This is a genomic window from Pseudomonas vranovensis (assembly GCF_040438935.1).
Lineage (GTDB): Bacteria > Pseudomonadota > Gammaproteobacteria > Pseudomonadales > Pseudomonadaceae > Aquipseudomonas > Aquipseudomonas vranovensis.
Genome location: NZ_CP159259.1, coordinates 5,001 through 232,265, shown reverse-complemented (window position 1 = coordinate 232,265; position 227,265 = coordinate 5,001). Strand labels below are relative to the sequence as shown.

At 61.5% G+C, this 227,265-nt stretch carries 209 protein-coding genes, 5 tRNA genes, 2 rRNA genes, 1 other RNA gene and 5 pseudogenes (2 of these 222 running past the window's edge); 103 read left to right on the top strand and 119 right to left on the bottom strand.

The features are described 5' to 3' along the window. Together ABVN19_RS01125 and ABVN19_RS01120 are read left to right on the top strand one after the other, a co-directional pair. A protein-coding gene (locus ABVN19_RS01125) for an ATP-binding protein (RefSeq protein WP_028943304.1) crosses the window boundary here: on the top strand, positions 1-849 show its final stretch. Its footprint begins 1,188 nt before the window's first position; the window shows 849 of its 2,037 coding nt (coding positions 1,189-2,037); its start codon lies off the left edge, out of view; its stop codon occupies positions 847-849. Positions 850-851: 2 nt separating this feature from the next. Further along, entirely contained in the window at positions 852-1,412 is a 561-nt protein-coding gene (locus ABVN19_RS01120; RefSeq protein ID WP_028943303.1) for a cob(I)yrinic acid a,c-diamide adenosyltransferase, read from the top strand. A 98-nt stretch (positions 1,413-1,510) separates the two neighbouring features. On the opposite strand, the gene ABVN19_RS01115 is transcribed toward ABVN19_RS01120, so the two are convergent. The 4 genes from ABVN19_RS01115 to secA all read right to left on the bottom strand — a co-directional run bounded on the left by ABVN19_RS01115 (position 1,511) and on the right by secA (position 7,231). Next, positions 1,511-2,455 (bottom strand): Nudix family hydrolase, encoded by a 945-nt coding sequence (locus ABVN19_RS01115; RefSeq protein WP_105641922.1) that lies wholly within the window; start codon positions 2,453-2,455, stop codon positions 1,511-1,513. Continuing rightward, entirely contained in the window at positions 2,452-3,084 is a 633-nt protein-coding gene (locus tag ABVN19_RS01110) for a glutathione S-transferase family protein (RefSeq protein WP_028943301.1), read from the bottom strand. The genes ABVN19_RS01115 and ABVN19_RS01110 overlap by 4 nt, the downstream gene beginning before the upstream one ends. A 67-nt stretch (positions 3,085-3,151) precedes the next feature. Then, positions 3,152-4,369, bottom strand: a complete 1,218-nt coding sequence (gene argJ / locus ABVN19_RS01105) for a bifunctional glutamate N-acetyltransferase/amino-acid acetyltransferase ArgJ (RefSeq protein ID WP_105641921.1) — start codon at positions 4,367-4,369, stop codon at positions 3,152-3,154. Between the two features lie 126 nt (positions 4,370-4,495). Next, entirely contained in the window at positions 4,496-7,231 is a 2,736-nt protein-coding gene (gene secA / locus ABVN19_RS01100; RefSeq protein ID WP_028943299.1) for a preprotein translocase subunit SecA, read from the bottom strand. Positions 7,232-7,514: 283 nt separating this feature from the next. On the opposite strand from secA, the gene ABVN19_RS01095 reads away from it, so the two are divergent. After that, the gene (locus ABVN19_RS01095) at positions 7,515-7,982 is read left to right on the top strand and encodes a DciA family protein (protein WP_028943298.1); all 468 of its coding nucleotides are present in this window, start codon (positions 7,515-7,517) and stop codon (positions 7,980-7,982) included. 66 nt (positions 7,983-8,048) lie between these two features. Here the strand turns inward: ABVN19_RS01095 and lpxC are convergent, their stop codons facing one another. From lpxC to rsmI, 18 genes are all read right to left on the bottom strand, one after another. After that, positions 8,049-8,960: a UDP-3-O-acyl-N-acetylglucosamine deacetylase gene (gene lpxC / locus ABVN19_RS01090; RefSeq protein ID WP_028943297.1), complete on the bottom strand. Its 912-nt coding sequence runs from the start codon at positions 8,958-8,960 to the stop codon at positions 8,049-8,051. 112 nt (positions 8,961-9,072) lie between these two features. Further along, positions 9,073-10,263, bottom strand: a complete 1,191-nt coding sequence (gene ftsZ, locus ABVN19_RS01085; RefSeq protein ID WP_028943296.1) for a cell division protein FtsZ — start codon at positions 10,261-10,263, stop codon at positions 9,073-9,075. Positions 10,264-10,320: 57 nt separating this feature from the next. After that, positions 10,321-11,574: a cell division protein FtsA gene (gene ftsA / locus ABVN19_RS01080; RefSeq protein ID WP_028943295.1), complete on the bottom strand. Its 1,254-nt coding sequence runs from the start codon at positions 11,572-11,574 to the stop codon at positions 10,321-10,323. 14 nt (positions 11,575-11,588) lie between these two features. Then, on the bottom strand, positions 11,589-12,458 hold the full coding sequence (locus ABVN19_RS01075; protein ID WP_028943294.1) for a cell division protein FtsQ/DivIB: 870 nt from the start codon (positions 12,456-12,458) through the stop codon (positions 11,589-11,591). Between the two features lie 4 nt (positions 12,459-12,462). Then, entirely contained in the window at positions 12,463-13,422 is a 960-nt protein-coding gene (locus ABVN19_RS01070) for a D-alanine--D-alanine ligase (protein ID WP_028943293.1), read from the bottom strand. Next, the gene (gene murC, locus ABVN19_RS01065; protein ID WP_105641920.1) at positions 13,419-14,873 is read right to left on the bottom strand and encodes a UDP-N-acetylmuramate--L-alanine ligase; all 1,455 of its coding nucleotides are present in this window, start codon (positions 14,871-14,873) and stop codon (positions 13,419-13,421) included. The genes ABVN19_RS01070 and murC overlap by 4 nt, the downstream gene beginning before the upstream one ends. After that, the gene (gene murG, locus ABVN19_RS01060; RefSeq protein WP_028943291.1) at positions 14,866-15,945 is read right to left on the bottom strand and encodes an undecaprenyldiphospho-muramoylpentapeptide beta-N-acetylglucosaminyltransferase; all 1,080 of its coding nucleotides are present in this window, start codon (positions 15,943-15,945) and stop codon (positions 14,866-14,868) included. Before murG ends, murC begins: the two co-directional genes overlap by 8 nt. Continuing rightward, positions 15,935-17,146: a putative lipid II flippase FtsW gene (ftsW, locus tag ABVN19_RS01055; RefSeq protein WP_177431059.1), complete on the bottom strand. Its 1,212-nt coding sequence runs from the start codon at positions 17,144-17,146 to the stop codon at positions 15,935-15,937. The genes murG and ftsW overlap by 11 nt, the downstream gene beginning before the upstream one ends. Continuing rightward, entirely contained in the window at positions 17,146-18,492 is a 1,347-nt protein-coding gene (murD, locus tag ABVN19_RS01050) for a UDP-N-acetylmuramoyl-L-alanine--D-glutamate ligase (RefSeq protein WP_105641919.1), read from the bottom strand. The genes ftsW and murD overlap by 1 nt, the downstream gene beginning before the upstream one ends. 6 nt (positions 18,493-18,498) lie before the next feature. After that, positions 18,499-19,581: a phospho-N-acetylmuramoyl-pentapeptide-transferase gene (mraY, locus tag ABVN19_RS01045; RefSeq protein WP_028943288.1), complete on the bottom strand. Its 1,083-nt coding sequence runs from the start codon at positions 19,579-19,581 to the stop codon at positions 18,499-18,501. Then, positions 19,581-20,951 (bottom strand): UDP-N-acetylmuramoyl-tripeptide--D-alanyl-D-alanine ligase, encoded by a 1,371-nt coding sequence (murF, locus tag ABVN19_RS01040; RefSeq protein WP_028943287.1) that lies wholly within the window; start codon positions 20,949-20,951, stop codon positions 19,581-19,583. Before murF ends, mraY begins: the two co-directional genes overlap by 1 nt. Beyond that, entirely contained in the window at positions 20,944-22,407 is a 1,464-nt protein-coding gene (locus ABVN19_RS01035) for a UDP-N-acetylmuramoyl-L-alanyl-D-glutamate--2,6-diaminopimelate ligase (RefSeq protein ID WP_028943286.1), read from the bottom strand. Before ABVN19_RS01035 ends, murF begins: the two co-directional genes overlap by 8 nt. Continuing rightward, positions 22,407-24,140, bottom strand: a complete 1,734-nt coding sequence (locus ABVN19_RS01030; protein ID WP_167332103.1) for a penicillin-binding transpeptidase domain-containing protein — start codon at positions 24,138-24,140, stop codon at positions 22,407-22,409. Before ABVN19_RS01030 ends, ABVN19_RS01035 begins: the two co-directional genes overlap by 1 nt. Continuing rightward, positions 24,140-24,433, bottom strand: coding sequence for a cell division protein FtsL (ftsL, locus tag ABVN19_RS01025; protein ID WP_028943284.1), 294 nt, complete (start codon positions 24,431-24,433; stop codon positions 24,140-24,142). The genes ABVN19_RS01030 and ftsL overlap by 1 nt, the downstream gene beginning before the upstream one ends. Beyond that, the gene (rsmH, locus tag ABVN19_RS01020; RefSeq protein WP_105641951.1) at positions 24,430-25,371 is read right to left on the bottom strand and encodes a 16S rRNA (cytosine(1402)-N(4))-methyltransferase RsmH; all 942 of its coding nucleotides are present in this window, start codon (positions 25,369-25,371) and stop codon (positions 24,430-24,432) included. Before rsmH ends, ftsL begins: the two co-directional genes overlap by 4 nt. Before the next feature lie 2 nt (positions 25,372-25,373). After that, a complete protein-coding gene (mraZ, locus tag ABVN19_RS01015) occupies positions 25,374-25,829 on the bottom strand; it encodes a division/cell wall cluster transcriptional repressor MraZ (RefSeq protein ID WP_010220775.1) in 456 nt (151 codons plus the stop codon). 309 nt (positions 25,830-26,138) lie between these two features. Next, positions 26,139-26,498, bottom strand: an RNA gene (rnpB, locus tag ABVN19_RS01010) — RNase P RNA component class A. Between the two features lie 67 nt (positions 26,499-26,565). Then, a complete protein-coding gene (rsmI, locus tag ABVN19_RS01005; protein WP_028943282.1) occupies positions 26,566-27,441 on the bottom strand; it encodes a 16S rRNA (cytidine(1402)-2'-O)-methyltransferase in 876 nt (291 codons plus the stop codon). Between the two features lie 186 nt (positions 27,442-27,627). Between rsmI and ABVN19_RS01000 the strand changes: the two genes are divergently transcribed. The 5 genes from ABVN19_RS01000 to ABVN19_RS00980 all read left to right on the top strand — a co-directional run bounded on the left by ABVN19_RS01000 (position 27,628) and on the right by ABVN19_RS00980 (position 31,416). Further along, positions 27,628-29,454 carry a penicillin-binding protein activator gene (locus ABVN19_RS01000; RefSeq protein WP_105641918.1) on the top strand — a complete coding sequence of 609 codons (1,827 nt, stop codon included), beginning with the start codon at positions 27,628-27,630 and terminating at the stop codon, positions 29,452-29,454. Next, positions 29,454-29,825: a YraN family protein gene (locus ABVN19_RS00995; protein ID WP_028943280.1), complete on the top strand. Its 372-nt coding sequence runs from the start codon at positions 29,454-29,456 to the stop codon at positions 29,823-29,825. Before ABVN19_RS01000 ends, ABVN19_RS00995 begins: the two co-directional genes overlap by 1 nt. 129 nt (positions 29,826-29,954) lie before the next feature. Next, on the top strand, positions 29,955-30,548 hold the full coding sequence (locus ABVN19_RS00990; RefSeq protein ID WP_028943279.1) for a phosphoheptose isomerase: 594 nt from the start codon (positions 29,955-29,957) through the stop codon (positions 30,546-30,548). Then, positions 30,545-31,123 (top strand): BON domain-containing protein, encoded by a 579-nt coding sequence (locus ABVN19_RS00985; RefSeq protein WP_028943278.1) that lies wholly within the window; start codon positions 30,545-30,547, stop codon positions 31,121-31,123. Before ABVN19_RS00990 ends, ABVN19_RS00985 begins: the two co-directional genes overlap by 4 nt. A gap of 74 nt (positions 31,124-31,197) precedes the next feature. After that, entirely contained in the window at positions 31,198-31,416 is a 219-nt protein-coding gene (locus ABVN19_RS00980) for a YgdI/YgdR family lipoprotein (RefSeq protein ID WP_105641917.1), read from the top strand. A gap of 49 nt (positions 31,417-31,465) precedes the next feature. Here the strand turns inward: ABVN19_RS00980 and ABVN19_RS00975 are convergent, their stop codons facing one another. From ABVN19_RS00975 to rplM, 7 genes are all read right to left on the bottom strand, one after another. Continuing rightward, entirely contained in the window at positions 31,466-31,894 is a 429-nt protein-coding gene (locus tag ABVN19_RS00975) for a ClpXP protease specificity-enhancing factor (protein ID WP_028943276.1), read from the bottom strand. A gap of 17 nt (positions 31,895-31,911) precedes the next feature. Further along, positions 31,912-32,529: a glutathione S-transferase N-terminal domain-containing protein gene (locus ABVN19_RS00970; protein WP_028943275.1), complete on the bottom strand. Its 618-nt coding sequence runs from the start codon at positions 32,527-32,529 to the stop codon at positions 31,912-31,914. Positions 32,530-32,646: 117 nt separating this feature from the next. After that, on the bottom strand, positions 32,647-33,426 hold the full coding sequence (locus tag ABVN19_RS00965) for a cytochrome c1 (RefSeq protein WP_028943274.1): 780 nt from the start codon (positions 33,424-33,426) through the stop codon (positions 32,647-32,649). Beyond that, positions 33,426-34,637, bottom strand: a complete 1,212-nt coding sequence (locus tag ABVN19_RS00960; RefSeq protein ID WP_028943273.1) for a cytochrome bc complex cytochrome b subunit — start codon at positions 34,635-34,637, stop codon at positions 33,426-33,428. Before ABVN19_RS00960 ends, ABVN19_RS00965 begins: the two co-directional genes overlap by 1 nt. Next, entirely contained in the window at positions 34,637-35,230 is a 594-nt protein-coding gene (gene petA, locus ABVN19_RS00955; RefSeq protein WP_028943272.1) for a ubiquinol-cytochrome c reductase iron-sulfur subunit, read from the bottom strand. Before petA ends, ABVN19_RS00960 begins: the two co-directional genes overlap by 1 nt. Before the next feature lie 264 nt (positions 35,231-35,494). Further along, positions 35,495-35,887 carry a 30S ribosomal protein S9 gene (gene rpsI / locus ABVN19_RS00950; RefSeq protein ID WP_028943271.1) on the bottom strand — a complete coding sequence of 131 codons (393 nt, stop codon included), beginning with the start codon at positions 35,885-35,887 and terminating at the stop codon, positions 35,495-35,497. Positions 35,888-35,901: 14 nt separating this feature from the next. Beyond that, complete coding sequence (rplM, locus tag ABVN19_RS00945) at positions 35,902-36,330, bottom strand: 50S ribosomal protein L13 (protein WP_028943270.1); 429 nt, start codon at positions 36,328-36,330, stop codon at positions 35,902-35,904. Between the two features lie 251 nt (positions 36,331-36,581). Here rplM and ABVN19_RS00940 point away from each other — a divergent pair, with 251 nt between their 5' ends. Then, positions 36,582-37,622, top strand: a complete 1,041-nt coding sequence (locus ABVN19_RS00940) for an NADP(H)-dependent aldo-keto reductase (protein ID WP_028943269.1) — start codon at positions 36,582-36,584, stop codon at positions 37,620-37,622. 190 nt (positions 37,623-37,812) lie between these two features. After that, a complete protein-coding gene (locus ABVN19_RS00935; protein WP_177431058.1) occupies positions 37,813-38,733 on the top strand; it encodes a GlxA family transcriptional regulator in 921 nt (306 codons plus the stop codon). Positions 38,734-38,843: 110 nt separating this feature from the next. Here ABVN19_RS00935 and zapE read toward each other — a convergent pair whose 3' ends face one another. The 3 genes from zapE to ABVN19_RS00920 all read right to left on the bottom strand — a co-directional run bounded on the left by zapE (position 38,844) and on the right by ABVN19_RS00920 (position 42,030). After that, positions 38,844-39,938 carry a cell division protein ZapE gene (gene zapE, locus ABVN19_RS00930; protein WP_105641916.1) on the bottom strand — a complete coding sequence of 365 codons (1,095 nt, stop codon included), beginning with the start codon at positions 39,936-39,938 and terminating at the stop codon, positions 38,844-38,846. Positions 39,939-40,020: 82 nt separating this feature from the next. Continuing rightward, on the bottom strand, positions 40,021-41,370 hold the full coding sequence (locus ABVN19_RS00925; RefSeq protein ID WP_105641915.1) for a tryptophan--tRNA ligase: 1,350 nt from the start codon (positions 41,368-41,370) through the stop codon (positions 40,021-40,023). A 24-nt stretch (positions 41,371-41,394) separates the two neighbouring features. Next, positions 41,395-42,030 (bottom strand): alpha/beta fold hydrolase, encoded by a 636-nt coding sequence (locus ABVN19_RS00920; protein WP_028943265.1) that lies wholly within the window; start codon positions 42,028-42,030, stop codon positions 41,395-41,397. A 138-nt stretch (positions 42,031-42,168) separates the two neighbouring features. Here ABVN19_RS00920 and ABVN19_RS00915 point away from each other — a divergent pair, with 138 nt between their 5' ends. Beyond that, entirely contained in the window at positions 42,169-42,606 is a 438-nt protein-coding gene (locus ABVN19_RS00915; protein ID WP_028943264.1) for a DUF1043 family protein, read from the top strand. A 73-nt stretch (positions 42,607-42,679) separates the two neighbouring features. Here the strand turns inward: ABVN19_RS00915 and mdeB are convergent, their stop codons facing one another. After that, positions 42,680-45,391, bottom strand: coding sequence for an alpha-ketoglutarate dehydrogenase (gene mdeB / locus ABVN19_RS00910; protein WP_105641914.1), 2,712 nt, complete (start codon positions 45,389-45,391; stop codon positions 42,680-42,682). 25 nt (positions 45,392-45,416) lie between these two features. Further along, positions 45,417-46,613 carry a methionine gamma-lyase gene (locus ABVN19_RS00905; protein WP_105641913.1) on the bottom strand — a complete coding sequence of 399 codons (1,197 nt, stop codon included), beginning with the start codon at positions 46,611-46,613 and terminating at the stop codon, positions 45,417-45,419. A gap of 127 nt (positions 46,614-46,740) precedes the next feature. Here ABVN19_RS00905 and ABVN19_RS00900 point away from each other — a divergent pair, with 127 nt between their 5' ends. Beyond that, positions 46,741-47,220 (top strand): Lrp/AsnC family transcriptional regulator, encoded by a 480-nt coding sequence (locus ABVN19_RS00900; protein ID WP_028943261.1) that lies wholly within the window; start codon positions 46,741-46,743, stop codon positions 47,218-47,220. Between the two features lie 373 nt (positions 47,221-47,593). On the opposite strand, the gene ABVN19_RS00895 is transcribed toward ABVN19_RS00900, so the two are convergent. The 5 genes and pseudogenes from ABVN19_RS00895 to ABVN19_RS00875 all read right to left on the bottom strand — a co-directional run bounded on the left by ABVN19_RS00895 (position 47,594) and on the right by ABVN19_RS00875 (position 52,469). After that, positions 47,594-48,010, bottom strand: a complete 417-nt coding sequence (locus tag ABVN19_RS00895; protein WP_245219046.1) for a hypothetical protein — start codon at positions 48,008-48,010, stop codon at positions 47,594-47,596. Positions 48,011-48,285: 275 nt separating this feature from the next. Next, positions 48,286-50,187 carry a sulfate adenylyltransferase subunit CysN gene (cysN, locus tag ABVN19_RS00890; RefSeq protein WP_028943260.1) on the bottom strand — a complete coding sequence of 634 codons (1,902 nt, stop codon included), beginning with the start codon at positions 50,185-50,187 and terminating at the stop codon, positions 48,286-48,288. 53 nt (positions 50,188-50,240) lie between these two features. After that, a pseudogene (locus ABVN19_RS00885) lies at positions 50,241-50,556 on the bottom strand (four helix bundle protein). Between the two features lie 100 nt (positions 50,557-50,656). Continuing rightward, complete coding sequence (gene cysD / locus ABVN19_RS00880; protein WP_028943259.1) at positions 50,657-51,574, bottom strand: sulfate adenylyltransferase subunit CysD; 918 nt, start codon at positions 51,572-51,574, stop codon at positions 50,657-50,659. Positions 51,575-51,710: 136 nt separating this feature from the next. Beyond that, entirely contained in the window at positions 51,711-52,469 is a 759-nt protein-coding gene (locus tag ABVN19_RS00875) for a Nif3-like dinuclear metal center hexameric protein (RefSeq protein WP_105641912.1), read from the bottom strand. Between the two features lie 237 nt (positions 52,470-52,706). Here ABVN19_RS00875 and algW point away from each other — a divergent pair, with 237 nt between their 5' ends. Next, positions 52,707-53,864: a Do family serine endopeptidase AlgW gene (algW, locus tag ABVN19_RS00870; protein WP_028943257.1), complete on the top strand. Its 1,158-nt coding sequence runs from the start codon at positions 52,707-52,709 to the stop codon at positions 53,862-53,864. 105 nt (positions 53,865-53,969) lie between these two features. Here algW and ABVN19_RS00865 read toward each other — a convergent pair whose 3' ends face one another. The 4 genes from ABVN19_RS00865 to ABVN19_RS00850 form a co-directional block, all read right to left on the bottom strand. After that, complete coding sequence (locus ABVN19_RS00865; protein ID WP_028943256.1) at positions 53,970-54,734, bottom strand: amino acid ABC transporter ATP-binding protein; 765 nt, start codon at positions 54,732-54,734, stop codon at positions 53,970-53,972. 10 nt (positions 54,735-54,744) lie between these two features. Then, positions 54,745-55,842: an amino acid ABC transporter permease gene (locus ABVN19_RS00860; RefSeq protein WP_028943255.1), complete on the bottom strand. Its 1,098-nt coding sequence runs from the start codon at positions 55,840-55,842 to the stop codon at positions 54,745-54,747. Positions 55,843-55,852: 10 nt separating this feature from the next. After that, positions 55,853-57,031 carry an amino acid ABC transporter permease gene (locus tag ABVN19_RS00855; protein ID WP_028943254.1) on the bottom strand — a complete coding sequence of 393 codons (1,179 nt, stop codon included), beginning with the start codon at positions 57,029-57,031 and terminating at the stop codon, positions 55,853-55,855. Positions 57,032-57,097: 66 nt separating this feature from the next. Continuing rightward, positions 57,098-58,126, bottom strand: coding sequence for an amino acid ABC transporter substrate-binding protein (locus ABVN19_RS00850; RefSeq protein WP_028943253.1), 1,029 nt, complete (start codon positions 58,124-58,126; stop codon positions 57,098-57,100). A 335-nt stretch (positions 58,127-58,461) separates the two neighbouring features. On the opposite strand from ABVN19_RS00850, the gene ABVN19_RS00845 reads away from it, so the two are divergent. The 5 genes from ABVN19_RS00845 to ABVN19_RS00825 all read left to right on the top strand — a co-directional run bounded on the left by ABVN19_RS00845 (position 58,462) and on the right by ABVN19_RS00825 (position 63,592). Continuing rightward, positions 58,462-59,118 (top strand): alpha/beta fold hydrolase, encoded by a 657-nt coding sequence (locus ABVN19_RS00845; RefSeq protein ID WP_028943252.1) that lies wholly within the window; start codon positions 58,462-58,464, stop codon positions 59,116-59,118. Between the two features lie 95 nt (positions 59,119-59,213). Next, positions 59,214-60,647, top strand: coding sequence for an ATP-dependent RNA helicase RhlB (gene rhlB, locus ABVN19_RS00840; protein ID WP_105641911.1), 1,434 nt, complete (start codon positions 59,214-59,216; stop codon positions 60,645-60,647). 152 nt (positions 60,648-60,799) lie between these two features. Then, complete coding sequence (locus ABVN19_RS00835) at positions 60,800-61,750, top strand: ornithine cyclodeaminase family protein (RefSeq protein WP_028943250.1); 951 nt, start codon at positions 60,800-60,802, stop codon at positions 61,748-61,750. Positions 61,751-61,760: 10 nt separating this feature from the next. Next, positions 61,761-62,891, top strand: coding sequence for an FAD-binding oxidoreductase (locus tag ABVN19_RS00830; protein WP_028943249.1), 1,131 nt, complete (start codon positions 61,761-61,763; stop codon positions 62,889-62,891). Between the two features lie 74 nt (positions 62,892-62,965). After that, positions 62,966-63,592 (top strand): transcriptional regulator, encoded by a 627-nt coding sequence (locus tag ABVN19_RS00825; RefSeq protein WP_028943248.1) that lies wholly within the window; start codon positions 62,966-62,968, stop codon positions 63,590-63,592. 26 nt (positions 63,593-63,618) lie between these two features. Here ABVN19_RS00825 and ABVN19_RS00820 read toward each other — a convergent pair whose 3' ends face one another. The 6 genes from ABVN19_RS00820 to ABVN19_RS00795 form a co-directional block, all read right to left on the bottom strand. Then, positions 63,619-64,395, bottom strand: a complete 777-nt coding sequence (locus ABVN19_RS00820) for an ABC transporter substrate-binding protein (protein WP_028943247.1) — start codon at positions 64,393-64,395, stop codon at positions 63,619-63,621. A gap of 188 nt (positions 64,396-64,583) precedes the next feature. After that, entirely contained in the window at positions 64,584-65,030 is a 447-nt protein-coding gene (moaE, locus tag ABVN19_RS00815; RefSeq protein WP_028943246.1) for a molybdopterin synthase catalytic subunit MoaE, read from the bottom strand. A gap of 1 nt (position 65,031) precedes the next feature. After that, on the bottom strand, positions 65,032-65,277 hold the full coding sequence (moaD, locus tag ABVN19_RS00810; RefSeq protein WP_028943245.1) for a molybdopterin converting factor subunit 1: 246 nt from the start codon (positions 65,275-65,277) through the stop codon (positions 65,032-65,034). Then, a complete protein-coding gene (gene moaC, locus ABVN19_RS00805; protein WP_028943244.1) occupies positions 65,274-65,750 on the bottom strand; it encodes a cyclic pyranopterin monophosphate synthase MoaC in 477 nt (158 codons plus the stop codon). The genes moaD and moaC overlap by 4 nt, the downstream gene beginning before the upstream one ends. Before the next feature lie 97 nt (positions 65,751-65,847). Beyond that, complete coding sequence (locus tag ABVN19_RS00800; RefSeq protein WP_028943243.1) at positions 65,848-67,242, bottom strand: PhoH family protein; 1,395 nt, start codon at positions 67,240-67,242, stop codon at positions 65,848-65,850. Between the two features lie 342 nt (positions 67,243-67,584). Continuing rightward, positions 67,585-68,703 (bottom strand): polysaccharide deacetylase family protein, encoded by a 1,119-nt coding sequence (locus ABVN19_RS00795; protein WP_105641910.1) that lies wholly within the window; start codon positions 68,701-68,703, stop codon positions 67,585-67,587. A 133-nt stretch (positions 68,704-68,836) separates the two neighbouring features. Here ABVN19_RS00795 and yaaA point away from each other — a divergent pair, with 133 nt between their 5' ends. Next, positions 68,837-69,616: a peroxide stress protein YaaA gene (gene yaaA, locus ABVN19_RS00790; RefSeq protein ID WP_028943241.1), complete on the top strand. Its 780-nt coding sequence runs from the start codon at positions 68,837-68,839 to the stop codon at positions 69,614-69,616. A gap of 2 nt (positions 69,617-69,618) precedes the next feature. Here the strand turns inward: yaaA and ABVN19_RS00785 are convergent, their stop codons facing one another. After that, positions 69,619-71,793: a TonB-dependent siderophore receptor gene (locus ABVN19_RS00785; protein WP_105641909.1), complete on the bottom strand. Its 2,175-nt coding sequence runs from the start codon at positions 71,791-71,793 to the stop codon at positions 69,619-69,621. Positions 71,794-72,167: 374 nt separating this feature from the next. On the opposite strand from ABVN19_RS00785, the gene ABVN19_RS00780 reads away from it, so the two are divergent. The 17 genes from ABVN19_RS00780 (at position 72,168) to ABVN19_RS00700 (ending at position 93,588) form a co-directional block, all read left to right on the top strand. After that, positions 72,168-72,860 (top strand): response regulator transcription factor, encoded by a 693-nt coding sequence (locus ABVN19_RS00780; protein WP_105641908.1) that lies wholly within the window; start codon positions 72,168-72,170, stop codon positions 72,858-72,860. Beyond that, positions 72,860-74,206, top strand: a complete 1,347-nt coding sequence (locus ABVN19_RS00775) for a sensor histidine kinase (RefSeq protein WP_105641907.1) — start codon at positions 72,860-72,862, stop codon at positions 74,204-74,206. Before ABVN19_RS00780 ends, ABVN19_RS00775 begins: the two co-directional genes overlap by 1 nt. Before the next feature lie 81 nt (positions 74,207-74,287). After that, a complete protein-coding gene (locus ABVN19_RS00770) occupies positions 74,288-75,178 on the top strand; it encodes an alpha/beta hydrolase (RefSeq protein ID WP_036989674.1) in 891 nt (296 codons plus the stop codon). A gap of 754 nt (positions 75,179-75,932) precedes the next feature. Beyond that, entirely contained in the window at positions 75,933-77,249 is a 1,317-nt protein-coding gene (locus tag ABVN19_RS00765) for a UDP-glucose/GDP-mannose dehydrogenase family protein (RefSeq protein WP_028943236.1), read from the top strand. A gap of 58 nt (positions 77,250-77,307) precedes the next feature. After that, positions 77,308-78,798, top strand: coding sequence for a mannuronan synthase (gene alg8, locus ABVN19_RS00760; protein ID WP_177431056.1), 1,491 nt, complete (start codon positions 77,308-77,310; stop codon positions 78,796-78,798). Positions 78,799-78,835: 37 nt separating this feature from the next. Further along, positions 78,836-80,002 carry an alginate biosynthesis protein Alg44 gene (locus tag ABVN19_RS00755; RefSeq protein ID WP_105641906.1) on the top strand — a complete coding sequence of 389 codons (1,167 nt, stop codon included), beginning with the start codon at positions 78,836-78,838 and terminating at the stop codon, positions 80,000-80,002. A gap of 148 nt (positions 80,003-80,150) precedes the next feature. Continuing rightward, the gene (gene algK, locus ABVN19_RS00750; RefSeq protein WP_105641905.1) at positions 80,151-81,533 is read left to right on the top strand and encodes an alginate biosynthesis TPR repeat lipoprotein AlgK; all 1,383 of its coding nucleotides are present in this window, start codon (positions 80,151-80,153) and stop codon (positions 81,531-81,533) included. After that, positions 81,530-83,011, top strand: coding sequence for an alginate export family protein (locus ABVN19_RS00745; RefSeq protein WP_028943232.1), 1,482 nt, complete (start codon positions 81,530-81,532; stop codon positions 83,009-83,011). The genes algK and ABVN19_RS00745 overlap by 4 nt, the downstream gene beginning before the upstream one ends. 18 nt (positions 83,012-83,029) lie before the next feature. Beyond that, positions 83,030-84,595: a mannuronan 5-epimerase AlgG gene (gene algG, locus ABVN19_RS00740; protein ID WP_028943231.1), complete on the top strand. Its 1,566-nt coding sequence runs from the start codon at positions 83,030-83,032 to the stop codon at positions 84,593-84,595. Between the two features lie 11 nt (positions 84,596-84,606). Then, complete coding sequence (locus tag ABVN19_RS00735; RefSeq protein WP_353632781.1) at positions 84,607-86,040, top strand: alginate O-acetyltransferase; 1,434 nt, start codon at positions 84,607-84,609, stop codon at positions 86,038-86,040. 7 nt (positions 86,041-86,047) lie between these two features. Then, the gene (locus tag ABVN19_RS00730; protein ID WP_256585837.1) at positions 86,048-87,235 is read left to right on the top strand and encodes a mannuronate-specific alginate lyase; all 1,188 of its coding nucleotides are present in this window, start codon (positions 86,048-86,050) and stop codon (positions 87,233-87,235) included. A gap of 133 nt (positions 87,236-87,368) precedes the next feature. Further along, positions 87,369-88,826: an MBOAT family protein gene (locus ABVN19_RS00725; protein WP_028943228.1), complete on the top strand. Its 1,458-nt coding sequence runs from the start codon at positions 87,369-87,371 to the stop codon at positions 88,824-88,826. Between the two features lie 11 nt (positions 88,827-88,837). Next, positions 88,838-89,995: an alginate O-acetyltransferase gene (locus ABVN19_RS00720; RefSeq protein ID WP_028943227.1), complete on the top strand. Its 1,158-nt coding sequence runs from the start codon at positions 88,838-88,840 to the stop codon at positions 89,993-89,995. Positions 89,996-90,008: 13 nt separating this feature from the next. After that, complete coding sequence (locus ABVN19_RS00715; protein ID WP_105641904.1) at positions 90,009-90,665, top strand: alginate O-acetyltransferase AlgF; 657 nt, start codon at positions 90,009-90,011, stop codon at positions 90,663-90,665. Positions 90,666-90,698: 33 nt separating this feature from the next. After that, positions 90,699-92,150 carry a mannose-1-phosphate guanylyltransferase/mannose-6-phosphate isomerase gene (locus tag ABVN19_RS00710; protein WP_028943225.1) on the top strand — a complete coding sequence of 484 codons (1,452 nt, stop codon included), beginning with the start codon at positions 90,699-90,701 and terminating at the stop codon, positions 92,148-92,150. Positions 92,151-92,237: 87 nt separating this feature from the next. Beyond that, positions 92,238-92,702, top strand: a complete 465-nt coding sequence (locus ABVN19_RS00705) for a hypothetical protein (RefSeq protein ID WP_028943224.1) — start codon at positions 92,238-92,240, stop codon at positions 92,700-92,702. A gap of 61 nt (positions 92,703-92,763) precedes the next feature. Next, complete coding sequence (locus tag ABVN19_RS00700) at positions 92,764-93,588, top strand: SDR family oxidoreductase (RefSeq protein ID WP_028943223.1); 825 nt, start codon at positions 92,764-92,766, stop codon at positions 93,586-93,588. On the opposite strand, the gene ABVN19_RS00695 is transcribed toward ABVN19_RS00700, so the two are convergent. The 4 genes from ABVN19_RS00695 to ABVN19_RS00680 all read right to left on the bottom strand — a co-directional run bounded on the left by ABVN19_RS00695 (position 93,572) and on the right by ABVN19_RS00680 (position 98,673). After that, positions 93,572-95,032, bottom strand: a complete 1,461-nt coding sequence (locus tag ABVN19_RS00695; protein ID WP_105641903.1) for an efflux transporter outer membrane subunit — start codon at positions 95,030-95,032, stop codon at positions 93,572-93,574. The two genes, ABVN19_RS00700 and ABVN19_RS00695, sit on opposite strands and share 17 nt — an antisense overlap. Further along, positions 95,029-96,084 (bottom strand): HlyD family secretion protein, encoded by a 1,056-nt coding sequence (locus ABVN19_RS00690; protein ID WP_028943221.1) that lies wholly within the window; start codon positions 96,082-96,084, stop codon positions 95,029-95,031. Before ABVN19_RS00690 ends, ABVN19_RS00695 begins: the two co-directional genes overlap by 4 nt. 32 nt (positions 96,085-96,116) lie before the next feature. Then, the gene (locus ABVN19_RS00685) at positions 96,117-97,658 is read right to left on the bottom strand and encodes an MFS transporter (protein WP_028943220.1); all 1,542 of its coding nucleotides are present in this window, start codon (positions 97,656-97,658) and stop codon (positions 96,117-96,119) included. A gap of 109 nt (positions 97,659-97,767) precedes the next feature. Further along, positions 97,768-98,673 (bottom strand): LysR family transcriptional regulator, encoded by a 906-nt coding sequence (locus ABVN19_RS00680; RefSeq protein WP_028943219.1) that lies wholly within the window; start codon positions 98,671-98,673, stop codon positions 97,768-97,770. Positions 98,674-98,838: 165 nt separating this feature from the next. On the opposite strand from ABVN19_RS00680, the gene ABVN19_RS00675 reads away from it, so the two are divergent. Next, on the top strand, positions 98,839-99,279 hold the full coding sequence (locus ABVN19_RS00675) for a universal stress protein (RefSeq protein WP_105641902.1): 441 nt from the start codon (positions 98,839-98,841) through the stop codon (positions 99,277-99,279). Positions 99,280-99,353: 74 nt separating this feature from the next. Here ABVN19_RS00675 and ABVN19_RS00670 read toward each other — a convergent pair whose 3' ends face one another. The 4 genes from ABVN19_RS00670 to ABVN19_RS00655 are packed head-to-tail and all read right to left on the bottom strand — an operon-like array spanning position 99,354 to position 104,124. Beyond that, complete coding sequence (locus tag ABVN19_RS00670; protein ID WP_105641901.1) at positions 99,354-100,214, bottom strand: HlyD family secretion protein; 861 nt, start codon at positions 100,212-100,214, stop codon at positions 99,354-99,356. A 10-nt stretch (positions 100,215-100,224) separates the two neighbouring features. Continuing rightward, positions 100,225-100,425, bottom strand: coding sequence for a DUF1656 domain-containing protein (locus tag ABVN19_RS00665; protein WP_028943216.1), 201 nt, complete (start codon positions 100,423-100,425; stop codon positions 100,225-100,227). Further along, positions 100,415-102,601 carry an FUSC family protein gene (locus ABVN19_RS00660; protein WP_028943215.1) on the bottom strand — a complete coding sequence of 729 codons (2,187 nt, stop codon included), beginning with the start codon at positions 102,599-102,601 and terminating at the stop codon, positions 100,415-100,417. The genes ABVN19_RS00665 and ABVN19_RS00660 overlap by 11 nt, the downstream gene beginning before the upstream one ends. Then, positions 102,598-104,124 (bottom strand): efflux transporter outer membrane subunit, encoded by a 1,527-nt coding sequence (locus ABVN19_RS00655; RefSeq protein ID WP_028943214.1) that lies wholly within the window; start codon positions 104,122-104,124, stop codon positions 102,598-102,600. Before ABVN19_RS00655 ends, ABVN19_RS00660 begins: the two co-directional genes overlap by 4 nt. A gap of 186 nt (positions 104,125-104,310) precedes the next feature. Between ABVN19_RS00655 and ABVN19_RS00650 the strand changes: the two genes are divergently transcribed. Both ABVN19_RS00650 and ABVN19_RS00645 read left to right on the top strand, forming a co-directional pair. After that, positions 104,311-105,258, top strand: a complete 948-nt coding sequence (locus ABVN19_RS00650) for a LysR family transcriptional regulator (protein WP_028943213.1) — start codon at positions 104,311-104,313, stop codon at positions 105,256-105,258. 73 nt (positions 105,259-105,331) lie between these two features. Next, positions 105,332-106,303 carry a D-glycerate dehydrogenase gene (locus ABVN19_RS00645; RefSeq protein WP_028943212.1) on the top strand — a complete coding sequence of 324 codons (972 nt, stop codon included), beginning with the start codon at positions 105,332-105,334 and terminating at the stop codon, positions 106,301-106,303. 192 nt (positions 106,304-106,495) lie between these two features. On the opposite strand, the gene ABVN19_RS00640 is transcribed toward ABVN19_RS00645, so the two are convergent. Continuing rightward, positions 106,496-107,419, bottom strand: a complete 924-nt coding sequence (locus ABVN19_RS00640) for a DMT family transporter (RefSeq protein ID WP_028943211.1) — start codon at positions 107,417-107,419, stop codon at positions 106,496-106,498. Positions 107,420-107,555: 136 nt separating this feature from the next. On the opposite strand from ABVN19_RS00640, the gene ABVN19_RS00635 reads away from it, so the two are divergent. Next, positions 107,556-108,431, top strand: coding sequence for an AraC family transcriptional regulator (locus ABVN19_RS00635; RefSeq protein WP_105641900.1), 876 nt, complete (start codon positions 107,556-107,558; stop codon positions 108,429-108,431). Here ABVN19_RS00635 and ABVN19_RS00630 read toward each other — a convergent pair. The 4 genes from ABVN19_RS00630 to ABVN19_RS00615 all read right to left on the bottom strand — a co-directional run bounded on the left by ABVN19_RS00630 (position 108,421) and on the right by ABVN19_RS00615 (position 112,678). Next, positions 108,421-108,750, bottom strand: a complete 330-nt coding sequence (locus ABVN19_RS00630) for a DUF3325 domain-containing protein (RefSeq protein WP_105641899.1) — start codon at positions 108,748-108,750, stop codon at positions 108,421-108,423. The genes ABVN19_RS00635 and ABVN19_RS00630 overlap by 11 nt on opposite strands. Then, on the bottom strand, positions 108,750-110,333 hold the full coding sequence (locus tag ABVN19_RS00625; protein WP_105641898.1) for a PepSY-associated TM helix domain-containing protein: 1,584 nt from the start codon (positions 110,331-110,333) through the stop codon (positions 108,750-108,752). Before ABVN19_RS00625 ends, ABVN19_RS00630 begins: the two co-directional genes overlap by 1 nt. Then, positions 110,333-110,635, bottom strand: a complete 303-nt coding sequence (locus tag ABVN19_RS00620; protein ID WP_105641897.1) for a DUF3649 domain-containing protein — start codon at positions 110,633-110,635, stop codon at positions 110,333-110,335. Before ABVN19_RS00620 ends, ABVN19_RS00625 begins: the two co-directional genes overlap by 1 nt. Before the next feature lie 75 nt (positions 110,636-110,710). Continuing rightward, positions 110,711-112,678 (bottom strand): ligand-gated channel protein, encoded by a 1,968-nt coding sequence (locus ABVN19_RS00615; protein WP_028943206.1) that lies wholly within the window; start codon positions 112,676-112,678, stop codon positions 110,711-110,713. A gap of 216 nt (positions 112,679-112,894) precedes the next feature. Between ABVN19_RS00615 and ABVN19_RS00610 the strand changes: the two genes are divergently transcribed. The 4 genes from ABVN19_RS00610 (at position 112,895) to ABVN19_RS00595 (ending at position 117,329) form a co-directional block, all read left to right on the top strand. Beyond that, positions 112,895-113,392 (top strand): sigma-70 family RNA polymerase sigma factor, encoded by a 498-nt coding sequence (locus ABVN19_RS00610; RefSeq protein WP_028943205.1) that lies wholly within the window; start codon positions 112,895-112,897, stop codon positions 113,390-113,392. Continuing rightward, positions 113,389-114,318, top strand: a complete 930-nt coding sequence (locus tag ABVN19_RS00605) for a DUF4880 domain-containing protein (RefSeq protein WP_028943204.1) — start codon at positions 113,389-113,391, stop codon at positions 114,316-114,318. Before ABVN19_RS00610 ends, ABVN19_RS00605 begins: the two co-directional genes overlap by 4 nt. 87 nt (positions 114,319-114,405) lie before the next feature. Further along, positions 114,406-116,745, top strand: coding sequence for a TonB-dependent Fe(3+) dicitrate receptor FecA (fecA, locus tag ABVN19_RS00600; protein ID WP_105641896.1), 2,340 nt, complete (start codon positions 114,406-114,408; stop codon positions 116,743-116,745). Positions 116,746-116,921: 176 nt separating this feature from the next. Further along, a complete protein-coding gene (locus ABVN19_RS00595) occupies positions 116,922-117,329 on the top strand; it encodes an HPF/RaiA family ribosome-associated protein (RefSeq protein ID WP_028943202.1) in 408 nt (135 codons plus the stop codon). 379 nt (positions 117,330-117,708) lie between these two features. On the opposite strand, the gene ABVN19_RS00590 is transcribed toward ABVN19_RS00595, so the two are convergent. Genes ABVN19_RS00590 through ABVN19_RS00580 form a run of 3 tightly spaced genes read right to left on the bottom strand, consistent with a single transcriptional unit; the run spans position 117,709 to position 118,785 of the window. Further along, the gene (locus ABVN19_RS00590; RefSeq protein ID WP_353632780.1) at positions 117,709-118,335 is read right to left on the bottom strand and encodes a hypothetical protein; all 627 of its coding nucleotides are present in this window, start codon (positions 118,333-118,335) and stop codon (positions 117,709-117,711) included. Continuing rightward, positions 118,235-118,624 (bottom strand): hypothetical protein, encoded by a 390-nt coding sequence (locus ABVN19_RS00585; RefSeq protein WP_353632779.1) that lies wholly within the window; start codon positions 118,622-118,624, stop codon positions 118,235-118,237. The genes ABVN19_RS00590 and ABVN19_RS00585 overlap by 101 nt, the downstream gene beginning before the upstream one ends. After that, complete coding sequence (locus ABVN19_RS00580; RefSeq protein ID WP_264652523.1) at positions 118,549-118,785, bottom strand: hypothetical protein; 237 nt, start codon at positions 118,783-118,785, stop codon at positions 118,549-118,551. Before ABVN19_RS00580 ends, ABVN19_RS00585 begins: the two co-directional genes overlap by 76 nt. A gap of 185 nt (positions 118,786-118,970) precedes the next feature. On the opposite strand from ABVN19_RS00580, the gene ABVN19_RS00575 reads away from it, so the two are divergent. Then, positions 118,971-119,264: a DUF3509 domain-containing protein gene (locus ABVN19_RS00575; RefSeq protein ID WP_051270583.1), complete on the top strand. Its 294-nt coding sequence runs from the start codon at positions 118,971-118,973 to the stop codon at positions 119,262-119,264. Here ABVN19_RS00575 and ABVN19_RS00570 read toward each other — a convergent pair. Then, entirely contained in the window at positions 119,233-119,703 is a 471-nt protein-coding gene (locus ABVN19_RS00570; protein WP_028944683.1) for a phosphate-starvation-inducible PsiE family protein, read from the bottom strand. The two genes, ABVN19_RS00575 and ABVN19_RS00570, sit on opposite strands and share 32 nt — an antisense overlap. A 171-nt stretch (positions 119,704-119,874) precedes the next feature. Beyond that, entirely contained in the window at positions 119,875-121,056 is a 1,182-nt protein-coding gene (gene hmpA / locus ABVN19_RS00565) for an NO-inducible flavohemoprotein (protein ID WP_028944682.1), read from the bottom strand. A 154-nt stretch (positions 121,057-121,210) separates the two neighbouring features. Here hmpA and norR point away from each other — a divergent pair, with 154 nt between their 5' ends. The 4 genes from norR to ABVN19_RS00545 all read left to right on the top strand — a co-directional run bounded on the left by norR (position 121,211) and on the right by ABVN19_RS00545 (position 124,881). Next, positions 121,211-122,764: a nitric oxide reductase transcriptional regulator NorR gene (norR, locus tag ABVN19_RS00560; RefSeq protein WP_028944681.1), complete on the top strand. Its 1,554-nt coding sequence runs from the start codon at positions 121,211-121,213 to the stop codon at positions 122,762-122,764. A gap of 80 nt (positions 122,765-122,844) precedes the next feature. Beyond that, the gene (locus tag ABVN19_RS00555; RefSeq protein ID WP_028944680.1) at positions 122,845-123,744 is read left to right on the top strand and encodes a chemotaxis protein; all 900 of its coding nucleotides are present in this window, start codon (positions 122,845-122,847) and stop codon (positions 123,742-123,744) included. Between the two features lie 79 nt (positions 123,745-123,823). Further along, positions 123,824-124,135, top strand: a complete 312-nt coding sequence (locus tag ABVN19_RS00550) for a hypothetical protein (RefSeq protein ID WP_028944679.1) — start codon at positions 123,824-123,826, stop codon at positions 124,133-124,135. Beyond that, positions 124,114-124,881: a YkgJ family cysteine cluster protein gene (locus ABVN19_RS00545; RefSeq protein WP_051270581.1), complete on the top strand. Its 768-nt coding sequence runs from the start codon at positions 124,114-124,116 to the stop codon at positions 124,879-124,881. The genes ABVN19_RS00550 and ABVN19_RS00545 overlap by 22 nt, the downstream gene beginning before the upstream one ends. Before the next feature lie 5 nt (positions 124,882-124,886). Here ABVN19_RS00545 and ABVN19_RS00540 read toward each other — a convergent pair whose 3' ends face one another. Beyond that, positions 124,887-126,470: a PAS domain-containing methyl-accepting chemotaxis protein gene (locus ABVN19_RS00540; RefSeq protein ID WP_028944677.1), complete on the bottom strand. Its 1,584-nt coding sequence runs from the start codon at positions 126,468-126,470 to the stop codon at positions 124,887-124,889. Positions 126,471-126,669: 199 nt separating this feature from the next. Between ABVN19_RS00540 and ABVN19_RS00535 the strand changes: the two genes are divergently transcribed. The 7 genes from ABVN19_RS00535 to ABVN19_RS00505 all read left to right on the top strand — a co-directional run bounded on the left by ABVN19_RS00535 (position 126,670) and on the right by ABVN19_RS00505 (position 136,848). Then, positions 126,670-127,836 carry an efflux RND transporter periplasmic adaptor subunit gene (locus ABVN19_RS00535; protein ID WP_028944676.1) on the top strand — a complete coding sequence of 389 codons (1,167 nt, stop codon included), beginning with the start codon at positions 126,670-126,672 and terminating at the stop codon, positions 127,834-127,836. Next, positions 127,833-130,934, top strand: a complete 3,102-nt coding sequence (locus ABVN19_RS00530) for a multidrug efflux RND transporter permease subunit (protein ID WP_028944675.1) — start codon at positions 127,833-127,835, stop codon at positions 130,932-130,934. Before ABVN19_RS00535 ends, ABVN19_RS00530 begins: the two co-directional genes overlap by 4 nt. 9 nt (positions 130,935-130,943) lie before the next feature. Then, a complete protein-coding gene (locus ABVN19_RS00525; RefSeq protein ID WP_028944674.1) occupies positions 130,944-131,618 on the top strand; it encodes a heavy metal response regulator transcription factor in 675 nt (224 codons plus the stop codon). Beyond that, a complete protein-coding gene (locus ABVN19_RS00520) occupies positions 131,593-132,972 on the top strand; it encodes a heavy metal sensor histidine kinase (protein ID WP_028944673.1) in 1,380 nt (459 codons plus the stop codon). The genes ABVN19_RS00525 and ABVN19_RS00520 overlap by 26 nt, the downstream gene beginning before the upstream one ends. Positions 132,973-133,436: 464 nt before the next feature. Continuing rightward, positions 133,437-133,661, top strand: coding sequence for a hypothetical protein (locus ABVN19_RS00515; protein ID WP_028944672.1), 225 nt, complete (start codon positions 133,437-133,439; stop codon positions 133,659-133,661). 205 nt (positions 133,662-133,866) lie between these two features. After that, on the top strand, positions 133,867-135,201 hold the full coding sequence (locus tag ABVN19_RS00510; RefSeq protein ID WP_105642621.1) for an OprD family porin: 1,335 nt from the start codon (positions 133,867-133,869) through the stop codon (positions 135,199-135,201). A gap of 153 nt (positions 135,202-135,354) precedes the next feature. After that, the gene (locus ABVN19_RS00505) at positions 135,355-136,848 is read left to right on the top strand and encodes a sensor domain-containing diguanylate cyclase (RefSeq protein ID WP_028944670.1); all 1,494 of its coding nucleotides are present in this window, start codon (positions 135,355-135,357) and stop codon (positions 136,846-136,848) included. Here ABVN19_RS00505 and ABVN19_RS00500 read toward each other — a convergent pair. Further along, positions 136,845-137,321 (bottom strand): PA2169 family four-helix-bundle protein, encoded by a 477-nt coding sequence (locus tag ABVN19_RS00500; RefSeq protein ID WP_028944669.1) that lies wholly within the window; start codon positions 137,319-137,321, stop codon positions 136,845-136,847. The two genes, ABVN19_RS00505 and ABVN19_RS00500, sit on opposite strands and share 4 nt — an antisense overlap. 202 nt (positions 137,322-137,523) lie before the next feature. On the opposite strand from ABVN19_RS00500, the gene ABVN19_RS00495 reads away from it, so the two are divergent. Further along, a complete protein-coding gene (locus ABVN19_RS00495; RefSeq protein ID WP_028944668.1) occupies positions 137,524-137,745 on the top strand; it encodes a DUF3820 family protein in 222 nt (73 codons plus the stop codon). A 151-nt stretch (positions 137,746-137,896) separates the two neighbouring features. Here the strand turns inward: ABVN19_RS00495 and ABVN19_RS00490 are convergent, their stop codons facing one another. The 3 genes from ABVN19_RS00490 to ptsP are packed head-to-tail and all read right to left on the bottom strand — an operon-like array spanning position 137,897 to position 143,442. Beyond that, on the bottom strand, positions 137,897-139,633 hold the full coding sequence (locus ABVN19_RS00490; RefSeq protein ID WP_105642622.1) for a PTS fructose-like transporter subunit IIB: 1,737 nt from the start codon (positions 139,631-139,633) through the stop codon (positions 137,897-137,899). Next, the gene (gene pfkB, locus ABVN19_RS00485) at positions 139,630-140,580 is read right to left on the bottom strand and encodes a 1-phosphofructokinase (protein ID WP_028944666.1); all 951 of its coding nucleotides are present in this window, start codon (positions 140,578-140,580) and stop codon (positions 139,630-139,632) included. Before pfkB ends, ABVN19_RS00490 begins: the two co-directional genes overlap by 4 nt. Beyond that, a complete protein-coding gene (gene ptsP, locus ABVN19_RS00480) occupies positions 140,581-143,442 on the bottom strand; it encodes a phosphoenolpyruvate--protein phosphotransferase (RefSeq protein WP_105642623.1) in 2,862 nt (953 codons plus the stop codon). Positions 143,443-143,726: 284 nt separating this feature from the next. Between ptsP and cra the strand changes: the two genes are divergently transcribed. From cra to ABVN19_RS00465, 3 genes are all read left to right on the top strand, one after another. Beyond that, complete coding sequence (gene cra, locus ABVN19_RS00475; protein WP_028944664.1) at positions 143,727-144,722, top strand: catabolite repressor/activator; 996 nt, start codon at positions 143,727-143,729, stop codon at positions 144,720-144,722. Between the two features lie 2 nt (positions 144,723-144,724). Next, on the top strand, positions 144,725-145,501 hold the full coding sequence (locus ABVN19_RS00470) for a TatD family hydrolase (RefSeq protein WP_028944663.1): 777 nt from the start codon (positions 144,725-144,727) through the stop codon (positions 145,499-145,501). Positions 145,502-145,756: 255 nt separating this feature from the next. Continuing rightward, a complete protein-coding gene (locus ABVN19_RS00465; RefSeq protein WP_028944662.1) occupies positions 145,757-146,665 on the top strand; it encodes a LysR substrate-binding domain-containing protein in 909 nt (302 codons plus the stop codon). Between the two features lie 66 nt (positions 146,666-146,731). Here ABVN19_RS00465 and ABVN19_RS00460 read toward each other — a convergent pair whose 3' ends face one another. Next, a complete protein-coding gene (locus ABVN19_RS00460) occupies positions 146,732-148,435 on the bottom strand; it encodes a BCCT family transporter (protein ID WP_028944661.1) in 1,704 nt (567 codons plus the stop codon). A gap of 397 nt (positions 148,436-148,832) precedes the next feature. On the opposite strand from ABVN19_RS00460, the gene ABVN19_RS00455 reads away from it, so the two are divergent. From ABVN19_RS00455 to ABVN19_RS00425, 7 genes and pseudogenes are all read left to right on the top strand, one after another. Continuing rightward, positions 148,833-150,023 carry an aromatic ring-hydroxylating dioxygenase subunit alpha gene (locus ABVN19_RS00455; protein ID WP_028944660.1) on the top strand — a complete coding sequence of 397 codons (1,191 nt, stop codon included), beginning with the start codon at positions 148,833-148,835 and terminating at the stop codon, positions 150,021-150,023. Positions 150,024-150,033: 10 nt separating this feature from the next. Beyond that, positions 150,034-151,479: an aldehyde dehydrogenase family protein gene (locus ABVN19_RS00450; RefSeq protein WP_105642624.1), complete on the top strand. Its 1,446-nt coding sequence runs from the start codon at positions 150,034-150,036 to the stop codon at positions 151,477-151,479. Positions 151,480-151,491: 12 nt separating this feature from the next. Then, positions 151,492-151,653 (top strand): annotated as a pseudogene (locus ABVN19_RS00445) (rubredoxin); the annotation flags it as partial. Then, a complete protein-coding gene (locus tag ABVN19_RS00440) occupies positions 151,642-152,877 on the top strand; it encodes an FAD-dependent oxidoreductase (protein ID WP_245219091.1) in 1,236 nt (411 codons plus the stop codon). The pseudogene ABVN19_RS00445 and the gene ABVN19_RS00440, both read left to right, overlap by 12 nt. A 9-nt stretch (positions 152,878-152,886) precedes the next feature. Continuing rightward, positions 152,887-154,215: an FAD-binding oxidoreductase gene (locus ABVN19_RS00435; protein WP_028944657.1), complete on the top strand. Its 1,329-nt coding sequence runs from the start codon at positions 152,887-152,889 to the stop codon at positions 154,213-154,215. Continuing rightward, positions 154,212-154,583 carry an ethanolamine utilization protein EutQ gene (locus ABVN19_RS00430; RefSeq protein WP_105642625.1) on the top strand — a complete coding sequence of 124 codons (372 nt, stop codon included), beginning with the start codon at positions 154,212-154,214 and terminating at the stop codon, positions 154,581-154,583. The genes ABVN19_RS00435 and ABVN19_RS00430 overlap by 4 nt, the downstream gene beginning before the upstream one ends. Positions 154,584-154,614: 31 nt before the next feature. Further along, entirely contained in the window at positions 154,615-155,775 is a 1,161-nt protein-coding gene (locus ABVN19_RS00425) for an MFS transporter (protein ID WP_105642626.1), read from the top strand. Positions 155,776-155,800: 25 nt separating this feature from the next. Here the strand turns inward: ABVN19_RS00425 and ABVN19_RS00420 are convergent, their stop codons facing one another. After that, positions 155,801-155,944: a hypothetical protein gene (locus ABVN19_RS00420; protein ID WP_167332124.1), complete on the bottom strand. Its 144-nt coding sequence runs from the start codon at positions 155,942-155,944 to the stop codon at positions 155,801-155,803. A 192-nt stretch (positions 155,945-156,136) separates the two neighbouring features. On the opposite strand from ABVN19_RS00420, the pseudogene ABVN19_RS00415 reads away from it, so the two are divergent. The 4 genes and pseudogenes from ABVN19_RS00415 to ABVN19_RS00400 all read left to right on the top strand — a co-directional run bounded on the left by ABVN19_RS00415 (position 156,137) and on the right by ABVN19_RS00400 (position 160,752). Beyond that, positions 156,137-157,544 (top strand): annotated as a pseudogene (locus ABVN19_RS00415) (FAD-binding oxidoreductase). 11 nt (positions 157,545-157,555) lie between these two features. Continuing rightward, the gene (locus ABVN19_RS00410; protein WP_028944653.1) at positions 157,556-157,903 is read left to right on the top strand and encodes a cupin domain-containing protein; all 348 of its coding nucleotides are present in this window, start codon (positions 157,556-157,558) and stop codon (positions 157,901-157,903) included. Positions 157,904-157,951: 48 nt separating this feature from the next. Next, on the top strand, positions 157,952-159,184 hold the full coding sequence (locus ABVN19_RS00405) for an amino acid permease (protein WP_028944652.1): 1,233 nt from the start codon (positions 157,952-157,954) through the stop codon (positions 159,182-159,184). A gap of 62 nt (positions 159,185-159,246) precedes the next feature. Next, complete coding sequence (locus ABVN19_RS00400; protein ID WP_028944651.1) at positions 159,247-160,752, top strand: PucR family transcriptional regulator; 1,506 nt, start codon at positions 159,247-159,249, stop codon at positions 160,750-160,752. Positions 160,753-160,766: 14 nt separating this feature from the next. Here the strand turns inward: ABVN19_RS00400 and ABVN19_RS00395 are convergent, their stop codons facing one another. Then, the gene (locus tag ABVN19_RS00395) at positions 160,767-161,681 is read right to left on the bottom strand and encodes a LysR family transcriptional regulator (RefSeq protein ID WP_028944650.1); all 915 of its coding nucleotides are present in this window, start codon (positions 161,679-161,681) and stop codon (positions 160,767-160,769) included. A 197-nt stretch (positions 161,682-161,878) separates the two neighbouring features. Here ABVN19_RS00395 and ABVN19_RS00390 point away from each other — a divergent pair, with 197 nt between their 5' ends. The 3 genes from ABVN19_RS00390 to ABVN19_RS00380 are packed head-to-tail and all read left to right on the top strand — an operon-like array spanning position 161,879 to position 164,108. After that, the gene (locus ABVN19_RS00390) at positions 161,879-163,210 is read left to right on the top strand and encodes a nucleobase:cation symporter-2 family protein (protein ID WP_028944649.1); all 1,332 of its coding nucleotides are present in this window, start codon (positions 161,879-161,881) and stop codon (positions 163,208-163,210) included. 32 nt (positions 163,211-163,242) lie between these two features. Next, on the top strand, positions 163,243-163,752 hold the full coding sequence (locus tag ABVN19_RS00385) for a nucleoside deaminase (protein WP_028944648.1): 510 nt from the start codon (positions 163,243-163,245) through the stop codon (positions 163,750-163,752). After that, a complete protein-coding gene (locus ABVN19_RS00380) occupies positions 163,749-164,108 on the top strand; it encodes a hydroxyisourate hydrolase (RefSeq protein WP_028944647.1) in 360 nt (119 codons plus the stop codon). Before ABVN19_RS00385 ends, ABVN19_RS00380 begins: the two co-directional genes overlap by 4 nt. 110 nt (positions 164,109-164,218) lie before the next feature. On the opposite strand, the gene ABVN19_RS00375 is transcribed toward ABVN19_RS00380, so the two are convergent. Then, complete coding sequence (locus tag ABVN19_RS00375) at positions 164,219-165,274, bottom strand: hypothetical protein (RefSeq protein WP_146117352.1); 1,056 nt, start codon at positions 165,272-165,274, stop codon at positions 164,219-164,221. A 223-nt stretch (positions 165,275-165,497) separates the two neighbouring features. Between ABVN19_RS00375 and ABVN19_RS00370 the strand changes: the two are divergent. After that, positions 165,498-165,644, top strand: a pseudogene (locus ABVN19_RS00370) (MFS transporter); the annotation flags it as partial. Positions 165,645-165,659: 15 nt separating this feature from the next. Here the strand turns inward: ABVN19_RS00370 and ABVN19_RS00365 are convergent. Both ABVN19_RS00365 and ABVN19_RS00360 read right to left on the bottom strand, forming a co-directional pair. Continuing rightward, entirely contained in the window at positions 165,660-166,301 is a 642-nt protein-coding gene (locus tag ABVN19_RS00365) for a DUF1109 domain-containing protein (protein WP_028944645.1), read from the bottom strand. Beyond that, positions 166,288-166,875: a sigma-70 family RNA polymerase sigma factor gene (locus tag ABVN19_RS00360; protein WP_105642628.1), complete on the bottom strand. Its 588-nt coding sequence runs from the start codon at positions 166,873-166,875 to the stop codon at positions 166,288-166,290. The genes ABVN19_RS00365 and ABVN19_RS00360 overlap by 14 nt, the downstream gene beginning before the upstream one ends. Positions 166,876-167,099: 224 nt before the next feature. Here ABVN19_RS00360 and ABVN19_RS00355 point away from each other — a divergent pair, with 224 nt between their 5' ends. From ABVN19_RS00355 to ABVN19_RS00340, 4 genes are read left to right on the top strand one after another with little or no spacing between them, the layout of a single operon-like run. Further along, positions 167,100-167,378, top strand: a complete 279-nt coding sequence (locus ABVN19_RS00355; protein WP_105642629.1) for a DUF2282 domain-containing protein — start codon at positions 167,100-167,102, stop codon at positions 167,376-167,378. 16 nt (positions 167,379-167,394) lie between these two features. Beyond that, the gene (locus ABVN19_RS00350) at positions 167,395-168,228 is read left to right on the top strand and encodes a DUF692 domain-containing protein (protein ID WP_105642630.1); all 834 of its coding nucleotides are present in this window, start codon (positions 167,395-167,397) and stop codon (positions 168,226-168,228) included. After that, positions 168,225-168,983: a DNA-binding domain-containing protein gene (locus tag ABVN19_RS00345; protein ID WP_028944641.1), complete on the top strand. Its 759-nt coding sequence runs from the start codon at positions 168,225-168,227 to the stop codon at positions 168,981-168,983. Before ABVN19_RS00350 ends, ABVN19_RS00345 begins: the two co-directional genes overlap by 4 nt. A gap of 11 nt (positions 168,984-168,994) precedes the next feature. Continuing rightward, positions 168,995-169,462, top strand: a complete 468-nt coding sequence (locus ABVN19_RS00340; RefSeq protein ID WP_105642631.1) for a DoxX family protein — start codon at positions 168,995-168,997, stop codon at positions 169,460-169,462. A 164-nt stretch (positions 169,463-169,626) separates the two neighbouring features. On the opposite strand, the gene ABVN19_RS00335 is transcribed toward ABVN19_RS00340, so the two are convergent. Beyond that, the gene (locus ABVN19_RS00335; RefSeq protein ID WP_105642632.1) at positions 169,627-170,874 is read right to left on the bottom strand and encodes an NADH:flavin oxidoreductase/NADH oxidase family protein; all 1,248 of its coding nucleotides are present in this window, start codon (positions 170,872-170,874) and stop codon (positions 169,627-169,629) included. A 104-nt stretch (positions 170,875-170,978) separates the two neighbouring features. Here ABVN19_RS00335 and ABVN19_RS00330 point away from each other — a divergent pair, with 104 nt between their 5' ends. Beyond that, complete coding sequence (locus tag ABVN19_RS00330) at positions 170,979-171,386, top strand: MerR family transcriptional regulator (RefSeq protein WP_105642633.1); 408 nt, start codon at positions 170,979-170,981, stop codon at positions 171,384-171,386. 124 nt (positions 171,387-171,510) lie between these two features. Here the strand turns inward: ABVN19_RS00330 and ABVN19_RS00325 are convergent, their stop codons facing one another. Then, entirely contained in the window at positions 171,511-172,113 is a 603-nt protein-coding gene (locus ABVN19_RS00325) for a hypothetical protein (RefSeq protein ID WP_028944637.1), read from the bottom strand. A gap of 751 nt (positions 172,114-172,864) precedes the next feature. Between ABVN19_RS00325 and ABVN19_RS00320 the strand changes: the two genes are divergently transcribed. Both ABVN19_RS00320 and ABVN19_RS00315 read left to right on the top strand, forming a co-directional pair. Further along, positions 172,865-173,092 carry a hypothetical protein gene (locus ABVN19_RS00320; protein WP_028944636.1) on the top strand — a complete coding sequence of 76 codons (228 nt, stop codon included), beginning with the start codon at positions 172,865-172,867 and terminating at the stop codon, positions 173,090-173,092. A gap of 58 nt (positions 173,093-173,150) precedes the next feature. Continuing rightward, positions 173,151-173,435: a DUF3077 domain-containing protein gene (locus ABVN19_RS00315; protein ID WP_028944635.1), complete on the top strand. Its 285-nt coding sequence runs from the start codon at positions 173,151-173,153 to the stop codon at positions 173,433-173,435. Between the two features lie 1,229 nt (positions 173,436-174,664). On the opposite strand, the gene herA is transcribed toward ABVN19_RS00315, so the two are convergent. Continuing rightward, positions 174,665-176,515: an anti-phage-associated helicase HerA gene (gene herA, locus ABVN19_RS00310; protein WP_105642634.1), complete on the bottom strand. Its 1,851-nt coding sequence runs from the start codon at positions 176,513-176,515 to the stop codon at positions 174,665-174,667. Further along, positions 176,512-177,849, bottom strand: a complete 1,338-nt coding sequence (locus ABVN19_RS00305; protein WP_256585933.1) for an SIR2 family anti-phage-associated protein — start codon at positions 177,847-177,849, stop codon at positions 176,512-176,514. The genes herA and ABVN19_RS00305 overlap by 4 nt, the downstream gene beginning before the upstream one ends. A gap of 486 nt (positions 177,850-178,335) precedes the next feature. Between ABVN19_RS00305 and ABVN19_RS00300 the strand changes: the two genes are divergently transcribed. Both ABVN19_RS00300 and ABVN19_RS00295 read left to right on the top strand, forming a co-directional pair. Then, the gene (locus ABVN19_RS00300; protein ID WP_146117353.1) at positions 178,336-179,571 is read left to right on the top strand and encodes a hypothetical protein; all 1,236 of its coding nucleotides are present in this window, start codon (positions 178,336-178,338) and stop codon (positions 179,569-179,571) included. Continuing rightward, entirely contained in the window at positions 179,558-180,202 is a 645-nt protein-coding gene (locus tag ABVN19_RS00295) for a hypothetical protein (RefSeq protein WP_105642636.1), read from the top strand. Before ABVN19_RS00300 ends, ABVN19_RS00295 begins: the two co-directional genes overlap by 14 nt. 479 nt (positions 180,203-180,681) lie before the next feature. Here the strand turns inward: ABVN19_RS00295 and ABVN19_RS00290 are convergent, their stop codons facing one another. From ABVN19_RS00290 to ABVN19_RS00240, 11 genes are all read right to left on the bottom strand, one after another. Further along, positions 180,682-181,557, bottom strand: a complete 876-nt coding sequence (locus ABVN19_RS00290) for a chromosome segregation protein SMC (RefSeq protein ID WP_105642637.1) — start codon at positions 181,555-181,557, stop codon at positions 180,682-180,684. An 87-nt stretch (positions 181,558-181,644) separates the two neighbouring features. Beyond that, a complete protein-coding gene (locus ABVN19_RS00285) occupies positions 181,645-184,545 on the bottom strand; it encodes a DUF927 domain-containing protein (RefSeq protein ID WP_105642638.1) in 2,901 nt (966 codons plus the stop codon). Further along, positions 184,542-184,826, bottom strand: coding sequence for a DUF3077 domain-containing protein (locus ABVN19_RS00280; RefSeq protein WP_105642639.1), 285 nt, complete (start codon positions 184,824-184,826; stop codon positions 184,542-184,544). Before ABVN19_RS00280 ends, ABVN19_RS00285 begins: the two co-directional genes overlap by 4 nt. Then, entirely contained in the window at positions 184,823-185,107 is a 285-nt protein-coding gene (locus ABVN19_RS00275; protein ID WP_105642640.1) for a hypothetical protein, read from the bottom strand. Before ABVN19_RS00275 ends, ABVN19_RS00280 begins: the two co-directional genes overlap by 4 nt. Next, complete coding sequence (locus tag ABVN19_RS00270) at positions 185,104-185,262, bottom strand: hypothetical protein (RefSeq protein ID WP_177431082.1); 159 nt, start codon at positions 185,260-185,262, stop codon at positions 185,104-185,106. The genes ABVN19_RS00275 and ABVN19_RS00270 overlap by 4 nt, the downstream gene beginning before the upstream one ends. A 371-nt stretch (positions 185,263-185,633) precedes the next feature. Then, positions 185,634-185,969 (bottom strand): hypothetical protein, encoded by a 336-nt coding sequence (locus ABVN19_RS00265; RefSeq protein ID WP_105642641.1) that lies wholly within the window; start codon positions 185,967-185,969, stop codon positions 185,634-185,636. Further along, entirely contained in the window at positions 185,966-186,274 is a 309-nt protein-coding gene (locus ABVN19_RS00260; RefSeq protein ID WP_105642642.1) for an AlpA family phage regulatory protein, read from the bottom strand. The genes ABVN19_RS00265 and ABVN19_RS00260 overlap by 4 nt, the downstream gene beginning before the upstream one ends. 192 nt (positions 186,275-186,466) lie before the next feature. Next, positions 186,467-186,676 (bottom strand): pyocin activator PrtN family protein, encoded by a 210-nt coding sequence (locus tag ABVN19_RS00255; protein ID WP_353632815.1) that lies wholly within the window; start codon positions 186,674-186,676, stop codon positions 186,467-186,469. Between the two features lie 381 nt (positions 186,677-187,057). Then, a complete protein-coding gene (locus ABVN19_RS00250) occupies positions 187,058-188,347 on the bottom strand; it encodes an integrase arm-type DNA-binding domain-containing protein (RefSeq protein WP_105642644.1) in 1,290 nt (429 codons plus the stop codon). 161 nt (positions 188,348-188,508) lie between these two features. Then, positions 188,509-188,584: transfer RNA gene (locus ABVN19_RS00245), tRNA-Thr, on the bottom strand. Between the two features lie 62 nt (positions 188,585-188,646). Further along, positions 188,647-189,075 carry a pilin gene (locus tag ABVN19_RS00240; RefSeq protein WP_028944622.1) on the bottom strand — a complete coding sequence of 143 codons (429 nt, stop codon included), beginning with the start codon at positions 189,073-189,075 and terminating at the stop codon, positions 188,647-188,649. A gap of 220 nt (positions 189,076-189,295) precedes the next feature. Here ABVN19_RS00240 and ABVN19_RS00235 point away from each other — a divergent pair, with 220 nt between their 5' ends. From ABVN19_RS00235 to yacG, 4 genes are read left to right on the top strand one after another with little or no spacing between them, the layout of a single operon-like run. Then, positions 189,296-190,504, top strand: a complete 1,209-nt coding sequence (locus ABVN19_RS00235) for a type II secretion system F family protein (RefSeq protein ID WP_105642645.1) — start codon at positions 189,296-189,298, stop codon at positions 190,502-190,504. A gap of 2 nt (positions 190,505-190,506) precedes the next feature. Continuing rightward, a complete protein-coding gene (locus ABVN19_RS00230; protein WP_028944620.1) occupies positions 190,507-191,376 on the top strand; it encodes an A24 family peptidase in 870 nt (289 codons plus the stop codon). After that, on the top strand, positions 191,376-191,999 hold the full coding sequence (gene coaE, locus ABVN19_RS00225; protein ID WP_028944619.1) for a dephospho-CoA kinase: 624 nt from the start codon (positions 191,376-191,378) through the stop codon (positions 191,997-191,999). Before ABVN19_RS00230 ends, coaE begins: the two co-directional genes overlap by 1 nt. After that, the gene (yacG, locus tag ABVN19_RS00220; protein WP_105642646.1) at positions 191,996-192,202 is read left to right on the top strand and encodes a DNA gyrase inhibitor YacG; all 207 of its coding nucleotides are present in this window, start codon (positions 191,996-191,998) and stop codon (positions 192,200-192,202) included. Before coaE ends, yacG begins: the two co-directional genes overlap by 4 nt. Positions 192,203-192,205: 3 nt before the next feature. Here the strand turns inward: yacG and ABVN19_RS00215 are convergent, their stop codons facing one another. After that, positions 192,206-192,895, bottom strand: a complete 690-nt coding sequence (locus ABVN19_RS00215) for an energy-coupling factor ABC transporter permease (protein ID WP_105642647.1) — start codon at positions 192,893-192,895, stop codon at positions 192,206-192,208. A 137-nt stretch (positions 192,896-193,032) separates the two neighbouring features. Here ABVN19_RS00215 and ABVN19_RS00210 point away from each other — a divergent pair, with 137 nt between their 5' ends. The 3 genes from ABVN19_RS00210 (at position 193,033) to ABVN19_RS00200 (ending at position 195,385) form a co-directional block, all read left to right on the top strand. Further along, on the top strand, positions 193,033-193,662 hold the full coding sequence (locus tag ABVN19_RS00210) for a DUF1780 domain-containing protein (RefSeq protein WP_105642661.1): 630 nt from the start codon (positions 193,033-193,035) through the stop codon (positions 193,660-193,662). Positions 193,663-193,831: 169 nt separating this feature from the next. Beyond that, positions 193,832-194,005, top strand: coding sequence for a DUF3094 family protein (locus ABVN19_RS00205; protein ID WP_036989987.1), 174 nt, complete (start codon positions 193,832-193,834; stop codon positions 194,003-194,005). A gap of 84 nt (positions 194,006-194,089) precedes the next feature. Continuing rightward, the gene (locus tag ABVN19_RS00200; RefSeq protein WP_028944615.1) at positions 194,090-195,385 is read left to right on the top strand and encodes an NAD(P)/FAD-dependent oxidoreductase; all 1,296 of its coding nucleotides are present in this window, start codon (positions 194,090-194,092) and stop codon (positions 195,383-195,385) included. Between the two features lie 169 nt (positions 195,386-195,554). Here ABVN19_RS00200 and ABVN19_RS00195 read toward each other — a convergent pair whose 3' ends face one another. The 8 genes from ABVN19_RS00195 to rluD all read right to left on the bottom strand — a co-directional run bounded on the left by ABVN19_RS00195 (position 195,555) and on the right by rluD (position 201,336). Then, a complete protein-coding gene (locus ABVN19_RS00195) occupies positions 195,555-196,085 on the bottom strand; it encodes a dihydrofolate reductase family protein (RefSeq protein WP_105642648.1) in 531 nt (176 codons plus the stop codon). A 103-nt stretch (positions 196,086-196,188) separates the two neighbouring features. Beyond that, a tRNA-Pro gene (locus ABVN19_RS00190) sits at positions 196,189-196,265 on the bottom strand. Between the two features lie 99 nt (positions 196,266-196,364). Then, positions 196,365-196,440, bottom strand: a tRNA-Lys gene (locus ABVN19_RS00185). A gap of 5 nt (positions 196,441-196,445) precedes the next feature. Further along, positions 196,446-196,522: transfer RNA gene (locus ABVN19_RS00180), tRNA-Pro, on the bottom strand. Between the two features lie 10 nt (positions 196,523-196,532). After that, positions 196,533-196,608 (bottom strand) — tRNA-Asn (locus ABVN19_RS00175). Between the two features lie 296 nt (positions 196,609-196,904). Continuing rightward, positions 196,905-199,469: an ATP-dependent chaperone ClpB gene (gene clpB / locus ABVN19_RS00170; protein WP_028944613.1), complete on the bottom strand. Its 2,565-nt coding sequence runs from the start codon at positions 199,467-199,469 to the stop codon at positions 196,905-196,907. Positions 199,470-199,636: 167 nt separating this feature from the next. Further along, on the bottom strand, positions 199,637-200,377 hold the full coding sequence (gene pgeF / locus ABVN19_RS00165) for a peptidoglycan editing factor PgeF (RefSeq protein ID WP_028944612.1): 741 nt from the start codon (positions 200,375-200,377) through the stop codon (positions 199,637-199,639). Further along, positions 200,374-201,336, bottom strand: coding sequence for a 23S rRNA pseudouridine(1911/1915/1917) synthase RluD (gene rluD, locus ABVN19_RS00160; protein WP_028944611.1), 963 nt, complete (start codon positions 201,334-201,336; stop codon positions 200,374-200,376). Before rluD ends, pgeF begins: the two co-directional genes overlap by 4 nt. 150 nt (positions 201,337-201,486) lie before the next feature. Here rluD and ABVN19_RS00155 point away from each other — a divergent pair, with 150 nt between their 5' ends. The 10 genes and pseudogenes from ABVN19_RS00155 (at position 201,487) to ABVN19_RS00110 (ending at position 211,178) form a co-directional block, all read left to right on the top strand. Continuing rightward, the gene (locus ABVN19_RS00155) at positions 201,487-202,503 is read left to right on the top strand and encodes an outer membrane protein assembly factor BamD (RefSeq protein ID WP_028944610.1); all 1,017 of its coding nucleotides are present in this window, start codon (positions 201,487-201,489) and stop codon (positions 202,501-202,503) included. Between the two features lie 93 nt (positions 202,504-202,596). Then, positions 202,597-202,827 (top strand): PP0621 family protein, encoded by a 231-nt coding sequence (locus tag ABVN19_RS00150; protein ID WP_028944609.1) that lies wholly within the window; start codon positions 202,597-202,599, stop codon positions 202,825-202,827. A 203-nt stretch (positions 202,828-203,030) separates the two neighbouring features. Continuing rightward, positions 203,031-203,801, top strand: a complete 771-nt coding sequence (locus ABVN19_RS00145) for an FCD domain-containing protein (RefSeq protein ID WP_028944608.1) — start codon at positions 203,031-203,033, stop codon at positions 203,799-203,801. 91 nt (positions 203,802-203,892) lie between these two features. Beyond that, positions 203,893-205,095 carry an ABC transporter substrate-binding protein gene (locus tag ABVN19_RS00140; protein WP_105642649.1) on the top strand — a complete coding sequence of 401 codons (1,203 nt, stop codon included), beginning with the start codon at positions 203,893-203,895 and terminating at the stop codon, positions 205,093-205,095. Between the two features lie 64 nt (positions 205,096-205,159). Beyond that, positions 205,160-206,020, top strand: a complete 861-nt coding sequence (locus tag ABVN19_RS00135; RefSeq protein WP_028944606.1) for a branched-chain amino acid ABC transporter permease — start codon at positions 205,160-205,162, stop codon at positions 206,018-206,020. Between the two features lie 2 nt (positions 206,021-206,022). Continuing rightward, entirely contained in the window at positions 206,023-207,033 is a 1,011-nt protein-coding gene (locus tag ABVN19_RS00130; RefSeq protein WP_105642650.1) for a branched-chain amino acid ABC transporter permease, read from the top strand. Beyond that, positions 207,030-207,782 (top strand): ABC transporter ATP-binding protein, encoded by a 753-nt coding sequence (locus ABVN19_RS00125; protein ID WP_028944604.1) that lies wholly within the window; start codon positions 207,030-207,032, stop codon positions 207,780-207,782. The genes ABVN19_RS00130 and ABVN19_RS00125 overlap by 4 nt, the downstream gene beginning before the upstream one ends. Next, the gene (locus ABVN19_RS00120) at positions 207,782-208,477 is read left to right on the top strand and encodes an ABC transporter ATP-binding protein (protein WP_105642651.1); all 696 of its coding nucleotides are present in this window, start codon (positions 207,782-207,784) and stop codon (positions 208,475-208,477) included. The genes ABVN19_RS00125 and ABVN19_RS00120 overlap by 1 nt, the downstream gene beginning before the upstream one ends. Before the next feature lie 13 nt (positions 208,478-208,490). Continuing rightward, positions 208,491-209,771 carry a Zn-dependent hydrolase gene (locus ABVN19_RS00115; RefSeq protein ID WP_105642652.1) on the top strand — a complete coding sequence of 427 codons (1,281 nt, stop codon included), beginning with the start codon at positions 208,491-208,493 and terminating at the stop codon, positions 209,769-209,771. Beyond that, positions 209,768-211,178: pseudogene (locus ABVN19_RS00110) on the top strand (amidase). Before ABVN19_RS00115 ends, ABVN19_RS00110 begins: the two are co-directional and overlap by 4 nt. A 100-nt stretch (positions 211,179-211,278) precedes the next feature. On the opposite strand, the gene thiO reads toward ABVN19_RS00110, so the two are convergent. Genes thiO through ABVN19_RS00085 form a run of 5 tightly spaced genes read right to left on the bottom strand, consistent with a single transcriptional unit; the run spans position 211,279 to position 214,222 of the window. Continuing rightward, positions 211,279-212,376, bottom strand: a complete 1,098-nt coding sequence (thiO, locus tag ABVN19_RS00105; protein ID WP_105642654.1) for a glycine oxidase ThiO — start codon at positions 212,374-212,376, stop codon at positions 211,279-211,281. 37 nt (positions 212,377-212,413) lie between these two features. Further along, the gene (locus ABVN19_RS00100; protein WP_028944599.1) at positions 212,414-212,818 is read right to left on the bottom strand and encodes a type IV pilin protein; all 405 of its coding nucleotides are present in this window, start codon (positions 212,816-212,818) and stop codon (positions 212,414-212,416) included. An 11-nt stretch (positions 212,819-212,829) separates the two neighbouring features. Beyond that, positions 212,830-213,339 (bottom strand): hypothetical protein, encoded by a 510-nt coding sequence (locus tag ABVN19_RS00095; protein ID WP_105642655.1) that lies wholly within the window; start codon positions 213,337-213,339, stop codon positions 212,830-212,832. Next, positions 213,336-214,007 (bottom strand): hypothetical protein, encoded by a 672-nt coding sequence (locus ABVN19_RS00090; RefSeq protein WP_105642656.1) that lies wholly within the window; start codon positions 214,005-214,007, stop codon positions 213,336-213,338. The genes ABVN19_RS00095 and ABVN19_RS00090 overlap by 4 nt, the downstream gene beginning before the upstream one ends. After that, positions 214,004-214,222, bottom strand: a complete 219-nt coding sequence (locus tag ABVN19_RS00085) for a prepilin-type N-terminal cleavage/methylation domain-containing protein (RefSeq protein ID WP_256585934.1) — start codon at positions 214,220-214,222, stop codon at positions 214,004-214,006. Before ABVN19_RS00085 ends, ABVN19_RS00090 begins: the two co-directional genes overlap by 4 nt. 135 nt (positions 214,223-214,357) lie before the next feature. On the opposite strand from ABVN19_RS00085, the gene ABVN19_RS00080 reads away from it, so the two are divergent. Beyond that, on the top strand, positions 214,358-214,837 hold the full coding sequence (locus tag ABVN19_RS00080; protein WP_028944596.1) for a GspH/FimT family protein: 480 nt from the start codon (positions 214,358-214,360) through the stop codon (positions 214,835-214,837). Here ABVN19_RS00080 and ispH read toward each other — a convergent pair. The 6 genes from ispH to murJ form a co-directional block, all read right to left on the bottom strand. Further along, positions 214,826-215,773, bottom strand: coding sequence for a 4-hydroxy-3-methylbut-2-enyl diphosphate reductase (gene ispH / locus ABVN19_RS00075; protein ID WP_028944595.1), 948 nt, complete (start codon positions 215,771-215,773; stop codon positions 214,826-214,828). The two genes, ABVN19_RS00080 and ispH, sit on opposite strands and share 12 nt — an antisense overlap. 14 nt (positions 215,774-215,787) lie before the next feature. After that, complete coding sequence (fkpB, locus tag ABVN19_RS00070) at positions 215,788-216,225, bottom strand: FKBP-type peptidyl-prolyl cis-trans isomerase (protein ID WP_028944594.1); 438 nt, start codon at positions 216,223-216,225, stop codon at positions 215,788-215,790. Then, on the bottom strand, positions 216,218-216,733 hold the full coding sequence (gene lspA, locus ABVN19_RS00065; protein ID WP_028944593.1) for a signal peptidase II: 516 nt from the start codon (positions 216,731-216,733) through the stop codon (positions 216,218-216,220). Before lspA ends, fkpB begins: the two co-directional genes overlap by 8 nt. After that, complete coding sequence (ileS, locus tag ABVN19_RS00060; RefSeq protein WP_105642657.1) at positions 216,726-219,557, bottom strand: isoleucine--tRNA ligase; 2,832 nt, start codon at positions 219,555-219,557, stop codon at positions 216,726-216,728. Before ileS ends, lspA begins: the two co-directional genes overlap by 8 nt. Next, a complete protein-coding gene (ribF, locus tag ABVN19_RS00055; protein ID WP_028944591.1) occupies positions 219,554-220,504 on the bottom strand; it encodes a bifunctional riboflavin kinase/FAD synthetase in 951 nt (316 codons plus the stop codon). Before ribF ends, ileS begins: the two co-directional genes overlap by 4 nt. A 118-nt stretch (positions 220,505-220,622) precedes the next feature. After that, positions 220,623-222,161, bottom strand: a complete 1,539-nt coding sequence (murJ, locus tag ABVN19_RS00050) for a murein biosynthesis integral membrane protein MurJ (protein WP_105642659.1) — start codon at positions 222,159-222,161, stop codon at positions 220,623-220,625. Positions 222,162-222,412: 251 nt separating this feature from the next. Here murJ and rpsT point away from each other — a divergent pair, with 251 nt between their 5' ends. Then, positions 222,413-222,691: a 30S ribosomal protein S20 gene (gene rpsT, locus ABVN19_RS00045; protein WP_028944589.1), complete on the top strand. Its 279-nt coding sequence runs from the start codon at positions 222,413-222,415 to the stop codon at positions 222,689-222,691. A gap of 196 nt (positions 222,692-222,887) precedes the next feature. On the opposite strand, the gene ABVN19_RS00040 is transcribed toward rpsT, so the two are convergent. From ABVN19_RS00040 to ABVN19_RS00020, 5 genes are all read right to left on the bottom strand, one after another. Continuing rightward, the gene (locus ABVN19_RS00040) at positions 222,888-225,188 is read right to left on the bottom strand and encodes an MlaD family protein (RefSeq protein WP_105642660.1); all 2,301 of its coding nucleotides are present in this window, start codon (positions 225,186-225,188) and stop codon (positions 222,888-222,890) included. Beyond that, positions 225,181-225,804, bottom strand: a complete 624-nt coding sequence (locus ABVN19_RS00035; RefSeq protein ID WP_028944587.1) for a paraquat-inducible protein A — start codon at positions 225,802-225,804, stop codon at positions 225,181-225,183. The genes ABVN19_RS00040 and ABVN19_RS00035 overlap by 8 nt, the downstream gene beginning before the upstream one ends. Next, positions 225,791-226,450, bottom strand: a complete 660-nt coding sequence (locus tag ABVN19_RS00030) for a paraquat-inducible protein A (protein WP_028944586.1) — start codon at positions 226,448-226,450, stop codon at positions 225,791-225,793. The genes ABVN19_RS00035 and ABVN19_RS00030 overlap by 14 nt, the downstream gene beginning before the upstream one ends. Before the next feature lie 150 nt (positions 226,451-226,600). Then, a 5S ribosomal RNA gene (gene rrf, locus ABVN19_RS00025) occupies positions 226,601-226,716 on the bottom strand. Between the two features lie 136 nt (positions 226,717-226,852). After that, positions 226,853-227,265, bottom strand: a 23S ribosomal RNA gene (locus ABVN19_RS00020); it runs 2,478 nt beyond the window's last position.

Sequence of the window (227,265 nt, the reverse complement as noted above, 5' to 3'; positions counted from 1 at the left end):
CGCCTGTCCCTGGAAGAAATGATGGTGCAGTCGGAGAAGATGCTCTCGGTCGGCGGCCTGGCTGCCGGCATGGCGCATGAAATCAACAACCCGCTGGGGGCTATCCTGCACAACGTGCAGAACATCCGCCGGCGCTTGTCGCCAGAGTTGCCGAAAAACCTGGAGCAAGCCGACGAGATCGGCATCGACCTGCCCACCGTCAACCGCTATCTGGACAGCCGCGAAGTTCCGCAATTACTCGACGGTATCCAGCAGGCCGGCGCACGCGCGGCCAAGATCGTTACCCACATGCTCAGTTTCAGCCGGCGCAGCAACCGCCAACTGGCGCCTTGCGACCTGCCGGCCTTGATCGACCAGGCCGTGGAGATTGCCGGCAATGATTTCGACCTGACCATCGGCTTCGACTTCAAGGGCCAGGCCATCATCCGCCAGTTCGACCCCAACCTGGGGCCCGTCCCCTGCACCGCCAACGAGTTGGAACAGGTGCTGCTCAACCTGCTCAAAAACGCAGCCCAGGCTATTCACCTGCGCGAGGACGACAGCGAACCGGGGCGTATCACCCTGCGCACTCGCCTCAACCCGCCGTGGGCGGAGATCCAGGTGGAGGACAACGGTATCGGCATGCCTGAAGCGGTACGCAAGCGCACGTTCGAGCCATTCTTTACCACCAAGGAAATCGGCCAGGGCACAGGCCTCGGTCTGTCGGTCTCGTATTTCATCATTACCAACAACCACAAGGGCCAGATGGAAGTGCAGTCGGCACCGGGCCAAGGCACCTGCTTCACCTTGCGCTTGCCGTTGGCCAACAGCCCGTCCCCAGCGGCCGAGCCTCACAAGACGGAGTCATGAACATGGGTTTTCGATTGTCGAAGATCTACACCCGCACCGGCGACAAAGGCGAAACCGGCCTGGGCGATGGCCGGCGGGTGCCCAAGGATCATCCAAGGATCGAAGCCATTGGCGAGGTCGACAGCCTCAACAGCCAGCTCGGCCTGCTACTGGCAGGGCTGAATGGACAGGGTCTGGAGGAAGTCATCGAGGTATTGGCACCTTGCCAGCACCGCTTGTTCGACCTGGGTGGCGAGTTGGCGATGCCCAGCTATCAGGCGCTGAATGCGGCCGAAGTGGAGCGCCTGGAGGCGGCCATCGACCGCTGGAATGAAGAACTGGGACCACTGGAAAACTTTATTCTGCCCAGTGGATCGGCGTTGATTGCCCAAGCGCATGTTTGCCGCAGCCTGGCGCGCAGTGCCGAGCGGCGTTGCCAGCAGTTGAACAGCGTCGAGCCGCTGGCCGGGGTAGGGTTGGCCTATATCAATCGGTTGTCGGATCTGCTGTTTGTGGCGGCGCGGTTGATTGGGCGCCGGCAAGGGGTAGCCGAGGTGCTTTGGGCTGCTGCGCCCAAGCCTTGAGGACCCGTTCGCTGGCAAGCCAGTTCCCACAGGATCGGTCTGCATCCTACCCGGGGGAACCTGCTTTCCAGCGATGAGGCGGTGAAGCAGCCGGTTGATCAGGTTTCAGGCCAGAACGCCCGAATCCCCGCAACACCCTGGGCACCATGCTGCCAGGCCTTTTCCCGCTCGGCAGCACCCACGCCACCCAGCAAATACACCGGCTTGCTGAAACCCGCGATCATCTGCTGCGCCTGCTGCCAACCCAGCGGTTGGGCATCAGGATGGGACTGGGTCGCTTGCACCGGTGACAAGGTGACGAAGTCCACACCCATCTGTTCGGCCAGTGCCAGCTCTTCGGCGTTATGGCAGGACGCTGCCAGCCAGCGTTCCTTCGGAAACGGCCGGCCCTTGCTCGCGTACTTGCGCAGCTGCTCGGAGGTCAGGTGCCAGCCGGCAGCCGGGAAATCGCCCAACCACTCCAACGGCCCCTTGAGCATCAGTTGCGCCTTGCCGGCACACAGGCCCACTGCATCCACTGCGACGTCGCGGTATTTAGGGTCGTACATGTTCGGAGCACGCAATTGCACCAGTTTGATCCCGCCGGCAATGGCCTTCTGGATGCCACGCAACATCTGCGGGACCTCCAGGCCATCCGGGGTAATCAGGTACTCACCAGGCAGTCGTGCTGCCGCGACGATCGGCTGATTGGCCTCGGGGAAGTCGTAATGAGGCAGCTCACGAGCGGTCACCCAGGCCAGCGGCTGCCCTTCGGCGCCGTGTGGCTCGCCGGTAAAGCCGCTGACTTCCCAGACATCCAGCAACACCTGCTTGTCCGGGTAGTCGTGCTTGATCTTGATCAGCGGCCGGGCGGCGGTCACGACGATACCCAGCTCTTCATTCAGCTCCCGGGCCAAGGCGACGTCGACTGCCTCACCCTCTTCAACCTTGCCCCCGGGGAACTCCCACAGGCCACCTTGATGCTGGGAGTCGGCGCGTCGGGCAATCAGGATACGACCGTCGACACCCCGAATGACCGCAGCTGCTACATGTACACGTTTCACCCTTCGCGCTCCGCCAGGCCAGCTTTCTGCCAGGCCTGGAAGGCTGGCCAGTTGTAGAGGGTCTCGATATAAGCGGCAGCTTCCGCTGGCACCTCTACCCGGTATGTGCGCAGGCGCACGGCGACCGGGGCGAAGAAGGCGTCGGCCAGGCTTGGCGCGCCGAACAGGAATGGGCCGGCTTGCTTGGAAGCCAGGCGGCATTCGGACCACAGGGCGACGATACGGTCGATGTCGACCTGTACATCCAGCGGCATGTTCTCCAGCGCTTCATCGCGCGACAGGTCGAACGGCATATTGCCGCGCAGGGCGAAAAAGCCGCTGTGCATCTGCGCACAGGCAGAGCGTGCCTGCGCTCGGGCGCCAACATCGGTCGGCCATAGATTGGCCTCGGGGTGGCGCTCTGCAAGGTACTCGGCGATGGCCAGGGAGTCGGCAATGATGCCGTGCTCGCACTTGAGCAGTGGCACTTTGGCAGTGGGCGAATACTTGAGCAGACGCTCGCGGGTATCGGGCTGATTGAGTTTGATCAGGGTTTCTTCGTAGGTGGCACCGGCCAGTTCCAGGGCCAGGGCGCCGCGCAGCGACCAGGAGGAGTACAGCTTGTCGCCTATGATCAGGTTGTAGCTCATGGTTCGGCTCCTTTTCGCGGGGCAAGCCCGCTCCTACAGGTAGGAGCGGGCTTGCCCCGCGTTGATGTCAGGTACGGTACTCAGCGTTGATTTTCACGTACTCGTGGGACAGGTCGGTGGTCCAGATGGTTTCGCTGCATTGGCCACGGCCAAGCTCGATGCGGATGGTGATCTCCTCTTCAGCCATCACTGCCGAGCCCAGGGCTTCGGTGTAGGTGGCACTGCGTCCGCCCTTGCTGGCGATGCAGACATCACCCAGGTACACGTCGATCAGGCTGACATCCAGGTCCGGCACACCGGCACGACCGACTGCAGCCAGGATCCGGCCCCAGTTGGGATCGGAGGCAAACAGCGCGGTCTTGATCAGCGGCGAGTGCGCCACGGCGTAGCCGACATCCAGGCATTCCTGGTGGTTGCCACCGCCATTGACTTCGACAGTCACGAACTTGGTCGCCCCCTCGCCGTCACGGACGATGGCCTGGGCCACTTCCATGCACACCTCGAACACCGCCTTCTTCAGTGCCTCGAATAGCGGGCCACGGGCTTCGGTGACTTCGGCGACAGCGGCCTTGCCGGTGGCGATCAGCATGCAGCAGTCGTTGGTCGAGGTATCGCCATCGATAGTGATGCGATTGAACGACTTGTTGGCGCCGTCGAGCATCAGGTCCTTGAGCACGTGAGGAGCGACCTTGGCGTCGGTGGCAATGTAGCCGAGCATGGTTGCCATGTTCGGACGGATCATCCCTGCGCCTTTGCTGATGCCGGTAACGGTGATGGTCACGCCGTCATGCTGGAACTGACGGCTGGCGCCCTTGGGCAGGGTGTCGGTGGTCATGATGCCGGTGGCAGCTTCGGCCCAGTGATTTTCCGACAGGTTGTCGAGGGCGGCTTGCAGGGCGCCTTCGATCTTCTCGACCGGCAATGGCTCACCGATAACGCCTGTGGAGAACGGCAACACCGCACTGGCATCGACGCCGGTCAGCTCGGCCAGCTTGGCGCAGGTGCGCTCGGCGGCGGCCAGCCCCGGTGCCCCGGTGCCGGCGTTGGCATTGCCGGTGTTGGTCAACAGGTAGCGCACAGTACCCTGCACACGCTGCTTGGCCAGGATCACCGGGGCGGCGCAGAAGGCGTTGAGGGTGAATACCCCGGCAACGCTGGAGCCTTCGGCACAGCGCATGACCACCACGTCCTTGCGCCCCGGGCGCTTGATACCCGCAGAGGCGATGCCGAGTTCAAAACCTGGAACCGGGTGCAACGTTGGCAAAGGACCAAGACCAACAGCCATGTAAGCGCTCCTAGAAAAAATACACCGGGCCGATGATGCCGGTGCTTGAGATGGAACAACGCCGCGACGGTTCAAGACCGGTCGCGGCGCGGTGTTCATGAATCAGCGTACTGCCGGGCAGATGACTTAGTTGATCTGGCCGTGGCAGTGCTTGAACTTCTTGCCCGAACCACACCAGCACAGCTCGTTGCGGCCCAGCTTCTGTTCGTTGCGCACAGGGGCAGCGGCGACGGCGACTTCAGCGCCCTCCTCCTGTTCCTGGGCCTGCTCCAGACCGGGTGCTGCAGCGTGCTGGAACTGCATGCGCGATGCCAGCTCCTCGGCTTCGCGGCGCAGGCGGGCTTCTTCTTCGACCGGATCTTCGCGGCGCACCTGAACGTGCGAGAGCACGCGGATGGTGTCGCGCTTGATCGAGTCGAGCAGCTCCTGGAACAGGTTGAACGACTCGCGCTTGTACTCCTGCTTCGGGTTCTTCTGGGCGTAGCCACGCAGGTGAATGCCGTGGCGGAGGTGGTCCATGGTCGACAGATGGTCTTTCCACAGGTCGTCCAGTACGCGCAGCAGGATCTGCTTCTCGAAGGTACGCAGGGCTTCGGCGCTGGCCTGTTCTTCCTTCTCGTTGTAGGCCGCCAGCAACTCTTCCATCAACTTCGCGCGAAGGGTTTCTTCGTACAGGTGATCGTCTTCGTCGAGCCACTGCTGAATCGGCAGCTTGACGCCAAAATCACTGGCCAGGGCCGCTTCCAGGCCAGCCACGTCCCACTGCTCGGGCAGCGATTGCGGTGGGATGTGTTGGGAAACGGTGACGTCGAGCACTTCCTGGCGGAAGTCGGCGATGGTGTCGCCAATGTTATCGGCTGCCAGCAGGCTGTTACGCATGTGGTAGATGACTTTACGTTGCTCGTTGGCCACGTCGTCGAATTCGAGCAGTTGCTTACGAATGTCGAAGTTGCGACCTTCGACCTTGCGCTGGGCCTTCTCGATGGCGTTGGTGACCATGCGATGCTCGATGGCCTCGCCGGACTGCATGCCCAGGGCCTTCATGAAGTTCTTCACCCGGTCAGAGGCGAAGATGCGCATCAGGCTGTCTTCCAGCGACAGGTAGAAACGGCTGGAGCCCGGGTCGCCCTGACGGCCGGAACGACCGCGCAGCTGGTTGTCGATACGACGCGACTCGTGGCGCTCGGAGGCGATCACGTGCAAGCCACCGGACTCGATCACCTGCTGGTGACGCTTCTGCCAGTCGGCCTTGACCTGGGCGATCTGCTCGGGGGTCGGGTTCTCCATGGCGGCGACTTCGACTTCCCAGTTGCCGCCCAGGAGGATGTCGGTACCACGACCCGCCATGTTGGTCGCAATGGTCAGCGCGCCCGGACGACCGGCCTGGGCGATGATCTCGGCTTCTTTTTCGTGGTACTTGGCGTTTAGTACCTTGTGATCGATGCCTTCCTTCTGCAGCAGGTTGGACATGTGCTCGGACGTTTCGATGGTGGCGGTACCCACCAGCACCGGACGGCCCAGGGCCATGCTTTCCTTGATGTCGGCGATGATCGCGGCGTACTTCTCGTCGGCGGTCAGGTAGACCAGGTCGTTGAAGTCCTTTCGTGCCAGCGGCTTGTTCGGCGGGATGACCATAACGTTGAGGTTATAGATCTGGGCGAACTCGAAGGCTTCGGTGTCAGCGGTACCGGTCATGCCGGACAGCTTGTTGTACAGACGGAAGTAGTTCTGGAAGGTGGTCGAGGCCAGGGTCTGGCTCTCGGCCTGGATATTCAGGTTTTCCTTCGCTTCGATGGCCTGGTGCAGGCCTTCGGACAAACGGCGACCGGGCATGGTACGACCGGTGTGCTCGTCGATCAGCAGGACCTGGCCGTCCTGGACGATGTACTCGACGTTGCGGTGGAACAGCTTGTGCGCGCGCAAGCCGGCGTAAACGTGGGTCAGCAGGCCCAGGTTGTGCGCCGAGTAGAGGCTCTCGCCTTCGGCCAGCAGGCCGACCTGGGCAAGCATTTCTTCGATGAACTGGTGACCGGCTTCGTTGAGCTCGACCTGGCGGCTCTTCTCGTCGATCTTGTAGTGGCCCTCTTGGGTCACCTCGCCTTCCACTTCCTCGATGTGCTGCTTGAGGCGCGGGATCAGCTTGTTGATCTCGATGTACAGCTTGGAGCTGTCTTCGGCCTGGCCGGAGATGATCAGCGGAGTCCGCGCTTCGTCGATCAGGATGGAGTCGACTTCGTCGATCACGGCGAAATTCAGCTCACGCTGGAACTTCTCTTCCATGCTGAACGCCATGTTGTCGCGCAGGTAGTCGAAACCGAATTCGTTGTTGGTGCCGTAGGTGATGTCGGCTGCATAGGCAGCGCGCTTTTCTTCTGGCGGCTGGAACGGCGTGACGACGCCGACGCTCAGACCGAGGAATTCATACAGCGGACGCATCCAGTTGGCGTCACGGCGGGCCAGGTAGTCGTTGACCGTAACCACGTGCACACCCTTGCCCGACAAGGCATTTAGGTATACGCCCAGGGTTGCGACCAAGGTCTTGCCTTCACCGGTGCGCATTTCTGCGATCATGCCTTCGTGCAAGGTCATGCCGCCGATCAATTGCACATCGAAGTGACGCATGCCCATGACGCGCTTGCCCGCTTCACGGGCAACCGCAAAGGCTTCAGGCAACAGCTGGTCGAGGGTTTCGCCTTTGGCCAGGCGCTCTTTGAACGCAGCGGTCTTGGCCCGCAGCTGCTCGTCGGAGAGAGCCACCATCTGCTCTTCGAAGGCATTGACGATCTGTACCGTCTTGAGCATGCGTTTGACTTCACGCTCGTTCTTGCTTCCAAAAAGTTTTTTTAACAAAGGCGCAAACATATTGGCTGGATCTTCCACACGTAGGGATGGAGGGCGGCCCCGTGAGTCGCCCGTGCAGCCCTTATGGCCGCATGCGAACGAGCATTCTACCCGGAAACGATGGTGAGGAAAGTGGCGGATTTCCACGATGCTGGCGCAGCGCTTTGACGGGGCTTTTTTACAATAAGGGCTTTTTTCACAACTTCAACCCATTGGCTACATGAAGTTTTCACCGGGCACCCAGGCAAGGCGCTTGCCGGGGGATCTGATAAGATGCCTGTTCTGTAACTTCAGGTGTACCCCCATGGCTTTTCGCCCCTTGCCGGCACGCGCCCCAGCAGTTCTGCTGCGCGAAGCACGGCCGCTCAAAGCCCTGTTCAGCCAGGCCCAGCGCCTGGCGCAACTGCAAAAGCTGCTCGACAGCCAATTGCAACCGGCTGCCCGCGAACACTGCCATATCGCCTCCTGGCGCGAAGGCACGCTGCTGCTGATTGTCACCGACGGCCACTGGGCCACCCGCCTGCGCTACCAGCAAAAACGCCTGCAACGCCAGTTGCAGACGCTTGATGCGTTCGCAAGCCTGACCCGCATCCTGTTCAAGGTCCAACCGCCGACCACCCAGAGCCGCGCTGTGGGGCACACCGCCGACCTGTCCACCCGTGCCGCCGAAAGCATCCAGGCCACCGCTGAAGGCATCAGTGATCCGAAACTGCGGGCGGCGCTGGAGCGCCTGGCCAGTCATGCGCGCGACAAGAACACTGCCGACGACTGACGGTAGGCGCGGGCATAAAAAAGGCCACCCGAAGGTGGCCTTAATCACTAGAGAGAGTGCTCGAACTTACACTGCCGCGACCGGACGCATGTAAGAGATCGGTGCCGTACTGGCATCTTCGAATGTCACCACTTCCCAGGCGTCAGTTTCCTCGATCAGCTTGCGCAGCAGCTGGTTGTTCAGCGCGTGCCCGGACTTGTAGCCCTTGAACTCGCCGATCAGGCTGTTGCCCAGCAGGTAAAGATCGCCGATGGCGTCGAGGATCTTGTGCTTGACGAATTCGTCTTCGTAACGAAGGCCGTCTTCATTGAGCACGCCGTCCTTGTCGACCACAATGGCGTTTTCCACGCTGCCGCCGAGCGCGAGGTTGTGCTTGCGCAGGTACTCGATATCGCTCATGAACCCGAAGGTCCGGGCGCGGCTGACTTCCTTCACGAACGAGGTGCTGGAAAAGTCCACGCTGGCACTTTGGGTCCGGTTACGGAACACCGGGTGATCGAAATCGATCTCGAAACTCACCTTGAATCCGTCGAACGGCAGGAAAGTAGCGCGCTTGTCGCCGTCTTCCACTGTCACTTCGCGCAGGATGCGGATGAATTTCTTGGCTGCGTCCTGTTCTTCCAGGCCGGCAGATTGAATCAGGAATACAAAGGGCCCAGCGCTACCGTCCATGATCGGCACTTCGGACGCGGAGAGCTCGACGTAGGCGTTATCGATGCCCAGGCCAGCCATGGCCGAGAGCAAGTGCTCCACCGTGTCTACCTTGGTATCGCCATTGACCAGAGTCGTCGACATGGTCGTCTCGCCGACATTCGCCGCGCGGGCAGGAATTTCCACCACGGGGTCGAGGTCGGCACGGCGAAATACGATGCCGGTATCCACAGGTGCGGGTTTGAGGGTCAGGTAAACCTTTTCCCCGGAGTGCAGGCCGACACCTGTGGCACGGATAATATTTTTCAGGGTGCGTTGTTTAATCATGGCATTGGCCGCTTCAGCGCAAATTGCGAACTGGTATCAACAAAGGCTGGGGATAATACCAGACCCGGCCTTTGCTGAACACCAATCACCCTTATACTCCTGATAAATTTCATCAATCGGCCTGACGACGCAGGAACGCTGGAATATCCAGGTAATCCAGATCGTCTTGCGGATTGAGCTTGGCAGCGGCGGCTGCACCGGCGTGGGCCTGGTTGCGCATTACAGTCGGGCGCTCCAGGTCACGGTAGTTCACCGACGGTTGCTCCTGGCGTACAGGCGCAGGGGCTGCGGTCTGCATCGCGACAGTCTGCATGGTGTTGTCGATGACCTTGACCGGCTTCTCGATCTTCGCGCCCAGGCCCGTGGCAACCACGGTCACGTGCAGCTCGTCACGCATGTCCGGATCGATAACAGTACCGACCTTGACCATGGCGTGATCGGAAGCGAAGGCTTCGATGATGCTACCGACGTCCGAGTACTCACCCAGCGACAGGTCAGGACCTGCGGTGATGTTGACCAGGATGCCGCGAGCGCCCTGCAGGTTGACGTCTTCGAGCAGCGGGTTGCGGATGGCTGCCTCGGTCGCTTCACGCGCACGGTTCGGACCGCTGGCGCAGCCAGTGCCCATCATGGCCATGCCCATTTCGCTCATCACGGTACGAACGTCGGCGAAGTCGACGTTGATCATGCCCGGACGCTTGATGATGTCGGAGATACCGCGAACGGCACCGGCCAGTACGTCGTCAGCCTTGGCGAAAGCGGACAGCAGGCTTGCGTCCTTGCCCAGGATGGTCAGCAGCTTCTCGTTCGGAATGGTGATCAGCGAGTCAACGCTCTCTGCCAGCGCGCGGATGCCCTCATCGGCGATCTGCATGCGCTTGCGGCCCTCGAACGGGAACGGACGGGTCACCACCGCAACGGTGAGGATGCCCAGTTCCTTCGCCACTTCGGCGATGATCGGTGCAGCACCGGTACCGGTACCGCCACCCATGCCGGTGGTGATGAACACCATGTTGGTGCCCTGCAGCACTTCGGCGATGCGCTCGCGGTCTTCCAGGGCGGCCTGACGACCGACTTCCGGATTGGCGCCAGCACCCAGGCCCTTGGTCACGCCGGTGCCGAGTTGCAGGATGGTGCGCGCGCCGATGTTTTTCAGCGCCTGAGCATCGGTGTTGGCGCAGATGAACTCGACGCCTTCGATGTTGCTCTTGACCATGTGATTGACGGCGTTGCCACCGCCGCCACCGACGCCGATCACTTTGATGACCGGACTTTGCGGGACGTTGTCTACGAGCTCGAACATTTTCCCTCTCCTTACAGTTCTCTAGTTTTTGCGCCTACTACTACTGCTTTGAAACTTTTAAAAGTTGCCTTTGACCCAGCGAGTGAAACGCTCGAACGCTGGTGCCTTGGGTTCATCGCCATAGTTGTTGCTGCTGTTGCCGGTCAGGCTCACGCCGTCGGACTGCTTTTGCAGGCCGTAGGTCAGAAGGCCCACACCGGTGGAATAAATCGGGTTGCGCACGACGTCGCTCAGGCCCCGAACGCTATGCGGTACGCCCAGGCGTACCGGCATGTGGAAAATCTCTTCGGCCAGTTCTACTGCACCTTCCATCTTCGAGGTACCGCCGGTCAGGACGATGCCGGCTGGCACCAGGTCCTCGTAGCCACTACGGCGCAGTTCGGCCTGGATCAGGGTGAACAACTCGTCGTAACGCGGCTCGACCACCTCGGCCAGGGCCTGGCGCGACAGCTCGCGCGGTGGACGATCGCCGACACTCGGCACCTTGATGGTTTCGCCAGCACCGGCCAGCTTGGCCAGGGCGCAGGCGTAGCGAATCTTGATCTCTTCGGCGTACTGGGTCGGGGTGCGCAGGGCCATGGCAATGTCGTTGGTCACCTGATCACCGGCAATCGGGATCACGGCGGTGTGGCGAATGGCGCCTTCGGTGAAGATGGCAATGTCGGTGGTACCGCCGCCAATATCCACCAGGCACACGCCCAGCTCTTTCTCGTCATCGGTCAGCACCGAGTAGGCCGAGGCCAGTTGCTCGAGGATGATGTCGTCGATTTCCAGGCCGCAGCGGCGTACGCACTTCTCGATGTTCTGCGCGGCATTGACGGCACAGGTCACCACGTGGACCTTGGCTTCCAGACGCACGCCCGACATCCCCAGTGGCTCGCGCACGCCTTCCTGGTTGTCAATCACGTAGTCCTGCGGCAGGGTGTGCAGCACCCGCTGGTCGGCCGGAATGGCCACGGCCTGGGCGGCGTCCAGCACACGCTCGAGGTCGGCAGCGCTGACTTCACGGTCGCGAATGGCGACGATGCCGTGGGAGTTCAAGCTACGGATGTGATTGCCGGCGACACCCACGAAGGCGGAGTGGATCCGGCAGCCTGCCATCAGCTGGGCTTCTTCCACCGCGCGCTGGATCGACTGCACGGTCGACTCGATATTGACCACCACGCCCTTCTTCAGCCCGCGTGACGGGTGGGTGCCGATACCGACGATTTCCAGGGTGCCGTCGGCGGCTACTTCGCCTACCAGCGCCACTACCTTGGAGGTGCCGATATCCAGCCCGACGATCATTTTGCCGCTATGCGCATTTGCCATGGTCCTGCCTCTCTCTAATTCTTCGCAACGGCGGGTTGGGCCGTCGTCGGTGCAATCGTTTCCCGCCAGCCAACGGCCAGGCCGTTGGCGTAGCGCAGATCGATGCGGGCGATGTTCGTGATCTGTTCTTTGAGTGTCTTGTCGTAAATGGCAATGAAACGGCGCATCTTTTCCACCAGATGATCGCGTCCCAACAGCAGTTCGACACCAGGCCCCGTGCTGCCGGCACCCGTGGTCAGGAACCAGCTGCCGCGCTCACGCACCTCCAGCCGGGCAATCGAAAAGCCCATTGGCCGCAACATCTGGCTCAGTACCTGATACTGCTGCATCACTTGTTGCTGCGCCCGCTGCGGGCCGAACAGCTGCGGCAGGTGCTCATAGTTGGCCAGCTCGCGCGGGGTGAACGCCTGGCCCTGGTTGTTCAACAAGGCCTCCTCACCCCAGCGCGCCACCGGCAACTGTTCTTCCAGGCGAATCACCACTTCGTCTGGCCACACCCGTCGCACTTCGGCATGGGCGATCCAGGGCATCTGCTCCAGTTCTGCGCGCATGCTGGCCAGGTCGACGGTGAAGAAGCTGGCCGCCACAAACGGGGCGATTCGCTGCTGCACCGCTTGTTGGCTGATATAGGTCAGATCCCCCTGCACGGCGATCTTGGTGATCGGCCGGTCGGCATAGGGCATCAGGCGTTGCGCACCTTCGTAGGCTGCAAAACCTGCGACCACCAGCAGCACGGGCCACAGCAGACGCTTGAAGACGCTGAAGTTGGCCTTAGGCAGGCGCGCCGACAGTGGCTCCTTGGCCACCATCCGGCTGGCACCGCGCGGCACCGGCTTGCTACGGCCGGTGGCGGGTTGCTGATGACGTAACATCGCGCCTTGCATGGGCTTAACCTCGCGCCTCGACGCTTGCCGCCAGGATTGCCAGCACCAATTGCTGGAAGTCGAGGCCGGCCGCGCGTGCCGCCATGGGGACCAGGCTGTGATCAGTCATGCCTGGTGCGGTGTTGACTTCGAGCAGCCAGAAACGCCCCTGCTCGTCCTGCATCACGTCCAACCGGCCCCAGCCAGCAATACCAACGGCGTCGCAGGCACGGGCGGTGAGGTCGATCAGTTCCTGCTCTTTTTCAGCGCTCAAGCCGCATGGAATCCGGTACTGGGTATCGGATGCCAGGTACTTGGCGTCATAGTCGTAGAACGTATGGGGGGTGCCCAGCGCGATGGGAGGCAATACCTGCCCACGCAAGGTCGCGATAGTGAACTCCGGACCGTGAATCCATTGTTCGACCAATACTTGCGAATCGTAGGTGGCGGCGTCTTTCCAGGCGGCGATCAATTCGTCGACGCTGGTCACTTTCGCCATACCGATACTGGAACCTTCATGGGCCGGTTTGACGATCAAAGGGAAGCCCAGTTCCGTGCCCGCGGAAATACAGTCGGATTCGCTGCCCAGCACGGCGTGACGCGGGGTCGGAATGCCCAGGCTCTGCCACACCTGCTTGGTGCGCAGTTTGTCCATGGCAAGTGCCGAGGCGAGGATGCCGCTACCGGTGTAAGGGATGCCCAGACACTCGAGCAGCCCCTGCATGCTGCCGTCTTCACCGCCACGGCCGTGGAGGATGATGAAGGCGCGGTCGATCTTCTCGTCGAGCAGGCGCTGCAGCAGGTCGTCACCGACATCGATGGCAACAACATCGACACCGGCACTGGTCAATGCTTCGATGACCGCAGCGCCGGACTTCAGCGAAACCTCACGCTCGGCGCTCTTGCCGCCGTAGAGCACGGCTACGCGACCGAAGTCTTTCACGGGAATGGTCGAATGCAGCTTGTCGTATTGGTTCACAGTCATTTCGACTTCCCCTGACTGGTCACTGCACCAGCGAACAACGGACTTTTGATAAGTTGCGGGGCCAGGCCACCGATATCACCGGCGCCCTGGCACAGCAGGATGTCGCCTGCGCGCAGCAATGGCTTGACCAGCGGCGCCAGCTCGATGCCGCGCTCGATGTAGATCGGGTCGAGCTGACCGCGCTGACGGATGCTGTGGCACAGCTGACGGCTGTCGGCACCGGGGATCGGCTCTTCGCCGGCCGGGTAGACCTCCATCAGCAGCAACACGTTGGCATCGGCCAGGACCTGGACGAAATCGTCATACAGATCGCGTGTACGGCTGTAGCGGTGCGGCTGGTAGACCATCACCAGGCGACGCTCTGGCCAGCCACCGCGCACAGCCTTGATCACCGCGGCCACTTCGGTCGGATGGTGGCCGTAATCGTCGACCAGCATCACGCTGCCACCGTCCACCGGCAGTTCGCCGTAGACCTGGAAGCGCCGCCCTACCCCCTGGAACCCCGAGAGGCCCTGGACGATGGCTTCATCGCTGATGCCCTCGTCGGTCGCGATGGCGATGGTCGCCAACGCGTTGAGCACGTTGTGATTGCCCGGCATGTTGACCGACACATCCAGCGGCTCGCGGTCGCGACGCAACACGGTGAAGTGGGTCTGCATGCCCGACTGACGAACATTGATCGCACGCACGTCGGCTTCTTCGCTGAAGCCATAAGTAACGGCAGGACGCTTGACCAGGGGCAGGATCTCGCGCACCACCGGGTCGTCCAGGCACATCACGGCCAGGCCGTAGAACGGCAGGTTGTGCAGGAACTCGACAAAAGTCTTCTTCAGCTTGTTGAAGTCGCCTTCATAGGTGGCCATGTGGTCGGCGTCGATATTGGTGACGACTGCGACCATCGGCTGCAGGTGCAGGAAGCTGGCATCGCTTTCATCTGCTTCGGCGATCAGGTAGCGGCTGGTGCCAAGCTGGGCATTGGTGCCTGCTGCATTCAGCCGGCCACCGATCACGAAAGTCGGGTCCAGGCCACCGGCAGCGAACACCGAGGCCAACAGGCTGGTGGTGGTGGTCTTGCCATGGGTACCGGCCACGGCGATACCGTGGCGGTAGCGCATCAGCTCGGCGAGCATTTCGGCGCGCGGCACCACGGGGATACGACGCTCCAGTGCGGTGGCAACTTCCGGGTTGGCGGTATTGATAGCGCTGGAGACCACCAGTACATCGGCGCTGGCGGCGTTCTCGGCACGGTGGCCGATGAAGATCTGCGCACCGAAGGATTCCAGGCGCTCGATGACCGCCGAGGTCTTGAGGTCGGAGCCCGACACCTGGTAACCCAGGTTCAGCAGCACTTCGGCGATCCCGCACATGCCCACACCGCCGATACCAACGAAGTGGATGCGGCGGATACGGCGCATTTCCGGTTGTGGCATGGCTTTCTGACTTTCAACCATGGGCCACCTCCAGACAGATATCGACCACGGTGCGGGTGGCCGCAGGTTTTGCCAGGCGCCGGGCAGTGGCGGCCATGGTGGTGAGTTTTTCCGGTTGCATCAGCACCTCGTTCAGGCGTTCAGCGAGTTCCGCTGCGCCGGTTGTCGCTTGTGGCATCAGGAAGGCAGCGCCTTCACGGGCCAGATAATGGGCGTTGTGGGTCTGGTGATCGTCGATGGCATGGGGCAAGGGCACCAGCATCGATGGCAAGCCGGCCGCAGCCAGCTCACTGACGGTCAGCGCGCCGGCGCGGCAGACCACCAGATCGGCCCAGCCATAGGCTTGGGCCATGTCCTTGATAAACGGCTCTACCTGAGCCTCGACTCCAGCCTCGCGGTAGCGCTCGGCGGTAATCTGGTCGTGCTGCTTGCCGGCCTGGTGGAACACCTGGGGACGAATGTCCACAGGCACTTGGGCCAGGGCTTGGGGCAGCAATTTGTTCAAAGGTTCCGCGCCCAGGCTTCCGCCCAGTACCAGCAGGCGTGGCTGGCGCGTGCCCAGTGGTTCACGCGGGGTATCCATGAACAGTTCACTGCGCACCGGGTTGCCGGTGGTACGCAGTTTGTCCGATGCACTGAAAGTGCCGGGGAAAGCTTCGCAGACTCGGCCGGCCAAAGGCACCAGCAGCCGATTGGCGGTACCGGCGCGGGCGTTCTGCTCGTGTACCACTACAGGCACACCGCACAGCCTTGCGGCAACGCCGCCAGGCCCTGTCACATAACCACCAAAACCGACCACACAGACCGGCTTGAGTTGGCGAATGATGCGACGGGCCTGCAGTACGGCCTTGACCAGGGTGAACGGCGCCTTGAGCAGCGACAGCTTGCCCTTGCCCCGCAGGCCAGTGACGTTGATCAGGTGCAGGGGCAGACCAGCCTGGGGCACCAACTCGTTTTCGATGCCGCGGGGGGTGCCCAGCCAGTGCACGCTGTAGCCGCGCGCCTGGAATTCACGGGCGCAGGCCAGGGCCGGGAACACGTGCCCCCCGGTACCGCCCGCCATGATCAGTACGTTCTTGCCGTCAGCGGCCATGATTGGTCTCCTCGGCAAAATCGCTTTCATCAAACTCATGCTCTTCGCTGCCCAGGTGGGTTCGACTCTCCCACTCGATCCGCAGCAGCAAACCTACACAGGCACAGCAGATCACCAGCGAACTGCCCCCGTAGCTCAGGAATGGCAGGGTCAGACCCTTGGTCGGCAGCAGACCGACGTTTACGCCGATGTTGATCAGGAACTGGCCGATCCACAGGAAGGCCAGGCCGAAGGCCATGTAGGCAGCAAAGTACTGCTTGGCTTTCTCGGCCCACAGGCCGATGTACAAGGCGCGCACGGTGACGAACACGAACAGCGCCACGGTGACCAGCGAACCGATCACGCCCAGCTCCTCGGCCAGTACCGAGAACACGAAGTCGGTATGCGCTTCAGGCAGGTAGAACTGCTTCTGCACACTGTTGCCCAGACCGACGCCAAGCCATTCGCCACGACCGAAGGCAATCAGCGCCTGGGTCAATTGATAGCCGGAACCGAACTGATCCGACCAGGGATCGGTAAAGGTAATCAGGCGCGCCATCCGATAGGGCTGGGCCTGGACCAGGACGAACACCGCCCCCACTGCCAGCACCACCATCAGGCTGAAGCGGAACAACCCGACCCCTCCCAGAAACAGCATGGCCGCCGCCGCGCCCATCATCACGACCGTGGCACCGAAGTCCGGCTCCATCAGCAGCAGGCCAGCCATTGGCAGCAAGACGATGAACGGCTTGAAAAAGCCCATCCAGCTCTCGCGCACTTCCTGCTGGCGACGCACCAGGTAGCCAGCGAGGTAGATCACCACGAACACCTTGGCGATCTCCGAGGGCTGCACGTTGAAGAAGCTGAAGCCGATCCAGCGCATCGAACCGTTCACTTCGCGACCGATGCCCGGCACCAGCACCAGTACCAGCAGGCCAAACGCGCCGACCAGCATGGTGAAGCCCATTTTCTGCCAGGTCGCGATCGGCACCATCATGGTGACGATGCAGGCGAAGACACCGATGGCCACGTACACCAGGTGACGGAACATGTGATACAGCGGGTTACCCGACTGCGCCGCAGCCACTTCCGAGGAGGCCGAAGTAATCATCACCAGGCCAAGGCCCAGCAGTGCCAGGCAACCGGCGAGCATGGCGAAATCGAGGTCGATGCCACGGCCGCTGATCAGCGGCGACGGATAGGGCTTGATGATGCCGAAGATCATGCCAGCCCTCCTACGGCCTGGGCGAACAGGCGCCCACGCTCTTCAAAGTTCTTGAACATGTCGAGGCTGGCACAGGCTGGCGACAACAGCACCGCGTCGCCCGGCTGGGCCTGTTCGGCACACTGCTGAACGGCTTCGTCCAGGGTCGCGACACGGATCAGCGGCACGCTGTCGCCCAGTGCCTCGGCCAGACGCTCGGCGTCGCGCCCCAGTAACACCACGGCACGGCAATGTGCCGCCACCGGGGCACGCAGGGCGCTGAAATCGGCGCCTTTGCCATCGCCACCGGCGATCAGCACCAGTTTGCCGTCGATATCGGCACCCAGGCCTTCGATCGCGGCCAGGGCTGCACCGACGTTGGTGGCCTTGGAATCGTCGTACCAGTTCACGCCGTTGCGCTCGCGAACCCATTGGCAACGATGGGCAAGGCCGGCGAAGGTGCGCAGGCTGGAGAGCATGGCATCCATCGGCAGGCCGACCGCGTGCCCAAGTGCCAGTGCCGCCAGGGCGTTGGACTGGTTGTGTGCACCGCGGATTTTCAATTCGCGTACCGGCATCAGGTTCTGGAACTCGAACGCCAGGTACTTTTCACCCTGTTCTTCACGCAGGCCGAAGGCCTTGAAGTCGGGCGCATTCAGACCGAAGGTCCAGACCGGTTGGCCTTCGGCCAGCAGCGGACGGCTGAGGGCGTCCTGACGGTTGACCACCACTTGGCGAGCCCCCCGGAAGATTCGGTGCTTGGCCAGGTGATAGGCCGGCAGACCGCTGTAGCGGTCCATATGGTCTTCGCTGACATTGAGCACGGTAGCCACTTCAGCATTGAGCTGGTCGGTGGTTTCCAGCTGGAAGCTGGACAGCTCCATCACGTACAACTCGACGTCGTCACTGAGCAGGTCCAGTGCCGGGGTGCCGAGGTTGCCGCCGACAGCCACACGTTTGCCTGCCGCAGCGGCCATCTCGCCTACCAGGGTGGTAACGGTACTTTTCGCATTCGAGCCACTGATGGCAATGATCGGTGCCTTGGCGTTGCGCGCGAACAGTTCGATATCACCAGACAGCTTCACGCCACGGGCAGCCGTCTGTTGCAGCGCCGGGGTGGCCAGGGCCAGGCCGGGGCTCACATACAGTTCGTCGGCACGGCAGAGAAATTCGACATCCAGCTCGCCACAGCGCACTTCCACCTGCGGGTAATCACGGCGCAGGGTTTCCAGTTCCGGAGGGGCCTCACGGGTGTCGGCGACCGCAAAGGCAATGCCCCGGTTCGCCAGGAAGCGAACCAGGGACATGCCGCTCTTGCCGAGGCCGACAACGATGCGGAAGTGGTCAGAAGCGATCAATGACACGCGTTTCTACCTCAGTTTCAGGGTGGCAAGGCCGATCAGCACCAGAATCACGGTGATAATCCAGAAGCGGACGATCACCCGAGGCTCGGGCCAACCCTTGAGTTCAAAGTGGTGGTGGATCGGGGCCATGCGGAACACTCGACGGCCGGTCAACTTGAAAGAGGCCACCTGGATCACCACCGACAGGGTCTCCATCACGAACACACCGCCCATGATGAACAGGACGATTTCCTGGCGAACGATGACGGCAATGGTGCCCAGTGCAGCACCCAGTGCCAGGGCACCGACGTCGCCCATGAACACCTGGGCCGGGTAGGTGTTGAACCACAGGAAGCCCAGGCCGGCACCGATCAGCGCGCCGCAGAACACAATCAGCTCGCCTGCGCCCGGTACGTAGGGAATCAGCAAGTATTCGGCAAATTTCACGTTGCCCGACAGGTAGCAGAAAATGCCCAGAGCGCCGCCCACCATCACCGTCGGCATGATCGCCAGGCCGTCGAGGCCGTCAGTCAGGTTGACCGCATTGCTCGAACCGACAATCACGAAATAGGTCAGCACCACGAAACCGGCACCCAGCGGGATGGTGAGATCCTTGAGCATCGGTACGATCAGGGTGGTTTCCACGCTGCTTGGCGCAGTCATGTACAGGAAAACCGCAGCGCCGAGGCCGAACACCGACTGCCAGAAATACTTCCAGCGGCTCGGCAGGCCACGCGAGTTCTTCTCGATCACCTTGCGGTAGTCATCGACCCAGCCGATCGCACCGAACAGCAAGGTGACGACCAGTACCACCCACACATAGCGGTTGGTCAGGTCGGCCCACAGCAAGGTGCTGATACCGATGGCCGAGAGAATCAGGGCGCCACCCATGGTCGGGGTGCCGGATTTGGACAGGTGCGATTGCGGGCCGTCATTGCGAACCGCTTGACCGATCTGGCGAATCTGCAGGGTACGAATCATCCAGGGGCCCAACCAAAGGGCCAGCGACAACGCGGTCAGTACGCCCAGGATCCCGCGCAGGGACAGGTACTGAAAGACCGCGAAGCCTTTGTAGAACTGTTGCAGATACTCAGCCAGCAGCAGCAGCATTAATGTTTCTCCCCGCTGGAACCGCACAAAGCCGCCACGACGTTCTCCATCGCAGCGCTGCGCGAACCCTTGATCAAAATAGTGGTGTTAGTGGCCTGCTCGGCGGCGCAAACGGCGTCGATCAGGTCAGCTTGATTAGCGAAATGTCGGGCATTGGCACCGAACGCTGCGACCGCGTGAGCCATGTTCGGCCCCACGGCATACAAGGCCGAAACCTTGTCTTTGGCGTAGTTGCCTACCTGCCGATGCCCTTCCTCGGCCCACTGGCCCAATTCGCCAATATCCCCGAGCACCAGAACGGTGCGGCCGGAAAAGCCGGCGAGTATATCAACGGCAGCGCACATAGAGGTGGGGTTTGCGTTGTAGGTGTCATCGATAACCCGCACACCGTTGGCAGCCATCTGCACCACGGTGCGGCCCTTGACCGGTTGCACGGCATTCAGCCCCTCGGCGGTTTCCTCCAGCGATACACCGAACGCGTGTGCGGCAGCGGCGGCGGCCAAGGCATTGCTGACGTTATGAGTACCGAGCAAATTGAGCTGGACCCGCGCTGTGCCCACGGGGCTACGCAGATCGAACGCCGGGCAGCCTCGCTCATCACGGGTGACAGTGCCGGCGTGGAAATCTGCGGCGCCATTGGTCAATGCGAACGTCACCACACGGTGGTTGCCGGCGCGTTTTTTCCAGGTATCGAAAGCCTTGTCATCAAGGTTCAACACCGCGACACCGTCCTGGCCCAGACTTTCGAGGATCTCGCCCTTGGCTTCGACAATTTTCTCTGGCCCGCCGAACTCGCCGACATGAGCCGTGCCTGCATTGTTGATCAACGCTACCTGAGGCTTGGTCAGCCCGACGGTATAGGCAATTTCGCCAATACGCGAAGCACCCAGTTCGATGACCGCGGCAGTATGCTCCGGGGCGAGTTCAAGCAGGGTCAGCGGCGCACCGAGGTCATTGTTCAAGTTGCCACGAGTGGCCAGGACCGAACCACGGGTGCGCAGAATGCTGGCCAGCATTTCCTTGACGGTGGTCTTGCCGCTGGAGCCGGTGATAGCAGCCACTGGCTTGTCGAAAGCGGCACGGTTCAAGGCACCCAACCGGCCCAAGGCCAAGCGGGTATCGGCGACCAGCAACTGAGGCAGGTCGCTGCCCGGCACTTCACGCTCGACCAAGGCTGCGACAGCACCTTTGGCCTGTACGTCGTTCAGGTAGTCATGACCGTCGAAACGAGGCCCGGCCAGGGCTACAAAGAGTTGCCCGGCAACGACTGCGCGGCTGTCGATGCTTACCCCGGTAAAGGTTGCATCGCCACCCACCAGGCGGCCCTGCAAGGGCGCGGTCAACTGGCTGAGGGTCAATGGCTTAAGCATGGGGCGTCTCCCACAGCGCGAGTGCTTTCTCGGCCTCAACCAGATCGGAGAAGTCGTGACGCTCACCGTTGATTTCCTGGTAATCCTCATGCCCCTTGCCCGCCAGGACGATCACATCGTCGACAGCGGCGCTGGCAATCAGCTGGGCAATGGCTGCGCCGCGACCGGCAACGAACTCGACAGCATCGGCCTTGGCAAAACCAGGACGAATGTCGGCAAAGATCCGCTGGGGGTCCTCGGTACGAGGGTTGTCGTCAGTGACCAGCACGCGGTCAGCCAGGCGCTCGGCCACTTCGGCCATTAATGGGCGCTTGCCGCGATCGCGGTCGCCGCCACAGCCGAACAGGCACAGCAATTGCCCCTTGGCGTGCGGACGCAGCGCCTGGAGGACCTGCTCCAGCGCATCCGGGGTATGGGCATAGTCGACTACCACCAGCGGCTTGCCGCCGCCACCCAGGCGCTGCATACGCCCGATAGGTCCTTCCAGGGTTGGCGTGACCTTGAGTATTTCGTCCAGCGCGTAGTCGAGCGCCAGCAAGGTGCCGACTGCCGCCAGCATGTTGCTCAGGTTGAAGCGACCCAGCAGCCGGCTGCGCAAGGTGCGTTCACCCTGGGCAGTCACGATCACGGCGCGAACACCGTCATCGTCAAAATGCGCTTCGCGGCAGTAGAGCGAAGCAGCACTGTCAATTAGGCTGTAGCTGATCAAGCGCGATTCGGCATCCGCATCGGCAAGGCGACGACCGAAGTCGTCATCCAGGTTGACCACACGGCAACGCAGGTTTGGCCAGGCGAACAGCCGCGCCTTGGCGTCTTCGTAAGCCTGCATGCTGCCGTGGTAATCCAGGTGATCGCGTGACAGGTTGGTCATCACTGCGATATCAAACTCCAGCGCTGCAACCCGGCCTTGATCCAGGGCATGAGAGGAGACTTCCATGGCAACTGCCTTGGCGCCACCTTTCTTGAGGTCGTTGAGTGTGGCCTGGACGGCAATCGGGTCCGGCGTGGTCAGGCGGCCACTTTGCAGCTCGCCATAGAAGCCGGTGCCGAGCGTGCCAATCAGGCCGCAGTGCTGACCGAGCTTGTCCAGGGCCTGGGCCACCAGTTGGGTGACGCTGGTCTTGCCATTGGTACCGGTGACGCCAATCAGATTCAGCTGACGGCTAGGCTCGCCGTAAAACCGCCCGGCGATATCCGACAGCTGGGCAATCAGGCCCTTGACCGGGATCAGCGGCGCTTCAGTGATCGGCAACACGGTGGCGCCTTCGGCTTCATAGGCGACAGCAGCCGCTCCACGCTTGAGCGCGTCGGCAATATGTTCGCGGCCATCGACGCGCGCACCCGGTACCGCCAGGAACAGGTCGCCCGGACGGATGTTGCGGCTGTCCAGCGTCAGCTCGCGGATCAACGGATCCCGGCTGGCCTGGGCGAAAAGCTTGCTCAGAGGCATTGTCATTAACCGCGCCCTCCCTTGGCGGGCGCAGCATTGACCTGCTGCGGTGGTGTCGCCGGCGGCAGGTTGTCCGGCGGAATGTTCATCAGGCGCAACGTGCCAGACATGACTTTACTGAAGACCGGGGCAGAGACCAGGCCGCCGAAATAGCCGCCTTTGCTCGGCTCGTCAATGACCACCACCACCGCATAGCGCGGGTCGCTCATCGGGCCGAAGCCTGCGAACAGCGAACGATAAGAGTTCTCGGTGTAGCCCTTGGAGCCGATAGTGGCCTTGCGCGCTGTACCACTCTTGCCACCTACGTGATAGAACGGCACCTGCGCACGGAACACCCCGCGCGGCGCTTCGATGACTTGCTGGACCATGCCTTGGATGGTCTTGGCCACTTCCACCGGCACCACTTGCGTGGACTCCGGCGTCTTGTCGACCTTGAGAATACTCAGCGGCACCATCTTGCCGTCGTTGGCCAGCGCGGCGTAGGCATGCACCAGTTGCAGCGCGGTCACCGACAGGCCGTAGCCGTAGGACAGGGTCGCGGTTTCAGCCTTGCGCCACTCGCGGTGGTTGGGCAGGTTACCCACCCGCTCACCCGGGAAACCCAGGCCGGTGTACTGTCCCAGCCCCAGCTGGGACATTACGCGGTAGATGGACTCGCCACCGATATCGAAGGCAATTTTGCTCATGCCGACGTTACTGGAGTTGATCAGGATGCCGGTCAGGTCGAGGACCGGACCTTCGCTTCTGGAAACGTCGCGAATGGTATAGCGCCCCAACTGCAAGGTGCCCGGATAGACCTCTACCTTGTCGGTCGGCTTCCAGCGTCCGCTTTGCAGGGCGGCACTCATCGACAGCGGCTTGACCGTGGAGCCTGGCTCGAACACGTCAATGATTGCCCGGTTGCGCATGGCGGCCGGGAACATGCTGCGACGGTTGTTCGGGTTGTAGGTCGGCTGGTTGACCATGGCCAGGACTTCGCCGGTCTTCACGTCCAGGATCACCAGGCTGCCCGCCTTGGCTTCCTGCTCGGCGATTGCATTGCGCAGCTCGCGGGTCGCCAGGTATTGCAGGCGAAGGTCGATGGACAACGCCAAGGTCTTTCCGGCCTTGGCGTTTTTGGTTACCTGGATGTCTTTGATCAGCCGGCCACGCCGGTCCTTGATGACCTGTCGCTTGCCCGGCACGCCGGCAAGCCACTCATCGTAGGCCAGTTCGACCCCTTCCCGACCATGATCGTCAAGGTCGGTAAAGCCGACCATGTGCGCAGCCACATCGCCGGCCGGGTAGAAACGACGAAACTCCTCGATGCCGTAGACGCCGGGAATTTTCAAATCGAGGATCACCTGACCCTGCTCTGGGGTCAGGCCCCGGACCAGATAGATGAATTCCTTGCCGGCCTGCTGTTCCAGGCGCTGGGAGAGCTGTTGCGGGTTCTGCTTGAGCGCTGCGGCCAGTGCCGGCCAGCGATCCTTGTAGGCCTGCATTTCCTTGGGGTTGGCCCACAGGGTGGTGACCGGCGTACTCACCGCCAGCGGTTCGCCGTTACGGTCGGTGATCAGGCCCCGGTGCGCAGGAATCGGGATATGACGCAGGCTGCGAGCGTCGCCCTGGCCCTTGAGGAAGTCACGATCGACCACCTGCAGGTCGATGATGCGCCAGGCGATCGCACCGACCATCAAGGCCAGCAGGCCGATGACCACGCGAAACCGCCAGGGGTAGAGTGCGCCTTCAAGTTTCATCATGGCGCCACCATCCGTACTTCATCGGCCGCCGGAATGCGCATTTTCAGCTGTTCGCTGGCCAGGTTTTCGATACGGCTGTGGGCTGTCCAGGTGCTCTGCTCAAGAATCAGCCGGCCCCACTCGGCTTGCGCCTTGTCGCGCTCGCTGAGTTCGCCGTAGAGGGTGTTGAGCAACTGACGGTTCCAATGCGCGCTGTAGGACACCGCCACCGAAGAAACGAGCACGGCGATGAACAGCAGAAGCATCAGGAAGCTTCCGCCTGGCAAAGGCTTGGCGAACAAGCGACTCACCGCAATTTCTCGGCAACGCGCATGACGGCACTGCGCGAACGTGGATTGGCCTTGAGCTCGGCCTCGGAGGCGAACTGCGCCTTGCCGTGAACCTTGATCTTCGGCTCGAAATGCTTGTGCTGCACGGGCAAGTTACGCGGCAGGTTATCGGCCTCACCCTTGACCAGCTTGCGCATGAACAGTTTGACGATGCGGTCTTCCAGCGAGTGGAAGCTGATCACGACCAGGCGGCCGCCGACTTCAAGTGCCTCGAGCGCTGCTTCAAGACCGGCTTCCAGATCACCCAGTTCATTGTTGACGTGAATGCGCAGGCCCTGGAACGCACGGGTGGCCGGGTTCTTGCCCTTCTCCCAGGCTGGGTTGGCCACCTTGAGCACTTCGGCAAGGTCTGCGGTGCGGGTGAAAGGCTCGGTCTCACGGCGCAGCACCACGGCACGGGCCATGCGCTTGGCAAAACGCTCCTCACCGTACTCCTTGAATACCCGGGCGATTTCTTCTTCCGGCGCATTGGCGATGAATTCGGCAGCGCTGACACCGCGCGAAGGATCCATGCGCATGTCCAGCGGGCCGTCATTGAGGAAGCTGAAGCCGCGCTCAGGGTCATCAAGCTGTGGCGAGGAAACGCCCAGGTCAAGCAGGATGCCGCTGACCTTGCCGGCAATACCGCGCTCGGCCACTTCGGCACCCAGCTCGGCAAAACTGCGCTGCACAATGACAAAGCGGCCGTCTTCGGCCGCCAGCGCTTGCCCGGTGGCAATCGCTTGAGGATCTTTGTCAAAACCCAGGAGCCGTCCTTGCGGACCGAGCTTGCTGAGGATCAAGCGGCTGTGGCCGCCGCGACCGAAGGTGCCATCCAGATAGCAGCCATCGGCGCGTACGGCGAGAGCCTCGACGGCTTCGTCAAGCAGTACGGTGATGTGGTTAAAGCCGCTATCTATAGTCACAGGATCAAATCACGCAATTCGTCAGGCATGGCGCCCGGTTGTTGGATAGCTGCAAGGTCGGCTGCCGAAACCGCGTTCCAGGCATCCTCGTCCCACAGCTGAAATTTGTTCAGTTGCCCCACCAGCATCGCCTTCTTGTCGAGCTTGGCGTATTCGCGCAAACGCGGAGGCACCAGGAAACGCCCACTGCCATCAAGCTCCAGATCCACCGCATTGCCGATCAGCAAACGCTGCAGGCGACGGTTCTCTTCACGCAATGACGGCAAGGCGCGCAACTTGGCTTCAATCAGTTCCCACTCATCGAGCGGGTACACACACAAGCAGGGATCTACCGCATCAATCGTCACGATCAACTGCCCGGAACTACGCGAATCGAGCTCGTCACGGTACCGGCTCGGCATTGCGAGACGGCCCTTTGCGTCGAGGTTGATAGCGTTGGCTCCGCGGAACACGGCTTCGATTCCCCATTTGTTAGCATTTTTGTGCCAGAAAACCCACTTTATGCCACTTCCTGCCACTTGCGCACACTATAGGAATCCGCCTACCACACCGTCAAGGCACGCTTATAAGGAAATCCCTTACAGATCGGAGATTTAGCGCGGTAGGGGAAGATGAAAGATGAAATCAGAGAAATCTGAGACGCAAAAAATCAAACTCACTCAGACGGATAGAGTCCGAAGTTAAAGTAACTTATTAAGAGTAAGATTTTTTCGGTATTACGAAGACGCATCTGCTATCGATTCAAGCAGGAGGGGAAAAAGGTGGAGAGTCGATCTGTAAGCCGGGTTCTGTCGAGGACAGTCATTCCTCTACGACGGCCATCACTGGACGCCTTTAGCAACCTACCCGGTTCCAACGCGGGCCGCGCCATATGGAACCCTATTTGGTCTTGCTCCGAGTGGGGTTTACCTAGCCACGAACTGTTACCAGTCGCGCGGTGCGCTCTTACCGCACCTTTTCACCCTTACCGGCACCGAAGTGCTTAGGCGGTTGTTTTCTGTGGCACTTTCCGTAGGCTCGCGCCCCCCAGGCATTACCTGGCACTCTGCCCTATGGAGCCCGGACTTTCCTCCCCCCTCTTTTGCGAAACAAAAGAAGGCAGCGACTGTCCAATCGACTCTCCGCCGCAAAGGTTAACGGTAGAGGCCGCCAAGAACAAGCGATAAAACAATTAATATCACAGTGCCACTAGCGGCTTTTCTGTTTTTCCAGCGCAACCTGGTACAAGACATTCTTGCGCACACCGGTAATTTCCGCAGCCAGTGCCGCCGCGCGCTTGAGTGGCATCTCTGCCAAGAGCAAATCAAGCACTCGCATCGCCTCGCTGCTGACTGCCTGCTCATCTTCCGGCGCACTCCAACCAGACACCAACACCACGCACTCGCCACGCTGCTGGTTACTGTCGGCCTCGACGAACGCACGCAACTCACCCAGCGGTAATCCTTTGAGTGTCTCGAAGGTCTTGGTCAGCTCGCGCGCCAGCAAGGCCGGGCGCTCGGCACCGAAGACTTCTTCCATGTCCTGCAAGCATTCCAGAATTCGGTGCGGTGCCTCATAGAAGATCAGTGTGCGCGGCTCTTCCTTCACCTGACTCAAGCGCGCCTTGCGCCCTACTGCCTTGGCCGGCAGAAACCCCTCAAAAATGAAGCGATCGGATGGCAGGCCCGCCGCCGACAACGCCGCAATCAATGCACACGCCCCCGGCACCGGCACAACCTGGATTCCCGCCGCTCGCGCCTGACGCACCAGGTGGTAGCCCGGGTCAGAGATCAGCGGCGTACCCGCATCGGAGATCAACGCAACGTTGTCACCCGCCAGCAAGCGGGTCAGAAAGCGACTGCCTTCATCGCGCTCGTTGTGCTCATGGCAGGCTGCCAGTGGTGTATTGATACCAAAATGCTGCAACAGGCGAATGGAGTGACGCGTGTCCTCGGCGGCAATCAGCGCGACGTCACCGAGCACCTTCAGCGCTCGAGCGCTCATGTCATCCAGGTTGCCAATAGGCGTGGCCACCACGTAAAGCGTGCCAGCAGTGGAATGGGTAGCCCCTGGAACTTCAGTCACAACACACACCTGTCATCTAGATCAAACCGCCATTGTAGCCCGACTGCCGGTAACAATGCGTCACCGACAATGTCGCTGCAGTGCGCTGCACGACCTATATTGAAGGATTCACGCCAGCAAGATCGCGCCCCGGCCAGTGCTTGGGTACAATTGCCAGTTAATTTGATCGAGTAACAGGACCCTTACATGATCGCTTGCCTGCGGCTGTTCACAGCCCTTTGCCTCGCCGCCCTGCTGGCAGCCTGCGCCAGTTCGCCTTCGTCGAGCCTTGGCGAACTGCCACGCACCCCGGACGCCAGCATCGAGCAACTGCTTGAACAGGCCGCCACCAGCAAGACACCGGAACAAGCCGCCTTGCTGCGCCTGAGCGCCGCCGACCTGGCTTACCGACAAAAAGACAACGTTCAAGCTGCACGTATTCTTGAGCAGGTTCCCGTCGATCAACTCAAACCCGCCCAGCAGATTTTTGCCAGCACCCTGAGCGCCGAACTGGCCATGAGCCGCAACCAGCCCAAGGCAGCGCTCACGGCCCTGAGCCACCCGAGCATGGCACGCCTGGGCGAACTGCCAGAAGACCAGCAAGTACGCACCCGCAGCGTCCAAGCCAGCGTCCTGGAAGCCAACGGCCAACCCCTCGAAGCCGCCAAGGTGCGCGTGGAGCTCGCTCCCCTGCTCAGCGGCAACGCGGCCAGCAGCAACCAGGATGCGATCTGGAACCTGGTCGCCGCACTGCCCAGCGAACAACTGCAAAGCGTCAGCACCGGCACCGACACCGACACCCTGGCGGGCTGGGCCAGCCTGGCCCTGGCCGTGAAAAGCGCCGGCACCCTGGAGCAACAGCAGGCTGCGATCGACACCTGGCGCAGCCAGCACCCCGATCATCCGGCGGCACTGCAACTGCCGCTGCCACTGGTCAAGCTCAAGGAGCTGGCCAGCCAGCCGCTGAACAAAATTGCCCTGCTGCTGCCCCAGGAAGGCCAACTGGCCGGTGTTGCCCGCGCCCTGCGTGACGGCTTCATGGCTGCACACTTCCAGGCCCAGCAGGCCGGACAGAAGCCGCCAACCATTGAAGTATTCGACAGCTCGCGCCTGACCTCCCTGGATGATTTCTACCGCCAGGCCCAGGCCGCTGGCGTGCAACTGGTGGTCGGCCCCCTGGAAAAGCCGTTGGTGAAGAAGCTCGCTGCCTACCCGCAACTGCCAATCACCACCCTGGCCCTGAACTATAGCGACGCCGGCCAGAGCAGCCCGCCCCAGCTGTTCCAGTTCGGCCTGGCCGCTGAAGACGAAGCCCGCGAAGTATCGCGTCGCGCGCACGCCGACGGCATGGTCCGCGCAGTAGCCCTGGTACCGCGTGGCGAATGGGGCGACCGCGTCCTCAAAGCGTTCCGCCAGGACTGGGAAGCCAAGGGTGGCACCCTGCTCGCAGCCGAGCACATCGATCAGCCTGTGGCCCTGGCCCAGCAGATCGCCGACCTGTTCCAACTGCGCCAGAGCGAAGGCCGCGCCAAGAGCCTGCAGAATACTGTCGGCGGCGCAGTCTCGGCCCAGCCGTCGCGCCGTCAGGACATCGATTTCATCTTCCTGGCCGCCACCCCGCAGCAAGGCCAGCAAATCAAACCGACCCTGAACTTCCAGTACGCGGGCGACGTCCCGGTGTATGCCACCTCGCACTTGTACAGCGCCACTGGCGACGTCAACCAGTACAACGACATGAACGGCATTCGCTTCTGCGAAACCCCATGGCTGCTCGACACCAACAACACCCTGCGCCAGCAGGTCGTCAGCCAGTGGCCACAGGCCGCCGGCAGCCTTGGCCGCCTGTATGCCATGGGTATCGACGCCTACAGCCTGGCGCCACGCCTGGGCCAGCTCAAGGCGCTGCCGGACAACCGCATCGAAGGCTTCTCCGGCAGCCTGAGCATGAACCCGAACCAGCGTATCGAGCGTCAGTTGCCATGGGCCGAATTCTCTGGCGGCCAGATCAAGCGCCTGCCCGATACCCCACGCTGATGCCCGACAGTTCACCCCGACACGCAGGCCAGGCCGCCGAACGGCATGCCCTTGAATACCTTCAAGGGCAAGGCCTGCGCCTGCTGGCGCAGAACTGGCGATGCAAACGCGGCGAGCTTGATCTGGTCATGCTCGACAGCGATACAGTAGTATTCGTCGAGGTCCGCTATCGATTGCATGCGGACTTTGGCGGAGCGCTCGGCAGTATCGACGGGCGCAAGCAGGACAAGCTGGTGCTAGCCGCCGAGACTTTTCTGCAAACAGAAACACGCTGGGCCAACCATCCCTGCCGTTTCGATGTAATCGCCGTGCAAGGCAGAGGCCACTCGGGCCAGGCACTTCAATGGCTGAAAAATGCCATCGAAAGCTGAGCCCGCCCCTGCACCTTTACCCCTATAACATTTTTGCTCTTTGCTTCGCGGGCTGCACAGTCATGTGCCGGGACCCTTTCTGTAGACTCCCGACACGCCCGACCAGCCGCCCTACTTAAGGTCTCACTGATGGACATGCAATCTCGAATTCGCCAGCTTTTCCAGGCCAGCATCCACACCAAGCAACAGGCGATGGAAGTCCTTGCACCGCACATCGAGCAGGCCAGTCAGGTCATGGTCAATGCCCTGCTCAACGAAGGCAAAATGCTCGCTTGCGGCAATGGCGGATCGGCCGGCGACGCCCAACACTTCTCCTCCGAGCTGCTCAACCGCTTCGAGCGCGAGCGCCCAAGCCTGCCCGCCATCGCCCTGACCACCGACAGCTCGACCATCACCTCGATCGCCAACGACTACAGCTACAACGAAATCTTCTCCAAGCAGATCCGCGCCCTGGGCCAACCAGGGGATGTGTTGCTGGCTATTTCGACCAGCGGTAACTCGGCAAACATTATTCAGGCGATCCAGGCCGCACATGATCGCGAAATGATTGTCGTAGCTCTGACCGGGCGCGACGGTGGCGGCATGGCCTCCCTCCTGCTGCCCGAAGACGTCGAGATCCGCGTACCGGCCAACGTCACCGCACGTATCCAGGAAGTCCACCTGCTGGCGATCCACTGCCTCTGCGACCTGATCGACAGCCAATTGTTCGGGAGTGAAGAATGACCCCTAACCGCCTCGGCCTGATGGCCCTGACCCTGTGCCTGAGCCTGACCGGCTGCAGTTCGGTCCTCACCGCCACCCGCGACACCCCGATCGAGGACGATCGCGGCACCCGCACCTTCGGCAGCAAGATCGATGACTCGCTGATCGAAACCAAGGTTGCCGTCAACGTCGCCAAGGCCAGCCCTGACCTGGACAAGAATTCGCATATCGTGGTCAGCAGCTACAACGGCATTGTCCTGCTTGCCGGGCAAACCCCGCGCGCCGACCTCAAGAGCCTGGCAGAACAGGCTGCAGGCCAGGTCCAGCGGGTGAAGAAGGTTCACAACGAGTTGCAGGTACTGCCCCCCTCCTCGATCCTGGCGCGCAATAACGACGCCTGGCTGACCACCAAGATCAAGACCCAGATGCTGACCGACAACAGCATCCCCGGCTCACGGATCAAGGTCATCACCGAAAACGGCATCGTCTACATGCTCGGCCTGCTGACCCAGCAGGAAGCCACTCGTGCCACCAACCTGGTGCAGGGCGTGTCGGGCGTGCAGAAAATCGTCAAGCTGTTCGAGTACATCGACTGATCTGTCAACTCATCGAGGGGCAAGCCGACTCCCCCGGGGGCCGGCCTGTCCCGCGATCCAACTAGGAAGTACCCATGAAAAACGGCCTGCTGTCGACCTTACTGATCGGCGCCCTCGCCACCCTGGCCGGCTGCTCCACCCCCAGCCTGATCACCCTCAACGATGGCCGCGAATTCCAGGCAGTCGATGCCCCTCGCTTCGAGCGCAGCTCCGGCTTCTACGAGTTCGAGCAACTGGACGGCAAAGTGACCCGTGTAAACAAGAACCAGGTACGCACCATCAGCGACCTGTAATCCAACCGACGCACACAAAAAAGGCGATCCATATGGATCGCCTTTTTTATTACTTCACAACCTTCAGGCTTGGGCGCCCGGACGGCCGAGGCGGCTGGCCACCCGGCGGGCCGTCGTCGTCCGGCTCGATGGTTTCGTCGTCTTCGTACTCATCATCCTCAAGCACCGGCGGCTCCAGCTCGAAGACCATGCCCTGGCCGTTTTCCCGGGCGTAGATGCCAAGAATCGCACCGGCAGGCACGAACAGGGTATGGGCTACCCCGCCAAAGCGCCCCTCGAAGCTCACAGCGTCGTTATCCATGTGCAGATGACGTACGGCATTGGGTGAGATGTTCAGGACGATCTGGCCGTCGCTGGCGAAGTTCTGGGGTACCTGTACCGCCGGGTACTCGGCATTGACCAGCATATGTGGGGTGCAGTCGTTGTCCACGATCCACTCATAGAGTGCACGTACCAAATAGGGGCGACTGGAGTTCATCGACAGCTCCTTAAAACCTAGCGCATTTCACGTTCAGCAGCGGACAGGCTCGTCTGGAAAGCCTCACGGGCAAACTGTCGCTCCATGTAATCGAGCAACGGCTTGGCCGGCCGCGGCAGTTCAATACCCAACACCGGCAAACGCCAGAGTATGGGCAGTAGACAACAATCGACCAGACTTTGCTCCTCACTGAGGAAACAAGGCTTGTCGGCAAACAATGGCGACACGCCGGTCAGGCTCTCGCGCAGTTCCTTGCGGGCCTGCACACGGGCGGCTTCCTTGCTGCGCGGATCGAGAATCAAGTCAACCAGTGCGCACCAGTCGCGCTGGATGCGGTGGATCAACAGCCGACTGTTGGCGCGCGCCACCGGATAGACCGGCAGCAACGGCGGATGCGGGTAACGCTCGTCAAGGTATTCCATCACGACCGTCGACTCGTACAGCGCCAGGTCGCGATCGACCAGGGTCGGTACGCCGCCATAGGGGTTTACTTCGACCAGCTTGGGGGGCAGTCGACCGGGATCAACATTGATGATCTCGACGCTGACACCCTTCTCGGCGAGAACGATGCGCACCCGATGAGAATAGTGGTCAGCGGGGTCGGAGTAGCAGGCTAACCGATTGGTCACGCCCATAGTGGTCCTCCTCGCAGATGAAATTATAGAAGCTACAAATGCAAACGCGCCCTGCAGGCACCTCTGTTGTCCAGAGGCGCCCCAGGGCGCGTTCAACTACCAGAAACTACTGCGTGATCAGTGCACGTCCTTCCAGTATTCGCGCTTGAGCAGATAAGCGAATACGAAGAAGAAGGCCAGGTACAACAACACGTAGGTACCGATGCGCTGGCTTTCCAGTTTGACCGGGTTGGCCGAGTAGGCCAGGAAGGTCACCAGGTTCTTGACCTTCTCGTCGAACTGCTCTTCGGTCAGGGTACCAGATTTCGGCTCCACGGTTAGCTGGTCGCACGCTTCATGGGTCAACGGCGAGCCGGTCAGCGGGTCATATTGCTTCTTGCCGTCGACTACGGTCTGCACCTGCTTGCAGCCAATCACCTGGTTACCCTGCAGGCCAACCAGTACGTTCGGCATGCCCACGTTCGGGAAGACCTTGTTGTTCACGCCGTACGGGCGCGACTTGTCTTCGTAGAAGCTGCGCAGGTAAGTGTACAGCCAGTCGGTGCCACGAACCCGGGCAACGAGGGTCAGGTCCGGCGGCGCGGCGCCGAACCAGGTCTTGGCATCGTCAGGCTGCATGCCGATCTTCATGTGGTCGCCAATCTTGGCACCCGTGAACACCAGCTTTTCGAGCATCAGCTCGTGAGGAATGCCCAGGTCGTCGGCAACACGCTCGTAACGCTGGAACTTGGCGCTATGGCAACCCATGCAATAGTTTGCAAAGGTGCGCGCACCGTCCTGCATGGCGGCCTTGTCGGTCAGATCGATATCAACCTTGTCCAGAACCAGGCCGTGTTCGGCCGCGAAGGTCAACGAGGGCATCACTGCCAGAATCAATACTGCAAGTAGCTTTTTCATCAGCCAGTCACCCTTTCCGGAACCGGTTTGGTCTTCTCAAGCCTGGTGTAGAACGGCATCAGAATGAAGTAGGCGAAATACAGGAAGGTGCAAACCTGCGACAGCAACGTACGGCCCGGGGTTGGCGCCAGTACACCCAGCACACCGAGGATCACGAACGAGATGCAGAACACCAGCAGCCAGGCCTTGCTCATCCAGCCCTTGTAGCGCATGGATTTGACCGGGCTACGGTCGAGCCAGGGCAGCACGAACAGCACGGCAATCGCTGCACCCATGGCAATGACACCCAGGAGCTTGTCCGGGACCGCCCGCAGAATCGCGTAGAACGGGGTGAAGTACCAGACCGGGGCAATGTGCTCAGGGGTCTTGAAGGCGTTGGCCTGCTCGAAGTTCGGCTTCTCCAGGAAGTAACCGCCCATTTCCGGGAAGAAGAACACCACGGCGCAGAACACGAAGAGGAACACCACGACACCGACGATATCCTTCACGGTGTAGTAAGGGTGGAAAGCGATGCCATCGAGCGGCACGCCGTTCTCGTCCTTGTGCTTCTTGATGTCGACGCCATCGGGGTTGTTCGAGCCCACTTCGTGCAGTGCCAGGATGTGCAGCACCACCAGACCGAGGATAACGATCGGCAAGGCCACGACATGCAGGGCGAAGAAGCGGTTCAGGGTAATGCCGGAGATCAGGTAGTCACCACGGATCCACTGGGTCAGGTCATCGCCGATCACTGGGATGGCACCGAACAGCGAGATGATCACCTGGGCACCCCAGTAGGACATCTGGCCCCACGGCAGCAGGTAGCCCATGAAGGCCTCGGCCATCAGCGCCAGGTAGATCAGCATGCCGAACACCCAGACCAGCTCGCGCGGCTTCTGGTACGAGCCGTACAGCAGGCCGCGGAACATGTGCAGGTAGACGACGATGAAGAACGCCGAAGCACCGGTGGAGTGCAGGTAGCGCAGGATCCAGCCGTATTCGACGTCACGCATGATGTACTCGACCGAGGCGAATGCCTCTTCGGCCGACGGGGTGAAGCTCATGGTCAGCCAGACACCGGTAACGATCTGGTTGACCAGCACCAGCAGTGCCAGGGAGCCGAAAAAGTAGAAGAAGTTGAAGTTCTTCGGTGCGTAATACTTGCTGAGATGGTCTTCCCACATCTTGGTCGCGGGGAAGCGGGCGTCAACCCAATCCATGAACTTACTCATCACGCGTTCTCCTGATCGACGCCGACGACAATGATGTCGTCCGACTCATAAGAGTGCGGCGGCACTGGCAGATTGAGCGGCGCCGGCTGGGATTTGTAGACGCGGCCTGCCAGGTCGTAGTGGGAACCGTGACATGGGCAGAAATAACCGCCGACCCACTTGGGGCCCAAGTCCACAGGAGCGACTTCAGGACGGAAGGTTGGCGAACAGCCCAGGTGAGTACACAAACCGACCAGCACCAGGATCTCCGGCTTGATCGCACGGTTTTCCGGGTTGACGTAGGTGGGCTGAACCGAGGCCTTGGACTCAGGGTCGGAGAGGTCACCGGTGATCTTCTTGAGGTTGCCAAGGATCTCTTCGGTGCGACGGACGATGAAGACCGGCTGGCCACGCCATTCAGCAATCATCTGCTGACCTGGCTCTACCTTGGCGATATTGACCTTCACCGGTGCACCTGCGGCTTTCGCCTTGGCACTGGGGAACCATGACCCCACGAACGGGACCGCAGCCCCCACCGCTCCTGCAGCACCCACCACGGATGTGGCTGCTACGAGGAAGCGACGCCGGCCTGCATTGACGCCGTCATTGCTCATTCAGTCCTCTCCCATCAGCTTTATGGCCTGTTACAACAGGCATCTACTAAGTAATTTCTGAACTGCTTAAAATTTGCCGCATGGTAATGAAAAGACCCTTCTCTGACAAGGTGATTAGCCTGTGCCCAAGGCGCAATCCCTTGTAGCTCTTGACTTGCGTCTATGCGGCAAGTTGTCACAGTAAAGAACAGCATAGTTATTCAAGACATAAAAAAAGCCCGGTTCCACAAGGAACCGGGCTTTTTTTTGAACGCCGAAGCGAAATTAACGCTTGGAGTACTGAGGACGCTTACGTGCTTTACGCAGACCCACTTTCTTACGCTCGACTTCACGAGCGTCACGGGTAACGAAGCCAGCTTTGCGCAGAGCGCCACGCAGGGTTTCGTCGTAGTCCATCAGTGCACGGGTGATACCGTGACGGATTGCACCGGCCTGGCCGCTGACACCACCACCGATAACGGTGACGTAGATGTCGAACTTTTCGGTGGTTTCGGTCAGTTCCAGCGGCTGGCGTACTACCATGCGCGCGGTTTCACGACCGAAGAACACGTCCAGAGAACGGTTGTTGATGGAGATGTTACCGGTACCTGGACGCAGGAAAACGCGAGCGGTTGCGGTCTTGCGACGGCCAGTGCCGTAATTTTGAGTCGCCGACATAATGAACTATTCCGTTAAATCTTCAGTTCTTGGGGCTGCTGAGCAGTATGAGGGTGAGTAGCGCCCGCATAAACCTTCAGCTTACGGTACATGTCGCGACCCAGTGGGTTTTTAGGCAGCATGCCTTTAACCGCGGTCTCGATCACGCGCTCTGGGGCCTTGGCGATCAACTTTTCGAAGTTGATTTCCTTGATACCGCCCGGGAAGCCGGAGTGGGAGTAGTACATTTTGTCCGTAGTCTTGGCACCAGTGACACGGATCTGCTCGGCGTTGATGACGACGATGTAGTCGCCGGTGTCAACGTGAGGAGTGTATTCTGGCTTGTGCTTGCCACGCAGACGGCTAGCGATTTCGGTAGCCAGACGACCCAGGGTCTGACCAGCGGCATCAACTACGAACCAGTCGCGCTTTACTGTTTCCGGTTTAGCAGTAAAAGTTTTCATTCTTTATAGCCTCAGGGGCCGCCCAGCGAAAATTAAGACGGCGGATCTTACTGGATAGTGCGCACCTTGACAAGTCAAGGACACAGCCGCACACGGACGCTATCGGGGGCTCGGGTCAGCGCGTCCAATATTCGGCAGGGTTCTTCTATGAAGCGGGGCATCACTCCCACAGCACGGAGAGGGGCTGAATTATCCAGATTGCGAAAAAAAATTCAACCTGCTTTTATGCTTCTTTTGCCAGGGAGATGCCGATGGACTACCGCCAACTGGGCCGTACCGACCTCAATGTCAGCGCCCTGTGCCTGGGCACCATGACCTGGGGCGAGCAAAATGACCAGGCCGAGGCCTTCGCGCAGATCGAGCGCGCCAAGGCCGCCGGAATCAATTTCATCGATACCGCCGAGATGTACCCGGTTCCGCCACGCCCTGAAACCTACGCCGCCACCGAACGCATCATCGGCAACGGGTTCAAGGCCCGCGGCGACCGCGCCGACTGGATCCTGGCCAGCAAGGTGGCCGGCCCCGGCAACGGCATCAGCCACATTCGCGACGGCCAGCTCAAGCACAACCGCCAGCACATCGTCGCCGCCCTGGACGACAGCCTCAAGCGCCTGCAGACCGACTGGATCGACCTGTACCAACTGCACTGGCCCGAGCGCAGCACCAACTTCTTCGGCAAGCTGGGCTACCAGCACTTGCCCCAGGATCACTTCACCCCGCTGGAAGAAACCCTGGAAGTGCTCGACGAGCAGGTCAAGGCTGGCAAAATCCGCTATATCGGCCTGTCCAATGAAACCCCGTGGGGCACCATGAAGTTCCTGCAACTGGCCGAGAGCCGCGGCTGGAGCCGGGCGGTGTCGATCCAGAATCCCTACAACCTGCTCAATCGCAGCTTTGAAGTGGGCCTGGCGGAAATCGCCATTCGCGAACAATGCGGCTTGCTCGCCTACTCGCCCCTGGCCTTTGGCATGCTCTCGGGCAAGTACGAAAACGGTGCACGCCCCGCGAAGGGTCGGCTGACACTGTTCAGCCGCTTCTCGCGCTACTCCAACCCGCAGACCGTGGCCGCCTGCAGTCGCTACGTGAAGCTGGCCCGCGACCACGGCCTGGACCCGGCACAGATGGCCCTGGCGTTCGTCACCCGCCAGCCTTTCGTTACCAGCAACATCATCGGCGCCACCAGCCTTGCGCAACTCGACAGCAACCTGGCGAGCTTCGACCTGAAACTCTCCGACGAACTGCTGGCAGGCATTGAAGCCATCCACCAGGACCAGCCCAACCCCGCCCCTTGAGATGCATTGGCGGTTCTCGCGCATTGCGCGGGAACCGAGGGTAGACACAACGGCCAAAAAATAAGACGATCCAGCCGGTGATTGACCACTCTACCCTATAAGAATAAAGAAAATGATGTTTACCCAACCCTCCGCGTCCTTGCGGCGCGTCAGTATCCTGGCCATCGACAACGTCTTTGCTTCTACCCTGATGCAGGCCAAGGACTTTTTCCACCTCGCCAGCCTGCGCTACAGCAAGCAGCTGGGCCTGGGGCTGCGGCCGATATTCGAGACCCGCCTGGTCAGCCCTGACGGCGAGCCGGTGCGCAGTTTCAGTGATGTCCAACTACCCGTGGATGGTGGCCTTGAAGAGGCCGACGTGATCATTCTGCCGGCCTTCTGGGACGACTTTGACGCCCTCTGCCAGCGTTATCCCCAGGTACTGCCCTGGCTGCAGCAACAGCACGCCCGTGGCGCAGTGCTCTGCGGCGAAGCCAGCGGCGTGTTCTGGCTGGCCGAGGCGGGCCTGCTCGATGGCAAGGAAGCGACCACCTACTGGCGTTTCTTCAACCAGTTCGCCGAGCGCTTTCCCAAGGTCAGCCTGAACCAGGACAAGCACCTGACCGATGCCGACAACCTCTACTGCGCAGGCGGCACCACTTCGGCCTGCGACCTGTACATCTACCTGATCGAGCGTTTCTGCGGGGCCAATGTAGCCCAGGCCGTCGCCCGCGACACCCTCTACGAAGTGCAGCGCAACTACACCCCGGGACGCATGGGCTTTGGTGGGCAGAAACTGCACCAGGACCTGATCATCCTGCAGATCCAACAGTGGCTTGAAGAACACTTTGCCGACAAGTTCCGCTTCGAGGACGTGGCCCGCAACCACGGCATGAGCATCCGCAACTTCATGCGCCGCTTCCAGAGCGCCACCGGTGACAAGCCCCTGCACTACCTGCAGCGGCTGCGGATCGAAACGGCCAAGGGCTTGTTGTCGGGCACACGCAAGAGCATCAAGACCATCAGCTACGAGGTCGGCTACGACGACGCGAGCTTCTTTGCACGACTGTTCAGGCAGCACACCGAGTTGTCGCCAAACCAGTATCGCCAACAGTTCATGCAGGAGGCCTGAGGGCCTCCATAGCTGTAAGCTTTAAGCTAAAAGCGGCAAGCAGGAGCAAGGGCGGTGCGATCCGCTCTTGCTCCTGCTTGCCGCTTTTAGCTTGTGGCTTGCCGCTGCCCTTAAGGCTTGTGCGCCCGCGAAAGGAATTCGTGGGACTGCATTTCCAGCAACCGGCTGAGGGTCCGCTGGAACTCGAAGGTCAGGCGACCGCCGGTATACAGATCCTTGAGCTCAACTTCGGCCGAAATGATCAGCTTGACGTTGCGGTCATAGAATTCGTCGACCATGTTGATGAAGCGACGAGCGATGTCATCGGTGGCAACGCTCATCTGCTCGACGTCACTGAGCAGCACGGCATGGAAGATCTTGCCCAGCTCGATGTAGTCGTTCTGGCTGCGCGGGCCATCGCACAGCTCGCGAAATTCGAACCAGGCCACGTCGTCACAGGTACGCAGGGCACGAATCTCACGGTTCTCGATCACCAGCACGTCGTTCTCGACGGCCTGGGTACACTCCGGCGTCAGTGCCTTGAAGCTTTTGCGCAGGCTTTCGTGAGCCGCTTCGTCCAACGGGAAGTGGAACAGTTCGGCTTGTTCCAGGTGACGCAGGCGATAGTCGACGCCGCTGTCGACGTTGACGATATCGGTGTTCTGCTTGATCAGGGCGATGGCAGGCAGGAAACGCGCACGTTGCAGGCCGTCCTTGTACAAGCCGTCCGGCACGATGTTGGAAGTGGCCACCAGGGTGACGCCGTTCTTGAAAAGCTCTTCCATCAGGGTGCCGAGGATCATCGCGTCGGTGATGTCGGAAACGAAGAACTCATCGAAGCAGATCACCCGCGCCTCTTCGGAGAAACGCTTGGCAATGATGGTCAGCGGGTTCTTCTCGCCCTTGAGGGTTTTCATTTCCTCATGTACACGCTTCATGAAGCGGTGGAAGTGCGTACGCACTTTCTGCTTGAACGGCAGCGCCTCGAAGAAGGTATCGACCAGGTAGGTCTTGCCACGCCCTACCCCACCCCAGAAATACAAGCCCTTGACCGGTGCCTGCTCCTTCCTGCCAAACAACTTGCCGAACACACCCGACTTGTTGTTCTGCGCCGCGATCAGATCATCGTACAGGCGCTGCAAATGACGCACCGCTGTTTCCTGCGCCGCATCATGGAAGAATTCGGGACGTTTCAGATCTGCTTGATATCGTTCTAGGGGCGTCATAATTCGTTAGCAAGGCAACAAAAGCGGGCCGTCACTGTAGCGACGGCCCCGGATAATGGCAATCAGACTTGCGTCAGATCGTTCAGTCCTGCTGCGGCTGCAACGCAGTGCGCAGGCTCTCGATGGCGGCGTCGCGCGTCGCTTCGTCGGCAAGCTGCGGGCCGTCGGCAACGCATTGCCCTTCCAGCCACAGGCTGAAGCCCAGGCCTTCATTGCGCACATCCAGTTCGCCACCCTGCTGCAGTTGCTTGGTCACGGCACCGGCGGTCTTGCCATCGGCGAAGTTGCGCGACAGCAGCAGTTGCTCGCCGTCAGCGGCCAGCAGGCGGAAGCGGAAGCTGCCATCGTCTTCACGGAAGCTGACAAAGCGCGCAGCCTTGGTCGCCTTCTTCTTGACCTGGGCAGTGCCCTGCTCGATGTTGCGGAACGAGCGCAGGCCTACCGCTTCGCGCAGCTCGGCCAGGAACGGTGTGGCGACCTTGCGGGCTTTCTGCGCACCAGCCAGCAGGATGTCTTCCAGGTCACCCGGGCGACTGATCAGCTGGTGATAGCGCTCGCGCGGCTCGCTCAACTGGCCGTCGAGCAATTGGAACAGGCGTTGCTTGGCCTCGCCCCAGCCCAGGCCCTGCAGCAATTCGCTGCGGAACTCGTCGGCTTGTGCGGGGGTGGCGAAGGCCTGGAACAAGGTGAACAGGTGCGAGTTGTCCGGGTCCTTGGCTTCGCCCGGCGCGCGCGAATCGGTGACGATACGCGAGATAGCGTCTTTCATGTCCTTGGCACTGGTGAACAAAGGGATGGTGTTGTCGTAGCTCTTGGACATCTTGCGACCGTCCAGGCCCGGCAGCGTGGCCACGCTCTCTTCGATCAGCGCTTCAGGCATGGCGAAGAACTCCTTGCCCTGGCCAAACAGGTGATTGAAGCGCTGGCCGATATCACGGGCCATTTCCACGTGCTGGATCTGGTCGCGGCCGACCGGAACCTTGTTGGCGTTGAACATCAGGATGTCGGCGGCCATCAGTACCGGGTAGCTGTACAACCCCATGCTGATACCGGCATCCGGGTCTTCACCGTTCTCCAGGTTCTTGTCCACCGAAGCCTTGTAGGCGTGCGCACGATTGAGCAGACCCTTGGCAGCCACGCAGGTCAGCAACCAGGTCAGCTCCGGGATTTCGGGGATATCGGACTGACGATAAAAAGTCACGCGCTCCGGATCCAGGCCACCAGCCAGCCAGGTCGCGGCGATTTCCAGACGCGAACGCTGGATACGCTGCGGGTCATCGCATTTGATCAGGGCGTGGTAGTCGGCCAGAAAGTAGAACGAGTCGACACCTGGCTCACGGCTGGCGAGGATCGCCGGGCGGATGGCACCGGCGTAGTTGCCCAGGTGAGGCGTGCCCGTGGTGGTGATACCGGTAAGGATGCGCGTAGTCATGGGTAATCGCTTATCAGGCTTGTATCAATTTGAAAGGCGCGGCAGCACCAGATCCTTGAGGTCGGTGAGCTTGCCGTGGAAAAAGTGTCCGCATTCTGCCACTTTCAGCAGCTCATGGGGGCGTGGGAGTGTGTCCGACCAGTCGTAGACGATCTGCGGATCGATCACTTCGTCGGTATCGGGCTGAATCACACTCAGGGCGCAGTTGTGTGGAATCGCATCCTGATCCTTCAAGCGCATCACCGCCGGGGCGACCATGAACAGTTGCTTGAGCGAAACGCCTTCGGCTTCAAGGCGACCACCCAGGCTTGCCGCGACGAAGCCGCCGAAGGAAAAGCCCATCAAGGTCAATGGCAGTTGTGGATGCTTTTCCAGCAACCAGGCCGCTGCGGCCTCGGCATCGTCCACCTCGCCGCTGCCCATGTCGTGGCTGCCGGCACTGGCGCCCACGCCACGATAGTTGAAACGCAGGGTAATGTAGCCGGCATCGCGAGCGGTGCGCTGCAGCATCGACACCACCTTGTTGGTCATGGTCCCACCCTGCACCGGGTTGGGGTGGCACAGCAGCACGATGCCGCGGGCATCGGTGACGTCAAGGTACAAGGCTTCCAATTGGCCGACCGGGCCATCGATGAATACGGGGGTTTCGCGGATAAGCAAGGATAAACTCCGTGACCTCGGAAAGGGTCGACTCGTCTAGCTGAATGATTCTGTCTGAGATATTTGCGATCGTTCGCGGTATACAGCGCAGGTCCGAGCCGTTAACGTAAAGCAAAGCCGTTTATAGAGGAAGGACTCGTGGAACTCTCGCTCTTAGTTTGGTTGTTGCCGACCCTGGCCCTCGTCGTGGGCGTCGTCGTTGGTTTCCTGGTCGCCCGCCTGCTGCCCAATGCAGCGCCGAGCAGCACCCAGCGTCAGCTGGATGATATCCAGGAACGTTTCGACAGCTACCAGAATGAGGTGGTTACCCACTTCAACAGTACGGCTGCACTGGTCAAGAAACTGACCCAGAGTTACCAGGAAGTCCAGGATCACCTGGCCGATGGCGCCAACCGCCTGGCCCTGGACGAACTGACCCGCCAGCGCCTGCTGGCCGCCCTGCACTCGGAAGCCGCCCAGGCCCCGCGTGATCGCCTGACACCACCGAAGGATACCGAAGTACCCCGCGACTACGCACCCAAAGCGCCCAATGCACCGGGCATGCTGGATGAACAGTACGGGCTCAAGCGCAACTGATACAGCCGGTATGTGCGAACGTAAAATGCCCCGCTTCGAAAGAGGCGGGGCATTTTTCATGGGAGCAGCAGCATCAGCAGCACCAGGGCGCCTCTCCTTGCCAACAGCCGTACCGTTCCAGTGCTTCATCCAGCAGGTGCTGGGTGATCCCTCCCTGGCGCACCAGACTGTGCAGGCTGGCCAGCACGATACTGAAGCGATCGACCTCAAAGAACCGCCGCAACTGCTGGCGGGTATCGCTGCGGCCAAAGCCGTCGGTGCCTAGCGTCACGTACGGCGCCTGCACGTACTCGGCAATCAGTTGCGGCCAGGCGCGCACGTAGTCGGTCGCGGCAATGACCGGCACACTTCCGGCCAGGCAACGATGTACATGGCTGAACTCGCCTGTCCCTTGGCCCAGGCGGCTGGAGCGATCGACCTCCCGCGCCTCTCGGGCCAGTTCGCTGAAACTGGTGACACTGAACACATCGCTTTCAATCTGCCAGTCGCTGGCCAGCAACTCACTGGCGGCGATGACCTCGCGCAGGATCGCTCCTGACCCCAACAGGCGCACCCGCCCCCGTGCATCGGCGACCCGCTGTTCGACATATCGGTACATGCCGCGCAACACCTCTTCATGCAACCGCTCGGGCAGGGACGGCTGTGGATAGTTTTCGTTCATCACCGCCACGTAATGGAACTCGTCGCGCTGCTCGGTGAGCATGCGCCTGGCTGCATGTTCGAGAATCACCGCCAGCTCACCGGCGAAGCACGACTCCCAGGCGCGGCAGTTAGGTACCATCGAGGCCATGACCAGGCTTGAGCCGTCCTGATGTTGAAGCCCTTCGCCACCCAGCGTGGTCCGCCCAGCGGTGGCGCCGAGCAACAGGCCGCGGGCACGCTGGTCCGCAGCGGCCCAGATCAGGTCGCCGACGCGCTGGAAGCCGAACATCGAGTAATAGATGTACACCGGCAGCATCGGCTCGCCATGCACGGCATAAGAGGTGGCCGCCGCCACCCAGGACGACAACGCGCCAGCCTCGGTGATGCCCTCCTCCAGCAACTGACCGTCTCGTGCTTCCTTGTACGACAACAGCGAGCCGGCATCCTCGGGCTCATAGCGTTGCCCCAGCGGGGAATAGATCCCGATCTGCCGGAACAGGCTGGCCATGCCAAAGGTACGCGCCTCGTCGGCAACAATCGGCACTACACGCGCCCCCAGCGTCGGCGCCTTGAGCCAGGCGCCCAGCATGCGCACTGCTGCCATGGTGGTGGACATTTCCTTGCCTTCGGCCTGCAGGGCGAAGGCGCCCATGGTGTGGAGGTCGGGCACCGGAACGGGTTTGACTTCACTGCGCCGCCTTGGCAGAGGGCCGCCAAGGGCCGCACGGCGTTCACGCAAGTAGCGTAACTCCGGACTGTCTTCGGCGGGACGATAGAACTGCAGTTGCTCGACCTGGCTGTCACTCAGCGGCAGGTGAAAGCGGTCGCGAAAAGCCAGCAGGGCCTGGACGTCCAGCTTCTTGGCCTGGTGTGCGGTCATCTTCGACTCGCCCGCCGCGCTCATGCCGTAGCCTTTCTTGGTCTTGGCCAGAATCACCGTCGGCCGGCCCTTGCAGGCCTTGGCCGCCGCGTAGGCTGCGTACAACTTGCGCAGGTCATGACCACCGCGTTTGAGCCCATTGATCTTGGCCGAGCTCATATGCTCCACCAGCTTTTGCAGGGCCGGGTGCTGATTGAAGAAGTGCTCGAGGTTGTAGGCGCCGTCCTTGGCCCCCAGGTTCTGGAACTGGCCATCGGGCGTTGCCGCCAGCTGGCGCAGCAGCACATGTTCAGTATCGCGGGCAAACAAGGCATCCCATTCCGAGCCCCACAGCACCTTGATCACATTCCAGCCGGCGCCGCTGAACAGGGACTCAAGCTCCTGGATGATCTGGCCATTGCCACGCACCGGGCCATCCAGGCGCTGCAGGTTGCAGTTGACCACGAAAGTGAGGTTGTCCAGTTGCTCACGCGCCGCCAGGGTCAGGCCGGCGATGGATTCGGGCTCGTCCATTTCACCATCGCCGAACACGCCCCATACATGGCGCTGCGAGGTGTCGACCAGGTTGCGGTGTTGCAGGTAGCGCATGAAACGCGCCTGGTAGATGGCATTGATTGGTCCGATGCCCATGGAACCGGTCGGGAACTGCCAGAAGTCCGGCATCAGCCAGGGGTGGGGATAGGAGCACAGGCCGTTGCCCGCCACTTCCTGGCGATAGCGGGCCAGTTGCTCTTCGCTCAGACGCCCTTCAAGGAAGGCGCGAGCATAAATACCCGGCGCCGAATGCGGCTGGAAGAACACCAGGTCGGCACTGCGGCGCTCACCGCCATCATCACCCCGGAAAAAATGCTGGAAGCCAACCTCGAAAATTTCCGCCGCCGAGGCGTAGCTGGCGATGTGTCCGCCCAGGTCGCCATAAGCGTGATTGGCCCGCATCACCATGGCCAACGCATTCCAGCGCAGCAGGCTGGTGATGCGTTCCTCAAGCTCCAGATCCCCTGGATAAGCATCCTGCAGCTCCACGGGGACGCTGTTGCGGTAGGCCGAATACGCCTGAACACCACGGGCCACACCCAGCTCCCGGGCATGGGCTTCGAGCTGCTCCAACAAGAATCGGGCCCGCTGCGGGCCGCAGTGATGCAGGGTCGATTCCAACGCCTCCAGCCACTCGGCAGTCTCGCCCGGATCGCTATCGACCTCGGCTTCATCGCCAGGTCGAAGCGGCACACCTTCATCCGGCACCAGGTTCATCATTGCCACCATTGCATTGACCCCTTCCGTGGTGGGTTCAGGCACAGGCCATCAGGGCCTGTTCGATGTCTGCCAGTAGGTCGTCGATATCCTCAAGACCGACCGACAGGCGCACCAGCCCTTCGGAAATTCCGTACTGGGCACGCTCCTGCGGCGTGTAGCTGGAATGGGTCATGCTCGCCGGGTGTTGCGCCAGGGACTCGGCATCCCCCAGGCTGACCGCCCGGCTGAACAGCTGCAGGGCATTCATGAAGCGTCGCCCGGCAGTGATCCCGCCCTTGAGCTCGAACGCGATCATGCCACCTGGCAAGCGCATCTGCCGGCGGGCCAGTTGGTACTGGGGGAAGGTCGGCAAGCCGGGGTAGTTGATCATTTCCACAGCAGGGTGTTGCTGGAGGAACTCGGCGATTACCTGGGCGTTGCTGCAGTGTCGCTCCATGCGCAAGGTCAGGGTCTTCATGCCACGCATGAGCAAGGAGGCATCGTGGGGTGACATCACCGCGCCGGTCATGTCCTTCAGACCCTCAAGACGAATCCGATCCACCAGCACTTTGCTGCCCACCACCAGGCCGGCCGTGATGTCGCCATGACCGCTGAGGTACTTGGTTGCCGAATGCACTACCAGGTCAGCGCCCAATTCCAGCGGGCGTTGCAGGTATGGGGTGCAGTAGGTGTTGTCGACCACCACCTTGATGTCGTGCTTGTGCGCAAGCTTGGCCACTGCAGCGATATCAGCCATCTGCATGTTGGGGTTGGCCGGGGTCTCGAAGTAGATCACCTTGGTATCAGCGCTGATCGCAGCAGCGACGGCAGCAACGTCAGTCATGTCCACATGCCGGACCTTGACCCCGAACTCGCCGATACCGTGGTGCAGGAAGGCGAAGGTACAGCCATACAAAGTGCGCCCTACTAGCACCTCGTCGCCGGGTCGCAGCAGGGTCCACAAGGTCGCGGTGATCGCGCCCATGCCGGAAGCGAGTGCCAGGCCGGCCTCGCCGCCTTCGAGCGAAGCCATGCGTGTTTCCAGCAAGGCCAGGGTAGGGTTGGAGATACGACTGTAGAAGTGTCCGCCCTCTTCCCCTGCAAAACAGGCAGCACCGTATTCAACGGTAGGAAAGGCGAAGGTGGCAGTCTGGTAGACCGGAGGCACCAGCGCCCCCTGGTTGGCCAGCGGATCGTAGCCGTGGTGGATGGCACGGGTAGCAAAACCTGAATCCTTGGTGGAGCCGCTCATGACAACAGCCTCTTGTGATTTGTTATAAGCTTATGCCACTGATGTGCTGATTTTTTTCCAAATATAACTACCCTCGAATAGGGTTGTTGATAAAAAAACAATAAATCCAGCCTACCGAGGGCAAGTTATGCCTAACGCCATCGACCGTACCGACCGTGCCCTGCTCGCCGCCCTGCAGGACAACGCCCGCCTGACCGTCTCCGAACTGGCCGACAGCGTCGCCTTGACCACCTCGCCATGCTGGCGGCGGGTGAAGTTGCTGGAAGAAAACGGCTACATCACCGGCTACCAGGCCATCCTCTCGCCCAAGGCCCTGGGCTTTGGCGTCACGGCGTTCGTCAGCATCATGATGGACTCGCACACCAAGGAAATGGCCCGCGCGTTTGAACAGCGGCTAATGGAAATTCCCGAGATCGTGGCTTGCCACAATATTTCCGGGCGCTATGACTTCTTGCTGGAAATATTGGCGCGAGACCTGGAATCGTTTGGCGAGTTCGCCCGAGAGGTATTGCAAAGTTTGCCGGGAGTGAAGGAGATTTATTCGAGTTTTTCGTTCAAGGCAGTGAAGGAGAAGCGGGTTATTCCTGTGTCGGAGAAGCATATTTGACATGCTGTTTCAGTTACAATATTTAGCAATGTGCGCCCAAAAGACCTACGTCCGGAGCACCATAAGCCTACATAGGATCAGGAAGCGTTGATGTATACCTAGCACCCGCACCGAGGGATCATTTCAACCCCCTCGACACGAGCCTAGGTAAATCATGAAAATGATAGCGGGACTTCTGATATTATCGCTAGCGGCCTGTTCCAACGGTAGGTTTATCTTTAAAGAGGTCGCTTATGAAAAACAGTTCAAATGCGACATGGACCCGCTAATGCAACAATGTGAAAGGCGCATTACTCGTTAACCCCACTGCCAATCAAAAACCGGGAAATTAAAAATCAATTTATAGGGTTTAGGCTTTGGGTAGCGCCCAGGCTCAAAGCCCTCTCGAGCCCATCGGGGCCTCACCTGAACGCTGATCATAAATCACCAGATTTCCATCGTCGGTCAATACTAAATAATTGTTATACCAAAAAGACTTATCAGTCGTATGTGTACTCTCCGCTATCCATAGCCTTCCTCTGGATGGGTCATACAAAAACCCGGAGTTACTCACCACAAAATTTAACGACTGGCGCATTTTCTTCCTGCGAATCGTCGAGCTAAATGGCTGATTAGTATCAGCCACCCAAACCTGCGCACCGTCCTGCTCAATGACCAGGTCCCCTTCTGGTTTTAGCCTCAAATAATATCGACCATTTTCAGACATCAGGAACTGACCTGGCAAAAGCATATGGTTTGCGGGCAAAAGCATAGAACCAGAATTTTGAAAGACAACATATTCAACCGACATTTCACACCTCCAATTCCAAATCGGAGATATCAATGTACTGCCAGTCAAAATCACAAAACCATAAATATGCACCACAACGTAGATTTTATAAAAACATACCCCGTCAATCCTATTGCAAATTGCGGGCAACACCCAGCAGCTTTCTACACAGTTAAATTAGTTACATCGCGGGGCAAGCCCGCTCCTACAGTGTAGGAGCGGGCTTGCCCCGCGCTACTTTTGTGCAGGCAACAAAAAACCCCACCGAGGTGGGGTTTCTTGTTCACGCCAAACGCTTAGATGGCGCCACGCTTTCGCAGCAACTCCAGCACCTGCTTGACGCCCTCTTCCAGGCTGACGTTCTGGGTGTCGACCACCAGGTCTGCATCCAACGGCACGTCATACGGGAAGCTTTCGCCCGGGATGTTGTCACCGCCGGCGGCGTACAGGCCCTGCGGGTCACGCTCGCGGCAGGCCATTGGCGATGCCTGCACGTACACAGTGAGCAATCGCTCCTTGCCGATCAGTGCCTTGGCCTGTTCGCGGCCTTCGGCATCCGGGGCAACGAAGGCCGCCAGGGTCAGCAGGCCGGCTTCGTTGAACTGACGCGCCACGTGCGCGGCACGACGCCAGTTCTCGGTACGCCCGGCGCGGTCCTGTGGCAGGCCCTTGTTCAGGTCGTGGCGCAGGTTCTGACCATCGAGCACATAGACCGCACGGCCCATGTCGAACAGCTTGCGCTCCACGGCATACGCCAGGGTGCTCTTGCCTGCGCCCGAGAGGCCGCTGAACAGCACGGTGGCTGGCTGCTGGCCGAAGCGCAAGGCACGTTCTTCGGTGGCCACATGGGCCAGTTTGCCGTGCTGGCCGATAGTGCCGTGTGGCACGACCGGTGGCGCGATGATCATGCCAGCGCCGACGGTGCCGTTGGTCAGGCGGTCAATGACGATAAAGGCACCGGTGGTGCGGTTGCTGTCATAGCCGTCCAGGGCAATCGGTGCGTCCAGGCTGACCTTGACCTTACCGATCTCGTTCAGCTGCAAGGCACTGGCAGCGCCCTCTTCCAGGGTGTTCACATCGACCTTGTGGGTGATGCTGGCAATCGAGCCTGGCACATAGCTGGTGGCGCGCTTGATGTCGTATTTTTTGCCCGGCAGCATCGGCTCTTCAGCCATCCATACCAGCATGGCTTCGAATTGGTCCGTCACCTGTGGAACGTTATCGGCATGCACCAGGAGGTCGCCACGAGAGATGTCGATCTCGTCTTCCATGGTCAGGGTCACGGCCTGGCCCGGGCCCGCGTTCTCCAGCTCGCCTTCGTAGGTGACGATGGACTTGACCCGGCTGCTCTTGCCCGACGGCAATACGACGATCTCGTCGCCCTTGTGCACCACGCCGCTGGCCAGGGTACCGGCGAAACCGCGGAAGTTCAGGTTCGGACGGTTGACGTACTGCACCGGGAAACGCAGGTCGGTGAAGTTGCGATCGGCTGCCACTTCGACGGTTTCGAGGATTTCCATCAACGCCGGGCCGGTATACCACGGCGAACGCTCGCTGCGGTTGACCACGTTGTCGCCCTTGAGCGCCGACATCGGCACGAAGTGCAAGCTGCTCGGGGTCATGTTGATCGCTTCGGCAAACTTCAGGTAGTCGGCCTTGATGCTCTCGAACACGCCCTCGTCGAAGCCCTTGAGGTCCATCTTGTTCACGGCGACGACGATGTGCTTGATGCCCAGCAACGAGGCAATGTAGCTGTGACGGCGGGTCTGGGTCTGCACGCCATAGCGGGCATCGACCAGGATGATCGCCAGGTCGCAGGTGGACGCACCGGTGGCCATGTTGCGGGTGTACTGCTCATGGCCCGGGGTGTCGGCAATGATGAACTTGCGCTTGGCGGTGGAGAAATAGCGGTAGGCCACATCGATGGTGATGCCCTGCTCACGCTCGGCCTGCAGGCCGTCGACCAGCAACGCCAAGTCGATATCGTCACCGGTGGTGCCGACTTTCTTCGAATCGCGGGTGATGGCTTCAAGATGGTCTTCGTAGATCATCTTGGAGTCGTGCAGCAAACGCCCGATCAGGGTGCTCTTGCCGTCGTCGACGTTACCGCAGGTCAAAAAGCGCAGCAGTTCTTTACGCTCGTGCTGGGCCAGGTAGGCGAGGATGTCCTCGCTGATCAATTCAGATTGGTGGCTCATTACATTCAAGCTCCAAGCTGTAAGCTTCAAGCGGCAAGCTTGTCGGCGTACAACTAGTCAGAAATTTTGTTGATCAACCCGCTCAGCATTCTGGAAAGCTCACGAGTCTCTGTAATCCACTCATTCGATAACGGTTGAGGCAGATAACCTATTTCTCCTCCAATGATGATCTGCGTACGCAATTCACCGCAGGAGGCCTTGGCAATGCACAGGTAGCGCACTTTCTCTCTGGTCGTGCCGCGCTCCATGCCTTCGGCGATATTCGAGGGAATCGAGAACGCTGCTCGCGTGATCTGGTCGTTGTCTCCGAGATCCCGTCCCTGCCAGGTTTTTGCTTCTCTGCCAAACAACCCGCTTCTCAAAGTCCATGATGGGCACTCCTTCGCGCCCACAATGGGCGGCAGCCGCCAAAACCTAGAAGCTACGCATCACGCCTCTAACTTGCAGCTTGCCGCTTGTAACTCGAAGCTTAAAAGTACCCTTGCCGTTTTTTGTCTTCCATCGAGCCTGCGCCATCGTGGTCGATGACACGGCCCTGCCGCTCGGACGTACGGGTCAGGAGCATTTCCTGGATGATGTCGGTGAGGCTTTCGGCCTCGGACTCCACCGCCCCCGTCAATGGGTAGCAGCCAAGGGTACGGAAGCGCACCTTCTTTTTGACGATGCGGGCTTTTTCTTCATCCGAGAGGTGCTCAAGGATGCGCTCGTCGTCGATCATGATCAGGGTGCCGTTCTTCTCGATCACTTCGCGCTCGGCAGCGAAGTACAGCGGCACGATCGGGATGCCTTCGAGGTAGATGTACTGCCAGATGTCCAGCTCGGTCCAGTTCGACAGGGGGAAGACGCGAATCGATTCGCCCTTGTTGACCTTGCCGTTGTAGACGTTCCACAACTCCGGGCGCTGGTTTTTCGGGTCCCAGCGGTGCTTGCTGTCGCGGAACGAGTAGACGCGTTCCTTGGCCCGGGACTTTTCTTCGTCGCGGCGGGCACCACCGAAGGCGGCATCGAAACCATACTTGTCGAGCGCCTGTTTCAGGCCCTCGGTCTTCATGATGTCGGTGTGCTTGGCACTGCCGTGAGTGAACGGGTTGATGCCCTGGGCGACGCCGTCCGGGTTCACGTGAGTGATCAGCTCCAGGCCCATTTCCTCGACCATCTTGTCGCGGAAGCTGTACATCTCCTGGAATTTCCACTGGGTGTCGACGTGCATCACCGGGAACGGCAACTTGCCCGGGAAGAAGGCCTTACGCGCCAGATGCAGCATCACGGCCGAATCCTTGCCGATCGAGTACAGCATCACCGGGTTATCGAACTCGGCGGCCACCTCACGAATGATGTGGATGCTCTCCGCCTCCAACTGTTTCAAATGCGTCAGTTTGTCGACCATGGCTACTCACGGAAATACGATCTTATGGACGGCCAGCGGGCCGTGTTCGAGCGGGCCACTTTATCACAGCACTCGATTCTATTTAGACGCCCAACTAGAACGAAACAGTATAAGAATATGCCCTGCCGTTTTAGCTTCAGATCGGGTTCGGACAGTCGATGAACAGGTGCTCCAGGGCGAAGCGCCGGGCCAGGTAATCGCCCAGGGCCTGCACGCCATAACGCTCGGTGGCATGGTGGCCGGCGGCGATGAAACTGATGCCGTTTTCCCGCGCGCTATGAAAGGTCTGCTCGGAGGCTTCACCACTGAGGTACAGATCGACCCCGGCGGCAATCGCCTGGTCGATATAGCCCTGGCCGCCGCCGGTACACCAGCCGACTCGGCGAATGGTCCGCTCACCCTCGATCACCAGGGGTTCGCGACCCATGACTTCCTGCACCTTGCGGGCAAAGTCCCGTGCCGACATGGGCTCGGCCAATGAGCCGACCAGGCCGACGACCCGAAGGTTGTCCGGGTCCAGCGGACCTTCGACGGTGATATCCAGTTGCCGGGCCAGTTGCACGTTGTTGCCGACCTCCGGGTGCAGGTCCAGCGGCAGGTGATAGGCCAGCAGGCTCAGGTCGTTCTTGAGCAGGGTTTTCAATCGGCGCTGTTTCATGCCGGTAATGCAGGGGTTCTCGCCTTTCCAGAAGTAACCGTGGTGTACCAGCACCAGGTCGGCATTGGCTTCGACCGCCGCATCCAGCAGTGCCTGGCTCGCGGTAACGCCACTGACGATGCGAGTGACTTGCGGCCGCCCTTCGACCTGCAGGCCATTGGGGCAGTAATCCTGGATTTTTGCGCTGCCAAGGTAGCGTTCGGCTTCCTCGACCAGGGTGCTCAGGGCAACAGCCATGAAAAGACTCCTCAATTCAGCAGTTCAGTGCGGCGCAAGGCCCCGTATAATGACCGCCATTATGGGCCGTCGCCGGGTTTGGGGAAACCGACGGCGGCTGCCAGGGGGCCTGCACGCGGTACTGATGGCTCACGTTGCGATTAAACAGTTCCTGCACGGCTTCGGCCGCAGTATGATCGCGCGCGCTCGCTCCCACGCAGTTCTAGCGGCCCTCTGCCCACTCCCAGGATTCGTTCAATGTTCAAGGCTTTGCGTTACTTTGGCTGGCCGCTGCTGGTCGGCGTGTTGATCGCCCTGCTGATCATCCAGCGCTTTCCGCAATGGGTCGGCCTGCCCAGCCAGGACGTCAACCTGCAACAAGCGCCGCAGACCACGCGCATCATGCAGGGTCCCGTGTCGTATGCCGACGCGGTGAGCATTGCCGCACCGGCAGTCGCCAATCTGTACACCACCAAAGTTGTGAACAAGACTGCCCACCCGCTGTTCGAAGACCCGCAGTTCCGCCGGTTCTTCGGCGACAACCTGCCCAAGCAACGGCGCTGGGAGTCGAGCCTGGGCTCGGCGGTGATCATGAGCCCGGAAGGCTACCTGCTGACCAACAACCACGTGACCTCCGGCGCAGACCAGATCGTGGTAGCCCTCAAGGATGGCCGAGAAACCCTGGCACGGGTGATCGGCAGCGATCCGGAAACCGACCTTGCCGTACTCAAGATCGACCTGAAAAACCTGCCGTCGATCACCATCGGCCGCTCCGACAATATTCATATCGGTGACGTGGCCCTGGCCATCGGCAACCCGTTTGGCGTTGGCCAGACCGTGACCATGGGCATCATCAGCGCAACCGGCCGCAACCAACTGGGCCTGAACAACTACGAAGATTTCATCCAGACCGACGCGGCCATCAACCCGGGCAACTCCGGTGGTGCGCTGGTCGATGCCAGCGGCAACCTGACCGGTATCAACACGGCGATCTTTTCCAAGTCCGGTGGTTCCCAGGGCATTGGCTTCGCCATCCCGACCAAGCTGGCGCTGGAGGTGATGAAGTCGATCATCGAGCATGGCCAGGTCATTCGTGGCTGGTTGGGTATCGAAGTGCAGGCGCTGGGTCAGGAACTGGCCGAATCGTTCGGCATGAAGGATCGACCCGGTATCGTGGTGTCGGGAATTTTCCGCGACGGGCCGGCGCAGAAGGCCGGGCTGCAACTGGGCGACGTGATCCTGAGCATCAATGGCGAACTGGCAGGCGATGCGCGCCGTTCCATGAACCAGGTGGCTCGGATCAAGCCGAACGATAAAGTGGCGATCCTGGTCATGCGCAATGGCAAGGAGCTCAAACTGACTGCCGAAATCGGCTTGCGCCCACCGCCTGCGCCGGCGGTCAAAGAAGAAAACTGATGGCCTGAAACAGTAAGAGCGGGCTTGCCCCGCGATGACGCCAGGCCAGACGATAGAGACATATCGCCCAGCCTGGCGTCATCGCGGGGCAAGCCCGCTCCAACATCAATGCAGGATCTGGCTCAGGAACAGCTGGGTGCGCTCATTCTGCGGCCGGTCGAAGAAGTCATCCGGCGCCGCCTGCTCTACGATCTCCCCTTTATCCATGAAGATCACCCGGTTCGCCACGGTCCGGGCAAAGCCCATTTCGTGGGTTACGCACAGCATGGTCATGCCGTCTTCGGCGAGGCTGACCATGGTGTCGAGCACCTCCTTGACCATCTCAGGGTCGAGTGCCGAGGTCGGCTCGTCGAACAGCATGATCTTGGGTTTCATGCACAGCGCCCGGGCAATCGCCACACGCTGCTGTTGACCACCCGACAACTGCCCCGGGTACTTGTTCGCCTGCTCCGGAATCCGCACACGCTCCAGGTAGTGCATGGCGATTTCCTCGGCCTTGCGCTTGGGCAGCTTGCGCACCCACATCGGCGCCAGGGTGCAGTTCTGCAGAATGGTCAGGTGCGGGAACAGGTTGAAGTGCTGGAACACCATGCCGACTTCACGACGGATCGCTTCGATCTGCTTGAGGTCGTTGGTCAGTTCCACACCATCGACCACGATACGGCCCTGCTGGTGCTCTTCCAGGCGGTTGAGGCAACGGATGGTCGTCGACTTGCCCGACCCCGACGGCCCGCACAGCACGATGCGCTCACCCTGACGCACATTGAGGTTGATGTCCTTGAGCACGTGGAACTGGCCGTACCACTTGTTCACGCCCTGCATCTGAATAATGCCTTCAGGGCTCACAGGCTGTTTGATCGCTTCACTCATGGGAACACTCCTAACGCTTGTGGCCTGTGTCCAGCTTGCGCTCCAGATGCATGGAGTAGCGGGACATACCGAAACAGAAAATCCAGAAAACCAGGGCGGCGAACACGTAGCCCTCGGTCGCCATGCCCAGCCAGGTCGGGTCGGCAGCGGCTTGCTTGACACTGTTGAGCAGGTCGAACAGGCCGATGATGATCACCAGGCTGGTGTCCTTGAACAAGGCAATGAAGGTGTTGACGATGCCGGGAATCACCAGCTTCAGGGCTTGCGGCAGGATCACCAGGCCCATGGAGCGCCAGTAGCCCAGCCCCATGGCTGCAGCCGCTTCGTATTGCCCCTTGGGAATGGCCTGCAGGCCACCGCGCACCACCTCGGCGATATACGCCGACTGGAACAGGATCACCCCGATCATGGCCCGCAGCAGCTTGTCGAAGCTCATGCCCTCAGGCAGGAACAGCGGCAGCATCACCGACGACATGAACAACACCGTGATCAACGGCACGCCACGCCAGAACTCGATGAAGGTCACGCACACCACCTTCACCGCCGGCATGTTCGAGCGTCGCCCCAGGGCCAGCAGAATGCCCAGCGGCAAGGCGCCGACGATACCTACGGTGGCAATCACCAGTGTCAGCATCAGGCCACCCCAGCGACTGGTCGGTACCGTTTCAAGGCCCAGGTAGCCTCCGTGCAGGAGGGTGTAGGCAATGATCGGGTACAACACCAGGAAGCTCAGGCCATAGATCGCCTTGCGCGGGAAGCGCGAGATGAACAGCGGCGCTGCGCCGATCACCGCCAGCCACACGGTCAGGTCGACCCGCCAGCGCAGTTCACTGGGGTAGTAGCCGTACATGAACTGACCGAAGCGCTGCTGGATGAACACCCAACAGGCACCTTCCTTGGTGCAGTCGGCACGGGTGGTGCCCACCCAGTTGGCATCGAAGATCGACCACTGCAGCAGCGGCGGCACAATCAGCCAGACCAGGTACAGGGCAAACAGCGTAAGCAAGGTATTGAGCCAGCTGGAGAACAGGTTGGCGCGCATCCAGGCCAGCACGCCCACGGTTTTCACCGGTGGCGGCATATCGGGTTTGAAAACATGGGTACTCATGCGCTTGTCCTCACCGCTCGATCAGCGCAATGCGCTTGTTGTACCAGTTCATCAGCAGGGAAATGCTGATACTGATGGCCAGGTAGACGCTCATGGTGATGGCGATTACCTCGATGGCCTGGCCGGTCTGGTTGAGCACGGTCCCGGCGAACAGCGACACCATTTCCGGGTAGCCGATACCGGCCGCCAGCGAAGAGTTCTTCGCCAGGTTCAGGTACTGGCTGGTCAGCGGAGGAATGATCACCCGCAGCGCCTGGGGAATGATCACCTTGCGCAGCGTCGGGCCCTCGCGCAGCCCCAGGGAACGGGCCGCTTCCGTCTGGCCATAGCTGACCGAGCGAATGCCCGAACGCACGATTTCGGCGATGAACGCGGCGGTGTAGATGGTCAGCGCCAGGGTAAGGGCCAGCAGCTCCGGGATCAGCACCCAGCCGCCTACAAAGTTGAAACCCTTGAGCTGCGGCATTTCCCAGTGCAGGGGGCTGCCGAACAGCAGCACACAAAGCGCCGGAATGCCCAGGAACAGGAACAGCCCGACCCAGAACTTGTGGAACGGCTCGCCGGTGGCCTCGAAGCGCCGGTTGGCCAGGCGCACCATCACGACAATGGCGAGCACAGCCAGCACCAGGCTGACGACGAATGGCCAGAATCCTTCGGCCATGGAAGCACCGGGCATGTTCACGCCCCGGTTGCTGATAAAGAAGGCGTCGTTGATATTGATACTGCCCCGCGGTCCCGGCAGGGTCAGGAACACCGCGAAGTACCAGAACAGGATCTGCAGCAGCGGTGGGATGTTACGGAAAGTCTCGACATACACCGTGGCCAGCTTGTTGATCATCCAGTTCGGTGACAACCGGGCCACACCGATAATGAACCCCAGCAGGGTCGCCAGGATGATGCCTATAAAGGTCACCAGCAGCGTATTGAGCAAACCGATGACGAATACCCGGGCATAACTGTCCTGCTCGGTGTAGGGGATCAGGTGTTGCGCGATGCCGAAGCCGGCGCTGCGCTCAAGGAAGTCGAAGCCCGAGGTGATGCCTCGGTGTTGCAGGTTGGTCTGGGTGTTATGGAACAGGTACCAGCCAACGCCGACGACGAAGACGATGGTGAGTATCTGAAACAGCCACGCACGCACACGTGGATCGCTCAGGGACAGCCCCCTGGGTGCGCCGATTTGATTTTGCATGTAATGCCCCGGAGAAAAGGGAGATGAACAACCTGCGGCGGCCCAGTGCCGCCGCAGGGTGCAGCATCAGCGCACCGGTGGCGCGTACTGGATGCCGCCGTTGTTCCACAGGGCGTTCAGGCCGCGGTCGATCTGCAGCGGTGTTTCCTTGCCCAGGTTCTTCTCGAAGACTTCACCGTAGTTGCCGACTTGCTTGACGATCTGTACTACCCAGTCCTTCGGCAGTTTCAGGTCTTTGCCGTATTCGCCGTCGGCACCGAGCATGCGCGCGACGTCAGGGTTCTTGGTGGACTTGGCTTCGGCCTCGACGTTCTTGGAGGTGACACCCATTTCTTCGGCATTGAGCATGGCGAACAGGGTCCACTTGACGATGCTGAACCATTCTTCGTCGCCTTTGCGAACCACCGGGCCCAGCGGCTCCTTGGAAATGGTTTCCGGCAGCACCACGTAATCGGCCGGGGCAGCCAGCTTGGAGCGCTGTGCGTAGAGCTGCGACTTGTCGGAAGTCAGTACGTCGCAACGGCCGGACTCCAGCGACTTGGCGCTTTCATCGGAAGTGTCGAAGGTGATCGGGGTGTACTTCAGGCCGTTGGCGCGGAAGTAGTCGGAAACGTTGAGCTCGGTGGTAGTACCCGCCTGGATGCAGATGGTTGCACCGTCCAGTTCCTTGGCACTGGAAACACCCAGCTTCTTGTTGACCAGGAAACCGATGCCGTCGTAATAGGTAACACCGGCGAAGACCAGGCCCATGCCCGCGTCACGGGAGCTGGTCCAGGTGGTGTTGCGCGACAGCACATCGACCTCGCCGGACTGCAGCGCGGTGAAACGCTCCTTGGCATTGAGTTGGCTGAACTTGACCTTCTTGGCATCGCCGAAGACCGCTGCAGCCACCGCACGGCACACGTCTGCGTCGATACCGACGATATTGCCCTTGGCATCCGGAACCGAGAAGCCCGGCAAACCATCACTGACGCCACATTGCACAAATCCCTTCTTCTGTACTGCATCCAGGGTTGCACCCGCCTGTGCAAGACCGCTGATACCCAGTGCGGTAGCAGCGGTAACCACTGCCAGTGTGGATTTAAGCATCTTCATCAAAACCTCCAAATTGCTCTTGTTGTGTTGAGCCGGGATTGCACCGCACCCTTATGAGGCGCATCCGACCCGTGTTGGCTTGTTTTTGGGTCAATTGGCGCAATGCGCTGTTCTGTGACAGCCTTGGTAATCGCTAACGGGTGTTACCGTCCAAAACGTGTAACCTCGCATCAGGAACTTCATAGCAAAGCGCGTACCACACTGAGCGGCTAAAGCGTTTCAGTTCACGTCAATAGGAAAACTTGCAGCGTTGCGACAGGTTTTTTCCGGATTCACTCGACGCGCCTTCATTTCATGCACGCAAACAAGAGCGCGCGCACACTTTCGGAGCAGTCATGACCAACCCGCTGATTCTCGAACCCCAAAAAACCGCAGATGCCTGTGTGATCTGGTTGCACGGCCTGGGGGCCGATCGTTACGACTTCCTGCCGGTTGCCGAAGCCTTGCAGGACGTTTTGCTCAGTACCCGCTTCGTCATGCCCCAGGCCCCCACCCGGCCGGTGACCATCAATGGCGGCTACGAGATGCCCAGCTGGTATGACATCAAGGCCATGACCCCGGCGCGCGCCATCGACCAGGATCAACTGGAGGCTTCAGCCGACCAGGTCATCGCCCTGGTCAAGGCCGAACAGGCAAAAGGCATCGACCTGGCACGTATCGTCCTGGCCGGCTTCTCCCAGGGCGGCGCGGTGGTCCTGCACACTGCTTATATAAAGTGGCAAGAAGCCCTGGGGGGAGTGATTGCCCTGTCGACCTACGCACCGACCTTCGTCCAGGAGCGTGAACTGAGCGCCTGCCAGCAGCGCACGCCGGCCCTGTGCCTGCACGGTGTGCATGACCCCGTGGTACTGCCGGCCATGGGTCGCTCCGCCTATGAGCACCTGAAGCAGTGGGGGGTGAGCGCCAAATGGGCCGAGTACCCGATGGAGCACGAAGTGCTGCAGGAAGAAATCCGCGATATCGCTGTCTGGCTGGCCGAACGCCTGCGTTAAAAGAAGACTTCCTGTAGTTGTCTTCGCAATCCCCTACGCCGCGCCCGAATCTTGCATTACACTGGCCGGCGTACATTCCTTAACCAATTGATGAGATGACCGTGCTCAAAGCACTCAAGAAGATGTTCGGCAAGAGCGAGGTTGAGCAACTCGCCACCGAAACCGCTGCCCCCGTGGTGCAGCCGCCCGCAGCCCCCCAGGCCCCTGCCCCGGCTGCCCCGCTCAACGTCGAGGCCACAGTATCGGCACGCGCCGAGAAACCGGCCGAGCCAAAACCGCGCCACGAGCGCAAGCCAAAGCCTGCCGCCTCTACCTGGAAGCTCGAAGACTTCATGGTCGAGCCGCAGGAAGGCAAGACCCGCTTTCATGATTTCAAACTCTCCCCCGAGCTGATGCACGCTATCCATGACCTCGGTTTCCCCTACTGCACGCCGATCCAGGCGCAAGTGCTGGGCTATACCCTGCGTGGCAAAGATGCGATTGGCCGTGCCCAGACCGGCACCGGCAAGACGGCAGCCTTCCTGATTTCGATCATCACCCAGTTGCAGCAGACCCCGCCGCCCAAAGAGCGCTACATGGGCGAGCCGCGGGCACTGATCATCGCCCCGACCCGCGAACTGGTGGTACAGATCGCCAAGGACGCCGCCGCGCTGACCAAGTACACCGGCCTGAACGTGATGACCTTTGTCGGCGGCATGGACTTCGACAAGCAGCTCAAGGCCCTCGAAGCCCGTCACTGCGACATCCTGGTCGCCACCCCGGGCCGTTTGCTGGACTTCAACCAGCGCGGCGAAGCGCATCTGGACATGGTCGAGGTGCTGGTGCTGGACGAAGCCGACCGCATGCTCGACATGGGTTTCATCCCTCAGGTCCGGCAGATCATCCGCCAGACGCCCCCCAAGAGCGAACGCCAGACCCTGCTGTTCTCGGCCACCTTCACCGAAGACGTGATGAACCTGGCCAAGCAGTGGACCACCGACCCCGCCATCGTCGAGATCGAGCCGGAGAACGTGGCCAGCGAAACGGTCGAGCAACACGTCTATGCCGTGGCCGGTAGCGACAAGTACAAGTTGCTGTACAACCTGGTGACCGAAAACAAGTGGGAACGGGTCATGGTCTTCGCCAACCGCAAGGACGAAGTGCGGCGCATCGAGGAACGCCTGGTACGCGACGGCGTCAATGCCGCCCAGTTGTCGGGCGATGTACCACAGCACAAGCGCATCAAGACCCTCGAGAGCTTCCGCGAAGGCCGAATCACCGTGCTGGTGGCAACCGACGTTGCCGGTCGTGGTATTCACATCGACGGCATCAGCCATGTGATCAACTTCACCCTGCCGGAAGACCCGGACGACTACGTCCACCGTATCGGCCGTACCGGCCGCGCCGGCACCAGCGGTGTGTCGATCAGCTTTGCCGGTGAAGACGACTCCTACCAGTTGCCTGCCATCGAAGAGCTGCTGGGCCGCAAGATCAGCTGCGAGATGCCACCGACCGAGTTGCTCAAGCCGGTACAGCGCAAGCATCACTGATTTTCTGATCGTTAAAGGCATCGCGGGGCAAGCCCTCTCCAGCGGGTAGGAGCAGGCTTGCCCCGCGATGCTTTTCGCATTTTCAGACCAACGATATTGCCCAAATAAACAAAAAGTCCATAATGGACAAAATAGTTTATTTGGAGCATCGCATGTCCGCGCCACTCGTCATCGACAAACAGCACGCTCGCCAACTGCTTGCCCAGGTGGATGTCCCGCAGATCCTGCGCAACCTGTTCCGTGACCTCGCGGCCGGGCAAGCGGTGCAGCCGCCCCAGCAACTGGTGGAATTTCCCGGTGGCCAAGGCGACTTCATCAACTACGGTGGCGTACTTGCCAATGAGCGAGTCTACGGGGTCAAGACATCGCCCTATATCGTCCGCCAGCAAGGCGCCCTGGTCACCGCCTGGACCTTGCTGATGTCCATGGACAGCGGCCAGCCGCTGCTGCTGTGCGATGCCGGCGAATTGACCACCGCGCGTACTGCCGCTACCACTGCCGTGGCCGTCGACGCGCTGGCCTCCACCGATGCCCGCCGCCTGACCCTGATCGGCAGCGGCCCGATTGCCCGCGCGCATTTGCACTATGTCCGCGGCCTGCGCCAGTGGCAGGACATTCGCCTGTTTTCTCCCAGCCTGCCGCAGCAAAGCGCCGAGCAACGTCAGGCGCTGACTGAGCTCGACCCGCGCCTGCAACTGTGCGACAACCTCGAACAGGCCCTGGCGGATGCCGACGTGATTCTGCTCTGCACCTCATCGGCCTCGCCGGTGATCGACCCGCGTACCCTGAGCAAACCCGCACTGGTTACATCGATCAGCACCAACGCCGTGCGCGCCCACGAAGTACCGCCAGCTTGCCTGGGTGAGATGGATGTGTACTGCGACTACCGGGTAACCACGCCAGGCAGCGCAGGCGAGATGCGCATCGCCGCCGAACAGCACGGCTGGCACCCGGAGACAATTGTCGGCGACCTGGCCCAGGTGCTCAGCGAGCAAGCCCCGCGCCCCACCTATCAGCGCCATGCGTTCTTCCGCTCCATTGGCCTGGGTCTTGAAGACATCGCCCTGGCCAATGCGCTGTACCAGCTGCACCACGGCCGCTGAGGAGAGATTCATGCAACAGGCTGACTACATCATCATCGGCGCCGGTGTTGCCGGCGCCTCCACCGGATACTGGCTGGCGGCCCACGGCCGTGTGCTGCTGCTCGAACGCGAGTCACTGCCCGGCTACCACTCCACCGGCCGTTCCGCAGCGCTCTACACCGCAGCCTACGGCACGCCCCAGGTACGCGCCCTGACTTTGGCGAGCCGAGCGTTCTTCGACCACCCGCCAGCGGGCTTTGCCGAGCATCCCCTGCTGACCCCGCGTGGCGAGATGACCGTCGACTTCACCGGTGATCCCGAGGAACTGCAGCGCCAGTACCAGAGCGCCAAAGCCTGCGTACCGGAAGTCGAGTTACTGGATGCTGACCAGGCCTGCGCACTGCTGCCCGTGCTGCGCCGTGAAAAGGTCCACGGCGCCCTGCTTGATCCAAGCGCCAGCGACATCGATACCGACGCCCTGCACCAGGGTTACCTGCGTGGTATCCGCCGCCAGCAAGGTGAAGTCCACAGCAACTGCGACGTGCAGCAACTGAGCCGCGATGCCGACGGTGTCTGGCAGGTGCAGACCAGCCGCGGTACGTTCAGCGCCCCCGTGCTGATCAACGCCGCCGGAGCCTGGGCCGACCAGATCGGCGTGCTGGCCGGTGCGCGGCCGCTGGGCTTGCAACCAAAACGCCGCGCCGCCTTTATCTTTGCCGGGCCCGAAGGCATCGACAGCCATGCCTGGCCCATGCTGGTCAGTCTCGACGAATCGTTCTACATGAAACCCGATGCCGGCATGTTGCTTGGCTCCCCGGCCAACGCCGACCCGGTCGAACCCCATGATGTGCAAGCCGAAGAGCTGGACATCGCCATGGGCATCTACCAGATCGAAGAAGCCACCACCTTGAGCATTCGCCGGCCAACCCGCACCTGGGCCGGCTTGCGCAGCTTTGTTGCCGACGGTGACCTGATCGCCGGTTTCGACCCGCAGGTGCCTGGCCTGTTCTGGGTCGCGGCACAGGGTGGCTATGGTATCCAGACGTCACCAGCCATGGGCCAGGCCAGTGCCGCCCTGGTCCGCGGCCAGGCGCTGGACGATCACCTCAAGGGCTTTGGCCTGAACCCCGAGATGCTGTCGCCCCGCCGCCTGCAAGGGTGACGCGCCGCCGCGATTGCGGCACACTCCCAGCGCCCTGGTGACCGGGGCGCTGACACCGCCTGGAGCCTGCCTGAATGTCGACACCCCACCCCGACCCTGTCCTGGACAACTACCGGGCCATCGCCGATGCCATCGCCACCTTGTTCTTTCCCCACGCCGAGGTGGTGCTGCACGATCTGCGCAGCCAGAAGATCGACTACATCGCCAACAACCTGTCCAAGCGTGAGGTGGGTGACGATGCGGCGCTGGAGGACATGTTCGAGGCTGGCACCGATGAAACCAACATCGGTCCCTACGAAAAACTCAACTGGGACGGCCAGAAGATCCGCTCCCTGAGCACAGTGCTGCGCGACAGCAGCGGCAAGCCGCTGGCGGTGCTGTGCATCAACCTGAACATCACCTTGTTCGAAACCGCGAAGGCGGCGCTGGACCTGTTCCTATCGCCCAGCCGGTTGATCCCGCAACCTGATGCCCTGTTTCGCGATGACTGGCAGGAACGTATCAACACCTTCCTCAACAGCTGGCTGCGCCAGCGTCAGTTGAGCCTGAACCTGCTGACCCGCGACCACAAGCGCGAGCTGGTGCTGGCCCTGCACGCCGAAGGCGCGTTCAAGGGCAAGAGTGCGGCCAACTATGTGGCCAATGTGCTGGGGATGGGACGGGCGACGGTGTACAAACACCTGAAGGAACTCAAGGCCTGAATGGCTTCAGGCCCTGAGCAGGGCGATCAATCGCCGTAGATATCGGTCTTGAAGTACTTGGCCTGGATCTTCTGGTACTCGCCGCTGGCGCGAATACCATCGATGGCCTTGTTGAGTTGGCCGACCAGTTCGCTATTGCCCTTGCGCACGGCAATCCCGGCACCCTCGCCGACGTACTTCGGATCCTTGAGCTCGGGGCCTGTGAAGGCATAGTCGGCCCCACGCGGCATCGACAGGAAGTCATCCAGCGGAATGGTGTCGGCGAAAATTGCATCCACACGCCCGGACGCCAGGTCCATGTAGATCTCTTCGTTGTTGCTGTAGCGCTTGATGGTGATGCCCTTGGGCTCGAGCACTTCGGTAGCATAGCGATCGGTGGTGGTGGCGCGCTGCACGCCCACGGTCTTGCCCTTGAGGCTTGCATACTGATCATCGACCACGGCGCCCTTCTTCATGACCAGGCGCGAGGAGGTGAAGTAGTACTTATGGGTGAAATCCACCGACTTCTTGCGCTCATCGGTAATGGTCATCGACGACAGCGCGGCATCGATCTTCTTCACTTTGAGCGACGGAATCAGACCGTCGAACTCGACCTCGTTCCACACACACTTGACCTGCATCTGCGCGCACAGGGCATTGCCGATGTCGTAGTCGAAGCCGATGATCTCCCCCTTGTCGTTCTTCGAGGCGAACGGCGGGTAGGCGGCTTCGATGCCAATGCGCAAGGTTTTCTCGGCGGCGAACAGACTGCTGCTGGCCAACAGGCTCAAGGCCAGACCACTGATCAGGGTGAACTTGTTCATGAGGGTCTCTCTCGCTCGTTATTGGAGGTGTGTTGCAAGACAGAGGGAAGGAAGCAGGCACGGGTGAGCCTGGAATTATTTTGTACTTATAATTCCATACTGGACTTTTCTGTATGAAAACTCAAGTATCGCGGGGCAACCCCGCGTCTACTTGTAGGAACGGGCCTGCCCCGCGACAGCGATGTAGATCACCACCGCCCCGCAGCATCCTTGTCAGTCTGTTTGCCATCCACCCACCGCTCGCCTTGGCTGGTCTGCTCTTTCTTCCAGAACGGGGCACGGGTCTTGAGGTAATCCATGATGAAGTTGCAGGCGTCGAATGCCGCCTGGCGGTGAGCGCTGGCCACCCCGACAAACACAATCGGCTCACCCGGTTCCAGTGCGCCGATACGGTGCAGCACCTCGACCTTGAGCAACGGCCAGCGCTGCTCGGCCTCGACGACAATCTTGCCCAGTGCTTTCTCGGTCATTCCCGGATAATGCTCCAGGAACATGCCAGCCACCTCCAGGCCATCGTTGAAGTCGCGCACGTAGCCAATGAAGCTTGCCACCGCGCCAACTCCGACATTGGCCGCGTGCATGGCATTGACTTCAACACCTGGGTCGAATGCTGCGAGCTGAACCCTTACGCTCATCTCAACCCCCGGTCACAGGCGGAAAGAACGCCACTTCATCGCCGTCTTGCAGCGGCTCATCCAATTTGCACAAGTCCTGGTTGCGGGCACACATCAGGTTCTGTTCGGCGAGAAAAGCATGCGTGTCACCCTTGGCCAGCAGGGCCCGGCGTACGTCGTCCAGGGTTTTGAACTCACCCTGCAAGGCTTCACCATCACGCCCCAGTGCTTCACGAAAGCGAGCGAAATACACCACATTGATGTTCATTGCACGTCATCCGCCTGGTAGTGACCGCTCTTGCCGCCGAGCTTTTCCAGCACGCGAATGCCTTCGATGACCATGCCGCGATCCACCGCCTTGCACATGTCATAGATAGTCAGGGCCGCGACACTGGCGGCGGCCAGTGCTTCCATTTCCACCCCTGTCTGCCCGGCCAGTTTGCAGCGGGCAACGATGTGTACGGTGTCAGTGCCTTCAGCGCTGAGCTCGACCTTGACGCTGGTGAGCATCAGCGGGTGGCACAGCGGGATCAGGTCGCTGGTCTTTTTCGCCGCCTGGATACCGGCAATGCGCGCCACGGCAAAGACATCCCCCTTGGGGTGTTCGCCGTCAACGATCATCTGCAGGGTCTGCGGGAGCATGCGAACCCGCGCTTCAGCCACAGCCTCGCGCGCAGTCACGGCTTTTTCAGTGACGTCGACCATGTTGGCCCGACCTTGGGAATCTAGATGAGTCAGCACAACCTTCCTCCTGTTCAGGAGCAAAGAGTGTAAACCCAGGAGTCAGGTATTCGCAGCGAAAAAACACCGGGCGGTACGACCGCCCGGTGGCTGGAGGTTACAAGTGCGATTCGGCGTATTCGGCCAGGATCGAGCGTGGCACACCCTGCAGGGTGATATGCACGCCGTTGGGGAAGTCCTTGAAGCGTTCGGTCAGGTAAGTCAGGCCGGAGCTGGTGGCCGACAGGTAGGGAGTGTCGATCTGCGCCAGGTTACCCAGGCAGATCACCTTGGAACCGGCGCCTGCACGGGTGATGATGGTTTTCATCTGGTGCGGGGTCAGGTTCTGGCATTCATCGATCAGGATCAGGCTCTGCTGGAAACTGCGACCGCGGATGTAGTTCAGGGATTTGAACTGCAGCGGCACCCGCTCGAGGATGTAGTCGACACTGCCGTGGGTGTTCTCGTCGTCCATATGCAAGGCTTCGAGGTTGTCGGTGATTGCCCCCAGCCAAGGCTCCATTTTTTCCGCCTCGGTGCCCGGCAGAAAACCGATCTCCTGGTCCAGCCCCTGCACGCTGCGGGTCGCGATGATACGACGATAGCGCTTGCTGACCATGGTCTGCTCGATTGCAGCGGCCAGGGCCAGGATGGTCTTGCCGGAACCGGCGGCGCCGGTCAGGTTGACCAGGTGGATGTCCGGGTCGAGCAGCGCGAACAGCGCCAGGCTCTGGTGGATATCCCGCGGTTTCAGGCCCCAGGCTTCCTGGTGCAGCAAGGGTTCCTGATGCAAGTCGAGCAGCACCAGCTCGCCATCCTTGATGCCCTTGATCCAGCCCACGAAGCCTTGCTCGTCAATGATGAACTCGTTGATATGCACAGCCGGCAGGTTGTCGATCATCTGCACCCGATGCCAGGTGCGGCCGCGGTCCTGGCGGGTCTCGACCTTGCTGACCCGGTCCCAGAAAGAGCCGGTCACACTGTGATACCCCTTGGACAGCAACGAAACGTCGTCAACCAGCTGGTCGGTACTGTAGTCCTCGGCCGCGATCCCACAGGCGCGGGCCTTCAGGCGCATGTTGATGTCTTTGGTCACCAGTACCACGTCGCGATCCGTGCGCCGACTGCGCAGTTCCAGCAACTGGTTGATGATGATGTTGTCGTTGAGGTTTTCCGGCAGCAGGCGGTTGGGCTCGTTGCGCGGGCTCATCAGAATCGACAGGAACCCCTTGGGACCGCTCTTGCCACGCTGGATCGGCACACCCTGCTCGACATCGGCAGGCGAGGCATCGCCCAGGGTCTGGTCGATCAGGCGGATGGCCTGGCGACATTCGGCGGCGATGGTGTGTTTTCCGGTCTTGAGTTTGTCGAGCTCCTCCAGCACCGTCATCGGTATGGCGACGTGGTGCTCCTCGAAGTTGAGTAATGCGTTTGGATCGTGGATCAGTACATTGGTATCGAGCACATAAAGGATTGGCTGGTTGGAGGAAGTGGTGCGTCCTTGATCATCCATACTCGGTCACCTTTGTGGGGGCCAGACGACGCAATACCCATGCGGTGCTGCGCCGTGAAGTGGCCGCCGTTACCTCCCACTGCCGCGTCGTTACGGCGGGGAAGCTGCCCTCACACTACTGGTGCCCAATGACGCCACCTGTGATGCAGGGTTCGGCGGTCTGACTCCTTGATACCGCAAAACCCATGACCGGAAAAAGCATTTTTACGTATTTTTGAAGTTTATTTTTCGTGATGACACTTAGCCCTTGGCGCACGGTCAAAGCACCGCTAAAGTCATAAATCCAGCCCAGTGAAATGCAGGTGGCATTTCATTGCTGAGCGTTGCCCTTCCCGCCTGTTGTCAGCTTTTCCCGGCAAACTGCCGACAGTCTTCCCAACCGATCCCGCTCTGCGATGTCTGCCCGAGCAGCCAGGCCACCGCCTCCTGCGCCTTGGACTGGGCGTCATGGAACTGAATCATGCCGCGACGCCAGAGCAGCATCAGGGTCAATACCCGTTGCGCCGACTGCTCGGCACTGAGCGCGCCCTGGTCCTGGGCATCGATATTCCACAGCACCACCTGCAACCCCTGGCCCTGGAAAAACCCCTGGCTGTCGGCGCGTCGCTGGCCGTAGGGCGGCCTGAACAGTGGCACATACTGATCGGGCAGGTCCGCCTGAACCCGCGCCTGGCTGCGCATCACCGAACCTTGCCAGTCTTGCCACTGCCCGTGTGAACGGTACTGCCAGCCCTGGATGCCTACACACTGGCCCTTGTAGAGCGCACGCAGGTCCGCGAGCGAGGTCTTGTCGCGACGCGTCTGCAAGCTGTTGCCGAGTACAAAGAAGGTCGCACCCAGCTTCTGCCGGCGCAGGTAATCCGCCAGTGCAGCCGTGCCCGCACCCGGGCCAGCATCGAAGGTCAGCATGAACAGCCGATCATTGAGCTCATTGCCATCGCGCTCAAGGTCCGAGAAACGCTCCACTTCGCTGGCGGTCTGTGGAAAAAGCGCGGCCTTGCGCAGCAGCTCGTTCAGGTATCGCTCATGGAACGACCGACTCAGAGCGGTCCAGCCGGCATAGAACGAATCAGCGGCCACTTCGAACGTCGCCGCTTGCCGGCGCAGTTCGGCCACGCCGTCGATCACATAACAGAACGAGGCATCCTGCTCGCAGCTTTGCTGGGCCAGGTCATAGTTGCGCCACAACTGCTGCCACAAGCGCTGGCGTACCTTGTCGATGGACGCCAGGTTGACCTGCTTGAGCCCAAGTCGTGCTGCCAGGGCCGGTTCATCCAGTGCTTCGCTGGCGTGCAAGGCCTGCGCAAATGCAAGAATCTCGGCCCGCGAGGCCACATCGAACAAGGTCGGGCTGTCGAGCTGCTCCGGCCAGTGGCTACGGTCGAAGGTTGCCAATGGCAAGGGCGCGGCCTGGGCGCCGAAACTCAGCAGTCCGGTCAGTAACAGCAGGGCAATGCGCACGATCTAGGTCTCCGGTTTCCTCGCCGCGCACTATAACGTCAAGCGTCGGGATGGTCTGTGGCTATTGACGTCATAGCTGGAGATCACAGCCCCCGCCCCGTAGAATCGCCTCACGATTCAAGGAGCCCAACCGATGCTGACGGTGATATCCCCCGCCAAGACCCTCGACTACGACACCCCGCCGGTAACCCAGCGCTACACCCAGCCGCAGTACCTGGACGATTCCCAGGAACTGATCGTGCAACTGCGCGAACTGTCGCCGGTGCAGATCAGCGAGCTGATGCACCTTTCCGACAAGCTCGCCGGCCTCAACGCCGCCCGCTTCGGCAGCTGGACCCCGGCCTTCACCCCGGATAACGCCAAGCAGGCGCTGCTTGCATTCAAGGGCGATGTGTACACCGGGCTCGACGCCCAGAGCCTGAGCGAGGACGACTTCAGCTATGCCCAGGACCACCTGCGCATGCTCTCGGGTCTTTACGGCCTGCTGCGTCCGCTGGACCTGATGCAACCCTATCGCCTGGAAATGGGCACCAAGCTGGCCAACGCCCGCGGCAAGGACCTGTACGCCTTCTGGGGCACGCGCATCAGCGAATGGTTGAACCAGGCCCTGGCCGACCAGGGTGACGACCTGTTGCTCAACCTGGCCAGCAACGAGTACTTCAGCGCGGTCAAGCGCAGTGCCCTCAAGGCACGGATCATCAACACCGAATTCCGCGACTTCAAGAACGGCCAGTACAAGATCATCAGCTTCTACGCCAAGAAGGCCCGCGGCATGATGAGCCGCTTCGTGATCCAGGAGCGCATCAACGATCCCGAGCAGCTCAAGCAGTTCGACGTTCAGGGCTACTACTACAGCGCCGATCAATCGAAGCCGGACAACCTGGTGTTCCTGCGCGATCATCCGGACGCGTAACGCTAGAAGTCGTACCGCGCGCCCACCATCATGCTGCGCGAAGGCCCATAGAAGTTGAACGTCGAGATCGAACCTACCCGCGACAAGTAGTCCCGGTCGAACAGGTTGTTGACGTTGAGAGTGGCCGTCAGCTTCGAGGTGACCGGGTACGACACCATCGCATCCACGGTGGCGTAGCCCGGGGCATCGATACGCACCCCGCCGTTCTCGGAGTAGAAGTGGCTCATCGCCGAGATGCCGCCACCGACGGCCAGCCCGGACAGCGGGCCTTGGCTGAGGGTGTACTTGCTCCACAGCGAGGCCTGGTTGCGCGGCATCACGAAGAAATTGGTTTCGTCATCACCGTCCAGGGTTTCGGTTTCCATCCAGGTGTAGCCCGCCAGCAACTCCCAGTTTTGCGTCAACTTGCCGCTGACTTCCACTTCGGCGCCCTTGACGCGCGTCTTGCCGGAAGCGACGGAGAAGCCGGTGTCGACGCCGTCGACATCGAACTCGGTGGAGGCGCGGTTCTTGTCGGTCAGGCGGAATACCGAGAAGCGCGTGTTGAGGTCGCCCCCCAGGTAACTGCTCTTGAGGCCGAACTCATACTGATCGCCTTCACGCGGCTTGAGCACCCGGCCACTGCTGTCGACGTCCGACTGCGGCTTATAGACCTGTGAGTAGCTGGCGTACAACGCATGGCTCTCGGTCAGGTCGTAGACCAGGCCACCATACGGCGTAAAGCGCCCATCCACACGCTTGTCGTCGTTGTTAGTCGCCCCTGTGCTCAAGGTCGTGGTGTAGAAGTCACCGCGATACCAACTGAAGCGGCCACCGGCGATCAGCGCCAAGCGTTCGACCGGGCGGAAGGTGACCTTGGAGTACAAGCCGTATTCTTCCTCTTGCATGCCGGTCTCGGTGCTGTAGTTCGGCGACGGTTTGGCGAACTGCTTCGGCGAGTAGGTGTTGACGTTGATTGCACCCAGGTTGGTAGTGCCATTCAAGTATTCGGTGTCGTAGTTCTTGTAGTCGGTGCCCACCACGAACTCGCTGACCTGGCCCAAGGCTTCGAACGGCTGGCTGTAACTGGCGTCCAGCGAGTAGGTGTCCTGGGTGAAGTCCCGGGCGCTGGCGCGTTCGGAGTTGGACCCGTTGACGGCATTGGTCGCGGTGAAGGCATACAGGTATTCGGTGTCGCGGTGCGAGCCACGGGCGGCGACACGGCCATAACCACCGTTATCGAAACGGTGGGTCAATTCGGCAACCAGGTCGGTGGTCTTGCCGTCGAAGTAGTTCCAGTCGGCACCAAGGAACCTGGAATGGCTGAAGTCGGGCACCTCGCCGGACAGTGATGCCGGGTAGCCGTTGTGCGGGGTAATGTCCTTCACTTCGTGGATCAGGCCGAACGACAACAGGGTCGCGTCGTCCAGGTCGATATCCAGCGCGCCGTAATAGGTATTACTGGTGTTGGCGTTGTAGTCGACTTCACCCTTGGTGTCGTCACGCGAAGCGACAAAACGCCCGCGCACTCGGCCAGCATCATCCAGCGGCCCGCCCAGGTCGATTTCTTCGTGATTGGTGTCCCATGTGCCATAGCCGGCTTCAACGTGACCCTGGAATTGAGCGATCGGGCGCTTGCGCACCATATTGACGATACCGCCCAGTTCGCTGGTGCTGCTGAACAACCCGGCCGGGCCACGCATGATCTCGACACGATCGAAGGCAGCCAGCGAGGGCACGGTGCCAAAGATGCTGGCCATCGGCGCCGGCAGGCCGTCGATATTGAATTCGCTGTACTCGTAGCCGCGGGAATAGATCGACGAACGACCACTGTCGTTGGTCAGGGTACGCAGGCCAGCGGTGTATTTGGCCAGGTCATCCAGGTGCACGAACTGGCGGTCTTTGACGTAGTCCTGGGTGTAGACAGTGATCGATTGCGGGATGTCCTTGAGCGGCGCGGGGGTCTTGGTGCCCACGGTGGCCGCCTCGACGCTGTAGCCCCCGGTGTCTTGCGAAGGCAGCATGTCGTACAGGCGGTTGCCTTCGATGGTCAATGTCGGCAACTCGACCGAGCTTTGTGCAGCAGCCTGGGTCGCCACTGTTTCAGCCAGTGCCGAAAACGAAAACGGCGCCAACATCCCCAGCACCAGCCATCCCCGAGCCCGAAGCGGGCTCCCCACACCTTTAAAACCGCTCATGACACACCCTTCAGTTGGATTTGCAGTGGACACAGAAACACGTGGTTCGCCCGCCACCGTGACGAGTGGCTCAAGCCACCTTCTTGCGGGCAGCCACCCCCCGCGTCACGGCCGATGCCTGACGATTGGCGAGGGATAAGGACTGGACAGGGCTGACGGCCGCCACTTAAATGACAGTCAATCGCAAACGAAACCAATTGCTTTTTGCGAACGATACCGGAGGGCAACGAGGGGTGCAGCAGGATTAACCTTCTTAACACACCTGCGGCCGCTAACCGGCCATGAGCAGGCAAGACTCAGCACAGGACGATTGCCCTCACCCGGCTCGCAATGGGATGATCACAACTGATATAAATTCTCATTCAAGACCAACCATGCCCACCTCGCTCCTCCTCGCCGAAGATGACCCACGCCTGCTCGAGGACCTGCAGCAGCACTTCCTCAACCGCAGCTTCCTGGTTCACGCCTGTGCCACCGGCACCCAGGCCCTGCATGCGGTGCAGCACCACCGCTTCGACCTGGTGTTGCTGGACATCATGCTTCCCGGCATCGACGGCCTCAGCCTGCTCGATGAAATACGCCGCCAGCAGGCCGTACCGGTGATGCTGATGTCGGCGCTGGGGGCCGAGCAGGATCGCATCAGTGGTTTCACCCGCGGCGCGGACGATTACCTGCCCAAGCCCTTCAGCCTGCCCGAACTGGACGCACGGGTCGATGCACTGTTGCGGCGTGTGGCCTTCGACCGCGCTACCTCCCAGCAAACCGAAGCCGGCGAGGTGATCCTTGACCAGAGCCTTCAGGACATCCATCACAACGGCAAGGCGGCCGGCCTTACCGCCTCTGAATTTCGCTTGCTGGCCACACTCAACGCCCATCCCGGCGAAGCGTTGAGCAAGGCATTCCTCTACCAGACCGTGCTGCATCGAGCCTATACCCGCCTGGACCGCGGCCTTGATGTCCATGTGTGCAACCTGCGCCGCAAGCTGGCCGATATCGGTGCCCAGCACATGCAAATCCAGGCCGTGCGCGGTCAGGGATACATCCTGGTCGACCAGGAACAACCTTGATGCGCCGCCATCCCTTGCTGTGGAAACTGGCGGCACTGCAGGTCAGCTTCTGCCTGCTGCTGACCTGGCTGATCTGGACCTGGGGCTTGTCGGTGGAGCGCAGCACCTACTTCCTGTCCCAGGCCGACCAGGACTATCTCGCTCGCTATGCGCAGCAAGCTGAACACGCCTGGCAGCAAGGGGGCGCGCAAGGCGCAGAGGCCTTTCGCAGAAAACTGCAAGACGCCGAGAACACCTGGGTAGCCTTGGTCGGCCCGCATCTACAGAGCCTTGGCACTACGCCGCTGAATGCCGAGGAGGCCAGCCGCCTGGCCTTCATGCGCAAAATCGCCTGGCCGATGAGCCGACGCCTGCAGGATCAACTGCCCTACGTCAGCATCGAGTTCCCGCAACATCCCGAGGACGGCCGCCTGGTGTTGCAACTCCCCGAGCGCCTGTTGCCGACGGGCCTGACGCCCTGGACCCACGTCATCACCCACGGCATCGCACCCACGTTGCTTGCACTGCTGCTGGGCCTGGCCATCTACCGGCATCTGGTCGTACCCCTCAACCGCCTGCGCGACCGCGCCGACGCCTTGTGCGCAGACGACCTGGGCAACCCCGGCCTCCCCCTGCAAGAGCGGCGCGACGAGCTGGGTGAACTGGCGCAGGCCTTTGAACACATGGCCGGGCGCCTTCGTCAAAGCCTTGAACAACAACGCCTGCTGCTGCGCACGCTGTCTCACGAGCTGCGCACGCCCCTGGCACGGCTACGGATCGCCCATGACAGCGACTTGCCGCCTGCCCAGATGCGTGAGCGCCTGGAGCGCGAAGTGAACGACATGCAGAAGCTGCTCGAGGACACGCTGGACCTTGCCTGGATGGACACCGAGCAGCCACAACTACCCACCGAACCGGTCTTGATGGTTTCAGTGTGGGAAGCCTTGTCCCAGGACATCTGCTTCGAAAGCGGCTGGGACCGCACCCGCTTGCCCTGCTCGCTTGGTATCGACTGCCTGGTGCAGGTCCATCTGGACAGCCTGGCCCAGGCGCTGGAAAACCTCATGCGCAATGCCATCCGTCATTCGCCCGCCGAAGGCTTGGTCCGCCTTGATGGCTGGCGTGAGGGCGATTGCTGGCACCTGCGCCTGAGCGATCAGGGCCCAGGCGTACCTCAAGCTGACCTCGAACGCATCTTCAAGCCCTACCAGCGCCTGGCCGACAGTGGCGCAGGCTTCGGCCTGGGGCTGGCCATCGCCCGCCGCGCGATCGAACTGCAAGGCGGTCGCCTGTGGGCCAGCAACGGGCATCCCGGCCTGTGCCTGCATATCGTGCTGCCTAGCGGCAAGGCGTGTTTAGAAAGTTAAGGCGCTTTACGCGCAGCCGGCACCCACTATCATCTTGGCCCTCCCGCATTGCGCGCCGTGCAAGCCCTGATGAGACACCTGATGAGCAAGATGACCCTGTCCCTGGCGTTGACACTTGCCCTTGCGGCGCCTGTTGCCCTGGCCCAGCCAGCCCCCGAACAGCAGATGGACACCTCGCTGCTGCAGCGCCAGGATCTGGCCTACCGCTTCAGCCACATCGATCTGGATTCTGCAGACGGCCAGCGTCATTACCGGCTGTGGATCGGCAAGCCCGATCGCCAGGCGCCTGCTGCAGGCTACCCGGTGCTGTGGATGCTCGACGGCAATGCCGCCCTGGGCGCCTTGAACAGCGAGCAATTGAAGTCACTGGCGGCAGGTCAGGCGCCGCTGCTGGTAGCGGTAGGCTACCAGACCGAGCTGCGCATCGAGCGAGCAGGACGTACCTTTGACTACACCCCGCAAGTGCCCGGCCAGGCGCACCAGCGTGATCCCCTGAGCGGGCAGCCCAGCGGGGGCGTCGATGCGTTTTTCGACCTGCTCGCTCAACGCATGCGGCCCATGGTGGCCGGCGTGGCCCCGATCGATCTCCAGCGCCAGACCCTGTGGGGGCACTCCTATGGGGGCCTGGCGGTGCTGCATGCGCTGTTCACCCGGCCTGGCGAGTTCAGCGACTATGCGGCGGCCAGCCCATCGTTGTGGTGGCATGACGGCGCGATCATTCGCGAGGCGCAGGGGTTGCAGCAACGCTTGGGCGACAGCCGCCCGCGACTGTTGCTGATGCGCGGGAGTGAAGAACCGTCCAGCCCCCGCGCGCCGGTCAACGGCGATGTAGAGCGGCCGGCGCGGGAGCTGGTGGCGGATCTGGCCAAGGTGCAGGGGTTGCAGGTTGGCTTTGAGCGGTTCGAGGGATTGGGGCATGGGCCGATGTTGCCGGCCTCGCTGAAAAGAGTGATTGAAGGCATGTCCCACTGAACGGTGTATTGGCTCGCCCCCTCCTGTGGGAGCGGGCTTGCCCCGGCCTAAATAGCGCCGTGAATTTGGCGTCAATTTTCTATTTCCCTGCTTTTATCGCAAAACGCCATAAGACCGTTCGTAATTTTTTGACGAATTTCAAAAAATAATTTTCGATGCTGGCACAAAAACATCCCTCCCCACGTTCGCCCTTTATATACAGGGACGAAACTCCTGCGTGCCATCACATTGAAAGTAGTGGCACTTTAAAAATTATTTAAAAATCTTTCACCGCCATTGAACCGCGCTCGGAACTTATCCCCTCAGCCATCGCTCATACCACCCGTAACGATTCTCGAGCGTCATGTGAGAGATGACCTACAGCACGATTGGAGTGGCACTATGCTTGTGCAACCCCATAACATTGAGTTGAATCCCGACAACTGACCTTCAGTTGAAGCCAGGAGACACGCGCCCCAGAAAAGCGTCCCAGTGGTTGATTTCAAAAGGTTTATTCCAATTGAAAGAGCAAGCACTGCAGTGTCGGACAACCGACCTGCAATAAAGACGGCTGCATTTAAGGGCACGCCCATAATTATTGGCCATTGGCTGCCAACTTTGAGTGCATATAACTTTGCACTCCACATTTATATGCCTGCGCACGGTGAAGTGACTGCTTATTGCCACAACTCCGTTCGCCTGAAAACTGCTGGTTAATCAACCCGGTCTGGCTCTGCTAGTTGAGCCGGCATGATAAACACATGAGGTGATAGCGATGCGTATCAGCATCTTTGGTTTGGGTTATGTAGGTGCAGTCTGTGCTGGCTGCCTGTCCGCACGGGGTCATGAAGTGATTGGCGTGGATGTGTCCAAGACCAAGATCGACCTGATCAACCAGGGCAAATCGCCAATTGTCGAACCCGGGCTTGAAACACTGTTGCAACAGGGCATCGGCAACGGCCGCCTGCGTGGCACCACCGACTTTGCGGCAGCGATCCGCGACAGCGACCTGTCGATGATCTGCGTCGGTACGCCGAGCAAGAAGAACGGTGACCTGGGCCTGGAATACATCGAGTCGGTGTGCCGCGAGATCGGTTACGTGCTGCGCGAAAAAGCCAGCCGCCACACCATCGTGGTACGCAGCACCGTGCTGCCGGGTACCGTGAAGAACGTGGTGATTCCGATCCTCGAAGCGTGCTCGGGGAAAAAGGCCGGCGTCGATTTCGGCGTGGCGGTAAACCCCGAGTTCCTGCGTGAAAGTACCGCAATCAAAGACTACGACCAGCCGCCGATGACCGTGATCGGTGAACTGGACCGCGCCAGCGGCGATGTCCTGCAATCGCTCTACGAAGAACTCGATGCCCCGATCATCCGCAAGGACATCGAAGTGGCCGAGATGATCAAGTACACCTGCAACGTCTGGCACGCCACCAAGGTCACCTTCGCCAACGAGATCGGCAACATCGCCAAGGCGGTGGGCGTCGATGGCCGCGAAGTGATGGACGTGGTCTGCCAGGACAAGGCCCTGAACCTGTCGCAGTACTACATGCGCCCAGGTTTCGCCTTCGGCGGCTCCTGCCTGCCCAAGGACGTGCGTGCCCTCACCTACCGCGCCGGCAGCCTGGATGTGAAGGCACCGCTGCTCAACTCGCTGATGGCCAGCAACGAATCGCAGGTGCAGAACGCCTTCGACATCATCGAAAGCCATGACAAGCGCCGGGTCGCCCTGCTCGGCCTGAGCTTCAAGGCCGGCACCGACGACCTGCGCGAAAGCCCGCTGGTAGAACTGGCCGAGCGCCTGATCGGCAAGGGCTACGAGCTGAACATCTACGACAACAACGTCGAGTACGCCCGTGTCCACGGCGCGAACAAAGACTACATCGAGTCGAAGATCCCCCACGTCTCGTCCCTGCTCAACGCCGACTTCGACCAGGTGATCAAGCACGCCGACGTGATCGTGCTGGGCAACCGCGACGAGAAGTTCCGCGCCCTCGCCCAACAGGCACCGGAAGGCAAGCAGGTCATCGACCTGGTCGGCTTCATGAGCAAGGCCACCTCCCCGCTCAGCCGCACCGAAGGTATCTGCTGGTAACCCGGCAGGCGCGGGGCCTTCGGGCCCTGCGCACCCCCTATTTCCCCACTGGATACGGATGCAGAACATGCTAAGGCTCAAGCACGGCCTGCTACAGGTCGCCGGTTGGTTGTTCTACGTGAGCCTGCTCATGTTGATCGCCCTGGCCTTGCCCAACTCCATTTTCGACCCCGAATCGAAGGACTTCATCTTCCTTATCGGTGCCGTTGGTATCTGGCGCTATTCCATGGGTGCCACGCACTTTGTGCGCGGCATGCTGTTCCTCTACGTGGTCTACCCGATGCTGCGCCGCAAGGTGCGCAAGCTGGGCAGCGCCGCCGATCCATCGCATGTCTACCTGATGGTCACCAGCTTTCGCATCGACGCGCTGACCACCGCCCAGGTCTACAGCTCGGTCATCCGCGAAGCCATCGACTGCGGCTACCCGACCACCGTGGTCTGCTCGCTGGTGGAAATGTCCGATGAGCTGTTGGTGAAAAGCCTCTGGGAAAAATTCAATCCGCCAGACCGCGTCACCCTGGATTTCGTGCGCATCGCCGGGACCGGCAAGCGTGACGGCCTGGCCTATGGCTTTCGCGCCATCTCGCGTCACCTGCCAGACGAAAACGCCGTGGTGGCAGTCATCGACGGCGACACCGTGCTCGGTGAAGGCGTGGTACGCAAGACCGTGCCCTGGTTCAAGCTGTTCGGCAATGTCGGCGGCCTGACCACCAACGAATTCTGCGAAGTGCGTGGCGGCTACATCATGAGCGAGTGGCACAAGCTGCGCTTCGCCCAGCGCCACATCAACATGTGCTCCATGGCCCTGTCCAAGCGCGTGCTGACCATGACCGGTCGGATGTCGGTGTTCCGCGCTGCCGTGGTCACCAACCCCGAGTTCATCGCCGACGTCGAGAACGACTCGCTGCAGCACTGGCGCCTGGGCCGCTTCAAGTTCCTGACCGGTGACGACAAGTCGAGCTGGTTCAGTCTCATGCGCCTGGGCTACGACACCTTCTACGTGCCGGATGCGGCGATCAACACCGTCGAGCACCCGCCCGAGAAGAGTTTCATCAAGGCCAGCCGCAAGCTGATGTATCGCTGGTACGGCAACAACCTGCGCCAGAACTCACGGGCCCTGGGCCTGGGGATCCGTCGCCTGGGCCTGTTCACCAGCGTGGTGCTGTTCGACCAGCGCGTGTCGATGTGGACCAGCCTGCTGGGCCTGACGGTCGCGGTGATCGCCAGCCTCAAGTTCGGCCCCGCGTTCCTGCTGGTGTACCTGCTGTGGATCGGCATCACCCGTCTGATCCTGACGATCATGCTGCTGTGCTCGGGCCACACCATCGGCCCGGCTTACCCGCTGATTCTTTATTACAACCAGATCGTCGGCGCGATCATGAAGATCTACGTGTTCTTCCGCCTCGACAAGCAGTCCTGGACCCGCCAGCCCACTGCCCTCAAACGCGACCTCGCCAGCTTTCAACAATGGTTCAACACCTGGTCTTCCCGGACCATGACCTTCTCGGCGGCCAGCATCTTCATTGCTGTGCTGTTCATGGTCGTGTGAGCCGGAACCCGATTGGATTAAACAGGAACAAATCGCCATGAATACCGCCGTGAACGTCAATGTCGTGCATGAGTCCGAAGCCCAGCGCCAGCACGCCCGGGTGCGCATCCCGGCCAAGTTGCGTTACCTGGGGGCCAGCCGGGAAACCCTGGAAGTGAAGGTCGACGACCTGTCTGCCGGGGGCCTGAGTTTCCACGCCAAGCACCCGCTCAAAGTCGGTGACGTAATGCGTGGCCGCCTGCAGTTCACGGTCGACAAACTGGGCCTGGCCATGGATATCGAGTTCCAGGTGCGCTCCTTCGACCCCACCAGCGGTCGCACCGGCGTGCAGTTCCAGAACCTTGAGCCACGCGACATCGCCACCCTGCGCCACCTGATCACCTCGCACCTGTCGGGTGAGCTGATCACCATGGGTGACGTGCTCAGCACCCTGCAGCGCGACAACTTCACCAAGGCGCGCAAGCAGAAAGACGCCAACGGCGGCATGAGCGCCTTCGGCCGCCTGCGTGCCGTGACCTTCAGCCTCGGCGTATTCGTGGTCGGTGTGGCCGCCTTCGGCTTCATCGCAAAATCGGTATACGGCCTGTACTTCGTCAGCCACGCCCAGGCCGGTGTGGTCAGCGTGCCGACCACCAACGTCACCATGCCCCGCGACGGCACCGTGCAAAGCCTGGTCAAAAGCGGCGGCATGGCGGTCAAGGGCGCGCCACTGGCCTCGTTCAGCACCAGCATGCTGGACATGCTCAAGGGTCACCTGGACGACCAGCAGCTTGAGCCGGCAAAGGTCGAAGAACTGTTCGGCAAGCAACTGAGCGGTACCCTGACCAGCCCCTGCGATTGCGTGGTCGCCCGCCAACTGGTGGACGATGGCCAGTACGCCAGCAAAGGCCAGGTGATCTTCCAACTAATCCCGCGCACCACCACCGCGATGGTCGACGCACGCTTCACCTACCGCCAGTTCGACGACGTCAAGCCCGGTGCCCGCGTGCACTTCACCGTGGCCGGCGACGACGAGCGCCGCAGCGGTCAGATCGTCAGCAGCACCAGCCTGAACAGCGAAGATCTGTCGTCGGACATCCGCGTGCAGATCAAGCCCGACGAAGCCCTGCCCAGCGAACTGGCTGGCCGCCCGGTCGCGGTCGACAGCAACCGTGGCCCGTCGCTGGACTGGCTGATCGACAAAGCCGTTGCCCGTGGGCTCTAAGGGAGGCATGGCCATGAATCTCAGCCCTACCCCTGTACGAGCGGGCTTGCCCCGCGAAGAGGCCGATAGTGTTATCGCGGGACATGCCCGCTCCCACAAAGCACTCTGCCCCCCCACCAAACCCTGGCTTGCCAGCGATACGCTTAAAATGTGTGGCCTGGCCCTGGCCGTAACCCTGGCCGGTTGCGCCGGCCTGCCCGACCAACGCCTGGCCAACGAAGCACTCAAGCGTGGCGACACCGCCCTGGCCGAGCAGAACTATCGTCAGCTGGCCGACCTCGGCTACAGCGAAGCCCAGGTGGGCCTGGCCGATATCCAGGTAGAAACCCGAGATCCCGCCAAGCTCAAGGAAGCCGAAGCCACCTACCGCGCCGCCGCCGACATTTCGCCCCGTGCCCAGGCACGCCTGGGCCGGCTGCTCGCCGCCAAGCCAGACGCCACTGAAGCCGAGCGCCAGGAGGCCGAGACCCTGCTCAAGAAAGCCTTTGCCAATGGCGAGGGCAATACCTTGATCCCGCTGGCGATGCTCTACCTGCAATACCCGCAGAGCTTCCCGAGTACCAATGCCCAGCAGCAGATCGACCAATGGCGCGCCGCCGGCTACCCGGAAGCGGGCCTGGCCCAGGTGCTGCTGTACCGCACCCAGAACACCTACGACCAGCACCTGGCGGACGTGGAGCGGATCTGCAAGGCAGCCCTGACCACCACCGACATCTGCTACGTGGAACTGGCCACCGTCTACCAGAAGCGCGGCCAGGCCGATCAGCAGGCAGCGCTGATCGAACAAGTAAAAGGCGCCTACCAGCGCGGCGTTATCCCAGCCACCCGGGTCGACAGCGTTGCCCGGGTACTGGCCGATCGTACCCTGGGCCAGACCGACGAGAAAACCGCCCAGGCCTTGCTTGAACAAGTGGCCCCCGTAAACCCGGCCTCCTGGGTCAGCCTGGCGCAGTTGATCTACGACTTCCCGGAGCTGGGCGACACCGACAAGCTGATGGAATACATCGACAAGGGCCGCGCCGCCGAGCAACCGCGTGCCGAACTGCTGCTGGGCCGCCTCTACTACGAAGGCAAGACCGTACCGGCCGATGCACAAAAGGCCGAGACCCACCTGCAAAGCGCCGCCGACGCCGGTGAAGTCAGCGCCCATTACTACCTGGGCCAACTGTACCGCCGTGGCTACCTGGGTCAGGTCGCCCCGCAAAAAGCCGTCGACCACTTGCTCACGGCCGCCCGTGGCGGCCAGCTCAGCGCCGACTATGCCCTGGCCCAACTGTTCAGCGAAGGCCACGGCATCCGTCAGGACCTGGTCAATGCCTGGGTCTTCAGCCAGCTGGCGCAAGCCAACCCGAGCGAACAATCACAGGCGCTGGCCGCCCAGCTCGACCAGCAACTCACCCCACCGCAGAAGGCACAGGCCGAGCGCCTGTTGCAGCAAGAGCGCCAGGCCCGTGGCGCCATCGGCCAGGGCGTCGGCGCCCTGGCCCTGCAGGCCGTGCGTGAAACCGAACAAGGCGAGGACTCCCTATGACACTCAACCCGTGGATGAAAGCTGGCGTAGGCCTGGGCTTCGCCCTGCTCTGGTCGTGCCCGACCCTGGCGGCCATGACCGCTGAAAAGAACTTTGGCCTGGACGTGAAAATCACCGGCCAGTCCGAAGACGACCGCGACCTGGGCACCCGCTCCGGCGGTGACGTCAACGGTGTGGGCCTGGACCTGCGCCCCTGGGTATACGGCGAGCGCGGTAACTGGAGCGCCTTCGCCATGGGCCAGGCGGTAGCGGCCACCGACATCATCGAGACCGACACCCTGCGCCAGTCCGGCGATGAAGCCGAAACCGAATCCAACCGCGCCGATGGCCGCGAAGCCGACAAGAGTTACCTGGCCATGCGCGAATTCTGGGTCGGCTACAGCGGCCTGACCGCCTACCCCGGCGAACAACTGCGCTTTGGTCGCCAGCGCCTGCGCAACGAAGACGGCATGTGGCGCGACACCAACATCGAAGCACTGAACTGGACCTTCGACACCACCCTGCTGCGCGCCAACCTGGGCGTGGCCGAGCGCTTCAGCGAGTACCGCACCGACCTCACCGAACTGGCCCCCGAAGACAAGGACCGCCTGCACGTCTACGGCGACATCGCCACCCAGTGGACGCCCGGTCACTGGGTCGGCCTGCGCGCCCACCACACCCATGACGACGGCAACCTGAAGAACCCCGGCGAGACCGTCGACGAACTGGACAAGACCCGCACCGGCGACCTCACCTGGCTGGGCCTTGAGGCCAACAGCGATGCCTACAACTGGCGCAACCAGAACCGCGTCAATTACTGGGGCAGCATGACCTGGCTGACCGGTGACCGCGACAGCCTCAACACCACCACCGTCAACGGCGAGCAGGTTGCCAGCGGCAAGCAGAGCGGCGACGTCAACGCCTGGGCCACTGACCTCGGTATTCGCCTGCGCCTCGACCCCAACTGGCAGGTCGGCGCCGCCTACGCCCGCGGCAGTGGCGGTGGTGGCAGCGACGGTTCGAGCAACTACGAGCAAACCGGCCTGGAGAGCAATCGCTCCAACTACACCGGTACCCGCTCGCGCGTACACCGCTTCGGCGAGGCCTTCCGTGGCGAACTGGGCAACCTGCAGGCGGCCACCCTATTCACTTCCTGGCAGCTGCGCGACGACTACGACGCCAGCCTGATCTACCACAAGTTCTGGCGTGTGGACGGCGACCAGAACATCGGCAGCAGCGGCATCAACGCCGTGGTCGAGGACAACGGCATCAACCGTCCGTTGATCCAGGGCGAAAAAGACCTGGGCCAGGAAGTCGACCTGGTGGTCACCAAGTACTTCAAGCAGGGCCTGCTCCCCGCCGCCCTCAGCCAGTCGATCGACGAGCCGTCGGCGCTGGTGCGTTTTCGTGGCGGCGTGTTCAAGCCGGGTGACGCCTATGGCAAGGAAGCGGACTCCTACATGCACCGCGCCTTTGTCGACGTGATCTGGCGCTTCTGATGCCTGGAGTGCACTGATATGAGTCTTCAATCCAACACCCTGCACCGCTTGCTGGCCAGCTCCCTGTTGCTGGCCAGCAGCATCGCCCTGGCCAACAGCCAGGCGCCGGTGCCGGTGGCCAAGGAACTGCAGCAGGCCAAGACCTACACCGTCAGCAGCGCACCGATCGAGCCGCTGCAGATTCCGGCGCCGACCCTGCCGGACCTGACCGGTTACACCGCCGAGGCCGTGCAGAAAAAGATCCAGCGTGCGCACAAGGGCAAGGTTTCAGTGCGGCGCATGCTGCAGGAAACCGCGCTCAAGGAATTCATCGGCGGCGACAACAAGATGGCCGAGTGGGTGGCCCGCCAGCGCGGTATACCCCAGGCGATCTTCATCGATGACGGCCATGTGAACTTCACCGAGCTCGCCAAGCGTGTGCCCAAGCAGTACCTGAGTGAAACATCGCCCGGTGTCTACCTGGCACGCCTGCCGATCGTGGTCGGCGAAAAAGGTGTGCTGGAGATCGACGGCAAGGTCAAGGAACTGCGCCTGTCCCAGGAGGGCGGCTCGTTCATCGTCAACGATGGCAAGCTGTTCGTTACCGACACCCAGGTCACCGGCTGGCGCGAGAAGGACAACGGCCCGGCCACCTTCCGCTCGCCCAAGGAGTTCCGCCCGTTCCTGTTGTCGTGGGGCGGCACCGAGACCTATATCGTCAATACCAAGATGGCCAGCTTCGGCTACGCCAAGAGTAAGTCGTATGGCGTGAGTATTTCCCAGTACACGCCGAACATGGCCAAGCAGATGAACCGCCCCGAACCCACCGGCTGGATCATCGGCTCCGAGTTCAGCGACATGTGGTACGGCTTCTACTGCTACGAGACCAGCGACTTCGTGGTCAAGGACAGTACCTACCGCGACAACATCGTCTACGGCATCGACCCTCACGACCGTTCGCACCGGCTGATCATCGCCGGCAACACCGTCTACGGGACCAAGAAAAAGCACGGGATCATCGTCTCCCGTGAGGTCAACGACAGCTGGATCATCAATAACAAGAGCTACGACAACAAGCTCTCGGGCGTGGTAATCGACCGTAACAGCGTCAACAACCTGATTGCCTACAACGAGATCTACCGCAACCACACCGACGGCATCACCTTGTACGAGAGCGGCGACAACCTGATCTGGGGCAACAAGCTGATCAGCAACCGCCGCCACGGCATCCGTGTGCGCAACAGCGTGAACATCCGCCTGTACGAAAACGTCGCCATGGCCAACGGCCTGGTGGGTGTGTACGGGCACATCAAGGACCTCTCCGACACCGACCGCGACATCGCCCTCGACCCGTTCGACACCAAGGTCTCGCTGATCGTGGTCGGCGGCGAGCTGGCGGCCAACGGCAGCGGCCCGCTGTCGATCGACTCGCCGCTGAGCGTGGAGCTGTACCGGGTGTCGATGCTGGCCCCGAGCAAGGCCAGCGGCATCAGTTTTTCCGGTGTGCTGGGTGAGCGTCAGGACGAGATTCTCGACCTGATGGTGCGCCAGCAGAAAGCCGTATTGATCGACCCGGTCGAACGCCAGACCGAAATGGCCGAATGAGGATGCCCGACATGACCCCACACCTGATCAAACTCCTGGGCGTAAGCGCCGCCCTGCTGGCCATCAGCAACGGTGCCAATGCCGATACCGTGCAAGCCCCGAGCTTCACCGCCGAGCCGTGCTGCCAGTTGTGCCCCGAAGCCCACGACGCCAGCCGCTACACCACTCGCTACCAGCAGAACTTCACCACCCTCGTACAGGCCCAGGGCGACTGGCTGTTCCGCACCCGCGAAGACCTGCGCACCGAATTCAACACCACCCCGGCTGGCTACAAGCGTTTGCAACAGCTGCACGATGCCTTCAAGGCGCGCGGCGTCGAACTGGTGGTGGTCTACCAGCCGACCCGTGGCCTGGTGAACCGCAACATGTTGAAGCCGGCCGAAAAAGCCGCGTTCAACTACGAGAAGGCCCTGGGCAACTACCAGGCCATGCTCGCCCGCTTCAGCAAGATGGGCTACAACGTGCCCGACCTGTCGCCACTGACCAACGAGCAACTGGCGGCCGCCGACCAGGGCAAGGATTTCTACTTCCGTGGCGACCAGCACTGGACGCCATACGGTGCCGAGCGCGCGGCGAAGATCGTCGCCGACACCGTGCACAAAATGCCGGCTTTCGAGGGCATTCCCCGGCGCGAATTCGAAAGCCACAAGTCCGGCCGCATGGGCAAGACCGGCACTCTGCACAACGTCGCCGGGCAGCTGTGCGGCACCAGCTATGCGGTGCAGTACATGGATCAGTTCAGCACCGAGCCAAAAGGCGAAAGCGGCAGCGACGACCTGTTCGGCGACAGCGGCAACCCGCAGATCACCCTGGTGGGTACCAGCCACAGCGGCAAGAACTACAACTTCTCGGGCTTCCTTGAGCAGTACATCGGTGCCGACGTGCTCAACGTCGCCTTCCCTGGCGGTGGCCTGGAGGGCTCGATGATCCAGTACCTGGGCAGCGACGACTTCAAGAACAACCCGCCCAAGATCCTCATCTGGGAATTCTCCCCGCTCTACCGCCTGGACCAGGAAACCATCTGGCGGCAGATGCTCGCCCTGCTCGACAACGGCTGCGAGGGCCAGGCCCAGATGCACGCCAGCGCCACGCTCAAGCCGGGCAAGAACGAACTGATGGTCAACGGCAAGGGTGGCGTGATCAAGGACCTGGTCAATGGCCGCCACCAGCTGGACATCAAGTTCGAGGACACCTCGGTCAAGGTCTTGCAGGCCACCCTCTGGTACCTCAACGGCCGTCATGAGGACGTGAAGATCGAAAAGCCCGAGACCTCCGACACCGACGGCCGCTTCGCCTTCCAGCTGCGCGAGGACGAAGACTGGGCTAGCCAGACCCTGCTCGCCGTGGAAGTCCAGGGCCCGGAAAGCGGCACCCAGAAGGTCGAGGCCACGCTCTGCAAACGCAACAACTTCGCCACTGGTGCCCAGCGCACCGCCGGCATGTGAGGTGCTTATGAACAACTCCTTCCCTGTAGGTGCGGCGGTGCGACGTCTCGACGTGCCCCGCGATGACTCTACCGGCCTTATCGCGGGGCACGCCCGCTCCCACAGTAAGGTCAAGGTGCTCGCCCTGGCCCTGGCCCTGTTCGGCCCGGCCGTGCAGGCCGCTGGCCTGGTCCCGCCTCAGGGTTACTACGCCGGGATCGAGAAACTCAAGACCGGCCCCAGCGACTACACGTGCGAAGCCGTGCCCAAGCCCTACACCGACAAGCTGCAATTTCGCAGCAAGTACGAAGGCTCGGACAAAGCCCGCGCCACCCTGAACAAGGCCTCGGAAAAAGCCTTCCGCGACTCCACTGCAAGCATCACCACCCTGGAGCGCGGCGTCAGCAAGCAAGTGATGCAGTACATGCGCGACGGCCGCCCGCGGCAGCTCGATTGCACCCTGGAGTGGCTCGGCACCTGGGCTCGCGCCGATGCGCTGATGTCCACCGACTACAACCACACCGGCAAGTCCATGCGCAAATGGGCACTGGGCAGTCTGAGTTCATCCTGGCTGCACCTGAAGTTCTCCAACTCCAAGCCCCTGGCCGCACACCAGCAAGAAGCCGAACTGATCGAGAAATGGTTCGCGCGCCTGGCCGACCAGGTGGTCAAGGACTGGAGCGACCTGCCGCTGGAGAAGATCAACAACCACTCCTACTGGGCCGCCTGGTCGGTCATGGCCTCCGCCGTGGCCACCGACCGCCGTGACCTGTTCGACTGGTCGATCAAGGAGTACCGCGTGGCGGCCAACCAGGTCGATGCCCAGGGTTTCCTGCCCAACGAGCTCAAGCGCAAGCAGCGCGCCCTGGCCTACCACAACTACGCCCTGCCGCCGCTGGCGATGATCGCCAGCTTTGCCCAGGCCAACGGCGTGGATGTACGCCCGGAAAACAACGGCGCACTCAAGCGCCTGGGTGACCGGGTGCTGTCCGGGGTCGAGGACCCGAGCCCGTTCAAGAACAAGAACGGCGAGAAGCAGGACATGCACGACCTGAAGATCGACAGCAAATACGCCTGGCTCGAACCCTGGTGCAGCCTTTATCGCTGCAGCGCCGATGCGCTGGAAAAAAAGCACGACATGCAACCGTTCAAGAGCTTCCGCCTGGGCGGCGACCTGACTCGGGTCTACGACCCGCAGGCCGAGCAGAAAAAGTAGGCCTGTAGGAGCGGCGGTGCGATGTCGCACCGCCGCTCCCACAGGGTTGGTCAGTTTGGTTCTCCGGCGATTTTTCGCGGGGGGTTTGGGGGGCTGCTGCCCCGATTGTGGATAACGACAAGGAGAGATCGGGATGGTGTTTTCGTCCAATGTGTTCCTGTTCCTGTTCCTGCCGATCTTTCTCGGCTTGTACTACCTGAGCGGGCAACGCTACCGCAACGCGCTGTTGCTGCTGGCCAGCTACATCTTCTATGCCTGGTGGCGGGTGGATTTTCTCGCCCTGTTCGCCGCGGTCACCCTGTGGAACTACTGGATCGGCCTGAAAGTCGGTGCCGCCGGTGTGCGCACCAAGCCGGCCCAGCGCTGGCTGCTGCTCGGGGTCGTCGTCGACCTGTGCATCCTGGGCTACTTCAAGTACGCCAACTTCGGGGTCGACAGCATCAACGCGATCATGACCAGCTACGGGCTCGAGCCGTTCATCCTCACCCACGTGCTGCTGCCGATCGGTATCTCGTTCTACATCTTCGAGTCCATCAGCTACATCATCGACGTGTACCGCGGCGACACCCCGGCCACCCGTAACCTGATCGACTTTGCCGCGTTCGTGGCGATCTTCCCGCACCTGATCGCCGGCCCGGTGCTGCGCTTTCGCGACCTGGCCGACCAGTTCAACCACCGCACCCACACCCTCGACAAGTTCTCCGAGGGCTGCACGCGGTTCATGCAAGGCTTCATCAAGAAGGTGTTCATCGCCGACACCCTGGCGGTGGTCGCCGACCACTGCTTCGCCCTGCAGAACCCGACCACGGGCGACGCCTGGCTCGGCGCCCTGGCCTACACCGCGCAGTTGTACTTCGACTTCTCCGGCTACAGCGACATGGCCATCGGCCTGGGCCTGATGATGGGTTTCCGCTTCATGGAGAACTTCAAGCAACCCTACATCAGCCAGTCGATCACCGAGTTCTGGCGGCGCTGGCACATCAGCCTGTCGACCTGGCTGCGCGACTACCTGTACATCACCCTGGGCGGCAACCGCGGCGGCACCTTCGCCACCTACCGCAACCTGTTCCTGACCATGCTGCTGGGTGGCCTGTGGCATGGCGCCAACTTCACCTACATCATCTGGGGTGCCTGGCACGGCATGTGGCTGGCCATCGAGCGGGCCCTGGGCCTGGACACCAATCCGCAGCGCTTCAACCCGGTCAAGTGGGCTTTCACCTTCCTGCTGGTGGTGATCGGCTGGGTGATCTTCCGCGCCGAGAACCTGCACGTGGCCGCTCGCATGTACGGTGCCATGTTCAGCTTCGGTGACTGGCAACTTTCGGAACTCAACCGCGCCAACCTCACCAGCCTGCAAGTGGCAACCCTGGTTGTGGCCTACGCCACCCTGGCCTTCTTCGGCCTGCGCGACTTCTACCGCAACGCCAAGCCCTCGGCCAAGGCTCACCCGGTGGCCGTGCATGCCGACGGCAGCATCAGCCTGGACTGGGGCTTGTACCTGACCCGTGCCCTGGTGTTGCTGCTGTTCGTTGCCTCGATCCTCAAGCTCTCGGCGCAAAGCTACTCGCCGTTCCTCTACTTCCAGTTCTGAGGGAGCCGACCATGACTCGATCATTACGCAAACTCTATTCGCTGCTGTTCCTCGCCCTGCTGCTGGGCCTGGGCATCTGGTCGCTGGGCGGCCTGGGCAGCTTCCAGCGCACCGCGCACATGAGCGTGCTCGACGGCAAGCTGGCCAAGGCCGCCGAGACCCACTACGACGAGCAGTTCCCGCTCAAGCGCATTGGCACCAACCTCTGGGCGGCGCTGGACTTCAAGCTGTTCAACGAAGGCCGCCCCGGTGTAGTGCTGGGCCGCGAGCAATGGCTGTTCAGTGACGAAGAGTTCAAGCCGGTAGCCGGCAGCGACCAGTTCGAACAGGAGAACCTGGCGCTGATCCGTGGGGTGCGCGACACCCTGCACCAACGCGGCGTGCAACTGGTACTGGCGATCGTGCCGGCCAAGGCACGCCTGTACAGCGAATACCTGGGGGAACAGACCCCGGCCTCGCTGCACAACGACCTGTACAACGAGTTCCACGCCCAAGCCCGCCAGGCCGGCGTGTTCGCCCCCGACCTGCTGGCGCCGCTGCAAAGCGCCAAGGCCCGTGGCCAGGTGTTCCTGCGCACCGACACCCACTGGACGCCCATGGGCGCCGAAGTGGTGGCCCAGCACCTGGCCGAAGCGGTCAGCCGCCAGAGCCTGCTCAATGGCGAGCCGCAATTGTTCGTTACCGAGCAGCGCCCGGCCGAACAGTACAAGGGCGACCTGACCAACTTCCTGCCGCTGGACCCGCTGTTCAGCAACCTGCTGCCGGCCCCGGACACCCTGCAACAGCGCAGCACCCGCCCGGCCGACAACGCCGCCGACAGTGGCGACGCGCTGTTCGCCGACAGTGAAATCCCGGTAGCGCTGGTGGGCACCAGCTACAGCGCCAACCCTCACTGGAACTTCCTCGGGGCGCTGCAGCAGGCGCTGCGCAGCGACGTGGTCAATTACGCCGAAGACGGCCATGGCCCGTTGCTGCCGATGCTCAAGTACCTGCAAAGCGACGCCTTCAAGACCAGCGCCCCGCAAGTGCTGATCTGGGAGTTCCCGGAACGTTATCTGCCAATGAAAAGCGACCTGAGTGATTTCGACCCGCAGTGGATCGCCCAGCTGAAAACAACCCGAACTGCCAACCAAGACCTGGCTCTGTCGTCCACCCGGACGCAAAACTGAAGAGGAAACACCCATGACCTTGCACACTACCAAGCAACGCATCGCCAAAGCCTGCGCCCTGGCCGCAGGTCTGAGTCTGCTCTCCCTGCAGGCCTATGCCGGCGCCGACGCCGCCCTCTATGGCCCCAGCGCGCCGAAAGGCTCGACCTTCGTACGGATCTACAACGCCAGCAATCAGACCGTGGACGCCAGCGTTGGCAACACCCAGATCAACGCCGTGGCGGCCCAGGCCAGCAGCGACTTCAGCTTCATGCCCCAGGGCGACTACAGCGCCAAGGTCGGCAGCCAGAGCCTGCCGGTCAAACTTGCCTCCGACCACTACTACACCTTGGTCAACAACGCCTCGGGCAAGCCGCAACTGGTTGAAGAACCACCGTTCAAGAACAAGCAGAAATCCCTGGTGCGAGTCCAGAACCTCAGCGACCAAGCCCTGACCCTGAAAACCGCCGACGGCAAGACCGAAGTGGTCAAGCCGGTGGCCGCCAAGGCCCGTGGCGAGCGCGAGATCAACCCGGTCAAGGTCAGCCTGGCCCTGTATGAAGGCGACAAAAAAGTCAGCGATCTGAAGCCTGTGGCTCTGGAGCGCGGCGAAGCAGCGGTGCTCTACGTCACCGGAACCGGCAGCAGCCTGTCGCCGGTCTGGGTCAAGCGCCCGGTATCGACCCGTTAATCAACTGCCCCTTTCATACTTCGGAGAACACCCATGATTCCAGTCATCCTGTCCGGCGGTAGCGGTTCGCGTCTGTGGCCCCTGTCGCGCAAGCAATTCCCTAAACAGTTCCTGGCCCTGACCGGCGAACACACCCTGTTCCAACAGACCCTCTCGCGCCTGGTGTTCGAGGGCATGGACACCCCGATCGTGGTCTGCAACAAGGACCACAAATTCATCGTCAACGAGCAACTGGACAGCCTGAAACTCGAAACCCAGGCGATCCTGCTCGAACCCTTCGGCCGCAACACAGCCCCGGCCGTGGCCCTGGCGGCGATGAAGCTGATCAACGAAGGCCGTGACGAGTTGATGCTGGTACTGCCCGCCGACCACGTGATCGACGACCAGAAAGCCCTGCAGCGTGCCCTGGCCCTGGCCACCGTAGCGGCCGAGCGTGGCGAGATGGTGTTGTTCGGTGTCCCGGCGACCAAGCCCGAGACCGGCTACGGCTACATCAAGTCGAGCCAGGACGCGCTGCTGCCCGAAGGCGTCAGCCGGGTGGCGCAGTTCGTCGAGAAGCCGGATGAAAAACGTGCCAACGAGTTCGTCCAGGCCGGTGGCTACTTCTGGAACAGCGGCATGTTCCTGTTCCGCGCCAGCCGCTTCCTCGAAGAGCTGAAAAAGCACGACCCGGACATCTACGACACCTGCCTGCTGACCCTGGAGCGCAGCCAGGAAGACGGCGACAACCTGAGCATCGACGACGCCACGTTCGCCTGCTGCCCGGACAACTCCATCGACTACGCAGTGATGGAAAAGACCCAGCGCGCTTGCGTGGTGCCGCTGAGCGCCGGCTGGAGCGACGTGGGTTGCTGGTCGTCACTGTGGGAAGTTCACGAGAAAGACACCAACGGCAACGTCACCAAGGGCGATGTGGTGGTGCAAGACAGCCACAATTGCATGATCCACGGCAACGGCAAGCTGGTGTCGGTGATCGGCCTTGAGAACATCGTGGTGGTCGAGACCAAGGACGCGATGATGATTGCCCACAAAGACAAGGTCCAGGGCGTCAAGCAACTGGTCAACACCCTCAACGAACAGGGCCGCAGCGAAACCCAGAACCACTGCGAGGTTTACCGGCCGTGGGGGTCCTACGACTCGGTAGACATGGGCGGGCGCTTCCAGGTCAAGCACATCACCGTCAAGCCCGGTGCATGCCTGTCGCTGCAGATGCACCACCACCGCGCCGAACACTGGATCGTGGTGTCGGGCACCGCCGAAGTGACCTGCGACGAGAACGTGTTCCTGCTCACCGAGAACCAGTCCACCTACATCCCGATCGCCTCGGTACACCGCCTGCGCAACCCGGGCAAGATCCCGCTGGAGATCATCGAGGTGCAGTCGGGCAGCTACCTGGGTGAAGACGACATCGAGCGCTTCGAAGACATCTACGGCCGCTCGACGCCGCTGGAACGCGGGATCTCGATCAAGACCATCGCGCAGTAACCCAGGCCATCGCGGGGCAACGTCTCGACTTGCCCCGCGACCGTTTGCAGTTAGGATAGAGGTTCTTCCTGACCCAAGGCCTCGCCCATGATCATCGGCGCCCTGCTCGTTCTCACCTGGCTGGTACTGCTGTTGCGCTACCCGGCCAAAGCCCTGCCCATCTCGCTCTCGGCCGTTTTCGGCCTGGGTCTGGTTGCACTCTGGGTCATCTGGCAGGACAACCGCGAAGCCTACCAACTGGCACGCCTGGACCTGCGCGTGGCCTACGCCCCCGACAGCTGCCCCGCCGACCGCCCCTTGCGCGTGAGCATGAAAAACGGCAACGACGTGCCGATGCTGACCGTGCGCTGGCGCATCGCCGCCTACACCCCGGGCGACAGCGTCAACCTCAACGAGAACACCTACAGCACCCCCCGCTACCGGGGCCCGGGTGAACTGCAACCCGGCGCCGACTGGAGCGACTGTCTGCCGCTGCCGCCACTGCGCTCGGGCTACCGGCCGCAATCGCTGGAGTTTCGCGCCGAGCAACTGCAGGGCAGCTTCGCCAACTAGGATTTTTTTCCTCGGGTTACCGTATGATCGACGCACCTTCGCCGATCATCAGGTTCGCCTCATGCCCCTCGTCCTCATCACCGGTTGTTCCAGCGGCATCGGCCGCGCCCTGGCCGACAGCTTCAAGAGCGCCGGCCACCAGGTCTGGGCCACGGCCCGCAAAGCCGAAGACGTCGCACGGCTGGAAGCGGCCGGCTTCAAGGGGCGCCAACTGGACGTCAATGATCCCCAGGCCCTGCAACGCCTGAGCGAAGAAATCGAGGCCGAGCACCACGGGCTCGACATTCTGATCAACAATGCAGGCTATGGCGCCATGGGGCCGCTGCTCGATGGCGGCGTGGAGGCGATGCAGCGCCAGTTTGAAACCAACGTGTTCGCCCTGGTCGGCGTGACCCGCGCACTGTTCCCTGCGCTGCGCCGCAACAAGGGCCTGGTGGTGAACATCGGCAGTGTTTCAGGCGTGCTGGTCACCCCGTTCGCCGGTGCCTACTGCGCCTCGAAGGCGGCGGTGCATGCCTTGAGCGATGCCCTGCGCCTGGAGCTGGCGCCCTTCGGTATCCGGGTCATGGAAGTGCAACCGGGGGCCATTGCCACGCAGTTTGCCGACAACGCGCAAACCCAGGCCGAGCAAGTACTGGCCGCCGACTCGCCGTGGTGGCCGCTGCGCGAACAAATCCATGCCCGCGCCCGTGCCTCCCAGGACCACCCCACCCCAGCCACGGCATTCGCCCAGGACCTGCTGGCGGCTGTGAACAAACAACCCACGCCGCCCCTGGTGCGGCTGGGCAACGGCAGCCGTGCGCTGCCGCTGATGGCCCGCTGGCTGCCGCGCACTGTGCTGGACACGGTACTGAAAAAGCGCTTCGGCCTCAGCCGCCCGCTGTAACCGCCGCCACTGGCAGGTCGAACGCCTGCCAGCCACCGCCGAGGGATTTGTACAAGCCGACCAAGGCCTGGGACACCGCCGCCGAGCTCTCGACCCACTGCTCTTCACTGGCCAGCAATGCGCCCTGCACGCTGAGCACATTGAGAAAGTCCACCGCCCCTTCAACGTATTGGCGCTGCGCGGTCTCCAGGGCAATTCGGTTCTGGCGCACTGCCTCGGCGAGCAGGTCGCGTCGCAGCTGGCTGGCGTTGTACAAGCGCAACACATCGTCAACTTCATGCCAGGCACGCAACACCACTTGCTGGTAATGCACTGCCGCTTCCTGCTGCTGGGCCTCGCGCAATTTGAGCACCCCGGTCAATCGCCCTCCTTCGAAAATCGGCAGGCTCAACTGTGGGCCAATGGCAAAGCGGCGCGCATCCCAACTGCCAAAATCAGCCAGTTGCAGCGACTGCAAACCCACGTTGCCCGACAGACGAATGCTCGGGTAGAAGTCCGCCTTGGCCACGCCGATGCTGGCGGTGGCCGCGTGCAACTGTGCCTCGGCCTGGCGGATATCGGGACGGCGCTGGGCCAGCTCAGACGGCACGCCAATGGCGAAGCGCTGTTGCGGCGCGGGCATCGGCGCCGAGGGTAGCAAACGCGCCTGCAAACTGCGCGGCGGCTCGGCCAGCAACAAACTCAAGGCATTGATCAACTGGGCCTGGCGATCTTCGAGCAGTGGCAGGCGTGCTTCGATCGATGCCACCTGGGCCGAGGCCTGGGCCACATCCAGCGCCGTGGCCACACCATCGTTCAGGCGCATCTGCGAAAGTCGCAAGCTGTGCCGGGACACCTCAAGGTTGTCGCGGGTCACTGCCAGCGTGTGCTGCACCGCGCGCAACTGAATGTAATTGCCCGCGGTGTCGGCGAGCAGCGACAACAACACGCCGCGCCGATCATTTTCGGCTACCTGGACCACCGCATCGGCCGCCTCCACCTGGCGGCGCACCCGCCCCCACAGGTCCAGCTCCCAACTGGCAGTGAGATCGCCTTGCCAGAGGCTGAACGCCGACTTGCCACCCATGCCGGACGGATCGTTGAGCCCTTCGGCGCTGTTGCGCGCACGGCTGTAGCCGGCGCCCAGGTCCACCGCCGGGGTTTGCTCGGCAGCGATGCTCTGGCGCGCCGCACGGCTTTGCAGCAGGCGGGCACTGGCCATCTGCAGGTCGAGGTTGCGCTGGCTGGCTTGCTCGATCAGCTCGCTCAATACCGGGTCATCGAAACTTTCCCACCAGCGTTGCTGCATTGCCCCCTCTTCGGGCTGGCTTGGCGCCGCCGTCTGTTGCAATGGTGCCCAGGAGGCCGGAGCCTTGGTGTCAGGTACGCTGAAATCAGGCCCCAGGGTGCAGCCACCCAGAAGCATGCCGAGTAGCAACGGCAATAACGTGAAGGCCTGTTTCATCGGGCGCTGACCTCGTTGGCGGCGATCACCTTGGCTTCGGTGTCGATGGTCGCCACCACCGACATGCCTACCCGCAGGCGTGCAAGCAGCGGCTGGTTGGCATCGAAGACGATCTTCACCGGAATGCGCTGTACCACCTTGGTGAAGTTGCCGGTGGCGTTGTCCGGCTTGATGGCGGCAAAGGTCACCCCGGTGGCCGGTGCAAGGCTTTGAACGTGACCGTGCAGGCGCTCACCGGAGAAGGTATCGACGCTGATGTTCACCGGCTGGCCGGGTTGCACGTGGGTCAGTTGGGTTTCCTGGAAGTTGGCCACCACATAGGCCTGCGCCAGCGGTACCACCGACAGCAGCCGGGCCCCCGGTTTGACATAGGCACCGACGCGCAGCGCACGCTCGCCGACCATGCCGTCGATGGGCGCGACAATGCGTGTATACGACAGGTCCAGGCGCGCCCGGTCAAGGCTGGCCTGGGCTTGTTGGAGGCTGCCTTCGGCACCGTCGAGCTGAGCGTTGAGAATGTCGATCTGCTTGCGCGCCGCCGCCAGCGCGGCGCTTGAGTTGGCCAACCGGGCCCGGGCCTGGCCCACCCGGCTGCGGGCCTGCTGGGCATTCTGCACCGTACCTGCGCCCTGCTCGGCCAGACGGCTGTGGCGAGTCAGTTCATGGTTGGCGAAGGCCAGCTCCGCGGCATCGGCAGCCACCACCGCCTGGGCCTGGGCGATCAGCGAGGCCTGGCGCTCCAGCGTCGCCTTGGCGTTCTGCTTCTGCGCCCGCGACATCAACGCATTGGCCTCGGCAGCGGCCAATGCGGCCTGGAAGTCACGATCATCGATCAGCGCCAGCAACTGCCCGGCCTTGACCTGCTGGTTGTCCGCCACCAGCACCTCCTTGATAAACCCCGCGACCTTGGGCGCCACCACGGTGTAGTCGGCCGACACGTAGGCATCGTTGGTCGATTGCTCACGGGCATTTCCCGACAGCAGCAATACGCCTGCGCCCACAGCGACCACCAGCACGGCGGCGATCAGGGCGGTTTTTCGCGTGTTGTTCAACGTCATGTTGTTTTTCTCACTTCACAAGTTCGTCAGGCCACGGCACGCGGCGGGTAGATCCGGGTAGGCACAAACGGAATCAGCAGGATCAGCGCCAGCGCCAGCAGCGCCATGCACAGGTAGAGGTCGGCACTGGTCAGCACCAGCGCCTGGTCGTGGATGCGCCGGGCAAGCCCTGCCGCCCCCTCGTCGGTCAGAGGTGAATTGCCGAGACTGTCCACCAGGTTGTTGGAATGAAAGTGGCGGCGCACTGTGGTCAAGGCTTCGATCAAGCCGCCCGCGACCACCGCCGCCAGGCCCTTGACAGTGTTGAACCAGGCCGAAGCAAAGGGGCCGTCCTGGGGCGTCATGCCGCCGGTGGCGAGCATCAGCAGCGGCAGCACAGCCATGGGCTGGGCGAGAATGTGCAGGGCTTGCAACCAGTAGAAGTTGTCGCGAATCCACACACTGGTGAGCTGGGTACCGGCCCAGCACGACAGCGCCAGCAGGCCAAGGCCCAGCGCCAGAACCCAGCGGCAATCCACTGCGCGAATATTGCAGAGCGCCGCCACCAGCGGCAGTGCCAGCAGTTGCGGACCGGCCACCAGCAGCATCAGCGGACCGGTCTGGGCTGGCCGATAGCCCTGGACCTGGGCGAGGAAGCTCGACGGAATGATGATCACCGCGGTGAGCACGATCAGCACGCCACAGAGGGTCACCAGGGCGTGGGTCAGGTTGCGGGTTTTGAGCATCTGCAACTTGAAGAACGGCAACGGTTCGGACCATTCATTGACCATGAACAGCACCAGCAGCACCAGGCCACCGCCAAGCAACCAGCAGATCAAGGGCGAGTCGAACCAGCCCATGCGATCACCCAGGGTCAGGCCGATCACCAGCGAACAGATGGCCGGCAAGCCGAGCAACAGGCCGCGCCAGTCGAACTGCTTGAAACGCTCCAGGCGCAGCGGGTCCTGGGGCAGTCCCCAGGCCACACAGGCCATGGCCACCAGGGACGGTGCAATGATCTGCCAGAACGCCCATTGCCATCCCACGTACTCGGTCCACAACCCCGCCAACGGGGTGCCCAGGTTAGGCCCGAAGGTGGCGGTCAGGGCATAGCCGGCCAGGCCGTAGACCTTGATCCCCGGTGGCAGAAAGCGCAGCGCGACACTCATCAGCATCGGTGGCAACGCCCCAGAAGCCAGGCCTTGCAGGGTTCGCAGCAGCATCAGGCTGGAGAGGTCTGGTGCATAGGGCTGCAGCAGTCCGAGCAGCGCAAAGGCGCCGATTGCGCAGAGGGTGAAGCGGCGCAGGGAAAAAGTCGCGGCCATCCACGGCGAAAAGGCCATGGCCGATACAGAGGCCGCCGAATACACGGCAATCAGCCAGGCACCTTCGTCGGCACCGATGAACATGGCGCCACGAATGTCGGCCAGCGAGGCCTTGGTAACCATTTCGTTGAGGCCGGCGCAGAGCACCGCCAGCAACACACCGAGCAGCCCGACCACAATACGCAGGCCAAAGGCCGCGGGTGCTGCGGGGGTGGCTACCGGTGCAGGTGCGACAGCTGCGGGCAGCGCAGTCAGCGAACTCATGTAAGACATCTCCGGGGGGAACAACTACCGGCAGAAGTCTATGAAGTGGGAATGTTGACGAAAACTGACATATTGGCAGTTTACTAGTGCAGTAAACGCAATCCGCGCTTCAAGGGTTCTCGCTGCAACAGGCCTTGAGGGTTTGCCGCAGCCAGCGGTGCGCGGGGTCGTTGTCAAAACGCGGGTGCCAGGCCTGCATCACCGTCACCCGCTCAAGCGGCAAGGGAATGCGGAACGAACGCAGTGGCAGGCCGAGCTTGGTCACGCTGTTGAGGATATTGGCCGGCATGGGCAACAGCAGGTCGGAGTCGGGCAGGGAAAACATCGCCGAATGAAAACTCGGGGTAATCAACGCCACGCGACGCTGCACCTTGTAGTTGGACAACTCGGCATCGATCGGCCCATTGGCCCGGCCTCGACGGGACACGCTGATCTGCGGGTAGGCGGCAAAGCGCTCGGGGGTGATCTCGGCCTCGAAGATCGGGTGATCCTGCCGTGCCAGCCCCACGTAGACGGTCTGGAACAGGCTTTGCACCTTGATCTCCGGGCCCAGGTCGATGGTGGAGCTGACGATGAGGTCGGTGCGCCCGTCACGCAGCACCGCATCGTCGTCACCGCCGCTTTCCGGCACGAAGCGCAGCACAGTGCGGGGTGCCTGCTCATGCATGGCGCTGAGCAGTTGGGCGCCATACAGGGCGATGAACAGGTCGTTGGTGCGTATGTTGAAGGCCCGGTCCAGGGAGGCTAGGTCGACTTCCTCGCGGCTGCGGAACACCAGCCCGGCCTGCTCCACCAGCGCCCGCACCTGCTCGTGCAGCGCCAGCGCCCGTGGCGTAGGCACCAGGCCGCGACCGGCGCGGACCAGGATCGGATCGCCGATGGCTTCACGAATGCGCCCCAGGGTCCGGCTCATGGCCGCAGGGCTCAGGTTCATCCGCCGCGCAGCGCCCACCACACTGCCTTCGTCGAGCAGCGCATCAAGGGCGACCAACAGGTTCATATCCGGGATCTGCATGTGCCAGGCATCCATCAGCGAGGGTGATTAACACGCAATGTTAACAGCTCGGCGGCGCCCGACGCGTTGCGCCAGACACAACTACACAGTGCGTTCCAAGCCATTTATCCGGGCCTGGGATTGGCCAACAATGATCGGCTAGCCCCAGCCCTGTGGAGACCCTGCATGCTCAGTCCCGTGTTGATCGCCATCGATGGTTCCAGCGCCTCGCGCGGGTTGCTGGCGCTTGCCCGGCAGTATTGCCTCCCAGACAGGCATATGGTGCAGGTGGTGCTGGCGGTCGACAGTGCCTTTGCCCTGGAACGGGTGACTGCGTACGAGGTACAGGAATATCCCGCAGCCACCGATGAACAGCGCCATGCCAACCAGGCAATGCAGCAGGCACTGGAGCAACTGCGAACGTGGGGGTTCGAGTGTGAGGGGGTGCTGGTGCCGGATGAGCCGGTAGTGGCGATCGCTTCCCAGGCCAGGGCAATTGATTGCGCGCTGATCATCATGGGGCACCGCCACCTGAATCGACTGGGTCGATTGCTGGACCCGTCGATCAGCAACAAGGTGATCGACCAAGTCCAATGCCCGGTGCTGGTGGACTCGCGCAACACCTGACAACACCGCATTGGCGACACCGCCGTAGCCCCTGCCGACAGGCTGCGATCGTCCGCGCAGCGGTCGCAACAAGGTCAACCCTGACTCGGCTTGACCACCACCGTGCAGGTGGTACCCGCCGCCAGCAGGAACCCTTCCGGCACCTCGTCGATGTGAATCCGCACCGGCACTCGCTGGGCCAGGCGCACCCAGTTGAACGTGGGGTTCACGTCCGCGATCAGCTCGCGGCTCTGCGGGTTGTCGCGGTCGTAGATGCCACGCGAAATACTCTCCACATGCCCCTTGAGCACCTCGCCGCTCATCATCTGCAGTTCGGCCTCATCGCCCACCTTGACCCGCGGCAGCTTGGTTTCTTCAAAGAAGCCATACACCCAGAACGACTCCTTATCGACCACCGCCATCTTCGGCTCGCCAGTACGCGCGTAGTCGCCACGGTGTACGTTGAGGTTGGTCACGTAGCCATCGACCGTGGCCAGAATCTTCGTGCGCTTGAGGTCCAGCTCGGCAGCCGCCAACTGTGCCTGAGCCTGTTGATAATCAGCCAGGGCCGAGTTGGCGATGTTGCTGGCGTCGTCGCGGTTCTCGCGGGAAATCACCAGGTTGTCCATGTCGGCACGGCGGTGGGCATTGACCTTGCGCATTTCCCAGGTGGCCTTGCGCGAGGCCACCAGCGCCTGGGCCTGCCTGACGGCCACTTGGTAGTGCTCGGGGTCGATCAGCATCAGCACGTCGCCCTTCTTCACCAGTTGGTTGTCGCGCACCGGCACATCCACCACATAGCCTGGCACGTCGGCGGCGACGTTGATGATGTCGGCGCGCACTCGCCCGTCCCGCGTCCAGGGTGTGTTCATGTAGTGCAGCCACAGCTGGCGGCCAATCACCACGGCAGCGGCCAGCACGAGCAGGGTGGCGATCAGGCTGAAAAACTTTTTCATCAACGGGGTCTCAACGGTAGAGAGTCAGGGCCATGGAACCGAACAGGCAGATAAACAGGCACAGGCGCAGCAGCGCCGGGTGCCAGAAAAAGCGGTAGCCATCGTGGCTGGCGATGAAGCGGTCCAGCCCCCAGGCAAGCCCGGCGGCGAACAGGAACATCAAGGTCATGGTGGGCATGTACACGCCATGGAAGGCGATTTCACGGGGCATGGTGCAGTCCTTGGGCCGGGGCCAGGGCGGCCAGCGGCGACTGGGGGTCGAGCAGCGAGGTGCGGATGAAGTGCAGGTAGCTCTGCACCCGGCGCAGGGCCGAGGTGTCGAAGTGGCGGGCAAAGGGTTCGTCGGTGGCCTGCACGCGGCTGATGGCATGGTCCACCGCCACCAGCGCACGCTCGTGGTTGCTCGCGCTCGGTTGCATGAACAACCGCGCCAGCGCACGGCCCATCACCCGGATGGCCTGGCGCCAGGGTTGCGACTCGGCATAGCACGGGTGTACCGGCAGGATCGCCTGCTCCTTGCGCAGCTCGATGATCGCGTGGCCCACCTCCAGCACCAGGAACATCCAGCGCAGCAGGTTGCTCTGCACCTGTGGCTTGCCGGCCGCCAGGCCATAGGCCTGGTGCAGCAGGTCGCGGGTGCGGCTTTCAAAACCCGAGCCCAGGCCGCGCAAGCGACCGCTGATGGCGAACAGCACCTGGCCGCGCAAGTCGCGCTCCAGGCGGCTCCACAACCAGCGGCTGTTGGGTGGCAGGATGATTGCCCCGGCCGCGGCGCACACCAGCATGCCGATGACCATGGCGATGTAATCGTTGATGAAGTTGTAGGGGTTGTAGATGGTCAGGTTGTCGGGCACCGATCCGGTGGCAAAGAAAATCAGCAACCCCAGACCGTAGCCGGCATAAGCCGGGCGCGAGGCCAGGAAGGCGCCGAACACGAACACCGGCGCCAGCACCAGGCAAAGCAAGGGGAAGCCGTCGATCCAGGGGAACACGAAGAAGGTTTCGAAGAAGCCCACGAAAGCGCCGAACAAGGTGCCACAGGCCATCTGGAACGACATGCGTTTGGGGTTGGGCGTAGCGGCCGACAAGCCCACGGTGGCGGCGGCGATCAGGGTCATCATCGCCCCGCTCGGCCACGCCGTGGCGATCCAGAAGCTGCCCAGCACCAACAGGATGAAAGCAGCACGCACACCGGCGGCCAGCGATACCATCCAGTTGGTCTGCGCCACATAGGGCTCGTCCCACTGTTCGCGGGCATGGTTGTGCTCGGTCAGCGAAGCGTGAGTCTGGGCGTAGTTGTGCATGTCGTCGACAAAGCGATAGAGCAGCTCGTAGGCGGTGTGAAAATCCAGCAGCTCGGCATCGCTCGGCCCGGTTTCGACATAGGCCGCACGCAAGCTGCGCACTCGCTCCGGCAGGCCCTCCTTGTAGGCCGCCAGTTCCTCGGCCAGGCGCATCGCATCGGCGTCGGTCAGGGCGCGGCCGGCATAGGCGTCGAGCAGTTCGGCCAGGGCCGAAAGGCCAGGCTCGATGGCGGTGACGATCTGCAACGGCCCTCGTGAACGCAGGCGCTCAAGCAACTGGTGCAAGGCGTTGAAGCGTGTGGTGATGGCCATGAACTCGCTGTTCATGCGTCCCAGCCGGCCATTGCGCCGGCGCATGTGCGGGTCTTCGAAGGCGGTGACGTTACGCAGGCTTTCCAGGCCCACCGCCTCGGCCACGAAGCGAACGTTGCTGCTCTCGAAGCGATCGCGCTGGCTGTCGCCGCGCAAGCCTTCGGCAACAAATCCTGCGAACACACCAAAGCGCTGGTACAGGGCATTGCGCATGGCCGCGCTGGCCGACTGCGGCAGGATCGCAGCACTGACCAGGGTCGAGACAAGGATACCCAGGGAGATTTCCAGCACCCGCCACACGGCGGCCATGAACGCCCCGTCCGGGTGTTCCAGTGCAGGCAAGCCGACCATGGCCGCGGTGTACCCGGCCAGCACGAAACCATAGGCACGAAAGGTGCGGTAGCGCATGGCGCCGGCCGAGCACAGGCCTACCCACAGCGCCAGGCTGGGCAAGAACAGCTCGGTGTTCTGCGGAAACAGGGCGATCAGCGCCACCATCATCGACGAGCCGGCCAGGGTGCCCAGCAGCCGCCAGAAGCTCTTGGCGAACACATGCCCACTCTGCGGCTGCATCACGATGAACACGGTGATCATCGCCGTGCGCGGCTGCGGCAGCTCCAGGCGCATGGCCAGCCACAAGGTGAGGAACGCCGCGCTCAGCACCTTGAAGATGTACACCCAGGTGACCCCGTCGGTGCGCGCCCATTCGAAGAATCCGCGGCGCCACTCAAGGCTGGCCAGCCAACGAAACGGCAGGGTCATGGCGCTCATTCGGCGTGGCCTGGTTTGTCGAAGATCGCCAGGGTGGCGGGTGTTGCGGGCGCGGCCTGCTGGTCTTCATCCGGCGCATCGCTGCCAGCACCCAGCCCACCGCCCAGTGCAGTGACCAGCTCGGCATGGGCGGTCAGGCGCGCGGCCTGGACTTGCTGCTGGATCTGCTGCTGGCGGAACAACAGGGTCTGGGCATTCAGTACATTGAGGTAGTCAGTCAGGCCGCGCTGGAAGGCAATCATGGCGATGTCGTAGGTCTTCTGCGCCGAGGCAACCGACTCGGCAGCAAAGTGTTGCTGCTCGTTCATCGATTCGCGGCGGATCAACTGATCGGAAATGCCTTTGAGCGCCTCGACCACCGTCTGGTTGTAGCGTGCCACAGCGATGTCATAGCCCGCCGACGCCACGCCCAACTGCGAGCGCAAGCGACCACCGTCGAACACCGGCAGGCTGATCGCCGGCCCAACGTTGTAGTTGAACTTGCGCCCGGTCAAAAACTCCAGTGGCCCACCGCCGGTGGCCATGAAGCCAAGCCCGCCGACCAGGTCGACATTGGGGAAGAAACCGGCATGGGCCACATCGATACCGCGTGCCTGCGCCGCCACCTGCCAGCGGCTGGCGACCACGTCAGGGCGTTGGCCGACCAACTCGGCGGGCAAGGCCGACGGCAGTTTCAGCGGCGCTCCCAGGGTCAGGCTTGGCCGCTGCAGTTGCGCGCCCTCCCCCGGGCCCTTGCCGGCCAGTGCAGCCAGTTGGTTGCGCGCCAGGGCTATTTCTTCGTTGAGGGCATCGAGTTGGCGATGGGTTTCCGGCAGCGGCGTCTGGGCCTGGCTGACTTCAAAATGAGTACCGATGCCACCGGCCAGGCGCCGTTCGGCCAGGGCGAGGATCTGCTCCTGCTGCTCAAGCTCGGCCTTGACGATGTCGCGCTGGGCAAAGTGCAGGGAGAGCTGGATGTACACCTTGACGATATTGTTCTGCAGTTCCAGCTGGGCCTGGCGCAACTGCGCGGCGCTCATGTGGGCCATGTCCACGGCCTGTTCGCTGGCGTTGCGCTCGCGGCCCCAGAGGTCCAGCGCATAGCTGAAACCAAGCGCCGCGTTGTTGTCCCAGGTGTTGGCACCCGACAGCGCGCCGGGACCGTAGAACTGGTCTTCGGGCCAATTGTGGCGCTTGAGGGTGGCGTCGCCGTTGACCTGGAGCTTTTCCGCCGACTCGACCACCCCGGCCATGGCCTTGGCCTCGCGCACCCGGGCAGCGGCCATGGCAATGTTCGGGCTGCCCTGCACGGCCAGGGCGATCCAGCGGTCGAGTTGTGGATCGCCATAGGCGCGCCACCACTGCTGGTCGGGCCAGTGAGCATCACGGGCGGCCTCGCGGATCGCCTCATCGGTGGTCAGGGTATTGGCTTGCAGCGTCTTGCTTTGCGGGGCGATGCCCCAAGTTCCGATACAGCCGCTCAAGGTCAAGCTAAGGGCACAGGCACTGAGCGCATTGAGCGCTCTGATGATGCGACGCGGCACAGCTGCAAATTCCCGACATAGAAGTGGATGACGCTAGGAGAACGCAATTCTAGGGGGCGGCTGCACTGGCGATAAGCGTGTATTACTGCGAATCTTTGTTACGAAAACAGCGATAATCCGGCTTTAGTCTGAAGACCGACACTGTTACTTCATGTCACAATTTGTCGTCTACTTTGAGAGCGACCCATGGACACCCTGCAAAACATGCGTGCTTTTAGTTGTGTGGCGCAAGTCGGCAGCTTCACTGCCGCAGCCGTGCAATTGGATACGACCACCGCCAACGTCTCGCGGGCGGTCTCCAATCTTGAAGCCCATCTGCAAACCCGCCTGCTCAACCGCACCACCCGCCGTATCGCCCTGACCGAAGCTGGCAAGCGCTACCTGATGCGCTGCGAACAAATCCTGACCTATGTCGAAGAAGCCGAAGCCGAGGCCAGCGACGCCCATGCCCGCCCGGCCGGGCAGCTGAAAGTGCATTCGATGACCGGTGTCGGCCAGCATTTCGTCATCGATGCCATTGCCCGCTACCGCGAAACCCACCCGGACGTGACCTTCGACCTGACCATGGCCAACCGCGTGCCGGACCTGCTCGACGAAGGCTATGACGTGTCCATCGTACTGGCCAGCGAACTGCCGGATTCGGGCTTTGTGTCCCAGCGCCTGGGCATCACCTACAGCATCGTCTGCGCATCGCCCGATTACGTGAGCCGTCACGGTATCGCGCAAAAGCCCAGCGACCTGCTCCAGCATGCCTGCCTGCGCATGGTCAGCCCGGTGATCCCGCTGGAGAAATGGCTGTTCGACGGTCCCGAAGGCCAGGAAGTGGTCAACATTACCCAGGCGCCGTTCCAGGTGAACTCCGCCGATGCAATGAAAACCGCGATCCGCAGTGGCATGGGCGTTGGCGTACTGCCGATCTATTCGGCCATAGAAGGCCTGCGTGATGGTTCGCTAGTACGGGTGATGCCCGAGTACCGCCTGCAGGAGCTGAACCTGTACGCGATCTACCCCTCGCGCCAGTACCTGGATGCCAAGATCAAGACCTGGGTCGAATACTTGCGCAACTCATTGCCGGAAATCCTCGCGGCCCACGAAGCCGACCTCAAGACCCACGAGCTGCTGGTCGCCAACTGAAATCTTGCTGCACAGGGGCGGTGGAGAATGATAGCGTGCTACCCATTCTCCACCGCCCGCAGAGATTTTGCCGATGAAAAAGACCGTCCTTGCCTTCAGCCGCATCACCCCGGCGATGGTCGAGCGCTTGCAGCAAGACTTCAACGTGATCGTGCCCAACCCCAAGCAGGGTGACATCAGCGCCCAGTTCAACGAGGCACTGCCCGAGGCGCACGGCCTGATCGGCGTGGGCCGCAAGCTCGGTGAGGCACAACTGGCCAATGCCACCAGGCTTGAAGTGGTGTCCAGTGTTTCGGTGGGCTACGACAACTACGATCTGAACTACTTCAACGCGCGTGGCATCGCCCTGACCAACACCCCGGATGTGCTGACTGAAAGCACCGCCGACCTGGGCTTTGCCCTGCTCATGGGCAGCGCTCGCCGAGTGGCCGAACTCGATGCCTGGACCAAGGCTGGGCAATGGCAGGCGACCGTGGGGCCGGCGCAGTTTGGTAGCGATGTGCATGGCAAGACCCTGGGCATTGTGGGCCTTGGCAACATCGGTGCGGCGATTGCCCGGCGTGGCCGCTTTGGTTTCAACATGCCGATCATCTACAGCGGCAACTCGCGCAAGCCTGTCCTGGAGCAAGAACTGGGCGCCCAGTTCCGCAGCCTCGACGCGCTGTTGGCCGAAGCCGACTTCGTCTGCCTGGTGGTGCCGCTCGGCGCGCAGACCAAACACCTGATCAGCACCCGCGAACTGCAACTGATGAAGCCCAGCGCCTTCCTGATCAACGTCTCGCGCGGGCCGGTGGTGGATGAAGCGGCGCTGGTACAGGCCCTGCAGGCAGGCACTATCCGTGGGGCGGGGCTTGATGTGTACGAGAAAGAGCCGCTGGCCGAATCGCCGCTGTTCCAGCTGCCCAATGCCCTGACCCTGCCGCATGTCGGTTCGGCCACTGCCGAAACTCGCGAAGCCATGGCCAACCGCGCGATCGACAACCTGCGCAGTGCATTGCGGGGTGAGCGTCCGCGGGACCTGGTGAATCCGCAGGTGTGGAAGTAAGCGCGAAACTGCTCGCGGGGCAGGTACACACACAATCTGTGGGAGCGGGCTTGCCCCGCGATGGCCAGTGCAGCAGCACATTCGGTATCGCCTGAATTACGGCCGCTGCGCGGCCGATCGCGGATGACTCCGCTCTCTCAGAAATCGCGCAGACACCGCCACGCAGCGGGCGGTGACTCAGCGCCCTGTTCACTATCGCGGGGCAAGTCGAGACGTCGCGCCGCCGCTGCTACCGGTTGGAGCAGGCTGCGGTGCCTTGCGAAACACCAGCACATTCCCCAGCATCACCAGCACCAACCCCGCCAGCGCTGGCGCAGTCCATTGATAGCCCTCATAGAACGCCGACACGTTCAACGCCACCAGCGGGAACAGCACCGTGCAATATGCCGCTCGCTCCGGCCCCATGCGCCCGACCAGTGTCAGGTAGGCCGTAAAGCCGATCACCGATCCCGGAATCACCAGGTACAACAGCGAGCCGATGTAGCGCGTATTCCACTCCATGTTGAAAGGAATTCCGCTGACCAGGCAGTACACCCCGAGCATCATCGCGCCATAGAGCATGCCCCAGGCATTGGTAGTCATCGGCTTGAGTCCGGCCTTCTGCTGCAGGCTCGACAACAGGTTGCCCGCCGAGAAACACAAGGTGCCCAGCAGCGCCAACCCCAACCCGATCATGGTCTCGCGGCTGGCCGCATGCCCAGCCAGTTCCGGCCAGAACAGCAGGCCCAGCCCTGCCAGACCCAAGGCCCCACCGGCGAGCACATTGGCGGCGATCTTCTGGCCGAAGAACACGCGGGCATTGAGTGCGTTCCACAGCGTAGCCGTAGAAAAAACCACGGCGATCAAGCCACTGGGTATCCATTGGCTGGCGGTGAGAAAACACATGAAGTTGACGCAGAACAGGCACAAGCCCTGGGCCAGGCAGATGCCGTGACCACGCCGGTTCATTGGCTGCAGGCGGCGGCTGAGCAAGAGAATGGCGAACAGGATCAACCCGGCCAGGGCAAAGCGGTAGACGATCGAAACGGGGATGGCGACCACGCCCAATTGCAGCTTCAGGGCGATCCAGGTGGTGCCCCAGATCAATACAGTGAGCAGGTACAACGACAGGTTCATGGCAAGGCTCCTCCGGCTTGAAGCTCAGTGTCGGCCTCACCACTCCCTGCCCGCTTGCACAAACTTGCGCTTTTGCGTCGCCACCTGCTGCCAGGATAAAAGCCCCGGAGTAGGATGGGCCCACGAGGTAGAACCCATGACGCCCCTGAACCAACTGCACGTTTTCAATGCCATGCATTCATCACCCCACGCGCGCCTGGAGCACAGCGCGCACCTCGGTGATGGCCTGGCTGCAGCCCTGTGGCGCAACCGTGACGATGCCCGCGACTACCAGGCGCCCAGTCACCATACCCTCTCCTGCTACATCGCCGACGGCACCGGCACCTTCCGCCGCCAGCGCCCTGCCGACAAGGGCGCGCCGAACAAGCTGTGCATCATGCCCGCCGGCCACGAATCCAACTGGGTGGTCAACGGCCCGATCCGCCTGGCGCACCTGTACATCAGCGAAGAACAGTTCGCCCTGGGCTGCATCCGCCTGCTCGACCGCGAACCGCGGGAAATGCAGCTGCAGGAGGCAACCTTTCTGGATGACCCTCAACAGGCGCTGCGCTTTCGCCAATTGATCAGCCTGGACTGGGACGAGCCTGGCGAGCGCTTGCTGGCCAGCAGCCTGGCCCATGGTATCGTCGACCATGCCGTACTCTGCCAGGCCGGCCTGCGCCAGGGCCTGCGCCTCAAGGGGGGGCTGGCACCGCACCAGCGTCGGCAACTGATCGACTACATCGAATCGCACCTGGACCAGGCCATCACCCTCGGTGAGCTGGCCGGGCGCTGCAACCTCTCCGAATACCACTTCGCCCGCATGTTCCGTGAGAGCTTCGGCCTGCCGCCGCACCAGTACGTGTTGGCCCGTCGCCTGCAACTGGCCTGCCGGTTGCTGCGCCTGGGCGACCTGCCACTGGGCCAGGTTGCCCTGCAGTGCGGCTTTGCCAGCGCCAGCCACTTCAGCAACCGCTTCCGCCAGGCGCTGGGAGCAACGCCAGGGGACTACCGGGCGGCGTTCAGGCGCTAGGCAACACTACCAGTACCGGCCCGAGCACCAGGCTGATCGCCAGCGCACCGAGCAACAGGCGTGGCTTGTACGGCAGCAGGAACACCCACAGGGTGACACCCGCCATCAACACCGCAAACAGCTCGACCAGGCCCATGGCCCAGCCGCTGTGATTCACTGCCAGCCACAGCGCCACCAGCAGCAACAGCCAGCCACCGATGCGCAGGCTGCGCAAGCGCGCCGCCGATGGCGCAGCCTTGAGCAGGTCCTTGTGGTGCTTCTCCATCGACAGGCAGAGGATGGCGAAACCGGCAAAGCCGAACAGAGCAACGGCCAGCATCAGTTCACCTCGCTTTCGATCAGGTTGGCGCTGGCTGCTTTCGCAGCCTTCGGTGCGCGCTTGGCCGCTACCGCAGGCGGGCGCCACATCTTCATGGCCGCCCAGGCCAGGAACAGGCCACTGCCCAGTGCAGTGAGGTCAACGCCGGCCATGGCCCAGTCGCCCGCCGAAATCGAATGCACCAGGCCCTGGCCGGTGGTCAGCTGATTGAGCAGCGGCAAGCCGCCGTACAGCAGCGCCGCCAGCCCCAGTTGCTCCGCCCAGGCGCGACGCCCCGGCCGCAACATGGCGTGCAGTACCGACAATCCCCAGAGCAGGAAGAAGCTGTTGACCTCCCACCCTGCCCGGCCCTCAAGCCCGACCGGCAACAAGCGGTTGGCCCAGAAAAACGCTGCCACGCCGAGCAGCAGGCCGCTCATACTGGCGATGTTCAGTACCTCTACCAGGCGCAACTCGACGGGCTGGCTGCCGCTCTTGGCATGCTTGAGCTGACGCTTGCCCAGCCACAGCACCAGGCCCGTGCCGATCACGGCAGTGCCCGCAAGGCCGAAGAAGAAGTACAGCCAGCGCAGCCAGGGTCCGGCAAACACGCCCATGTGCAAGCCATACATGCCGCCGGAAATCAGCATCGGCGTGGCTTCGATCTTGCTTGCGCCCTGCAGCTCGCCGTTGACCCCGTCATAGGTCCAGCCGCCACCGCGCATATGGGCAATGCGGTCACCGGCGTGCCGGGTGAAACGCACCCGGGCATTCTGATCGCCAGGGTTCTGCACCTCGATCCAGCCCAGGCGAGTGCCCGGCGCTTGCTCCTGAACCTTCTCGTACAGCGTCGGTAACGGCAGCAACGCCGCAGCAACACCGGTTGCCTTGGCCTCGCGCGGCGCGCCGAAGAGGTCATTGAAAAAGCCACGGGTGTTGTCGCCATAACTGGCGATGATGCTCGCCGGCATCACCATCGACATGAAGATCACCAGGCTGCTGTAGCTGATCATCAGGTGGAATGGCAGCACCAGCACACCAATCGCGTTGTGGCCGTCGAGCCAGGAGCGCTGGCCCTTGCCGGGACGGAAGGTGAAGAACTCCTTGAAGATCTTCTTGTGGGTAATGATGCCGGTCACCAGCCCCAGCAACATGATGAAGGCGGCGAATGTCGACAGCCAGCGCCCCCACGGATGCGGCATCTCCAGCTGGAAATGGAAGCGGTAGAAGAAGTCGCCGCCACGGGTTTCACGCGCCTGCACTTCCTCGCCAGTGGCGGGGTCCAGGGTCTTGTCGATAAAGCCGCGTCGCCCGGCGCCTTCGGCACGCCAGCCAACGCTCAGGGCAGGCTCGCGCGCCTCGGGCAGGCGGATGAACCAGCTGCCGGCGTTGGGTGCATGCGCCTGCAGATAGGTCTGGGCCAACGCCAGGCTGGCTGTCGGGTCCAGCGCCCGGGTCGGCACCTCGGGCTGGGCCCAGTGTGTGATCTCTTCCTTGAAGTACGACAGGGTCCCGGTGAGAAAAATCGCGAACAGCAACCAGCCGAATATCAGACCGGTCCAGGTGTGCAGCCAGGCCATGGCCTGGCGAAATCCCTCTTTCATCAGCTTTTCACCCAATAGGCCAGGCCATTGATCACGCCCAGCACAAGGCTTGGCAACAACACCCCAAGCCAGGCCTGCCACGCACTGCGGCTGGCAAAACACCAGAGGAAGGCCACCAGGTAGAACAGGAACGACAGCATCATGCCGCTGATCACTGCTTCAGCCTTGGGCATCGGCGCCAGCAGGCTGATGCACACGCTGGACATCGACGCCAGCAGGTAACCGCCAAATACGGCGGCCAGGCAACGCGACGTCACAGCCAGGCGATAACTGAGGGGCAGCCCGGCGGCTTTGCTTTTCATGGCATCCATTCCTTGTGAAGAGTCGCCAATAATAATGATTTATATTCTCATAGGCAAAGCCGAGGGCGCCCAGCCTTAGAACGACAGGTCGACACCCACGGTGTAGCGACGGCCATCGAGCACGGTCTGGAAGTTCTCGTAGTCCACTTCCTTGTTGAACACGTTGTACACACCGGCCAGCAACTTGAGGTTCTTGGTCACCCGGTAGGTGCCGCCCAGGTCGACGAAGGTGTAGGACGGCGTGCCATCAGACATGGTGGTGCGGCCCAGGTAGTCTGAGGTGCGGCTGCGGTAGTTCATCCGCGCCCAGGTGCCCAGCTGATCGGTGGTCTGCCAGTCCAGGGTGGCGTTGAACATGTGGCGTGGCATCTGGTTCAGGGCCTTGCCCTTCTGCGGGCCACTCTTCTGCTCGGAGTCGGTGAAGGTGTAGTTGGTGGCCAGCGACAGGCTCTGGGTGATGTCCCAGTCCAGGGTCGCTTCGATACCGCGCATTTGCGCTTCATCGACGTTCACGCGGTCGCTGATGAACTTGTACGAGGTGCCGCCGATCTGGCACTGGCCCGACGCATTGCCGGTGCTGTCGGTGCAGCGGCGCTGTTCAGTGATCTTGTCCTTGAAGTCGGTGTTGAACACGGTAAGGCCGGTGGAGAAACCTTCCAGGTTGTCCCAGATCACGCCGATTTCCTGGCTCAGGCTCTCTTCGGGCTTGAGGTTGGAGTTGCCAACGATGATTGCCGGGTCGCCACCGCCGCCAGTGATCTGGCCCCAGTCATCGACCGCTGCGCGGATATCCGGCGAGCGATAACCGCTGGACACACCGCCCTTGACGGTCCAGTGCTCGGTAGGGTGATAAACCCCGTACAGACGCGGCGACCAGTGCGTGCCGTAGTTCTCGTCGCGGTCCATGCGCAGGCCGCCGGTCAGGGCGAAGTCATCGGTCAGGCGCCACTCGTCTTCGGCGAACAGGGCCCACGACCAACGCGTCAACTGGTTCACACTGGAGGCCGACGCCAGCTGGTTGCCTTCATCCGTCAGGTCTTCGTACTTGTACTGGCCACCGAAGGTGGTGATGTGCGATTCGCTGAAGTAAGAGACCTGGGAGTTGAGGACCGTGTTCTCCAGCTCCATGCGCCGGCCCGGGTTCTCGATTTTCTCGCGCTGCAGGTAGCTTTCACTGGTCAGGCTGTCCCAGCGGCCGGAGTGGGTGATCGAGAAGTTGGTGCGGTCGTAATCGTTTTCGCTGTCGGAAGAGCGCGCCGAGCGACCCACGGTAGCGTTGCGCTCCTGCTCGGACTTGCCCGCTTCCAGGGTGATGTCGTTGTGTTCGTCCGGGGTGAACGAGAGCTTGGCGGTGGCGCTGTCGGTACTCTGCTCGTTGAAGCCGTTGACGATGTGGTCTTCATCGCGATGGGAGGTCAGACCGTACAGCTGCAAGCCCACCAGCCCTTCAACCAGGGGCCCGGAAAGAAACGCACTGGTGGTGTTGTAGTCACCCGAGTCGGAGCGGTCCTGGAAGGTCGCTTCGCTGCGCAGGCCGCCATACCAGGTCGGTGTCACTTTGCGGGTGATGATGTTGATCACCCCCCCCATGGCGTCGGAGCCATACAGCGACGACATCGGGCCACGCACCACTTCGATCCGCTCGATGGCTTCAAGCGGCGGCATCCAGCCTTGCTCGATACCGGCACCGTCGCTGTTGGGACGGGTGGCCCGCGAGTCCTGGCGCTTGCCGTCGACCAGCATCAGCGTGTACTTGGACGCCATGCCGCGAATGCTGATGTCACTGGAGCTGGCGCCGCCGGTGACGACCACGCCGGGCACATCGCGCAGGGCGTCGGTGACATCACGGTAGGACTTGTTCTCGATCTGCTCGCGGGTAATCACCGAAATCGACGCCGGCGCATCCTTGATCTGCTGGGAGAAACCCGAGGCGGTCACCACCACGTTGTCCAGTTCCAGCGATTTGGCTTCGGCGCTGGCCTGGGCGGTGTACAGCGAGCAAATGGTGAGCGCAAGGCACGACTTGGTGAAAAACGGGGACACGAGGACCTCTCCCTGAGAACTGTAAAGATTGAGTAAATGCGTTCAAGGCGCGAATGCTAGAGATTCTCAATTGAGAGTAAAGCGTATTTACGATATTTACATTTTGCCGCGTCCGCGCTCGCCATCAGTCAGCGCCTGATTGCCGAGCACACTGCACCCCTCTACAATGCGAACAATTCTTATTCTGCTGCGCAGCTTGGCGCCGGAGTGTTCACGGTGCCCAGTGCGTCCTCCCCTTCTTCGCTCGAAGGCCTCTACCACGCCCATCACAACTGGCTGACCGGCTGGCTGCGCCGACGCCTGGGCTGCCCGGACAACGCGGCCGACCTTGCCCAGGACACCTTCATGCGCCTGTTGCAGGCCCGCGATACGCCGGCGCTCAACGAGCCACGGGCGTTCCTCACCACCGTGGCCAAGCGCGTGCTGTTCAATCACTACCGGCGCCAGGACCTGGAGCGTGCCTACCTTCAGGCACTGGCGCAGTTGCCGGAAGAACTGGCGCCGTCGGAGGAGCACCGGGCAATCATCCTGGAAACCCTGCTGGAGCTTGATCGCTTGCTCGACGGCCTGGCACCGCTGGTCAAGCGCGCCTTCCTGCTGGCCCAGGTCGATGGCCTGAGCTACGGCGAAATCGCGGCGCAGCTGAACATCTCCCTGGCAACGGTCAAGCGCTACCTGAACAAGGCGGCCTTGCGCTGTTACTTCGCCCTATGAACACCGCTCACCAGGAATTTTCACCACAGGTGGCCGAGCAGGCCGTGCATTGGTTGATCGAACTGCAGGGCGGCGGGCTCGACCCACGCCAACAGCTGGCCATGCAGCAGTGGTTGCAGGCCCACGAGGAACATCGGCGGGCGTGGGAGCATATCCAGCGGGTCAACCAACGGCTGAGCGGATTATCCTCACCCTTGGCCCATGCCACGCTTTCGGCGCCCCGTTCGGCAAGCCGCCGCCGGGCACTCAAGACCTTGCTGGTTCTCGGCGTCGGGGGGGCTGCGGGGCTGAGCCAGCACAATCCAATGCCCGGCCTGCTTGCCGACTTTCACAGCCCGGTCGGCGAACGCCGCCGCCTGCAGCTCGACGATGGCAGCCAGTTGCACCTGAACACCCGCAGCAGCGCCGACGTGCGCTTCGACCGCCAGCAGCGCCTGGTACGCCTGCTGGAAGGTGAGCTGCAACTCACGGTAGCCAATGACGCCAGGCCCTTGCACCTGCGCACTGACTTCGGCCTGCTGCAGCTCGAGAGCGGGCGCTACAACCTGCGCCAATTCGAGCGCTACAGCCTGCTCGCGGTTCATCAGGGAAGCGCCAGCCTTGCCGGCAACTCACTGGCCGCCGGCCTGCAAGCCCGCTTCAACGGCCCGCAATGGCACGGCAACCAGGGGCTGGACCCCAATGCCGGCGCCTGGGTGGACGGCATGTTGGTGGCGGCGCACCTGCGCCTTGGCGACTTTCTCGGCGAGCTGAGCCGCTACCGACGCGGCCAGCTCAACTGCGCCCCGGAAGTGGCCGACCTGTTGATTTCCGGCAGCTATCCCCTGGCTGACAGCGAGCGGATTCTCGACCTGCTGGAGGTGACCTTGCCGGTGCGGGTCAAGCGCTTTAGCCGCTACTGGGTCTCGGTGGAAGCCCGCGCCTGAATTTTTCCATCGCCCTGAGCCGTTTTTGCATCTCGCGTGACAGAGAAGGCAGAACCCTTTGCTTTGACCTTCTCAAGGACCTCCTGCATGCCCCTTCGACCGAGTCCCCTCGCCCAGGCCCTTCGCGCATTGCTGTTCGGTGCCGGCCTGAGCGTCGCCGCCGTTCCGGCCCACGCCAACGAAGCCGCAGCGCGCACCTACCACATCGCACCGATGTCGCTGGAAAACGCCCTTAACCAATTCGGCCGGGAAAGTGGCGTGCTGATCTCGTTCGGCTCACAGGTCACCCACGGCATGCAAAGCCCAGGGCTGGAAGGCCACCACAGCCCGCAGCTGGCGCTGGACATCCTGCTCCGGGGCAGCGGCCTGCAGGCCCGCGCCGAAGGTGAAAACGCCTTCAGCCTGCAACCGGCGCCGGCAGTAAACGCACCGCTCGAGCTGGGCACCTCGACGGTAGTCGGTGACTGGCTGGGTGTTGCGCAGCAGGACAATGTCTTCGAACATCCTGGCGCGCGAGACGTCATTCGTCGCGAAGAATTCGAACGCCAGGGCGCCACCACCGCCCGCGAAGTGCTCAACCGCATTCCCGGCGTCAACGCACCGGAAAACAACGGCACAGGCAGCCACGACATGGCGCTGAACTTCGGTATCCGCGGCCTCAACCCGCGCCTGGCATCGCGTTCCACGGTGCTGATGGACGGCATTCCGGTGCCCTTCGCCCCTTACGGCCAACCGCAGCTGTCGTTCGCCCCGGTGACCATGGGCAACATGGATGCCGTGGACGTGGTGCGCGGTGGTGGTGCGGTGCGTTATGGCCCACAGAACGTCGGCGGCATCGTCAATTTCGTGACCCGGGCGATTCCCGATGAGCCGACGCTCAAGGCCGGCCTGCAGACCCAGACCAGCCCATCGTCCAGCCACGACGGCTTCAAGACCAGCGCCAACCTGCTCGCCGGTGGCACCAACGACAGCGGCCTGGGCGGCGCCCTGCTCTACTCCGGCACCCGTGGCGGCGACTGGCGCGAGCACAGCGACACCCGGATCGACGACCTGATCCTCAAGGGCAAGCTGCAGCTCGACGAGGCCAACAGCCTGCACGCCATGGCCCAGTACTACGAGGGCGAGGCGCACATGCCCGGCGGCCTGAACGTGGCCGACTACGACGCCGACCCGTACCAGTCCACCCGCCTGCAGGACCAGTTCTGGGGCCGGCGGACGATGTTCAATTTCGGCTACGACTACAAAGAGGACGCCCGCCAGTTCAGCGTCAACAGCTTCTTCACCAAGACCCTGCGCAGCGGCTACCTGGACCAGGGCAGCTTTGTCTCGCTGTCGCCGCGCGAGTATTGGGTACGTGGCATCGAGACCCGCTTCTCCCAAGGTTTCGCCCTTGGCGAAAGCTGGCACGAAGTGGGTGTGGGTTATCGCTACATCAACGAAGCCGGCCACGAGCTGCGCTACCGCGAACCGATCAGCACCAACCAACTGCCCACCACCGCCAGCCGCAACGACCGCGACACCCGTGGCGGCACTGAGGCCCACGCGATCTTCCTCGATGACCGTATCGACATCGGTCAATGGACCATCACCCCGGGCATTCGCTACGAGATGATCGACTCCGAGCAGAGCAACAAACTCACCGGCCAGCGCTACCAGGGTGACTACAACACCGCCCTGCCCGCCTTGAACGTGATGTATCACCTGACCGACAGCTGGAACCTGTACGCCAACACCGAAGGCTCGTTCGGTAGCGTGCAGTACAGCCAGATGCCCAACCGGGTCACCAGTGGCGAGGTCAAACCGGAAAAGGCCCGCACCTGGGAGCTGGGTACCCGTTATGACGACGGCCTGCTGCAGGCTGAAATCGGCGCCTTCCTGATCAACTTCGACAACCAGTACGAGAGCAACCAGACCAACGACTCGGTGATCGCCCGCGGCGAAACCCGCCACCAGGGCATCGAGACCAGTATCAAATACGCCCTCGAAGGCCTGAACCCGGCGCTGGCAGGTTTTGATGTGTACGCCACCTACGCATTCGTTGACGCTAAAATCCGCGAAGACGGGCCGAACAAGGGCAATCGCGTGCCGTTCTCGTCACGTCACAAAGGCACCCTGGGCGTGGGCTACAGCGAAGGCCCGTGGCAGCTGAACCTAGACAGCACCTACCAGAGCGACCAGTTTGCCGACAACGCCAACACCTCCAGTGAAAGCGCCGATGGCAGCACCGGGCGCATCCCGGGCTACATGCTGTTCAGCAGCCGCGCGGGCTATGATTTTGGCCCGCAACTGTCGAACCTGAACGTCGCCGTGGGGGTGAAAAACATCTTCAATCACCCGTACTACACGCGCTCCTACGACGACAACAACAAGGGCAAGTACGTGGGTGAACCCCGTACGATATACCTGCAAACCTCCCTCGCGTTCTGATCCAGCGCATGCAAAAGCCCGGCCGATGCCGGGCTTTTGCTACAAGATATTTATCTTTGCAAAGGGGTTGAAAAGTTGCGCCAAGTGCCTGACCTTGTAGTCAAGAGGCGATGAGTTCCATCGGCCGCAACGGCCCATCGATTCTCTTGCGAGCTAGCTGAATAAGGGATTGAACTATGCAAATCCAAGTCAATAGCGACAACCATATTCAAGGCAACATTCGTCTGAACGAATGGGTCCGTAGCACACTGCAAAGCACGCTCGAACGTTATGAAGAAGACCTCACCCGCATCGAGGTCCACCTGCGCGACGAGAACGGCGACAAACCAGGCCTGCATGACAAACGTTGCCAGATGGAGGCACGCCCAAAAGGCCATCAACCGATTTCCGTAACCCACAAGGCCGCTTCGCTGGACGATGCCGTAGACGGCGCCGCCACCAAGCTGAACAACGCCCTGGAACACTTCTACGGCAAGCTGCGCAGCAAACGCGCCGTCACCCAGCAAAGCGCCAGCGACGGCAGCGCAGACGGGCTGCTGCAGGAAGAGTTCCTGGAGAATGAACAAGCCCGCAGCGTTGGCTGAATGACATACCGCAGACGGTAAAAAGGCGAGCCCGGTGGGCTCGCCTTTTTTATGCCCATCGCAAACCGGTAAGAGCGAGGTTGCCCCGCGAGAGGCCAATACATCCAAAAAATCTGGTGTTGCCTCGAATACGGCCTGTCGCAATGGCGCACACTGGAACACCAATCGGGCCGGTAAATGCTACCGCTGCACCGCAGACAAAACCGGCAACAAATTTCCCACTCGATGCACCGGCGGCGGCTCCTATCAATGAGCCCGAAAAGCTCCCCACCTCCGTAAATCGAACTCTTTTGCACGCCTCAGTTTCCCCAGCCCGACAAACCTCCTGCACCTTGAGTGCCGACGCCCCGCCACCCAACGCAATACCTACATAACCACCCTATTTAAGATACTTCGCCGTTTTCGCTACCTGCTCCAAATGCGTGGCATACCCCGGAATCTGCCCCGCTCCACCGGCACGGCTCCAGTGATGCCCCACGCTTTTGGTGGAAATGCCCAGGTCACGGCGCAACATTTCATAGCTCCCCAGATTCAGTTGCTTGTTGAGAAAGGCACTCTTCAACTGGGCATCAAGGGTCTTGTACAACTCACGACGCGCCGCAAAGAAATCCCGGCTGTTCAAATGACCGTGGAGACTGAACGAACGTTGATGCAATTCCTCCAGCGCACGCAAGGTACCTTCCACCTGCCTCAGTCCTTGACCCAGCATCACCGTGCTGACCCCCATCGACAGGCTCGCGCTCCCCAGCAACCCGGCAATCTTGCCTGGGTAATCGGCCATGAAGTTGGCCTCTTCCTCGCTAAGCTCTGCCAGCGCATCGCGCACCTGGGCAGCGGCGTCCATCAGCTGGGCTTCTTCGCGGGTACACGCCGTTCCGTTGTCCGGGTCGCCGAGGATGAACAGTTCACCCGCCTTGAAGCCCTGGGCGAAGGTCGGGGTGAGCCGTTGCAGGCGAGCTGGCAGGTGGGGGTTGCCCAACTGCGCCAGTACCTGCGGGCCGGACATGCTGCGGGGGACGATGTAGAAGCCCGGCTCCAGCGTGCCGGGGGCGGCGGTCATGACGGGCATGGAGCGGCTTGCAGGTGCAAAACCTGAGGCTGGCCCCGAGGGCGACGCGGTACGGATGTGCCCCACCTGCTCGGCGACCTTGGCTGGGGCCGGGGCACTGGCAACACGGTGCAACCAGGCGGTTGCTGCCGGACGGGCAACCGCACTGGATCAACACGTCATCCACCGCCATGGGTCGGCCATCGATCGTCCAGCCCGTTTCGCCTTCAGCGATTTTCCCGGACACGCCGCATAACGGGCACGGCGTGGTGGCATCCCCAGGCGCAAATGGGGAACGCCACTCTGGGTGGAATGAGACTGGCTGCTCAAGCAGGTGGCGCCGCTGGTGGTCTGGTCGCCATGCTGCCTGGCGCCGCGGCCATTGATGTTCATGCGATGGACCGTCATGGAAAGATTCCTTGGGCAAATGACGCCCGGAACCTAGCACGGCAAATTCAACCTTCTACCCAGGCTGAAGCGATAGAGAAACCTCCTACGATATTTTCAAAATACCTGCTCCATTCAGCGGGCTGGCTGAACCAAATTTGCAATCACCCGGTCAATCTCTGCATGAATTCACCAGGTGAAGCACCATGTTCAACCCTTTCGAACAGATCAATGAGGCCTTCGCCTCGCGCTACCGGGTCAACCTGAGTATCGAGCGGCTCGACGGCAGTATCATGCTGACCCTTTCCACCGATCAGGGCGTGGTCGCCAAGCGTTTGATCAACCCCGCCCAGCGCAACGACCCCAAACGCTTGCAGCGGGTGATCGACAGCGTGCAGTCCAGCCTCGCTGTCGAGCACGTCCAGCCCGTTCTTGCCCACGTCGCCAGCCGCCGCCAGGCCGGGAAGGTCATTTGCCTTCCTCGATCTCCTTTCCATTAGCATCGATGGTTTTGGTCGACGGATAGCGATACGAGGCATAGCGCACCACCAGGATCGCGAATGCCAGCAGGAGGATGCCGCCGCACACATACAGCAGGCCCACATCCGGCGCCTTGTGGTGTGACACGTCGCCGATCAGCAAGCGGGTGAGCGCGGTGATCGCCACATACAAGAGGAAGCGGATGGGCATATGGTTGGTCTTGAAGTAGATCCCCACCATCGCCCCGAGCTCGAGGTAGATGAACAACAGCAGGATGTCATCGACACTGATGCCGCCCTTGTGGAGCATATCGATGAAGGTGGCTACCGCCGCGTAGGCGGTGATTGCACCAATGCCGAACAGGGCCAGGTAATGGAACGCCTCGACGCACAAGTTGCCCAGCGAGTCTGCCGAGCCATGCAGGCCTTTGCGCAGTTTGTCAGCCCATTTGATGTTCACGATTTTGGATTCCTCGATACGGCTGGAAGGATGATGCGGCATGCGCATGACGCTTTGTCTGCATGCAGTAAAAAGGCCAGGCACCCTGCTTGAGAAGGCGACCAAATGCCGCAAGGCACAGCCATCGCTGGCTGTGCCTTGTCCGTTCAACCGTGTATCAGGAAAATCCCATCATTCCAGGGCAGAGGCCGGGCCGAAGAATTCGTAACGGCTCTGCTGCTCTGGCACGCCCAGGCCCTTGAGGTGGCGCTTGATGGTGGCCATGAAGCCTTTGGGGCCGAGGAAGTAGGCGTCCAGGTCGCGCTCCTGTGGCAACCACTCCGCCAGTTGATCGGCACTGAGCAGGCCTACCGCATCGGCAGGTTCGCTGACACCGTCGTCCTCGGCGTAGCAGTAGAAGCGCTTGACCTGTGGATGACGCGCCGCCAGTTCATCGACCCAGTCACGGAAGGCATGCACCGCGCCGTTGCGCGCGCAGTGGATGAAATGCACCAGGCGGCCGCTTTCCAGTGCAGCCTCAAGCATCGGCAACGTCGGGGTAATACCCACGCCGCCGCTGATCAGCACTAGAGGTTTGTGACTGGCGCTGAGGGTGAACTCGCCCGAGGGCGGGAACAGTTTCAGCGTATCGCCCACCGCCAATTGCTCGTGCAGGTAGTTGGAAACCTTGCCACCGACTTCGTGCTTGACGCTGATGCGGTACTGGCCGGCATCGCTCAGGGCCGACAGTGAATAGTTGCGGCGCTGTTCTTCACCGTCGATGAACAACTGCAAGCCGATGTACTGGCCCGGCTCGGCCTTGAGGATCGCCCCGCCATCGGCCGGTGCGAAGTAGAACGAGACGATTTCGCTGCTCTCTTCGACGCGCCCGACCAGTTTGAAGTCCCGCGCCCCGCGCCAGCCGCCTGGCGCTTCGGCCTTCTGGGTGTACATATCGGCTTCGGCACCGATGAGAATATCGGCCAGTTGCTGGTAGGCCGCGCCCCAGGCGGCGATGACTTCAGGGGTAGCGATCTCTTTGCCAAGCACTTCTTCGATGGCGCGCAGCAGGCAGCTACCAACGATCGGGTAATGCTCCGGGAGGATCTGCAAGGCCACATGCTTGTTGATGATCTGGCCGACCAAGCCGCCCAGTTGCTCCAGTTGGTCGATGTGCCGAGCGTACATCAGCACGCCGTTGGCCAGGGCACGTGGCTGGTCGCCGCTGGCCTGGTGGGCCTGGTTGAACAGCGGACGCACTTCGGGGTATTCGCTGAGCATCAGCTTGTAGAAATGGGTGGTCAGCGCCTCACCACCGCTTTCAAGCAGGGGAACGGTGGCTTTGACGATCGCACGATCCTGGGCATTGAGCATTGAATGACTCCTGAGCCTGTGGCTTCTTGATGAATGCGTTAGCTATTTCAGGTTCCGTGCCAACTTTAAAATACTTATAAATCAATAAGATATAAATTTTTAAGTCAAAAAGACTACTACTGATATATAGTCATTGAGACCCACAGGAGTCTTTATGACAGCAAAATCCCTGCTCACCGCCCTGCTGCCCCTGGTCAGCGACCTGTCCCGTGACTTGCCCGAGTGCGAGCGCTACCGGCGCCTGCTCGAAGCCATGCGCAGCCTGCTGCCATGCGACGCCGCCGCGCTGCTGCGCCTGGACGGCGAATGGCTGGTGCCACTGGCGGTGGATGGCCTGAGTACCGACACCCTTGGCCGGCGCTTCAAGGTCAGCGAGCACCCACGCTTTGCTACCATTCTCAGCCGCAACGAGCCTACCCGCTTTGCCAGCGACAGTGACCTGCCCGACCCCTACGACGGCCTGGTCGAAGGCCTGCATCACCACCTGGAAGTCCACGACTGCATGGGCTGTCCGCTGTTCGTCGACGAGCAACCCTGGGGCCTGATAACCCTGGATGCGCTGGACCCGGAACAGTTCCAGCAGGTCGAACTCGATGCCTTGCAGGCCTTTGCCAGCCTCGCGGCGGCGACGGTGAATGTTGCCGAACGCATCGAGCGCCTGGCCTTGCGCGTCGAAGATGAACATGAACGCGCCGAGGTCTATCGCCAGGCCAGCGGCCAGCAGCACAAGGAGTTGATTGGCCAGAGCAAGGCGCACAAGCGCCTGCTCGAAGAAATCCAGTTGGTGGCCGGCAGCGACCTGACGGTGCTGATCACCGGCGAAACCGGCGTGGGCAAGGAGTTGGTGGCCCAGGCCATTCACCAGCAGTCGGGGCGGGCCGACAAACCCATGATCAGCCTCAACTGCGCCGCCCTGCCCGACACCCTGGTCGAGAGCGAACTGTTCGGCCATGTGCGTGGCGCGTTCACCGGCGCGGTCGGCGAGCGCCGCGGCAAGTTCGAGTTGGCCAATGGCGGCACCCTGTTCCTCGATGAAGTGGGCGAGTTGTCGCTGACCGTGCAGGCCAAGCTGCTGCGGGTGCTGCAAAGCGGGCAACTGCAGCGCCTGGGTTCGGACCAGGAGCATCGGGTCGACGTACGCCTGATCGCCGCCACCAACCGCGACCTGGCCGAAGAAGTGCGCGCCGGCCGCTACCGTGCCGATTTCTATCACCGTTTGAGTGTGTACCCGCTGCTGGTGCCGCCGCTGCGTGACCGTGGCCGCGATGTGCTGCTGCTCAGCGGCTACTTCCTTGAACAGAACCGTTCGCGCATGGGCCTGGGCAGCCTGCGCCTGAGCGCCGAGGCCCAGGCCGCCCTGCTGGGTTACGACTGGCCGGGCAACGTGCGCGAGCTTGAGCACCTGATCGGCCGCTCGGCGCTCAAGGCCCTGGGCCAGCATCGTCAACGACCGAAGATCCTCACCCTCGACGCCACCGATCTGGACCTGCGCCCGGTCGAGCCCTCCGCCCTCACCGCCCAAGTGCCGCACGTTGTTGATGCGCCGCTACCCGGCGGCGACCTGCGTCAGGCCATGGACGACTACCAGCGCCAGTTGATCCAGGCGAGCCTTGAGCGACATCAGCACAACTGGGCCAGCAGCGCCCGTGAACTTGGGCTGGACCGGGCCAACCTGAGTCGCCTGGCCAAGCGTCTGGGGCTGCGCTGATTTGAGCTGAAGGATTAAAGCCATGGGCTGGCGGGTCGATAACCCGGCATCTCCCCATTCAATCTGTCCTGAAGGTGCCTATGGCCACGCAAAACGCTCGCGCGGACTCGCTGTCGTTGCTGCTGTTCACCCTGCGCAGTGGCAAGCTCATGGCGATCAACCTGCTCAAGGTCAGTGAAATCATCCCCTGCCCGTCGCTGACCCGGCTGCCGGAGTCGCACCCCCACGTCAAAGGCGTGGCCACCTTGCGCGGCAACTCGCTGTCGGTGATCGACCTGTCGCGGGCCATCGGCGAGCGCCCGCTGGAAGACCCCGCCGGCGGCTGCCTGATCGTCACCGACATCAGCCGCTCCAAGCAGGGCCTGCACGTGCAGGCGGTGAGCAAGATCGTCCATTGCCTGAGCACCGACATCAAGCCGCCACCCTACGGCTCGGGGAGCAAGTCGTTCATCACCGGCGTGACTCGGGTCGACAACACACTGGTACAGGTGCTGGACATCGAGAAAGTCATCCACGGCATCGCCCCGCCCACCCACGATGTGCTCGGCAGCGAGCTCAGCAGTGAAGACGCCGCCGTGCTCGCCGCCACCAATATCCTGGTGGTCGATGACAGCCAGGTCGCCCTGCAGCAGTCGGTACACACCCTGCGCAGCCTGGGGATCGAATGCCATACCGCGCGCAGTGCCAAGGATGCAATCAACACCCTGCTGGAGCTGCAAGGCACCGATCAGGAAATCAACGTGGTGGTCTCGGACATCGAAATGTCCGAGATGGACGGCTTTGCCTTCACCCGTACCCTGCGTGAAACCCCGGACTTCAAGCACCTGTATGTGCTGCTGCACACCTCGCTCGACAGCGCGATGAACAGCGAAAAAGCCAGGGACGCCGGCGCCAACGCGGTGCTGACCAAGTTTTCCTCGCCCGAGCTTACCGACTGCCTGATCGTCGCGGCGCGGGCGGTTGCCTTCGCCGAGCATTGATAAGCCCTCGGCACTCACTGCGCTTGAATGTGCCTGAACCTCAGGCACAATCGAGCCCATTGTCGACCGAGGTTCCGCCATGAAAGCCCTTCTCTTTACCCTGCTCGGTTGTGCGCTGCTCAGCACCGCCGCCCAGGCCTCCAGCGATCAGGCCTGGAGCGATCACAACACGCAGATGAGCCAACGCTGCATCGCCGCCAGCGGCCTGAAAGACGCCAAGGCCGTGGGCAAGCCCGCCGAATTCGACGACCGTGTCGGCTACAGCGCCCTGCTGCTCGAAGGCCGCTACCCGCAAAAGCACATGAACAACCGCAAGGGCAGCGAATTGTGCCTGTTCAACAAGCAGGACAAGACTGCCTTTGTCACCGAATGGACGCCCGGCACACCGTGAATACTGCTCAAACCCGCGATATCCATTTCGACTGCACCGGTTGCGGCAAATGCTGCACCGGCCATCACGTGCCCCTGACCCTGAGCGAAGCCCGTCAGTGGACCGGCGCCGGTGGCCAGGTAATTGTCCTGGTCGAAGCCTTCATGGCCGATGGGCTGGGCTTGCCGGCCGATCAGCGCGAGCATGCCCTGCGCCGTTCCTGGCCCGTCCCTTGCGGCAGCACCGAGGCACATGTGGCGATCACTTTCGCCGCCTTCAACCCGGAGCGTTGCCGCAACCTGGACGCGGACGACCGCTGCACCATCTACGAGCTCCGCCCGCTGGTGTGCCGCATCTATCCGATGGAGATCAACCCCCATATCCCGCTGCGCCCCGACGCCAAGGACTGCCCCGCCGACGCCTGGCAAAGCGGGCCGGTACTGATCCACGGCACGCAGCTGGTCGACCATCGGCTGGCGCAATTGATCGAGCAATCACGCCAGGCCGACCGCGACGACATCCGTGGCAAGGTTGCCATCTGCCAGGCTCTGGGTATCGACACCAGTGCCCTCAAGGGCAATGGCTTTACCGCCTACTTGCCCAATACCCAGGCGCTGGATCAGGCGCTGCGACAAGTAAACGCCACCGCTGAAATCGCAGCCTGGACCCTGCATGTGGTCGATCCCGAGCTGTGTGAACAACTGACCGCGAGCGGGGCCCAGGTACGCAGCGAAGGCGCCGACTACTACAGTTTCATCGGCTTCTGACCCACTCAGTGGCAGCGCCGCCAGAACTCGTCGGCCAGGCGGCGCAGGTCTTCGGCAAGGCCGGCCACATCGGTGGCGCTCACGTGGCTTTGCTGGCCGACCTGCACCGTTGATTCGCTGGCCTGGCGAATGCTGATGATGTTGCGGTTGATGCTCTCGCTGACCTGGCTCTGCTGTTCCACCGCCGCGGCAATCTGCAGGCTCATCTCGCTGATCTGGTTGACCCGCAGGCTGATACCATCCAGCGCACCGGCGGCGCGGCGGGCCTGCTCCACACTGTGCCCGGCGTGCTCGCTGCTCTGCTGCATCACCTGCACGGCCTCGCGCGCTCGGTTCTGCAAGGCGCTGATCATGCGCTGAATCTCGTGGGTCGATTGCGCCGTGCGCTGGGCCAGACCGCGAACTTCATCGGCGACCACGGCGAACCCTCGCCCCTGGTCGCCTGCCCGGGCGGCCTCGATGGCGGCATTGAGTGCCAGTAAGTTGGTTTGCTCGGCGATCCCGCGAATCACCTCCAGTACCCCGCTGATATCACTGCTGTGGCTTTCCAGGTTGTGGATAACCTCGGTGGCGGCATCCAGTGAGTTGGCCAGCGCCTGGATGGCACTGCGATTCAGCTCCACCAGTTGATGCCCGGCCCGGGTCTCGCCTTCGGCATGGTCGGCTGCGACCGACGCCTGCTGGGCGTTGCTGGCCACCTCGGCGACGCTGGCGGCCATCTGGTTGACGGCCGTGGCCACTTGGTCGGCCTCGCTCTGCTGCTCCAGGCTGTTGCTGTGGCTGCATTGCAGCGATTGCGCCAGTGATCCGCTGTGCCCGGCCAGGCGTCGGGACGTGTCACCGATGCGTCCGACCACCGCCCCCAACTGGCCCTTGAGCATGCGCAGGGCAAAGTCGATCTGGCCGATCTCATCCCGCCGCCCAGTGTACAACTGCTGGCTCAAGGGGTTGTCGGCGATACTGCGGGCTTCGCTGCACAGGCGCTGGAACGGCTTGAGCAATGCGAGAATGACCAGCGCACTCAGGCCGCTGGCCAGCAACACCTCCACTGCGCCTTGCCAGGGCAACACCGGCAGTATCAAGCGACTGAAAACCGATACCAGCACCAGCCCCAAGGTAACCCCCGCCCACAACTGCCAACCCAGGCCCACCACCGGCAAGCGCTGCCACCAGGGTTGGCGGCCGTTGCGCAGGTGCGCGTAACAGCGTTCCGCGGCCTCGACCTGGGCGGCGCTGGGCTTGGTCCGTACCGATTGGTATTCCACCGTTTGGCCTTGACTGGCGATGGGTGAAACGAAGGCGCTGACCCAATAATGGTCACCGTTTTTGCAGCGGTTTTTCACCAGCCCCATCCACGAGCGACCACGCTTGAGTGTCTGCCACATCTGCTCGAAGGCCTGGGGCGGCATGTCCGGATGGCGCACGATGTGATGCGCGCTGCCCATCAGTTCCTCGCGGCTGAAACCGCTGATGCTGACGAAGTCGTCATTGGCGTAGGTGATGCTACTGGAGAGGTCAGTGGTGGAAAGAATATTGGCGTCACCGGGATAATCCACATTGCGACCGGTCACAGGCAAATTGCTCTTCATCGGAGGCACTCGTTGTAGTTTGGAGAATCGGCAGGGCGTACGACTCTAGAGGCAAATTTGCCGGATTCCTTGATCCAGCTCAGGATATTGGCAATTGGCCATTACCCTGCAGGGCAAGCTGACAGCGCTGTCAGTTGGCGGTCACGCTGCTGACCCTATCCGGCGGCTATAAACTAGGCATCGCCCTGAGATTTCACCTATGCGCATCCACTCCCGCTCCGTTGTGATCTGTGCCGTTATGTTCGCGCTGGCAGGCGCCGCCCTGTGGTGGTACGGCCGCTCGGGCGAGGAAAAAATCGCCCACAGCACCACCGTTCCCGTGCGCGTGGTCGCCGTCAAGCAGCAGGACGTGCCGCGCTACGTCAGCGGTATTGGCTCGGTGCTTTCGCTGCACAGCGTGGTGATCCGCCCTCAGGTCGAAGGGGTGCTGACTCGCCTGCTGGTCAAGGAAGGGCAATGGGTCAAACAAGGCGATCTGCTGGCCACCATCGATGACCGCGGTATCCGCGCCAGCCTTGAACAAGCCAAGGCGCAACTGGGCCAGAGCCAGGCCCAACTGCAAGTGGCGGGGGTCGACCTCAAGCGCTACAAACTGCTCAGTACCGACAACGGCGTGTCGCGCCAGACCCTCGACCAGCAGCAAGCCCTGTTCAATCAACTGCAAGCCACGGTGCTGGGCAATCAGGCGGCGATTGCCGCCGCGCAGGTGCAATTGTCGTATACCCAGATCCGTTCGCCGGTCACCGGCAGAGTCGGTATTCGCAACGTCGATGAAGGCAACTTCCTGCGGGTGGCCGATGCCCAGGGGCTGTTCAGTGTCACCCAGATCGACCCCATCGGGGTCGAGTTCTCGCTGCCCCAACACATGCTGCCGACCCTGCAAGGGCTGCTCAAGGCGCAATCGCCCGCCGCCGTGCAGGCCTACCTGGAAGGCGATGGCGACAGCGGTGGCACCCTACTCGGTGAAGGTCGACTGACTCTGATCGACAACCAGGTGGCAGCCAACACCGGCACCATTCGGGTCAAGGCCGAGTTCGACAACGCCGATGCCCGCCTCTGGCCGGGCCAACTGGTCACCCTGAAGCTGCAGACAGCCCTGGACCAGAAAGCCCTGGTGGTCCCTCCCCAGGTAGTGCAGCGCGGTATCGACGGGCACTACGTGTACCGCATAGTGGGCGACAAGGTCGAAAGCGTGCCGGTCAAGGTGCTGTATCAGGACAGCACACTCAACATCATCGCTGGGGTCAGCAGTGGCGACAAACTGGTCTCCGACGGCCAGTCGCGGCTCAAGCCCGGTGCCACGGTCGAAGTCGCCGCCGAGGCACCGCCACCCCAAGACGTTGCCGAACGCCAGGTGCAGCCATGAAGGCCCGGGGCTCGATTTCGGCCTGGTGCATCGACCGCCCGGTCGCCACCCTGCTGTTGACCTTCGCCCTGGTCCTGCTCGGGGTCATCGCCTTTCCGCGCCTGCCGGTCGCGCCCCTGCCCGAGGCCGACTTCCCGACCATCCAGGTAACCGCGCAACTGCCCGGCGCCAGCCCGGAAACCATGGCCTCCTCGGTGGCCACACCCCTTGAAGTGCAATTCAGCGCCATTCCGGGCATGACCCAGATGACCTCCAGCAGTGCCCTGGGCTCGACCAACCTGATCCTGCAGTTCAGCCTGGAAAAAAGCATCGACACCGCCGCCCAGGAAGTTCAGGCAGCGATCAACACCGCCACCGCCCGCCTGCCCCAGGACATGCCCAGCCCGCCGACCTGGCGCAAGGTCAACCCGGCCGACAGCCCGGTGCTGATCCTCACCGTCAGTTCCGCACAGATGCCGGCCAATGAACTGAGCGACTACGCCGAAACCCTGCTGGCCCGCCAGTTGAGCCAGATCGACGGGGTCGGCCTGATCAACATCACCGGCCAATTGCGTCCGGCGATCCGCGTGCAGGCCCAACCGGAAAAACTCGCCGCCCTTGGCCTGACCCTGGCCGACCTGCGCCAGGCCATCCAGCAAACCAGCCTGAACCTGGCCAAGGGTGCGCTGTATGGCGACAACAGCGTCTCCACCATCGCCACCAACGACCAACTGTTCCACCCCGAGGAATACGCCCAGCTGATCGTCGCGTACCGCGACGGCGCTCCCGTACACCTGAGGGATGTCGCCAAGGTCATCGATGGCGCCGAAAACGCCTATGTCAAGGCCTGGTCCGGCGAGCAGCAGGGCCTGAACCTGGTGGTGTTCCGCCAGCCCGGGGCGAATATCGTCGATACCGTCGACCGGGTCATGGACGCCCTGCCCGGCCTTGAACAGATGCTCCCGGCGGCAGTGCAGGTGTCGGTGCTCAACGACCGCACCCAGACCATCCGCGCCTCGCTGCACGAGGTAGAGATCACCTTGATGATCGCCGTGGCCCTGGTGATCGGGGTGATGGCGCTGTTCCTGCGCCAGTGGTCGGCGACGCTGATCGTTTCCAGCGTGCTGGGAGTGTCGCTGACGGCCAGCTTCGCCCTGATGTACCTGTTCGGCTTCAGTCTCAATAACCTGACCCTGGTGGCCATTGTGATCGCCGTGGGCTTTGTGGTCGATGATGCGATCGTGGTGGTGGAAAACATTCACCGGCACCTGGAAGCCGGCGACAGCATGCGCGAGGCTGCCATCAAGGGCTCCGGGGAAATCGGCTTCACCGTGGTATCGATCAGTTTCTCGCTGGTGGCGGCGTTCATTCCGCTGCTGTTCATGGGCGGCGTGGTGGGCCGCCTGTTCAAGGAATTCGCCCTCACCGCTACCTCGACCATCCTGATTTCAGTGGTGGTTTCGCTGACCCTGGCGCCGACGCTCTGCGCGCTGTTCATGCGCCGCCCCGAGCATGGCGAGCAGCACAACGTCGGCTTCGGCGAACGCCTGCTGGCCTGGTACGAACGCGGGCTGGTCAAGGCCCTGGCGCACCAGCGATTGATGCTGGGCATTTTCGGCATCACCCTGGCCCTGGCCGTGGTCGGCTATGTACTGATTCCCAAGGGCTTCTTCCCGGTCCAGGACACCGGCTTCGTGCTCGGCACCAGCGAAGCGGCAGCCGATATCTCCTACCCGGACATGATCAAGAAACACCAGGCCCTGGCCAAGGTCATCGAGGCCGACCCTGCGGTGCGCGCCTTCTCCCATGCCGTGGGCGTGACCGGTAGCAACCAGACCATCGCCAACGGCCGTTTCTGGATTGCCCTCAAGGACCGGGGTGACCGCGATGTGTCGGCCAGCGAGTTCATCGACCGCCTGCGCCCGCAACTGGCCAAGGTGCCTGGCGTGGTGCTGTACATGCGTGCCGGCCAGGACATCAACCTGAGCTCTGGCCCCAGCCGCAGCCAATACCAGTACGTGCTCAAGAGCAACGACGGCGCGGCGCTCAACCTGTGGACCCAGCGCCTGACCGAACACCTGAAAGCCAATCCGGCATTCCGCGACCTGTCCAACGACCTGCAACTGGGCGCCAGCGTTACCCGCATCGACATCGACCGCCGCGCCGCCGCGCGCTTCGGCCTGACCACAGCCGATGTCGACCAGGCGCTCTACGATGCCTTCGGCCAGCGGCAGATCAGCGAGTTCCAGACCGAGACCAACCAATACAAGGTGATCCTCGAGCTCGATGCCCGCCAGCGCGGCAAGGCCGAGAGCCTCAACTACTTCTACCTGCGCTCGCCGCTGACCGGCGAGATGGTCCCGCTGTCGGTGCTGGCCAAGGTTGCAGCACCCAGCACCGGGCCGCTGTCGATTGCCCATGACGGCCTGTTCCCGGCTGCCAACCTGTCGTTCAACCTGGCCCCGGGCGTGGCCCTGGGCGATGCGGTGCAGATCCTCGAACGCACCCAGCGCGAACTGGGCATGCCCGATTCGATCATCGGCAACTTCCAGGGCGCGGCCCAGGCGTTCCAGAGTTCGCTGTCGAGCCAGCCCTGGCTGATCCTCGCCGCACTGGTGGCGGTGTACATCATCCTCGGTGTGCTCTACGAGAGTTTCGTCCACCCGCTGACCATCATCTCCACCCTGCCCTCGGCCGGGCTCGGCGCCCTGGCACTGCTGTGGCTAAGCGGCCAGGACTTCAGCATCATGGGCCTGATCGGCATCGTGCTATTGATCGGTATCGTCAAGAAGAACGGCATCCTGCTCATCGACTTTGCCCTCGACGCCCAGCGCACCCTGGGCATGAGCCCCGAGCAGGCCATCCACCAGGCGTGCCTGACGCGCTTCAGGCCGATCATGATGACCACCCTGGCCGCCTTGCTCGGCGCCGTGCCGCTGATGTTCGGCGTCGGGGCCGGGGCCGAGCTGCGCCAGCCCCTGGGTATCGCCGTGGTTGGCGGGCTGCTGGTGAGCCAGGCACTGACGCTGTTCACCACCCCGATCATATACTTGACCCTGGAGCGCCTGTTCCATCGGCGTCAGGCGCCCCAGGGCCAGGCGCAGCCCACTGCCAGTTGAGAACCGATCATGCGTGTGCTGATTATCGAAGACGAAGAAAAGACCGCCGACTACCTGCACCGCGGTCTCACCGAACAAGGCTTTACCGTGGACTTGGCCCGCGACGGCATCGATGGCCTGCACATGGCCCTTGAAGGTGACTACGCAGTAATCGTGCTCGATGTCATGCTCCCGGGCCTGGACGGTTACGGCGTGCTGCGTGCCCTGCGGGCACGCAAGCAGACGCCGGTGATCATGCTGACCGCTCGCGAACGGGTGGAAGACCGCATCCACGGCCTGCGCGAAGGAGCCGACGACTACCTGGGCAAGCCGTTTTCCTTCCTTGAACTGGTTGCCCGCCTGCAGGCCCTGACCCGCCGCACCGGCAACCAGGAGCCGGTACAGATCCAGGTCGCCGACCTCTGGGTCGACCTGCTCAGCCGCAAGGCCAGTCGCGCCGGCCAACGCCTGGACCTGACCGCCAAGGAGTTCTCGCTGCTCAGCGTGCTGGCCCGCCGTCATGGCGAGATCCTCTCCAAGACCGCGATTGCCGAGCTGGTCTGGGATATCAATTTCGACAGCGACGCCAATGTCGTGGAAGTCGCGATCAAGCGTTTGCGGGCCAAGCTCGACGGCCCCTTTGAAACCAAGCTGCTGCACACCATCCGAGGCATGGGCTATGTTCTGGAAAACCGTGCCGACTAACTCTGTCGCCCTGCGCCTGAGCGCCTTGTTCACCCTGGTGGCCCTGAGCGTGTTCCTGGTGATTGGCACCGCCCTGTACAAGCAGGTAGACCGCAGCCTCGACCTGCTGCCGGCGGCGGAACTGGAGGCCCGCTTCAGCGTGCTGGAGTCGTCCTTGACCCGCTACGACACCCGCGAGCACTGGGTGAAGATCACCAACAAGCTCAACCTGCTCAGCGAAGAAGACCGGCGCATTCGCTTCTGGGTGGTCAGCGGCAACAGCCCGTTCGAGTACGGTCACCCCGATGCCCACGTGCGTGCCTTCGCCGAAGGTCCGGTGGGCATGCGCGACCTGCGCCTGGCCAGCATCCCCTACCCGTACAAAGTGCTGGTCAGCGAACTGCCGGGCATGGGCAATCGCCCACCGCTGCGCTTTCTGATCGCCATCGACACCGAAGCCTTCTGGCAGACCCAGCACACCCTGCTGGTGGCGATCATCAGCTTGTCGGTGTTCGGCGTATTGCTGGCCTCGTTGCTTGGCTACTGGGTGGCACGAGTGGGGCTCAAACCACTGCGCACGCTCTCGGCCGAAGCGCAGAAACTTGCACCGCCACGCCTGAGCGGTCGACTGCAGCAAGCGGACCTGCCACCGGAGCTGGCGCAATTTGCCAGTGCCTTCAATTCGACCCTGGAGCGCGTCGACCAGGCCTATACGCGCCTCGAGGCGTTCAATGCCGACGTCGCCCATGAGCTGCGCTCGCCGCTGACCAACCTGATCGGCCAGACCCAGGTTGCCCTCACCCGCGGGCGCAGTGCCGAGCACTACTTTGAAGTGCTGCAATCGAACCTGGAAGAACTTGAACGCCTGCGCACCATCATCAACGACATGCTGTTTCTGGCCAGCGCCGACCAGGGCAGCAAGGCCACTGCCTTGACCATGAGCTCGCTGGCCGAAGAAGTGGCGGCAACCCTCGACTACCTGGACTACATCCTTGAAGACGCCCAGGTCACGGTCCAGGTCAGCGGCGATGCCCAGGCCCCGGTCGAGAAGGCCCACTTGCGCCGGGCGCTGATCAACCTGCTGAACAACGCCGTGCAACACACCTCGCCCGGGCAGGTGATCCAGGTGCGCATCGAACAGCAGGACGGGCAGATCAGCATTGCCGTGAGCAACCCGGGCCCTGCGATCGACCAGGAGCACTTGCCCATGCTGTTCGAGCGCTTCTACCGCGTCGACGCCGCCCGTACCAGCGGTGGCGGCAACCATGGCCTGGGACTGGCCATCGTCAAGGCCATTGCCCTGATGCATGGCGGCAGCGTGTTCGTGCGCAGCCAGGCGGGGGCCAATACTTTCGGTATCCTGCTGCCGCTGTAACATCGCCGGGAACTGCCTCACACCGTACTTGTGGGAGCAACTGTCTTGAACCACGACCGCTGCGCGGTCGATCGCCGGCAAGCCCGGCTCCCACAAGCGCCGCGCACAGCAAGAGCGTCGCCAATTGTGCGCTTGATCTTGATCTACCCGCCCTGTTGACCAGAAGGGCCGAACGGAGGTGTCGTGGAGGGGCTAGCGCGCAGCGCCTTCGACGACTGCCGAAGATGCAAAGCGTTGCCTGCAACGCGTAGCTCGCAATGCCACGTAGCGACACCGCAGTGAGGGGACACGGGGCGCAGTGAAGAGCCCCTGGTGGGGCGAGATTTTTTGCTTACTTTTTTCGATCTACAACTATTACCTTTGACGCAATAGTACTTCTCGAAAAAGTAACTGTTTCCCGCGGGCATTTCCGACTAATTTACTCGGACCTACTTAACACTTGCTCCGCAAGAAGGTTGTTGCAAATGTCCAACAGTATGGGTATTGCCAGCGTATTCGCCCTGTCTTCCCTGTTATTGTCGCCCCTGGCCATGGCCGAAGAATCCCAGGCGTTCGTTGCGCAAAACGCTGCCCGTGCCGCCGTCCACGATCAAGCTCGCCAGGCCTTCGCCGCCGAGCAGGGACAGTCGACAAAGCCCGCAGAACAGACCGCTTCCAAGGTTTCTTCGAGTGACGCTGCCGACAGCTGATCGCCCCCTCGTTTCATCCGTCCATTCCCATGATGCCCGCACAGGTGACTTGAGCGCCCGTGCGGTTGTCTTTCAAAGCCGCTGCCTTGCAGCGGCTTTTTTTGGCGTGTCGAAAAGTGCCAGTGAGCCGGCCCGTTTATTCATAAGAAGATCGTGTTTCGCACAATAAAAATTGCCTTACCTTCACCTCAAGGAGTCCATACCGGTGAACACTGCTTTACGCTTCACCCCCCTGTTCGTTGCATTGACTGCAACGATCCCCTTCAACGCCCAGGCCAATGAGGATCAGGCCGAAGGCTTCATCGAAGGGTCGAGCCTGAACGTGCATGCACGCAACTACTACCTCAACCGCAATCAGTTGAACCGTGGCGTGAATGACAATCGGGAATGGGGTCAGGGCTTTCTCGGCAAGTTCGAGTCCGGCTACACCCAGGGCACGGTCGGTTTCGGCCTCGACGCCCATGCCATGCTCGGCCTGAAGCTCGATGGCGGTGCCGGCACTTCCGGCTCCAGCATCCTGCCGATCAACACCCAGGGCGATGGCGAGCCCGGCAAGGCGCCTGATTCATTCTCCACCGCAGGCGCTGCGGTCAAGCTCAAGGCATTCGACACCGAGCTCAAGGCCGGCGACCTGTTCCTGACCAACCCGGTGATCGCCGGCGGTGAGTCGCGCATGCTGCCGCAGACCTTTCGCGGCGTCAGCCTGACCAACAACAGCTTCGATGGCCTGATGCTCGAAGCCGGCCAGGCCAGTTTCACCAAGCCGTACAACCAGAGCGGCCATCGCCGTATCGACACCTTCTACGGCGCCCTGCCGGATGACCGCGAAAGCCGTCACCTGAACTGGGCCGGGATGGCCTGGAGCGGCGTGCCGAACCTGACATCCAGCCTGTATGCCGCCGAGCTCAAGGACATCTGGAACCAGTACTACTTCGACCTCGACTACACCTGGCAGCTGAGCGACCTGGTGAGCCTGAACCCTGGCCTGCACTACTACCACACCCAGGACACCGGCCAGGCTTTGCTGGGCCATATCGACAACAACACCTACAGCCTGCACTTCACCGTCAACGTCGGCTACAACAGCCTCACCGCGGTGTACCAGCGGGTCAACGGCAACACCCCGTTCGACTACATCAACCAGGGTGACAGCGTTTTCCTCGACAACTCGCAGATGTACTCGGACTTCAACGGCCCGAACGAGCGCTCGTGGAAACTCAAGTACGCCTATGACTTCGCAGGCCAGGGCATTCCCGGCCTGACGTCGGTCATCTCCTACTCGCGCGGCGAGCTGGACTTGACCAAGGTCGATTCCAACAGCGTTGGCTACGGTGAGCACTGGTACAACCCCGAGGGCAAGAATGCCCAGCACTGGGAACGTGACTTCGATGTGCAGTACGTGTTCCAGGAAGGCAGCCTGAAGGATCTGTCGGTGCTGCTGCGCTGGGCCAGCCACCGGGGCAGCCAGGGTTACTCACAGATCGACAACGACGTCGACGAGTACCGGGTGATCGTCGACTACCCGCTGAATATCTTCTGATCTCCCTCCTGCAAGGGCTGGCACAAGCCAGCCCGTTCCGTCGGTTGGCAGCCATCAGGCTCTTGTTCGGCAATCCAGCCGCACCTAGAATACCGCCGCCGCGTAACCACGCCGCGACTCCTCTGACGGTCTTCCGCTGCAGCGCCCATGACTTTGCCCAACCGATCCCAGCGATCTGCCCTGTACAAGTCTCATCCGGAGCTGATCCTGAACCTGGGCAGTTGCCTTGCGGTGCTCGCCATCGTAGCCATTGTCAGCTACCTGGTAATGCGTGAGCGCAGCAACATCGAACTGAGCGCCGCACGCTCGGCAAGCAACATTGTGCAGTTGATCGAAAGCGACATCGTGCGCAACGTCGAACTCTACGACCTGTCATTGCTCGGCCTGATCCAGGCGGCGAAGCAGCCGCACCTGCAAACGCTTCCTGCCGAACTGCGCCAGCAGGTCTACTTCAACCAGGCCTTCACCACGCCGGTACGCGGCGACATCCTGTTGCTCGACGCCCAGGGCAATGTGGCCGCCGACTCCACCAGCGTGGTGCCACGCCAGGCCAAATTCGCCGACAGCAACGTGTTCCAGGCCCATCGCCAGAGCCCCGACACGGGGCTGGTAATCAGCCCGCCGTTCAAAGCGCGGCTAGGCAGCTTGAACTGGTGCATCAGCTTCAGCCGACGCATTTCCGGCGCCAACGGCGAGTTCCTCGGTGTGGCCGCCGGCGCCATGCGGCTGTCGTACTTCACCGACCTGTTCACACGCCTGGACATCGGCCGCGACAGCAGCATCAACCTGCTGAACACCGACGGTGTACTGCTGGCCCGCCAATCGAGCAACCCGGACGACCCGCTGATCGGTGCCAACTTCTCCGATCGCCCCAACTTCAAACGGCTGCTGGCCGATGGCAAAGGCAGCTTTGCAGGCCATTCCGGCAGCAGTGGCAAGGCCAAGCTCTACACCTTCGCTCGGGTGGCCGAGCTGCCCCTGATCGTGGTGGTGGCACGCTCGGCAGACGAGATCTTTGCCTCCTGGCGGCGCACTGCATTACTGGTCAGTTGCGCCACCGGCGTGCTGTGCATCGGCATTCTCTGGCTGACCTTACTGCTGGGCCGCGAGCTGCGCCGTCGTCACAGCGCCGAACAGGACCTGGCCGAATTGGCCGCCACCGACAGCCTCACCGGCCTTGCCAACCGCCGCCAGCTCGATCAGGTCCTGCGCCGCGAATGGGCACGGGCCCAACGCAATCACCGCCCGTTGGCGGTGTTGATGGTGGATGTCGATCACTTCAAGGCGTTCAACGAGCGTCATGGCCACCCGGGCGGTGACGAAGCCTTGCGCGAAGTGGCTGCCGCCATCGGCCGCAGCATCCGCCGTCCGGCAGACCTGGCTGCGCGCTATGGTGGCGAGGAGTTTCTGGTGGTCTTGCCTGAGACCGAACGCCATGGTGCCCAGACCCTGGCCGAGCGCATCCGCAGCACTGTCGAGACGCTGCCGCCATTCGGTGATGACTGCGTGCCGGTGACCGTCAGCATCGGTATCGGCTGCTACACGCCAGGTGCCCAGCAAGATCTGGCGACCTTGCTGGGCTGTGCCGACGATGCGCTCTACTGCGCCAAGCGCAATGGCCGCAACCGGGTAGAGACCGCGACTTAAGAGCGCGCCCGGGCGCTATTGCGCAGTGCCTTGACCTGGTCATGATTGCGCTGCACACCGTGGTACTGACGTTCGACCAGGGCATACACCTCACTGCCCGGGGCCATGGTCAGCTTGGTGAGTTTTTCCAGGGCATCCTTGTAGGCCTTCAGGGCGTGATCCTCGCCGCGCTCCACCTCGTTGAGCACCGCTTCTTCATCCTTGCCGGTCAGCATCGACTTGAGGTTGACCCAGCCACGGTGCAGGTCGCCGCTGACGCTGGTGGACGTTTCCGGATCACCGCCCAGCGCGCGAACCTGGTGCTGAAGCTCGGAGGCTGCAGTACCGCATTCACCGGCGCGCTGCAGGAAGTAGGTTCTGAGCTCGGGGTTCTTCACATCTTCAGCAGAGGTTTTGAAACCCTTCTCGCCATCCTTGCTGAACTCGATCAGTTCATTGAGCACCGAGATAACGTCTTTGTTGGGGCTGGTCATGACACGACTCCTTTGCATGGAAGAAAGATGCAGGGATACGGAGCAGTGTTCGTGCCAGCGCTTCATCAAAAAATATTTCCATTACTTTCAATAGCTTGCGATTAATTGAACGTTCCAGGCCCAAGCGTTCTGCATGAACTGTCCTTTGGCCTTCATGCAGATTGCATGTATGGTCGGCCCTTTCCTTTCAGAACCCCGCTCGATGAATCCTGAACTGCTCGTTTTGCTGGTGACCCGCGAAATGCCCTTTGGTAAATACCAGGGCAGGCTGATTGCCGACCTGCCAGGGCATTACCTGGCCTGGTTCGCCCGCCAGGGGTTTCCCAAGGGTGAACTGGGGGGATTGCTGGCCTTGATGCACGAGATCGACCATAACGGCCTGGGCGAACTGCTGGTGCCGCTGCGCAAGAAGCACCGCAGGTAATCACCTGACCGTCGACAGCCCGGTTGATGCTGGGATAAAACCTGACCGTAGCCGCTGTCGTCAGGCCGCGATCGGCGCCTGCATTGCGACTGCGTTGCAGTCGATCGCAGCCTGGCGGCAGCGGCTACGGAGCGTTGGGCCCTCTGTCAGATCAGGCCTTGACCGGCTGCACCGCCAGCTCCACCCCTTCGCTGCGCTTGAGCACGGCATATACCACCGCCGTCAGCAGGCTGCCCGCCAGGATCGCCAACAGGTACAGCAAGGCATGGTTGATCGCGTTGGGGATAAGCATGACGAACAGCCCCCCATGGGGTGCCATCAGCTTGCAGCCAAAGTACATCGACAACGCCCCGGTCAATGCACCACCGGCAACACTCGCCGGTATCACCCGCAGCGGATCCTTGGCAGCAAAGGGAATGGCGCCTTCGGAGATGAAACACAAGCCCAGCACAAACGCCGCCTTGCCCGCTTCGCGCTCGCTCTGGGCGAATTTGCGCCGGGCGATGAAGCTGGCAATGCCCAGGCCGATCGGCGGCACCATGCCCGCGGCCATGGTCGCGGCCATCGGCGCGTAGCTCTGGGATGCCAGTAGCCCCACCGAAAACGCATAGGCCGCCTTGTTGATCGGCCCGCCCAGGTCCACGCACATCATCCCGCCCAGCAACACGCCGAGCAGAATCGCATTGGTGGTGCCCATGCTGTCGAGAAAGTGGGTCAGTGCTTCGAGCATCCCGGCCACGGGTTTGCCCACCACATAGATCATCACCAGTCCGGTGAACAGGCTGGCCAGCAAGGGGATGATCAGGATCGGCTTGAGGGCATCGAGGCTCATGGGCAAGCGTACCCAGCGGCTTATGGCCTTGGCGCTGTAGCCGGCCAGGAAACCTGCAACGATGCCACCGATAAAACCGGCACCCAGGGTGCTGGCCAGCAGGCCACCGATCATGCCCGGCGCCAGCCCTGGCCGATCGGCAATCGAGTAGGCGATGTAACCAGCCAACAGCGGCACCATGAGTTTGAAGGCGGCTTCGCCACCAATCTGCATGAGGGCAGCCGGCAAGGTGCCGGGTTCCTTGAACGCTTCGATGCCGAACACGAACGACAAGGCAATCAGCAAGCCGCCCGCGACCACCATCGGCAGCATGAACGAAACGCCCGTGAGCAGGTGTTTGTACACCCCGGTTTTGTCGCCGTTGGCCGGGCTGGCAGCAGCGCCCGGAACCGATGATTCTTCGCGACCTTCGGCCAAGGCCTTGTTCAATGTGGCCTGGGCCTGCTTGAGGGCTACGCCCGTGCCGCAGCGATAGATGCGCTTGCCGGCAAAGCGTGCGGTGGGCACCTCGATGTCGGCCGCCAGCAGCACCACGTCGGCCTCGGCGATGGCCGCCGCTGATAACGGGTTGCGCGCCCCCACCGAACCCTGGGTTTCAACCGTCAACTCATGGCCCAATTGCTGGGCCGCCTGCTGCAAGGCCTCGGCGGCCATGAAGGTGTGGGCGACGCCTGTCGGGCAGGCGGTGATGGCTACGATCCTGGCGCTACCCGCCGGGGCGACAGGCTGTACTTCGGCAACCGGCTCATGGACCTCGGCCTTTTGCGCCGCCTCGCGCAAAAACTGCTGGGGATCGGCCAAGGCCTTGGCCGGGGTGCTCTGCAGCAGACGCTTGCCAGCAAAACGGCGTAGATCCAGCGGCCCGGTGTTGACCACCAGCACCCAGTCGGCCGCGGCAATCACCGCCTCGGACAGTTGTCCCTGGGGGCGCTGCGGATCATGAATTTCAACGCTGGTGCTCCAGCCCAGGCGCTGCGCGGCAGCTTCCAGCAGGCGCGCACTGAGCACACTGGAGACCTGGCCGTTGGGGCAGGCGGTGACGATGGCAATATTCATCTGCAACCCTCTTGTTGTTCTTCACGCAGCTGAACACCCTGTTCCAGTTGCGCCAACTGAGCCCGGTCGTTGATACCAAAGCCGATCTGGGTCACCGCCTGGGCGGCGATCGCCGTGGCCCGGCGCAAGGTCTGTGCCGACGTGTCGCCATTCAGCAGGCCATGAACCATCCCCGCCAACAACGAGTCGCCCGCTCCCACCGTACTCGCCACCTTTACCTCAGGCGGCGATGCGCCCAGTGCGAAATCGCGGCTGAACCAGTTGACCCCCTGCTCGCCCTGGGACACCACCACATGCTCGACACCCTGAGCGATCAACAGGCGGGCAGCGGCCTGCTGTTCGGCAAAGCTGTGTACGGGGCTGTCGAGCACTTCACCCAACTCATCGGTGTTGGGCTTGACCAACCAGGGCGCGCTTTTGAGCCCTGCTCCCAGGGCTTCACCGCTGCTGTCCAGGGCAACTTTCAGGCCCATGGCCTTGAGCTGGGCAAGCAACTGCTGCAACCACTGCCCACTGACGCCCCGTGGCAGGCTGCCAGCCACCACAACCGCCTCATGGCCAGGAGCGATCTGTGCAAGCCTGGCCAGCAGTTGCTCACGGGCCTGTTCCTCCACCTGCGGGCCGGGGCCATTGATGTCGGTGACGCGGCCATCGGCCTCGACCAGCTTGATGTTGCAGCGGGTCTCGCCCGGCACCCGCACGAAGCAATCGGCAAAGCCACGCTGAGCGATCAGCTGTTCGAAGGGCTGCAGGTTGTCTTCACCCAGAAAGCCGCCGACGGTCACGCTGTGGCCGAGGTCAGCCAGCACCTGGGCCACGTTCAGACCCTTGCCGGCAGGGTGGCTGTGCTGGGCCTGGCTGCGGTTGACGGCGCCGCACTGCAGGGCATCGAGGCTGACGGTCAGGTCCAGCGCCGGGTTGAGGGTCAGGGTAAGGATCTTGGCCATTCAGTTGCTCTCCACCAGCGCACGGACGGCGCTGGCACTACCCTGCAGCAAGGCTTGCCGAGCCAACTGCCGGGTGTGTTCAAAATTCAATTCGCGCACCTGCGCCTTGACCTCGGGGATGCTGCGCGCCGCAACGCTCAGCTCATCGACGCCCAGGCCCAGCAACACGGCCACCGCCTGCGGGTCGGCGGCCAGCTCGCCGCACACGCCCACCCATTTGCCATGGGCATGGGCGGCGCGCACGGTAATGTCGATCAGTTGCAGCACCGCCGGATGCAGGCCGTCGGCCTGGGCCGAAAGGCTCGGGTGACCACGGTCGATAGCCAGGGTGTACTGCGTGAGGTCATTGGTGCCGATACTGAAAAAGTCCACTTCGCGGGCCAGTACCGGGGCCAGCAAGGCCGCCGACGGCACTTCGATCATGATCCCCAGTTGCAGGTCGCTGACGCTGATGTCTTCACGCAGGCGCTCAACCATGGCCCGCGCCTGTTGCCACTCTTCGAGCTGGCCAACCATGGGGAACATGATCCGTACCGGGCGATCCTCGGCAGCGCGCAGCAAGGCGCGCAGCTGGCTTTCCATCACCTGCGGACGCTGCAGGGTCAAGCGAATGCCACGCACGCCGAGAAACGGGTTTTCTTCCTTGGCGATCGGCCAATACGGCAGCGGCTTGTCACCGCCCACATCCAGGGTACGCACCACCAGCGGACGGCCGCCCAGGCCATCGAGCACACGGCGGTACTCGGCCTCCTGCTGGGCTTCGTCGGGCAATTGCTGATGGGCCATGAAAATCAGTTCGGTGCGCAGCAGGCCGATGCCTTCGGCGCCCTGGTCGACCACTGCATCGATACCTTTGCTTTCGCCGATGTTGGCGAATACTTCGATGGCGTGGCCGTCACGGGTAACCGCTGGTTCCAGGCGACGCTCACGGGCCCTGTGCAAACGTTGCTCACGGCGGTCGCGTTCGACCAGGGCGCGCTGCAACTCATCGGCAGGTGGCGCCACTTGCAGGCGGCCCCGTTGCCCGTCGAGCAGCAGCGGCGTACCCGAGGCAATCAGCAACACCCCATCGCCCGCCCCGACGACCGCCGGAATGCCCAGGGCACGAGCGACGATGGCGCTGTGGGCAGTGGCGCCACCGCGCGCGGTGAGGATGCCGGCGACCCGGGTCGGGTCAAGGCGTGCCACATCCGACGGGCCGACCTCCTCCATCACCAGTACATAGGGTTGCTCGGGCGCGGCCACGTCGGCCTCGCCACACAATTGCGCCAGCACCCGACGGCCAATGTCACGCAGGTCGGCGGCGCGTTCGGCGAGCAAAGCGTCGTGCAACGATTCCTGCTGGCGCGCTGCCGCGTCGATCACTGCCATCCACGCCGCCGGGGCACTTTCGCCCTGGCGCAGGCGCTGGTCGACTTCGTCGCCCAGGTCCGGGTCGGCAAGCATTTCCTGATGGGTGATGAAGATCTCGCCGATGGCCTTGGCCTGGCTGCGCTGTATCAGCGCCTCGATCTCGGCATTGACCGTCGCCAGTGCCTGCTGCAAGCGCTGGCGCTCGACCGGCAGGGATTCACCGCGCAACGGGTAGTCGAAATCGCGCACTACCTGAACATGTGCCGGGCCACTGGCGATCCCGGGGGCAGCGGCCACACCCTGGATGACGGCGCCCGTTTCAGGCGCCTGCAGCACCGGTTCGGGCAGCAGCTCGGGCGCGGCCTGCGACACCCCCTTGGCGAGCGGCTCGACGTCCTCACCCAGGCCCGCTTCGATGGCCGCCAGCAAGGCGGGCAACGCATCAGCGGCCACACTCGGTTCAGCGATAACCTCAAGCACCTGCCCACGGCGGGCACCGAGGCTGAGCAGCTTGCTCAGGCTCTTGGCCGATACAGCGGGCTCACCGCTGTCGACCAGACGCAAGCGAATTTCGCCCTCGAACGCCTTGGCCAGTTGCGCCAGCTCTTTGGCCGGGCGCGCATGCAAGCCATGGGCATTGGCCAGGCCAATGCGTGCGCTGGGCCAGTCGGCCGGCACGTCGCCACCGAGCACTTCAAGCACTGCGCGGCTACTGGTGGCGCGACACAGCGCCTGGCCACGGCCTTCGATCAACAGCGCACACAAGCGCTCGAGCAACGCCTGGTGGGCCGCGCCCAGGCTGGCCAGGCAGAACAGGCCCTGCACCGGTTGGTCGCGATAACGCAGCGGCTGCTGCGGGGTAACAAAGGCCAGGCCCGGTTGCCGCACCGCCCGCTCGCTGTGCAGCCACCACAGGCCTTCGCCCAATGGCAGCGGCTCGACCTGCTGCAGCACCCCGGCAAATGCTCCGCTTACGCACTCGGCGCGGTGTAGCAGGCGGGCAGCGCGCCACACCAGTTCGTCAAAATCCTCAGCCGGTACACCCAGGCCAATCATCTGCGCATCCAGCGCCAATTCCTGGGGCGCCCCTTGCAGCAGTTTCAGCAAGGCTTCGGCCGAACTTGCCCGGCGCAGCGCCTCGGCCAAGTCAGTTTCGCCCAGGGCGCGGGTGAGCAGTTGCAGCAAGCGCAAGTGCTCATCGGAGCGTGCGGCAATGCCGATGGCCAGGTACACCCGCTGGCCGTCGCCCCAGTCCACTCCGTCGGGGAACTGCAACAGGCGCACGCCGGTAGTGAACACCAGGTCGCGGGTTTCGGGGGTGCCGTGGGGGATTGCAATACCTTGCCCGAGGAAGGTCGAACCCTGCGCCTCGCGCGCTTGCAGACCGGCCAGGTAGCCCTCGGCAACCAGGCCGTCACTGACCAGGCGCTCGGCCAGAAGCTGCAGTGCCACCGACTTATCCACAGCCGACTGGGCGATGGATATCTGCTCTACAGTGAGCTCGAGCATGACCTTCTCCTTTGCAGCACCAGGCCGGTGCTGAGGTATTGTTGTGAATTTTTCAGCATAGGGCCAGTTGCTCAGGGCCCTGCGCAGGCGTAGGTTGGGCAGAAAATTCGCCTGCTGAAACGATTAATCTGTAATTGTGAGCACGTTACTCGATAATCTTCGATCAATGAAGCCCCATCTTGTCGGACAATTGCGACAATGGTCGTCTGCGCCGAAACCACTGGATCGGCGACAATTCCCGGTCAGGCTGTGCAAACAGTCGCGGTAATAACAAGGAAAATGCGGTGAAACTCAGCGATATCGCCCGTCTGGCTGGTGTGTCCGTGACCACGGCCAGCTACGTCATCAACGGCAAGGCCGAACAGCAACGCATCAGCAACAGCACGGTGGAACGTGTGCGTGCGGTGGTCGAGGCCCATGGCTTTACCCCCAACCCACAAGCCGCCGGCTTGCGCAGCCGGCACACCAAGACCCTGGGGTTCATTCTCCCGGACCTGGAAAACCCCAGCTACGCGCGCATTGCCAAGCAACTGGAACAAGGCGCCCGGGCCAAGGGTTATCAACTGCTGATTGCCAGCAGTGACGACCAGCCCGAGAGCGAACGCCAGCTGCAGCAGCTGTTCCGTGCTCGCCGTTGCGATGCGCTGTTCGTGGCCAGCTGCCTGCCGGCCGGTGACGACAGCTATCGCCAACTGCAAGCCAAGGGCTTGCCGATCATCGCCATCGACCGTGCCCTGGACCCGGCGCATTTCTGCTCGGTGGTCAGTGATGATCGCAATGCCAGCTTGCAACTGACCCGCAGCCTGCTCGACACCGCCCCCAAACACATTGCCCTGATCGGCGCTCGCCCGGAGCTGAGTGTCAGCCAGGCCCGAGCCGGTGGTTTTGACGAAGCGCTGCAAGGCTTTGGCGGCACGATCAGCCGCTATCAGGGCGAAGCGTTCAGCCGTGAATGCGGCCAGCGCCTGATGAACGAACTGCTCGCCGAACTGGGCGGCCTGCCGGACGCGCTGGTGACCACCTCCTACGTACTGCTGCAGGGTGTATTCGACGTGTTGCAGGCCCGTCCTGCCGGCTCGCGCCACCTGCACCTGGGTACCTTCGGTGACAACCAGTTGCTCGACTTCCTGCCACTGCCGGTCAACGCCATGGCCCAGCAACATGGCCAGATTGCCGAAACGGCCCTGGAACTGGCCCTGGCCGCCGTCGAGCAGAAACGCTATGAACCTGGCGTTCACGCCATCGGTCGAACCTTCAAGCAGCGGATCACCAAGGGCTGAGCATGCGCCTGATCGACACCCACACCCATCTGGACTTTCCAGACTTCGACCACGACCGCCCGGCCTTGCTGGCCAATGCTCGGGCAGTAGGTGTCGAGAAAATGGTGGTGCTGGGGGTGCATCAGGACAACTGGCAGCGGGTATGGGACCTGGTGAGCAGCGATCCCAGCCTGCACGCCGCCTTCGGCCTGCACCCGGTGTACCTCGACCAGCATCGCCCGGCGCACGTGCGTGAACTGGGCGACTGGCTGAGCCGCCTGCGCGGTGAGCGCCAGCTGTGCGCCGTGGGCGAATTCGGCCTGGACTACTACTTGCCCGAGCTCGACCGCGAGCGTCAGCAGCGGCTGTTTGAAGCACAACTGCAACTGGCGGTGGACTTCAACCTGCCTGCCCTGCTGCACGTGCGGCGCAGCCATGCGGCGGTCATTGCCACCCTCAAGCGCTACAAACTGGCGCGTGGCGGCATCATCCATGCCTTTGCCGGCAGTTTCGAAGAGGCGCGCGAGTACCACAAGCTTGGCTTCAAGCTTGGCCTGGGCGGCGCGGCGACCTGGCCCCAGGCACTGCGCCTGCACAAGGTATTGCCACAGTTGCCACTGGACAGCCTGGTGCTGGAGACCGATTCACCCGACATGGCCCCGGCGATGTTCCCCGGCGTACGTAACAGCCCGGCGCATCTGCCACAGATCGCCGAAGCGCTTGCGCAGGTGATCGGGATCGAGGTGGAGCAGTTGGCGCAGATCAGTACGCGCAATGCCTGCGAGCTGTTCGGCTGGTAGGAACGGGCTTGCCCCGCGATCAATCACGAATCAGATAGGGTCAGGTCTACGGCCGCCGTGCGGCCGATCGCGGGCAAGTCCCGCGCCCACAGAATCTGTACAAGCGCGCTACTCCCACCTGGCAATAGCCTGGTAGTTCAAGACCACCACTCCCATTGGGCGAGCCGGAATTATTTCATCCGGTCAGCGCCCCATGGGCCGGCCAGATCATTACTATAGAGCCGCTGATAATAAGAATGAGTGGACCCCAAAACCGTGAAAATCCAGCCTCTTCCGCCGCTCAACAGCCTGCATGCGTTTGAGTCTGCAGCCCGTCACTTGAGCTTTACCCTTGCTGCCAAGGAATTGAACGTCACCCAGGGTGCAATCAGCCGTCAGGTTCGCCTGCTGGAGGACTACCTGGGCAAGGCCTTGTTCACTCGCACTACCCGCACCATGACCCTCACCCCCACCGGCGCTCAGTACTACGAAACGGTGCGTGAATGCATGCTGCACCTGGCCCGCGCCACCGGTGAGATACGCCAGTGGCAAGGCAACCAGCAAGTCACCGTGGCCACCAGTACCGCCATGGCTTCGCTGTGGTTGCTGCCCAAGGTGTCGGAATTCCAGAACGCCCATGAAGACATCGATCTGCGGATCATCGCCCACGACCATGTGAAGGATTATTCCAGGCTCGACAGTGATCTGGCGCTGTATTACTGCAACCCTCCGCCCAAGGACATGGCCGTGACGCCACTGTTCTCGGAAGAAATCTTCCTGGTGTGCAGCCCCGGCTATCTGGCCAGGCATCCGCAACTGAGCAGCATCGAGGGGTTGTCTGGCTGTACCTGGCTGTGGCTTGAAGACTCCCAGCGCGACTGGGTAGGTTGGCCCGAGTGGTTCAAGCGCCTGGGGTACGAGCCCATGACGCCCAAGCATCGCGTCAACATCAACAGCTACAGCATGCTGATCCAGTCGGCGATCAGTGGGCAGGGCGTGGCGCTGGCCTGGGGCAACCTGGTGGACGATGCGTTGAGCACCGGGGCGCTGGTCAAACCCAACGATGTGGTGCTGCAGACTGACGCCAAGTTCTGCCTGCTGGAGTCCCCCACCGAACGTGGCCCTCGTGAAAGCGTGCGGCTGTTCCGGGATTGGTTGATGGCCCAGCCTTCGGTACAGAAATAGTCCGCCCAAAACACAAGACCGACAGCTGTAGGCTGTCGGTCTTGTGTTTTCCAGGCCAGGTTGAAGTCAGCTGGCTTTCTTCGCTGTCAGCCCCATATCAAGCCCCCCGCCGGCCAGCGATCCAGCCACCGGCGTGATGCCTTGCGGAAGAATCCCGGGGACAGGCAGGCGCCCACCCGGCGGTGTATCAAGCAGCCCATCAGCCATCTCCTGGCGCAAGCTGCGCATCAGTGTGTAACTGATCAGCAGGATGAACCCCGCAATCGGCAAGCCCGCCGCGATACTCGCCATCTGAATCGCCTTGAGCCCGCCTGCCATCAGCAGGGCCGTTGCGATGGCACCCTCCAGGATGCACCAGAGCAGACGGATACTTTGCGGCGGGTTGGCACTGCCCATGGAGTTCAATGTACACAGAACCTGGGTGCCGGAGTCGGCCGAGGTGATGAAGTACGTCGCCAGCAGAATACAGACCAGCACGCTCAACACCTTGCCCAACGTACCTGCGTCGATCTTGTGCAGCAGGGTGAACATGGCAGCGGTGGTTTCCTGTTTGGTCGCCAGCAATACCGTACCGCCTTCGAACTTGGCCTTGTCACCCTGCAGTTCACCGCTGGCTACCAGTTGTTCATGGTGCTGGCGGTCGACCTGCTCGGTCTTGAGTGCAGCCCCACCGAACACCGACATCCAGATAATGGTCACCAGGGTCGGTACCAATAGCGCGCCGGCAATCAGCTCGCGAATGGTACGGCCCTTGGAGATCCGGGCGATGAAAAGGCCCACGAACGGCCCCCAGGTCATCCACCACGGCCAGTAGAAGGCCGTCCACCAGTTCTGCCAGCCGCTGTCCTTCTGAGTATCGCTCCAGAAGCTCAAACCGACGATGTGCTGGGCATAGTCACCGGTGCTTTCCAGCATCAGGTTGAGAATGTAGCGGGTCGGCCCCAGCAGCAGGATCAACACCACCAGCACCACCGACAGCAGCATGTTCCATTCCGACAGGCGCTTCATGCCCCGCGACACACCAGCCATCACCGATACGGTGGTCACCAGAGTAATGAGCACGATCAGGGTGATTTGCACCCCCAGGCTGATAGGCAGGTCGAACACCTGGCTCAATCCGGTATTCATCTGCACCACACCCAAGCCCAGCGACTGGGAAACACCGAATGCGGTGATCACTACTGCAACGATGTCGACTACATGACCAATAGGCCCGTAGATGCGCTCACCGATCAGCGGGTAGAGGATCGAGCGCATGCTCAGCGGCAGGCCCTTGCGGTAGGCAAAATACGCCAGGCCAAGCCCCACGATGGTAAAGATTGCCCACGGATGAAGGCCCCAGTGGAACAACGTGATGCGCATGGCGGTAGTCGCCGCTTCGTCGGTGAGGCCCGTGGCGAAGGGGTTGCCCGCGTAATGCCACATGGGCTCTGCAACCGACCAGAAAATCAACCCGATGCCCATGCCACCACTGAACAACATGGCGATCCAGGAGCCGAAGCTGAACTCGGGCTTGTCGTCGTCACGCCCTAACTTGATGTGCCCGAACTTGCTGCACATGAGGTAAAACAGCAGCCCCAGCACGCCGGTGACCGAGATCAGGTAGAACCATTTGAAGTTCTGCAGGATGAAGTCGGAGGCATGTTGAAAGGCAGCGGCGGCGTGTTCTGCGAACAGGGCGCAAAACAGCACGAAGAGTACTACGGCCAGCAACGACCATATCGTCACGGTGGGATTGAGGCCTTTGAGCAGGCCAGATTCGGCACGCATTGGTTATCCCCTATTGTTTTTGTTCAAGGGTTTTATTTCACGGCTGGGTAGAACCGCTGCCACAGGCAGGTGCCAGATCCATGGCGGCGGTCTTCCCGTAGGCCCAAGGCGCGGCACGCTCCCTTGGGCCCTAACAAAATGGGAGAACTACCGGCACTTCGACAAACTATTTCTTGTCATCAATTAATTACCAAAAATCATTAATCTGAAAAGTCTCGATATTGACCATTCATCAACTATTCCTCCGCCATTCCCGTCACCCTCGAATAAATCATTAATGATAAAAACTGATAAATCGAACTGAAATAAATCGTTTGTCGAGCCCTCCTTCTCTTGCTGAAACTGGCGCCAGGCATCAAGGCATTGCCTGCCGTGCATCTAACAAGAGAAAACAAAAATGACCGTATCGACTGATTCCCGCCTTATTCCCGTCCACGCCCTGGAAACCGTTCTGGCGCCTATCCATGAAGCCCATGGCCTGACCAACGAGTTCTATACCGACCAGCGCTATTTCCAGCTCGAGCGCGATGAAGTACTGGGGCGCAACTGGGCCTGTATCGGTTTTGCCAGCGACCTGCCAACCAACAGCTACGTAAAGCCTGTGGACTTCATGGGCCTGCCGCTGCTGATGATGCGCAACCGTGAAGGTCTGGTGCAGGTGTTCCATAACGTCTGCAGCCACCGCGGCGTGAAATTGGTGCAACAGGCGGGTGAAGTGCAGGGGGTGATCCGCTGCCCCTACCACTCCTGGACCTACGACTTGAACGGTGGCCTTAAAGGCACACCGCACGTCGGCGGAATCAATCAGCACAAAGACGAGCGTTTTGCCTGCGAGAAACATGGCCTGAAAGCACTGCGCACCACGATCTGGATGGACATGGTGTTCATCAACCTGTCGGGCGACGCGCCAGCCCTTGAAGAGCAACTCAAGCCGCTGACAGAGCGCTGGACCCAGTTCCTGGGCACCGATGGCATGAGCCTGTTGCGCCGTGAAGCCAACAGCGGCGCCATGAGCATCGAGGTCAACTGCAATTGGAAACTGGCGGTCGAGAACTACTGCGAGGCCTACCACTTGCCATGGGTACATCCGAGCCTGAACAGCTACTCGCGCCTGGAAGACCACTACAACATCATGTTCGAGGAATTTGCCGGCCAGGGCAGCCACGCCTACAACCTCTCGGCCGTTGCCGGTACCCATTTGCCAATCTTCCCCTCCTGGCCACAAGACCGCCTGCGCACTGCCGAGTACGTGGCATTCTTCCCCAACGTGCTGCTGGGCATCCAGGCCGACCATGCCTTCGCCATGATGCTGGAGCCTGTGGCGCCCGGTAAAACCATTGAGCACCTGCGCCTGTTTTATGTGGGTGATGAAGCGCTCGACAGCCACTACGACGCCTCGCGCAAAGCAGTGATGGAGTCCTGGCGCGTGGTGTTCGCCGAAGACATCGCTTCGGTCGAAGGCATGCAGAAAGGCCGCCTGTCCCCTGGCTACAGCGGTGGGGCGTTCTCGCCCGAAATGGACCTGCCAACCCACTACTTCCACAAGTGGGCTGCCCGTCAGTTGCTCGACTGCGCACAGCGCGCCTGAGGTGATCACCATGCATTCGATATCCCCGCACTGGCTGAACTTCATCGACGGCCAATGGACCGACAGCGAGCAGCACCTGACCATCCACAACCCTGGCACCGCCGACCCTGTGGCGACCATCGCCCAGGCCAGCGTGACCGACGCCGAACGCGCCCTGCAGGCCGCCCGGCGCTGTGCCGACAGCAGCGCGCTGACCCGTGTTCGTCCTGCGCAACGGGTGACCTGGTTGCTTGAAATTGCCGCGCAGATTCGTGCGCTCACCGAAGAAGGCGCCTGGGTACTGTGCCAGGAAAACGGCAAGAGCTTGCGCGATGCCCGTGACGAGTTCGTCGAGGCCGCGCGCTACTTCGAGTACTACGCCGGCATGGCCGACAAGATCGAGGGCAAGTCGATTCCCCTGGGCGACGGCTACATGGACTTCACCGTCTACGACCCCATGGGCGTGTCGCTGCAGATCGTGCCGTGGAACTTCCCGGTGTCGATCTGCGCCCGCTCCCTGGCCCCTGCCCTGGCGGCAGGCAACGCGGTAGTGATCAAGTCGCCGGAACTCTCGCCACTGGGGCTTTGCGTGCTGATGCAGGCCATCGAGAGCGCCGGCCTGCCACAGGGTGCGGTCAACCTGATCTGCGGCCGTGGCCGGGAAGTGGGTGCCTACCTGGCCGGGCATCGCGACGTCGATCAAATTGTCTTCACCGGCTCCGTCGGCACCGGCCAGAGCATCCTGCGCACTGCCGCCGAACACGCCATTCCAAGTGTGATGGAGCTGGGCGGCAAATCGGCCGCGCTGGTGTTCCCGGATGCCGATCGCGAGCAACTGATCAACAGCGTGAAAAGCGGCATCTTCTTCAACGCCGGCCAGGTGTGCTCAGCCATGTCGCGCCTGCTGGTGCATCGCTCGGTCTACGACGACGTCGTCGCTGATGTCGTGGCGATGGCTGAGGGGTTGAGCGTCGGCCTGGGCCAGGACAACCCGGACCATACACCGGTGATCTCCGCCGGCCAGCTCGAGGGTATCGAGGCCCTGTGCCGACGTGCCCAACAGGAAGGCGCGGTTGTCGCGACCGGCGGCGAGGCGATCTCTGGCTTGCGCGGGCACTACATGGCGCCGACGGTACTGCGCGATGTAACCCCGGACATGGAAATTGCCCAGACCGAAGTGTTCGGCCCGGTACTGGCAGTGATCCCGTTCGACAGCGAAGACGAAGCCGTTGCCATTGCCAACGGCACCGTGTTCGGACTGGTGGCCGGTGTGTTCACCCAGGACCTCAATCGCGCCCTGCGCTGCGCACGGCGCCTGTGCGCAGGGCAAGTGTTCGTCAACGAATGGTATGCCGGTGGCATCGAAACGCCGTTTGGCGGTGTCGGGCTCTCGGGATTCGGAAGGGAAAAAGGCCAGGAGGCGCTCTACAGCTACGTCAGGACCAAAAACCTGGCCGTGCGTATCAAGGGCGAGTGAGGAGGTAGTGCGATGAAAACCTGGCTCTGCATCATCTGTGGCCTGATTTACGACGAGGCCAAAGGCTGGCCCGACGACGGCATTGCCCCCGGCACCCGCTGGGAGGATGTGCCCGAAGACTGGCTGTGCCCTGAGTGCAAGGTCGGCAAGGCCGACTTTGAAATGATCGAACTCAGCACCCCGATTGCAGCCGTGACGGCGGCGCCGGTCATTCAGGCCCAGCCTGTGGCCGCAGCCCGCCCGGCACAACCGGTAGTCATCATCGGCAGCGGCCATGCCGGCTACGGCCTGGCACAAGCCCTGCGCAAGGCCGACCCGCAGTTGGAGATTCGCGTACTGACCCAAGAATCGGGGCATATCTACTCCAAGCCTGCCTTGTCGATCGCCCTGGCACAGGGGCGCACTGCCGCCGCCCTGGCCACCGAAAGCCCGCTGGCCATCGAGCAGCGACTGGGTATTCGTATCTATACCGGCTGCAGGGTCGAACGTATCGACGCCCAGGCGCGACGCCTGTACACCAGCCTCGGCGAAATGGAGTACGGCCAACTGGTGCTGGCCAGTGGTGCCTCTGCCGTGCGGTTGCCCATCGAGGGCTGCGCCGAGGCACTGCTCAGCGTCAACAACCTGCAGGATTACCAGGCATTCCGCCAACGCCTTGAAGGTGTACGCAGCGTGGCCATTCTTGGCGACGGGTTGATTGGCTGCGAGTTCGCCAACGACCTGGCAAGCAATGGCTATCAGGTGCGGGTGATCGGCCTGGGTGCCTGGCCCATGGAGCGCCTGCTGCCCGAGGCTGCCGGCCAGCACTTGCAGCAGGCACTGTCGGGGGTGGGCGTGCAGTGGAACCTGCGCACTACCTTGCAGCGCATCGAGCGCAACAGCGATGGCTACCAATTGACCCTGGCCGACGGTCAAGTCGTCGGTGCTGACCTGGTGCTCAGTGCAGTGGGCCTGCGTCCCAATCTTGAGCTGGCGCTGGAAGCCGGCCTGGACTGCGGCCGCGGGATCAAGGTCGATGCACAACTACAGACTTCGCAACCGGGCATCTACGCCCTGGGCGACTGCGTCGAGATCAACGGCCAGTTGTTGCCCTACCTGGCCCCGATCAACGAAGGCATTCGTGCCCTGGGCAAGACCTTGCTGGGCCAACCGACCGCTGCCCACTACCCCCTGGCGCCGGTGACCGTGAAAACCCCGGTCGCCCCCTTGTGCCTGCTGCCCCCCCCGGGTGGCTGCGAAGGCCAATGGCGCTGCGATGCAACCAGCGATGGCTTGAGTGCGGCGTTCCACGACCACGCCGGTGCCCTGCGCGGGTTCGTGCTGCTCGGTCGTCAGGCACAACTGCAACGAAATACCTGGCTGCAAAGCTGCCAGGACACCCAACAAAATGTGGCCTGAGGCCAAACCATGAACAGTATCGTCAATCTGCCTCACGATGACCGCAGCTGCGGCTGGTATGCCGCGCTGCCTGAACCGGCGCCAAGCAAACGCCTGAGTGGCGAACAGAACGCCGACTATGTGGTGATCGGCGCCGGCTTTGCCGGACTTTCCGCCGCGCGGCGCCTGGCCGAGCACCTGCCGCAGGCGCGCATCATTCTGGTAGATGCCCAGCGAATAGCCTACGGCGCTTCCGGGCGCAACTCGGGTTTTGTCATCGACCTGCCGCACAAATTCGCCCTCGAACATCCCGATCCACAGCACAAACAGCGCCTGCTGGGCCTGAACCGCTCAGCCATCGACCAACTGCAAACGTTGATCGGCCGTCACGGCATCGAATGCCAGTGGTCCCATGCGGGCAAATACCAGGGCGCGGTGGGAGAGCGTGGCCAGGGTTATCTGGATCACTTCGAAAAACTGATGGCCGACCTGGGCGAGCCCTATCGCGTGGTCGGGCGTGACGAACTGGCCGGCGTACTCGGTAGCCGCTACTACAGCCGCGCCATCTACACGCCCGGTTGCTTCCTGATGCAACCCGCCGCACTGGTACGTGGCCTGGGTGAGTCGCTACCTGGCAACGTCGAAGTGCTTGAAGAATCGCCGATCCGCACACTCCAGAAAGACCCCAGCGGCAAGTGGCTGCTGCGTGGCGACAACGGTCTGATCCGGAGCCCGCAGGTATTGCTGGGCACCAGCATCTTCACCCAGGAGTTCGGCTACCTGCGCAACCGACTCCTGCCGGTGATGACGTTCGCCAGCTGGACGCGCCCACTGAGCGACGCAGAAATGGCGACGGTTGGCGCCCAGGCCGACTGGGGCCTCACCCCTGCCGACCACGCCGGTACCACCGTACGCATGACCCAGGACCGGCGCCTGATCATCCGCAATACCTACAAGCACGTTCCTCGCTACGGTCGCAGCATCACCGATGCTAGCCGCAACAAGATTCGCGAGGACCATCGCAAGGCCTTCGAGGCGCGCTATCCGCAACTGGCCCAGGTGCCGTTCACCCATACCTGGGGCGGGGTCTATGCGATCTCGCGCAACTTCACCAACTACTTCGGCCAGCTCGATGACGGTGTTTACGCCACCGCCTGCGACAACGGCGTGGGCGCGGCCTGGGGCACCATTTCCGGCACGCTGCTGGCCGACATGGCGGTGGGTGCGGACTCCAGGCAATTGAGCGACATCCGCGCAGTGACCGGCATGCCCTCGCGCAATCCACCTGAGCCGTTCCTGGGCATGGGTGTGCGCACCCGGATCCGCTGGGCGGCGTTCAACAGCAGGAGCGAAGTATGAGCCGCGTACCCAGCGGCAAAGGCCCGGTGCGTCTGGTCGATCACCGGGACCTGGACTTTGTCCACCGGGGCGGCCCGCCTGGCGGCGCGTCGGTAGCGCGCGCCATCAGCAATGAAGTGTCGCCAAACCTGGGCATCGGCTTTGCCCGTTGGGAAGGCGCCGAAGTGGCCTGGACGGTGCTCTACGACGAAGTGATTTTTGTGATTGAAGGGTGCTTTGAACTCCGGGCCAACGGCGAGGTGCATCGCGCGTCGCCAGGCCAGGTGCTGTGGATTCCCGAAGGCACGGAGCTGGTGTATGCAGGCCACGCGCTGTTCGGTTATGTGGTGTACCCGGGCGACTGGAAACAGCGCCACGGCCTTGCCTGACTACCGACCACTACTGGTCTGGGGAACCCAATTGTTCGCACTATCCAAACGGTTCGGCACGATCTATGTCGCTGCCTTGTTGATGCAGCTGGGTTCCAGCCTGCTGATGACCTACCTGGCCCTGCGCCTGGATGCCTCTGGTGTGGCGCAGCTGTGGGGCGGTGCGCTGATGGCCGCCAACGCGCTGGGCATGGTGTTGGGAGCCCGCTCCGGTTACTGGCTGATTGGCCTGGTCGGCCATGCACGGGCCTTTGTGGTGGGCGCCGGGGTGATTGTTACCGCGGTGCTCACGCACCAGCTCAGTGATGGCTTGCCGCTGTGGCTTGCCCTGCGGTTCATCGTGGGTGCGGCAATGATGTGCCAGTTGATGGTCATCGAGAGCTGGCTCAACGACTGCGCACCGATCAGCCGGCGAGGTGGCGCCATGTCGCTGTACATGGTGGCCAGCTATGTCGGCATGATGCTCGGGCAACTGATGCTCAGCCTCGGGGATGGGCTGCACTCCCTGGCGTTGACGGGCGTGGCCATTGCCTTTGCCATTGGCTTGATTCCCGTGGCCCTGCACAACGGCACCCAGCCGAACAGCATCAGCCAGGCCCGAATCAAGCCGATGCTGTACCTGCGCAGGCTTCCTCAATCGTTGTTCACGATTCTTGCCTCGGGTTTGCTGAACGGTTGCCTGTACGGGCTGACGCCGATCTTTGCCGCGCAACTGGGCTTTACCCCGTCACAGGTCGGGCAATTCATGGCCATCAGCATTGCCGCCGGGCTGCTGGCGCAACTGCCGCTGGGCAAACTGTCGGATCATTTTTCTCGCATCACCCTGATCCGCGCTACCGCTGCATTGCTGTGCATCGCCTACCTGCCGCTGGCCTTCGGGCTGGCATCGGGTCAGCTGTGGGTCATGTTGGCGGGGGCTGCGATCGGCTTCTTGCAGTTCTGTTTGTATCCACTGGGTGTGGCCCATGCCAACGACAACCTTGAGCCGGAACTGCGTGTATCGGTGGCCGGGGTGTTGCTGATGACCTTTGGCATCGGCGCGACCATCGGTCCACTGGTTGCGGGGGCAATGATGGAGCATTCAGGCCCGCAGGCGCTGTATGTGTTCAGCATTGGTGTGGCGGCAATGGTGGTGTGTTTTATCCGGGAGAAGAAACGCGATATGGGGGCGTCCCTGGTGGGCGTCCCGTAGCCGCTGGCACGGCTACGGGTATCGGTCAGGCCCCCGACTCGGGGTCGCTTGCCGGCACACCCGGTGAGCGCTGGTTTTCGTTGTTTTCGTCAAGCACCGGGTCTGTATCCGGATCCGGTGCCTTGTCGTGGTCATCCGGGATCTGCGGCTTTTCCTTCGCATTGTTCATCACACCCTCCAAGCAGTGGTCTTTCTACGAAGAGCCCTCCGCTGCGCGGCCGTTCCCGACATTCGATAAACGGCTGTCGTTGCAGGCTCATACGATCGTATGAGCACTGCACGCGCATTCTTAATGGCGTCTAATTGTCGCGTCCCTTGTGCCCCTTGAAACTGGCCGGCATCCACTTGCCAGGGGCTCACAATGAAACTAACGCTTACCCCTCCGTTGAAAGCCAGTCACTGGATGACGGCAACCAATCTGCTCGATAACCCGACCGTGCCGCTCAAAGGCGACCACGAAGCTGATGTAGTCATCATTGGTGGCGGTTTTGTCGGGCTATGGACCGCCATGACAGTCAAGGAGCTTGAACCGGATGCCCGCGTCATGGTGCTTGAACAGCACGTGTGCGGCGGCGGCGCCTCTGGACGCAACGGCGGTTTTGTCATGTCCTGGTGGCCAAAAATCGGCACCCTGCGCGGCTTTTGCAACGAAGACCAAGCCTTGTTCCTGGGCAACAGTGCCGAGCATGCCATCACCGAACTCGGTGAGTTCTGCCAGCGCCATGGCATCGACGCCCATTTCCGCCAAAGTGGCTGGCTGTGGACCGCCACGACCGCGCAGCACATCGATACCTGGAACGGTACCCTGGCCGCCTGCGAGCGACTGGGAGTACGGCCGTTCGAGCGTGTCGACCCTCGCGAGTTGGCTCGACGCACCGGTTCAGCCGTACACCTGGCAGGCGTATTCGAGCGTAGCAATGCCACTGTGCAGCCCGCGTTGCTGGTGCAGGGCATGCGCCGCGTAGCGCTGAAAATGGGCGTGCAGATACATGAAGGCACTGGTGTGAGTGCAATTGAGCCTGGGCAACCGGTGCAGGTCAAAACCGCCCAGGCAAGCCTGCGCGCGCGCTCGGTTGTACTGGCCGTCAATGCCTGGGCTGCAACCCTGCCGGCGCTGGCGAAGCTGATCGTGCCGGTCAACAGCTCGATCGTGGCCACCGATGCCATACCGCAGCGCCTGGCCCAGATCGGCTGGATCGGCGGCGAAGCCATCACTGATTCGCAGTTGATGGTGGACTACTACCGCACCACCCACGACGGTCGCATTGCCTTTGGCAAAGGGACCGGCGCCTTGAGTTTTGCCTCGAAGATCGGTGCGGTTTTCAGCGAAGACGCTGCAAGCGTGGCATTGACCGAAGCGGACCTGCGCCGAACCTACCCCATGCTCGGCAACACGCGTATCGCCGCACAGTGGTCCGGCCCCATCGACCGCACCTACGACAGCCTGCCCGTGTTCGGGCGGCTGTGCGCCCAGGACAACATTCATTACGGCATCGGCTGGAGCGGCAATGGGGTCGGCCCAAGCCGGCTTGGCGGGCGCATCCTGGCCAGCTTGACCCTGGGCCGCAACGACGCCTGGAGCACCTGCCCGTTGGTGGAGCGCACCTGTCGCACTTTCCCGCCCGAACCTCTCCGCTACTGGGGCGGCTCTCTGGTACGCAATGCCGTGATGCGCAAAGAGCGCTCGGAGTTCAGCCGGCACTGCACCCGCGGCGCTGGATCTGTTTCTGGCCCGCCTTGCGCCGGCCGGTCTCGAAGACAAAGCCTGAGGAGTTCAGCCATGTCGATCGTTCATATCGCTGCCACTGCCCCGCTCACCTTTGGTGAAGCCGTCACGCTCGGTAATACGCAACAGGAACCGCTGGCAAAGGCCCGCACAGCGGCACATCAACCCCTGCCTGATGCACGCGGCGCTACCGGTATCTGGGAATGCAGCCCTGGCAGTTTTCGTCGCCAGGTCGCCCAGGCCGAATACAGCTACATCGTCAGCGGCGCCGGTACCTTTACGCCGGATAACGGTGAGCCGGTGGCGTTTGCCGCTGGCGATGCGCTGTATTTTCCGGCCAATACCCACGGCACCTGGACCCTCCAGGAAAGTGTTCGCAAGACCTACGTGATTCTCGAGTGAGCCGCCAGCCGGCCACTGCCCCCACATAACAAGACGAGGTAACAACCAGTGGGTATACAACAACAAATAGAAGCGCCTTCGGGATTGAAGGCCCATGCACTTGGGCGAATGGAAACCATCGGTATCATCATCGGCACCAACATTGGCGCCGGTGTGCTCAGCATGGCCTTCGCCGCGCGCAAAGTGGGCTACATCCCCCTGCTGGCCTGCCTGGCGATCACATGCCTGTTCTGCATCATCACCATGTTGTACGTCGCCGAAACCTGCCTGCGCACCCGTGAAAACAAACAGCTCAGCGGCCTGTCGCGCAAATACCTGGGGCCCTTCGGCGGCTGGCTGATCTTTATTGCCGTAGCCGCCAACAGCTATGGCGCGCTGGTGGCCTACATGACCGGCAGCGGCAACATCCTCACCGATTTCTTCGGCCAGTTCGGGTTGAGCCGGCAGATGGGCAGCCTGATCTTCTTCGTGCCCTCGGCGCTGGTGCTGTACCTGGGCCTCAAGGCACTGGGTGTGGCGGAAAAACTGATCAGTGCCGGAATGGTGATGATCGTCTGCCTGCTGATCGGCGCTACGGTCATCCATGAAGACTCCCAACTGGTACACCTGTGGCAGAGCCAGTGGCAGTACGTGGTGCCGGTGTTCAACCTGGCGGTCTTCGTGTTTGGTGCGCAGTTCCTGGTGCCGGAACTGGTGCGCGGCAACCTTGATACACCCCAGCGCCTGCCGCGCCTGATCATCGGCGGCATGGTGTTGACCTTCGTGCTGGTGGCTGCGATTCCGGCTTCGGTAATTGCCCTGGTGGGCACCGAAAACCTCAGCGAAGTAGCCACCCTCAGTTGGGGACGTTCGCTGGGCCAATGGGCCTACTATGTAGCCAACACTTTCGCCCTGCTGGCCATGCTGACGTCGTACTGGGGCCTGGGTGGATGCCTGTTCACCAATATCTTCGACCACTTCCGCCTCGGTGATGAGAGCCAGCGCGGCAAGCGTCTGCTGGTATTGGCAGTGGTGGCGATACCACCGTTCATTCTCGCGTACTCGGGCATCAGTGGCTTCGTCAATGCACTGTATTTTGCCGGCACCTTCGGTGGCGTGCTGATGGGCATCATCCCGGTGTTGCTACTCAATGCGGCCCGCAAACACGGCGACAAGACGCCCGCGTTCACCTGTGGCTGGTATGCTCATCCATTGATCCAGATCGGCATCATCCTGATATTTGCCTCCAGTGGCGTATACGCCGTGTTGTCAGCCATGGGCATGCTACCCGCCAGTTGGTGATGACACGACAACAGGCCAGGATGAGCCCGGACACCCGCCTGACCCAATGGAGTCGCCCGCGCATGTCACTGCACATTCGTGACTTGATCGCTCTTCCCGAACTTCGCTCACACTTGCTGAGCGGCACCGATGGTCTCGAACGTGAGGTGCGCTGGGCGCATGTGTGCGAACTGCCCGACCCCACCGAATGGCTGGGCGAGGGCGATGTGCTGATGACAACCGGCCTGGGGGTCCCCACCGACCCGCAGGCGCAGCGCGAGTATGTGCAGCGGCTTGCCGACGCTGGCCTGGCCGGCATGATGATCGGTGAGCATATGCAGGCACCCGACAACCTCGATGCGCTCACTGATCGTGCACAACAGCTTGGTTTCGCCGTCATCCTCACCGAATACGGCGTCCCCTTCGCGGCGGTGACGCGCGCCATCATCGACGCCAATCAGAAAGAGGAATACCAGCGCCGCAGCGCGCTGGCACGGGTGTACGAGAGTGCCCGCCTGAGCATTTCCGGACTGAGCCTGGCGGCATTGGTACAGCGCCTGGAATCGGACATTCAATGCCGTCTGCATGTACTGCTGTCTGTAACGCTGCAGCCTTGGGATGAGCAACTGGCCCCATTGCCCGACACGGTGCGAACAGCGCTGCTCGCCAGCCGACGCAGGCAGGGGGAGCAACAACCCATGCTGCGTCGCCACACCCTGCCAGACGGTGAGGCACTGACCATTGAACTGCATACCGAGCAGGACTGCCTGCTGGTGGTGACCGGTGAGGGTTTGCCCGACTATGGGCTGCTGCACCATCTGACTGCGGTGCTCGGCCTGGAAGTTCAGCGGCGCCAGGCAGAGCGCGAACGACGCTTGCGCCTTGGGTCGGAATTGATCGATGACTTGCTGCAACAGCGCCTGAGTCTCGAACAAGTCACCCAACGCTTGCAGGATCAACTACCTGGCCTGGCCCTTGAGCAGGCGGTATTCAGCATTGCCCGGGGGCCGGGGTTGCGCAGCAGTCCCGAAACGCTCTTGCGGCTGCTCAACGATCGCTTGCTGGCGCGCAGCCAGGGTGACGAACTCATCCTGCTGCATGCCGATGGCCTGCAATCGACACTGGTCGAACAGCTTGACCTGAGCCTTGGTTCAAGCGCCCCCCTCCACACCGTACAGCGCAGTGCCGAGGCGTTGCGCGAAGCTCTGCTGGCCTGCGCCCACACCCACGCGCAGCGTAGGGTATGCCGCTATGCAGAGCTTGAAACCGACACGCCCTGGCTTCCCCGCACCCCGGATGAAGCTCTTCGCGCTTTCCGCTCGGTGCTGGGTGCCCTCCATGCCTATGACCAGGCACAAGGCACTTCACTGCTGCACACCTTGCAAGTGTTCCTGGAAGAGAATCGCTCGTGGCTGCAGGCTGCAAAGCGCCTGCATGTACACAAACAAACCCTGGTGTACCGCATACGCCGCATCGAAGCGATCAGTGGACGCTCAATGGACAACACGGGCGATGTCGCCACCTTGTGGTTTGCCCTGCAAAGCCGCTGGGTGGCCGTAGGCGCGAGCTTGCCCCGCGATGCGCTGTAGCGTGGCCCCATCAATCAGAGGGTGGTGGGTTGGCCGTTACGGTCGAGTTCGAACACCTTGTTGTGCTGCAAGCGCTCCTTGAGCCAGCGCTGGGCCTTGTCCAGCGGCCGCTGGCGGGCCCAGAGCATGTCTACACCCACGTGCCAGTCGGTATATGGGTAGGCCGTCAGTTGCAGCTCCACCAACTCACCCCGCGCCAGCTCGCGCTGTATCAATTGGCGCGGCAGGGTTGTCCAGCCAAGGCCGGCACGGACCATTTCAAGCAACGCCAGGTAACTTTCCGCCTGCCACAGTTGGGTCGAGCGCAGGTACTCGCTGCTGGGCAGTTTGCTGGCATGGGCGCTGAACGCCAGGCGCCGGTGCACGTGCAAGTCGTCAAAGGTCACCGTAGCCATCTGCGCCAGCGGGTGCGCCGGGTGGCAGACGTGTAGCATGATCAACTTGCCCAGTTGCTGGAACGCCAGTTCCTTCGGGTACCCCGGCTGCGAGAAGGCAATGCCCAGCACGGCCTCGCCTCGGGCCACCAATTCGCTGACATCGCCATGCACCGGGTGGCGGATGATCAGGTCGACAAAGGGGAAGGCCTGTTCGAAATCCTTGAGCACCGGCATGACCGGGCCATACGGCGTTTCAATCGCAAGCGTCAGGCTCGGCTCCACCGTTTCCGACAGGCAATCGGCATGCGCCTCCAGGGCCAGGCAACGCTCCAGTACCGCCTCGGCCTGGATCAGCAGCTTCTGCCCGCTGGCCGTCAGTGTCGGGCTGCGGCTGGCGCGGTCGAACAACTCGACCCCAAGGTCTGCCTCCAGGTTGGCAATGGCCGCGCTGATCGTTGATTGCGTCTTGCCCAGCTTGCGCCCGGCCGCAGAGAACGAGCCGCTTTTTACTGCCTGGGTGAACATCAGCAATTGATCCAGTGAAAAGCGCAACGTGCCTGCTCCTGAGCCTTGGGTGAACCCTTCGGTGCGAATCCTGCAACGCAATCGGAGCGATGTGCAAGTACGCCACCCATCGACCAGGCCGATAGTTACTAACTTGTTTCATCGCTCACGACGTTCAACTATAGCCCCGACGTCAGCAGTTCCTGCCAACAACAAAAAAGCCGCACCTTCAGGAGACACACGACATGAGCACTAAACGGGTTCATCCGGTGGACGAGGTTTTGCCCCTGCGACAGTTGTTCACCTTCGGCCTGCAGCACGTGCTGGTGATGTACGCCGGTGCCGTGGCGGTGCCGCTGATTCTGGGCAGTGCGTTGGGACTGACATCTGCCCAGATCGTCACCCTGATCAACGCCAACCTGCTGACCTCGGGTATAGCGACGTTGATCCAGACCCTGGGCTTCTGGAAATTCGGTGCCCGCTTGCCGTTGATCCAGGGCTGCTCGTTCATCGCCCTGGCGCCGATGATCATGATCGGCAAGGAGTTCGGGCTCAGCCAGATATTTGGTGCGGTGATTGCGGCAGGCGCCATCACCATTGCCCTGGCGCCGGTGTTCAGCCGCTTGCTGCGCTTCTTTCCCCCAGTGGTCATCGGCAGCCTGATTACCATCATCGGCATCTCGCTGATGCCGGCGGCGGCCATCTGGCTGGGCGGCGGCAACCCGGGCGCCGAAGACTTCGGCAAGCCCGCCAACTTGCTGCTGGGGCTGGCGACGGTCAGCGTGACGCTGGTGATCTACGCCAAGTTTTCGGGCTTTATCGGCAACCTCAGCGTGCTCATCGGCCTGTTCGCAGGAAGCCTGATTGCCGCAGCCTTCGGCATGACCAACTTCAGCCGCGTGGGCGATGCGGCCTGGTTCGAACTGAGCCCGCCAATGGCCTTTGGTGTGCCTGAGTTCTCGCTGGTGCCGATCATGATCATGACCCTGGCGATGCTGGTGATCATGGCCGAGACCACCGGCAACTGCCTGGCCATCGGCAAGCTGACCGGCAAACCGACCACCCAGCAAACCCTGGGCAATGCGTTCCGTGCCGATGGTTTGTCGACCATGCTGGGCGGTGTGTTCAACAGTTTCCCGTACAACGCCTTTACCCAGAACACCGGCCTGATCGCGCTTTCCAACGTGAGGAGCCGGTTCGTGGTCGCTGCTGCGGGCGCGATCATGGTGCTGATGGGCCTGTTCCCCAAGCTCGGAGCCCTGATCGCCGCCGTGCCCACCCCGGTGCTGGGCGGGTGCGCCATCGTGATGTTCGGCATGACCACCGTGGCCGGTATCCAGGAGCTGTCACGGGTGAAGTTCGAGGGCACCCGCAACGGCATCATCGTGGCAGTGTCGGTCAGCGTCGGCGTGCTGCCGATGTCGTTCCCTGCCCTGTTCGAACACGCCCATGGCGCGCTCAAGCTGATTCTTGAAAGCGGCATTTTCCTCGGTGCGATCACCGCCATCGTGCTCAACGTTTTGCTCAATAACGAAAAGAACGCCAGCGACGGCATCGCCGCCGAACTGGCTGAGTGAAGTACCCCCTTTTGACTGCCCAGGAGTTACCCATGACCCAATTCACTCAACTCACCCCTGCCGGCGTATCCGAGCTCGACCTGCTGTTGCTGCGCCGCAGCATTGCCCTGTCCACTGCCTCCCGGGAGCGGGGGCGCCACCCGTTTGCCGCGCTGGTCGCCGATCGTGACGGCAATATCATCGCCGAGGCCGGCAACAACTCCATGCCGCCTGAGGGTGATCCGACCCAGCACGCCGAATTGGTAGCGGCGGCAATGGCGGCGAAAAAACGGTCGCCCGAGGCCTTGGCCGACTGCACCCTGTACACCAGCGCCGAGCCTTGCTGCATGTGCGCCGGGGCGGTGTACTGGACCGGCATTGGCCGCGTGGTCTACGCGTTGTCGGAGCATGCGCTGCTGGGGCTGACGGGGGATCACCCGGAGAACCCGACCTTCTCGTTGCCGTGCCGCGAAGTGTTCGCCAAGGGCCAGCGCAAAGTCAGCGTGGAAGGGCCGATGCTGGAGAATGAGGCGGCTGAATCGCACCAAGGGTTCTGGTCATGAACGGCGGCATTTCCATCCATGTGGTGGATGTAGCCAGTGGGCGGGTAGCCGAAGGGTTGCAGGTTCGCCTGGAGCGACTGGACGGTAGTCGGCGGGAGCTTGTGTGTGAAGGCCGGGTTGGGGGAAATGGACTATTGCCGGGGCTTGATGCGTGTAAAGCGCAGTGCTCGGCTGGCGTCTACGAAGCGAGCTTGCAGGTAGCGGCGTTTTATCGCGCTCAGGGTTTGGCCCTGCCGGCCGTGCCGTTTCTGGATGAGCTGGTGTACCGGTTTGGGGTGGGGGATACGGCACAGCATTATCACCTGCCGTTCAAGTTGACGGCCTGGGGGGTGTCCTGCTTCAGGGGCGGGGCCTGACACTGCGAAAGTTGGGCGAAACGCGTTACTGGATCACTTACAGTGCAGCAGGACGCCCTGAATGACTCTCCAGCTGACAGCATCAGCATGGAAAGCGCAGGGCCATACTGTTAGAGAGCTCTCACCTTTTTCAGTTTTCGGGTACCAAGAATCCCTCTTGTGCGACGTACCTCGTCAGCGTCATAAAATTCTTGATCATGGCGGCTGGGGGAGGCGCAGGCTGCGACACCACTAAGCACCACGCCTTGCGAGTGAAGGTAGTCCAGCATCCCTAAGAAATGAGAGAACTCGGGCTGATAGTGACCGCTTTTGTTAGTGACCCCGATGAGTTGTCCAAGGCGGATGGCGATTTCGCCGGCACTGTTGACAGGCGCACCAAAAAGAAAAGAAGAGTGGTGGAAGGCATGCACTTTGTGCGAATGAGCGTAGATGTTATTGGCGGGGTCGCGAACGTAAATTCCCCAGCCAGGGCCCTCGGCATTTGTTTGCATAGTACCGGTATGAAACAGTTCGCCGAGCGAATTGTAGAAGACACCGTTTTTTATATGCAGTTGCTTTTCGCCTCTTTTATGCCGATCGAGGTATTTCACATTATTGAAAAAGCGCAAGAACAGTTCCTGGGTCTTGCCATCTGATATAAGTTTGGGGAGGTAGTGGTTACGCACCCATTCAATATAATCCCAGTCGTTATGATTCTCTTGGACGGCATCGGTCTTCTTCCAACACTCGAAGGGGTCACTCGGGTCACGTCGTAAGGCAAAATGATCCTTGATCAGCGCCTCCTGCCAATAGTCGGGACGCAGGGTACGTGTCTGACTATTTGCGCCCTTGAAGAGGATGGGAATGGCCTCCTTGACGCGCCCCCAACCTCTCTTTGTAGCATACGGGCTGTCCCAGGTTACGCGTTGGTTGACAAGGTGCTCTACCCGGATGATCGCCTCATAATGTAACTCTATAACCGCGGACACCTTATGGTTTTGAGGTTTTTTATATAAAAACCCCAAGCACGCGTTGACGATGTCCATCAAGCTCTGAATTTCTTTTCTTACCGAACGGTAGGATGTTCGATGGTAGTTCAGGAGTAACTGGTCAATTTGTGTCAGCTCGCGGTTGCCCCGTCGCTCGACAAAACTGGTCGCCTCCATGAAGTCTTCTACTGTATGCATCGCTGAACGCCCCATTGAATAGTGTTAACTGCAACTGCAATCTCCTGGGTCCGCCAACGCCCTACTCGAACGGCCTGCCGACCTATAAACGCGTCAGCCAATACGTTAGAACAGTGGCACCGGGTGTTGATCAGGGTGTTCACGATCGTAACAGTGCTAGACAGGGACGTATTTAGGAAGTTTCCGATACAGGGGGCCGCGCGATAAGGCATCTTGTTGCGGGGTATTCAGCCATGACGCCTGCGGGTTGTTGAACGGCTGTCTGTATGGACTCACGCCGATCTTCGCCACGCAGCTGGGCTTTACCCCGGCGCAGGTCGGGCAGTTCATGGCCATCAACATTGCGGCGGGGCTGCTGGCGCAGTTGCCGGGGCTTGAGGCTGTATCACCAGCGCAGTAGCTTCGGACCCAGGGCTGCACCCAGCAAGGTTGGAACCAGCATTCCCAGCACGTACCACACCCCCCAGAACGGCACTTCCATTTCCGGGCAATGCAACGAGTAGGCAACCGTTGCTGTCGCCCCTGCGAGCAGGCCTGCGGCGGCCCCCGCCTGGCGCAGGCGGGTCGGGGCCAGCCCGCGCACCGCCCAGAACACGCCGATAAAGGTGGGTATCGACAACAGGCCAATGTTCAACGCACAGGTGCGCCAGGTGCGACCAAGGACCATGTCGACCCGGGCATCCACCGGCACGCCCACCAGCGCCAGCGCGCCACCCAGCCACACCAGCAGCAACGGCAAGCCCAATGCCACCCAGGCCGCCCCACCGGCCACCCCCGGCCGCGCCAAGCGTGTCGACAGCCACAGCGCCAGCGGCGCCAGGCTGCCCGGCAGTGCCAGCTTGGCCCAGAACAGCGGCGTGGCGGCCACTTCGGCAAGGTCCGCGCGCACGCCGTACACCACCATCACCAGCAACAGCCCAGCCAGCCCGCCGCCCAGCAACGCCGCGGCAAAGCGCCGGGCCAGGGCATGCCGGTCCACCGCCGTTTCGGCGTTGGCCAGCAGCGAAATCAGTTCATCGGTCTTCATCGCTTCGCTTACCTCGAATAATGCTCGCCAGGGCCTTGAGCCCACGGTGGATGCCCACCTTTACTGCCGACGCCGACAGCCCGGTCAGTTGCGCGGTCTCTTCCACCGACATGCCCTCAAGTTTCACGTGAACAATCGGCAGGCGCTGCCGCTCGGGCAGCAGTTGCAACAAACGGGCGAGATCGCGCCCGGCCTGGCCCGGCTCGTGGTCTTCAGCGGCGAACAGTTCATCGTCGTCTTCCAGCGGTTGCTGCAACGCCTCGCGACGGGCGTAGGCGCGAAAATGATCGGCCAGCTTGTAGCGCGCAATGGCCTGCACCCAGGCGGTCAGCGGTTGGTCGGCGCGGTAGGTGTGACGGGCGTTGTGTACCGCCAGCAACACCTCCTGCAACAGGTCCTCGACCTCGCTGGGACGCTGCGCCAGGCGTCGGCGCAGGTAGCTGCGCAGGTGCGTCCCAAGGGCCGTGAGAAATTCACGGTAGGCCGCCGCATCACCGTCCATGCCGCGCAGCAACAGCGCCTGCAACAGCGCTTCACGCGTGCTCAACATGTCCTGAGAGGTAGTTCGTTGCATCGCCCGCCTTGGTTACATCCCGGATGAAATTTTCTCGGGTCCCGCCCCTGCCGCGAGCGCGCCTTCAGCCAGTCAAGCCGTCGACCCTACCTCAACAGGCTAGGGCCCCGTAAGAAAAATCTCAAAAAAATCCACGGCGCTGTAACCGAACGCTGAAACCCAACGAACTACTTCACGAGCCGCCAGTGTGACGCTGCGGCCACCCCACTTTTTGGAGAGACACCATGAAAACCTTCGCCCTCGCTACCGCTGCCCTTGCCCTGGCCTCCATCGTCGGGACTGCCCAGGCCGACGACATGAAAGCCAGTGGCGCCACCCTGGAGAAATGCTACGGCGTCGCCATGGCCGGCAAGAACGACTGCAAGGCCGGGGCTGGCACCACCTGTGCCGGCAGCTCGAAGAAAGACTACGACGCCATGGCCTGGAAGAACGTGCCGGCCGGCACCTGCACCTCGATCAAGACGCCCAACGGCATGGGTTCGCTGACCCCGCTCAAGTCCTGACCAAAGGCCGCCGACCATGACGACTTCCCTCGACCTTGGCGCAGGGCTGAGCCTGAAGGCCGAACATTACACCCAGGCCCTGGCCTGCACTGCCGATGGCCTGTGGTTTGAAGTCCATCCGGAAAACTACATGGTCGGCGGCGCCCGCCTCGCCTGGCTGGAACGGGTGGCGGCGCGCCACCCGGTGTCGCTGCATGGGGTGTCGTTGTCCCTGGCAGCGGCCGCCCCGCCAGACCCGGCGCACCTGCAGCGCTTGCGCACGCTGATCGAGCGGGTGCAGCCGGTGCTGGTGTCCGAACATCTGGCCTGGTCGACCTGGCGCAGCCACTACCAACCCGACCTGCTGCCGTTCCCGCGCAACGACGAGGCGCTGGCGCGCATCATCGACAACATCCAGCGCAGCCAGGACGCCATTGGCCGACAGATCGCCATCGAGAATCCCAGCCATTACCTGCGCCTGGAGGGCCACGACTGGGACGAAATCGACTTCCTTACCGAACTCACCCAGCGCAGCGGCTGTGCCCTGCTGCTCGACGTCAACAACGTACACGTCAGCGCCCACAACCTCGGGTTCGACGCAGACGCCTTTATCGACCGCTTTCCGGCCGCGGCGATTGCGCAAATCCATCTGGCCGGACACAGCCTCGATGTTGGCGGCGAACTGCTCATCGACTCCCACGATGCCAGCGTTGCCGAGCCGGTGTGGGCCCTGTACCAGCGTCTGATCCAGCGCATCGGCCCACGCCCGACACTGATTGAGCGCGATGACCACGTTCCGGCATTCGACACGTTGCTGGGTGAGCGTGAGATCGCCCAGTCCCTTCTCAATCTTCTGAAGGTGCGCACATGAAAATGTCCCTTGCCCAGTTCCAGGACGCCTTCACCGACGCCCTCTACCAGCGCCCGGCACCGCAATTGGCATCGCTTGTGGCACAGCCCGGCTTCGAGGTGTACCGCAACACAGTGCTCAAGGGCTGCGTGGATGCCATCTGCGACAACTTCCCTGCGGTCGAACGCCTGGTCGGCCACGACTGGCTCGCCGCCGTAGCCGCCATCTACGCCTGCCATGCGCCGCCCACCGACGCGCGCATGATGTTCTACGGCGGCGATTTTGCCGACTTTCTCGAAGCCTTCGAACCCGTCCGGCAACTGACCTACCTGCCCGACGTGGCGCGCCTGGATCGGTTGTGGCTGGAAACCTTCGCGGCGCCTCTCGAGCCGGGCCTGAGGCTGGATGAACTGACCGGCATGACCGCCTCCGACCTGGCCCGCTGCAGCCTGCGCCCCCGGGAAAACGTGCGCTGGCGCTGGTTCGCCGGCCAACCCATCTACAGCCTGTGGCACTGCAACCGCCAGGCACAAGCGCTGCCCGAGCCATTGCCGTGGCACGGTGAAGGCGCCTTGCTGGTGGGGAATGCCGACGGCGTCGCCTGGCAACCGCTGCAGATTGGCGAGTGCGCCTTCCTCGATGCCTGCGCCGCGGGCCAGGACCTGGAACACGCCTCGGATCATGCCCTGCATGTGCAAGCCGAGCTGGACTTCAACACCCTGCTCGGCCGCCTGCTGGCCGCCCAGGTATTCGCCCCCCTCATCCTGCCCGCCTGAAGGAGCCCACCATGGACCTTTATCATCCCTCCACTGCCAAGCACAGCGTGCGCGAGCACTGGAACCGCGTGGCCGATGGCCTGCAGCGTTTGCTTGGCGAGTCGTTGGTGTGCCTGGTGGCACGCATGGGTATTGCTGCGGTGTTCTTCCTGTCCGGGCGCACCAAGGTTGAAGGGCTGCTCGGCATTACCCCGAGCACCTATGAACTGTTCGAGACGGAATACGCCTTGCCGCTGGTATCGCCGCACCTGGCTGCGCACCTGGCCACCTACGCCGAGCACCTGTTCCCGCTGCTGCTGGTACTCGGGCTGTGTACCCGGCTTTCGGCGGCGGCATTGCTCGGCATGACGCTGGTGATCCAGGTGTTTGTTTATCCGGATGCCTGGCCTACGCACCTGTCGTGGGCGGGGGTGTTGTTGATGCTTGTGGCGCGGGGTGGCGGGGCCTGGTCGGTGGATCGGTTATTGAGGGTTCGCTGATTGTGGGGCAAGTCGAGACGTTGCCCCACCGCTCCCACCCGGCGACCGCTGCGCAGTCGATCGCAGCCTCGTTCCCCGGCAGCGGCTACAGACTGTCGGAGTAGCCGCTGGCCCCGCAGCGGTCGTGGATCAAGACACGCCCACCGGATGGAATGCCCGCCCGTTCATTGCCCTGCCAGCGCAGCCCGGCGACTCATCAACCGACGATAGCGCCGGGCGCGAAGCAGCGTCCCGCACTGCTCCTGCACCAAGGCCCACAACGGCGAAACGCTGGCAGGCGGTCGCTTGCCCTCTGCGAGCCTGCGCATATGCGCCTTGACCACCGCCATGTACGCCATCGCCGCAAAGGCCTTGCGCTTCCACTCGATCGGCGCCAGCGCTGCGCTGGCCTGTACCTGCCCGGCCTGCCAGCGCCGCGGCAGCGCCGGATCGACCGCCAGCGCCGTAGCGATCCCGGCCATGGCCACGCCGCCCGCCAGCACCTGCTCCACCACCGGCAAGCGGCGAATGCCCCCGGTGACCATCACCGGCATGTGTGCACTAGCGGCAATCTCCTCGGCAAACTCGAGAAAGTACGCCTCGCGCGCCAAGGTGCGACCATCACGGGCACTGCCCTGCATCGCGGGTGCCTCGTAACTGCCACCCGACAGCTCCACCAGATCGACCTCCAGTTCATTGAGCCAGAGCACCACCTGACGGGCGTCACTGGGCTCGAAACCGCCGCGCTGGAAGTCAGCCGAGTTCAGCTTCACCGCCACGCAAAAACCTGGCGACACGTGTGCGCGCACCGCCTTGACCACCTCCAGCAACAACCGCGCGCGGTTCTCCAGCGCACCGCCCCAGCGATCCGTGCGCTGGTTGCTCAGCGGCGAAAGAAACTGGCTCAATAAATAACCGTGGGCGGCATGCACCTGCACCCCGCTGAACCCTGCCTGCTCGGCCAACGCCGCCGTGCGGGCGAAGCGCTGGATAAGCTCGGCGATCTGCGCCTCGTCCAATGGCTGGGGGACCGGGAACATCTTCGACAGCCCGCCCATGTCCAGCGCCACCGCCGACGGTGCCACGGTGGGCTGGCCCAGATTGGCCTGCATCTGCCGGCCAGGGTGGTTGATCTGCATCCAGAACTGCGCACCCTGGGAGCGCCCGATGCGCGCCCACTCTTCAAAACGCTGCAACGACTGCCCCTGCTCCAGCACCACCCCACCGGGCCCGGTCATGGCGCGGGCATCGACCATCACATTGCCGGTCAGCAGCAACCCCGCCCCGCCGTCGGCCCACGCCTGATACAGGCGGAACAATTCGTCAGAGGGCGTTTGGTCGGGGTTGGCGAGGTTCTCTTCCATCGCCGCCTTGGCAATGCGGTTGGGGATAACGGCGCCATTGGGCAGCGACAAAGACTGGAACGGTGACATGGGCACTCTCCGAAATGTTGAACACCGTGCGACGACGGGGGCTTTAACTCGGCAAAGCCTAAGGTTAAAGTCAACTTTAAGGTCAATAGCGGAGCCCGAAATAAATGAAAATCAGCGAACTCGCCCGGCGCAGCGGCATGGCCACCTCACGTATCCGCTTCTACGAAGCCAGCGGCCTGATCAGCGCCCGGCGCCTGGGCAATGGCTACCGCGACTACAGCGAACACACCCTGCATACCCTGGAAATCATCAGCTGCGGCCAGCAGGCAGGCTTTACCCTGGTTGAAATGCTCAAACTGATGCCCGACCCCGCCCAGGGCGAGAGCAAACACGAGCAGTTGCTTGAAAGCCTGCGGCGCAAGGTGGTCGAGATCGAGGCCATGCAACAGCGCCTGGCGCAGAACCGCGCCAAGCTGCTGGAGATTATCGCGGGTATCGAAAGCAAGCCGGACAGCGTCGACTGCGAAGAAAATGCCCAGCGCATCATGGCTGGACTGCGCGAGCCATCGTGATCCGTAGCCGCTGCCGCCAGGCTGCGATCGACTGCGCAGCAGTCGCCAAGGGTTGCTTACGACCGCTTCGCGGCCGTTCGCAGCCTGCGGCAGCGGCTACGGATTTGCACAGGGCGGGTGGAGATCACCACCAGCCCCGGTCATCCTCAAGCTCTGCGCGGCACTGCTTGAGCTGCGCGCCATAAGTGCGCGACTGCTGCTCTACCTTGCGCGCCACCTGCATCAGCCAGGGCTTGCTGCGATAGGTGCCGCGCTTGAAGCCGCCGCGCCCCTCGTGGTACGCCAGGTACTGGTTATAGGCATCCCATTTGGAAATGCCCAACTGGCTTTGCGTACCGGCCGTGTACCAGCCGATGAACATGATTGCGTCGTCGAAATTGTCCCGCGAGCCGCCGTTGCCGGTGCCGCTCTTGTACTCGCCCCAGACCGGGTCCTGGGCCTGCGCATAGCCGTAGGCCGAGCTCACCCGCCCCCATGGAATCACCCACAGCAGGTAGTCACGCGGCGGCAGCGCATCGGAAACATAGCTGCTTTCCTGCTTCATGATCGCCATCGCCACATGCTGCGGCGTGCCGAACTGTTGTTGCATCTCCAGCGAATCCTCATACCAGTCGGGGTATTCGCGGAAGATATTGCAGAGGTTGTTCTGGTCCCTCGGTGGCGCCGTGGCGCATCCCGATATCAGCACCAACAACAGCATCAGCGCCCACACTCGCCCTTGTTTCATCCATCGCCCCAGCAAAGAAATGAGGGCATCGATTGCCCTTCGTATGTAGCACAGCACCTGAGCAGGTCAGGTTTCGGAGAGCCAGTAGGATGGCCCAGGTGTAGGCAGGGTCACCTGATGGGTGGCAGTTTTACTCAGGGAATTTCGGAATTTCCTGATTTCATGCAGTCCATTTCCCAAAGATACTTAGCCTCGTCAAGATCCATTGCAGGGGTTCTGACGGGCGACTAGCCTCGCTCGATTTTTGGCAATTGTACGTGGGGCACCTCGGGGTGCGCCGAGTTCTCTGGTGATCGGTCTATCAACCTGCGTACAGTTGCTTTTTTTTATTAGCGTTCGAACGCTGCCTGCAGCAAGGCTTGCCTGGCAGGCGCCTCCCGCCAGTAGATCATCCCCTGAACCTGGTCCACGATGCCCCCCTGTAGTCGGGACTTACACGCAGCACTCCCAGCCATAACGATCAGAATTTCCTGATTCCCTGTAGTCCATTTCCCAAACATACTTATCTGACTTTCAAGCCATTGCGATGGACTTGATACCCCTCTAGTGTCGTCCAGTCGTTGGCATTCAACGACCGGCTTTGACAGGCCGTTCAAGATCTCTAGAGCACGTGCGCGCTTTATGGCGGCTGTACGTGGGGCACCTTGTGTGCGCCGAGTTCTAGAGTCCTCGGTCTGTCAACCCGCGTATAGCTGCCACCTTCTTGTTTGACAGCAGGTCTGTAGCAGCCCCACTGACTCTAGAGGTGTACATGCTCAAGATCGTCCCCGATCCACCGCACAACCCCAACCAATCCCTCGAAGACCTCCTCATCCAGACCTCCGAATACCTGGTCTGCGCCCTCACCATCGCCCAGCAAACCGTCCTGCTGCACACCAAACCGCCCGGCCAGGTCATGACCTTGGCGACCATGCATGAAATCGAACGTGCCCGAAGCCTGGTCGAAATGGCCTTGAGCAAGGTGCAGCCCACGCATTGAGAGACCCACAGCAAAAGCGCCAGCACTGCAGAAGCAGGCTGGCGCTTGGGAGGTTTGGATGGACAAGCGAATGGAGCTCGGCACCACCGGCGTAGGCACCTTTGGTGAGGGCCGTAGCGGGACATCGACTGATCGATTGTTTCGGGTCGAGCCGGGCCATAGTGCGGAATTTGTTTTGGAGCAGGCTGCAGTGTTGATGGGCTGCGTGAACAAGCTCAGCCATCACCTGCAGTTTGAACAGGATGAGGCGATGCGCTGTGCGGTGCATTATTTGAGTGGGATGGCGAAGGCGTTGATCGACGACCTGGGACATAGCGCCCAAGGTAACGCCCCCGCCCGGTAGGAGCGGGCTTGCCCCGCGATTAACTTGCCCAGAACAACGCCTGAATCCCGGCCAAGTGAGCCTTCAGTCAATGCTGATGCCTATGAAGAATGTCCGGGAAATGCGCATGGCTGTGGCGGATCGCCACGGAGACAGGAATCAAACAGTGGACTATATGACCAGTATCTACTAGGGAAGCTAGCTAAGCGCATGAAGACGTATCCCTAAACGTATCCCTAAAGCAAAAGTCACCTCAACGGAGTCGAAGCCGGGAGACCGTCTAGGATTAGCTGAACCCAACCCAGAGCAATGCCATATGACTACTACGCCCCAAAATCTCAACACCATGCTGCGCACACTGCTGAAGATGCATGAGGAAGGTCAGGAACTCGAGAGGACATTCATCGAGTCCAATGCGGAAATTTTTGAGCAACTGTGGGCGAAAGGTTACGGATGCTACCGAATCACGAGGATGCAGGCCGGTAACATCAGGCCTCGTAGGGAGTATGCCGGGCTGCTAACCCCACGCGGCATTGAGGCGGCTCGAGCCCTTGGCGGTTAATGCACCGCAACACTCCTGCTGGGATCAATGAGCTGACTGCAAGCGATGCCTCATTCTTGCAGTTGGCAAGATAATTCGAGGGTTAACCAATCATTTGGGTGGGTTCACCCAGTGAAGCAGTTCACTAAGCTGTGAACGCTCCCGCTAACAAGAAAGCGCGGGTTTCCGACCCCGTACTTTATGACTTACTACAGGGTCCCCGACACAATTCCCGTTCAGACCTCCCACAACGCCTGCGGCTACCTTCCTCGCTGAAGGACACACTGCCAGGTGGGCGGGGGTATGAGCCCGTGCTTTTTTAGGGTTTCAGGTGTTGCAAGTGTTACTAGCAAGCCAACTGACTGATTTTAATGAATTATTTTTATTAAATATTTGCTCGCGTGACAAGTGTAACAACCCGGGACTGAGTGTATCGGTGTTACATAAACCTTCCGTTTTCGGCCAGAAGCGGATATTCGCCAATGACCTGAACACCTCCGGCCCCCTGGCGCCCAGCGCGCTAAGTTCAGGGCACCCGCACAGCCGGGAAACCTACAGATTGATCGATGCTCCAAGATCAAGGGACGTCTAACCCAGCCATCGCCCGACTCCCAGCGCAACTTGCTTTGATTATTAGTGCAAAGAGGTGAGAGTCGAGAGCTACAGACCCGGCTGTTGTCTAGAACGGTACATCATCGTCGTATGCAGGTTATGGTAGCGGTTCGTTCCATGGAAGCGGCGGCGGTGGAGCCGGGGGAGGAGGTGGAGGTGCTGGTGGCGGAGGTGGCGGTGCTGGTGGCGGAGGTGGCGGCGCCTCAGGTCCTCTGGTTGCCCAACAACTGAAATCAGCATCACCTGAATGTGGCGTGGGGGAAGCCTCAGCAGCACGAACTAATGTTGGCATAGCAATGCTTCCGCCGAACACAATCGCCGTCTGCCTTGGCAAGCCCGCAATACGGCGGATTTCTCGCCGATCAGCCCACTCGCTGGCTGACTGAATCGCAGCCAAGTCCTTTTCAGATGTCAGCCTGAAGGAGACCCAGTTGTTGCACTGCGAGAGAACCGTGGGAGATATCTCTGATGGCCTCTGTGTACTCAACCAAAGCGCAAGGCCAAACTTTCTACCTTCTTTTGCGAGCCGTTCATATGCAAGTGAGTTTTCACCTGCATCGTCGCCGGAGCCGAGAGGGCGCAGGTAATGGTGGGCCTCCTCCAGAACGAGCAGGGTTGGGATTTTGTTCTCCTGCCCTCTCCGAAAAAGTTCGTAGGCATAAAGCTCCAAAAGTGACCCGAGGATGAACGGAGTCAGATCGTGCGATAGATGCCGCAGGTTTATGATGTGTACCCGCCATGGCACATCCTGACCGCCAAAGATCTGCTCTACCAGGTTAGTGGACTCATGCGCCCAATTGAGCGGTGTCTCAGTCCCTGCCCCACCATCTACATCCACGACAGAGCGGAACATGGGATCTTCAGCGAATCGATTGATCCTGGTGATCAATGGCGAAACGTTCGAATAGCTGAAGGCATTTCTCTCTGCCCCATTCCTCTGAGAGGGTTGTATCCCGTGGCTTTCAGCTACGAGTGACGCGAGAGCGGCCATATGAGGCCACACTGTAGCTGCGCCAGCCTGGCCATTGCGGATCTGCTGAATCCGGCTATCAGCATCGGCGGCTCCTCCCTGACGGCAATCGTCGAACAGGAAGGGCGCTGTGTCATTTGCCAAACCAGCCCCCTTGAGTTGAGGAAACCAGCGGACTTGGTGGAGGTGCTCCAGTGCGAATGTTAGCGCTGGCCGCTGTGTTTTTTCGCTAGGAATTAAAAGCCTATTGAGGCCGTGCCGCCCCAGTGCGTAGTACGGAATTTTAAAGCTGTCCGGTCCCGGCCCTCCAATGGTCGTGCATTTCACGGCTCCATCTGGAAGCTCTGGAACGTTGAGCGCAGCTTCGTACTCACCGTTGATATCGAAGACAACAATCCGCGCACGGGGTAGTTTCACTATTTGCTGGAGCACCGCTGCTGTGAAGCAGCTTTTACCCTGGCCCGAACTGCCCAGCACCGCAACATGCCTAGAGATCAAATTCTTGAGCCCCACATTCAAGCTGCCGCCCCCACGTAAGTCATCACCCAGCTTAAGCGGAACATCGTCCTCATCGTCAGAGCACAGGATTGCGGCCAGTTCCTCCGTGCTAAGAGGGAAGGCCTCAGCGCCAAGCGGAGGGGTTGCGAGTGAGTCGCTGGTAAAGCGCGCCTTAGCTTCTTTCCTCGACAGCCGTCCAACGACAGCACCTGAAATGTTACGCAGCGGCTCAGTTTGATGGGTACTGGAACCTATCCCCAATCTATGGGCCTCGCGAGGCTCGTCGAAGCTGAGGGAGACAACCTTCATTACCAAAGCCCGACTTCCTGCATCCAGCACCAACAGGCTACCGACCTCCGTCACTGACGATACGCCTTGGGCATGCGATGCTAATTGACCTCGGTGCATATCAAGCAAATTGAGGGTGACATCTGAACCTTCGATTCTGACCACATAGCCGACAGGAAGGCGCCCTCTCATTGCCCAATCCTCGGTGCTGCTGCCTCATCTTGAAGATCTCGCGGTTCCCTCAAAGCTTTCTCAAATTTGCGCATGTCCTCGTCGTATATGAGAGGATCTGGCAGATGACGCGCAAGCGAGTCAATGTAAGCGTGAGCGCCCCCGCCCCCCACCACAGTGATGCGTGGGTTCTTCAGGGAAAGTAATTTTCGCAATGCCGGGGGCAAGCTCTGATCAGCCGGATCACCGTTAAACCCGGAGGAGTAGATGACCAATTGGAGTGTGGGATTGAGCAAGGCCGACCTAATCAGCCGATTGATATGCTCATCCCCAAATCCGTAGCCACATAAGATCAAACTGCTCTGCGGTCTGGACATGAACTCTGCAAACCTGCGAAAAAGCTCACCTAGAACATAGCCGATGGTGTCCATGTACTTCGCTGCCCTCGGCATCACCATCAGGCCCAGGTCCTCGCCGTCCCGCTCAGCCATGAACGCATCAATGCGTTGATGGGCAAGCGGCGCAGAAACCTCAAATACCTGACCGTTCTCCTGCTTCCAGGTCAATGAACCGTGCAGTTTTGCGAGATAAATGTTGTAGACGCCGAATCTGGCCTCACCCCTGGCTTGGGTGTTTCGGAAGCCAAGGTCGAAGCTCTGTGGGGAAAAGCGTCGGGTGTGGGTTCCCAGGAAGCCATTCGAGACTTGTAGATCAATGGATTCGGCAGCCCACTCGATGGCCAGGTCATAATTCGTGGTGAACACCCAAGGGGATGACTGGCCCGGTTGGCGAGCCGAAACCAGCTTCTGAAGAATTGTCCGCTGGCTTTCGAGACCATCGTCGTCCGACTCAACGCCACTGGGTGAAAGCCACCACTCCTGCCGGAGCAGAGCCGCACTGACAACGATTCTGAAAAGCGCAGCCTTCACCTTTTTCAGGTCGCTGAGGTTTTCCTCCAGCTCCCGCTCGCCTGGCGCGTAGTCAATCAGACCATCACCGAACATGCTCATTTGCCTAGTCCAGTCGGACAGGGCGATTTCGAGGCTATCGATTAGATGCTCGAAGTTGGGTGTAACGGGTCTTGGAAGCGTGGTGGCGTCCTCGCGAATGAATCCATGCTCAACCATCCAGGCAGCGTCTCCTGGACTCTCCGTTACAAAACTAGTCCAAAGCGCGATCATCGTAAGGCCACCAGCAGCAACTGATGCGCCGGCGCCTAGTAGAAGTCCGATGTTTTCTAGTCTCAGGAGCGAAGCGAGATGTGCCTCAAGCTCCGTTTCATCCGCTAAAGCAGTACCGCCACGAATTGCTGCAAAAGGCATTCTGACCTCACAAAAAGCGCTGATCCAGTCCATGGAAGCCCCATGCAGCTCAAGGCGTGGACGGCTTCATGCAGGCTACTGAATTGCCATAACACTGTCCACGTCGCTAAAGGTATTGGAAATCTGTGCTGAGGCCACGATCAACATCTGCCATAAGGGCTGGGCTGCTAACTAGTCAGCTGATCCCGCCGCTATTCTAAGTTTGAACCTTGCGTTGAGACCTTCTCGTAGCGGAAAGCCCCAATACGCGTCCGCTTTGGGTCGAATTCCACCGGTCATGATGGACGGGGATCTGGTGTGGCTGTTCGACTAACGGAATTTCACTCGCCGTTGTAGCTCGAAATTCAAGATAGTGACTGGATCGTGTGCCTCGTCCGCATGAGGCACCCACCACATCTGCATAGCCATCATTGCGCCATCCTGCCATCATACCGCCCATGCGATTATTGGAACGGTACACCCCACCCTCGTCGCCAACTATCAAGATAAGAACATAAGCCAAAATTAAAAGGATTTAAAATGCTGCAGAATTTGAAAATCGCTCTCCTTACTAAGGAGCAAAATGTATGGTTCATACGTGCAGAAAAAGGAAAATATGCTAAGCACTTTCGTGCCGGAGGTGTAATCGCAATCGAACACTTGGAAAGAGCGTATGAGGGAAATATTCCCAGCGAGCTACCCACCGAAGAATTTCTTAAAGCACAATTATTAATCAACGAAAAATACAGTGAATTCCGCGACAACACAGACGGAAAAGAGAGCCGCAAACTCAATAGATCTGGATTTAATATCCTAAGTCAAATCAAACGATTTGCGAATGAAATTAAGCGTGGAGATCTTATCGTTACGCGAAATGAAAAGGATGACGGCTATAGTTTCGGAATTTGTAGTGAAACAATCCCATATATCGACCACACTCCTATTCGCGTACCAACTACAAAAAAAGACGGCACACCAGGATTTGAGCGCTCCTCCTTAGATTACAAATTAAGAAAACGCGTAATTTGGGGGCCGTCAATCTCTCGCTCAGAACTTCCAGGCGCAGTTAGAAAAGCTACAAGCGGTCAACAAACAGTTACATCTTTAAACAATCACAAAGAAAAAATCTTTCATTTAATTTATCCGTTCTTCACAGATGGCGAGTCACTGTTCTTTTCAAATAAAATCAAAACAGCCCATCGTGTAAATGCACTTGCTATAGGCAAGCTTTTCCAAAACGTCGCATTAATCAAAAGCTTTAGCGAGATGCTTCTTAGTGAAGAGCTTTCTGACTTGAGTCAGTTGACGCATTTTATCGAAAGCGCAGTACTTCTGGGGAAGAGTGACATAGTCACCTGCCAAGCTGAATTTATGTCGCCAGGTGATATGTGGTGCAGAATACCACTCGTTGGCGAAACCCTTACAAACCAAATTTTTGCTGCCGTTTTGGCTTGCCTCTTACTTACTGGACAAGTGAACGCAGAGGAGATAGCCAGCCTTACAAATAACGAAGCAACACCGACACTAGCTATAAAAAAAGACACAGGCGACATATTTTCTGACAAATATAAAACCCCAGCTATATCCCAGAAGCTAAGATCAATTGCCAAGGCCGCCGGATCTCAAGCTGCAAACATTGAAAATCAAGAACACTCAATCATTGAAGTGAAGAAGAGTCTAAACCTAAGCATTACAAAGGTAGATACTGAAAAACTCGAAGGCTTCGAGTTTGGCATCAACGTGTTGGAGATAGGGAAAACTCATGAAAATCGTTGAGCCAATTAGTAGCGCGCTGCTAATAACTGGATGCGTCTATTCCGCGGGCATAAGCCAAAATAACGCATTCATGCGAGAGTTTGGTATTAACCCAGAATTCAGCCAACCATCAATAGACAAGATATTGTATGACGGCGGGCTTATCACGTTTGAAATTTTCTATGATCATTTGAAATTTCTATCACTATTAGTATTTGTTATCGCTATTTTTCTGGTCGCCACATGGGCTGCAGCAAAACTTATTAGCCCTGGCTCCGCAATTGCGAATGCGCCAAGCCACTTTGATCAAATAAAAAGCGTATTGCAGTACACCCCAACTGGCTTACTGTTACTCCTCTATATAATATATCTATGTTTCTCATCATACCAAAAATCGCAGGAGACCGGAATCAAACTATCAGAGACATTTATGGAAAGATGCCACTGGGTAATTTTAAAAGACAAGAAAAACACCACTAAAGCTTGCGCATTCAGAAAGGATAAAGACTCAATCTGGTACTACAACATCAAGGGTGGCGATTTGAATATAAATTCATCGTTGCTTACAGAGCTAGGTCAAGTCACCTATTTGGAGCCTCAGAAAAATTCGGTTGCTTCAGAGTCCCATAAAGACAAGAAGGAAGGTCTGTAAACCATAAAAAATGTATCACCCCGGGTTGCTTATATCGTGAGCAAATCCTTCTGGCCGTTAGCGGACTGAGGCCGCCTCGAGTCGAAGTAGGCTTTCGAGAGAGTCCATTCAGCACAGACAGATTACCAAAAAAGAAGAAGGGGCCTTTTGACCCCTTTTCCATTTCCGCGTACATACTGCCGATGCTTACCGCCGCCCAAGGTGATCCTCTATCCGTAAAATTTCCAAATTGATTACGTTTATGGAACTAATCTCGACTGGGGTGAATGACTTGTAGTTTCCTTTGATTATTTTTACCAAATTTATGAGGTGGAGCTTTCGGGCGCCTAAGTCTTCCAGAATTGACTTTGTACTTTCAGCATTTTTACTCATGACGATACCTCGGAATTACGCACTACACACAAGCGTTTCAATGCGGCGGGGCATGGGCCAGATGCACCACACAAATGGAATCATGTGATGCGGCCTTGCCTGCGCCGTTACGATGCTTCCGCTTCAACGAAAGCATCGGCTTGCAGATCAATGATTTGCTGCGGCCCGTACTGGTAGCTGAGCTTCAGTAATTCGCTCCAATCCCAGGCGATTGAAGTGTTCAGCTCGTTACGGATCTTAAAATCATGGAAGGCATTCTGCTCCCAGCCCATGTAACGCTTACCGGCATATAGCTTTGAACCCGTAGCTATCAACTGCTGAACTGCTGCATCCCACTCCTCCTGAAGCCGTTCGGTGGCCAGGATCACTGCTGATCGTTCTATCTTTTCGGACTCGCGGATTGCCTCTTCGATATGTTCGTCGATGAGCTTGATCTCTTGCTCCAATGCCGAGACGATCAGGCCTTGACGGCGTTGCTGTTCCAGCTCGGTTGCCAGGACTTTGGCAGCTTTCTGCACATCAGCAGAGGCTGTCTTTTCGCCATCAGCATCACCCCAAGCGACAGCTTGTGCATACGCGCGAGCTGCCCCCTCCTCAGCTTGTCGGGCATTGGTGATCGCCTGCTCGTTATGTGCTAGGACCTCCTCCAGTCGCGTACTCAGCGTTTTCCTTTTGCCCTGGAGGTCGGCCTTGTCCAACGACCAGCTCTCCATCTTTTCTTTGTAGTCGGCCATCAACTCGATGCTATTGGCTTTGCGGTCGATCCAGGCGATGCTTTGATCAATGACGGAGATTTTGTGTTCGATATTCCGTACGTTTGATTCCGCATTTCGCATGTTTATCAGCAGCTCTTCACCGGCCAGAGTTCCAGCGAAGGTTGGGATATTCAGCTGCTCGTCCCATCGAGCGATTTGCCCTTCGATCTCACGGATCTGTGCTTCGAGGTTACTGCGTTCGGTATTCAGTTTTTCGAGGCTTTGCATTGTTTTGTCATCCATAGAATTGGTTTTGGGTTGAGCGGCTGGCGAGGCCGGACGCGCCGACACTTGCCTCATCTGCGTAGGCTGCCGTCAGGCAGCCTCGGCCTCTACCAGCGATGCATCTTTGTTAGGCTCGCTCAACACCACGTAACAGCGCTGCATACCCATGCCGGGCAGGCGAACGGTGCATGAGGCCTTCCCACCCTTGTCGGTTTGCAGGACACCACGCTCAATCAACTCCCGGTTGACCGCAGTAATGTTCATTCCACGGAAGACTTCCGAACGCCAAGCTTCAGGAAGTACGTAATAGGTGATGGTGGTATGCAGACTGTCGCCCATGCCGTGTTCCATGGTTTTGCGAAAGCCCAAGCGATCGATCGTGCGGGGGCCATGCTCATCAATTTTGGCGGCAGTGGATTCCCAACGGGTGAATCGACTTTCGCCGAAGCGTTCGATGACTTGGCGCAGCCGAGCCATGATGACTTCGCCCTCCATATTGCCCGCACCACCACGCTCGGCCAGCCACGCATTCAGACAGACTCGCGCTGCTGTGATTGCAGCGCCATCCGCCCAGCCGGTAACGCCCAACGCAGTGGCTAGTTCACCTGCAGCACCGACAAGGCCGAAGCGCAATGCCGCTCGCTGTACCTGTCCACTCGCGGAAGTTGGCAAGTTCTGCGCAATGAACTGCTCCAAGGTTCGACGCAGAATGCTCACCCAGCCCAGTAATTTGCCAGGGGTACACAAGGCCTCCAGGAAGGCCGCAAGGGGCGTACCGTAGTACTTGGTCACTCGCACCTTCAAAGCATCTGAGAGTGCCGCTGCATCTTCAAACCCGCACAACGAGTCGAACATGCCCAGGCCCTTGCTGGCATCCGCTGGCACGGCCAGCATGCGCACTTCCATACCTGCCTTGAGTTCCTTGTTTGCCTCGGCCATGTGCTGCGCCAGCGTCTTCTCTCCAGTCGAGAGGAACAGCAGCCGCCACTCCTGCACAGACCGCCCCGCTTGGCCTCGATCATTGGCCCTGGCCTTGCCTGTGCCGTTGCCAAGCATGTAGACCGTCTCACCGATGATCCGCGCATCACACATGCCGATCTCGTCAAGGATCAAAAGTCCATCGGAGTGCGCTGCAGCAATGGACTCCAACGCATTGTCAGTTGAGCGCCAGGAACGCACCAAGCGCGGCCCTCCATGCACTGAGGCCGCGACCTGCAGATGGGTGGTCTTACCGCCTGAACTGTCTCCGTACAGGTGAAAGCCGCCCGATTCATGGCCAAGATGATGGAGCAAAGGACCGGCAAAGGCCGTACTGACCACGAAGGCCAAGCGGTGATTGCCCACACACAAAGCCCCAATTTGGCGTTGCCACTGTTCCAGAGTGCCCGACTCATTGATCGGTGGAAGCTGGGCACCAGCGTCATAAAAGTGCAGGTGCTCAACGTGCTGACCAATCTGGCGATCCGGCAATAAGAACGCATTGTTGTGCCAGCCCAATCGCGTGACCAGGCGTGCCCGTTGGGAGCTGTCGAACCCCTGCAGGTAGCTTTGTAGGTCGTTGCGTGCATGCCGACCAGACCGAGACCCGGCCAATCGCAGGCCCATATCGACGAGCGGACCAAGCACGTCTTTGCCGAAGTCACCTGTCATTGTCCGGGCCGGAATGTTCCAACGCTTCTTTTCGCCGTCGGGGTCATCGAACTCAACGAGCAGGCCCCAGTTATGCCCCTTCTCATCACGGGTCCGAGCGAGGATTTCCAAGGGAGAACACACGGGACGTGCATCACCATCCTCGGTGGCATAAAACACGCCGTCCTCGGTGAGGCGAAAACCTGCCGGAAGCAGGTCACGGTTGGGGCGAGCCTTCCCCTTGGCCGGATTATTGGGCTTCGAATCGGCTGGTTGGGTACTTGAAGGAGCACGCTGGTCCACAACGCCGAATAGTTCGCCGCTCTGAGCTAGCAATGCCAAGTGCTCGGCAGTCCACCCCCTGTCCAGTGCATCGGCCGCGTCATCACCATCGCCCCAACGTCCGCCTTTGGCGAAGCTGGGAGTGCTACCTTTAAGTACTGGCTTGCGCTTGAAAACAGTGAGGTCGATGGTCCGCACCATGCAACCGATCTCAGCCAGCTTTGTCGCCACGGCCTGCATGCATTTCGAACCACTACCATCGTTGTCCGGCCACAGCAGCACCCCACGCCCCTGCAGCGGCGAGAAGTCCGCCTTGTGCCAAGAGTTGGAACCATTCGACCAGCAGGAAGCGATATGCCCGGGCAGAAGTGCCACCGCAGCATCGGCGGCCTTTTCGCCCTCGCACAGCACTACCGGTGCCTCAGGTCGTCTATTCAACTCATCCAGGCGCAGCAAGGGGCGAGGCTCAGAGAGCCCCTGCCAGCGCCATTGAGCCGCCCCGTGCTCGCCACGCGTGCACCAGGTCAGCGGTGCGAAGACCTTCTTACTGGGCTCTCCTTCGGCACCGGCCACATCGAAGCGGTAGAGCACCATCAGGGGCTCCCCGTGCCCGTTGCGGTAGCACCAGACCTTGGACGGAGCACCATGTTGTCGATGCTTACTAGGGCACTTCGTCATCGCCTCGGCCGGAATTGGCAGCACGGCCTGCCATTCAGCCGCCGCTGGCTTCTTCGCCGACCGGGACGGGGTGGCTGCGTCGGGATCAATGCGCAGAAAGTCTACGAGCTTCTGGCAAGCATCGATGTCCGTGCCGCCTTCGAGGTACCGCACCAGGTCAATCAGATCGCCGCCCTTGTCGCCCGTGGCGAAATCCGCCCAGGTTCCTTTGCTCAGGCTAATTTTCAACGACCCTGCATGCTTATCGTTGCGCGTAGGATTGGGGGCGGTGTATTCCTTGCCGCCATCAACACGTTTTCCGTTGGGCAGCCAATGAGTCAATACAGAATCGATGTTTTGCAGCGCGGTAACTTTGACCTGAGCAAAGGTCGGACGCCGAGCATGGGTTTTGGTCGTGCTCATACGTCACCTGCCTGGGCACGCTGGAGCCCGTCGGCCACATCATCAATGACGGCTTTGACCTGCTCACCCAAGTAGTGAGCAGCCCATACCAGCGCCCCATTTTTGTCATCCATGCCGCCCATCAAAGTCAGCTTGTTGATGCAATCCATGAGCAGCGATGCCTGCTCCAAGGCTTCCTCGCAAGAGACTCCGGCATTCACTCGGAACAGTGGTTGATTCTCCGAGTTGCATTTGGCGAAGGTCGCTGCACCGACGGTATCGATCAAAAGGGGGGCGCTCATTGGGCTCCTCCTTCTACTGTCCTGCGGGTAGTGTCGTCGGCATGCAGCGCCAGCGTGCGGATCAGTTCCAGAGTCCCACGAACGTCCCACAAGGCGCCGAGGATAATTCGGTTGGCCAGCCGCTGGCCTTGTTCTGCCTCGAACTGGTCCTCGAGCAAAAGCAGAACAGCATTGGCACGTTCGATAGCGCAAGTAATGGCGTCGATGGGGATACCAGCCGGAGCTTCCCGATTAACGCTCAGTAGGTCTTCGGGGTGGGAGAAATAGAGTGCGGTGCTCATTTGGCACCCCCGATATTCTCCAGTGCCCGGGCTTTTGCAATGTGGTTGTTGTAACGAGTGAGGCGGGTACGAAGGCTGGAATCGGCGTGCAAAGCGGCGAGAGCCATTGCTCGATGGGCAGCAGCGCGAATTTTGGACGGATTGAGGGCGTGCATAGGGTGTCGCTCCTTGAGTTGAGGAGCCATCACCGCTTGCGGCCAAGCAAGGAATGGTGACGGCTGTACGCGGGTTGGCCGACCGGGACTCAAGGCACCCGGCACACCCGAAGGTGTCCCACGCACAGCCGCCATAAAACGATACAGCGGGCACAAAAAAAGCGCCAGCAATCGTATGGTGGGCGCTTGTGCGCCTTGAGTAGTTCGACCGGCCAAGGTCGGTCGCTGAATTTGCAGCGACGGACAGAGCATAACGTCCTGATATGAGAAGAGCAACAAGCTGCCCTTGCACGATTGCGGCGTGTGTAATAGTTTGAACAGGCATACGTATCTACCCCTAACGCCTCCGGTTGCAGCCGGGGGCGTTTTCGTTAGCGCTGAGAGGTGGATGGGCGGGTCAGAGAAAGCCAGGTTAGGTGCTGGCCTTTGCGGGACTCTGAGCGCATGTGCTCCAAGGCGGCGGGGTTGGCCAGCAGGTTAGGGATGAGCTGTTGCGCATCCTTAATCACTACGCCTGACGGGACCTCAATAGCCAGCATTACCCATTCCAGTGACGGCCAGGCCAGAAGCAGGACGTGAGCGCCTTCAGCAATGGCACGATCACGCAGGGCGCGCAGGTGGGCCCGTCCGATATCAAAAAATGGGGAACCACCTTCTGGCGCGCCAATCGAGTCAAGGGTTGTATGAGGCAAAAAGATTGGGGTCATGCTGCCACCTTGTTACGTGCGGCAATACGAGCGCGAGTCCAGTCCAAAACTTCAGACAAAACCCAGGCGACGGGAGCGCCGCGAGCAGTGCTAACAGTAAGTTTTACTGGCTGGGGGAAGCCGCTTTCAGGCTGGCTCATCAGCTTATAGATCGTCGGGCGAGCAAGACCTACCAGGGCGACCACGTCTGTTATGCGAATCAGTCGTGTCGCCGGGTCAAAGCCAAGTGGATTCGTATCGTCGAGGCCGGTTCCTGGCGTTGATGATTCGAGATGAGTGGCGATTGAGGTGGAGCGAGTTGTCATAGCTAGTTCCCTGTATTGGTATCAACAGGGCCAACTATTTATGCGGATTCATTCTGGAAAGAAATAGTGGAATTTCCAGGCACTTGGACTTATCCACATACGGTTACTTCGGCGCAACTTCAACGCAGCTTGCGACATTTTATTCCGACGAACGGTAGGTGCCATCGCAGGCCTATACTGCGTGCCTAAGGGTTAATTTCCCCCTTGATCGAGCCACCTAGCCAGGTCATGAAGGTACACCACGCGCTGCAAGCGTCCACCCCAGTCGCCCTTCACTACGCGCAACGTTAGCTTTCCTTTACCTAGTGCTCTGAGTAGCGAGGGCATGCCCAAATGCGATAGATAGTGCTGTCGCACAATCTCAAGTGGTAAGCAGGTGCTGCCATACCGTTTCTGAAGCATGTCGTATGTTTGGCTATCGACCATTTGCCCCCCCGCGCCCCATGCCAGGGAGCTGAATTCCGCGCCGTTTGGAGATTCTGTGTCCGAGCGAAAGAGCCACCAGCAGGAAGAGCTGGGCTTTTCGGCTGTTACACTTTTCCTCCGTGTTACACCGGGTGTATGCCGAGGTTATACAAGGTGTAGCACTGGGTCTGCTCAATGTTTTCAGTGGTTTGGAGCCTGTCGTTACACCGGTTACACCTGATACACCAGTTCTGAAGAGGGCAAGCATCCTCATACAGCTTTGCCGAAATGTCCTTGAACGACTTTTCCCTTTTCCAACTTGTCCAGAAAGTCGGCGTAACACTGCATCATGATCGTTCGTTACCAGGCCAATCTGTTTCATGACTGAGGTAACCGCCCATGGGCAAAATCGTAGGGGGTAATTGCATCCTTGCGATTGGCATCCAAGTAATCGGCCCACCACTGCACCATAAGCCTCCGCTCTTGTATGTGTTCCGCTTTGTGGATGTAGGCGGCACGCACCGTATTTCTCTCCTGATGGCTCATTTGCCGCTCAACAGCGTCCTTGCTCCATAGTCCAGACTCAACCAGTGCAGAGCAGGCCATAGTCCGAAAACCATGGCCGCATACCTCTGCTTTGGTGTCATATCCCATACGCCGCAGAGCTTTATTCACGGTGTTCTCACTCATGGGCTTCCAGTGATTATGGTCGCCCGCAAATACCAGATCGAAGCGACCAGTAAGGTTACGAACGCTCTCCAACACCTCAACGGACTGCCGACTGAGCGGCACCAGGTGTGGGGTGCTCATCTTGGAACCCCGGTGGGAGTTCTTAACACCCTCAATAGCCGCTCGTTCGCCAGGAATCTCCCACATTAATCTGCTCATATCGATCTCTCCCCAGCGTGCGAAGCGGAGCTCACTGGAGCGGATAAATACCAACAAAGTCAGCTGCACCGCGAGCTTGGTCAATCCGCGTCCGCTGTCGGCGTCAATGCGCTGGAGGAGTTCAGGTAAGCGATCAAATGGCAGGGCCGGTCGATGTGCTGTTTTCCGAGTAGCCGTTGCGCCTTGCAGATCGATTGCAGGGTTGAAATCCAAATGGCCATGCTGAACCGCCATGCGGAGGATGCCCGTCATGTACTGGCGTAGGCGTGCAGCCGTATCCAAAGTGTCCCGCTTTTCCGCTGCTTTGAGCGGTACAAGCAAATCACGGGTTTTCAGCTCCGCGACAGGACGATCGCCAAGGGTGGGCAGCAGGTGAGATTCAATCCGTCGCCAAACGGTGGAGGCATGACCAGGTGTCCACTTACGAGCGCAAGCTGCGTGCCATTCCTGTGCAAGCAAACGGAAGGTATTTGCCCGGGCGTTTGCCGCCTCCTGTTTGTCAGAGCGCGCCTGTTCGATGGGGTCTTTCCCAACAGCGAGAAGCTCAAGCGCCTGAGCACGTCGCTCCCTGGCCGCTTTCAAGCCGAGCGCCGGATAATTGCCAAATGTGGCTAAACCATCACGACCATCAGGTTTGGTGTACTTCAACCGCCAAGTCTTGACCCCTGATGGCTTGACCAGGAGATAGAGGCCCTTGCCATCGAATAGCTTGTAGTCCTTATCGCGTGGCTTGGCCGCGTCGCATTTGGGGTCCGTCAGGGGCACAACCGTGCGCGCCATAGGGATACGTTTCCTTGTCGAACCGAGATATCCCTAAACATATCCCTAAATCGCGTAGATGCACAGAGACAAAACGAGACAAGCAGAAACAACAAAGCCCGCACTACGCGGGCTTTGTTTGGTGTTCCGTAGGCTGTCATAGACTGCTAGAAACTGCTCTCTGGTGCCGGAGACAGGAATCGAACCTGCGACCTTCGCGTTACGAGTGCGCTGCTCTACCGACTGAGCTACACCGGCGTGGCGTCAACGCTACCACTGCCGGATCGCTTACGCAAATCACTGTTTATTAACAGCAAAGCTCACTGGGCCGGGGTGCCTTCGGCGGGTTTGCAGCCGGTTGGGGCGAGGTCTTCGGGGAGGTCGCTGGTGCAGGCCCAGCCGGTGGCCGAGCGTGTCAGGGTGAGGGCTTTGCCATGGGCCATGGCCGGGGCGTCGACCAGGGTGCAGGTCAAGGTGCCAGCGCCTGTGGCGGCGGTGCCGGTGGCGGTGATGGCGCAGTGGCTGGTGCTGGCCTGGCCGCCCAGGGCGGTAACGTCGGTGACGTCCTTGCCGTCGTTCAGGCGCAGGTCGAACGGGGTTTTCAAGGCGGAGATTTCTACCAGGGCGGCGGTGGCCTTGGTGCGTGCCTGGTGGTTGCTGTACATGGGTATGGCGATGGTCGCCAGGATGCCGATGATCGCCACGACGATCATCAGTTCTATCAAGGTAATGCCGCGTTGCCCTTTCATGGACGTTCTCCCTCTCTAAATCGGTTCGTGTCGGCAGCGGGTTCGGCCCTGCCGCCAACAGGCGCGCCAGTAGGCCCGATCAGACACCTTTTGTCACCCCGGCGTCGGCAAACTTGCCTCCTGGCTCGACTACTCTAGTGAGCAGCGGGTAATCCTGCCCGCCGGCCAGGCCCTCAAGCTGTTTCCGGGTTTGTTGAGGCCACGCAGCAAGGATGTCGCGATGACCGAGAAACTGCAGATCTATCGCTGGCAGGGCATCACTGCCCAAGGCACGCCCATTCATGGCCAGAGCAGCGAACGCAGCCCCGCGCTGTTGCGCACGGCGCTGCGCAAGCGCGGCATTCGCCCGGCAAACATCGAGCGGGTGCGCAGCGGGTTGTGGCATCAGCGCACGGCCCTCGGCACGCAGGAGCTCGGTCAGTTCAGCCGGCAGTTGTCGACGTTGATCAGCTCGGGGGTGGCACTGCTGCAAGCGCTCGAGGCGATTGCCCAGAGCACCAGCAACCCCGCCCTTCTCTCTTTGCTCGACGCGATCAGGACCGATATCGGTGCCGGTTGCAGCCTGGCCGATGCCCTGCGCCGACACCCGCGGTATTTCGATACGCTTTACTGCAATTTGATCGCCGCCGCCGAGCAAGCCGGTACGCTTGAGTCGGTGCTTGAGCAGGTCGCCAGCCTGCAGGAGAAACGCCAGGCGTTGCGCGCCCGTTTGAAGAAGGCCATGACCTATCCATTGATTGTGCTGTTGACCGGGCTGGGCGTTTCGAGCCTGTTGCTGCTGCAAGTGGTGCCGCAGTTCGAGACCATGTTCAGCGGCTTCGGTGCCGAGTTGCCGGCGTTTACCCGGCAGGTCATCGGCTTGTCGAACTGGCTCGGGCAGTACGTTGGCGGGTTGCTGGTGTTAGCGCTTGGCGGTGGCTGGGCGCTGCGCCGGGCTTACCAGCAGCAACCCGGGTTTCAGCGCTGGTGCCTGCGCTCGGCCCTGAAGCTGCCGATTGCCGGGGCGCTGCTGAGCAATGCCGCCCTCGCCCGCTTTGCCCGCACGTTGTCGACCTCCTATGCCGCGGGTGTGCCGCTGGTCGAGGCGTTGGGGCCCGTGGCCGCTGCGTGTGGCAACCCGCTTTACGAACAAGCCGTGTTGCGGGTGCGCAATGACCTTGCCAGCGGTCAGTCGTTGAGCCTGGCACTGGCCGGCAGCGACTTGTTTCCGCGCTTGATGCAGCAAATGTGCGCCATTGGCGAGACAGCCGGGACGCTGGACGATATGCTCGCCAGGGTCGCCAGCCACTATGAAAGTGCGATCGAGCGCTCGCTCGATAACCTGGCCAGCCTGCTCGAACCTCTGATCGTGCTGATTCTCGGGCTGCTGGTAGGCAGCCTGGTGATTGCCATGTACCTGCCAATTTTCCAGTTGGGTAGTGTGATCTGACCATGGACCTGATGGATTCGCTGGCCAGCCAGCCGTTGTTGTATATGTGCTTTGCCGTGGTGCTGGGGCTGATCGTCGGCAGTTTCTTGAATGTGCTGGTGCATCGCTTGCCGATCATGTTGCAGCGCCAGTGGCAGGCCGAAGCACGTGAGGTGCTGGGGCTGCCCGCCGAGGCCGAGCCTGAACGTTACGATCTGTGCCTGCCCGCCTCCCAGTGCCCGCAGTGCGGGCATCGCATTCGCCCCTGGGAAAATATTCCTGTACTCAGTTACCTGCTGCTGCGTGGACGCTGTTCCAGTTGTCGCAGCGCCATCAGCGTGCGCTATCCCCTGGTAGAACTGGGCTGCGCAATGTTGACCGGGTTTGCCGCCTGGCACCTGGGCGCCAGCGCCGGCGCGCTGGCCTTGATGGTGCTCACTTGGGGCCTGCTGGCCATGAGCCTGATCGACATCGAGCACCGCCTGTTGCCCGATGCGCTGGTGTTCCCGCTGCTGTGGCTGGGGCTGATCGTCAATGCCTTTGATGTATTCGTGCCCCTGGAGGATGCGCTGTGGGGTGCGGTTGCCGGCTACCTGAGCCTGTGGTCGGTGTTCTGGCTGTTCAAGCTCATCACCGGCAAGGAGGGCATGGGCTATGGCGACTTCAAGTTGCTGGCCCTGGTCGGTGCCTGGGGAGGCTGGCAGGTGTTGCCGCTGACGCTGCTGCTGTCGTCGTTGCTGGGGGCGGTGATCGGGGTGATTGTATTGCGCCTCAAGCGCCAGAAAGCCAGTACGCCGATTCCCTTTGGTCCTTATCTGGCCATTGCGGGGTGGATCGCGCTGCTCTGGGGTGGTCAAATAACCACTTCTTATCTGAAATTCTCTGGAATGTGATGACCACTGCTGCATTCACTCCCTGGATTCTCGGCCTCACCGGCGGCATCGGCAGTGGCAAGAGCGCTGCGGCGCAGCGTTTTGTCGAGCTGGGTGTACACCTGGTCGACGCCGATCAGGCTGCCCGTTGGGTGGTAGAGCCCGGACGTCCGGCCCTGGCCAGTATCGTCGAGCGCTTTGGCGCTGGCGTGCTGCAGGAAGACGGGCAACTGAACCGTGCGGCGCTGCGCGAGCTGATCTTCTCCGATCCAGAGCAACGCCGCTGGCTCGAGGCGCTGTTGCACCCCTTGATCGGCCAGGAAATTTTCAGCTACCTGGCCAAGGCCGAGTCGCCGTATGCAGTGTTCGTTTCGCCGTTGATGGTGGAGTCGGGGCAGTTTCAACGCACCCAGCGCCTGCTGGTGATCGATGCCCCCCAGGAACTGCAGATCCAGCGCACCCTGCTGCGCGACCAGACCAGCCCCGAACAGGTTCAGGCCATCCTCAAGGCCCAGGCCAGTCGCGAGGAACGCCTACGTCACGCCCACGATGTGGTGGTCAACGACCGTGACCTGGCCTGGCTGCATTCGGAGGTCGACCGCCTGCACCACTTTTACCTGACTTTGCGAGGAGGCCAAGCATGAGCCAACCCCTGACCGTTGAATGCCCGACCTGTGGCGCCCCCGTTGAATGGACCGAGGCCAGCAAGTTCCGGCCGTTCTGCTCCGATCGCTGCAAGTTGATCGACCTGGGTGCCTGGGCCGCCGAAGAGCACAAGATTCCCGTAGCACCGGATGCCGAAGACGAGTTGTTTTCCGGCGAGCTCGACCCCCGCGCCCACCACTGATTGTCAGCGCCCGGGGTCGTCGTCTTTCCACGGCGCCTGCAGGTAGCGGGTGCGGTTGAAGGTTTCCAGCCACTCCGGGCAGAACACCACCAGGGCGCTGACCACCATGCCGTTGATGAACGCCTCGGGGAAGATGATCAGCCACAGGTAGCCGATAAAGTCCTCGATCCACTCCGGCATCACGAATCGCCCGTCCATCCACAGCAGTCCGAGCGCAGCCAGCAGGCACAGCAGCGCCGACAGCGCGGCGGCAAAAAAACCTGAGCAGAAGATATAGACGAACAGGTTTTTCGGTTGCGCGCGCTCCACCAGGATTGCGCAGCCTTCGGTGATCATCACCGGCAATACAATGAACAGCAGGCCGTTGACGCCCATGGCGACGAGGTCCTGACGCCCCATCATCACCAGCCCCAGCTGGGCCAGCAATCCACCGACAATCGCCAGTGGCCAATCGAGCAGCAAGGTGACGGCGGTCATACCGATGAAGTGATACGACACCCCGGTCTCGAAATCACGACGGACCAGCCACAAGGCAAACAGCGCAAACACCGTTCCAAACAGCAGGTGCTGACGGCGGCTGTCAGTGAACAGCTCGACCCAGCGCGTGCGTGCCGTGGCCCACATCAGCATCGCGACGTAGCCGATCCAGCCCAGCATCAGGCTCTGGTCAGACAGCACTTGAGCATCAATCACGGTAGCTGCGTCCTTCTGCGGTGAACGTGATGGCAGTCTACACCGCAAGCCGCGAACAGGGCCGCGAATGGCCGGTCAGCGCCGCCAAGCACATGACTTTATTCATGAAGACACAATTGAACGCTAAGCTTGTCCCCATGGACGACTCAGATTATTTGCGCCTGCTCACCATTCAGGCCGAACAAGCCAATGCGTTTCTTTCCAACGCCCGTAAATGGGAACGTGAGCGTTGGGTCTGCCAGCGCCTGCTGCAAGGCTTGAATATTCCCTACCGCAGCGAGGACTTCACCCCCGCCGGTCAAGAGCCGCCTGATGTGCTGTTTCGCGATGCCTCGTTCGAGGTTTTTTTCGTGCTCGACGAGGGCCGCAGGCTCAATGATGAATGGCGTGAAGAGCTGCAACGCCGGCGCAGCGCCTTTTCCCTGAGCCAACTGGTACGCCGCGAAGCCCGGCCACGACGTATCAGCGCCCAGGAATTGCTGCAGCGCCTGGCGCCGACCTTGCGTAAAAAAGCCCACAACTACCAGGAGCGCGGGCTGGACCTGAACGAGCTGGACATCATCGCCTTCGCCAGCCTCAAGCGCGAAGTGCTCGACCTCAACAGCCACTTCCCACCGCCCACCGAATACCTGCGCCAGGGCTGGCGCTCGCTGTCGCTGGTGGGCCCGACCTTTGCCCGTGTGTTGTTCGCCCACCCCGATGCGCCGGACTTCCTGCGTGGCAACCTGGGGCGCAGCATTGTGTTCGACGTGGGTATCAGCCTTTAAGCTGGCCCCCTGCCAACGCGTAATGGCATAAATTTCGCGCCGGTGATACAAAGCGCAATCATTCGTCATAAAAGCTGCGGTGTGACTGCACGATGGGGCCCGGTTCAAACGACTACAGTGAACCCTGTAGCTTCCCTTCAGTCACAAGCGTCTACCTGACGAGGCCCTCATGACCAGCCGCCTGAATCCCGAAGACCAACGTCGTGTCGATCAATACCTGCAAGCTCCCCAGCATCAAGTCGAGCGCAAGCCTTTCCGGCCGTGGCTGCTCCTTTGCATGGTGGTGCTGGTGACTATTGGCCTGGGCCTGTTGAGCCGCCTCTTGAGTAACCTGGTGCTATGAGCTGCCTTGCGCTCGCCCAATCCGCCCGCCCCGCGCGGCCGCCCACTCGAGACCCGAATTCCGTAAACCTTATGAGATATCCCCATGACTCACCGTATTGTGATTGTCGGCGGCGGCGCCGGCGGCCTGGAACTGGCGACCCGCCTGGGTAAAACCCTGGGTAAAAAGGGCACCGCCAGTGTCACCCTGGTCGATGCCAACCTGACGCACATCTGGAAGCCGCTGCTGCACGAAGTGGCCGCCGGTTCGCTGAACTCCTCGGAAGACGAACTGAACTACGTGGCCCAGGCCAAGTGGAATCACTTCCAGTTCCAGCTCGGCCGCATGAGCGGGCTGGACCGCGAGAGCAAACAGATCCAGCTGGCCGCGACCCTCGATGAAGAGGGCCGTGAACTGCTGCCCGCTCGTACGCTGGGCTATGACACGCTGGTCATCGCCGTAGGCAGCAATACCAACGATTTCGGCACCGAGGGCGCGGCGCAGCATTGCCTGTTCCTCGACACCCGCAAGCAGGCCGAGCGCTTCCACCAGCAATTGCTCAACCACTACCTGCGCGCCCACGCGGGCGACCAGGCCAATGAAACCATCAGCGTTGCCATCGTCGGCGCCGGTGCCACCGGCGTGGAGCTGGCGGCCGAGCTGCATCACGCGGCGCACGAACTGGCAGCCTATGGCCTGGACCGTATCCAGCCCAAGGACATGCACATCACCCTGATCGAAGCCGGTCCACGGGTATTGCCCGCGCTGCCGGAGCGTATCAGCGTGCCGGTACACAAGACCCTGGAGAAACTCGGGGTTACGGTCATGACCAATGCGGCGGTCAGCGAAGTGACCGCTACCGAACTCAGGACCAGCAATGGCGATGTGATCCCGGCCAGCCTGAAGGTATGGGCAGCGGGTATTCGGGCACCGGGATTCCTCAAGGACATCGACGGCCTGGAGACCAACCGCATCAATCAGTTGGTGGTACGCCCTACCCTGCAAACCACACTGGATGACGACATCTTCGCCTTTGGTGACTGCGCCGCCTGCCCGCAGCCGGGTAGTGATCGTAACGTACCGCCACGGGCACAAGCAGCCCACCAGCAAGCCTCGATGCTGGCCAAGTCGCTCAAGGCGCGCCTGGAAGGCAAACCCCTGCCAACCTACGCCTACCGTGACTACGGCTCGCTGGTATCGCTGTCGCGTTTCTCGGCGGTGGGCAACCTGATGGGCAACCTGACGGGCAGCGTGATGCTGGAAGGGTGGTTGGCGCGAATGTTCTATGTGTCGCTGTACCGGATGCACCAGATGGCGCTATACGGGACATTCCGCACGCTGATGCTGATGCTGGGCAGCCGGATTGGCCGGGGCACCGAGCCGCGCCTGAAACTGCACTGATCTGCAGGGGCGAGCTTGCCCCACGATAGGCAAACCCGCTCCTACCTGGCGACTGCTGCGCAGTCGATCGCAGCCTCGTTCCTCGGCAGCGGCTACGGATTGCAAGCCGAGCCGGTAAGCCGCTTGCATCAGCCTGCGATCGACCGCGCAGCGGCCGTACTTCTAGCTGCTACCGGGCTATTCGGTAGGTGCTTTGTACAAAGCCATTCTCGAAAGTGGTGCTGCGCACATGCTGCAGCACCACATCCTCCGCCAGCGCCCCGAACAGGCTGATCCCGCTGCCCAGCAACACGGGGATGCGGGTGATGGTCAGTTCATCCAACCGCCCTTCTCGCAAGAAGCTCTGGATCACTTTGCCGCCGTCCAGGTACAGGCTCTTGGCGCCCGTTTCCTGAAGGTAATCGAGCAGGTCTGCCAATGGCCCCGGATGCACCTCGACGTTTTGCCCGGCATCTGCCTGGCTCAGGGTGCTGCTCAGCACCACCACACGCTTGTGGGGGTAAGGCCACTCGCCAAAGGTCAGGACTTTCTCGAAGGTGTTGCGCCCCATGACCAGGGTGTCGATCGTCGCCATATAGGCTGCATAGCCATGGTCGTCGCTGGAGCTGGTGGCAACCATCAGCCAATCCAGCTCGCCGCTTTCACGGGCGATGAAGCCGTCGAGGCTGGTGGCGATGTATACGGAGGTCTTGAGGGTCATGGGCAGCTCCCTTGCAGAACAAAGCCGGATAGTAGCAGGCAATGTCAGAGGCTGCAGAAACGAAAAAAGGGCACCTTTTGCAAGGTGCCCTTCTTTCTGAATATGGTCGGGGTAAGGGGATTCGAACTCCTGACATCCTGCTCCCAAAGCAGGCGCGCTACCGGACTGCGCTATACCCCGGTAAAAAAAAGGCACCAATTAAGGCGCCTTTTTTAGTGGCTGGACGCTAATGGCGTTCCAACCTTTTAAGATCCAAACCCAGCGAACCGGACTTGAAAATGGTGGGTCGTGTAGGATTCGAACCTACGACCAATTGGTTAAAAGCCAACTGCTCTACCAACTGAGCTAACGACCCAAAAATGGTCGGGGTAAGGGGATTCGAACTCCTGACATCCTGCTCCCAAAGCAGGCGCGCTACCGGACTGCGCTATACCCCGGCTTGAAATTTGGCTCCGCGACCAGGACTCGAACCTGGGACCCAATGATTAACAGTCATTTGCTCTACCGACTGAGCTATCGCGGAACTATCAATTTCAATTACTGCAATTTCAAAAGCTGTATCACTACCGCCTTGAACTCTTCGACCTTGTGCATCGCTGCGTTCATGTCTCTGAGGCGCGCTATTCTACAACCTTCAAAACCCTTGTCAACCCCTAATTTGCATTCAACTTACTGATTTGCAACTTTTTTTCAGATTCCCGATTTTGCCGGAAAGCTGCGGGGCGACATACAGCGGGGCGCACTTTACAAGCACTCGAGGAAAAATGCAAAGAAAAAAAAGGCCTCGAAATCGAGGCCTTAGCGTAACCCAGCGAAAAATCAGGCGAAGACGATTTCTTCGCCTTCGACCTTGGCCGTGATTGGCGTGCCTGGCAGGAACTTGCCAGCCAGTATCAACTGCGCCAACGGGTTTTCGATCCAGCGCTGGATCGCCCGCTTCAGCGGCCGAGCACCGTAGACCGGGTCGTAACCGACGGCGATCAGTTTATCCAGTGCCTCGTCGCTCAGCTCCAGGCCCAGGTCGCGCTCAGCCAGGCGGCTGCGCAGACGGCCCAACTGGATATGGGTGATGCCAGCGATCTGCTCACGGCCCAAAGGCTCGAACACCACGACTTCGTCGATACGGTTGATGAACTCTGGGCGGAAATGCGAGCCCACTGCGTCCATCACTGCCGCACGTTGTGCATCACGGTCACCCACCAGCTCCTGGATCTGTGCCGAACCCAGGTTGGAGGTCATCACGATCACGGTATTACGAAAGTCCACCGTACGACCGTGGCTGTCAGTCAGGCGACCGTCTTCAAGCACTTGCAGCAACACGTTGAACACATCCGGGTGAGCCTTCTCGACTTCGTCGAGCAGCACCACCGCGTATGGTTTGCGCCGCACCGCCTCGGTCAGGTAGCCACCCTCTTCGTAACCGACATAGCCAGGTGGTGCACCGATCAGCCGCGCCACGGAGTGTTTCTCCATGAATTCGGACATGTCGATCCGTACCATCGCCTCTTCGGTGTCGAACAGGAACTCTGCCAGTGCTTTGCACAGCTCGGTCTTACCTACCCCGGTCGGGCCGAGGAAGAGGAACGAGCCACTTGGCCGGTTCGGGTCAGAGAGCCCTGCGCGGGAGCGACGCACGGCGTTGGAGACTGCCACCACAGCTTCTTCCTGACCGATCACCCGCTCATGCAGCAGGCTTTCCATCTTCAGCAGTTTTTCCCGCTCGCCTTCAAGCATCTTGGCCACGGGAATGCCGGTCCACTTGGACACGACTTCAGCAATTTCCTCTTCAGTCACCTTGCTACGCAGCAACTGGTTCTCGGTCTTGCCGTGCTGGTCGACCATTTGCAGGCTGCGCTCCAGGTCCGGGATCACCCCGTACTGCAGCTCGGCCATGCGGCTGAGGTCGCCCTTGCGCCGGGCTGTTTCCAGCTCCTGGCGGGCCTGCTCGATTTTTTGCTGGATCTGGGCAGAGCCCTGTACTTCGGCCTTTTCCGAGGTCCAGATTTCTTCCAGGTCGGAATACTCACGCTCCAGTCGCGCAATTTCTTCGGTGAGCTTTTCCAGACGCTTGAGCGTGGCTTCGTCGTCTTCCTTCTTCAGTGCCTGGGACTCAACCTTCAACTGGATCAGGCGACGTTCCAGACGGTCGAGCACTTCCGGCTTGGAGTCAATCTCCATGCGGATACGGCTGGCCGCTTCGTCGATCAGGTCGATGGCCTTGTCCGGCAACTGGCGATCCGTGATGTAGCGGTGGCTGAGCTTGGCCGCGGCAATGATGGCGCCGTCACTGATCGCTACCTTGTGGTGCACCTCGTAACGCTCTTTGAGGCCACGCAGGATGGCGATGGTGTCTTCCTCGCTCGGCTCCTCTACCAGTACTTTCTGGAAACGACGCTCAAGGGCGGCATCCTTCTCGATGTACTGGCGGTATTCGTTCAGGGTGGTGGCGCCCACGCAGTGAAGCTCGCCACGGGCCAGGGCCGGCTTGAGCATGTTACCGGCATCCATGGAGCCCTCGCCCTTGCCGGCACCGACCATGGTGTGCAGCTCGTCGATGAACAGGATGATCTGCCCTTCCTGCTTGGACAGCTCATTGAGCAGGCCCTTGAGGCGCTCTTCGAACTCGCCACGGAACTTGGCACCGGCAATCAGCGCGCCCATGTCCAGCGACAGCAACCGTTTGCCTTTGAGACCGTCGGGCACTTCGCCGTTGATGATGCGCTGGGCCAGGCCTTCGGCGATGGCAGTTTTACCCACGCCAGGCTCACCGATCAGCACCGGGTTGTTCTTGGTACGACGCTGCAGCACCTGAATGGTGCGACGGATTTCATCGTCACGGCCAATCACCGGGTCAAGCTTGCCGTCTTCGGCACGCTTGGTCAGGTCGACGGTGTACTTGTCCAGGGCCTGGCGTGACTCTTCGGCGTTGGGGTCGTTGACCGCCTCGCCGCCACGCAGGTTGCTGATGGCGTTTTCCAGGGCTTTTTTGGTCACGCCCTGGCCCAGCAGCAGTTTGCCGACCTTGCTGTTCTCGTCCATGGCGGCGAGCAGCACCAGTTCGCTGGAAATGAACTGGTCACCCTTCTGCTGGGCCAGGCGATCGGCCTGGTTGAGCAGACGCGCCAGGTCCTGCGACATGTTGACGTCGCCGGTCGGGTTCTGGATTTTTGGCAATTGGTCGAGTTCTTTGCCCAACGCCTTGCGCAGGCTGTTGATGTCGAAACCGACCTGCATCAGCAGGGGCTTGATCGAACCGCCTTGCTGGTCGATCAAGGCTTGCAACAGGTGAGCAGGCTCGATGGCAGGATGGTCCATGCCAACGGCCAGGGATTGGGCGTCGGATATTGCTAGCTGTAGCTTGCTGGTCAAACGGTCTATTCGCATAGGTTACCTTCCTTTTTGGGCAGGTCGGAGCGATGGACACACCAGATGAGTGAACCTGCCAGAGATACCCTAATAGATAGGGGTAGATTGGGCGGATTCAAGGTAAGCGGCGTTGTTTGAGGGGGTAAAACGCCCCTCGATAAGTAACAGTTTATAACTGTTTGAAATCAGCGTTGCTCAAGCCAGACCAGAGAGGCGAAGCGCCCACCCTGCGGAGTACGCCGATAAGAATAGAAGCGTGGATCGCTGACGGTACAGAAACCGCCGCCAAACACCGCCTGCACACCGCGGGCAGCCAGTCGAAGGCGAGCCAGGGTATAGATGTCGGCCATCAATTTATCCGGGCGGGCACCGGGCGCGAAGGCCTGGGCGGTTTCCGGATGAATGGTGGTGAAGGCGTCTCGCACTTCCAGGCCCACTTCAAAGGCCTGCGGGCCGATAGCCGGGCCCAGCCACACCAGCACCTCTTCTGGCGCAAGGGCCAAGCGATCGAGCGTGGCCTCGATCACGCCACCGGCAAGGCCGCGCCAGCCTGCATGAGCCGCCGCTACCCGAGTACCGGCACGGTCGCAGAACAGCAGCGGCAGGCAATCGGCGGTCATTACGGTGCAGGCAATGCCGGGGGTGGTGGTCCAGCTGGCGTCGGCCTCGGCGATCACGCCTGGGTCGGCATCGGCCACCGCCACGCCATGCACCTGCTTGAGCCAGGCCGGCTGGATGCCGAACTCGGCGGTCAGGCGCTGGCGGTTCTCGGCCACCGCGGCAGGCTCATCGCCTACATGGTCGCCAAGGTTGAAGCTTTCATAGGGTGGCAGGCTGACGCCGCCGGCCCGCGTGGTGACGCACGCTCGGACTCCGGCTGGCGCAGGCCAGTCCGGGATCAGCAGATCGTGCGCCAGCTCAGTCATCCGACGAACGCCTCGCGGTCCTGCTTGAGCAGCGACAGCAGCCAGACGAAATCATCCGGCAGCGACGATTCCCAGCCCATGCGCTCGCCGGTCACCGGATGATCCAGTTCCAGGAACCGCGCGTGCAGCGCCTGACGCGGGAAGGTCTTGAGCGCATCGACCATGGTCGGGCTGGCCGCAGGCGGAATGCGGAAGCGACCGCCGTAGACCGGATCGCCGACCAACGGGAAGTTCACATGAGCCATGTGTACACGAATCTGGTGGGTACGCCCGGTTTCCAGCTTGACCCGCACGTGGGTGTGGGAACGGAAGCGCTCCAGCACACGGTAGTGGCTGACAGCCGGCTTGCCGCCTTCTGTCACGGCCATGCGCTGGCGCTGGCCACCGTGGCGGCCGATCGGGGCATTGATCTTGCCACCGGCGGTGACCACGCCAATCACGATGCATTCATAGATGCGGCTGACACTGCGACTTTGCAACTGGGCGACCAGTTGAGTCTGCGCCTGGATGGTCTTGGCCACCACCATCAGACCGGTGGTGTCCTTGTCCAGGCGGTGGACGATCCCGGCGCGCGGCACATTGATGATGTCTGGCACGTGGTGCAGCAGTGCGTTGAGCAGGGTGCCGTCGGCGTGGCCCGCAGCCGGGTGGACCACAAGCCCGGCAGGCTTGTTGATCACCAGGATGTGGTCGTCTTCATAGACGATATCCAGCTCGATATCCTGGGCCACCCACTCGCCCTGGGCCTCTTGCTCGGCCTCGAGCGCCAGCAGCGAGCCGCCGTGGACGATATCGCGCGGACGCAGGACCGCGCCATCGACCGTCAGGCGCCCCTCCTTGATCCAGGTGGAAAGGCGCGAGCGCGAGTGCTCAGCGAACAATTGGGCGGCGACTTGGTCGAGGCGTTGCCCGCCCAATTCGGACGGCACCTCTGCGCTAAGTTGAATGATCTCGGACATGCTCGAATCAGCGGGCGGCACAGCCTTTGGTTTCGACTGCACGCTTGTGGTTAAATACGACGTCTTTTGCCCCGGAGGTTGCACCGGGGTGCTCATCATAACAGGACGGCCTCGCCCAAGACAGCGGCCGTCATAGGGACGCAAGCCGCTATGCAAGTGAAACACCTGCTGCTGATCGCCATCCTCGGACTCACCGCTGCTTGTTCTTCGAAGGAAGTCGTCGACGAAAACCTGAGCGAAGCCGAGCTGTACCAGCAGGCGCAGGCCGACCTGGACAACCACAGCTACACCAGCGCCACGAGCAAGCTCAAGGCCCTGGAGTCGCGCTATCCGTTCGGTCGCTATGCCGATCAGGCGCAACTTGAGCTGATCTACGCGAACTACAAGAACGCCGAGCCTGAAGCCGCCAAGTCGGCCGCCGAGCGTTTCATTCGCTTGCACCCCCAGCATCCAAACGTCGATTACGCCTACTATCTCAAGGGCCTGACCTCGTTTGACCAGGACCGGGGCCTGCTGGCGCGCTTCCTGCCGCTGGACATGACCAAGCGTGACCCGGGTGCCGCCCGCGACTCCTACAACGAATTCGCCCAGCTCACCAGCCGCTTCCCCAACAGCCGTTATTCGCCTGACGCCAAGCAGCGCATGATCTACCTGCGCAACCTGCTGGCCTCCTACGAAATCCACGTAGCCGACTACTACCTGACCCGTCAGGCCTATGTCGCTGCCGCCAACCGTGGCCGTTATGTGGTGGAGAACTTCCAGGAAACCCCATCGGTGGGCGACGGCCTGGCAGTGATGACCGAAGCCTACATGCGTCTGCACCTGGACGAACTGGCCGCCACCAGCCTCGAGACCCTCAAGCTCAACTATCCGGATCACCCGAGCCTGGTCGACGGCCAGTTCGAGCCCAAGCAGGATGAAGCCGACAACCGCTCCTGGTTGTCCAAGGCGACCCTGGGCCTGATCGAGACCGACGCGCCGCTGCCACCGGGCGAAACCCGCGCCAACCAAGACGTGATCAAGCAGTACGAAGACGCCAAGGAAGCAATTCCGGCCGAGCTGCTGCCAAAAGACGGCGACGCCGTTGAAGAAGAAGAGCACGAAGCGGAAGGCAACAACGATGACCGCTCCTGGTTCAGCTACATGACCTTCGGCGTATTCGACTGACGGAACATGCAACAGATAAAGGGAGGCCAAGGCCTCCCTTTTTTCTTGCCCGAGCCCTAGACTTGAGGCTCTTCACTGACAAAGCTGGACACCATGGTTCGCCTACTTTTCTGGATCGCCCTGATTGCCGCTGCCTTCTGGCTGTGGCGCAAGTTCAAGGCCAGCAACGCTGCTGCGCCCGACAACGGCCTCGAAGACCCGTTGAAGATGGTGCGCTGCGCCCATTGCGGCGTACACCTGCCCAATGACCGCGCCCTGCGCCTGGGATCGCAGTGGTATTGCAGCCAGGCCCACCTGGAGCAGGGGCCTGGGCCGCAGCGTTAAGTTTCGATTCTCGCGGTAGGAGTGGGCTTGCCCCGCGATTGGGCAACATCAGATTTATCGCGGGGCGAGCCCGCTCCTGCTCTGCTTTCCTGTAAACGACCTCCCCGCACCATTTGCGACACCTTCCCCGCCCCACCTGTTGACCTGGACGGTCAAAGGTCATTAAGTACTATTTATCCGCATAAATATGAAAAATGACCACCATGCTCAAACGCCCGATCAAGCGCAAACGCCAGAAGCTCTCGGACATGATCGTCGAGTCGGTCAAACGCTCGATTGTCATCGACGCCCTGCGCCCCGGTGACCGGCTGCCGACCGAGCGCGAATTGATGGAAAGTTTCGAGTGTTCCAAGGGCACCGCCCGTGAAGCGCTCAAGGCCCTGGAGGTCGAAGGCCTGGTCAACACCCGCACCGGCCCCAGCGGCGGCGCCTACCTCAACGAGGCCGGCACCGAGCCCGCCAGCCGCGCGCTGCGCAACTACCTGCACTTCCAGCAACTCGATGGCGAGCAGGTGTACCAATTGCGCAAAGTCATTGAAGTGGAACTGGCCGTCGCGGTCATCGGCCGCCTGAGCGAAGAAGACTTCAGCGCCTTGCAGGCCAACATCGACTGCTGCAGCGCCCCGGAAGACAGCGAACTGGGGCAGCGGGAGCAACGCCTGGCCGAGCTCGAGTTCCACAACATCCTGGCCCGGCGTTGCCCCAATCCGCTGCTGAGTTTCATGGCGACCTTCCTCAACGACTTGCTGCGCGACCTGGTGGTACTGAAAAAAGCCTACAAGCCCAAGCGCGAGCAATTCGACGCCGCCAACATCGATTACCACAAGCAACTGCTGACCGCCCTGCGCGCCGCCGACGAACCGGCGGTGCGTCGCCTGATGCACGAGCACATGTGCGACGCCGAACAGCACATGACCGCCCTTGAAGGCGAAGTGGCCCGGCACTTTTTGCTGGAGTTCGACCACCACCACTGATCACGCCCGACCAGAGGCCTGCCCACAGGCCCGACCGTGCCCGCTTTGTCATTGCCACTCCTGCCTAATAACCAGAACCAAGGAGTTACCCATGCAAAGACGTACCCTGCTCAAGGCAGGCCTTGCCCTTGGTGGCCTGGGTTGTATCCCTGCCGGGATGCGCCTGGCCTGCGCTGAGGAACCGATCACCTTCTACGGCTTGAAGTCGATGTCCGGGGCCTTTGCCAGTTATGGCAAGTACGCCGACATGGGCTCGCGCCTGGCCATCGCCGAGCACCCGCAACTGCTCGGGCGCCCGCTCAAGTACAAGGTGATCGACACGGAAGGCAACGCCGGCAAGGCGGTGCGCAAGGTACAGGAAGCCATCGGTCAGGACGCGGCCAGGTTCTTTCAGGGCTGCACCCTCTCCTCTTCGGCACTGGCGGTGTCCAAGGAAATCCACAAGGCCGGCGGCGTGTTCATGACCCCGGTCGGCGCCGACGAGATCACCGGCAAGGACTGCAACTCGGCAACCTTCCGCTGGTCGGTCCCCACCTACGGCGCCATCCGCGAGACCCTGGTGCCGATGATCCGCCAACTGCCTGCCGCCAAGCGCTGGTACACCATCACCCCGCAATACGTGTTCGGCGATGCGCTGCTGGACAACGCCCGCAAGGTGTTCAAGGAGTTCGGTGTCGAGCACATCGGCAACAGCTACCACTCGCTGCAGGAGCAGGAGTTCTCCGGTTACCTGACCAACGCCATCGCCGCCAAGCCCGACGTGCTGGTGCTGCTCAACTTCGGCAGCCAGTCCTCCAACGCCTTGCGCCAGGCCGTGAATTTCGGCATCAAGGAGCGCATGAAGGTGCTGCTGGTGTGGTCAGCAGGCCTGGATCAGTTCCAGGAACTGGGCAGCGACGTGCTCGAAGGAGTTTACCTTGGCGCCCAGTACTGGCACCAGGTCGATACGCCGCTGAACCAGGCATTGGTCAAGGCTACCCAGGCCGCCTACGGCATCAACCCCAACTACCCCTTGGCCGCCGACTACATCGGCACCCGGGTGATGCTTGAAGCCATCATCAAGACCGGCAGCTTCGATGGCCCGGCCATCGCCCGCACCCTGCAGGGCATGTCGTATCAGGGGCCGACCGGGGACGAGCTGATCCGCGCAGCGGATCATCAGGTAATGAAGGACTACTACCTGCTGCGTGGCAAACCCCAGGCGCAGATGCGTGACGAGGACGACCTGGCCGAAGTGCTCAGCGCCGGCCGCTCCTTTATCGACGTCGCCAATACCGGTTGCGCCCTGGCCTGACGCCCGGCGCTCGCTATCACACTACTGCAATGCAGCCGTCACGCGTGCTGCAGAGGGTTCGTGCATGCTCAGTCTTTACTTGTTCCAGTTGCTCAACGGCCTTGGCCTGGGGATGATCTACTTTTTGATTGCCGTGGGCCTGACCATCATTTTCGGTCTGCTCAACTTCGTGAACTTCGCCCACGGGGCGTTTTTCCTGCTGGGTGCCTACCTGTGCTATACGGTCGTGGCCCTGACCGGCAATTTCTGGATGGCCCTGTTGTTGGCACCGCTTGCAGTCGCGGCGCTGGCCTGGATGGTCGAGCGTTTATTGATCAAACGCATCTACCACCTGCCCCATACCTTCCAGATCCTGGTGACCCTGGGCATCGCCTTGATCATTCAGGAAGCCTCGGTACTGATCTGGGGCCCGGTGGGCAAGAACATTGCCGTGCCCCATGAGCTGCGCGGCGTGCTGATCATCGGTGACTTCATCTACCCCTACTACCGCCTGTTCCTGATCGGCTTCTCGGCCCTGATCGGCCTGGGCCTGTGGCTGCTGCTGGAACGCACGCGCTTCGGCGCCCTGGTACGGGCCGGCAGCGAGAGTACTGAAACCGTCTCACTGCTGGGCACCAATATCTTCCGCCTGTTTTCCCTGACCTTCGCCCTGGGCGTGGGCCTGGCCGGTGTCGCCGGGGTGCTGTTCGCGCCATTGCGGGGGGCCCAGCCCTTTGTCGGCCCGGAGATCCTCGGTATCGCCTTTGTCGTCGTGGTGATCGGCGGTATGGGCTCGTTTGGTGGAGCGCTGGTCGGTGGTCTGTTGGTCGGCGTGGTGCAAAGCATGATGACCAGCCTCTGGCCGCAAGGGGCCAGCTTGATGATCTACGGGGCCATGGCCGCGGTGATCCTGGTGCGTCCTTACGGTCTGTTCGGGAGAGCATGAATATGAGTGAAAAGAACCCGTTGCCCCTTGCCAAGGGCCGTTCGCCCGCCCTGCTGTTGCTGGTGGTCGCCACCCTGATCGGTTTGCCGTTACTGCTGCCATCGACCACCCTGGCCACCGAAATCCTGATCTTCGCCCTCGCGGCGCTGGCCTGTAACCTGCTGCTGGGCTTTACCGGGCTGCTGTCGTTCGGTCAGGGTATTTTCTTCGGCGTAGGCGCGTACGGCGCGGCGCTGCTGATGATCCATCTGCACTGGGGCATGTTCCCGGCGCTGCTGGGCGCTGCCGTATTCGGCGCCTTGCTGGCGTTGCTGGTGGGTGCATTGGCGATTCGCCGTACTGGTATCTACTTCGTGATGCTGACCCTGGCCTTCAGCCAGATGGCCTACTTTCTGGCCTACACCCTGAGCGACTGGACCGGCGGCGACAACGGCCTGCTCGATGTACCGCGCCCCGACCTGTCGATTGCCGGCCATGTGCTGGTGGATCTGGGCGACCCGCGGCACTTCTATGCCTTTGTCGCGGTGCTGTTCCTGCTGATTTTCATCGGCGCCCAGCGGGTGATCCGCTCCCCCTTCGGCAGCACCCTGTTGGCCATTCGCGAGAACGAAACCCGCGCCGCGGCCATCGGCTATGACACCCGCCACTTCAAGATCCTGGTGTTCATGTTGTCCGGCGCCGTCACCGGTATCGCCGGGGCGTTGTACGCCATGCTGCTGCACTTTGCCCCGCTGTCGAACATCGACCTGGTGATGTCCGAGAACATTCTGATCATGACCATCGTCGGCGGTACCGGCTCGCTGTTCGGCTCGCTGCTGGGCGCAGGCTCCATCGTGCTGCTCGGCGATGTGCTGTCGGAACTGTGGCCGCGCTGGCTGATGCTGCTGGGGATCATTCTGATTCTGGTGGTGGTGTTCATGCGCGGTGGCCTGTGGGGCGGCCTGGCGGACCTCGGCAAGCGCCTGGGTGCGCTGCGCACTGCTGCAAGCAAGACCAAGGAGAACCTGCAATGAGCGATTACCTCCTGGAAACCCGCGACCTGCAGCTGGCCTACGGCCCGTTCCATGCCGTGGACGGCGTTGACCTGAAAGTACGCGCCGGCACCATCCATACCGTGATCGGCCCCAACGGCGCCGGCAAGACCAGCCTGTTCCACTGCCTCACCGGCGAGCGTCCGGCTACCGCTGGGCAGATTCTGTTCGGCGGCCAGGACATCATCCGCAAGCCGTCCCATGGCCGTGTGGCGCTGGGCATGGCCCGCTCGTTCCAGCTCACCAGCCTGTTCCAGAACCTCAGTGTGCGGGAAAACCTGCGCCTGGCCGCTCAGGGCCGAGATGGCCTGGCAGCGCTGAACTTCTGGCGCAGCGTGGAACACAAGCGCAGCCATTGGGACATGGCCGACCAGGTGCTGGAACGCCTCAAGCTCGGTGGTCGGGCCGACACCCTGGCCGGTGAACTGTCCCATGGTCAGCAGCGGGTGCTGGAAGTCGGCATGTCGATCTGCGCCCGCCCCAAGCTGCTGATGCTCGATGAGCCTACCTCGGGCATGGGCATCGATGACATTCCCTTGATGACCGAACTGATCAGCGACCTGGGCCAAGATCACACCGTGCTGTTGATCGAGCACAACATGAGCATCGTCATGTCGATCAGCCAGCGCATCACAGTGATGAGCCATGGCCGGATCCTGGTCGAGGGCACCCCGGAATTCGTCCGCAACGATGAACGTGTGCGCACCGCCTACCTTGGAGAAGCCGCCTGATGCTCAACGTCGATTCGATTCACTCCTACTACGACAAGAGCCATGTGCTCGAAGGGGTTTCGCTGAAAGTCGCAACCGGAGAGTTGGTCACGCTGCTGGGCCGCAACGGTGCCGGCAAGACCACCACGCTGCGCAGCATCCTGGGCATCGTCCGTCCGCGCCAGGGGCAGATTCACTTCAACGGCAAACCGCTGGTGGGCCGGGAGATCTTCGAGATTGCCCGCCAGGGCATTGCCCTGGTGCCGGAACACCGCGGTATTTTTCGCCTGCTCAGCGTCGAGGAAAACCTCAAGATCGCCGCCCGCAAGGACAGCCGCTGGCAGTTGGCGGATGTCTACGCGATGTTTCCGCGCCTCAAGGAGCGGCGCAACAACAACGGCTTCGCCCTTTCCGGTGGCGAGCAGCAGATGCTGGCCATTGCCCGTGCCCTGCTCAACGACCCCAAGCTGCTGATTCTCGATGAGCCCACCGAAGGCCTGGCACCCGTGATTGTCGACGAGCTGGTGAAGATTCTGCGGCGCATCAAGGACGAGGGGCTGTCGGTGCTGCTGGTAGAGCAGAACCTGATGGTGTGCGACGCCCTCGCCGACCGCCATTACGTGCTCGAACAAGGCCGTGTGGCCTACCAGGGCACCGCCGCCCAATTTCGCGCCGACCCAAGCATCAAGAACCGCTTCCTGGCCCTGAGCGCCTGAAAGGAGACTGACCATGAATACCTCCACCGATCCGTCCCGGTATCTGCTCGGCAATGCGCTGCTAGTCAACCGCGACCGCCTCTGGCAATCGCTGATGGACCTGGCGCAGCTGGGCGCTACGGCCAAGGGCGGGGTGTGCCGCCTGGCCCTGACCGACCTTGACCGCCAGGCCCGCGACCTGTTCGTGCAATGGTGCGAAGCGGCGGGCTGCATCGTCAGTGTCGATGCCATCGGCAATATTTTCGCCCGCCGCGCCGGGCGCAATCCTGCGTTGGCACCGGTGATGACCGGCAGCCATATCGACACCCAGCCCACCGGTGGCAAGTTCGACGGCTGCTACGGGGTGATGGCCGGCCTTGAAGTGATCCGCACCCTCAATGACCTGGGCATCGAGACCGAGGCGCCGCTGGAAGTGGTGGTGTGGACCAACGAGGAAGGCTCGCGCTTCCCGCCGTGCATGATGGGCTCGGGGGTGTTCGCCGGTAAGTTCGACCTGCAGCAGACCCTGGACAAGGTCGACGACCAGGGCCTGTCGGTAGGCGCCGAGTTACAGCGCATCGGCTATGCCGGCACGCGAACGCCGGTCGGTCATGCGGTGGGCGCCTATTTTGAAGCGCACATCGAACAAGGGCCGGTACTCGAAGACCGTCAGACCACCATTGGTGTGGTGCAGGGCTGCCTGGGGCAGAAGTGGTTCGACCTGGTGCTGACCGGTGTCGAAGCCCACGCCGGACCGACCCCCATGCACCTGCGCAAGGATGCCCTGGTGGGCGCCGCTGAAGTGATCAGCGCTGTCAACCGCATCGCCCATGCCCACCAACCCCATGCCTGCGGCACGGTCGGTTGCCTGAACCTGCATCCAGGATCGCGCAACGTGATCCCGGGCCAGGTTCATATGACCATCGACCTGCGCCACCTTGATCCACAACATTTGCAGGCCATGGTCGAGGAAGTCGCGCAGGTCATCGAACGCAGCTGCACCACCCACGGCCTGCACTTCGAGCTGACGCCCACAGCAGACTTCCCGCCCCTGTACTTCGCCGCCGAATGCGTCGAGGCCGTGCGCCAGGGCGCAACCGAGCTGGGCCTGAGTCATATGGACATTGTCAGTGGTGCCGGCCACGACGCGATCTTCCTCGCCGAACTGGGCCCTGCCGGGATGATCTTCGTGCCGTGCGAGGACGGTATCAGCCACAACGAAATCGAAAACGCCGCGCCCCAGGACTTGGCCGATGGTTGTGCCGTGCTACTGCGGGCCATGCTCAACGCTGCCCAGGGAGGCCAATGCAAATGACCGATAAAACCACCCTCGGCGAACTGACCGCCGTTGAACTGCTGGCGCTGTATCAGCGCAAGGCACTGTCACCTGTGGAAGTGACCGAGGATGTCTTGACGCGCATCGCTCTGCATAACCCGGCGGTGAATGCCTACTGTCACGTTGATGAAGACGGCGCCCGCGCCGCCGCCCGCGCCAGCGAAAAGCGCTGGCAGCAAGGTAATCCGTGTGGGCGCCTGGACGGGGTGCCCAGTTCGATCAAGGACCTGACCCTGACCCGCGGCATGCCGACGCGCAAAGGCTCGCGCACCACCAGCAGCAAAAGCCCATGGGACACCGATGCTCCGTTCAGCGCCTTTATGCGCGCTGCCGGCGCGGTGCTGGTCGGTAAAACCACCACGCCGGAATTTGGCTGGAAAGGCGTGACCGACAACCCGCTCTATGGCATCACCCGCAACCCCTGGAACACGCGCCTGACAGCTGGCGGATCGTCCGGTGGCGCCGCTGCTGCCGCAGCCTTGAACCTTGGCGTGCTGCACCAGGGCAGTGATGCCGGCGGCTCGATTCGGATTCCTTGTGCGTTTACCGGCACGTTCGGCATCAAGCCTACCTTCGGCTACGTGCCGCAGTGGCCGGCTGAGCGCCATGACTATCCTCTCGCACCTGGGGCCGATGACTCGCACCGTGGAAGACTCGGTGTTGATGCTCGATTGCGTGGCCCGTCCCGATGCCCGCGACGGCCTGGCCGGCGCTGCGCGGCAGGCACCGTGGTTATCCCTAGGTGACGACCTCAAGGGCATGCGTGTCGCCTACAGTGCCGATTTCGGTTATGTGGACGTCGATCCGCAGATCCAGGCGCTAGTCGGTCAAGCGGTTGAGCGCCTTGTGCAACTGGGAGCACAGGTCGAGGCCGTCGATCCCGGCTTCGACGACCCTGTGGATATCTTCAATACACTGTGGTTCGCCGGTGCCGCACGCTTGCTCGGGCAACTGACTGCCGAACAGCGTGGCCTGGTTGACCCGGGCCTGCGGGAGATTGCCGAATGCGGTGCGGCGATCAGCCTGAACGAATACGCCCTGGCACTGGAAGCGCGGGCGGCGTTGGTGGCGCGGATGAACGCCTTCCATGAACGTTACGATGTGCTGGTAACACCGACGCTGCCGCTGGTGGCGTTCGAGGCCGGGCACAATGTTCCGCCAGGCTCGGGTCTCAAACAGTGGATGGAGTGGACGCCATTCAGCTACCCCTTCAACCTGACCCAGCAACCGGCGGCCTCGGTACCCTGCGGCTTTACCGATGCCGGCTTGCCGGTTGGCCTGCACGTTGTGGCGGGGCGATTTGCCGATGAGCAGGTGCTGAAAGTGTGCCGCTTGTATGAGCGACATTTCCCGAGCCGACATCTGCAGGTGCCGATTATCGGGTGATCACTCTTGCATCGGCTTTATGTGAGGCAAGGTGCGCTGGCCTCATCGCAGACAAGCCCCACAGGTTCTGTGACACCTTCGGGGCTTGCCTGCGATGCTTCTAGATCAAACGACCCGCCGGTGCATAAGGCTGTGGATCGATAATCGGTTCGCGCCCCAACAACAGGTCGGCGAACAGTTGGCAGGAGGCCGGCGCCAGCACCAGGCCATTACGGTAATGCCCGCAGTTCAGCCAAAGCCCTTCGAAGCCCGGCACTTCGCCAATGTAGGGAATGCCCTCGGGCGATCCCGGACGCAAGCCTGCCCAATGACCAACCACCTCGGCCCCGGCCAATGCTGGCAGCAGCTCGATGGCTGAAGCCTTGAGGCTTCCCAGCGCTTCGTCGGTCGGCGTCTTGTCGTAGCCGGCATGTTCCAGGGTGCTGCCGATCAGGATGTGCCCATCACGACGCGGGATGGCATAGCGCCCCTTGGCCAGCACCATGCTCGGCAGGAAATCGTCGGCGCACTTGAAGAGAATCATCTGGCCCTTTACAGGTTCCACCGGCAATTCCAGGCCCAACGGGCGCAGCAGGTCTCCGCTCCAGGCGCCCGCCGTCAGCACCACGCGGTCGCCCGCAATGGCACCATCAGCAGTCTCGACACCGGTGATCCGTCCGCCCTCGCGGCTGAACCCGGTGATTTCACAGTGCTCGCGAATGCTCACGTTGGGCAGGCGCTGCAACGCCGCCTTGAGCGATTTGACCAAGCGGGGATTACGCACGTTGGCAACACCGGCCATATAGACAGCCCGCTGAAAACCCGCACCCAGCACCGGTACGGCGTCGTAGGCGGCAGAGATATCCACAGCGCTCAGCGGTCGCCCTTCTCGCACAGCCCACGCCAGGGCTTCAGCTTCGTCGTCGAGGTCGAGCCAATACAGGCCGGTGGTGTGGACTTGCGGGTCGATGCCGGTATTGGCGAACAGGCGTTCGCCCAGCTGTGGATAAAAGTCCTGCGACCAGTGCGCCAGCGCCGTCACTGCCTGGCTGTAGCGCCAGGGATAAAGGGGCGAAACAATGCCGCCGCCAGCCCAGGACGACTCCCGGCCCAGCGCCCCACGGTCACACAGGATTACCTGCTCCACCTCGGCTGCGAGGTTGAACGCAGTCAGCAGGCCGATTACCCCGCCGCCGACAATCACTACTTGCTTGGTCATCTATCGATCCAATTTCTGAAGTAAACCGCGAAAACCTTCAGCCCCCCCAGCACCCATCACCGCTTGCAGCGCCCGCAGGGTTGCTGCGCACACCCGCCTGGTCGAGCTGATAATCACCACAGGGGTCGGCCACCATCAGGCTGCCGGGATTGCGACGGGCCAGGAGGATGAACGACTCGCTGTCGCGCACCGCATGCAAACTGTAGTGGGCTGTGCCGCTGGCCAGTGGCGTTGTCACGGTGTCGGTGTCGCTGTATTGCCCGGCGCGCGAAAAGTGGCGTTCCAGGTGTTGGGCGCTCTCGAACAGCAGGCCGACAATCTCGGTACGGGCAGATTTTTTGATCTGGTCGCTGTAGCTGGGGTAGGCAATGCTCGCCAGAATGCCGACCACGGCGATGACAATCAACAGTTCGATCAGGCTCACGCCCTTCTGAGGGTTCATTCTGTTACTCCCTAGTAGACCTGACGCCAGAGGATTCGACGCCCTTGCGTGTGCCCTGCGTCGACCGGCTGCGCGATTACACTTTCCAGCACACTACGGGCTGGGCCGCTGCGATGCACCGCGGTGACGCGATAAAGGTTTACCGGCAGCCCGGGAGGCATGAACCTGGCCTGGGTGCTTTGCCCCAGGGACTGAACCAGATAGAACCCGCCACCGGCAGCCTGCCATGCCAGGCCGGAACTGGCGCCCGCACCGCTGTAGACACCCGCTGCGCTGACCTGGCCGGCTTCTGGAGGCGGCAGGCAGAAGCTGCACGGGGGCCTGTACGCAGGTGCCGTGGCTTCGCCCATTTGCAGCACCTGCTGCGCCTGCTCGAAGGTCTGTATCAGCGCCTCGAGGTTGCGTGCCATGCGTTCCTGCTGGAGGGCACTGGCCATCACCGAGACGCCCAGCATTCCCAGTAACAGCATCAATACCAGGCTGAGCAGCAGCACCAGACCACGCTGGCCGGATATGCTCACGACCCGACCACCGGGTTACCCAGGGCGATACTCGTCTGGTAGGTCTGGGGCCTGACGCGGTGTTGCGGATCAACCAGCGTAAGGCTTAGCCGTACACCGGACACGCTCAGGTCAGCGCTTCTCAACAGCTCGACACGCATGTCCCCTACCCCGTCCAGCAACACGGCGGTCATGGCCCCGCTGGTGAGCTGCAACTGATCGCCTGCCAGCCGATAGACCTGACGACGAATGCCCAAGGCGAACTGGCCGACGCCAGGGGCTCCAGTACCGGCCTGCACGCTGGCCACCGTGCGGCAGTCGGTGAGCAAGGTCCAGTTGGGGCGACCGCTGGCATACAGCCCTTCGGCACGGATCAAGCCCAGCTGTTGCAGGCGACCCTCGGCGCCCTGGGTCAACACCAGCGGCCGGGCAAACTCAGCCGCCGCTCCGGAATCGAAAAAATCGATCTCATCGTGACGCAGGCAACCGAATACACCGGTCATGCGAAGATCCCGGGCCAGATGCTGCAGCGCCTGGCGGGCATCTTCCTGCATCCGCGCCGCCACTGCCTGTGCCTGCCAGGACTGGCTCGCAGCCAGGAACAGTCGACTGCCACCCAGAAGCATCACCAGCCCCAGGCTCAAGGCCAGCAGTAGCTCCAGCACACTGAATCCGGTTTGCCGGCTCATGGGCCAACCAGCCCTTCGCCTGTCTCTCCCTTGGCACGCGCCTGCTCCAGCACACCCTGCGCCCTGTAGGCCTCCTGTGTGCTGCGCAGGGCGCTTTCGGTGGCCTGCAACCCTTGCACTTGCATACCCGCGACGGCGAACAGGCCCAAGCCCAGGACCGTCATCGCCACCAGCACTTCAATCAGCGTCATACCTTGTTGTTGCTCGCCGTCCATGGCCTACCCCCGACTTTTCCACAGCACATTGCCAATGTGGCCGACTCGACATCGGCCACTTGGGTCTGGAATCTATAGCGAAGCACTTCCAGGGAAGGATGCACGGTGAAGCAACAAGGGGTAACACTGATACAAATGTTGTTTGTGCTGGTGCTGTTGGGGATGCTGTCCCGGTTGGGGATACCCGCCTACAGCGACATGAGCACAGGGCTACAACGGCAAGCGGCTGCAACTGACCTTGCCCGCACGTTGCGCACGGCCCGCAGCGAAGCCCTGCTGAGAAACAGCACGGTGCGAGTGCAGGCAATGGACGGAAACTGGAGCAATGGCTGGCGAATGCTCGTGGAACAAGACAGCCAGCTGCTGCATGAATGGCGCCGCGATGGGCGAGCAACCATTGTGGGGAATCAGCCGGTCATGCGCCAGGTGAGCTTCAATGGGCTGGGGTTGCCCCAGCAGCAAGGCGGTGGCTTTCAGGCCGGGACGCTGCATGTTTGCCAGCGCCCCGAAGCCATCAGCCACTACCAGGTCGTGCTCTCACCCAGTGGCCGGGTGAGCGTGCGCGAGGAACGGATCGAACACACGCTGTGTGCGGGGGCCGGGTCAGATCAGTGAACGTACGCGCAGTTCTTTAGGCATCGAGAAGGTGATGTTCTCTTCGCGGCCGTCCAGCTCTTCGGCACCGGTAGCGCCCCATTCGCGAAGTTGCTCGATCACGCCACGCACCAGTACTTCAGGCGCCGAGGCACCCGCGGTGATGCCGATTCGCTCGACGCCATCGAACCAGCTCTTGTCCAGGTCTTCGGCGCCGTCGATGAGGTAGGCCGGGGTCGACATGCGCTCGGCCAATTCACGCAAGCGGTTGGAGTTGGAGCTGTTGGGGCTGCCCACGACCAGGACCACATCACACTCGTTGGCCAGTTGCTTGACTGCGTCCTGGCGGTTCTGGGTGGCGTAGCAGATGTCATCCTTGCGCGGCCCGCCGATGTTGGGAAAGCGCGCACGCAGGGCGTCGATCACTCGGCTGGTGTCGTCCATCGACAAGGTGGTCTGGGTCACGAATGCGAGTTTGTCGGGGTCGTTGACCTGCAGTCTGGCTACGTCTTCCTCGTCTTCGACCAGGTAGATGGCGCCGCCGTTGCTGGCGTCGTACTGCCCCATGGTGCCTTCGACTTCCGGGTGGCCTTCATGGCCGATCAGGATGCACTCACGGCCATCGCGGCTGTAGCGCGCCACCTCGATATGCACCTTGGTGACCAACGGGCAGGTAGCATCGAAGACCTTCAGGCCGCGCCCGGCTGCTTCCTGGCGTACGGCCTGGGAAACACCGTGGGCGCTGAAGATGACGATAACGTCATCCGGCACCTGGTCCAGCTCTTCGACAAAGATCGCGCCACGGGCACGCAGGTCTTCGACCACGAATTTGTTGTGCACCACTTCGTGACGCACATAGATCGGTGGGCCGAAGACTTCCAGCGCGCGGTTGACGATCTCGATCGCCCGGTCCACGCCTGCGCAAAATCCGCGGGGGTTGGCGAGTTTGATTTGCATGGTCGGCTCCTGGCTCAAAGCGCCTTCACTTCGAGGATTTCCACCTCGAAGCTCAGGGTCTTGCCAGCCAGTGGATGGTTGAAGTCGATGGTCACCTGGGCATCATCGAAAGCCTTGACCACACCCGGCAGCTCGGCGTTGGCGGCGTCGTTGAAGATCACCAGCAGGCCTTCGGACAATTCCATGTCGTTGAACTGTGACCGTGGGATGATCTGCACGTTCTGTGGGTTGGGCTGGCCGAAGGCGTTTTCCGGCTGGACGGTGACGGTGCGCTTGTCACCAGCCTTGAAGCCGAACAGTGCCGCTTCGAAACCCGGCAGCAGGTTGCCGTCGCCGACCTTGAACACTGCAGGCGCCTTGTCGAAGGTGCTATCTACGGTGTCGCCGTTTTCCAGGTGCAGCGCGAAGTGCAGTTTGACTTCGGTGTTCTGGCCAATACGGGTCTCAGTCATGGGCGGGCTCTCCGGACTTCTTGCTCTTGAACATATCCAGCGCCAGCATCACTGCACCTACGGTAATGGCACTGTCGGCCAGGTTGAAGGCCGGGAAATGGTGGCGGTTCTGCCAGTGCACCAGGATGAAGTCGACCACATGGCCGAGCACGATACGGTCGTACAGGTTGCCCAGTGCGCCGCCCAGTACCAGGGCCAGGGCTACCGCCAGCCAGGTTTCGTCACGGCCCAGACGCTTGAGCCACACCACCAGCACACCACTGACCACCACGGCGATCAGGGCGAACAGCCAGCGCTGCCAGCCGGAGCTGTCGGCCAGGAAGCTGAAGGCAGCGCCGGTGTTGTAGGCCAGGGTCCAGCTGAAGTAGTCGGGGATGACCACGATCTGTTGGTACAGGCTCAGCGCGCCCTCGAAGTAGAACTTGCTGGCCTGGTCGAGGACCAGGACCAGCAGGCTCAGCCAGAGCCAGCCAAGGCGCCCGAAGCGCCCTGCAGCGGGGTTAGGCATAGTGACGCACCTCACCGTTTCCGCTGATGTTGTCGGCGCAACGGGCGCAGATTTCCGGATGCTCCGGGTTTGCACCGACGTCGGCGCGGAAGTGCCAGCAACGGCCGCACTTGGTGTGCCCGGACTTGACCACTTTGAGCTTCAGGCCTGGAACTTCGGTCTCGACTGCATCGGCCGGGGCTTGAACGAACGGAGCCACGGTAGCCGCCGAGGTGATCAGCACGAAGCGCAATTCGTCACCCAGCTTGTTCAGGTCGGCGCTCAGGGAGTCGTCGGCGAACAGGGTCACTTCGGCTTGCAGGTTGCCACCGATGGCCTTGGCCGAACGCTGGTTCTCCAGTTCCTTGTTGACCGCCGTCTTGGCCGCCATGACGCGGTCCCAGTAGGCACGTCCCAGCTCGAAGCCTTCCGGCAGCTCGGTCAGGCCCTGGTACCAGGTGTTGAGCATGACCGACTCGTTGCGCTCGCCTGGCAGGTACTGCCACAGCTCGTCGGCGGTGAAGGCCAGGATCGGCGCGATCCAGCGCACCAGCGCCTCGCTGATGTGGTACAGCGCGGTCTGGCAGGAACGACGGGCAACACTGTTGGCGCCAGTGGTGTACTGACGGTCCTTGATGATGTCCAGGTAGAAACCACCGAGCTCCTGCACGCAGAAGTTGTGGATCTTGGAGTAGACGTTCCAGAAGCGGTACTCGCCGTAGTGCTCTTCGAGCTCGCGCTGCAGCAGCAGGGTACGGTCGACAGCCCAGCGGTCCAGCGCCAGCATGTCTTCTGCCGGCAGCAGGTCACGGGCCGGATCGAAGCCGGACAGGTTGGAAAGCAGGAAGCGTGCAGTGTTGCGGATCCGGCGGTAGGCGTCGGCGCTGCGCTGCAGGATCTGCTCGGAAACCGCCATTTCGCCGGAGTAGTCGGTGGCCGAGACCCACAGGCGCAGGATGTCGGCCCCCAGGGTGTCGTTGACCTTCTGCGGCTCGATGGTGTTGCCCAGCGACTTGGACATCTTGCGGCCGTTCTCATCGACGGTGAAGCCGTGAGTCAGCAGTTCGCGGTACGGCGCGTGGTTGTCGATGGCGCAACCGGTCAGCAGCGAGGAGTGGAACCAGCCGCGGTGCTGGTCGGAACCTTCCAGGTAGAGGTCGGCACGCGGACCGGTCTCGTGACCGATGCTGTGCGAGCCGCGCAGCACGTGCCAGTGAGTGGTACCGGAGTCGAACCAGACGTCGAGCGTGTCGGCGATCTTGTCGTACTGGTCGGCTTCAGCACCGAGCAGTTCGGCAGCATCCATCTTGAACCAGGCTTCGATACCTTCTTTCTCGACGCGCTTGGCCACTTCTTCCATCAGCTCGACGGTGCGCGGGTGCAGCTCGCCGGTTTGCTTGTCGAGGAAGAACGGGATCGGTACACCCCAGTTGCGTTGACGCGAAATGCACCAGTCCGGGCGGTTGGCGATCATCAAGTGCAGGCGCGCCTGGCCCCAGGCCGGAACGAACTTGGTCTCTTCGATGGCCTTGACCGCGCGATTGCGCAGGGTGTCGCCGTTGTCTGGCTGCTTGTCCATGCCAACGAACCACTGCGCGGTGGCGCGGTAGATCAGCGGGGTCTTGTGGCGCCAGCAATGCATGTAGCTGTGGCTGATGGTTTCGGAGTGCATCAGCGCGTCGACTTCCGACAGCTTGTCGACGATCGCAGGGTTGGCCTTCCAGATGAACTGGCCGCCGAAGAACTCCAGCGACTGCACATACACGCCGTTGCTCTGTACCGGCGTGAGGATGTCGTCGTTGACCATGCCGTAGCGCTTGCAGGTAACGAAGTCGTCTTCGCCGTAGGCAGGTGCCGAGTGAACAACGCCGGTACCAGCGCCCAGCTCGACGTAGTCGGCCAGGTAAACCGGCGACAGGCGATCGTAGAACGGGTGACGGAAATTGATCAGTTCCAGGGCCGAGCCGGGTGCGGTAGCGATGACCGAACCTTCCAGCGAGTAACGCTGCAGGCACGACTCGACCAGCTCTTCAGCCAGTACCAGCAGTTTTTCGCCGGTATCGACCAGGGCGTACTTGAATTCCGGGTGAACGTTCAGTGCCTGGTTGGCTGGGATGGTCCACGGGGTGGTGGTCCAGATCACGATCGACGCCGGCTTGGCCAGCGACGCCAGGCCGAAGGCGGCTGCCAGCTTGACTTCGTCGACAACCGGGAACGCCACGTCGATGGTCTGCGACTTCTTGTCGGCGTATTCGACCTCGGCTTCAGCCAGCGCCGAACCGCAATCGAAGCACCAGTTCACGGGCTTGAGGCCCTTGAACACGAAGCCGTGCTTGACCATTTCGGCCAGGGCGCGGATTTCACCGGCCTCGTTGGCGAAGTTCATGGTCTTGTAGGGGTTGTCCCAGTCACCCAGTACACCCAGGCGGATGAACTCGGTCTTCTGCCCTTCGATCTGCTCGGCGGCATAGGCGCGGCACAGTTCGCGGGTCTGGTCGGCGCTCAGGTGCTTGCCGTGGGTCACTTCGACCTTGTGCTCGATCGGCAGGCCGTGGCAATCCCAGCCCGGCACGTACGGGGCATCGAAGCCCGACAGGGTCTTGGAACGGACAATCATGTCCTTGAGGATCTTGTTCAGCGCATGACCGATGTGAATCTTGCCGTTGGCGTAGGGCGGGCCGTCGTGCAATACGAACTTCGGACGATCCTTGCCAATTTCGCGCAGCTTCTGGTACAGGCCAATGCTGTCCCAGCGCTGCAGGATCTGCGGTTCGCGCTGTGGCAGGCCGGCCTTCATCGGGAAGGCGGTGTCCGGAAGGTTTAGCGTGGCTTTATAGTCGGTCATTTCAGGCTCTTCGTTAGCGGTTGAGCGTGCCAATGGGCACGTGCGGCGGCGATATCCGCATCGATCGCCGACTTCAGCGCCTCCAGGGAGGCGAAACGCTGCTCGTCGCGCAGCTTGTGGTGGAATTCCACCGTCAGGCGCCGGCCATAGAGATCGCCGGCAAAATCCAGGAGGTGCACTTCCAGGTGGGCACGGCCATCACCTGAAACAGTTGGTCGCACGCCAATGTTGGCGACGCCCGGCCAAGCCTTGCCATCGAGTTCGACACTGACCAGGTAAACACCGGTCAGCGGGACGCGATGACGCTTGAGTTGTATGTTGGCTGTCGGCGTACCGAGTTGGCGCGCCAGCTTTTGCCCGTGCAACACCCGGCCGCTGATACGGAACGGACGCCCAAGCAGGCGCTCTGCCAGCACGAAGTCGGCCTTGGCCAGGGCCTCGCGCACTTGCGTGCTGCTGACCCGCAAGCCATCGAGTTCGACGGTTTGCGCCGCTTCGACGGTAAAGCCCTGGGTGAGGCCGGCTTGCTGGAGAAACTCGAAGTCGCCGATACGATCGCAACCGAAACGGAAGTCGTCGCCGACCTCCAGGTGCTGCACACCCAGGCCGTCGACCAGAATGGTGTCGACGAACTCGGCGGCACTGAGTTTGCTCAAGCGTTGATTGAACGCCAGGCACAACACTCGGTCTACCCCTTCGCCAGCCAGCAGGGCGACCTTGTCGCGCAGGCGGGCCAAGCGGGCCGGAGCGGTATCGGGGGCGAAGTATTCGCGCGGCTGTGGCTCGAAAATCACCACGCAGCTGGGCACGCCCAGCGCTACCGCACGCTCACGCAGGCGCGCCAGGATTGCCTGGTGGCCACGGTGAACACCGTCGAAGTTGCCAATAGTGGCGACACAGCCCCGGTGCTGGGGGCGCAGGTTGTGAAGGCCTCGAACCAGCTGCATAACGCGCTTCTTGCTCATAAAGTGGTCGATTATAACCACACCCGGGCGCTGACGACAGGCAGCAGCGTCACCCCGTGGTGCGGAACAGATAAAACCGACGTCTGGCCATGTCTACGACTCAATGCAGCGCCTTGCGTGCAAAGTCGCGCGGGCGGAACCCGAACACGAACAGACTGCCGAAATACGTCACTACACCCGCCAGAATCAACACGCCCAGACGCAGGAAACGCTCAAGCATCTGTCCTTCTGCCCAGGCTGGCATGTAGTGCATCCCCGCCAACAGCACCGCCGACATCAACAGCACCGCCAGCACCAGCTTTGCGAGGAACTTGCCCCAGCCCGGTTGCGGCTGGAACAACTGCTGCTGACGCAGCTTCCAATACAGCAAGCCGGCATTCAGGCAGGCACCCAGGCTGATGGCCAGGGCCAGGCCCGCGTGCTGAAGGTGGGTGATGAACAGCAGGTTGAACACCTGGGTGCAGACCAGGGTGAATACCGCGATCTTAACCGGAGTACGAATGTTCTGCTGGGCATAGAAGCCCGGTGCCAGCACCTTGACCAGAATGATTGCCAGCAGTCCTACCGAATAAGCGACCAATGCACGCTGCGTCATGGCTGCGTCGAATGCGCTGAACTTGCCGTACTGGAACAGCGCCACGGTCAGTGGCTCGGCAAGAATGGCCATGGCCAAGGTGCATGGCAGCACCAGCAGGAAGCACAGGCGCAGCCCCCAGTCGAGGATGCGCGAGTACTCGTGACGGTCCCGGTTGGCGTAGGTCTTGGCAAGGGTTGGCAGCAGGATGGTGCCCAGGGCCACACCCAGGACACCGGATGGCAGCTCCATCAGGCGGTCGGCGTAATACATCCACGACACCGAGCCGGCCACCAGGAACGAGGCAAAGATGGTGTTGATGATCAGCGAGATCTGGCTGACCGATACCCCGAGAATCGCCGGCAGCATTTGTTTGAGCACACGCCATACGCCGCTGTCGCGCAGGTTCAGGCGTGGCAGCACGAGCATGCCGATCTTTTTCAGGTGCGGTAGCTGATACAACAGTTGCGCCAGGCCACCTGCCAGTACGCCCCAGGCCAACGCCATGATCGGCGGATCGAAATACGGTGTCAGGAACACCGTAAAGCCAATCATCGCCACGTTGAGCAAGGTCGGAACGAAGGCCGGGACCGCAAAGCGGTTCCAGGTGTTGAGAATGGCGCCGGCCAGCGATGAGAGCGAGATCAGCAATATATAAGGAAAAGTGACTCGCAGCAGGTCGGTGGTCAGTTGGTATTTTTCGGTGCTGTCGACAAAACCCGGAGCGGTGACCCAAACCACCCAGGGCGCGGCCAGCATCCCGATAGCCGTGACCACGGCCAGGACCAGTGTCAGCAGACCACTCACATAGGCAATGAAGGTTCGGGTGGCCTCTTCACCTTGCTGGGTCTTGTATTCAGCCAGGATCGGCACGAACGCCTGGGAAAACGCCCCTTCGGCAAAGATTCGGCGCAGCAGGTTGGGCAGTTTGAAGGCAATGAAAAAGGCGTCGGTGGCAACGCCTGCACCAAATACCCGTGCAAGGATTGTGTCGCGTACAAAGCCCAACACCCGTGAAATCATGGTGATGGAACTGACAGCCGCCAGGGATTTCAGAAGATTCATCGAAAGTTTTTCACGTCTTGGGATAAAGGGCTGTGCCGGAACGTGCCCAGTTGTGCGATACTCCGCGCCGCAACGCAAGCAGAGCAAAAGCTCCCGAGTTTACAGGTCGTGCTGCAGAAGGGAATCACTCCCTTGTTCAGAACGACCACTCAGCGGAACCGAGCAAGTGCCCTTGACAACCGATCAACTCATCGGCATGATTCGCGGCCTATTTTGTTTGCTATTTACCAAGTCTTTCGAGGAGCTCGACGGTGGCCAACTCACCTTCCGCCAAAAAACGTGCAAAACAGGCTGAGAAGCGTCGCAGCCACAACGCCAGCCTGCGTTCCATGGTTCGTACCTACATCAAGAATGTAGTTAAAGCCATCGACGCAAAAGACGCCGAAAAAGCGCAAGCTGCTTACATCCTGGCTGTGCCAGTTATCGACCGTATGGCCGATAAAGGCATCATCCACAAGAACAAGGCTGCTCGCCATAAAGGCCGTCTGAATGGCCACATCAAGGCGCTGAAGACTGCTGCAGCTGCCTAAGCGACACGCTTGTTAAAAAACCGACCCTAGGGTCGGTTTTTTATTGCCTGCAATAATCCCTGCCGAAGTACCAGACCGTGATCGGCTGCAACGCAGTCGTCTCACTCCGTGGCTTGAATACGGCCGCTACGCGCCCGATCACAGCCTTGCGGCAGCGGCTACAGCGGGCCTCCTGTGAAGGGAGGCCCGCTGACCATCACTTACCGATCTGAATCTTCGGCGCCCATTGCAGCCAGTCTTCCTCGGCCTTGTCGAACAGGGCAAAGGTCTGCTGCGGTCGCGCCGGGTTACCCATCTTCTCGCCATCTGGCGTCGCGAAGGCAATGCCACCCTCGATCAGGGTCTCCAGCGATTCGGTACGCACCGTCGCCCCCTTGAACAAACCCCAGTCGAAGCCAAACCCGCTGCTGTTCCAGAACCGGCTACCACCGCGCACCAGCGCAGCGTAACGTGGTTCGATCAGGATATGGATCAGCACACGGTCCGCGGTTTGACCCAGCTCGAAGCCCGTTACCTTGCCCACCGGAATCTCGCGATAGGTCACCGGCACGCCTGCCTTGATCGAACCCCTTCTCGGCGCACTGAGCACCAGCGCCAGGCCGGCTTCACGCTCGGAAAAATCCGGCGCCTGGGGCAAAGCATTGAAGGTGCGCTGTGGCCCCAGATTCTTCACTGCCGGCTGAACCTCCAGGTATTGCCCCGTCACCAGGGTTTCCAGGTTAGCCGTCTTGACGATGCCAAGAGCCGGCTTCACGACCCAGAACTGCGTACCTTCCCGGGCAATACGATCGGGCACTTCGGTGATCCGCGCCTTGAGCAGCACAGCCTGCAAGTCCTGGGTGAGGTCAACCTGTTCGACTACACCTACATCCAGGCCCTTGAAGCGAACGGGTGTACCTACCTTGAGGCCATCGGCTCGCTCGACACGGATAGTGACCGTGGTCCCACTGCGATTGGCCGCCTCCTGGTTCTCGTGCAGGCGGAAGCTCGGAATCCGGCGCTTGAGCGGCACATTCGGCGTCGGCGTGTCGAAGGCGATGCCTCCGGCCATCAGGCTCTGCAACGACTCGCTCTTGATCTGGATACCGGACAATCCACCCGTGAGGGTGATGCCGCTGGCATTCCAGAATCGCGTCGAGCCGTTGACCAGGCTGGCGTACTCCTGCTCGATATGTACACCGATCAGCAGGCGCTTGCTCTTCTTGGAGAACTGATAGCTCTGAACGGTACCCACCTTGACCTGACGGTAAAGAATCGGACTGCCGACTTCCAACGACCCCAGGTTGTCACCGAACAGCACCAGGTGCAGCCCCGGCGCCTTGAGGTCCAATGGCGGCGCCTTGGGGCGCGCCTCGAACTCGCGCTTGGGCGAGGCGCCCTTGTCGCCGGGGCGGATAGCGATGTAGTTACCCTTGACCAGCGCTTCCAGCCCGGTGATCCCGGCCAGCGAGATGGATGGCTTGACCACCCAGAACTGCGTGCCATCGACCAGGTAGTCTTCAGCCAGGGGGTCGAGCGTCAACTCGGCCATGGCGCTGGACAGATCCGCATCGACCTTCAGGGTTTTCAGCGACCCCACCTGAATGCCTTTGTACATGACAGGGGTGCGCCCAGCCTGGAGGCCTTCGAAGTCACCCAACTTGACCTTGATACGAATACCCGCCTGAGCAGCATCGAAATCTTCGTACAGACGGAAAGGTAGATTCGGGTCGGTTGGCGGGCTGTCCTTGCGGTGCTCAGGCGTGGCGAATGCGATCCCCCCGGCTACGATGCTGGACAACGACTCACTGCGCACCTTCACCCCGGACAGATTGGCATCGATGCTGATGCCGCTGGCGTTCCAGAATCGCGTGTGCTTGCGCACCAGGCTGGTGTAGGCCGGCTCGATGAACACTTTGACCTCAACCGTCGCCTGATCTTCTGCCAGGCGATAGCTTTTCACCCGGCCCACCTGGATCTGCTTGTAGAACACCGGGCTGTCGCGGTTGAGCGAGCCAAGGCGGTCGGCCTTGAGCGTCAGGTGCAGGCCAGGCTCGCTGTCAGACAATGGCGGCGCCACATCCAGTGCCTTGAAGCGCCTGGTAGGTTCCCCCTCCCCCGGGCTCACGGCAATGTAGTTGCCCGAAACCAGGGTCTCAAGCCCGGTAATACCGGCCAGGCTGACACTCGGCTTGACCAGCCAGAATCGCGTACCGGAGTTCAGGTGCGATTCGGCAGCCTGGTTCATTTCGATGGTCGCGATCACGCCGGTATTGCTGCCCTCGTCATCAAGCACCAGCTCTTTGACCTTACCAACCGACATGCCCTTGAACACTACTTCGGTCTTGTTGGCGACAATACCTTCGCCACTTTCAAAGCGAACCTGGATATTGATTCCCGACTCGCGGTACGCCTGCCAGCCAAGCCAGCCGCCTATGACCAGGGCGATCAGAGGCAATATCCATATAGCCGACCAGTTCGAAGCTGGGCGGGTTTTAGCCGTAGGCAAATCACTCATGGTCGTCATCCGACTCCGTGTTATCCCAAATCAGTCGGGGATCGAAAGTTACTGCAGCGAGCATCGTCAAAATCACCACACTGGCGAAGGCGACGGCACCCAGATTGGCTTCGACACTGGCGATCCTGCCGAAATTCACCACGGCCACCAGAATGGCAATGACGAATATGTCGAGCATCGACCAGCGTCCAATAAACTCGATAAAGCGGTACATCAGGATCCGCTGCCGAGCGGAGAGGGGTTGATGACGCTGTACCGAATAAAGCAGCAAGGCGATCCCCACCAGTTTGAAGGTGGGCACCAGGATGCTGGCGATGAACACCACCGCAGCGATCGGCCACATGCCGAGTTTCATCAGGGTGATGACGCCCGACATGATGGTGTCTGGGCTACCCTGCCCCAGGGCACTGACCGTCATGATCGGCAGCACGTTGGCGGGGACATACAGAATTGCCGAGGTAAGCAGCAATGCCCAGGTTCTTACCAGGCTATTGGGCCGCCGCGCATGCACGATAGCCCCACATCGGCTGCAGGTTTGTGAAGCACACTCCGGCTCCTGGCGATTCAGCTCATGGCATTCGCCACAAATCAGAATCCCGGCATCAATCGCACGCATGCAAGTCTTCCCCCGATAAAGCACTCCAGATCTGGTGGGGTGACATCACCACCTCCAGCCACACCTGCACCAACAACAAACTGATAAAGCAGGCCAACCCCAGTCCCAGGCTGAGCTCCGCCAGGTCGACCAATTTGACCATTGCGACCAGCACGCCCATGAAATACACCTCAAGCATGCCCCAGTCGCGCAGGTGGTGATAAATCCGGTACAGCAGCAAGCCATAACTGCGTCCGATGTTCAGCCGAATGCTCAACAGCACCGCCAACTGACACAACAGCTTGAGGAGCGGGATGGCCATGCTGCAAAGAAACACAACCACCGCCACACCTTTCATACCGGTGTTATAGAGCCCTACGACGCCGCTCCAGACGGTATCGTCAGAGGTTTGGCCCAAGAGGTGGAGCTGCATGATGGGAAGAAAGTTTGCAGGGACGTAGAGAAGCAGCGCAGCAAGCACCAGCGCCAGGCTGCGCTGGACCACATTGTGGCGGTGCGCGTAGAGCTCATACCCGCAGCGTGGGCAGTGCGCTTTTTCGTCCAGCTTGAGGATAGGTTTGCGCATCAACAGATCGCATTCGTGACACGCTACCAGTTGATCCAGAGGCAGGTCTGCAAGCTGTTTAGAATCGACAGGTTCAGTCATAGTGAACTTCTGGGTTTACTTAAGGGCGGTATTCTAACCTGTGTAGGAGCGCGCTCGCCGCGCGATCTGGTCCCGGAGTGTTTGTATTGTACCGGGCCGGAAAAGACAAAACCCCTACCTGCGTGTGCAGATAGGGGTTTCGGAATTTAATCTTGACGATGACCTACTCTCACATGGGGAAACCCCACACTACCATCGGCGATGCATCGTTTCACTGCTGAGTTCGGGATGGGATCAGGTGGTTCCAATGCTCTATGGTCGTCAAGAAATTCTGTGTACCGGACCGTCTTTCGACACTCCAGCAAATCGGGTATGTGATGATTGTGAGCTGCAAACTTTCGGTTCGTTTCGTCTTCACAACACCGCAATCTGGTCATTCGACGCAAATTGCTTGGGTGTTATATGGTCAAGCCTCACGGGCAATTAGTATTGGTTAGCTCAACGCCTCACAGCGCTTACACACCCAACCTATCAACGTCGTAGTCTTCGACGGCCCTTCAGGGAGCTCAAGGCTCCAGTGAGATCTCATCTTGAGGCAAGTTTCCCGCTTAGATGCTTTCAGCGGTTATCTCTTCCGAACATAGCTACCCGGCAATGCCACTGGCGTGACAACCGGAACACCAGAGGTTCGTCCACTCCGGTCCTCTCGTACTAGGAGCAGCCCCTCTCAAATCTCAAACGTCCACGGCAGATAGGGACCGAACTGTCTCACGACGTTCTAAACCCAGCTCGCGTACCACTTTAAATGGCGAACAGCCATACCCTTGGGACCGGCTTCAGCCCCAGGATGTGATGAGCCGACATCGAGGTGCCAA

What these genes read in the sequence shown, in the direction of transcription:
- ABVN19_RS00845 (WP_028943252.1), top strand. Translation starts at nt 58,462, where the DNA reads ATGACCAACCCGCTGATTCTCGAACCCCAAAAAACCGCAGATGCCTGT.
- ABVN19_RS00550 (WP_028944679.1), top strand. Translation starts at nt 123,824, where the DNA reads ATGAAAGCCCTTCTCTTTACCCTGCTCGGTTGTGCGCTGCTCAGCACC.
- ABVN19_RS00940 (WP_028943269.1), top strand. Translation starts at nt 36,582, where the DNA reads ATGGACTACCGCCAACTGGGCCGTACCGACCTCAATGTCAGCGCCCTG.
- ABVN19_RS00305 (WP_256585933.1), bottom strand. Translation starts at nt 177,849, where the DNA reads ATGGACTGGATCAGCGCTTTTTGTGAGGTCAGAATGCCTTTTGCAGCA.
- ABVN19_RS00140 (WP_105642649.1), top strand. Translation starts at nt 203,893, where the DNA reads ATGCAAAGACGTACCCTGCTCAAGGCAGGCCTTGCCCTTGGTGGCCTG.
- argJ (WP_105641921.1), bottom strand. Translation starts at nt 4,369, where the DNA reads ATGGCTGTTGGTCTTGGTCCTTTGCCAACGTTGCACCCGGTTCCAGGT.
- ABVN19_RS00625 (WP_105641898.1), bottom strand. Translation starts at nt 110,333, where the DNA reads ATGAAAGAGGGATTTCGCCAGGCCATGGCCTGGCTGCACACCTGGACC.
- ABVN19_RS00995 (WP_028943280.1), top strand. Translation starts at nt 29,454, where the DNA reads ATGCCCGACAGTTCACCCCGACACGCAGGCCAGGCCGCCGAACGGCAT.
- pgeF (WP_028944612.1), bottom strand. Translation starts at nt 200,377, where the DNA reads ATGACTGAGCTGGCGCACGATCTGCTGATCCCGGACTGGCCTGCGCCA.
- ABVN19_RS00715 (WP_105641904.1), top strand. Translation starts at nt 90,009, where the DNA reads ATGACCTTGCACACTACCAAGCAACGCATCGCCAAAGCCTGCGCCCTG.
- ABVN19_RS00240 (WP_028944622.1), bottom strand. Translation starts at nt 189,075, where the DNA reads ATGAAAGGGCAACGCGGCATTACCTTGATAGAACTGATGATCGTCGTG.
- lspA (WP_028944593.1), bottom strand. Translation starts at nt 216,733, where the DNA reads ATGCCTAACCCCGCTGCAGGGCGCTTCGGGCGCCTTGGCTGGCTCTGG.
- ABVN19_RS00030 (WP_028944586.1), bottom strand. Translation starts at nt 226,450, where the DNA reads ATGACTGAACCTGTCGATTCTAAACAGCTTGCAGACCTGCCTCTGGAT.
- ABVN19_RS00595 (WP_028943202.1), top strand. Translation starts at nt 116,922, where the DNA reads ATGCAAATCCAAGTCAATAGCGACAACCATATTCAAGGCAACATTCGT.
- ABVN19_RS00990 (WP_028943279.1), top strand. Translation starts at nt 29,955, where the DNA reads ATGGACATGCAATCTCGAATTCGCCAGCTTTTCCAGGCCAGCATCCAC.
- ABVN19_RS00605 (WP_028943204.1), top strand. Translation starts at nt 113,389, where the DNA reads ATGAACACCGCTCACCAGGAATTTTCACCACAGGTGGCCGAGCAGGCC.
- ABVN19_RS00340 (WP_105642631.1), top strand. Translation starts at nt 168,995, where the DNA reads ATGGACCTTTATCATCCCTCCACTGCCAAGCACAGCGTGCGCGAGCAC.
- murC (WP_105641920.1), bottom strand. Translation starts at nt 14,873, where the DNA reads ATGGTTGAAAGTCAGAAAGCCATGCCACAACCGGAAATGCGCCGTATC.
- ABVN19_RS00315 (WP_028944635.1), top strand. Translation starts at nt 173,151, where the DNA reads ATGGACAAGCGAATGGAGCTCGGCACCACCGGCGTAGGCACCTTTGGT.
- ABVN19_RS00345 (WP_028944641.1), top strand. Translation starts at nt 168,225, where the DNA reads ATGAAAATGTCCCTTGCCCAGTTCCAGGACGCCTTCACCGACGCCCTC.
- ABVN19_RS00270 (WP_177431082.1), bottom strand. Translation starts at nt 185,262, where the DNA reads ATGCACGCCCTCAATCCGTCCAAAATTCGCGCTGCTGCCCATCGAGCA.
- ABVN19_RS00385 (WP_028944648.1), top strand. Translation starts at nt 163,243, where the DNA reads ATGACCCAATTCACTCAACTCACCCCTGCCGGCGTATCCGAGCTCGAC.
- ABVN19_RS00680 (WP_028943219.1), bottom strand. Translation starts at nt 98,673, where the DNA reads ATGCAGATCCCGGATATGAACCTGTTGGTCGCCCTTGATGCGCTGCTC.
- ABVN19_RS00255 (WP_353632815.1), bottom strand. Translation starts at nt 186,676, where the DNA reads ATGCTTCAGAAACGGTATGGCAGCACCTGCTTACCACTTGAGATTGTG.
- ABVN19_RS00495 (WP_028944668.1), top strand. Translation starts at nt 137,524, where the DNA reads ATGAATCCTGAACTGCTCGTTTTGCTGGTGACCCGCGAAATGCCCTTT.
- ABVN19_RS00195 (WP_105642648.1), bottom strand. Translation starts at nt 196,085, where the DNA reads ATGACCCTCAAGACCTCCGTATACATCGCCACCAGCCTCGACGGCTTC.
- ABVN19_RS00375 (WP_146117352.1), bottom strand. Translation starts at nt 165,274, where the DNA reads ATGCATACAGTAGAAGACTTCATGGAGGCGACCAGTTTTGTCGAGCGA.
- ABVN19_RS00490 (WP_105642622.1), bottom strand. Translation starts at nt 139,633, where the DNA reads ATGAATATTGCCATCGTCACCGCCTGCCCCAACGGCCAGGTCTCCAGT.
- rluD (WP_028944611.1), bottom strand. Translation starts at nt 201,336, where the DNA reads ATGTCCGAGATCATTCAACTTAGCGCAGAGGTGCCGTCCGAATTGGGC.
- moaE (WP_028943246.1), bottom strand. Translation starts at nt 65,030, where the DNA reads ATGAGCGTAAGGGTTCAGCTCGCAGCATTCGACCCAGGTGTTGAAGTC.
- ABVN19_RS00250 (WP_105642644.1), bottom strand. Translation starts at nt 188,347, where the DNA reads ATGGCGCGCACGGTTGTGCCCCTGACGGACCCCAAATGCGACGCGGCC.
- lpxC (WP_028943297.1), bottom strand. Translation starts at nt 8,960, where the DNA reads ATGATTAAACAACGCACCCTGAAAAATATTATCCGTGCCACAGGTGTC.
- ABVN19_RS00365 (WP_028944645.1), bottom strand. Translation starts at nt 166,301, where the DNA reads ATGAAGACCGATGAACTGATTTCGCTGCTGGCCAACGCCGAAACGGCG.
- norR (WP_028944681.1), top strand. Translation starts at nt 121,211, where the DNA reads ATGACAGCAAAATCCCTGCTCACCGCCCTGCTGCCCCTGGTCAGCGAC.
- ABVN19_RS00545 (WP_051270581.1), top strand. Translation starts at nt 124,114, where the DNA reads ATGGACGCCCGGCACACCGTGAATACTGCTCAAACCCGCGATATCCAT.
- ABVN19_RS00330 (WP_105642633.1), top strand. Translation starts at nt 170,979, where the DNA reads ATGAAAATCAGCGAACTCGCCCGGCGCAGCGGCATGGCCACCTCACGT.
- ABVN19_RS00285 (WP_105642638.1), bottom strand. Translation starts at nt 184,545, where the DNA reads ATGAGCACGACCAAAACCCATGCTCGGCGTCCGACCTTTGCTCAGGTC.
- ABVN19_RS00800 (WP_028943243.1), bottom strand. Translation starts at nt 67,242, where the DNA reads ATGGATGATCAAGGACGCACCACTTCCTCCAACCAGCCAATCCTTTAT.
- ABVN19_RS00230 (WP_028944620.1), top strand. Translation starts at nt 190,507, where the DNA reads ATGGACCTGATGGATTCGCTGGCCAGCCAGCCGTTGTTGTATATGTGC.
- ABVN19_RS00905 (WP_105641913.1), bottom strand. Translation starts at nt 46,613, where the DNA reads ATGAGCGGCTCCACCAAGGATTCAGGTTTTGCTACCCGTGCCATCCAC.
- ABVN19_RS00210 (WP_105642661.1), top strand. Translation starts at nt 193,033, where the DNA reads ATGGACGACTCAGATTATTTGCGCCTGCTCACCATTCAGGCCGAACAA.
- ABVN19_RS00975 (WP_028943276.1), bottom strand. Translation starts at nt 31,894, where the DNA reads ATGAACTCCAGTCGCCCCTATTTGGTACGTGCACTCTATGAGTGGATC.
- ABVN19_RS00280 (WP_105642639.1), bottom strand. Translation starts at nt 184,826, where the DNA reads ATGAGCGCCCCCCTTTTGATCGATACCGTCGGTGCAGCGACCTTCGCC.
- ptsP (WP_105642623.1), bottom strand. Translation starts at nt 143,442, where the DNA reads ATGCTCGAGCTCACTGTAGAGCAGATATCCATCGCCCAGTCGGCTGTG.
- ABVN19_RS00130 (WP_105642650.1), top strand. Translation starts at nt 206,023, where the DNA reads ATGAGTGAAAAGAACCCGTTGCCCCTTGCCAAGGGCCGTTCGCCCGCC.
- ABVN19_RS00935 (WP_177431058.1), top strand. Translation starts at nt 37,813, where the DNA reads ATGCAGGCCAAGGACTTTTTCCACCTCGCCAGCCTGCGCTACAGCAAG.
- rplM (WP_028943270.1), bottom strand. Translation starts at nt 36,330, where the DNA reads ATGAAAACTTTTACTGCTAAACCGGAAACAGTAAAGCGCGACTGGTTC.
- ABVN19_RS00685 (WP_028943220.1), bottom strand. Translation starts at nt 97,658, where the DNA reads ATGAGTTCGCTGACTGCGCTGCCCGCAGCTGTCGCACCTGCACCGGTA.
- ABVN19_RS00630 (WP_105641899.1), bottom strand. Translation starts at nt 108,750, where the DNA reads ATGCTGGCCGTTGCTCTGTTCGGCTTTGCCGGTTTCGCCATCCTCTGC.
- ABVN19_RS01030 (WP_167332103.1), bottom strand. Translation starts at nt 24,140, where the DNA reads ATGAAACTTGAAGGCGCACTCTACCCCTGGCGGTTTCGCGTGGTCATC.
- ABVN19_RS00770 (WP_036989674.1), top strand. Translation starts at nt 74,288, where the DNA reads ATGAGCAAGATGACCCTGTCCCTGGCGTTGACACTTGCCCTTGCGGCG.
- ABVN19_RS00525 (WP_028944674.1), top strand. Translation starts at nt 130,944, where the DNA reads ATGCGTGTGCTGATTATCGAAGACGAAGAAAAGACCGCCGACTACCTG.
- ABVN19_RS00730 (WP_256585837.1), top strand. Translation starts at nt 86,048, where the DNA reads ATGAACAACTCCTTCCCTGTAGGTGCGGCGGTGCGACGTCTCGACGTG.
- ABVN19_RS00235 (WP_105642645.1), top strand. Translation starts at nt 189,296, where the DNA reads ATGACCGAGAAACTGCAGATCTATCGCTGGCAGGGCATCACTGCCCAA.
- ABVN19_RS00360 (WP_105642628.1), bottom strand. Translation starts at nt 166,875, where the DNA reads ATGCAACGAACTACCTCTCAGGACATGTTGAGCACGCGTGAAGCGCTG.
- clpB (WP_028944613.1), bottom strand. Translation starts at nt 199,469, where the DNA reads ATGCGAATAGACCGTTTGACCAGCAAGCTACAGCTAGCAATATCCGAC.
- ABVN19_RS00450 (WP_105642624.1), top strand. Translation starts at nt 150,034, where the DNA reads ATGCATTCGATATCCCCGCACTGGCTGAACTTCATCGACGGCCAATGG.
- ABVN19_RS00590 (WP_353632780.1), bottom strand. Translation starts at nt 118,335, where the DNA reads ATGTCCGGCCCGCAGGTACTGGCGCAGTTGGGCAACCCCCACCTGCCA.
- mdeB (WP_105641914.1), bottom strand. Translation starts at nt 45,391, where the DNA reads ATGGTGGCAATGATGAACCTGGTGCCGGATGAAGGTGTGCCGCTTCGA.
- ABVN19_RS00540 (WP_028944677.1), bottom strand. Translation starts at nt 126,470, where the DNA reads ATGAAGAGCAATTTGCCTGTGACCGGTCGCAATGTGGATTATCCCGGT.
- ABVN19_RS00860 (WP_028943255.1), bottom strand. Translation starts at nt 55,842, where the DNA reads ATGAGTACCCATGTTTTCAAACCCGATATGCCGCCACCGGTGAAAACC.
- ABVN19_RS00530 (WP_028944675.1), top strand. Translation starts at nt 127,833, where the DNA reads ATGAAGGCCCGGGGCTCGATTTCGGCCTGGTGCATCGACCGCCCGGTC.
- ABVN19_RS00120 (WP_105642651.1), top strand. Translation starts at nt 207,782, where the DNA reads ATGCTCAACGTCGATTCGATTCACTCCTACTACGACAAGAGCCATGTG.
- ABVN19_RS00435 (WP_028944657.1), top strand. Translation starts at nt 152,887, where the DNA reads ATGAACAGTATCGTCAATCTGCCTCACGATGACCGCAGCTGCGGCTGG.
- ABVN19_RS00265 (WP_105642641.1), bottom strand. Translation starts at nt 185,969, where the DNA reads ATGACCCCAATCTTTTTGCCTCATACAACCCTTGACTCGATTGGCGCG.
- ABVN19_RS00735 (WP_353632781.1), top strand. Translation starts at nt 84,607, where the DNA reads ATGACCCCACACCTGATCAAACTCCTGGGCGTAAGCGCCGCCCTGCTG.
- ABVN19_RS00090 (WP_105642656.1), bottom strand. Translation starts at nt 214,007, where the DNA reads ATGAGCCGGCAAACCGGATTCAGTGTGCTGGAGCTACTGCTGGCCTTG.
- ABVN19_RS00705 (WP_028943224.1), top strand. Translation starts at nt 92,238, where the DNA reads ATGATCATCGGCGCCCTGCTCGTTCTCACCTGGCTGGTACTGCTGTTG.
- ABVN19_RS01075 (WP_028943294.1), bottom strand. Translation starts at nt 12,458, where the DNA reads ATGCAAGGCGCGATGTTACGTCATCAGCAACCCGCCACCGGCCGTAGC.
- murG (WP_028943291.1), bottom strand. Translation starts at nt 15,945, where the DNA reads ATGGCCGCTGACGGCAAGAACGTACTGATCATGGCGGGCGGTACCGGG.
- ABVN19_RS00670 (WP_105641901.1), bottom strand. Translation starts at nt 100,214, where the DNA reads ATGAAAAAGTTTTTCAGCCTGATCGCCACCCTGCTCGTGCTGGCCGCT.
- ABVN19_RS00745 (WP_028943232.1), top strand. Translation starts at nt 81,530, where the DNA reads ATGACACTCAACCCGTGGATGAAAGCTGGCGTAGGCCTGGGCTTCGCC.
- ABVN19_RS00695 (WP_105641903.1), bottom strand. Translation starts at nt 95,032, where the DNA reads ATGAAACAGGCCTTCACGTTATTGCCGTTGCTACTCGGCATGCTTCTG.
- ABVN19_RS00865 (WP_028943256.1), bottom strand. Translation starts at nt 54,734, where the DNA reads ATGAGTGAAGCGATCAAACAGCCTGTGAGCCCTGAAGGCATTATTCAG.
- ABVN19_RS00125 (WP_028944604.1), top strand. Translation starts at nt 207,030, where the DNA reads ATGAGCGATTACCTCCTGGAAACCCGCGACCTGCAGCTGGCCTACGGC.
- ABVN19_RS00980 (WP_105641917.1), top strand. Translation starts at nt 31,198, where the DNA reads ATGAAAAACGGCCTGCTGTCGACCTTACTGATCGGCGCCCTCGCCACC.
- ABVN19_RS00960 (WP_028943273.1), bottom strand. Translation starts at nt 34,637, where the DNA reads ATGAGTAAGTTCATGGATTGGGTTGACGCCCGCTTCCCCGCGACCAAG.
- ABVN19_RS00580 (WP_264652523.1), bottom strand. Translation starts at nt 118,785, where the DNA reads ATGACGGTCCATCGCATGAACATCAATGGCCGCGGCGCCAGGCAGCAT.
- ABVN19_RS00875 (WP_105641912.1), bottom strand. Translation starts at nt 52,469, where the DNA reads ATGGCTGTTGCCCTGAGCACCCTGGTCGAGGAAGCCGAACGCTACCTT.
- ABVN19_RS00135 (WP_028944606.1), top strand. Translation starts at nt 205,160, where the DNA reads ATGCTCAGTCTTTACTTGTTCCAGTTGCTCAACGGCCTTGGCCTGGGG.
- ABVN19_RS00430 (WP_105642625.1), top strand. Translation starts at nt 154,212, where the DNA reads ATGAGCCGCGTACCCAGCGGCAAAGGCCCGGTGCGTCTGGTCGATCAC.
- ABVN19_RS00665 (WP_028943216.1), bottom strand. Translation starts at nt 100,425, where the DNA reads ATGCCCCGTGAAATCGCCTTCCATGGCGTGTACATGCCCACCATGACC.
- murF (WP_028943287.1), bottom strand. Translation starts at nt 20,951, where the DNA reads ATGCTTAAGCCATTGACCCTCAGCCAGTTGACCGCGCCCTTGCAGGGC.
- ABVN19_RS00535 (WP_028944676.1), top strand. Translation starts at nt 126,670, where the DNA reads ATGCGCATCCACTCCCGCTCCGTTGTGATCTGTGCCGTTATGTTCGCG.
- yacG (WP_105642646.1), top strand. Translation starts at nt 191,996, where the DNA reads ATGAGCCAACCCCTGACCGTTGAATGCCCGACCTGTGGCGCCCCCGTT.
- herA (WP_105642634.1), bottom strand. Translation starts at nt 176,515, where the DNA reads ATGAGAGGGCGCCTTCCTGTCGGCTATGTGGTCAGAATCGAAGGTTCA.
- ABVN19_RS00515 (WP_028944672.1), top strand. Translation starts at nt 133,437, where the DNA reads ATGTCCAACAGTATGGGTATTGCCAGCGTATTCGCCCTGTCTTCCCTG.
- ABVN19_RS00765 (WP_028943236.1), top strand. Translation starts at nt 75,933, where the DNA reads ATGCGTATCAGCATCTTTGGTTTGGGTTATGTAGGTGCAGTCTGTGCT.
- ABVN19_RS00420 (WP_167332124.1), bottom strand. Translation starts at nt 155,944, where the DNA reads ATGAACAATGCGAAGGAAAAGCCGCAGATCCCGGATGACCACGACAAG.
- ABVN19_RS00350 (WP_105642630.1), top strand. Translation starts at nt 167,395, where the DNA reads ATGACGACTTCCCTCGACCTTGGCGCAGGGCTGAGCCTGAAGGCCGAA.
- ftsA (WP_028943295.1), bottom strand. Translation starts at nt 11,574, where the DNA reads ATGGCAAATGCGCATAGCGGCAAAATGATCGTCGGGCTGGATATCGGC.
- algW (WP_028943257.1), top strand. Translation starts at nt 52,707, where the DNA reads ATGTTCAAGGCTTTGCGTTACTTTGGCTGGCCGCTGCTGGTCGGCGTG.
- ABVN19_RS00335 (WP_105642632.1), bottom strand. Translation starts at nt 170,874, where the DNA reads ATGTCACCGTTCCAGTCTTTGTCGCTGCCCAATGGCGCCGTTATCCCC.
- ABVN19_RS00855 (WP_028943254.1), bottom strand. Translation starts at nt 57,031, where the DNA reads ATGCAAAATCAAATCGGCGCACCCAGGGGGCTGTCCCTGAGCGATCCA.
- ABVN19_RS00825 (WP_028943248.1), top strand. Translation starts at nt 62,966, where the DNA reads ATGTCGACACCCCACCCCGACCCTGTCCTGGACAACTACCGGGCCATC.
- ABVN19_RS00145 (WP_028944608.1), top strand. Translation starts at nt 203,031, where the DNA reads ATGCTCAAACGCCCGATCAAGCGCAAACGCCAGAAGCTCTCGGACATG.
- ABVN19_RS00835 (WP_028943250.1), top strand. Translation starts at nt 60,800, where the DNA reads ATGTCCGCGCCACTCGTCATCGACAAACAGCACGCTCGCCAACTGCTT.
- ABVN19_RS00290 (WP_105642637.1), bottom strand. Translation starts at nt 181,557, where the DNA reads ATGCAAAGCCTCGAAAAACTGAATACCGAACGCAGTAACCTCGAAGCA.
- ribF (WP_028944591.1), bottom strand. Translation starts at nt 220,504, where the DNA reads ATGCAGCTGGTTCGAGGCCTTCACAACCTGCGCCCCCAGCACCGGGGC.
- ABVN19_RS00675 (WP_105641902.1), top strand. Translation starts at nt 98,839, where the DNA reads ATGCTCAGTCCCGTGTTGATCGCCATCGATGGTTCCAGCGCCTCGCGC.
- pfkB (WP_028944666.1), bottom strand. Translation starts at nt 140,580, where the DNA reads ATGGCCAAGATCCTTACCCTGACCCTCAACCCGGCGCTGGACCTGACC.
- algK (WP_105641905.1), top strand. Translation starts at nt 80,151, where the DNA reads ATGTGTGGCCTGGCCCTGGCCGTAACCCTGGCCGGTTGCGCCGGCCTG.
- ABVN19_RS00440 (WP_245219091.1), top strand. Translation starts at nt 151,642, where the DNA reads ATGATCGAACTCAGCACCCCGATTGCAGCCGTGACGGCGGCGCCGGTC.
- ABVN19_RS00400 (WP_028944651.1), top strand. Translation starts at nt 159,247, where the DNA reads ATGTCACTGCACATTCGTGACTTGATCGCTCTTCCCGAACTTCGCTCA.
- ABVN19_RS01035 (WP_028943286.1), bottom strand. Translation starts at nt 22,407, where the DNA reads ATGACAATGCCTCTGAGCAAGCTTTTCGCCCAGGCCAGCCGGGATCCG.
- ABVN19_RS00100 (WP_028944599.1), bottom strand. Translation starts at nt 212,818, where the DNA reads ATGAACCCTCAGAAGGGCGTGAGCCTGATCGAACTGTTGATTGTCATC.
- ABVN19_RS00660 (WP_028943215.1), bottom strand. Translation starts at nt 102,601, where the DNA reads ATGAGCGCCATGACCCTGCCGTTTCGTTGGCTGGCCAGCCTTGAGTGG.
- ABVN19_RS00640 (WP_028943211.1), bottom strand. Translation starts at nt 107,419, where the DNA reads ATGAACCTGTCGTTGTACCTGCTCACTGTATTGATCTGGGGCACCACC.
- ABVN19_RS00925 (WP_105641915.1), bottom strand. Translation starts at nt 41,370, where the DNA reads ATGACTACGCGCATCCTTACCGGTATCACCACCACGGGCACGCCTCAC.
- ABVN19_RS00320 (WP_028944636.1), top strand. Translation starts at nt 172,865, where the DNA reads ATGCTCAAGATCGTCCCCGATCCACCGCACAACCCCAACCAATCCCTC.
- ABVN19_RS00260 (WP_105642642.1), bottom strand. Translation starts at nt 186,274, where the DNA reads ATGACAACTCGCTCCACCTCAATCGCCACTCATCTCGAATCATCAACG.
- ABVN19_RS00520 (WP_028944673.1), top strand. Translation starts at nt 131,593, where the DNA reads ATGTTCTGGAAAACCGTGCCGACTAACTCTGTCGCCCTGCGCCTGAGC.
- ABVN19_RS00035 (WP_028944587.1), bottom strand. Translation starts at nt 225,804, where the DNA reads ATGCGTGCGATTGATGCCGGGATTCTGATTTGTGGCGAATGCCATGAG.
- cysD (WP_028943259.1), bottom strand. Translation starts at nt 51,574, where the DNA reads ATGGTCGACAAACTGACGCATTTGAAACAGTTGGAGGCGGAGAGCATC.
- ABVN19_RS00850 (WP_028943253.1), bottom strand. Translation starts at nt 58,126, where the DNA reads ATGAAGATGCTTAAATCCACACTGGCAGTGGTTACCGCTGCTACCGCA.
- ABVN19_RS00380 (WP_028944647.1), top strand. Translation starts at nt 163,749, where the DNA reads ATGAACGGCGGCATTTCCATCCATGTGGTGGATGTAGCCAGTGGGCGG.
- ABVN19_RS00115 (WP_105642652.1), top strand. Translation starts at nt 208,491, where the DNA reads ATGAATACCTCCACCGATCCGTCCCGGTATCTGCTCGGCAATGCGCTG.
- ABVN19_RS00150 (WP_028944609.1), top strand. Translation starts at nt 202,597, where the DNA reads ATGGTTCGCCTACTTTTCTGGATCGCCCTGATTGCCGCTGCCTTCTGG.
- algG (WP_028943231.1), top strand. Translation starts at nt 83,030, where the DNA reads ATGAGTCTTCAATCCAACACCCTGCACCGCTTGCTGGCCAGCTCCCTG.
- ABVN19_RS00355 (WP_105642629.1), top strand. Translation starts at nt 167,100, where the DNA reads ATGAAAACCTTCGCCCTCGCTACCGCTGCCCTTGCCCTGGCCTCCATC.
- ABVN19_RS00040 (WP_105642660.1), bottom strand. Translation starts at nt 225,188, where the DNA reads ATGAGTGATTTGCCTACGGCTAAAACCCGCCCAGCTTCGAACTGGTCG.
- ABVN19_RS00710 (WP_028943225.1), top strand. Translation starts at nt 90,699, where the DNA reads ATGATTCCAGTCATCCTGTCCGGCGGTAGCGGTTCGCGTCTGTGGCCC.
- ABVN19_RS00155 (WP_028944610.1), top strand. Translation starts at nt 201,487, where the DNA reads ATGCAAGTGAAACACCTGCTGCTGATCGCCATCCTCGGACTCACCGCT.
- ABVN19_RS00780 (WP_105641908.1), top strand. Translation starts at nt 72,168, where the DNA reads ATGCCCACCTCGCTCCTCCTCGCCGAAGATGACCCACGCCTGCTCGAG.
- alg8 (WP_177431056.1), top strand. Translation starts at nt 77,308, where the DNA reads ATGCAGAACATGCTAAGGCTCAAGCACGGCCTGCTACAGGTCGCCGGT.
- ABVN19_RS00200 (WP_028944615.1), top strand. Translation starts at nt 194,090, where the DNA reads ATGACTCACCGTATTGTGATTGTCGGCGGCGGCGCCGGCGGCCTGGAA.
- ABVN19_RS00645 (WP_028943212.1), top strand. Translation starts at nt 105,332, where the DNA reads ATGAAAAAGACCGTCCTTGCCTTCAGCCGCATCACCCCGGCGATGGTC.
- petA (WP_028943272.1), bottom strand. Translation starts at nt 35,230, where the DNA reads ATGAGCAATGACGGCGTCAATGCAGGCCGGCGTCGCTTCCTCGTAGCA.
- ABVN19_RS00555 (WP_028944680.1), top strand. Translation starts at nt 122,845, where the DNA reads ATGGCCACGCAAAACGCTCGCGCGGACTCGCTGTCGTTGCTGCTGTTC.
- ABVN19_RS00785 (WP_105641909.1), bottom strand. Translation starts at nt 71,793, where the DNA reads ATGAGCGGTTTTAAAGGTGTGGGGAGCCCGCTTCGGGCTCGGGGATGG.
- ABVN19_RS00830 (WP_028943249.1), top strand. Translation starts at nt 61,761, where the DNA reads ATGCAACAGGCTGACTACATCATCATCGGCGCCGGTGTTGCCGGCGCC.
- ABVN19_RS00275 (WP_105642640.1), bottom strand. Translation starts at nt 185,107, where the DNA reads ATGAGCACCGCACTCTATTTCTCCCACCCCGAAGACCTACTGAGCGTT.
- ABVN19_RS01095 (WP_028943298.1), top strand. Translation starts at nt 7,515, where the DNA reads ATGGCTTTTCGCCCCTTGCCGGCACGCGCCCCAGCAGTTCTGCTGCGC.
- ABVN19_RS00410 (WP_028944653.1), top strand. Translation starts at nt 157,556, where the DNA reads ATGTCGATCGTTCATATCGCTGCCACTGCCCCGCTCACCTTTGGTGAA.
- ABVN19_RS00720 (WP_028943227.1), top strand. Translation starts at nt 88,838, where the DNA reads ATGACTCGATCATTACGCAAACTCTATTCGCTGCTGTTCCTCGCCCTG.
- ABVN19_RS00080 (WP_028944596.1), top strand. Translation starts at nt 214,358, where the DNA reads ATGTTGTTTGTGCTGGTGCTGTTGGGGATGCTGTCCCGGTTGGGGATA.
- ftsZ (WP_028943296.1), bottom strand. Translation starts at nt 10,263, where the DNA reads ATGTTCGAGCTCGTAGACAACGTCCCGCAAAGTCCGGTCATCAAAGTG.
- ABVN19_RS00460 (WP_028944661.1), bottom strand. Translation starts at nt 148,435, where the DNA reads ATGCGTGCCGAATCTGGCCTGCTCAAAGGCCTCAATCCCACCGTGACG.
- secA (WP_028943299.1), bottom strand. Translation starts at nt 7,231, where the DNA reads ATGTTTGCGCCTTTGTTAAAAAAACTTTTTGGAAGCAAGAACGAGCGT.
- ABVN19_RS00325 (WP_028944637.1), bottom strand. Translation starts at nt 172,113, where the DNA reads ATGAAACAAGGGCGAGTGTGGGCGCTGATGCTGTTGTTGGTGCTGATA.
- ABVN19_RS00500 (WP_028944669.1), bottom strand. Translation starts at nt 137,321, where the DNA reads ATGACCAGCCCCAACAAAGACGTTATCTCGGTGCTCAATGAACTGATC.
- rpsI (WP_028943271.1), bottom strand. Translation starts at nt 35,887, where the DNA reads ATGTCGGCGACTCAAAATTACGGCACTGGCCGTCGCAAGACCGCAACC.
- ABVN19_RS00985 (WP_028943278.1), top strand. Translation starts at nt 30,545, where the DNA reads ATGACCCCTAACCGCCTCGGCCTGATGGCCCTGACCCTGTGCCTGAGC.
- ispH (WP_028944595.1), bottom strand. Translation starts at nt 215,773, where the DNA reads ATGCAAATCAAACTCGCCAACCCCCGCGGATTTTGCGCAGGCGTGGAC.
- ABVN19_RS00755 (WP_105641906.1), top strand. Translation starts at nt 78,836, where the DNA reads ATGAATACCGCCGTGAACGTCAATGTCGTGCATGAGTCCGAAGCCCAG.
- rhlB (WP_105641911.1), top strand. Translation starts at nt 59,214, where the DNA reads ATGACCGTGCTCAAAGCACTCAAGAAGATGTTCGGCAAGAGCGAGGTT.
- ABVN19_RS00205 (WP_036989987.1), top strand. Translation starts at nt 193,832, where the DNA reads ATGACCAGCCGCCTGAATCCCGAAGACCAACGTCGTGTCGATCAATAC.
- ileS (WP_105642657.1), bottom strand. Translation starts at nt 219,557, where the DNA reads ATGACCGACTATAAAGCCACGCTAAACCTTCCGGACACCGCCTTCCCG.
- ABVN19_RS00455 (WP_028944660.1), top strand. Translation starts at nt 148,833, where the DNA reads ATGACCGTATCGACTGATTCCCGCCTTATTCCCGTCCACGCCCTGGAA.
- ABVN19_RS00965 (WP_028943274.1), bottom strand. Translation starts at nt 33,426, where the DNA reads ATGAAAAAGCTACTTGCAGTATTGATTCTGGCAGTGATGCCCTCGTTG.
- cysN (WP_028943260.1), bottom strand. Translation starts at nt 50,187, where the DNA reads ATGAGCCACCAATCTGAATTGATCAGCGAGGACATCCTCGCCTACCTG.
- ABVN19_RS00895 (WP_245219046.1), bottom strand. Translation starts at nt 48,010, where the DNA reads ATGTCGGTTGAATATGTTGTCTTTCAAAATTCTGGTTCTATGCTTTTG.
- ABVN19_RS00620 (WP_105641897.1), bottom strand. Translation starts at nt 110,635, where the DNA reads ATGAAAAGCAAAGCCGCCGGGCTGCCCCTCAGTTATCGCCTGGCTGTG.
- fkpB (WP_028944594.1), bottom strand. Translation starts at nt 216,225, where the DNA reads ATGACTGAGACCCGTATTGGCCAGAACACCGAAGTCAAACTGCACTTC.
- fecA (WP_105641896.1), top strand. Translation starts at nt 114,406, where the DNA reads ATGCCCCTTCGACCGAGTCCCCTCGCCCAGGCCCTTCGCGCATTGCTG.
- ABVN19_RS01120 (WP_028943303.1), top strand. Translation starts at nt 852, where the DNA reads ATGGGTTTTCGATTGTCGAAGATCTACACCCGCACCGGCGACAAAGGC.
- thiO (WP_105642654.1), bottom strand. Translation starts at nt 212,376, where the DNA reads ATGACCAAGCAAGTAGTGATTGTCGGCGGCGGGGTAATCGGCCTGCTG.
- ABVN19_RS00650 (WP_028943213.1), top strand. Translation starts at nt 104,311, where the DNA reads ATGGACACCCTGCAAAACATGCGTGCTTTTAGTTGTGTGGCGCAAGTC.
- ABVN19_RS00725 (WP_028943228.1), top strand. Translation starts at nt 87,369, where the DNA reads ATGGTGTTTTCGTCCAATGTGTTCCTGTTCCTGTTCCTGCCGATCTTT.
- coaE (WP_028944619.1), top strand. Translation starts at nt 191,376, where the DNA reads ATGACCACTGCTGCATTCACTCCCTGGATTCTCGGCCTCACCGGCGGC.
- mraY (WP_028943288.1), bottom strand. Translation starts at nt 19,581, where the DNA reads ATGCTGCTGCTGCTGGCTGAGTATCTGCAACAGTTCTACAAAGGCTTC.
- ABVN19_RS00470 (WP_028944663.1), top strand. Translation starts at nt 144,725, where the DNA reads ATGCGCCTGATCGACACCCACACCCATCTGGACTTTCCAGACTTCGAC.
- moaD (WP_028943245.1), bottom strand. Translation starts at nt 65,277, where the DNA reads ATGAACATCAATGTGGTGTATTTCGCTCGCTTTCGTGAAGCACTGGGG.
- ABVN19_RS01000 (WP_105641918.1), top strand. Translation starts at nt 27,628, where the DNA reads ATGATCGCTTGCCTGCGGCTGTTCACAGCCCTTTGCCTCGCCGCCCTG.
- zapE (WP_105641916.1), bottom strand. Translation starts at nt 39,938, where the DNA reads ATGACGCCCCTAGAACGATATCAAGCAGATCTGAAACGTCCCGAATTC.
- ABVN19_RS00575 (WP_051270583.1), top strand. Translation starts at nt 118,971, where the DNA reads ATGTTCAACCCTTTCGAACAGATCAATGAGGCCTTCGCCTCGCGCTAC.
- ABVN19_RS00820 (WP_028943247.1), bottom strand. Translation starts at nt 64,395, where the DNA reads ATGAACAAGTTCACCCTGATCAGTGGTCTGGCCTTGAGCCTGTTGGCC.
- ABVN19_RS00970 (WP_028943275.1), bottom strand. Translation starts at nt 32,529, where the DNA reads ATGGGCGTGACCAATCGGTTAGCCTGCTACTCCGACCCCGCTGACCAC.
- ABVN19_RS00300 (WP_146117353.1), top strand. Translation starts at nt 178,336, where the DNA reads ATGCTGCAGAATTTGAAAATCGCTCTCCTTACTAAGGAGCAAAATGTA.
- ABVN19_RS00700 (WP_028943223.1), top strand. Translation starts at nt 92,764, where the DNA reads ATGCCCCTCGTCCTCATCACCGGTTGTTCCAGCGGCATCGGCCGCGCC.
- ABVN19_RS01110 (WP_028943301.1), bottom strand. Translation starts at nt 3,084, where the DNA reads ATGAGCTACAACCTGATCATAGGCGACAAGCTGTACTCCTCCTGGTCG.
- ABVN19_RS01070 (WP_028943293.1), bottom strand. Translation starts at nt 13,422, where the DNA reads ATGACTGTGAACCAATACGACAAGCTGCATTCGACCATTCCCGTGAAA.
- ABVN19_RS00390 (WP_028944649.1), top strand. Translation starts at nt 161,879, where the DNA reads ATGAGCACTAAACGGGTTCATCCGGTGGACGAGGTTTTGCCCCTGCGA.
- ABVN19_RS00775 (WP_105641907.1), top strand. Translation starts at nt 72,860, where the DNA reads ATGCGCCGCCATCCCTTGCTGTGGAAACTGGCGGCACTGCAGGTCAGC.
- ABVN19_RS00900 (WP_028943261.1), top strand. Translation starts at nt 46,741, where the DNA reads ATGCCTAACGCCATCGACCGTACCGACCGTGCCCTGCTCGCCGCCCTG.
- ABVN19_RS00085 (WP_256585934.1), bottom strand. Translation starts at nt 214,222, where the DNA reads ATGGACGGCGAGCAACAACAAGGTATGACGCTGATTGAAGTGCTGGTG.
- yaaA (WP_028943241.1), top strand. Translation starts at nt 68,837, where the DNA reads ATGCTGACGGTGATATCCCCCGCCAAGACCCTCGACTACGACACCCCG.
- hmpA (WP_028944682.1), bottom strand. Translation starts at nt 121,056, where the DNA reads ATGCTCAATGCCCAGGATCGTGCGATCGTCAAAGCCACCGTTCCCCTG.
- murJ (WP_105642659.1), bottom strand. Translation starts at nt 222,161, where the DNA reads ATGAATCTTCTGAAATCCCTGGCGGCTGTCAGTTCCATCACCATGATT.
- ABVN19_RS00295 (WP_105642636.1), top strand. Translation starts at nt 179,558, where the DNA reads ATGAAAATCGTTGAGCCAATTAGTAGCGCGCTGCTAATAACTGGATGC.
- ABVN19_RS00635 (WP_105641900.1), top strand. Translation starts at nt 107,556, where the DNA reads ATGACGCCCCTGAACCAACTGCACGTTTTCAATGCCATGCATTCATCA.